At 59.5% G+C, this 230686-nt stretch carries 190 protein-coding genes, 1 tRNA gene, 2 rRNA genes, 3 pseudogenes and 1 riboswitch (1 of these 197 cut by a window edge); of the genes and pseudogenes, 90 read left to right on the forward strand and 106 right to left on the reverse strand.

Annotated features, from left to right (window positions below; all coding sequences use genetic code 11):
• Together rrf (BBI10_RS18395) and rrf (BBI10_RS18400) are read left to right on the forward strand one after the other, a co-directional pair.
• Positions 1-105 (forward strand): 5S ribosomal RNA (rrf, locus tag BBI10_RS18395); the annotation flags it as partial.
• Between the two features lie 107 nt (positions 106-212).
• A 5S ribosomal RNA gene (gene rrf / locus BBI10_RS18400) occupies positions 213-328 on the forward strand.
• A gap of 83 nt (positions 329-411) precedes the next feature.
• On the opposite strand, the gene BBI10_RS18405 is transcribed toward rrf (BBI10_RS18400), so the two are convergent.
• The 11 genes from BBI10_RS18405 to BBI10_RS18455 all read right to left on the reverse strand — a co-directional run bounded on the left by BBI10_RS18405 (position 412) and on the right by BBI10_RS18455 (position 13807).
• A complete protein-coding gene (locus BBI10_RS18405; protein WP_065990900.1) occupies positions 412-915 on the reverse strand; it encodes an SRPBCC family protein in 504 nt (167 codons plus the stop codon).
• A 41-nt stretch (positions 916-956) separates the two neighbouring features.
• Positions 957-4409, reverse strand: a complete 3453-nt coding sequence (locus BBI10_RS18410; RefSeq protein ID WP_065990906.1) for a non-ribosomal peptide synthetase — start codon at positions 4407-4409, stop codon at positions 957-959.
• On the reverse strand, positions 4406-5350 hold the full coding sequence (locus tag BBI10_RS18415; RefSeq protein WP_065990907.1) for a diiron oxygenase: 945 nt from the start codon (positions 5348-5350) through the stop codon (positions 4406-4408). The genes BBI10_RS18410 and BBI10_RS18415 overlap by 4 nt, the downstream gene beginning before the upstream one ends.
• A 49-nt stretch (positions 5351-5399) precedes the next feature.
• Positions 5400-6179, reverse strand: a complete 780-nt coding sequence (locus BBI10_RS18420; RefSeq protein ID WP_065990908.1) for a DUF3050 domain-containing protein — start codon at positions 6177-6179, stop codon at positions 5400-5402.
• Between the two features lie 741 nt (positions 6180-6920).
• On the reverse strand, positions 6921-7649 hold the full coding sequence (locus BBI10_RS18425) for a thioesterase II family protein (RefSeq protein ID WP_244160396.1): 729 nt from the start codon (positions 7647-7649) through the stop codon (positions 6921-6923).
• 178 nt (positions 7650-7827) lie between these two features.
• The gene (locus BBI10_RS18430) at positions 7828-8571 is read right to left on the reverse strand and encodes a GntR family transcriptional regulator (protein WP_065990912.1); all 744 of its coding nucleotides are present in this window, start codon (positions 8569-8571) and stop codon (positions 7828-7830) included.
• 226 nt (positions 8572-8797) lie between these two features.
• Entirely contained in the window at positions 8798-9802 is a 1005-nt protein-coding gene (locus BBI10_RS18435; RefSeq protein ID WP_065990914.1) for an aldo/keto reductase, read from the reverse strand.
• 172 nt (positions 9803-9974) lie between these two features.
• Complete coding sequence (locus BBI10_RS18440; protein ID WP_065990916.1) at positions 9975-11159, reverse strand: MFS transporter; 1185 nt, start codon at positions 11157-11159, stop codon at positions 9975-9977.
• Between the two features lie 139 nt (positions 11160-11298).
• Entirely contained in the window at positions 11299-12120 is an 822-nt protein-coding gene (locus BBI10_RS18445; RefSeq protein WP_065990918.1) for an ABC transporter substrate-binding protein, read from the reverse strand.
• 22 nt (positions 12121-12142) lie between these two features.
• The gene (locus BBI10_RS18450) at positions 12143-12907 is read right to left on the reverse strand and encodes an amino acid ABC transporter ATP-binding protein (RefSeq protein ID WP_065990920.1); all 765 of its coding nucleotides are present in this window, start codon (positions 12905-12907) and stop codon (positions 12143-12145) included.
• A 21-nt stretch (positions 12908-12928) separates the two neighbouring features.
• The gene (locus BBI10_RS18455) at positions 12929-13807 is read right to left on the reverse strand and encodes an amino acid ABC transporter permease (RefSeq protein ID WP_065990922.1); all 879 of its coding nucleotides are present in this window, start codon (positions 13805-13807) and stop codon (positions 12929-12931) included.
• 304 nt (positions 13808-14111) lie between these two features.
• Between BBI10_RS18455 and BBI10_RS18460 the strand changes: the two genes are divergently transcribed.
• Positions 14112-15077, forward strand: a complete 966-nt coding sequence (locus BBI10_RS18460; RefSeq protein ID WP_065990924.1) for a LysR family transcriptional regulator — start codon at positions 14112-14114, stop codon at positions 15075-15077.
• Between the two features lie 8 nt (positions 15078-15085).
• Here BBI10_RS18460 and BBI10_RS18465 read toward each other — a convergent pair whose 3' ends face one another.
• The 3 genes from BBI10_RS18465 to BBI10_RS18470 all read right to left on the reverse strand — a co-directional run bounded on the left by BBI10_RS18465 (position 15086) and on the right by BBI10_RS18470 (position 16543).
• Entirely contained in the window at positions 15086-15388 is a 303-nt protein-coding gene (locus BBI10_RS18465; protein ID WP_065990926.1) for a DNA-binding protein, read from the reverse strand.
• A gap of 91 nt (positions 15389-15479) precedes the next feature.
• Positions 15480-15707, reverse strand: coding sequence for a type II toxin-antitoxin system RelE/ParE family toxin (locus BBI10_RS26745; RefSeq protein ID WP_208600760.1), 228 nt, complete (start codon positions 15705-15707; stop codon positions 15480-15482).
• Positions 15708-15850: 143 nt separating this feature from the next.
• On the reverse strand, positions 15851-16543 hold the full coding sequence (locus BBI10_RS18470) for an HAD-IA family hydrolase (protein WP_065990928.1): 693 nt from the start codon (positions 16541-16543) through the stop codon (positions 15851-15853).
• A gap of 213 nt (positions 16544-16756) precedes the next feature.
• Between BBI10_RS18470 and BBI10_RS18475 the strand changes: the two genes are divergently transcribed.
• Positions 16757-18244, forward strand: a complete 1488-nt coding sequence (locus BBI10_RS18475) for a YdgA family protein (protein ID WP_065990930.1) — start codon at positions 16757-16759, stop codon at positions 18242-18244.
• A 142-nt stretch (positions 18245-18386) separates the two neighbouring features.
• On the opposite strand, the gene BBI10_RS18480 is transcribed toward BBI10_RS18475, so the two are convergent.
• The 6 genes from BBI10_RS18480 to BBI10_RS18505 form a co-directional block, all read right to left on the reverse strand.
• A complete protein-coding gene (locus tag BBI10_RS18480; RefSeq protein ID WP_065990932.1) occupies positions 18387-19517 on the reverse strand; it encodes a mechanosensitive ion channel family protein in 1131 nt (376 codons plus the stop codon).
• 165 nt (positions 19518-19682) lie between these two features.
• A complete protein-coding gene (locus tag BBI10_RS18485; RefSeq protein ID WP_065990934.1) occupies positions 19683-21479 on the reverse strand; it encodes a J domain-containing protein in 1797 nt (598 codons plus the stop codon).
• A gap of 20 nt (positions 21480-21499) precedes the next feature.
• Positions 21500-23194, reverse strand: a complete 1695-nt coding sequence (locus BBI10_RS18490; RefSeq protein ID WP_065990936.1) for a molecular chaperone HscC — start codon at positions 23192-23194, stop codon at positions 21500-21502.
• A 331-nt stretch (positions 23195-23525) separates the two neighbouring features.
• On the reverse strand, positions 23526-23945 hold the full coding sequence (locus BBI10_RS18495; protein ID WP_065990938.1) for a DUF2628 domain-containing protein: 420 nt from the start codon (positions 23943-23945) through the stop codon (positions 23526-23528).
• 253 nt (positions 23946-24198) lie between these two features.
• Entirely contained in the window at positions 24199-25353 is a 1155-nt protein-coding gene (locus BBI10_RS18500) for an epoxide hydrolase family protein (RefSeq protein WP_065990940.1), read from the reverse strand.
• On the reverse strand, positions 25350-26270 hold the full coding sequence (locus BBI10_RS18505) for an NmrA family NAD(P)-binding protein (RefSeq protein WP_065990942.1): 921 nt from the start codon (positions 26268-26270) through the stop codon (positions 25350-25352). The genes BBI10_RS18500 and BBI10_RS18505 overlap by 4 nt, the downstream gene beginning before the upstream one ends.
• Positions 26271-26385: 115 nt before the next feature.
• On the opposite strand from BBI10_RS18505, the gene BBI10_RS18510 reads away from it, so the two are divergent.
• From BBI10_RS18510 to BBI10_RS18535, 7 genes and pseudogenes are all read left to right on the forward strand, one after another.
• Positions 26386-27012: a TetR/AcrR family transcriptional regulator gene (locus BBI10_RS18510; protein WP_065990944.1), complete on the forward strand. Its 627-nt coding sequence runs from the start codon at positions 26386-26388 to the stop codon at positions 27010-27012.
• Positions 27013-27576: 564 nt separating this feature from the next.
• Positions 27577-28602, forward strand: a pseudogene (locus BBI10_RS28680) (methyl-accepting chemotaxis protein); the annotation flags it as partial.
• A gap of 141 nt (positions 28603-28743) precedes the next feature.
• The gene (locus BBI10_RS28685) at positions 28744-29457 is read left to right on the forward strand and encodes a methyl-accepting chemotaxis protein (protein WP_410930507.1); all 714 of its coding nucleotides are present in this window, start codon (positions 28744-28746) and stop codon (positions 29455-29457) included.
• A 796-nt stretch (positions 29458-30253) separates the two neighbouring features.
• On the forward strand, positions 30254-32653 hold the full coding sequence (locus BBI10_RS18520; RefSeq protein WP_065990948.1) for a type I restriction-modification system subunit M: 2400 nt from the start codon (positions 30254-30256) through the stop codon (positions 32651-32653).
• A complete protein-coding gene (locus tag BBI10_RS18525) occupies positions 32646-33986 on the forward strand; it encodes a restriction endonuclease subunit S (RefSeq protein ID WP_208600761.1) in 1341 nt (446 codons plus the stop codon). The genes BBI10_RS18520 and BBI10_RS18525 overlap by 8 nt, the downstream gene beginning before the upstream one ends.
• On the forward strand, positions 33986-35455 hold the full coding sequence (locus BBI10_RS18530) for an ATP-binding protein (RefSeq protein WP_065990950.1): 1470 nt from the start codon (positions 33986-33988) through the stop codon (positions 35453-35455). The genes BBI10_RS18525 and BBI10_RS18530 overlap by 1 nt, the downstream gene beginning before the upstream one ends.
• A 420-nt stretch (positions 35456-35875) precedes the next feature.
• Positions 35876-38893 carry a type I restriction endonuclease subunit R gene (locus BBI10_RS18535; RefSeq protein ID WP_065990952.1) on the forward strand — a complete coding sequence of 1006 codons (3018 nt, stop codon included), beginning with the start codon at positions 35876-35878 and terminating at the stop codon, positions 38891-38893.
• A gap of 295 nt (positions 38894-39188) precedes the next feature.
• On the opposite strand, the gene BBI10_RS18540 is transcribed toward BBI10_RS18535, so the two are convergent.
• A complete protein-coding gene (locus tag BBI10_RS18540) occupies positions 39189-39569 on the reverse strand; it encodes a hypothetical protein (protein ID WP_065990954.1) in 381 nt (126 codons plus the stop codon).
• 181 nt (positions 39570-39750) lie between these two features.
• Complete coding sequence (locus BBI10_RS18545; protein ID WP_065990956.1) at positions 39751-40365, reverse strand: hypothetical protein; 615 nt, start codon at positions 40363-40365, stop codon at positions 39751-39753.
• A gap of 135 nt (positions 40366-40500) precedes the next feature.
• Here BBI10_RS18545 and BBI10_RS18550 point away from each other — a divergent pair, with 135 nt between their 5' ends.
• Complete coding sequence (locus BBI10_RS18550; protein WP_065990958.1) at positions 40501-40725, forward strand: helix-turn-helix domain-containing protein; 225 nt, start codon at positions 40501-40503, stop codon at positions 40723-40725.
• Between the two features lie 1773 nt (positions 40726-42498).
• Here BBI10_RS18550 and BBI10_RS18555 read toward each other — a convergent pair.
• Positions 42499-43119, reverse strand: a complete 621-nt coding sequence (locus BBI10_RS18555) for a helix-turn-helix domain-containing protein (protein WP_065990961.1) — start codon at positions 43117-43119, stop codon at positions 42499-42501.
• Positions 43120-43512: 393 nt separating this feature from the next.
• Here BBI10_RS18555 and BBI10_RS18560 point away from each other — a divergent pair, with 393 nt between their 5' ends.
• Positions 43513-44094, forward strand: a complete 582-nt coding sequence (locus tag BBI10_RS18560; RefSeq protein ID WP_065990963.1) for a hypothetical protein — start codon at positions 43513-43515, stop codon at positions 44092-44094.
• A 125-nt stretch (positions 44095-44219) separates the two neighbouring features.
• Here BBI10_RS18560 and BBI10_RS18565 read toward each other — a convergent pair whose 3' ends face one another.
• The 5 genes from BBI10_RS18565 to BBI10_RS18585 all read right to left on the reverse strand — a co-directional run bounded on the left by BBI10_RS18565 (position 44220) and on the right by BBI10_RS18585 (position 49266).
• Positions 44220-45185, reverse strand: coding sequence for a plasmid partitioning protein RepB C-terminal domain-containing protein (locus BBI10_RS18565; RefSeq protein ID WP_065990964.1), 966 nt, complete (start codon positions 45183-45185; stop codon positions 44220-44222).
• On the reverse strand, positions 45185-46093 hold the full coding sequence (locus BBI10_RS18570) for a plasmid partitioning protein RepB C-terminal domain-containing protein (protein ID WP_065990966.1): 909 nt from the start codon (positions 46091-46093) through the stop codon (positions 45185-45187). The genes BBI10_RS18565 and BBI10_RS18570 overlap by 1 nt, the downstream gene beginning before the upstream one ends.
• Entirely contained in the window at positions 46090-47661 is a 1572-nt protein-coding gene (locus tag BBI10_RS18575; protein WP_279615262.1) for a recombinase family protein, read from the reverse strand. The genes BBI10_RS18570 and BBI10_RS18575 overlap by 4 nt, the downstream gene beginning before the upstream one ends.
• 340 nt (positions 47662-48001) lie before the next feature.
• Positions 48002-49075 (reverse strand): site-specific integrase, encoded by a 1074-nt coding sequence (locus BBI10_RS18580; protein ID WP_054083136.1) that lies wholly within the window; start codon positions 49073-49075, stop codon positions 48002-48004.
• Between the two features lie 114 nt (positions 49076-49189).
• Positions 49190-49266: transfer RNA gene (locus BBI10_RS18585), tRNA-Arg, on the reverse strand.
• A 366-nt stretch (positions 49267-49632) separates the two neighbouring features.
• Between BBI10_RS18585 and gabD the strand changes: the two genes are divergently transcribed.
• From gabD to BBI10_RS18600, 3 genes are all read left to right on the forward strand, one after another.
• Positions 49633-51075 (forward strand): NADP-dependent succinate-semialdehyde dehydrogenase, encoded by a 1443-nt coding sequence (gene gabD / locus BBI10_RS18590; RefSeq protein WP_065990969.1) that lies wholly within the window; start codon positions 49633-49635, stop codon positions 51073-51075.
• Between the two features lie 194 nt (positions 51076-51269).
• Positions 51270-52550, forward strand: a complete 1281-nt coding sequence (gene gabT / locus BBI10_RS18595; protein WP_065990970.1) for a 4-aminobutyrate--2-oxoglutarate transaminase — start codon at positions 51270-51272, stop codon at positions 52548-52550.
• 165 nt (positions 52551-52715) lie between these two features.
• Entirely contained in the window at positions 52716-53939 is a 1224-nt protein-coding gene (locus BBI10_RS18600) for an HDOD domain-containing protein (RefSeq protein WP_083233181.1), read from the forward strand.
• Between the two features lie 27 nt (positions 53940-53966).
• On the opposite strand, the gene BBI10_RS18605 is transcribed toward BBI10_RS18600, so the two are convergent.
• A complete protein-coding gene (locus BBI10_RS18605; RefSeq protein ID WP_065990974.1) occupies positions 53967-54944 on the reverse strand; it encodes a GGDEF domain-containing protein in 978 nt (325 codons plus the stop codon).
• Between the two features lie 139 nt (positions 54945-55083).
• Positions 55084-56268, reverse strand: coding sequence for a delta-9 fatty acid desaturase DesA (gene desA / locus BBI10_RS18610; RefSeq protein ID WP_065990975.1), 1185 nt, complete (start codon positions 56266-56268; stop codon positions 55084-55086).
• A 177-nt stretch (positions 56269-56445) separates the two neighbouring features.
• Between desA and dibA the strand changes: the two genes are divergently transcribed.
• From dibA to BBI10_RS18640, 6 genes are all read left to right on the forward strand, one after another.
• Entirely contained in the window at positions 56446-58368 is a 1923-nt protein-coding gene (dibA, locus tag BBI10_RS18615) for a phosphodiesterase DibA (RefSeq protein ID WP_065990976.1), read from the forward strand.
• A gap of 200 nt (positions 58369-58568) precedes the next feature.
• Positions 58569-58751, forward strand: coding sequence for a sulfur starvation response protein OscA (gene oscA, locus BBI10_RS18620; protein WP_065990977.1), 183 nt, complete (start codon positions 58569-58571; stop codon positions 58749-58751).
• Between the two features lie 81 nt (positions 58752-58832).
• Positions 58833-59843, forward strand: coding sequence for a sulfate ABC transporter substrate-binding protein (locus BBI10_RS18625; protein WP_065990978.1), 1011 nt, complete (start codon positions 58833-58835; stop codon positions 59841-59843).
• A 68-nt stretch (positions 59844-59911) separates the two neighbouring features.
• Positions 59912-60733 carry a sulfate ABC transporter permease subunit CysT gene (cysT, locus tag BBI10_RS18630; protein WP_065990979.1) on the forward strand — a complete coding sequence of 274 codons (822 nt, stop codon included), beginning with the start codon at positions 59912-59914 and terminating at the stop codon, positions 60731-60733.
• Between the two features lie 12 nt (positions 60734-60745).
• On the forward strand, positions 60746-61618 hold the full coding sequence (cysW, locus tag BBI10_RS18635) for a sulfate ABC transporter permease subunit CysW (RefSeq protein ID WP_065990981.1): 873 nt from the start codon (positions 60746-60748) through the stop codon (positions 61616-61618).
• A gap of 3 nt (positions 61619-61621) precedes the next feature.
• Positions 61622-62611 carry a sulfate/molybdate ABC transporter ATP-binding protein gene (locus BBI10_RS18640; RefSeq protein WP_065990983.1) on the forward strand — a complete coding sequence of 330 codons (990 nt, stop codon included), beginning with the start codon at positions 61622-61624 and terminating at the stop codon, positions 62609-62611.
• Positions 62612-62847: 236 nt separating this feature from the next.
• Here BBI10_RS18640 and BBI10_RS18645 read toward each other — a convergent pair whose 3' ends face one another.
• Entirely contained in the window at positions 62848-63384 is a 537-nt protein-coding gene (locus BBI10_RS18645) for a DUF962 domain-containing protein (protein ID WP_065990986.1), read from the reverse strand.
• A gap of 106 nt (positions 63385-63490) precedes the next feature.
• On the opposite strand from BBI10_RS18645, the gene BBI10_RS18650 reads away from it, so the two are divergent.
• Positions 63491-64201 carry a Crp/Fnr family transcriptional regulator gene (locus BBI10_RS18650; protein WP_065990988.1) on the forward strand — a complete coding sequence of 237 codons (711 nt, stop codon included), beginning with the start codon at positions 63491-63493 and terminating at the stop codon, positions 64199-64201.
• A 12-nt stretch (positions 64202-64213) separates the two neighbouring features.
• Here the strand turns inward: BBI10_RS18650 and BBI10_RS18655 are convergent, their stop codons facing one another.
• Entirely contained in the window at positions 64214-65221 is a 1008-nt protein-coding gene (locus tag BBI10_RS18655) for an AraC family transcriptional regulator (protein WP_065990989.1), read from the reverse strand.
• Positions 65222-65331: 110 nt separating this feature from the next.
• On the opposite strand from BBI10_RS18655, the gene BBI10_RS18660 reads away from it, so the two are divergent.
• From BBI10_RS18660 to BBI10_RS18710, 11 genes and pseudogenes are all read left to right on the forward strand, one after another.
• Positions 65332-66402, forward strand: coding sequence for a fatty acid desaturase (locus tag BBI10_RS18660; protein WP_065990990.1), 1071 nt, complete (start codon positions 65332-65334; stop codon positions 66400-66402).
• A gap of 293 nt (positions 66403-66695) precedes the next feature.
• Entirely contained in the window at positions 66696-67277 is a 582-nt protein-coding gene (locus BBI10_RS18665; RefSeq protein WP_065991371.1) for an alpha/beta hydrolase, read from the forward strand.
• 131 nt (positions 67278-67408) lie between these two features.
• Positions 67409-68224, forward strand: a pseudogene (locus BBI10_RS18670) (sigma 54-interacting transcriptional regulator); the annotation flags it as partial.
• 217 nt (positions 68225-68441) lie between these two features.
• On the forward strand, positions 68442-69230 hold the full coding sequence (locus tag BBI10_RS18675) for a MetQ/NlpA family ABC transporter substrate-binding protein (RefSeq protein ID WP_065990991.1): 789 nt from the start codon (positions 68442-68444) through the stop codon (positions 69228-69230).
• Between the two features lie 306 nt (positions 69231-69536).
• A complete protein-coding gene (locus tag BBI10_RS18680) occupies positions 69537-70430 on the forward strand; it encodes a TauD/TfdA dioxygenase family protein (RefSeq protein WP_065990993.1) in 894 nt (297 codons plus the stop codon).
• 14 nt (positions 70431-70444) lie between these two features.
• Entirely contained in the window at positions 70445-71326 is an 882-nt protein-coding gene (locus tag BBI10_RS18685; protein ID WP_065990995.1) for an ABC transporter ATP-binding protein, read from the forward strand.
• A gap of 39 nt (positions 71327-71365) precedes the next feature.
• Positions 71366-72232, forward strand: a complete 867-nt coding sequence (locus tag BBI10_RS18690; RefSeq protein ID WP_065990997.1) for an ABC transporter permease — start codon at positions 71366-71368, stop codon at positions 72230-72232.
• 87 nt (positions 72233-72319) lie between these two features.
• Entirely contained in the window at positions 72320-73354 is a 1035-nt protein-coding gene (locus tag BBI10_RS18695; RefSeq protein WP_065990999.1) for an ABC transporter substrate-binding protein, read from the forward strand.
• Between the two features lie 725 nt (positions 73355-74079).
• Positions 74080-75219 carry an efflux RND transporter periplasmic adaptor subunit gene (locus tag BBI10_RS18700; RefSeq protein WP_083233183.1) on the forward strand — a complete coding sequence of 380 codons (1140 nt, stop codon included), beginning with the start codon at positions 74080-74082 and terminating at the stop codon, positions 75217-75219.
• Positions 75216-76286 carry an efflux RND transporter periplasmic adaptor subunit gene (locus BBI10_RS18705; RefSeq protein ID WP_065991001.1) on the forward strand — a complete coding sequence of 357 codons (1071 nt, stop codon included), beginning with the start codon at positions 75216-75218 and terminating at the stop codon, positions 76284-76286. Before BBI10_RS18700 ends, BBI10_RS18705 begins: the two co-directional genes overlap by 4 nt.
• Positions 76283-79423, forward strand: a complete 3141-nt coding sequence (locus tag BBI10_RS18710; protein ID WP_065991004.1) for an efflux RND transporter permease subunit — start codon at positions 76283-76285, stop codon at positions 79421-79423. Before BBI10_RS18705 ends, BBI10_RS18710 begins: the two co-directional genes overlap by 4 nt.
• 143 nt (positions 79424-79566) lie before the next feature.
• Here BBI10_RS18710 and BBI10_RS18715 read toward each other — a convergent pair whose 3' ends face one another.
• From BBI10_RS18715 to BBI10_RS18775, 13 genes are all read right to left on the reverse strand, one after another.
• The gene (locus BBI10_RS18715; RefSeq protein WP_065991007.1) at positions 79567-80013 is read right to left on the reverse strand and encodes a hypothetical protein; all 447 of its coding nucleotides are present in this window, start codon (positions 80011-80013) and stop codon (positions 79567-79569) included.
• Positions 80014-80179: 166 nt separating this feature from the next.
• Positions 80180-80806: a class I SAM-dependent methyltransferase gene (locus BBI10_RS18720; RefSeq protein ID WP_065991009.1), complete on the reverse strand. Its 627-nt coding sequence runs from the start codon at positions 80804-80806 to the stop codon at positions 80180-80182.
• Positions 80807-81422: 616 nt separating this feature from the next.
• A complete protein-coding gene (locus BBI10_RS18725; RefSeq protein ID WP_065991011.1) occupies positions 81423-82067 on the reverse strand; it encodes a methionine ABC transporter permease in 645 nt (214 codons plus the stop codon).
• Positions 82057-83187 (reverse strand): methionine ABC transporter ATP-binding protein, encoded by a 1131-nt coding sequence (locus BBI10_RS18730; protein ID WP_065991013.1) that lies wholly within the window; start codon positions 83185-83187, stop codon positions 82057-82059. Before BBI10_RS18730 ends, BBI10_RS18725 begins: the two co-directional genes overlap by 11 nt.
• A gap of 2 nt (positions 83188-83189) precedes the next feature.
• On the reverse strand, positions 83190-83984 hold the full coding sequence (locus BBI10_RS18735; protein WP_065991014.1) for a MetQ/NlpA family ABC transporter substrate-binding protein: 795 nt from the start codon (positions 83982-83984) through the stop codon (positions 83190-83192).
• Between the two features lie 90 nt (positions 83985-84074).
• Positions 84075-85439 (reverse strand): LLM class flavin-dependent oxidoreductase, encoded by a 1365-nt coding sequence (locus BBI10_RS18740; RefSeq protein WP_065991015.1) that lies wholly within the window; start codon positions 85437-85439, stop codon positions 84075-84077.
• Entirely contained in the window at positions 85439-86644 is a 1206-nt protein-coding gene (locus tag BBI10_RS18745) for an SfnB family sulfur acquisition oxidoreductase (RefSeq protein WP_208600764.1), read from the reverse strand. The genes BBI10_RS18740 and BBI10_RS18745 overlap by 1 nt, the downstream gene beginning before the upstream one ends.
• Positions 86645-86681: 37 nt before the next feature.
• Complete coding sequence (locus BBI10_RS18750; protein WP_065991373.1) at positions 86682-87923, reverse strand: SfnB family sulfur acquisition oxidoreductase; 1242 nt, start codon at positions 87921-87923, stop codon at positions 86682-86684.
• 506 nt (positions 87924-88429) lie between these two features.
• Positions 88430-89164, reverse strand: coding sequence for a hypothetical protein (locus BBI10_RS18755; protein WP_065991018.1), 735 nt, complete (start codon positions 89162-89164; stop codon positions 88430-88432).
• Between the two features lie 571 nt (positions 89165-89735).
• On the reverse strand, positions 89736-90479 hold the full coding sequence (tcyN, locus tag BBI10_RS18760; protein WP_065991020.1) for an L-cystine ABC transporter ATP-binding protein TcyN: 744 nt from the start codon (positions 90477-90479) through the stop codon (positions 89736-89738).
• A 3-nt stretch (positions 90480-90482) separates the two neighbouring features.
• Entirely contained in the window at positions 90483-91151 is a 669-nt protein-coding gene (gene tcyL / locus BBI10_RS18765; RefSeq protein WP_065991026.1) for a cystine ABC transporter permease, read from the reverse strand.
• Complete coding sequence (gene tcyJ / locus BBI10_RS18770) at positions 91148-91945, reverse strand: cystine ABC transporter substrate-binding protein (protein WP_065991028.1); 798 nt, start codon at positions 91943-91945, stop codon at positions 91148-91150. The genes tcyL and tcyJ overlap by 4 nt, the downstream gene beginning before the upstream one ends.
• A gap of 230 nt (positions 91946-92175) precedes the next feature.
• A complete protein-coding gene (locus BBI10_RS18775) occupies positions 92176-93177 on the reverse strand; it encodes a D-cysteine desulfhydrase (RefSeq protein ID WP_065991030.1) in 1002 nt (333 codons plus the stop codon).
• A 215-nt stretch (positions 93178-93392) separates the two neighbouring features.
• Between BBI10_RS18775 and epsC the strand changes: the two genes are divergently transcribed.
• A complete protein-coding gene (gene epsC, locus BBI10_RS18780; protein WP_197986109.1) occupies positions 93393-94337 on the forward strand; it encodes a serine O-acetyltransferase EpsC in 945 nt (314 codons plus the stop codon).
• Positions 94338-94706: 369 nt separating this feature from the next.
• The gene (betT, locus tag BBI10_RS18785; protein ID WP_065991032.1) at positions 94707-96701 is read left to right on the forward strand and encodes a choline transporter BetT; all 1995 of its coding nucleotides are present in this window, start codon (positions 94707-94709) and stop codon (positions 96699-96701) included.
• A gap of 110 nt (positions 96702-96811) precedes the next feature.
• Here betT and BBI10_RS26755 read toward each other — a convergent pair.
• A pseudogene (locus tag BBI10_RS26755) lies at positions 96812-96955 on the reverse strand (SDR family oxidoreductase); the annotation flags it as partial.
• A 152-nt stretch (positions 96956-97107) separates the two neighbouring features.
• Between BBI10_RS26755 and mgrA the strand changes: the two are divergent.
• Entirely contained in the window at positions 97108-98145 is a 1038-nt protein-coding gene (gene mgrA, locus BBI10_RS18790) for an L-glyceraldehyde 3-phosphate reductase (RefSeq protein WP_065991034.1), read from the forward strand.
• 162 nt (positions 98146-98307) lie between these two features.
• On the opposite strand, the gene BBI10_RS18795 is transcribed toward mgrA, so the two are convergent.
• The 8 genes from BBI10_RS18795 to glnA all read right to left on the reverse strand — a co-directional run bounded on the left by BBI10_RS18795 (position 98308) and on the right by glnA (position 106856).
• On the reverse strand, positions 98308-100047 hold the full coding sequence (locus BBI10_RS18795) for an amidase (RefSeq protein ID WP_065991038.1): 1740 nt from the start codon (positions 100045-100047) through the stop codon (positions 98308-98310).
• A gap of 88 nt (positions 100048-100135) precedes the next feature.
• Positions 100136-101572, reverse strand: coding sequence for a nitrogen regulation protein NR(I) (gene ntrC, locus BBI10_RS18800; protein ID WP_065991040.1), 1437 nt, complete (start codon positions 101570-101572; stop codon positions 100136-100138).
• Positions 101569-102654, reverse strand: a complete 1086-nt coding sequence (glnL, locus tag BBI10_RS18805) for a nitrogen regulation protein NR(II) (RefSeq protein ID WP_065991042.1) — start codon at positions 102652-102654, stop codon at positions 101569-101571. The genes ntrC and glnL overlap by 4 nt, the downstream gene beginning before the upstream one ends.
• 303 nt (positions 102655-102957) lie before the next feature.
• On the reverse strand, positions 102958-103602 hold the full coding sequence (locus tag BBI10_RS18810; RefSeq protein ID WP_065991044.1) for a DUF4124 domain-containing protein: 645 nt from the start codon (positions 103600-103602) through the stop codon (positions 102958-102960).
• Entirely contained in the window at positions 103586-104110 is a 525-nt protein-coding gene (locus BBI10_RS18815; protein WP_065991046.1) for a DUF4124 domain-containing protein, read from the reverse strand. Before BBI10_RS18815 ends, BBI10_RS18810 begins: the two co-directional genes overlap by 17 nt.
• 127 nt (positions 104111-104237) lie before the next feature.
• Positions 104238-104804 (reverse strand): chorismate mutase, encoded by a 567-nt coding sequence (locus BBI10_RS18820; RefSeq protein ID WP_167355816.1) that lies wholly within the window; start codon positions 104802-104804, stop codon positions 104238-104240.
• Positions 104805-104832: 28 nt separating this feature from the next.
• The gene (locus BBI10_RS18825) at positions 104833-105282 is read right to left on the reverse strand and encodes a cupin domain-containing protein (RefSeq protein ID WP_065991050.1); all 450 of its coding nucleotides are present in this window, start codon (positions 105280-105282) and stop codon (positions 104833-104835) included.
• A gap of 167 nt (positions 105283-105449) precedes the next feature.
• The gene (gene glnA / locus BBI10_RS18830; protein WP_037018763.1) at positions 105450-106856 is read right to left on the reverse strand and encodes a glutamate--ammonia ligase; all 1407 of its coding nucleotides are present in this window, start codon (positions 106854-106856) and stop codon (positions 105450-105452) included.
• A 332-nt stretch (positions 106857-107188) separates the two neighbouring features.
• Between glnA and thiI the strand changes: the two genes are divergently transcribed.
• Together thiI and typA are read left to right on the forward strand one after the other, a co-directional pair.
• Positions 107189-108643, forward strand: a complete 1455-nt coding sequence (gene thiI / locus BBI10_RS18835; RefSeq protein ID WP_065991052.1) for a tRNA uracil 4-sulfurtransferase ThiI — start codon at positions 107189-107191, stop codon at positions 108641-108643.
• Positions 108644-108783: 140 nt separating this feature from the next.
• A complete protein-coding gene (typA, locus tag BBI10_RS18840; protein ID WP_065991054.1) occupies positions 108784-110604 on the forward strand; it encodes a translational GTPase TypA in 1821 nt (606 codons plus the stop codon).
• 207 nt (positions 110605-110811) lie between these two features.
• Here typA and BBI10_RS18845 read toward each other — a convergent pair whose 3' ends face one another.
• From BBI10_RS18845 to BBI10_RS18855, 3 genes are all read right to left on the reverse strand, one after another.
• Positions 110812-111267 (reverse strand): YkgJ family cysteine cluster protein, encoded by a 456-nt coding sequence (locus BBI10_RS18845; protein WP_065991059.1) that lies wholly within the window; start codon positions 111265-111267, stop codon positions 110812-110814.
• Positions 111268-111388: 121 nt separating this feature from the next.
• The gene (locus tag BBI10_RS18850; RefSeq protein ID WP_065991061.1) at positions 111389-112774 is read right to left on the reverse strand and encodes a GTPase/DUF3482 domain-containing protein; all 1386 of its coding nucleotides are present in this window, start codon (positions 112772-112774) and stop codon (positions 111389-111391) included.
• Positions 112767-114146 (reverse strand): DUF2868 domain-containing protein, encoded by a 1380-nt coding sequence (locus BBI10_RS18855; RefSeq protein ID WP_065991063.1) that lies wholly within the window; start codon positions 114144-114146, stop codon positions 112767-112769. The genes BBI10_RS18850 and BBI10_RS18855 overlap by 8 nt, the downstream gene beginning before the upstream one ends.
• Before the next feature lie 132 nt (positions 114147-114278).
• Here BBI10_RS18855 and BBI10_RS18860 point away from each other — a divergent pair, with 132 nt between their 5' ends.
• The gene (locus BBI10_RS18860; RefSeq protein WP_065991065.1) at positions 114279-114791 is read left to right on the forward strand and encodes a dihydrofolate reductase; all 513 of its coding nucleotides are present in this window, start codon (positions 114279-114281) and stop codon (positions 114789-114791) included.
• Positions 114792-115007: 216 nt separating this feature from the next.
• On the forward strand, positions 115008-116063 hold the full coding sequence (locus BBI10_RS18865) for a phosphorylcholine phosphatase (RefSeq protein ID WP_065991067.1): 1056 nt from the start codon (positions 115008-115010) through the stop codon (positions 116061-116063).
• Positions 116064-116107: 44 nt separating this feature from the next.
• On the opposite strand, the gene BBI10_RS18870 is transcribed toward BBI10_RS18865, so the two are convergent.
• Positions 116108-117376: a DASH family cryptochrome gene (locus tag BBI10_RS18870; RefSeq protein ID WP_065991070.1), complete on the reverse strand. Its 1269-nt coding sequence runs from the start codon at positions 117374-117376 to the stop codon at positions 116108-116110.
• Between the two features lie 142 nt (positions 117377-117518).
• Here BBI10_RS18870 and BBI10_RS18875 point away from each other — a divergent pair, with 142 nt between their 5' ends.
• On the forward strand, positions 117519-117983 hold the full coding sequence (locus tag BBI10_RS18875; RefSeq protein WP_065991072.1) for a DUF3429 domain-containing protein: 465 nt from the start codon (positions 117519-117521) through the stop codon (positions 117981-117983).
• 143 nt (positions 117984-118126) lie between these two features.
• Here the strand turns inward: BBI10_RS18875 and ilvD are convergent, their stop codons facing one another.
• Positions 118127-119974, reverse strand: coding sequence for a dihydroxy-acid dehydratase (ilvD, locus tag BBI10_RS18880; protein ID WP_065991074.1), 1848 nt, complete (start codon positions 119972-119974; stop codon positions 118127-118129).
• Positions 119975-120445: 471 nt separating this feature from the next.
• Here ilvD and BBI10_RS18885 point away from each other — a divergent pair, with 471 nt between their 5' ends.
• Positions 120446-120904, forward strand: coding sequence for an REP-associated tyrosine transposase (locus BBI10_RS18885; RefSeq protein ID WP_065991076.1), 459 nt, complete (start codon positions 120446-120448; stop codon positions 120902-120904).
• Between the two features lie 247 nt (positions 120905-121151).
• Here BBI10_RS18885 and BBI10_RS18890 read toward each other — a convergent pair whose 3' ends face one another.
• Entirely contained in the window at positions 121152-122348 is a 1197-nt protein-coding gene (locus BBI10_RS18890) for a class I SAM-dependent rRNA methyltransferase (protein WP_065991078.1), read from the reverse strand.
• 167 nt (positions 122349-122515) lie between these two features.
• Between BBI10_RS18890 and BBI10_RS18895 the strand changes: the two genes are divergently transcribed.
• From BBI10_RS18895 to BBI10_RS18905, 3 genes are all read left to right on the forward strand, one after another.
• The gene (locus tag BBI10_RS18895; RefSeq protein ID WP_065991080.1) at positions 122516-123382 is read left to right on the forward strand and encodes an HDOD domain-containing protein; all 867 of its coding nucleotides are present in this window, start codon (positions 122516-122518) and stop codon (positions 123380-123382) included.
• A 36-nt stretch (positions 123383-123418) separates the two neighbouring features.
• Positions 123419-124231: a bifunctional DNA-formamidopyrimidine glycosylase/DNA-(apurinic or apyrimidinic site) lyase gene (mutM, locus tag BBI10_RS18900; protein ID WP_065991082.1), complete on the forward strand. Its 813-nt coding sequence runs from the start codon at positions 123419-123421 to the stop codon at positions 124229-124231.
• Positions 124232-124407: 176 nt separating this feature from the next.
• The gene (locus BBI10_RS18905) at positions 124408-124743 is read left to right on the forward strand and encodes a multidrug transporter (protein ID WP_065991088.1); all 336 of its coding nucleotides are present in this window, start codon (positions 124408-124410) and stop codon (positions 124741-124743) included.
• Here the strand turns inward: BBI10_RS18905 and ggt are convergent.
• The 4 genes from ggt to BBI10_RS18925 all read right to left on the reverse strand — a co-directional run bounded on the left by ggt (position 124725) and on the right by BBI10_RS18925 (position 129011).
• Positions 124725-126467 carry a gamma-glutamyltransferase gene (ggt, locus tag BBI10_RS18910; RefSeq protein WP_410930346.1) on the reverse strand — a complete coding sequence of 581 codons (1743 nt, stop codon included), beginning with the start codon at positions 126465-126467 and terminating at the stop codon, positions 124725-124727. The two genes, BBI10_RS18905 and ggt, sit on opposite strands and share 19 nt — an antisense overlap.
• A gap of 80 nt (positions 126468-126547) precedes the next feature.
• A complete protein-coding gene (locus BBI10_RS18915) occupies positions 126548-126799 on the reverse strand; it encodes a YfhL family 4Fe-4S dicluster ferredoxin (protein ID WP_065991092.1) in 252 nt (83 codons plus the stop codon).
• A gap of 99 nt (positions 126800-126898) precedes the next feature.
• Positions 126899-127378, reverse strand: coding sequence for a pantetheine-phosphate adenylyltransferase (gene coaD / locus BBI10_RS18920; RefSeq protein WP_065991094.1), 480 nt, complete (start codon positions 127376-127378; stop codon positions 126899-126901).
• A 193-nt stretch (positions 127379-127571) separates the two neighbouring features.
• The gene (locus tag BBI10_RS18925; protein ID WP_065991096.1) at positions 127572-129011 is read right to left on the reverse strand and encodes a coniferyl aldehyde dehydrogenase; all 1440 of its coding nucleotides are present in this window, start codon (positions 129009-129011) and stop codon (positions 127572-127574) included.
• Between the two features lie 145 nt (positions 129012-129156).
• On the opposite strand from BBI10_RS18925, the gene BBI10_RS18930 reads away from it, so the two are divergent.
• The 3 genes from BBI10_RS18930 (at position 129157) to BBI10_RS18940 (ending at position 132030) form a co-directional block, all read left to right on the forward strand.
• Entirely contained in the window at positions 129157-130353 is a 1197-nt protein-coding gene (locus BBI10_RS18930; RefSeq protein WP_065991098.1) for an MFS transporter, read from the forward strand.
• 72 nt (positions 130354-130425) lie between these two features.
• Positions 130426-131112 carry a TetR/AcrR family transcriptional regulator gene (locus BBI10_RS18935; RefSeq protein WP_065991100.1) on the forward strand — a complete coding sequence of 229 codons (687 nt, stop codon included), beginning with the start codon at positions 130426-130428 and terminating at the stop codon, positions 131110-131112.
• Positions 131113-131175: 63 nt separating this feature from the next.
• Positions 131176-132030, forward strand: coding sequence for a sulfurtransferase (locus tag BBI10_RS18940; protein WP_065991102.1), 855 nt, complete (start codon positions 131176-131178; stop codon positions 132028-132030).
• Positions 132031-132048: 18 nt separating this feature from the next.
• Here the strand turns inward: BBI10_RS18940 and BBI10_RS18945 are convergent, their stop codons facing one another.
• The 6 genes from BBI10_RS18945 to BBI10_RS18970 form a co-directional block, all read right to left on the reverse strand.
• A complete protein-coding gene (locus BBI10_RS18945; protein WP_065991104.1) occupies positions 132049-132372 on the reverse strand; it encodes an AzlD domain-containing protein in 324 nt (107 codons plus the stop codon).
• Positions 132369-133097 carry an AzlC family ABC transporter permease gene (locus BBI10_RS18950; protein WP_065991106.1) on the reverse strand — a complete coding sequence of 243 codons (729 nt, stop codon included), beginning with the start codon at positions 133095-133097 and terminating at the stop codon, positions 132369-132371. The genes BBI10_RS18945 and BBI10_RS18950 overlap by 4 nt, the downstream gene beginning before the upstream one ends.
• Positions 133098-133165: 68 nt before the next feature.
• Positions 133166-134182, reverse strand: coding sequence for a hydrolase (locus BBI10_RS18955; protein WP_065991108.1), 1017 nt, complete (start codon positions 134180-134182; stop codon positions 133166-133168).
• On the reverse strand, positions 134166-134786 hold the full coding sequence (gene rsmD, locus BBI10_RS18960; protein WP_065991110.1) for a 16S rRNA (guanine(966)-N(2))-methyltransferase RsmD: 621 nt from the start codon (positions 134784-134786) through the stop codon (positions 134166-134168). Before rsmD ends, BBI10_RS18955 begins: the two co-directional genes overlap by 17 nt.
• Positions 134786-136282: a M16 family metallopeptidase gene (locus BBI10_RS18965; RefSeq protein WP_065991112.1), complete on the reverse strand. Its 1497-nt coding sequence runs from the start codon at positions 136280-136282 to the stop codon at positions 134786-134788. The genes rsmD and BBI10_RS18965 overlap by 1 nt, the downstream gene beginning before the upstream one ends.
• Positions 136279-137631 carry a M16 family metallopeptidase gene (locus BBI10_RS18970; protein WP_065991114.1) on the reverse strand — a complete coding sequence of 451 codons (1353 nt, stop codon included), beginning with the start codon at positions 137629-137631 and terminating at the stop codon, positions 136279-136281. Before BBI10_RS18970 ends, BBI10_RS18965 begins: the two co-directional genes overlap by 4 nt.
• A gap of 271 nt (positions 137632-137902) precedes the next feature.
• Between BBI10_RS18970 and ftsY the strand changes: the two genes are divergently transcribed.
• The 4 genes from ftsY to rpoH all read left to right on the forward strand — a co-directional run bounded on the left by ftsY (position 137903) and on the right by rpoH (position 142143).
• Positions 137903-139456, forward strand: a complete 1554-nt coding sequence (gene ftsY / locus BBI10_RS18975; RefSeq protein WP_065991116.1) for a signal recognition particle-docking protein FtsY — start codon at positions 137903-137905, stop codon at positions 139454-139456.
• Positions 139453-140124, forward strand: a complete 672-nt coding sequence (ftsE, locus tag BBI10_RS18980) for a cell division ATP-binding protein FtsE (protein WP_037018829.1) — start codon at positions 139453-139455, stop codon at positions 140122-140124. Before ftsY ends, ftsE begins: the two co-directional genes overlap by 4 nt.
• A complete protein-coding gene (gene ftsX, locus BBI10_RS18985) occupies positions 140121-141146 on the forward strand; it encodes a permease-like cell division protein FtsX (protein WP_065991118.1) in 1026 nt (341 codons plus the stop codon). The genes ftsE and ftsX overlap by 4 nt, the downstream gene beginning before the upstream one ends.
• 142 nt (positions 141147-141288) lie before the next feature.
• Positions 141289-142143: an RNA polymerase sigma factor RpoH gene (gene rpoH / locus BBI10_RS18990; RefSeq protein ID WP_065991120.1), complete on the forward strand. Its 855-nt coding sequence runs from the start codon at positions 141289-141291 to the stop codon at positions 142141-142143.
• 258 nt (positions 142144-142401) lie between these two features.
• Here rpoH and mtgA read toward each other — a convergent pair whose 3' ends face one another.
• On the reverse strand, positions 142402-143112 hold the full coding sequence (gene mtgA, locus BBI10_RS18995) for a monofunctional biosynthetic peptidoglycan transglycosylase (protein WP_065991375.1): 711 nt from the start codon (positions 143110-143112) through the stop codon (positions 142402-142404).
• A gap of 75 nt (positions 143113-143187) precedes the next feature.
• On the opposite strand from mtgA, the gene BBI10_RS19000 reads away from it, so the two are divergent.
• From BBI10_RS19000 to BBI10_RS19020, 5 genes are all read left to right on the forward strand, one after another.
• The gene (locus BBI10_RS19000; RefSeq protein WP_065991125.1) at positions 143188-143571 is read left to right on the forward strand and encodes a DUF423 domain-containing protein; all 384 of its coding nucleotides are present in this window, start codon (positions 143188-143190) and stop codon (positions 143569-143571) included.
• Between the two features lie 136 nt (positions 143572-143707).
• Positions 143708-143908 (forward strand): sulfur carrier protein ThiS, encoded by a 201-nt coding sequence (thiS, locus tag BBI10_RS19005; protein ID WP_065991131.1) that lies wholly within the window; start codon positions 143708-143710, stop codon positions 143906-143908.
• Positions 143909-143974: 66 nt separating this feature from the next.
• Positions 143975-144769: a thiazole synthase gene (locus BBI10_RS19010; protein WP_065991132.1), complete on the forward strand. Its 795-nt coding sequence runs from the start codon at positions 143975-143977 to the stop codon at positions 144767-144769.
• Positions 144770-144824: 55 nt separating this feature from the next.
• The gene (trmB, locus tag BBI10_RS19015) at positions 144825-145538 is read left to right on the forward strand and encodes a tRNA (guanosine(46)-N7)-methyltransferase TrmB (RefSeq protein ID WP_065991376.1); all 714 of its coding nucleotides are present in this window, start codon (positions 144825-144827) and stop codon (positions 145536-145538) included.
• 206 nt (positions 145539-145744) lie between these two features.
• On the forward strand, positions 145745-146185 hold the full coding sequence (locus BBI10_RS19020; RefSeq protein WP_065991133.1) for a hypothetical protein: 441 nt from the start codon (positions 145745-145747) through the stop codon (positions 146183-146185).
• A gap of 90 nt (positions 146186-146275) precedes the next feature.
• On the opposite strand, the gene BBI10_RS19025 is transcribed toward BBI10_RS19020, so the two are convergent.
• The 8 genes from BBI10_RS19025 to BBI10_RS19060 all read right to left on the reverse strand — a co-directional run bounded on the left by BBI10_RS19025 (position 146276) and on the right by BBI10_RS19060 (position 152700).
• Entirely contained in the window at positions 146276-146599 is a 324-nt protein-coding gene (locus tag BBI10_RS19025; protein WP_065991135.1) for a DUF3392 domain-containing protein, read from the reverse strand.
• 22 nt (positions 146600-146621) lie between these two features.
• Positions 146622-147836 (reverse strand): radical SAM family heme chaperone HemW, encoded by a 1215-nt coding sequence (gene hemW / locus BBI10_RS19030; RefSeq protein WP_065991137.1) that lies wholly within the window; start codon positions 147834-147836, stop codon positions 146622-146624.
• Positions 147833-148441, reverse strand: a complete 609-nt coding sequence (gene rdgB, locus BBI10_RS19035) for an RdgB/HAM1 family non-canonical purine NTP pyrophosphatase (protein WP_065991139.1) — start codon at positions 148439-148441, stop codon at positions 147833-147835. Before rdgB ends, hemW begins: the two co-directional genes overlap by 4 nt.
• Before the next feature lie 123 nt (positions 148442-148564).
• The gene (gene metW / locus BBI10_RS19040) at positions 148565-149185 is read right to left on the reverse strand and encodes a methionine biosynthesis protein MetW (protein ID WP_065991140.1); all 621 of its coding nucleotides are present in this window, start codon (positions 149183-149185) and stop codon (positions 148565-148567) included.
• 7 nt (positions 149186-149192) lie between these two features.
• Positions 149193-150332, reverse strand: coding sequence for a homoserine O-succinyltransferase MetX (gene metX / locus BBI10_RS19045; protein ID WP_065991145.1), 1140 nt, complete (start codon positions 150330-150332; stop codon positions 149193-149195).
• 237 nt (positions 150333-150569) lie between these two features.
• Positions 150570-151160: a YggT family protein gene (locus BBI10_RS19050; protein ID WP_065991147.1), complete on the reverse strand. Its 591-nt coding sequence runs from the start codon at positions 151158-151160 to the stop codon at positions 150570-150572.
• Between the two features lie 10 nt (positions 151161-151170).
• A complete protein-coding gene (gene proC, locus BBI10_RS19055; RefSeq protein WP_065991149.1) occupies positions 151171-151989 on the reverse strand; it encodes a pyrroline-5-carboxylate reductase in 819 nt (272 codons plus the stop codon).
• A 24-nt stretch (positions 151990-152013) separates the two neighbouring features.
• Positions 152014-152700 carry a YggS family pyridoxal phosphate-dependent enzyme gene (locus BBI10_RS19060; protein ID WP_065991150.1) on the reverse strand — a complete coding sequence of 229 codons (687 nt, stop codon included), beginning with the start codon at positions 152698-152700 and terminating at the stop codon, positions 152014-152016.
• A 54-nt stretch (positions 152701-152754) separates the two neighbouring features.
• Between BBI10_RS19060 and BBI10_RS19065 the strand changes: the two genes are divergently transcribed.
• Positions 152755-153789 (forward strand): type IV pilus twitching motility protein PilT, encoded by a 1035-nt coding sequence (locus BBI10_RS19065; RefSeq protein WP_065991152.1) that lies wholly within the window; start codon positions 152755-152757, stop codon positions 153787-153789.
• A gap of 74 nt (positions 153790-153863) precedes the next feature.
• Here BBI10_RS19065 and BBI10_RS19070 read toward each other — a convergent pair whose 3' ends face one another.
• Positions 153864-154595, reverse strand: a complete 732-nt coding sequence (locus BBI10_RS19070) for a C40 family peptidase (protein ID WP_065991154.1) — start codon at positions 154593-154595, stop codon at positions 153864-153866.
• A gap of 250 nt (positions 154596-154845) precedes the next feature.
• On the opposite strand from BBI10_RS19070, the gene BBI10_RS19075 reads away from it, so the two are divergent.
• Complete coding sequence (locus BBI10_RS19075; RefSeq protein WP_065991157.1) at positions 154846-155262, forward strand: NINE protein; 417 nt, start codon at positions 154846-154848, stop codon at positions 155260-155262.
• 202 nt (positions 155263-155464) lie between these two features.
• Here BBI10_RS19075 and BBI10_RS19080 read toward each other — a convergent pair whose 3' ends face one another.
• The 7 genes from BBI10_RS19080 to gshB form a co-directional block, all read right to left on the reverse strand.
• Positions 155465-156736: a dihydroorotase gene (locus BBI10_RS19080; RefSeq protein ID WP_065991158.1), complete on the reverse strand. Its 1272-nt coding sequence runs from the start codon at positions 156734-156736 to the stop codon at positions 155465-155467.
• Positions 156733-157737: an aspartate carbamoyltransferase catalytic subunit gene (locus BBI10_RS19085; protein WP_065991159.1), complete on the reverse strand. Its 1005-nt coding sequence runs from the start codon at positions 157735-157737 to the stop codon at positions 156733-156735. The genes BBI10_RS19080 and BBI10_RS19085 overlap by 4 nt, the downstream gene beginning before the upstream one ends.
• 12 nt (positions 157738-157749) lie before the next feature.
• Positions 157750-158271 (reverse strand): bifunctional pyr operon transcriptional regulator/uracil phosphoribosyltransferase PyrR, encoded by a 522-nt coding sequence (gene pyrR, locus BBI10_RS19090; protein ID WP_065991161.1) that lies wholly within the window; start codon positions 158269-158271, stop codon positions 157750-157752.
• A 76-nt stretch (positions 158272-158347) separates the two neighbouring features.
• Entirely contained in the window at positions 158348-158788 is a 441-nt protein-coding gene (gene ruvX, locus BBI10_RS19095; protein ID WP_065991163.1) for a Holliday junction resolvase RuvX, read from the reverse strand.
• A complete protein-coding gene (locus BBI10_RS19100) occupies positions 158788-159357 on the reverse strand; it encodes a YqgE/AlgH family protein (RefSeq protein WP_065991165.1) in 570 nt (189 codons plus the stop codon). Before BBI10_RS19100 ends, ruvX begins: the two co-directional genes overlap by 1 nt.
• Before the next feature lie 107 nt (positions 159358-159464).
• A complete protein-coding gene (locus BBI10_RS19105; protein WP_065991167.1) occupies positions 159465-160367 on the reverse strand; it encodes an energy transducer TonB in 903 nt (300 codons plus the stop codon).
• A gap of 277 nt (positions 160368-160644) precedes the next feature.
• Complete coding sequence (gene gshB / locus BBI10_RS19110) at positions 160645-161598, reverse strand: glutathione synthase (RefSeq protein WP_065991169.1); 954 nt, start codon at positions 161596-161598, stop codon at positions 160645-160647.
• 242 nt (positions 161599-161840) lie between these two features.
• Here gshB and pilG point away from each other — a divergent pair, with 242 nt between their 5' ends.
• From pilG to BBI10_RS19140, 6 genes are all read left to right on the forward strand, one after another.
• Positions 161841-162251, forward strand: a complete 411-nt coding sequence (pilG, locus tag BBI10_RS19115) for a twitching motility response regulator PilG (RefSeq protein ID WP_065991170.1) — start codon at positions 161841-161843, stop codon at positions 162249-162251.
• A 45-nt stretch (positions 162252-162296) separates the two neighbouring features.
• Positions 162297-162662: a twitching motility response regulator PilH gene (gene pilH / locus BBI10_RS19120; RefSeq protein WP_065991171.1), complete on the forward strand. Its 366-nt coding sequence runs from the start codon at positions 162297-162299 to the stop codon at positions 162660-162662.
• Between the two features lie 16 nt (positions 162663-162678).
• Positions 162679-163218, forward strand: coding sequence for a chemotaxis protein CheW (locus BBI10_RS19125; RefSeq protein WP_065991172.1), 540 nt, complete (start codon positions 162679-162681; stop codon positions 163216-163218).
• 69 nt (positions 163219-163287) lie between these two features.
• Positions 163288-165324 (forward strand): methyl-accepting chemotaxis protein, encoded by a 2037-nt coding sequence (locus BBI10_RS19130; RefSeq protein ID WP_065991174.1) that lies wholly within the window; start codon positions 163288-163290, stop codon positions 165322-165324.
• A 90-nt stretch (positions 165325-165414) separates the two neighbouring features.
• A complete protein-coding gene (locus BBI10_RS19135) occupies positions 165415-171396 on the forward strand; it encodes an Hpt domain-containing protein (RefSeq protein ID WP_065991176.1) in 5982 nt (1993 codons plus the stop codon).
• Positions 171389-171877, forward strand: a complete 489-nt coding sequence (locus BBI10_RS19140) for a chemotaxis protein CheW (RefSeq protein WP_065991177.1) — start codon at positions 171389-171391, stop codon at positions 171875-171877. The genes BBI10_RS19135 and BBI10_RS19140 overlap by 8 nt, the downstream gene beginning before the upstream one ends.
• 358 nt (positions 171878-172235) lie before the next feature.
• On the opposite strand, the gene BBI10_RS26765 is transcribed toward BBI10_RS19140, so the two are convergent.
• On the reverse strand, positions 172236-172469 hold the full coding sequence (locus tag BBI10_RS26765) for a CopG family ribbon-helix-helix protein (protein ID WP_083233185.1): 234 nt from the start codon (positions 172467-172469) through the stop codon (positions 172236-172238).
• A gap of 271 nt (positions 172470-172740) precedes the next feature.
• Here BBI10_RS26765 and BBI10_RS19150 point away from each other — a divergent pair, with 271 nt between their 5' ends.
• The 10 genes from BBI10_RS19150 (at position 172741) to madM (ending at position 181338) form a co-directional block, all read left to right on the forward strand.
• Complete coding sequence (locus BBI10_RS19150) at positions 172741-173889, forward strand: Fic family protein (protein ID WP_065991180.1); 1149 nt, start codon at positions 172741-172743, stop codon at positions 173887-173889.
• A 98-nt stretch (positions 173890-173987) separates the two neighbouring features.
• Positions 173988-175664, forward strand: coding sequence for a malonate decarboxylase subunit alpha (gene mdcA, locus BBI10_RS19155; RefSeq protein ID WP_065991182.1), 1677 nt, complete (start codon positions 173988-173990; stop codon positions 175662-175664).
• Positions 175664-176566 (forward strand): triphosphoribosyl-dephospho-CoA synthase, encoded by a 903-nt coding sequence (locus BBI10_RS19160; RefSeq protein ID WP_065991184.1) that lies wholly within the window; start codon positions 175664-175666, stop codon positions 176564-176566. The genes mdcA and BBI10_RS19160 overlap by 1 nt, the downstream gene beginning before the upstream one ends.
• Positions 176567-176568: 2 nt before the next feature.
• Positions 176569-176868: a malonate decarboxylase subunit delta gene (locus BBI10_RS19165; RefSeq protein WP_065991186.1), complete on the forward strand. Its 300-nt coding sequence runs from the start codon at positions 176569-176571 to the stop codon at positions 176866-176868.
• The gene (locus tag BBI10_RS19170; protein WP_065991188.1) at positions 176861-177712 is read left to right on the forward strand and encodes a biotin-independent malonate decarboxylase subunit beta; all 852 of its coding nucleotides are present in this window, start codon (positions 176861-176863) and stop codon (positions 177710-177712) included. The genes BBI10_RS19165 and BBI10_RS19170 overlap by 8 nt, the downstream gene beginning before the upstream one ends.
• Complete coding sequence (gene mdcE, locus BBI10_RS19175; RefSeq protein WP_065991190.1) at positions 177709-178512, forward strand: biotin-independent malonate decarboxylase subunit gamma; 804 nt, start codon at positions 177709-177711, stop codon at positions 178510-178512. Before BBI10_RS19170 ends, mdcE begins: the two co-directional genes overlap by 4 nt.
• Positions 178506-179138, forward strand: coding sequence for a malonate decarboxylase holo-ACP synthase (locus tag BBI10_RS19180; protein ID WP_065991192.1), 633 nt, complete (start codon positions 178506-178508; stop codon positions 179136-179138). Before mdcE ends, BBI10_RS19180 begins: the two co-directional genes overlap by 7 nt.
• Positions 179135-180070 carry a malonate decarboxylase subunit epsilon gene (mdcH, locus tag BBI10_RS19185; RefSeq protein WP_065991194.1) on the forward strand — a complete coding sequence of 312 codons (936 nt, stop codon included), beginning with the start codon at positions 179135-179137 and terminating at the stop codon, positions 180068-180070. Before BBI10_RS19180 ends, mdcH begins: the two co-directional genes overlap by 4 nt.
• Positions 180071-180137: 67 nt before the next feature.
• Positions 180138-180572 carry a malonate transporter subunit MadL gene (madL, locus tag BBI10_RS19190; protein WP_065991198.1) on the forward strand — a complete coding sequence of 145 codons (435 nt, stop codon included), beginning with the start codon at positions 180138-180140 and terminating at the stop codon, positions 180570-180572.
• A gap of 1 nt (position 180573) precedes the next feature.
• Positions 180574-181338 carry a malonate transporter subunit MadM gene (madM, locus tag BBI10_RS19195; protein ID WP_037018905.1) on the forward strand — a complete coding sequence of 255 codons (765 nt, stop codon included), beginning with the start codon at positions 180574-180576 and terminating at the stop codon, positions 181336-181338.
• A 617-nt stretch (positions 181339-181955) separates the two neighbouring features.
• On the opposite strand, the gene BBI10_RS19205 is transcribed toward madM, so the two are convergent.
• Positions 181956-182876, reverse strand: coding sequence for a LysR family transcriptional regulator (locus BBI10_RS19205; protein WP_065991377.1), 921 nt, complete (start codon positions 182874-182876; stop codon positions 181956-181958).
• A gap of 166 nt (positions 182877-183042) precedes the next feature.
• On the opposite strand from BBI10_RS19205, the gene trhA reads away from it, so the two are divergent.
• The 8 genes from trhA (at position 183043) to hydA (ending at position 190775) form a co-directional block, all read left to right on the forward strand.
• Complete coding sequence (gene trhA / locus BBI10_RS19210; RefSeq protein WP_065991203.1) at positions 183043-183660, forward strand: PAQR family membrane homeostasis protein TrhA; 618 nt, start codon at positions 183043-183045, stop codon at positions 183658-183660.
• A gap of 306 nt (positions 183661-183966) precedes the next feature.
• Complete coding sequence (locus tag BBI10_RS19215) at positions 183967-184743, forward strand: transporter substrate-binding domain-containing protein (protein WP_065991205.1); 777 nt, start codon at positions 183967-183969, stop codon at positions 184741-184743.
• 52 nt (positions 184744-184795) lie between these two features.
• Positions 184796-185473, forward strand: coding sequence for an amino acid ABC transporter permease (locus tag BBI10_RS19220; protein ID WP_065991207.1), 678 nt, complete (start codon positions 184796-184798; stop codon positions 185471-185473).
• Entirely contained in the window at positions 185470-186204 is a 735-nt protein-coding gene (locus BBI10_RS19225; protein ID WP_065991208.1) for an amino acid ABC transporter ATP-binding protein, read from the forward strand. The genes BBI10_RS19220 and BBI10_RS19225 overlap by 4 nt, the downstream gene beginning before the upstream one ends.
• 21 nt (positions 186205-186225) lie before the next feature.
• Positions 186226-187473, forward strand: a complete 1248-nt coding sequence (locus BBI10_RS19230) for a cysteine desulfurase-like protein (RefSeq protein WP_065991209.1) — start codon at positions 186226-186228, stop codon at positions 187471-187473.
• Between the two features lie 18 nt (positions 187474-187491).
• Entirely contained in the window at positions 187492-188364 is an 873-nt protein-coding gene (locus tag BBI10_RS19235) for a MurR/RpiR family transcriptional regulator (RefSeq protein WP_065991210.1), read from the forward strand.
• A gap of 52 nt (positions 188365-188416) precedes the next feature.
• The gene (locus BBI10_RS19240) at positions 188417-189313 is read left to right on the forward strand and encodes an allantoinase PuuE (RefSeq protein ID WP_065991211.1); all 897 of its coding nucleotides are present in this window, start codon (positions 188417-188419) and stop codon (positions 189311-189313) included.
• Positions 189314-189326: 13 nt separating this feature from the next.
• The gene (gene hydA / locus BBI10_RS19245) at positions 189327-190775 is read left to right on the forward strand and encodes a dihydropyrimidinase (RefSeq protein WP_065991212.1); all 1449 of its coding nucleotides are present in this window, start codon (positions 189327-189329) and stop codon (positions 190773-190775) included.
• Positions 190776-190897: 122 nt separating this feature from the next.
• Here hydA and BBI10_RS19250 read toward each other — a convergent pair whose 3' ends face one another.
• A complete protein-coding gene (locus BBI10_RS19250; protein ID WP_065991213.1) occupies positions 190898-191617 on the reverse strand; it encodes a 16S rRNA (uracil(1498)-N(3))-methyltransferase in 720 nt (239 codons plus the stop codon).
• A 59-nt stretch (positions 191618-191676) separates the two neighbouring features.
• A complete protein-coding gene (locus tag BBI10_RS19255) occupies positions 191677-193083 on the reverse strand; it encodes an adenosylmethionine--8-amino-7-oxononanoate transaminase (RefSeq protein WP_065991214.1) in 1407 nt (468 codons plus the stop codon).
• Positions 193084-193318: 235 nt separating this feature from the next.
• On the opposite strand from BBI10_RS19255, the gene BBI10_RS19265 reads away from it, so the two are divergent.
• From BBI10_RS19265 to BBI10_RS19275, 3 genes are all read left to right on the forward strand, one after another.
• Positions 193319-195133, forward strand: a complete 1815-nt coding sequence (locus BBI10_RS19265) for a flavin monoamine oxidase family protein (protein ID WP_065991216.1) — start codon at positions 193319-193321, stop codon at positions 195131-195133.
• A gap of 204 nt (positions 195134-195337) precedes the next feature.
• Positions 195338-195889: a cytochrome b gene (locus BBI10_RS19270; protein WP_065991217.1), complete on the forward strand. Its 552-nt coding sequence runs from the start codon at positions 195338-195340 to the stop codon at positions 195887-195889.
• Between the two features lie 31 nt (positions 195890-195920).
• Entirely contained in the window at positions 195921-196517 is a 597-nt protein-coding gene (locus tag BBI10_RS19275; RefSeq protein WP_065991218.1) for a YceI family protein, read from the forward strand.
• Between the two features lie 133 nt (positions 196518-196650).
• Here BBI10_RS19275 and BBI10_RS19280 read toward each other — a convergent pair whose 3' ends face one another.
• The 4 genes from BBI10_RS19280 to ahcY all read right to left on the reverse strand — a co-directional run bounded on the left by BBI10_RS19280 (position 196651) and on the right by ahcY (position 202251).
• Positions 196651-198564 carry a DEAD/DEAH box helicase gene (locus BBI10_RS19280; RefSeq protein ID WP_065991219.1) on the reverse strand — a complete coding sequence of 638 codons (1914 nt, stop codon included), beginning with the start codon at positions 198562-198564 and terminating at the stop codon, positions 196651-196653.
• Between the two features lie 278 nt (positions 198565-198842).
• On the reverse strand, positions 198843-199652 hold the full coding sequence (locus tag BBI10_RS19285; protein ID WP_065991220.1) for a substrate-binding periplasmic protein: 810 nt from the start codon (positions 199650-199652) through the stop codon (positions 198843-198845).
• Between the two features lie 152 nt (positions 199653-199804).
• A complete protein-coding gene (gene metF, locus BBI10_RS19290; RefSeq protein ID WP_065991221.1) occupies positions 199805-200653 on the reverse strand; it encodes a methylenetetrahydrofolate reductase [NAD(P)H] in 849 nt (282 codons plus the stop codon).
• A 188-nt stretch (positions 200654-200841) separates the two neighbouring features.
• The gene (gene ahcY / locus BBI10_RS19295; protein ID WP_065991222.1) at positions 200842-202251 is read right to left on the reverse strand and encodes an adenosylhomocysteinase; all 1410 of its coding nucleotides are present in this window, start codon (positions 202249-202251) and stop codon (positions 200842-200844) included.
• Between the two features lie 21 nt (positions 202252-202272).
• Positions 202273-202381: riboswitch (S-adenosyl-L-homocysteine riboswitch) on the reverse strand.
• Positions 202382-202577: 196 nt separating this feature from the next.
• On the opposite strand from ahcY, the gene BBI10_RS19300 reads away from it, so the two are divergent.
• Complete coding sequence (locus BBI10_RS19300; protein ID WP_065991223.1) at positions 202578-202982, forward strand: acyl-CoA thioesterase; 405 nt, start codon at positions 202578-202580, stop codon at positions 202980-202982.
• Here the strand turns inward: BBI10_RS19300 and otnI are convergent.
• The 6 genes from otnI to BBI10_RS19330 all read right to left on the reverse strand — a co-directional run bounded on the left by otnI (position 202972) and on the right by BBI10_RS19330 (position 209224).
• The gene (gene otnI / locus BBI10_RS19305) at positions 202972-203769 is read right to left on the reverse strand and encodes a 2-oxo-tetronate isomerase (protein WP_065991224.1); all 798 of its coding nucleotides are present in this window, start codon (positions 203767-203769) and stop codon (positions 202972-202974) included. The two genes, BBI10_RS19300 and otnI, sit on opposite strands and share 11 nt — an antisense overlap.
• Positions 203770-203791: 22 nt before the next feature.
• Entirely contained in the window at positions 203792-205249 is a 1458-nt protein-coding gene (locus BBI10_RS19310) for an SLC13 family permease (protein ID WP_065991225.1), read from the reverse strand.
• 84 nt (positions 205250-205333) lie between these two features.
• The gene (locus BBI10_RS19315) at positions 205334-205996 is read right to left on the reverse strand and encodes an aldolase (RefSeq protein ID WP_065991226.1); all 663 of its coding nucleotides are present in this window, start codon (positions 205994-205996) and stop codon (positions 205334-205336) included.
• A complete protein-coding gene (gene otnK, locus BBI10_RS19320; protein WP_065991378.1) occupies positions 205993-207285 on the reverse strand; it encodes a 3-oxo-tetronate kinase in 1293 nt (430 codons plus the stop codon). The genes BBI10_RS19315 and otnK overlap by 4 nt, the downstream gene beginning before the upstream one ends.
• A 10-nt stretch (positions 207286-207295) precedes the next feature.
• Positions 207296-208282, reverse strand: a complete 987-nt coding sequence (gene ltnD / locus BBI10_RS19325; protein ID WP_279615265.1) for an L-threonate dehydrogenase — start codon at positions 208280-208282, stop codon at positions 207296-207298.
• Positions 208283-208402: 120 nt separating this feature from the next.
• Entirely contained in the window at positions 208403-209224 is an 822-nt protein-coding gene (locus BBI10_RS19330) for a DeoR/GlpR family DNA-binding transcription regulator (protein ID WP_065991228.1), read from the reverse strand.
• A gap of 307 nt (positions 209225-209531) precedes the next feature.
• Here BBI10_RS19330 and BBI10_RS19335 point away from each other — a divergent pair, with 307 nt between their 5' ends.
• The gene (locus BBI10_RS19335; protein ID WP_065991229.1) at positions 209532-209918 is read left to right on the forward strand and encodes an MAPEG family protein; all 387 of its coding nucleotides are present in this window, start codon (positions 209532-209534) and stop codon (positions 209916-209918) included.
• A gap of 198 nt (positions 209919-210116) precedes the next feature.
• On the opposite strand, the gene BBI10_RS19340 is transcribed toward BBI10_RS19335, so the two are convergent.
• On the reverse strand, positions 210117-210536 hold the full coding sequence (locus BBI10_RS19340; RefSeq protein WP_065991230.1) for a DUF1090 domain-containing protein: 420 nt from the start codon (positions 210534-210536) through the stop codon (positions 210117-210119).
• A 59-nt stretch (positions 210537-210595) separates the two neighbouring features.
• Entirely contained in the window at positions 210596-212281 is a 1686-nt protein-coding gene (gene ligB / locus BBI10_RS19345; RefSeq protein ID WP_065991231.1) for an NAD-dependent DNA ligase LigB, read from the reverse strand.
• 190 nt (positions 212282-212471) lie between these two features.
• Between ligB and BBI10_RS19350 the strand changes: the two genes are divergently transcribed.
• Complete coding sequence (locus BBI10_RS19350; protein ID WP_065991232.1) at positions 212472-213092, forward strand: LysE family translocator; 621 nt, start codon at positions 212472-212474, stop codon at positions 213090-213092.
• A gap of 90 nt (positions 213093-213182) precedes the next feature.
• On the opposite strand, the gene BBI10_RS19355 is transcribed toward BBI10_RS19350, so the two are convergent.
• From BBI10_RS19355 to metK, 3 genes are all read right to left on the reverse strand, one after another.
• Complete coding sequence (locus BBI10_RS19355) at positions 213183-221141, reverse strand: Tc toxin subunit A (protein WP_065991233.1); 7959 nt, start codon at positions 221139-221141, stop codon at positions 213183-213185.
• 359 nt (positions 221142-221500) lie between these two features.
• Positions 221501-229516, reverse strand: a complete 8016-nt coding sequence (locus BBI10_RS19360; protein ID WP_065991234.1) for a Tc toxin subunit A — start codon at positions 229514-229516, stop codon at positions 221501-221503.
• A 323-nt stretch (positions 229517-229839) separates the two neighbouring features.
• A protein-coding gene (gene metK, locus BBI10_RS19365) for a methionine adenosyltransferase (RefSeq protein WP_065991235.1) crosses the window boundary here: on the reverse strand, positions 229840-230686 show its 3' portion. Its footprint extends 344 nt past the window's final position; the window shows 847 of its 1191 coding nt (coding positions 345-1191); its start codon lies beyond the right edge, outside the window — the gene reads right to left on this strand; it ends in the stop codon at positions 229840-229842.

Genomic DNA, 230686 nt, shown 5'->3' on the forward strand with positions numbered 1-230686 from the left:
TAGAGCGTTGGAACCACCTGATCCCATCCCGAACTCAGCAGTGAAACGATGCATCGCCGATGGTAGTGTGGGGTTTCCCCATGTGAGAGTAGGTCATCGTCAAGATTAAATTCCAGAACCCCATTTGCGAAAGCAGATGGGGTTTTGTTTTAAGTGAAGGTCATACATTTTCGCTGGAACGTTACGTCAGTAACGGGTCGGCTACAGAATTTCTTGACGACCATAGAGTGCTGGAACCACCTGATCCCATCCCGAACTCAGCAGTGAAACGGTGCATCGCCGATGGTAGTGTGGGGTTTCCCCATGTGAGAGTAGGTCATCGTCAAGATTGAATTCCGAAACCCCAGTCTGCTTACGCAGACTGGGGTTTTGTCGTTTAGGCCACCGGCACTGAAGCTCCGCAGGCTTCTGCTATGAGGGCATCACGGCTCTTGGCACGTTCTTCATCGCACCATCAGCAAAGCCCTGCAAAAACTCTCTGAAGCCCTCAACGCTCGTCGAGCCGTTGTCCACAGGCTCGGCAATGATCGCCCAAGTAGCAACGCAGCTGACACTGTCCTTGGGGACAACCGTCATTGAGGCCCAGAGCTTGCTGACGCCTAGGTTGTTGTAGATGGTTGTCCATGTCATAGCCATCGCGTTATCGTCGTACGAATTGAGTTGTTCGATAACCACCAGACCACCTTCCTTGAATTTCTTGTAACGGACTGAGCCAGGACCGTTACCAATCACTTCGATGCTCGCAAGCTCCGGAATGAATTGAGTGAAACCACCGAAATCGCCCACGACCTTCCAGACCTCACGCGCCGGTGCGTTTATCGAGATAGCAGACACCACCGGTTCCCCGCCAGGATTGGTAATCAGCGTATCGGGCGACAGGGAGCCAAGGGTGTTGAGCGGCTGAATAGCGTTCATGTTGTTCTCCATAACTAAAGGGGATGTTGCGTTGGGGTGTATCAGATGAAAGCAATCTCTTTCAGGTAATCGCAGCCCTTGCGAAGCAGCGCCGGGGTTTTTGAGGGGTAGCATTCGCCCATCCGTTGAACACCCGCATGGGCGTTCTGATACGCGATCATTGATATGTCTCCGATGTCTTCCTCCAACCCGTCGAGATAAAAACCGAGCACGCCGAATAAAGCGTTCTCGCTGTTCACACGTTTCAGCTGGGTTTGCCATTCACTGACGCTGACCATTTCGAAATCACTGCCCGCTTCACGGAACGCGCTGACGTAATTGCTCCAGCTCAATGGCTCCGGGTTATGGAGGTTGAAGACTGCATGGGATGGCTGGTAACGACTGGCGTGGAATGCGATGAATCGGGCGAGGAAGTCGACAGGCATCAAATCGAAGGTCATGGTGAAGTCCGGGACCTGGCCCAGTTGCATCGAACCCTTGAGCATCAGCATCAAGCGGTTTTTGTGCGGCTGGCAGACCCCCGTCGTGCTATTGAACGCGATATTGCCGGGCCGGTAGATGTTTACCCACGCGCCTCGCCCCCTGGCTTGCTGCAGGATGCGCTCGGCGACCCACTTGGAAAGGTTGTAGCCGTTCTTGATGTAGATGGGCGGTGTCTCGGCAGCAGGCGCTTCGAGGACGCGACCGTCAGCCCCGACGGCGCTTGAGGCAGACAGCGTCGATACGAAGTTGAACACCTTCTTGCTGCGCCCTTCGCACAGCTTCAGGCATTCGAAGATGGGCTCGACGTTATCTTTGGCCAGGGTCTCGTAATCCTGGACGTGGTTGACGTTGGCGGCGTTATGCACCAGCGCGCCAAACTCGCGATCAAGCCGCTCGTACACCTCGTTGCTCAATCCAAGCTGTGGCCGTGTGACGTCGGCGGCATAGACCCGTACTCGCGCCAGATCCAGATGCTCAAGACGGTTTTCGCGCAGTGCCTGAATAAAGCGATCCTGCGCGGTCATCCCTGCGTTTTCACGCACCAGACAGGCAACCTCGGTTGCGCCCCACGCCAACAGCGCTTCGACGATGTGAACACCGAGAAATCCGTTGGCGCCGGTGACGATGACTTTGTGCACGTCGCCCATGCGCTCCACCGGCAGTACGGGCAGCTCGAAGGGCGCCGAACCATCTAGGAACGCTTGCGGGCTGACGGTCCATGAGGTGGTGCCGTCGCTGTCGAGCAGTGACGCCAGATTGGTCAGCGTTGGTGCCTCGATGAAGCGATTGATAGGGATGCTGCGGCCGAACCGTTCGCGGATACCCAGCAGCATCTGCGACAACAGAATCGAGTGGCCACCCAAATTGAAGAAGCTCTCGTCGGTCGAGATTTCGCCGGGCGGAAGTTCCAGCAGGTCCGCCCACAAGGTCAGGAGCAGCCTCTCGCTTTCGCTATCGGGTAAACGACGCGGCGCTTGCTCGAGCATGTTCACGGGCAACTGCAACAGTGCCTTGCGATCAACCTTCCCGTTGCTGGCAAACGGCATGCTCGCCAACTCCGTGTAGGCGGTCGGCCGCATATAGTCGGGCAACATAGCGGCGACATGGTCCTTGAGCAAACGCCGAGCGGCGTCCGGTTCTGCGCCGTGCGGTTGCGCGAGAAAAGCCAGGATGCGTCGCTGGTCGTCAATCACTACCGCGACTTGGCGGTACAGCTGTCTGTCGCGCAGGCAGTGCTCGATCTCCTCAGGCTCGACCCTGAATCCACGGATCTTCACTTGGTTGTCACGTCGCCCGGACAGCTCGATGCCTTCGCTCGTCCATTTGCCGATGTCCCCGGTTCGGTAAGCCCGAATACTTTGGCCATCACCCAGAGTGACATGCACATAGCGGTCATCGGTGAGCTCAGGGTTGTTGATGTAACCCAGGCACACGCCCGGACCGACGATGTAGAGCTCGCCGGGCGTCTGGTCCGCGACAGGCTGCATGTCCTCGTCGAGAATCAGGACCTGGCTGTTAGCAATCGGGCGACCCAGGTTGCGGTTGCTGCCGCCGAGTTGAAACTGGCCGGCAGTGATCAGCACGGTGGCCTCAGTGGGGCCGTACAGGTTATGGAAGTGACATTGCGCTGCCAGGCGTTCAATCACGTAGGGCTCGCAGACATCACCGCCGGTGCACAAGTGCTTGAGCTTCAGCGGTCGGTCAATCGGCAGGATGCTCAACAAGGCAGGCGGCAGAAACGCGTGGCTGAGATTCTGATCCAGCAGCTCGAACAGTTGCAGCGGATCACGACGCTGGTCATCGCTCGCCACGATCAGTTCAGCGCCGCTGAGCAGCGTCGGGAAGATGTCGATGACCGAGGAATCGAAACTCAGTGTTGAGAACTGCAGTACCCGGCTGTGCTCGGAGAGCTCGACATAGTCTGCGTACCAGACCGTGAAGTGGCTAAGGTTGCGTTGGCTGAGCATTACGCCTTTCGGGTGTCCGGTCGTACCCGAGGTGTACAGCGCCATGCATGGCGCGTCGGTCTCTGGGCGATAGCGCATCAGCGACTGCGCCGTCGGCACGATCTCGATGCAGCTGATATCCAGCCCCGGCACAACAACGCCCGCCAGCGGGTGACTGCCATTGTGCAGCAGTAATACGGCATGTGCGTTTTCGAGGATGTACTGCTGACGCTGCAGAGGCTGGCTGGGGTCCAATGGTAGATACACCGCTCCGTTGCCCAGAATGGCGAGGATCCCGGCGAACAGCGCCGCAGACTTCGGCATACAAATGCCAATCACCACCGGTTCAGCTGATGCGTGCGGCCGCATGGCCTGTATCTGCGACTGGATCGCGACGCTGTGTGCCCGCAGTTGGTCATAGCTGATGCGCTCGCCGTCGATACTCAGCGCAATGCGTCCGGCGAATTGGCTGAAGCTCCGGTCCAGTCGTGCGATCAGCGTCTGCTCGGCAACGCGCAGCAATTCCGGCGCCGCGGTAAAGTTGAAACAGTGCTCGAAGGCCAACCGGTCCAGTTGCAGCAGGCTTTCCTGGCGTCCACTGTGCGGCGGGTCGACGCGCTCGGCGCGTGCAAAGTACTCGGTATCGCGCGAGAACCGGCTGATCAGCATGGCAACGTTGTCCACCAGCGTTGCGACCGCCGCGTCCCGCAAGACGCGTCCGTTGCCGGAAAGCGTGGCAGCCACGGTATGGCGCGCGATCAAGCGCTGAGCCGTAGCCGTCCCGAGCCAGCACACTATTTCCAGCTCAGGCAGCGCCCGCTCGCTCACCGGTGTCAGTCCTACCCGGAGGCCGAGATGAACGGCTGTCTCGAACACGCCCAGCTCTGCGCGGGGCAGGTCCAGCGTACCGTCGTCGATGAGGATCGACGCGTTCTGCGGTGCGCTCAGCTTCAGCGTTGCCTCGTCGCGCAGGTGGTGAATCAGATGCCCGTGGGCGTTCAGTTCTGAACTCAGCTCACTCATCGTCCGGCTATGACCGATGAGCACAATCTCCAGGCGCTTCATTGCGAGCCTCCGACCGGTAGATAGTCGGCAAGGGCATGCTGGACGCAGGGGGAATCGAGCATCGAGCTGGAGGTAAAGAAACGCATGATGTTGCCCACCAACGGATGGTGGCGATTGATCGGAAAGCACATCGCCTGCGTTTCTTCCCTCAGCGCCTGCTTGATCGGCTCTGCGACCGGCAGGCTGTCGATCAGCACGAAGTCGAAGGACTTCTGGATGTCATTGGTCAAATACTGAGCAATGAACACAGGCAGGATCTGCGCGATAAGCTGCTTGTCCTGTTCGGGCGCTGTGTGCCAGTAGATCCTGACGAGGCGCGACCAGAAACCGGAGTGCCGTCCTTCATCGAGCAGGTGGTCCGCCATGAGGCCTTTGACGGATTGCTTCACCGTGTCGTCTTTGGCGAACGCGGCCACGTCGTTGGTCACGGTGTTCTCGGCAATCGCCACGCAGATGAGCTCGACTGCGCTGCGCAAGTGGCCTGGCGCCAATGCCAGAGCAGCGGGGATGGCCCTGCTGAGTTCGATTTCCTGTGGCAACGGGATTGGCTGGATGCCAGTGAGTGCGATGGTTTGCTGCATGAAGTCCATCGCCACCAGTGCGTGGTAATCCTCATCGACAACCACGGTCATGGCGTCGTAGCGGCAAGCGAAGGGAAAGCGGATTGCGAAGTTGTCTTTGGCGATGCTTCGCGCGGTCTTGTCAACGATTTCAGTCTCGAAAATCACCACGTCGTTGATGAACTTGTACAGGCTCTGCACCAGCGCCAGATCGCGCAGATGGGCGCATTCACGGGTGAACGTCTCGCTGAGCACCAATGGCTGGCGGCTGAGCGGGTAGATCAGTTTTTCGTCGTTTTCGACGATGCGGCGCGGGCGTGTCCGAATCGTCGCGCGGCCTTCCCAGGCATCGACGAATGACATGTAGTCTTCGGCTTTCATGATGGCGTCCTTGTGTGGAGGGCTTCTGGGTTGCGGAGGCGGGAGGGGCTCACGCGCTGACTTCCCGCGCCGTCTCACGCAGGGTGTGTTGCAGGGCGTCCCAAAGCGCCATGCGGCTATCAACGGCGGCAATGGCAGCGGCATACACCTCGCGCTGGTGCTGTTCATTGCCGGCGACTAGCCTGGCCAGCAATGATTCCGCAGCCGGGCCGTGGTCTTCGGAGTCCACCTCGATGTGGCGTTCCAGGTAGTAGCTAAAGGTCGGTGCCTTGTCGGCCGTGATGCCCCAGTCGTCGAGAATTCGCTGAAACATCTGCGGGATAACACTCTCGCGCCCATGCAGAAACGCGGCCGCTACGCAATGCGCCGGTGCATTCAAAGCAATGTCGAGCGTGTCGCGGACGAAGTGCGTGGCCGCTCGGCCTGCGCCGACGCTGTCGAGCGCGGTGTTGTAGTGAATGCCTTCGTGCAACAGTTCGACGAAATGCTCGATGCGGGCCGTACTGGCGCCGACTTCTCGCATGGCATCCAGATACAGTTCGAAGTGGCTGTAATGATCGTGGCGTCCCGGCCGGTCGTCGGACTCCTCACCCAACACGATTTCATTGATGAGCCGCGCTGCCTTCGGGTCTCGCGGTGGCAGCCAGGGCAGCCGGGTGCACGTCAGTTCCTGTTGCAGCCGTTTGGTGAGTGACATGAAGTCCCAGACCGCGAACACATGCACCTCCATGAAGCGCTGCAGGACGTGCAGTGAATTAATTTCGGAAAAAACAGGGTGCGCGCTAAGTGCTGATTTTTTTGCAATAAGTTGCTGTTTGAGACTGTCCATTTTCACGTCCTTGGTAGATTAAGTGTGTCAGCATTTCTTTTAACTGCCACAGCGGGTGGTCGTCTTAAGTTGCCGTGCAAACAACGGATAACATCACTCCCATTAATCTCGGGCAATAAAAGGCCGCAAACCTTATTTCGTGTGTGATCAACAATCGTGCAGGCTGGAATCGGGCATGCGCACTTGGCCTATGCCCTCGCTGCCCTACGTGTGTGGGCGAATAGCCCTTAAACGTTGGCGGCCAGAAAACGTTAGAACAGTTTCAAAGGGTTCCGCAAATACTTTTTAATATAATTAACAGCCTATATAAATCGGGCGTGAGAGACGGTAATAAAACTTCTGAGTGAAGTTTTATTGGGGCGAGCGCAACCCTTCCGGCCCATTAAGGCCAGAATTGAAATGAATGAACGAATACCTCGTTCAGCGTTGCGCTTAATCGGGTTAATACAGTTTTTGAGAATTTTTGGTTTGGGCGACATTCAGGGTTTCACTTCAATGTCTCCGCCCAGGGCAATGCTCCTTTTGCCGCTCCATGAGAACTGCTTTCCCTGAATCGGCTGCAGACCGATTCGTCGTTCGAGTTTGCCTGAACACACCGGTACACCGCGTCAACGACGACCAAGTTTCACGATAGGTGCATAAGCCGCGGCCCGAGCGTGGGAGGGCCGGCTTTTAGTCGTAGGAGGCTTCAGGGGGAGGGGGTAAGGAGTCGATGCAGATGGAGTGGGCGGCGGTTTCCGTTCAGCCGCCCAGCAAGCCGAGGTGCGTGTTGATGATGTGCAGCAGGCGGTCGCGTTGCGAGCTGAGGAAGTCATGAGTGCCGCGCACTTCGATCAGTTCGAACTCGCGACGTGTGAACTCCCGCCACTTCATCATGCTGGCGGCTGTGGCGACCGGATCATCGCTGCCGTACAGACCGGTCAACGGGATGTCCAGGCCCTCGTCTGCGCGGTGCGACCAGATTTCAGACAGCTTTACGTCGCTGCGCACGACAGCCTCCAGCAGCTTCAGGCGTTTCTTATCCTGGGCGAACGTGTTCGGGAGCACGCCCAGCCTGATCAGCGCTTGAATGAAATCGTCCTGCGGCAGCGTGTGCAAAAACGGCCAGGGTTGTCGGCTGTCAGGGCTGCGGCAGCCGGAAATGAACAGGTGACGCGTCAGATTCGGGTAATGATGCTGCGCCAGCCTGGCCATTTCATAAGCGACACGACCGCCAAAGCTGTGGCCATAAAATGCGTGGGGTTCGCTCAGGTAGGGCTGCAACGCGAGGAAGGTGTCTTGCAGCAAGGGCGCCCACTGATCGTAGGGCGTTTCCTTGAGCCGGCTGCCATGGCCGGGCAGGCGCAGCGTTACCAGTTCGATGTGATCCCCAAGGCCTTCGGACCAGTCACGAAAATGCTCCGGATCGCCACCTACGTGAGGAAAGCAAATCAGGCGTGTTCTGACGGGTTGTCCAGAATTGACAACCATCAGCCATTTGTTCTTTTCGGCTTGCACTCAGCTTCCCCGAGCCTTGATAGAGGCGTCATAACCGTGGAGCCGGGTCCTTCGGCGCATACGCCGTCATGAACGGCGTTCGTTGATCCCTTGTGCTTATCGGCCGATTAGCCAGTGGCGAGCAAGGTCAAGGTTGAAAAAACAGCGAATGTCACTGGGTGACGGCACGTTTTCGTGAGGCCGCCGCAGGTTTTGCCTCTTCCGCCTTACGGGCGCTCAAATAGGCATTGATGGCTTCAACACCACGATTCAAGTGGTGAGTCAGCGCCTCGACGGTGGCGTCCACATCACCGGCGCCGGCCTTTTCCAGCAATTCGTAGTGGTCGCGCTGGGACACCTTGCCCAGGTTCATTTGCTTGAGATTGAAACGCAAGAAGCGCTCTTCCTCGTTCAAGCCGTCCTCGACCAGTTTGAGCAGGCGTGTGTTGTGCGCCTTGGAATACAGCGCCATGTGGAACTGGCGGTTGAGCGTGCCCATGATGCTGTAATCGGTTTCGACCTCCAACTGTTCGATGTACCCACGCGCCATGCTGATGTCTTCATCGGTCAGCAGCGGGATCGACTGGCGCAGGGCCTCGGACTCCAGCAGGATGCGTAACGCATAGGCGTCCGTAGCATCCTCATTGATCAACGGGGCAACGACCGCACCTTTGTGGGTCTCGACGCGCAGCAACGATTGAGCTTCCAGCTGACGCAGCGCCTCGCGCACGGGCATGCGGCTGACACCGAAAAGTGTCGCCAGCTCTTGCTGGCGCAGGGCGATGCCTGCCGGGAGGCGTCCTTCAAGAATGGCGCTGCGCAGTTTTTCTTCGATGACGGCACGCGCCAGATGCGCAGGCGGCTGCTCATCACCCAGGGTTTCCCGCAGAAATTGCTCTTTCTCAGTCCTGCGCATGCTTGATCTTCTTCAGCTGAACAGTTATTGGATCCAATGAAACACTAGAGACCGCTGCTGGCCTTGTCAAACTTTGCTACAAGTTTAGCGGGCTGTCTCGGCGCGGCATTCTACAAGGGATTGAGCGTAGAGGTATTGCCATCAATCGGGGATTGGGAACGGGCTGCCCGGCCTCGGTGACGCAAGTCTTTGCGGCACGCGAGGCTGGCTTCACGGCCGAACGGCGTCAGATATAGCGGCCCGTCACGAAATGCTGCACGTCATTGAAACCCGGCGTGGACGCATGCCCGGGTGTAACGAGGGAGTCGATAAACGCTTCGTCTTCGGCCGTGATGTTCACGCTGAGCGCTTTGGTGTAGCTGTCCCATTGGTCCTCGGTACGTGGCCCGACAATGGCAGAGGTCACAGCCTGATTGTTCAGCACCCAGGCAATGGCGAATTCCACCAGCCCCACGCCTTTGGCCTGGGTGTACGCCTGCAGTTTCTGGGCGATGTGCAAGGACTCGGTGCGCCATTCGGTTTCCAGGATGCGCTTGTCCTGACGGCCGGCGCGGGTGCTGCTGTCTGGCGTTACATCAGGCGCGTACTTGCCACTCAACACGCCGCGTGCCAGCGGGCTGTAGGGCACGACGCCCAAACCATAGAACTTCGCCGCAGTGATCTGCTCCAGCTCGGCCTGACGGTTGACGATGTTGTACAGCGGCTGGCTGATCACCGGTGTGTCGACGCCCAGACGCTGAGCCACATTCACCACCTCCGCGATACGCCAGCCGCGGAAGTTCGACACGCCCCAGTACCGGATCTTGCCCTGGCGAATCAGATCGCCAATGGCCGACACGGTCACTTCGAGTGGCGTGTTGTGGTCTTCCTTGTGCAAGTAATGGATATCGATGTAATCGGTGTCGAGACGACGCAAGCTGGATTCGATTTCATTGAAGATGTGCTTGCGATTCAGGCCGCTGGCGTTCGGTGCAGTATTGCCCGAGCTGCTGCCGACTTTGGTGGCGAGAACCCACTCGCTGCGACGTCTGGCGATGGCCTCCCCGACGATTTCTTCAGACCGGCCGGCGTTGTAGACGTTGGCCGTGTCGATGAAGTTGACGCCTTCATCCCAGGCCTTGTCGATGATGCGCAGGGATTCTTCGGTGCCGGTCTGCACGCCGAACATCATGGAGCCCAGTGTCAGCGTTGAAACCTGGAGGCCGGATTGGCCAAGGGTGCGGTATTTCATTGCTCGATATCCTTTTCGTCAGGGAAGTGGAAATCAGGACAGTCTGGGACAGGCTTGCAAGGGGTCTCGTAAAGACCGATCAGACCGACAGCTCTAGGCCGGACATACTCACCTGTTTGGGCGGGTTTTGAAAAGTGACAAATTGACGAGCCGCGGGTGGCCGAGCACGGCGTCAGAGGGAGAGGTCAGCGTGAGTGAGCTTCGCGTGGCGCCCGGCCAGGAAGCACAGTGTGCCGCCCATGGCGGTCAGGCACGCCAAGACATAAAACATGGTCGGCGCGGGGCTGTTGATCAATAAGTAGCCGCAGATCACCGGGCTTAACGCTCCGCCGAAGGCCGCCAGATTCTGCGCACCCAAGTAACTGCCGCGAAGGTGATCCGGTGCGATGGTGTCGACGAACAGGTATTCGGCGGGATAGATGATCATCTCGCCCAACGTAAAAACGAACATTGCGGCGCACCAGGCCAGGGTTGTTTCGGCAAAGCTGAAGCCGACAAGGCCGATCGCAAACAATGCGGTGCCAAGGCAAATCCAGTACGGCAACTGCTCGCGTTTGAGAAAGCGGCCGATCTGGTACTGCATCAAAATGACCGTTAACGCGTTGCACGCCAATACGGCTGACAGGATTTTCAGCGCCTGTTCCGCCGTGTGCGTGACCAGCAGAAACTGCGACAGGTACAACGTATACCGGCCATGCACGATGGTGCTGAGCAAGCTGCCGCCCGTGAACAGAATCAGCGTGCGGTCGTTTTTCAGCGTGACCAGGGTGTCGAGAAAGCTGCGCGGTGGGTGCTCGGTATCCGGGACTGTGCGCGGTATGCCCAGCATCAGGAAAAGACTGCAGAACGCGATCGCACTGGCGATGAAAAACGGCGCCAGTGGCAGGTGCCCGGCAATGACCACGCCGAGCATCGGGCCGGTGGCGTAGCCAATGTTGGTGAGGGTATAGCGCAGCGAGAAAACCCTCGCACGCTGCCCGATGGGCAGGTTTTCGCTGATGATTGCTTTGGAGCCGATCAGGAACAGCGCCGAGGCCGTCTCAGTGATCACCAGCGTGAGGGTCGTCAGATAGACGTTGTGGGCGAAGGTCAGCAGGGCGAAGCCGACGGCACTGGACAGCATCGCCAGGATCAGCAACTTGCGCTTTTCCAGCCGGTCGATGATGTAGCCACCGTACAGGCCCAGCAGCGTGGCGATGAACACCGCGATGCCCATCAGCAACCCGACGTCTTGCTGATTGAGCCCCAGCCTTGTGCTCAGGAACAGCGTCAGCAGCGGGCTGGTCATCGCCCGGCTCATGACGATGGTCAACGAGCAGACCATCAAGCGGCGGATGACGAGGGAGTAGGTGGTCACTGTTGTTTTTCCGTCCTTGTTCAAGCCTCGGAGCAGACCCATTGTGGGAGCGACCGGGGTGGTGCTCCCACAAACGCTGCCCGACAGCGCCGCATTCTAGACGACGAGTCATCCCTGACGGGGCTGGCTTGATCGCCTGTTACTTACCCTGATTCATCCCGACCTTGGTCACCGCGCCCTGTTCCAGCTCCCATTTTTTCAAAATCTTGCCATAGGTGCCGTCGTCGACCATGGCCTGCATCGCTTCAGCGATGGCCGCCGCCAGTTCAGGATTGGACTTGCTGACGCCCAGGCCGGTGAACTGTTTCGAGATCGCCAGACCGAGCGGCTTGTAGGTGTCCTTCTCCTGGGACATCAGGTATGGAATGGTTTCGCTGCCTTGCATCGCCGCGTCGAGCCGGCCCTGACGCAGTTGCGCGCGAGCATCGGCCGAGCCTTCCGAGCCACTGACGATGATCGCCGGCTTGCCTTTCGCTTCGCAGTTTTCCTTGCTCCACCCCGCGATTTCCGCAGGCCAGGTGGTGCGGCGGCTGGTGCCGACTTTTTTGCCGCACAGATCGGCGGGCTCATTCAGATCAGCGTTTTTGGTCAGCGTGTACAGCTGCGGCCCGCTGGCGAAATAGTCGATGAATGTCACCGACTTCTGCCGCTCGGCTGTGTCGGTCATGCCCGACAGAATGATATCGAAGCGCTTGGTGACCAAGCCGCTGACCATCTGCTCGAAAGCGGTCTCCTGCCATTTGATCTTGACGCTAAGGCGCTCGGCCAGGGCGTTGCCGAGATCCACGTCCAGGCCGGTCAGCGTGTTGGTGCTGGTGTCTTTGAAATCCATCGGCGGGTAATTCGGCACGATGGCGGCGGTGATTTCGCCCTTTTCCTTGAGGCTGGCGGGCAGCGCGGCGAACACCGACGCGGACGCCATCAGGCCGGCGAGCAAACTGGGGATGAGGATCTTTTTCATGGTCGTTCTCGTTTGTTCTGGTTTAAGTGCGAACGGCAGAAATGAAGCTTTGGGTTCTTGGGTTTTGTGGGCTTATTAGAATGTCTTCCGGGGTGCCGGCCTCCACAATCTGGCCGCCGTCCATGAACACCATCCGGTTGGAAACTTCGCGGGCAAAACCGAGTTCGTGTGTCACGACGATCATGGTCATGCCGCTGTGCGCCAGGTCACGCATGACCGACAACACTTCGCCCACCAACTCCGGATCGAGGGCGGAAGTGGGTTCGTCGAACAGCATCAGCTTGGGCCGCATCGCCAATGCGCGCGCGATCGCGACACGCTGTTGCTGGCCGCCGGAGAGCTCCACGGGATAGGAATGGCGCTTGTCCGCCAGACCGACGCGGGCCAGTAGCTCGGTGGCTTCTTCATTGGCTTCTTTGGGCGAGCGCTTGAGCACCTGGATCGGGCCTTCGATCACGTTCTGCAACGCGGTCATGTGCGGGAAGAGATTGAAGCGCTGAAACACCATGCCGGTGCTCAAACGCTGACGGGCGATCTGAGCGTCCGTCAGTTCGTGCAGTTTATTGCCGACGATGCGGTAGCCCACCAGTTCGCCGTCGACCCACAAACCGCCCTTGTCGATTTTTTCGAGCTGATTGACGCACCGCAGCAGGGTGCTCTTGCCCGAGCCCGAGGGCCCGATGATGCACAGGACTTCGCCTTGTTCGACTTCAATGCTGACGTCTTTTAAGGCGTGGAACTGGTCGTAGTATTTGTTCAGGCCGACGGCTTTGACGATGTTTCTCATGCTGATTCTCCTGGGCCTGACTTACGAACGCTTGCCGGCGCCGCGGGCGAAGCGCAGCTCCAGCCGGCTTTGACCGAACGAGAGGACAGTCACCACCGCCAGGTACCAGATCCCCGCGACGATCAGCAGCTCCATGACCCGGGCGTTGGCGTAGTAGATGTTCTGCGCGTTGTGCAGCAATTCGGAATACTGGATGACGCTGGCAAGGCTGGTCATCTTCACCATGCTGATGAATTCGTTGCCAACCGGCGGGATGATCACGCGCATCGCCTGGGGTAGGATCACCCGACGCAGCGCCTGCAGGCGCGGCATGCCGATGGATTTGGCGGCCTCGTACTGGCCGGTGTCTACAGACAGCAAGCCTGCGCGCACGACCTCGGCGGTGTACGCGCCCTGATTGATGCTCAGGCCCAGTAGCGCGGCAACGAAAGGTGTCATCAGGCTGACCGTATCGATCTCGAACACACCGGGAATGCCGATGACCGGGAAGATGAGCGCCAGGTTAAACCACAGCAGCAGCTGCAAAATCAGCGGCGTGCCACGAAACAGCCAGGTGTAGGTGATCGCGACGTAACGCAAAATCGGGTTCGCCGACATGCGCATGATGGCCGTGATCACGCCGATCACCACCCCGAGGACCATCGCCAGAATCGACATGATGATCGTGTTCAGCAGACCCCAAAGAATGGCCTCGGACGTGAGGAACTGGCCGATATAACCCCACTCGATCTGCCCGTTGGCAAACGCACGGGCCAGGCCGGCGAGGGCAACGATGATGAGGGTCGCGAAGAAAATGCGCCCGTAATAGCGGCGTGGGACGTGTTCGTACTGGGTGATGTCGAACGCGTTTTCGGTCTTCCTGCGCTCGGCTTGCAGCTGCTCCGCCTGATTCTGATTCATGTGTCTCTCCGAAGCTGTGTGCAGACCGCGCCTGCCTGATCTGGGCAACCCTACCCAGCCTCCCCGCCCCGACGTAGGCCCGCCGCTGCAGCATGGAATCGTCCTGGATAGAGGGCAGTTACTAATTGAAAGTCCTGATCAAAGTGTCAGGTTATTTAATGTTGGATCCGCTTTCTGCCTATGTTGCAGAGTACCGCGTGCGCGGTTGCCAATCGGGTTTTTCTGTGTTCATTATTATCAACCGGGCACGTTTTTGTTGTGAGTCAGAGCCTGTTGAATCCAATAGGCGAGGTCAATAAGCATTATGGAAACTCCACTTTCCAATTCTGGAAACGTGCCGCCTAAACCGGGAATACGCCCGCCTCTTACTCTCAGCGGAATGGACTTCAAGCTGTTGCGGGTGTTTCAGGCCGTGGTCGAGGCGGGTGGCTTCAGCGCCGCCCAGAATGAGCTGAATGTGGGCCTCGCAGCCATCAGCAAGCAGATTTCGGACCTTGAAATCCGCATCGGCATGCGCCTCTGTACACGAGGCCGGGAAGGGTTTCATCTCACTGAAGAGGGCAAGCTGGTCTATCAGGCGGCGATCGAATTGTTCGCGTCTGTGGACAGTTTTCGCGACCGGATTAGTTCTGCGCAGAATGAGTTGATTGGCGATTTGAGTATCGGCGTAATTGATAACACCCTGACCGATAAAAGTTCGCCGCTCATTGCCGCACTTAGACTAATGCGCGATGAAGCGCCCAAAGTCAGACTGCGCCTGCAAGCGTCTCAACTGGATGAAGTCGAGCGTGCCATGGTCGAAGGACGGGTGAGTCTTGGTATCGTGCCGGTGTATCAGCGGCGCGAAGAGTTTGATTATTTCCAGTTGTACGAAGAGACCTCCCACGCGTATTGCGCAATGGGGCATCCGCTGTTCGAGGCGGACGACAGTGCCCTGAGCATCGACAGCCTGCGCGCCTTCGACATCGTGAATCACCGCTATGCGATCCATCGCGACAAGGCGAGCTTCGTCAATTCCGACAGCCAGTGCGCCTCCGCCTCCCAAGTCGAAGCCGTCGCCATGATGATCCTGACCGGGCGCTTCATCGGCTTTCTCCCCGAACACTATGCGCGCAATCTGATCCGCGACGGCCAACTCCGCGCCCTGCGCCCCGACCTGATCTTTCTACAAACGCCCGTCAACCTCATCCTGAGGCACAACGCCCCCCGGAGCCCGCTGGTCAAGGCGTTCGCTCGGGCGTTGGGGGTGGATTTAAGGGTTGGCGTGTAGCGTAAATGTCACGCGATTGCCGCGAACGTAAGCCCGGTGGCATGTACCACTTGGCGCATGGTTTTCAACGTGGGATTTCCTTTGGGGGATAGCGCTCGACGAAGGCTCTCATGAGGTATTCCGGCTTTCTCTGCTATGAATGCTATGCCGCCTCGAGCTTCAACAACATGTCTCAACGCCGCAAGAAAGCCAGCATCGCCGCCTTCTTCGTCCAATTCTTCAAATGCAATTCGCAAATACTCCGCTGCGAATGCGGGGTCGTCCCGAATCATCGCAATGACTGTTTCGTCGTGATCACGTGAGCTCGTCATGGCCTTCTCCGCTGATAGTCGTGCCAGCAATCAATGGCTTTAACAATGTCAGATCGCTGGTGGCGCTTATCGCTTCCCAGAAGCAGCAAGATTAGCTGCTTACCTGCCTGGGCGTAGTAAACCTATAACCCGGTCCGTGATCGACCCGCAATTCCCACACGCCACTTCCAATAGGCTTGCAGTCGCCCAATGCGCCTGCAGCGACCCGGTTGATGCGCGTGGTGATTCTGGCTTTCGCGGATCGATCTTTGAGCTCATCAAGCCATTGCTGATAAAGATCGTCGCCGTTTGCGCTGAGGTAATGTCTGACCTGATTCATGGGGCGAACGATAGCGTTGATGCAATTGATCAATATGCCCGTCTGAACGGATATGCCCGGTAGGAATTTTCAGCGCGAACGCATGGCCTCGATTTTTCCCCCACAAGAATCTAGGCCAAGCGCGCCTACGCATGCGCAGATAATCAGTTGCTAAAGCCCGGCAAACCCCAATCTTCCAGCGGAAACTCGGTCAGCGAGCCCAATACCAGATCAGCGTGCGCATATTGCTCGACCGGCATGTGCGAGTCAGGCACCGCCACGGCATACATCCCTGCGGTCTTGGCAGCGGTGACGCCGAAAGGCGAGTCTTCAAACACCAGACAATCCTTCGGGTCCACGCCCAGATGCCGCGCCGCAGCCAGGAAGATATCCGGCGCAGGCTTGGCCGCGGTGACCTCGGCGTGATCTGCCGTCACCACGTCTTTAAACAGCTCAAACCAGGCGCGGTGATTGCTCGTTTTCGCGTGGAAGTAGTGAAGGGAAGAACTGGTGCCCACCGCGATGGGGATGTTGTGCTCGGCAAGGTGACGCACCAGTGCCTCGGCGCCACGCATCGGCACGGCGTGCGGGAAGCGCTCGTCCAGCATCGGCTGGCGAACGGTCAGGAACTCCTCGGGAGACATCGGCAGCTCAAGCGCGCTGATCACGTACTCGGCGAAATCCTGGGAGCCGCGGCCAATGGAGTGCTGTTTCACCGCCCAGTCGAACGTCCTGCCGTGCCACTTGGCGATGGTGTCGGTCACTTCGGTGTAGATGCCTTCGGTGTCCAGCAGCAGGCCGTCCATGTCGAAAATCACCGCCTTGACCGGACCCTTGGGCTTTTGCACGTCGCTCATCTCATCGATTCCCTTAGCAAATTGGCGTCCAGCCTAACGCCTCTGCGAACGTCGTGGCTAGGCGCAACGGCTGCAAAACGTCCTCGCCAAGTGCTAATCTCGCCGGGCTCTCGGCAGCGCAAGGTGCTGCACGGCCGCTCTGTGTGGCGCCGAAACCCTCCGGGGTCAAGGAAGGCAAGACCTCTTCAAGAACGGACATCTTCGAGTCGACACATGAAAAAATCAGTCAACATCGCCGTAGGCGTCATTGTGGTTGCGGGCGTCCTCGTTACCGCTGGCGCCTGGTACACCGGAAAACGGCTGGAGGGCGCGCTCAACGACGCCATCCAGCAAGGCAATCAGCAGCTTCAAGCCGCGTTCGTCGGGCATGAAGGCAAGGCGAGTGTTGAGCTCCTTTCCCTTGACCGTCACTTCTTCACCAGCACCGCGCACTACAAGCTGAATATCCAGGACCCCCAATTCAATGAGGGCAAGCCGGTCGAGCTGCTGTTTGTCGACAACATCGAGCACGGGCCATTGCCGTGGAGCCGCGTGAAATCGCTGCAACTGCTGCCGGTAATGGCCGCCAGCAACGTGCAGATTGAGAAGAACGCTTTCTCCGAGAAATGGTTTGCCATGACCAACGGCCAGCCGCCGCTGACCGGCCACTTCAGCATGGGCTACGACCGCGCCGCATTGGGCCGGGTGGACTTGCTGCCGTTTGAATTCACCGATCAGACCGGCGCGTTCAAGTTTTCCGGTTTCACCGTGAATGCCTCCGGCTCGGGCGATGGCCAGAAGCTTGAGGCCAACGGTGTGCTGGGCAGCGTCGACGTCACCGCCACCTCCGAAGAAGGCCCGGTGCATCTGACGCTCAAGGATTTCACCTTCAACACCGGTGGCACAAAAGGCAAATCGGGTTTCTACCTGGGCCACACCGACGCGAAAATCGCCTCGGCCACGTTCCAGGCGGCAGGCCAGCCGGCCATTCATTTCAAGGACTTCGTCAACACCAGCCTGTTGCAGGAAGTGGAAGGCAACCTGAATGCGCAGGTGACCTACGACATCGGCAACGTCAGCTTCAATGGCAATGACGTTGGCGCCATGCAGATGCTCTGGAAGTTCGGCAATTTCGACATCGCCTCAACCCAGGCACTGATGAAGATCTATCAGGAGAAAGTGCAGCCTCAAGCCCAGGCCGCCGCGGCGGTGGGTGAAACCTACACGCCACATTTGAGCCCGGCTGATCAGGCCTTGGTGCAGGCTGAAGTCAGCAAGTTGCTGAGTGCCAAGCCGCATATCGAGCTGGAAAAGCTTTCACTGAAAACAGCCAGCGGCGAGAGCCAGTTCAGCCTGTCGATGGACTTGGCCAATCCTTCGGCACTCGATCAGCCAGGCGCGGAATTGCTCAAGCAGCTGCTGACCCAGCTGGACGCCAAGCTGGTGCTCTCCAAGCCGATGATCAAGGATCTGGCCGCACTGCGCGCCAAGTCTGCCGGTCTGACCGACCCCGCCGCCATCGCGCAGCAGGCGCAGGGCGCAGCGGATTCGGTAGGCGGCATGGCGGTCATGTTGCAAATGGGCAAGGTCGATGGCGACAACATCGTGTCCAGCCTGCACTACGCCAACGACGTGGTGGACTTCAACGGCGTGAAGATGCCGGCGCAACAGTTTGCCGCAATGATGATGGGCAAGTTTGTGATGTTCAGCGGCGGGCAGTGAGTGGGCAGCGTGGCTTCCATCTGAGCGCTACGGCGTCTGTTTTTTGTGGGAGTGAGCTTGCTCACGAAGAGGCCGGCGTATCCCCAGAACCTCTGGGGGTAGCAACACCGCCTTCGCGGGCAAGTTCGCTCCCATAAGGTGTTCAGACTGGCGGCTGGCGCGCGATTTCCGTGGGCGCTTCGTGGCCTTCGCGTTCCGGCTGAACGGTGCGCGAAGACATCTCCGCACGCAGCTGAGGCAGGCACTGTGGATATTGCCGTGCGACGAAACTGATCAGCCGCTCGCGCATGTGGCATCGCGCATCCCAACTGCGCGATGAATCCGCCGAACTCAACAACACCCGCAACTGCATCGCTTTGTCGGTGGTGTCCGTGACCTGTAGCACACAGACGCGGCCATCCCAGAGGTGCGGAATTTCCTTGCAGATGCGCTCCGCTTCTTCGCGCAGCTCCTCCAGTGGCAACGCGTAATCCACCCACAGAAACACCGAGCCAATCAGGCTCGACGTGCTGCGCGTCCAGTTCTGGAAGGGCTTCTCGATGAAGTACTGCAACGGAATCACCATCCGCCGCTCATCCCAGATCTTCAGCACCACGTACGTGCCGCTAATCTCTTCAATGCGACCCCACTCGCCCTCAACGATCACCACGTCATCCAGGCGAATCGGCTGGGATATCGCGATTTGCAAACCCGCGATCAAGTTACCCAGCACCGGCTTGGCGGCGAAACCGGCGGCCAATCCCGCAAGCCCTGCCGACGCCAGCAGACTGGTGCCGATCTGACGCACCGGCGGGAAGCTCATCAAAATCAGCCCGGTACCGAACAACAACACCAGCACATTCAGGCAGCGCACCAGCACCCGCACTTGCGTCTGAATCCGGCGGGCTTGCAGGTTGTCCTCGATGTCCAGCGGGTTTCGGATCGCGACCGCTTCGCCAATGGCTTTCACGCAACTCAACGCCAGCCAGGTGAACCCGGCCACCACCAGCATGCCGTTCAAATGCCGAACACCCTTGATCAACATCAGATCATCAGGCGCAGACGTCCACACGGTTTGCAGGGCCAGCAGCGGGATCAGCCACAAGGTCGGCGGTTCGGCGCGGTGAATGAGCTGCTGGGCGAAGACGAACGACTTGGCGACGCGACGGAGCAACACCAATGCGATCCAGCGTCCCAACAGTGCGATGCAAATCGCGAAGGCGGCGGCCACCAAGGTGTTGAGCCAGGGCAACGGCAGTGCGTTCAGCCAGGCTTCCGGGAGTACGTGTTCCATAGAGGGGGTCACCAACAGGACGGTTCAAAGGCAAGAGGTGTGAGCTCCCTCAGCGCTCAATGTTCCCCGATCCGCCCGCCGCCGTAGAAATCGTGACGGGCTGCAATCAGCGAGCCAGAGCATCCGACACGTTTACTCCATGTCGAATGGTCTGGCCAGTCCAGGCTAATGGCCCGGCGCCGTCTGAATGTCCAGCTCACGCTGCAACCGGGTCCGAAGCCGCCAGCACTGGCTGATCTTCTGCTCTCGCGTATAGCTCGCGCAGCGCTGTGGCAGCACCGCGTTTCTGCACTCCTTATCCATCAGTTCCATGGCCTGCTCGCTGCTGCAGTCGAGCTGGCCGGGGAGTGCTTTCGCAACGTGTCCGGATCCGGAGGTTTGCACCGGGTTCGGTGCAATCGGGTGGAGACTCATGTAGATCGCAGAGGCCGCTATGACGATGATCGACATGAAAATTTTGCGCGCGTTTACGTGCAGGAACCTTCTTACCGCTTGGCGAATCGGGGCGTAAATTTGCGGGTGGCGGTAGGGGGATAGAAAGATCCAGGCCAGCATCAGCAGCGTATAGCACAGTTGCGCGGCAGGTCCTTGGGACGAGAGGAGCACCCCGATCAGCACCAGCGGCACGCCGTGCCGAACGACGAGTGCCTGCGACGCGGGCCAATGCAGCCACTCCGGAAGCAGCAGGTCGCTGATCCATTCATCAGCTTCTTCGATGGCCAGACACACCGGGCGCCAGGCGCGCATGGCGATTCGGCACAGGCCGGTCATGAAAAGCGGATACATCAGCAACATCACCGCCGCCTTTACCCCGTCCAGCTCGCCCTTCATCATCTCGTTCGGGATCATGAAGAGAGCCGTGAACAGCACCCAGCAGATCCACGTCCAGACAGCCGGGTTCATCGGATCAACCCGTAAGGTTCTCCAGCCCTGCAGATCCGCTTCGGGGAAAACCTCTAGCATTTCGGGATAGCGATTGTTGATCGTCGAGCACAGCTGCTCGCAGGCGATCCACACATCCGCGCTGCAGAATCTTGCCAGTCGCAGCCGATCAACCTTGCGGCCGGGCTGGAGCACCAGCCGCGCGGCCTTCTCTTCAACGCTGTCAGTCTTGCCGCCCGCCAGCAGGCGCTGCCAATGTTCAATGTAGGCGTACTTCTCGCATCGCTCGATCAAATTTCGCCAGATAAATTCCGGCTCGGGAAACACGCCCTTGCGGTCATCCCACGCAAAAAGTTCGCAGACCCTGTCGAACAGCGCAGCCGTCCAGCCTTTGTAGTTGTGCAGGAAGAACATCGCCCAGCGCTGCAATTGATCGCGGCGTTCCAGAGAGGCCAGCCAGGGTTGCTGAGCGAGCTCCTGCAAGGCCGCAAGAAACTGGCGCTCTTTGCCTTCGGCCAACGCGTGTTCGAGCCGCGCGCCTTCGCTGTCCAGCAATCGCTGTGTCAGCTGGATTTCCCGGTCTGCGCTGATGCGCAAAGACTGCCACGGCGTCAGCCATTGCAAGTGGTCGACGGCGGCTTTGAGCAGATCGCAGTCGGACGAATCTGCTTCCAGGCACCGATCGAGCAAGCGTTGCTGGAAGGGCAAATCGCAGCCTTGTTCCACCGCGCGCTGATGCTGATGCGGCAGGTTTTCTGCGGTGGTTTCTTCAACCAGCAGGCGTGCAGCCTGCCGCGCCAGGGCGTCGGTATCCTGTGCCGGATGTACGAGATCGCCCGAATTGTGCGCAGACGTCACGGGCTGCGCCGAAAGCTCCGACGCAAGACTCAAAGTCACCGTAGGCGAGTGGTCATCATCATCTTCTTCAGCACGGTTTCGCGCCAACTCAATCGCGCGCTCGTAGGCTTCTCGTAACCGCTGAAAGGCCTTCGAGTCTTCGTCCGGCCGAGTGACCTTCAGCAGTTTTGCATAGTGACGTTTGACGGTCCGCTCATCGGCATCGTCGCTCAGGCCCAGCAAAGTCCAAGGGTTCATGTCGCTTACCATTCCCCTCGCTCGAAGCGTTCGACCTGCTCGCTCAGCCGCTTGCGCACCTCGCTGATCTGCCGCTCATCCTGCGTTTCCAGCACGTGCTGAAACTGGCTGGCCCATGCCCCAACCATCTCGCGCGCTTCACCCATGTACTCCTGATACAGGCGCTCGAGCTTTGCCGTCATGTGCGTGTTGACCTGCTGCTCGCGAGGATGCGTCTTCAACGAGTCGAGCGCTTTGAGGCGCTCTTGAATCTCGGCAGGCGTCAGCACCCCTGGGTTGTTTTCGATCACCAGCGTGTGCGCTTCCCCTGTCATCGGAATGCGCACGTCGGCTTCGAGAATGCCGTTGTTGTCGTAAGTAAACCGCACGTCCAGGTCGACTTCACCGGCGGGCCGGCGCGGCACCTTGATCTCAAGTTCGCCCAAGGCCACGTTGTCCTTAACCTTGCGGCTCTCGCCCTGAAAGATCTTCACAATGACGAATTGCTGATGATCGCTGAGGGTGCTGACGGTCCTGACCCGGCTTACCGGCACGACCGTGTTGCGCTCGATAATCGGCAGGTAATGGCCGCTCTCGAAATGCTCGCCGATGCGCTGGGTGGTTTCGATGCCCAGCGTGTAAGGACACACATCCGTCAGCACCACTTCTTCCAGCGCCGAGTCGCGCGCCTTGAGCGCAGCCTGAATCGCCGCGCCTTGAGCGACCACTTCGTCAGGGTTGAGCGTGATGGAAGGGAAGCGCCCGAACAGGCTGGCGGTCAGCTTGCGGATCAGCGGCATGCGCGTAGTGCCGCCCACCAGCAGGATTTCATCCAGATCGGCGACACGGATGCGCGCGTCACGCAGCGCTCGTTCGATCGGCGCGCGCAGACGGTCCAGCAGGGGAGCGTACAGCTCGACCAGTTGCTCTTGGGTCACCGGCTTGCGCCACTCGCGATCGACATGACGCAGCACGAAATCAACACTCGCTTCCTGCCCTAGCGCTTTACGCACGCGCTCGGCTTCGCGACGAAGGGATTGCCTCACCGTCAATGCGGCTGGAAATTCGACCTCCTGTTTGTGCAGCGCCACGAAGTGCTCAAGCAGCACGTTGTCGAAGTCCTCCCCGCCGAGGAAGTTATCCCCGGCGCTGGCGCGCACTTCCATCACGCCGTCGAACAGTTCAAGGATCGACACATCGAAGGTGCCTCCGCCCAGGTCAAACACCAGAAACGAGGTCTCGCCTTCTTTCTGATGCAGCCCGTAGGCCAGCGCTGCGGCAGTCGGTTCATTGATGAGTTTCTCGACCTTCAAGCCCGCCAGCTCGCCGGCCACCTTGGTCGCCTTGCGCTGCGCATCGCTGAAATACGCAGGCACGCTGATCACCGCTTCCGTCACCGGCTCGCCGAACGCCCGCTCGACGTCAGCCTTCAGGCTTTTCAGCACAAGCGCGGACAGCTCTTCCGGACGATATTTGCGCGCGCCGAGCTTGACTTCATGCGCGCTGCCCATGTGCCGCTTGAACAGCGCCGTGGTTGTGCCCGGATGAGTTTGAAGCCGCTCCTGCGCGGCCTTGCCCACTAACACCTGTCCGTCGTCGTCCAGCCCGACGACGCTGGGCGTCAACAGCTCACCCAGCGCGTTGCTGACCAATTGCGTGCCGCCATCGCGCCAGACGGCGACCAGGCTGTTGGTGGTGCCGAGATCTATACCGACGATCATGCCGAACGTGCTCCTTGCGGGACTGCTGTGTGACTGTCCGATTAAATGAAAATGACGCTGTAGGTAAAAAGTATCGGCGAAAGGCTGCGCGGCTTTAGGTCAAGGGTGCTGCGCTGGAGGGGGTTCGTCGGGATGCGCTGCTGGCATTGCGTTAGTCGCGAAGGTGGCGATCGAACGCTTTACCTGTGGTGTTGGCGTAGCTCTCCCCGCAGGACTGGCTGCGGGGGTTTTGAATGGCCATGGCATTGCCGGCGCAACACCATGGCAGAGAGCTTCGTCTTTCACACAACGAGGCAATGAAAGTGACGACGCTCTGTGGTCCGTCTTAGCGTTAGCAGCCTTTGAACGGGTTCCAGCCTTGTTCGCCTTTAACTTCCTTGAGGTAGTAGGCGAAGTTCGTGGTCCTTGCATAGAAGGCGTTTATGGCAATACCGATAGCAAGATCCAACTGTTTGGCGTAAGCAAAGCCGGTTGCGGAATAGAAGATTTCCGCCACCACGCTGACGGCCAGCAGAATGCCGATCAGCGTCAGGTTTTTCTTCCACAAGCCCAGGACGAACAGGTAAATCGGGCCGAAGAAAAACGCGATGATGTTCGCGTTGATCTTGATCCTCTGCCGGAGAGGCAGCTTCAGCCATGCGGGCTTGAACGTTGGGGAGTTCGGCCCGCCATGCTCGTCAAAAAATGCGAAACGTTGCTGCCATTTCTCGCTGTAGCCGTCGCGGCTTTGTACTTGATCTGTCGTGTTCATTTTGGTTTTCCTTGAGGTCCTTGAGTGGTGTTTTTCTTCCCGGATATCCTGGGTCTTGCTTGTTGTTATGCGTTGCTGACTCCTCGAAGTTCTTGAAGGGCGGCGAAACGCTCCATCGCGCGTCACTGCAGCCTCATAAGTAGGAATATTCCTACAGGTGAGGGATTTTTTCTCATTTTTTTTACAGGTTGCAAGAGCGTCCAGATGCCAGCCAAGCGTGACCCCGCTGAAGCCCGCCAAGCCCGCGAAGCCGTTAACGCAGCAGGCGGAAGGTCTCACGCACATGCGCGGTGAGGGTTGCCGGGTTTTCCATCGCAGCAAAGTGGCCGCCGTGCTCGGCCTCAGCGAAGAACCGCAAGTCGTCGAATCGCGCCTGGGCCCAGCGCCGTGACAGGCGAAGCAGCTCGCCCGGGAACATGCTCACCCCAGCTGGGATGGGCACAGCGCGTGCAGGGCCTTCCTGCTGCATTTCGCGCATCCCTTCCCAGTAGAAACGGACCGAGCTGGGTCCCGCATCAGGCAGCCAATACAGCATGATGTCGTCGATCAGCGCGTCAAGCTCGATGACCCGCTCGGGCTCTCCGCCGCTGTCGGAAGCGTCCTGAAACAGCGCGTAAACCCACGCCGCCAAGCCAACGGGCGAATCCGACAGGGCGAAGCCTATCGACTGCGGCCGGGTGCTGTGCACCTTCATGTAACCGGACAGCTCCCGCTCATAGCGTTGCGCATCGGCCAACATGCGCTGCTCTTCAGGAGTGGCCTGCGCGATTTCCGCTTCAGTGGGTTGGTACATCACCATGTTCAGGTGAATGCCGACCAAGCCAGCCGGACGCATGTGCCCAAGGGCGGTGGTGACGGCCGCGCCCCAATCCCCACCCTGGGCGGCCCAGCGCTGGCCATATCCCAAACGGTCCATCAATTGCGCCCAGGCCGCAGCGGTTTTACCCACGCCCCAACCCGGCGAACGTGGCTTATCACTGAAACCAAAACCCGGAAGCGCCGGGATCACCAGATGAAACGCGTCGCTGGCCTCGCCGCCATGAGCGGTCGGGTCGGTGAGAGGCCCAACCATCGCCCTGAACTCCAGAATGGAGCCTGGCCAGCCGTGGGTCATCAGCAAGGGCAGGGCGTCAGGGTGAGGCGAGCGTATGTGCAGAAAGTGAATGCCAAGGCCGTCGATCTCGGTCCGGCTGCTGTTCCACTGGTTGAGTTGGGTTTCGGTGGCGCCCCAGTCATAGCCGTTACGCCAGCGCTCGACCAGCGCGCGAATACGCTTAAGCCTAGGCCCCTGGCTGTTGTCGGAGACGGTTTCTGGGTCAGGCCAGCGGGTTTGCGCCAGGCGCTGGGCCAGATCGTCGAGTTGTGTCTGGGGGATATGAAGGGGAAAGGACTCGACAGGGTGGGTCATGGGTTGGTCCCTTGCACATGGGTACGGGCCAATGTGTCACGGACGGATGCCCATTCACGTTGGCCATAGCGATCGTTGTCCAGATTGAGCAGCTTGCCGCGCCCACTCATCATGTCTCGCAGGTATTGCATGCCTTGCCAGGCGGGGAAGGGCTTTTCACTGGCAGGCGTAAGCGCGCGCACCACGGAGATAAGGGCGGACAGCGTGCCGATATTCCCGGGGCGCAGGGTGCGGTAATGCTGCCCGGTCAGCTCGGTCAGGATGTTGGCAATCTGCGCAGGCGACACACTGTTGCCGGCAATGCGCAGGAAACGCGGCGTGTTGTGATCAAGCGCGGCATCGGCGGTAAAGGCGGCTACGTCGTCCTTGGCAGTGAAGTCCAGTAGCTGTTGCACATCGCCGAAATGCAGCACTCTGCGGCCGGGAAGCACGATAGGCGCGTCGCCTTCGAGCAGTTCCAGAAACCCACCGTTGAGGATTGAGGTAACGGCGATGTTGGCTGAATCGAGCTGGGTGGCGAAGCGCCGGCGAAGGTCCAGGTTGCGGTTGTCCCCGGGGCGGGTATGGGTGTAGTCGAGCGAATAATCCGAGGGAATGAACCTGGGCACCCCAGCAGCGGCAGCGGCCTCCAACAGCCTGCCTTGCTGCTTGATGATCACCTCCTCCAGGCCGTTGAGCGTGGACACCACGCAACCCGCGCCGGCAATGGCACCGCGCAGGCCCCGAGCGTCATCCAGGGAAACGGGCGTTACGGTGACGCCGCTGCTGGGTAGACCAGTCAACCGGGCTTGTTCAGTGCCTGGTCGAACCAGTGCGATGACATGGGCGCCGCGCTCAACCAGCGCCCGGACCAGGCGTTGGCCCAAGTCTCCTGATGCGCCAGCAACCACAATCGGTAAAGCAGTAGTGTGATCCACAAAGAGCCTTCCTGGTCGGTGTGAAGGGGGTGAAGAGCGCCGGCTGCCTGCGCCGAATTAACTGAACGTTACCGTTTAGTTGACGCGCAAACAAGAGGTCGGTAAGTTGCCGGCCATGACGTTGATCACGACCAAATCCAAAGGCGGCAGGCCCAGGCAAAGCCAGGCGGGCGAGGCCGAGCGTCGATTGCTGGATGCTGCGCTGCAGCGCTTTCTGGCCAAAGGCGTCGAGGGCACTTCATGCGAAGACATCGCCCGGGCGGCAGGCGCCAGCAAAGCCACTCTCTATGCGCGCTATGCCAATAAAGAGGCGTTGTTCGAAGCCGTGGTGCGGCGCCACGTAGCGACTTTGCTGGTGCCCGCCGAGGCGATTCCCGCGCTCCCGCTCCAAGGCCGCCTGAGGCATGTGGGCCATGGCATCCTCGAACATGCGCTGCAACCCGATACCCTGGCCATGATGCGCCTGGTGCTAGCCACTTCCAGTCGGACCCCGCTGCTGGCGGCCGAAGTGAATCGAATCGGGTGGGAAGGTGGATTCACCAGAGTGCGTTCCGCCATCATGGCGGGCCCGGACCAACCCTCGGATCCTGATGCGCTGGCCCTTCAATTCATCGACGTGGTGTTCGCGCCCCATCAGCTCAGAGCACTGCTGGGTGGAGACCGGGAACAGCTGATTCAAGCCATTCCCGAACGAGTGGAGTGGGGGCTGAAGTTGGTTCAAGCTGTCGGTCTGCTGGAATGAGTGTTTGGTTTCTATCGGTTCACCAAACAATGGTTCTAAACGGTAAAGAATTTTAAGTGACGGTCAATTAGCGGTAATCAGCGCAAGCACTGAATCTTTCACTATGACGGCACCCTATATCGAAGTGCAAAGTTGCTAGCGGGGTGGCATTATCCGTGCTGAACAAAAAGAACAACTGTCTTTAGTAGTGGGCTGAAACTGTTCCCATCCATCGATAGCGCTATGGCCAACTATTAGCCTTGAATGGCCTAATCCTTGGGGGGCGGGGTCGTAGTAAGCAGCAGCCGTGACCTCTAAACCGCAATTGATCTCCAGCCTCTGACTCAGGCGACCTTCCATCGGACAACGAAAAAACAAGCAAAATAATTTGAACTTTTCGTCCGGAATAGATACCGCGAAGCAAGTAACCTATTGCGCCGATAGTGTATGAAAGGACGATTTTTTCCTAAAGTTTTTTTGCGGCAGGCCGAAGTTTAAGGCTGTAGGAATGGCATGGAGTGGCCCTCTCCTATGTGAATACCTAAAACTTCAGAGGGCGCCATGCTAAAGAACATATTAATCAACATGACCGTCAGGTCGAAGCTCGTACTCGGCTTCACCCTGGTGATCATATTCACTGTGCTTATCGCCCTCACGGGGTGGACAGGCATCTCCTCACTCAGCGAGCGAAGTGAGCGCGTGTCTGACATCGCGAAACTCACAACGCTGACGCGGGACATGCGCATCGCCCGGCTGGTCTACGGCCAGAATTCTGACGACGCCAACGCTGCCACCTGGCTAAAAGCCTATGACAACCTCGACAGTCATTTGGCGTATTTGCGCGAAATACTCGACTCCGAGCTCAATATTCCCCATGTAAAAACCGCGACCGCCGCGATGACGGTCTACAAGGGCTTTTACAACGACATCATCAATGCGACCCATACGCGCGAAGCGAGCCGAGCCGTGTCTGGCAGCGCCGCCGATGAGGCATTGGAGGTGCTGCTACGCTTGGACACGCTCTCCAATTCGCCCGAGGGCACGGCCGCACAGCGAGATGCAATCGGACAAGCGCTGACGCTGTTTCAGAAAATGCGCTTTGATGTGCGTGGGTACACCTTCACGCTAAAGCCTGACGCGCAGCAGCTGGCGAACGCTTCAATCGCTGCGGCCGTAAACAACGCCCAATCCCTGCAAGCCGCTGGATTTCAACCCGACGCCATCAAAGGCTTTCAGGCTTCACTGAATAAATACCAGGCTGCCATTGCCCAGTTTTCGGAAGCACAGGCCGCCATTAACCAGGGCCAGGCAGGTATTACCAAAAACATCGAAGTCCTGCTGGCTTCCGCCGATCAGTTGGCGCAGAACCAGGTTTCGCTGCGTATTGAGGATGTGGGCCAAGCCAATAAGATGTTGATCATATGGCTCAGCATTGCGCTCATCATCAGCGCACTGGCTGCATGGGTCATCACCCGCCTCATCGTGGGTCCGCTTCGCGAAGCACTGCAGTTGGCTGATCGAGTCGCCAACGGCGATCTGACCTACAGCGAAATAACGCAAAGGCGAGACGAGCTGGGCCTGCTGCAAGCCAGCATGCACAGAATGACCACCAACCTGCGGCAGTTGATTGGTGGCCTGCGTGATAGCGTCACTCAGATTGCGAGCGCTGCCGAACAGTTGTCCGCAGTCACCGAGCAGACCAGCGCAGGGGTCAATAGTCAGCGAACCGAAACCGACCAAGTCGCAACAGCCATGAACCAAATGGCCGCCACGGTTCAGGAAGTGGCGAGGAACGCAGAGCAGGCGTCGGATGCGGCGGTCAGCGCCTCCAAAGAAGCCCGCGATGGTGATGCAGTTGTCGCCAAGGCAGTGCTCCAGATCGAAAAACTCGCCACAGAAGTCGGCTATTCGAAAACCGCGATGGATGAGCTCAAGCAAGAGAGCAACAAAATCGGCGGCGTGCTCGACGTGATCAAGGCCGTTGCCGAGCAAACCAACTTGCTGGCACTCAATGCCGCCATCGAAGCGGCGCGTGCTGGCGAAGCCGGCCGAGGTTTTGCGGTGGTTGCGGATGAGGTGAGAAGCCTGGCGCAGCGCACACAAGCGTCGACCGAAGAAATTGCGACATTGATTGGTGGTCTGCACAGCCGAACCGCACAGGTTGCGACCACGCTGGAAAACAGCCGCCTTCTGACTGACAACAGCGTCGAGCTGGCGCGGGATGCCGGGGCTTCAATCGGCAACATCAGTCGCTCGATTTCAACCATCGAATCAATGAACCAGCAAATCGCCGCCTCTGCTGAAGAGCAAAGTGCGGTGGCTGAAGAGATTAATCGCAGTGTTCTCAGTGTGAGGGACATCTCCGAACAGACTGCTTCCGCGAGTGAGCAGACAGCAGCTTCGAGCGTTGAGCTGGCGCGTTTGGGTGTGCATTTGCAGGGGTTGGTTAGCAAGTTTGTCGTCTAAGCTCGGGCTGCATAGCTAGCCAATTATTTGCCCTTCAAACGCTTTCTCACGTCTTGGAGCATCGGGCTGTCATTGCGCAGACAGCTCGATGTTCTACTTCGAGGACGTGCCTTGCAGTCGTCGGTCAATGAGTTGATGAAAGGGAGTGCGGCCAGGCCCGACCAACAGACAAAGATGCCTCAATTGATTTTGATCGCGGGTGACAAGGCTTGGGCGTGAGACTTGATTTTGAGGGGTTTCTGCTGGGCTGGTTAGCTTTTGAAGGGTGCGCTTTGCGCACCGTCGTTTGCGCCATCGCCGCAAAAACGACTCTCAGGCCCTGAGCAGGTATCTGGCAGTAACGCTGACCCCCTGCGACGCAAGGGAAAGAAGATGGTGCACCTGACGGGATTCGAACCCATGACCCCTGCCTTCGGAGTCCTAAAAGTCGACGTTTAGAATCAATACGTTAGCGGGGATTAGCTGGGAAATCAACGGGTTGTGTTAGCTGGGGTTAGCGGGTTTTCGCCCCTATTCGTGGGGTGAGTGTGGCAAATTTGTGGCATTTGCAGGCCTCACTGGTGATGTAATAGAGGCGCATTCAAACCACGACAGCAGCCCAAAGGAGCCCGCCCCTATGCGTTCTAGCTGCCCGTTGCAAATGTTGGTCCTGTATAGAGGAAGGACACCACTGCTGATCCCAGCTGCCAGAAGCGCTGTTGCATTGGTTAAGATGCGCTCCTTTAGTTTGTAAATGGGTGCGTACAGCCGCCCTAGCAGCGCTGCTATTCGGCGCTTTGATTTGGAGTATCTGCAGTTGAACCACGCGGTCCACAACAAACTGGTTTCGTTTATCTGGTCGATTGCCGACGACTGCCTGCGCGACGTGTACGTACGCGGCAAATACCGTGACGTTATCCTGCCCATGGTGGTGCTGCGCCGGCTCGATGCACTGCTGGAGACGAGCAAGGCCAAGGTGATGGAAGAGCTGGCCTTTCAGCAATTTGAGATGAGTCAGACCGAACTGGACGACAGTGCTCTGCGTGCCGCTTCCGGCTATGTGTTCTACAACACCAGCAAGCGGACGCTAAGCCAACTGCAGAAGACTGCTACCAACAACCAGCAGATCCTCCTGAGCAATGTAGAGGATTACCTCGACGGCTTTAGCGACAACGTCAAAGATATCATTCGTCGCTTTAACCTCAAGTCACAGATGCGCCACATGGCCAGCAAAGACGTGCTGCTCGACGTACTGGAAAAATTCACTTCGCCCACGATCAACCTCACCCCGCACGACGGTGTAGACCCACAAGGTAACCGCCTGCCAGCCCTGAGCAACCTGGGCATGGGCTATGTGTTCGAAGAGCTGATCCGCAAGTTCAACGAAGAGAACAACGAGGAAGCCGGCGAGCACTTCACTCCGCGCGAAGTGATCGAGCTGATGACCCACTTGGTCTTCGACCCGATCAAGGATCGTCTCCCCACCGTTATGACCATCTACGACCCGGCCTGCGGAAGTGGGGGAATGCTCACCGAGTCGCAGAACTTTATCGAAGAGAAATACCCTGACTCGACTACTCAGCGAGACATCCATCTGTACGGCAAGGAAATCAACGACGAGACCTATGCCATCTGTAAGTCGGACATGATGATCAAGGGCAACAACCCCGCTCATATCCGCCCCGGTTCCACCCTCTCGGTGGACGAATTCGCCGGCAGCCGCTTCGACTTTATGCTGTCCAACCCTCCATACGGCAAGAGCTGGGCCAGCGAGCAGAAGTTCATCAAGGACGGCGGCGATGTAATCGACCCGCGCTTCAAGGTCAGCCTCGCGGACTACTGGGGCAACGCAGAGATGCAGGACGCCACCCCGCGCTCCAGCGACGGCCAGCTGCTGTTTTTGATGGAAATGGTCAACAAAATGAAAGCTCCCGGCGAGAGCGGCCTCGGCTCGCGCATCGCCTCCGTACATAACGGCTCCAGCCTATTTACCGGCGACGCGGGCGGCGGCGAGAGCAATATCCGCCGCCATCTGATCGAGAACGACCTGCTCGACGCCATCATCCAACTGCCCAACAACCTGTTCTACAACACCGGCATCACCACCTATATCTGGCTGCTTTCCAGTAACAAGCCGGCGCAGCGCCGGGGAAAGGTGCAACTGATCGACGCCAGCTTGCTTTATCGCAAACTGCGCAAGAACTTGGGCAACAAGAACTGCGAGTTCGCCTCCGAACATATCGAGCTGATCACCCAGACCTACCTTGACCTCGCCAGCATCGACCGCCCTGCTGGCGGCGACGGCATTGCTGCGCAGGTATTCGATAACTGCGACTTCGGCTACCGCAAGGTCAGCATCGAGCGACCGGACCGACGCAAGGCGCAGTTCAGCGCCGAGCGCGTTGAAACCCTGCGTTTCGACAAGGCCCTGCGTGAGCCCATGCAGTGGATCTACCAACAGTGGGGCGAGGCGCTGTATCAGGATGAAACCCTGGCCACCCATGAGAAGGCCATACTCGCCTGGTGCGAAGAGCAAGACCTGGAACTCAATGCCAAGCAGCGCAAGAAGCTACTGAATCTCGAAACCTGGGCCAAACAGTCCTTGCTGGTCACCGTGGCTAACTACCTGATGCAGGCTATAGGCAGCGATGAATACGACGACTTCAACCTGTTCGCCAAGCTGGTGGACAAGGTGCTTAAGCAGCTGAACAAGGAGGCCGGCATCAAGCTCGGCGCTAGCGAGCGCAACCAACTGCTCAATGCCGTCAGTTGGTACGACGAAAATTCCGTCAAGGTCATCCGTAAGGTGGAAAAATTCGACCGCGCCGAGTTGGCTATGCTTCTCGAACGTCTGGGCTGCAGTGAGGCCGAACTGCCCGACTTGGGTTATTACTCCAACGGCAAGGCCGGCGAGTTCTTTACCTACGAATCCAACACCGACCTGCGCGACAGCGAAAGCGTCCCTCTGGCCGATTCCATCCACCGCTTCTTCAAGGCCGAAGTGCAGCCTCATGTGGCGGAAGCCTGGATCAATCTGGAGTCGGTGAAGATCGGCTACGAAATCAGCTTTAACAAATACTTCTACAAGCATCAGCCGCTGCGCAGCATAGACGGGGTGGCGCGAGAGATTGTGGTGCTGGAGCAACAGGCGGAGGGGTTGATTGCGGAGATTTTAGGGCTGGAGGTTAAGGATGTGTCGGGGGTGAACCTTGGTTAAGGGGCTGGAGAAATTTCTCTCGTATAAATTTTATAAGGACTTGAATCTTCAGTGGCTTGGAATTGTTCCAAGTCACTGGGAAGTAACTCGACTGGGCGGTTTTTTCAAAGAACGCCGCACTAAGGTTTCAGACAAAGATTTTCCGCCGCTATCTGTCACTAAGAATGGGATCCTTCCTCAGCTTGAAAGCGCAGCAAAAACTAATGACGGCGATAACCGCAAACTGGTTAAGTCTGGCGACTTTGTTATTAACAGTCGCTCAGACAGGAAAGGCTCTAGCGGTGTATCTGAGATGGATGGCTCTGTATCACTCATCAATATTGTCTTGGTACCGCGCGGTATAAACAGGGATTTTTGTAAGTATTTTTTTAAAAGCTATTCGTTTGTTGAAGAGTTTTACAGAATCGGCCATGGCATTGTTGCTGACTTGTGGACGACCCGTTATGACGAGATGCGGTCCATCGTTTTGGCTTTTCCTCCTCTTAGTGAGCAGGCCAATATCGCTAATTTTCTTGACTGCAAAGGTGCACAAATTGATCAGGCAATCCAGATCAAGGAGCGCCAAATCGAACGGCTCAAAGAGCGCAAGCAGATACTGATCCAGCTGGCAGTAACCCGTGGCCTTAATCCTGATGCACCCATGCGGGATTCCGGTATCGAATGGATTGGCAAGATTCCTGTGCACTGGGATTTGCAAAAAGTTAAGAATCTCTCAAGCTTCATCACCTCTGGGCCTAGAGGTTGGTCAGATTTCTTTTCTGAGAACGGAGCTTACTTTTTGCAGAGCGGTAATCTTAACGAAGATATGGCCGTTGAATGGGGCTCAGCAGTTCGGGTTAATCCCCGCCTTGGTGCGGAAGGGCTGCGCACGCGACTAAGAAACAATGATCTAGTGGTCTGTATTACTGGCGCTAAAACTGGGAAGGCCGCTATTGCCGAGTTTTTTGATGGGCGAGAGGTGTACATTAATCAACATTTGGCACTGATTCGGCCGGTTGAGGCTGTTGTGCCTAGGTACTTAGCGCTTACTCTTTATTCGGCTGTTGGGCAGACATACTTCTTTCTCGAACAGTACGGCCTCAAGCAAGGTTTGGGGCTTGATGATGTAAAAAATGCCCTAGTGGTTTTACCTCCTAGGGGCGAGCAAGAAAAGATCGTCGCTTATGTGGACGCACAGAGCGCTCTTATTGCAAGAGGTATCGAGCTGCTGCAACAACAAATCACCAAGCTCAAGGAATACAAAGCCACCCTGATCAATAGCGCCGTCACCGGCAAGATCAAGGTGCCGGGTGTGGTGGAGCCAGCCGAGATCGAGGAACGGGAGATCGCCTGATGAGCGTGGAGCGCGACCTGAGCTATTTGCAATCGCTGCTGCGGGAGCTGTGCGCGCTGCCGCAGGAAACCGAGTGGGTGGAGTTCAAGCAGAGCAACGATGACGCGCCACTGATTGGTGAATACATCTCGGCGCTGGCCAATGCCGCCGCCCTACTCGGCAAGCAATATGGCTATTTGCTGTGGGGTATCGACGATGCCAGCCATGCGGTGATCGGCACGGCCTTTAAGCCCTCTACCACCCGCTACAAACAGCAGGAACTGGAAAGCTGGCTGCTGCAGAAAACCGCGCCAAAGATCCACTTCCGTTTTTTCGAGTTTGCCGCCGCTGACGGCCAGCCAGTGGTGATTCTGGAAGTTCAGGCGGCCAGCCATACCCCGGTGCAGTTCGATGGCGTCGAATATACCCGCGTCGGTTCCTACAAGAAGAAGCTGCGCGAGTTTCCGGAAAAGGAGCGGGCGCTCTGGCGCGTCTTCGACCGAGTGCCCTTCGAGCAACAACTGGCCGCGCAGAACCTCGGCGTCGATCAGGTGCTCAAACTGCTCGACTATTCGGCCTACTTTGACCTGACTCACCAGCCCCTGCCGGAGGGTCGCGAGGCGATTCTCGCCGCACTGGCGGCAGACCGCATGATCCAGCGCAGCGACAGCGGGCAATGGCATATCAGCAACCTGGGCGCGATTCTGTTCGCCAAGCGCCTGCAGGACTTCCCTGCGCTAGGGCGCAAGGCCGTACGCCTGATCCACTACAAGGGCAACGGCAAGCTGGAAACCCTGCGCGAACTCACTGGCAACAAGGGCTATGCTCTGGGCTTCGAGGGGCTGATCGACACACTGAAAACCCTGCTGCCAGCCAACGAGGAAATCGGCAAGGCTTTCCGCCAGGAAGTGCCGATGTACCCGGAATTGGCCCTGCGTGAGCTGGTCGCTAACGCCATCATCCACCAGGACTTCAACCTGAGCGGCACCGGGCCGATGATTGAGCTGTTCGAGCGGCGCATGGAGATCACCAACCCCGGCGTGCCGCTGGTCGACCCGCAACGTTTTCTCGATAGTCCGCCGCGTAGCCGCAACGAGGTGCTGGCGTCTTTCATGCGTCGTATCGGCATCTGTGAAGAACGCGGCAGCGGCATCGACAAGGTTATCGCCCAGACCGAGCTATACCAACTGCCGGCCCCGATCTTCGAGCAAACCGATGAACACATCCGCGTGGTGCTGTTCGCCCACAAGGACTACCGCGACATGGAGCAGGAAGACCGCGTGCGCGCCTGTTACCAGCACTGCTGTTTGAAATACGTAAACCGCGAGCCAATGAACAACACCTCGCTGCGCGAGCGTTTCCAGATCGAGGAAGGTAATAGCGCCATGGCTAGCCGGATCATCAAACACACCATCGAAGCAGGGCTGATCCGACTGTATGACCCCAGGGCCAATCGCAAGGTCTATCGCTATGTACCGAGCTGGGCCTGATGATCTCATTTGACGGTCATTTGACTGGCGAGCGATTAGTTACGGGTGAATCAGGTTAAGGGCCCGGCTTTGGCGCTTCCCCGGCGCGGGGCTCATTTGCCGGTCATTTGACTGAGACGGCCTGCGACGCTGCTGAAACCACTAAAACCCTGTAGATTCAAGGTATTGAAAATAACGCTCATTTGACTGAACAGATAGATCTAGACGAATAAGCCGAGCCATTAGACATTCGACAGGTTCTAATCCAGCCCTGCTCATGGCCGTGATGCCAGAGAAATCAAAAGGTGAGTGGTACTCAAGTGGGTGGCGACGAATGTCTACGCCCCATTGGCTGGATAGTTTTAGACATTTCTAGACATTCGTACTGAGCGCCGGGCTAGCCTGGCAGCGACACGAAGGGTCAGGCACAAGGAAGCCGGCATGGTAAGCAAGACCAACGAACAGGCGCTGGAAGCCAGCATCGAAAAGTACCTGACCGGCACCTGCCTGGAAGAGCAGGCGACGATTCGCGATGGCGTGACGGAATTGCCCTTTGGCCCTAACCACGGCTACCAACTGGGCCGTGTCCAGGACTTCAATGCCCGCTATGCCGTAGATACTCGCTGTTTATGGCAGTTCCTTGAGGCCAGCCAGGGCGATGAGCTGGAACGCCTCAAGCAGCGCTACGAGGACTGGGACCTGCGCATTCTGGAGCGCTTCGACCGGCTGGCGAAAAAATACGGAGTGCTGCACCTACTCAAGCGCGGCCTGGCCATCGACGATGTGCACCTCAACCTCATGTACCCTGCGCCGTTGGCCAGCAGCTCGGAGCGGGTCAAACGCCAGTTCGCGGCGAATCTCTTTAGTAGCACCCGCCAGGTGCGTTACTCCCTGAGCAATACCTTAGAAGAGATCGACCTGGTGCTTTTCGTCAACGGGCTGCCCTTCGCCACGCTGGAGCTGAAGAACCCCTGGACCGGCCAGACCGCCCGTTATCACGGGCAGAAGCAGTACAGGCAGTATCGTGACAGCAGTCAACCACTGCTGCAGTTCGGCCGCTGCCTGGTGCATATGACTGTGGATACCGACGATGTCTACATGACCACCAGGTTGGCCGGTGCCGCGACCTTCTTCCTGCCCTTCAATAAGGGCCACAACCACGGGGCCGGCAACCCGCCGAACCCGGCCGGACACAAGAGCGCCTACCTGTGGCGGGAGATTTTTAGCCGCGAAAGTGTGGCCAACATCATCCAGCACTTCGTTCGCCTGGACGGCAGCAGCAAGACGCCGCTGGCCAAGCGCACGCTGTTCTTCCCGCGCTACCACCAACTGGATGTTGTGCGCCGCTTGGTGGCGCACGCCAGCCAGCAAGGCGTGGGCCAGCGCTACCTGATCCAGCACTCGGCCGGCTCGGGCAAGTCGAACTCGATCACCTGGGCGGCCTATCAACTGATTGAAACTTACCCAGCTTCGCTGGAGGTTGCTGGCGCGCGCGGCCTGGATGTGCCGCTGTTCGACTCAGTGATTGTGGTAACCGACCGCCGTCTTCTAGACAAGCAGCTGCGCGAGAACCTGCGCGAATTCTCCGAGGTGAAGAACATCATCGCTCCGGCGCTGAAATCATCCGACCTCAAACAGGCGCTGGAGCAAGGCAAGAAAATCATCATCACCACCATCCAGAAGTTTCCTTGGATCGTCGAAGGCATCGATGACATGGCCGGCAAGCGCTTCGCCGTGATCATCGACGAGGCCCACAGCTCGCAGGACGGCAGCAGCCACGGCACGATGAACGCGGTGATGGGCGGCGGCGAACAGGACGACTCCCAGGAGAAGATCCTCAGCGCCATCAAGAACAGCAAGATGCGCGGCAACGCCTCCTACTTCGCCTTCACCGCCACACCGAAGAACAGCACGCTGGAGAAATTCGGCGAACAGCAAACCGATGGCCGTTTCGAACCCTTTCATCTGTACTCGATGAAACAGGCCATCGAGGAGGGCTTTATCCTCGATGTGCTGGCCAACTACACCACCTACCGCAGCTACTACGAGATCCAGAAGTCCATTGAGGACAATCCGTTGTTTGACACGCTGAAAGCGCAGAAGAAGCTACGTGCCTATGTCGAACGCGACCAGCAGACCATCGACGTCAAGGCAGAGGTGATGCTGGAGCACTTTATCGAGCAGGTGGTGACTCCGAAAAAGCTCAAGGGCCAGGCCAAAGGCATGGTTATCACACAGAACATCGAGGCCGCCATCCGTTATCATAAGGCCATCAGCCGGCTGCTGGTGGCGCGCGGCAATCCGTTCAAGGCGCTGATTGCCTTCTCCGGCGATAAGCTGGTCGATGGCATCGAGTACAGCGAGGCGGGGATCAACGGCTTCGTCGAGGCAAATACGCGGGACAAATTCGACACCGACGAGTACCGCTTGCTGGTGGTGGCCAACAAGTACCTGACCGGCTTCGACCAGCCCAAGCTGTGCGCCATGTACGTAGACAAGAAGCTGCAGTACGTGCTCGCCGTGCAGGCGCTTTCACGCCTGAACCGCGCCGCGCCGAAGTGGGGCAAGAAAACCGAGGACCTGTTCGTCCTCGACTTTTTCAACCTGGTGGAGGACATCAAGATATCCTTCGATCCGTTCTACACGGCCACCAGCTTGTCCCGCGCGACCGACATCAACGTGCTGCATGAGCTCAAGGACCAACTGGACGAGGTCGGCGTCTACGAATGGCCAGAGGTCGAGGCGTTCGCCGCGCAGTACTTCGACAATGTCGATGCCGAGCAGCTGGCCGTGCTGATCGATATCTCGGTTGAGCGTTTTGAGGTGGAGCTGGAGTTGGAGGATGAGGCGAAGGTCGACTTCAAGATCAAGGCCAAGCAGTTCGTGAAGATCTACGGCCAGATGGCCTCGATCATGCCTTACGAGATTGTGGCCTGGGAAAAGTTGTTCTGGTTCCTCAAGTTCCTGATCCCAAAACTCAAGGTCAAGGACAAGGACGCCGACGAGATCGACGCACTGCTCAATTCGGTGGACCTTTCTTCCTATGGGCTAGAGCGGGTCAAGCTCAACCACAGCATTGCTCTGGATGATGCTAACACTGAGCTTGATCCGGCTAACCCCAATCCGCGCGGGATGCATGACGGCGAGCAGGAGAAAGACCCGCTGGATCAGATCATCCAAAGCTTCAACGAGCGCTGGTTCCAGGGCTGGGGTGTGACCACTGAGGAAAAGCGCGTGAAGTTTCTGAGCATTCTACACGGTATTCAGGAGCATCCGGACTTCGAGCCCAAGTATCAGAAAAGTCAGGACGAAGACCACCGCGCCCTTGCATTCGAGAAAATATTTGAGGAAGTCATGCTGATACGGCGACGTCAAGATCTGGAACTCTACCGCCTAGTGGCCAGCGATGCAGTGCTGAAGTCGTCATTGCAGCAGAGCATGCGGGGCATGCTGGACTAAGACATTTGTAAGCTAGGTGCGTTTCAGCATGATTCGGCTAGTATTCAGTAAACGCTTGGGACCTACGTCGTGCGTAAAGGTACGGCACGGTTCCGACGCAGCCCCGTTGCCGCTGATACTGAAACGAACCGCTACTGATATACAGTTGACCCAAGCTTGTGGTGTATAAAATTCCACTTATGCTTGCTCTCAGCTGACTGCTGGTGGGTAGCTGCATGCCAACTCTAGGTAAAAATCAGGTCGTCCGTAAATTTCATATTCACTGTCACAGCCCATAGCAAGGTCATTAGTTGTCTTAACCAAATTTCAACTTGCCGAGCTTTTGCAAGCGCTCACGCATATATGCACCATCCCGCTTCATTTCAGCTCGCAAGTCCTCTATTTCCTCGGGGGAAAGTGAAAACAAGGTACGGGTCGGTGGCTCTTTACTAGTTCGTTGATCATCAGACTTTTCTGGATCGAATTGCTCTCTATCAAATTTCATTCCGTGCACCTCTACAAAGTCATAGTCTGCGTGGCATTCACGACCCCAAGGGTCATGCACCCACAAATCCCCATATCCGTCCCTAATGACGTAGTAGCCACCGGGGTCGTTTCTGACCATCAGGGTAGGGACACTGTGAAATTCTTGGGCTTCTGGATTGAAGCACCACGCATACTGCATTCGTTCTAGCAAAGGGCCTCCTTGACGATATCGGTCTGCGAAGCGGCTTGGAAGAGTGAGGTATGAGCAGTCGTGCACATGAATGCAGTATGGGGTCCCTTGATCCCAGATAAAAGCAGTGAACTATCCATCTGATCTAGAAGCATCTCAGCAACCATGAGGGCTTTTCGCGGCAGTTCTCTGCCGTTCAGCTCTAACCATTGAAAAGCACATTGCATCGGGTACACCATTCTTGTGCTGCGCGCTGACCCATTGGAAAACGTAGGGTCGGCTGGCTTGCATCAGCAACCGTCAAAACCAGTGCGAAGTCTTTGAGTCGACGTGTGCGCTGGAATGTGGGAACGCTCATGCCTGTCGCATTGACGACTCGGGCACTGCCTCCCATCTCCACCGCCTCAACCTCCCGCCATTCGCAATGCCAGCCCATGACCCACGAGAAGTCTCGGATTTGATAATCGCCAGTCGCACTTTGGCATTGAGCGAGTTTCCGCCGGGCTTGGTCAAAGACTATGAAGACCGGGCTTGGATAGCCGAGCAACTGGGTAACGTCGAGGCCCAAGCATTCCTGATGGTTGACAGAGGCGACGAGTGATTTCGCTCGTTTTTGCTGCTGTACCAAATACCACATCGCGAGGCAGAGAATTGAAACGGCTATTAGGAAAAATTGAAATACGTCGGTTGTCCGGTTCTCACTCGAAAGGGCCATGGCCAGTGATGACCCTATTGTTGCGAGTCCTGATAGGCCCGCTGCAGGTATCGCGATGCCACTGGCTAGGCTGATCCCCGCGATCTTCAAAGCATTTTTCATAGCTACCCCCAATGTCACTCATAGAGGACATGCTAGGGTATGTTTTTACATTTGTCACTTATAGAGCGTGAACTTATAGGGCGTGGTCCTATAGTAGGGGTGCTCATAGCATCCTCTCCTTTACGGGAGAGAATAATGGCGATTGACCCACGTACCGCCTTCGGCTTACGGCTGATTGAGGTCAGGAAGGCGAAAGGTTGGTCGCAGGAGCGCTTAGCGCTGGAAAGCGGCTTGGCGCGCAGCTATCTCGGGGGCGTGGAGCGTGGGCAGCGCAATATTGCATTGTTGAACATCTACAAGCTTGCAGAGGCCTTGGCAGTCACGCCAGGTTCACTGATGGATTCTTCAGCCGAGAAATGAGTGCTTTCAGCGATAGTCTCTTCTTGGTCAACTGAGTAGGGCACTCCCCCGAGTCTCAAAGGCTGTGCACAACATCCGCTAGTGGCGGCAACCCGTCACTGGGACGCAATTGGGATTCAGGTCAAGAAGGGTTGGACGCATTAAAAGCATAGGTTGTCCCCAAGGCCGCTGAGACTGATTTCTAACGAAATCAGTCTCAGCGGCCACATTCTTTGTGCTGGGCAGAGCCAGCACAAAGAATGTATGAAGTCGCTGGGGACAAAAAATCAGAGTGTTGCGTCCAAGGTAAATCAGCCACAACAGTGTGTAATCATTGTGGCTGGAATGTGTCGTTAGTATGGTAAAACTTCGGTTACATTGTGGCAGGAATGTGTGCCTATGATGGTAGGATTGTGGTGAGAGTGTGGAAGTTTTGATTGTCCTATTCCTAATGAGTTACTAAGGCTCTATTGATTCCGGGGCCGATTGACGCCGAGGATCTGTCGTAAAAGTTCGAACCGGATTGGTCGCTACTATAGCTAATGGAGTCAAGCCATCTTTGCCGCCCTGGCCTGCTGTTCCATAGGTGCGCCGGGTTTTTGCGGAAGCATGTCCTAAGCCACGGCTAACGCTATCTCCGTCGGTGAAAGCTTTCATATCAGCCGCCCATTGGTGCCGAAAACAGTAAGCCGTGACGGACTGTCTGTGCTGTGGCCATAGGTTGCTGGCTAGGCGTCGTACCTCAACCGTAAAATTCACTGCGCTCTCAATTTTTACTTCCTGTACCGGTACGTCGTCGCTGCAGTACGCGAATTTACATATCTCACGGACAAGTGGATGAGGATCACTCACACTGTATTTAATGATCCGCCATGGTTGTCCTTGCCCGGACTTAACTTTGGCGCCTCGTATACAAAAAGCAATAAAATCTTCACCGGTCACCGGATCTATTTCTCTACATACTGCCACGCCGTGTTGAAGCTCTGCGGGCCGGCAGCCTGTTAGAGAGGCTACTAAGATCGGTAAAGAATATTTACCGTGACCTGCGCGCAGATATAGATCATGCCGCCAATTAGCAGGGAGGCCCCGGAGAGCCTGGCGTTTACTGCGGCGTTTACGTCTAGTATGTATGAAGCCAATGTCTTGTGATTCGCGTAATTGCATCAGTCGCCTTAAATGGAAATTAAGCTGATGTGTCAAATGTCTAGATTGGATCGCATCAGTTGTCTCGGCCAGGCGCGCCATCAGCAGTTCATGGTGTTGTAGCAATGTATATTGAACGGCCGCTAGGCGCTTGTAAAAAGTGCTACTGCACTCCGTTGCTTGTAATACTTCCGACAATCCACCGGGTGTGTATAACGACCGTTTTATCAAAGTTTCAGCCAGTCTCAGGTATTCTTGAGTCGTTATTTTTTGGGGGGCTTCGCGTTTCTCCGATCTCTTCTGCAGGCTAGATACAACTTTCTGGCACTCATCGGCTAATTGGTGCAGTGGTGCTTGTGGGTCTACTCTCATCACTTTGCTCCCTCCAACTAGAATGGCCAGCCTCGCATTGGTTGTCCTATGGCAGCATCAATCATTGGTAAGGCTGAGTTTTTGACATCGGGGTGGCATACCGACTGGTCCGCACGGGGTACCGAAATCGAGTTTCAAGCGTCCTCGGCCTTATGGTTTTTTCTCTTCTTGTATGGGTGACCCTGTGTCACCTCAAACCACGTTTCACATGACATGCAGTCAGCCGAAGCGATGCGGTACCTGTCCATAGGTCATGTGACTGTCAGTCCTGTGTATAACTTACTCGTCGTTCCGATTGCGCTCATGTATTGCGCTTCGTATGGATAGGAGCTTATTGAAGAGGTCTGGATTGCTCTCAGCCAAATGGTCAAGGTCGGCTTGATTGATCTGGAAGCCGATATTGGTTTGTCTCTCAATAATCTGCAGGTGCTCGATATGTATGTGATGACCTTCAGTTTCTTTGCTAATTAGCATGCGCTTAAGCTCCTGCACCGCGTCTTTGATCTCGCCGGGCCGATACTTCCATTGCGCATGACCGCGGTGGCGACCCTGAGAGTCGCTGATCATTATTTTTTCAGTCAGCTGATACTGGTTGTACTTTCGAGCACGTGATTTGGAAATATAGCCTTGGTCTTCGAGCAATTTTATCTTTCTCATAACCTGGCGCTCACTGATTCCTGCCTTCTTTGCGATCGTCTGAACTGAGGGGATTGATAATCCTGTTCTCAGATCACAATGGGATTTGATGACGCAGTAGACTGCGAAGGCATCTGGCCCCAGCTTCGAGAGCTCGTGTTCCACCATCGCCTGAAAAACGTGAAACCAGTGTGTATTGGATTTCAACCGATCCTCTGGGTCTTGGCGATCAATGGAATTTAGCGATATCTCCAGGCTGCTCATTTTCGTCCCTCCACCTGAGTCTTCTTGGTTGGACGTCCACCAGTATGGCGAGCGCTCGCATGCCCCGGAGTGGGAATAAGTGCAGAAGTCGCCGCCGGTCCACCACGCATCCACTGCCTCAAGTCCCCTAGTCTCCATCTCAGGCGTGAAAGACCAGGAACAGGATCAAGACCTGGCAATTTCCGTTGACGCACTGTCAGCAGGCTGAAGCCGGTCAGCGCTGCTACCTCTGCTACGCCAACGAGAACGTCGTCCCCAAGCTTTTGGATTTTCAGAATGGTTTCGTAGTCTACTGTCATCTCGGTTCCGCTCGATTGCTCTGAAGTGACTCCAGTTTTCGCCAATCAAGCGCTCCATTTCTAGGACAGCTTTTTGGCAAGGGATATCGGCCTCATGAACGCAAGCATTCAGTCGCAGCTGCTTTTACCTGACGTCCCAGATGAAGACGTTTCGAATTTCATGGTGCTTGAAATGACAAGGCATCGAGAATCGGGACGAAAGAAATTCTTGGTTCGAGTGCCGGTAGACAGAGTCAAGCATCTGTACGCGCTCATGTTGCGAGCATCAAAAAAGACAAAGATCTCGCTAGAAAATCAGCTGACAAGTATCACAGGGCTGGAAAATGGCAGGACCCTGCGGCGCTACGTTAGCGGTGAGGCGCACATGGCTTGGCCCACGTATCGAAGGATGTTGATGTGGGCGCTGGCCGAAGGCTGGATCAAGGATTACGTTTTTGGATTTTTGGTCATGGAGTCGTTCCATAGCGAAGCCGCGCAGCTCGCATTGCGGGGGGTTATGGAAAAGACTAGGAGACAAGTTACAGAGATAATTTTAACGAAAGAAGAAATTATCAGTGCGTTCAACAAAGCTTACAGAGCCGTGGAGCTCGAACGTAATGCCATTGTCGTTCGTCGAGCCGAACTCAATAGCCAGTTTAAGGAATTGGCTATCGAGTTCGATTTCCAGTTCGACTGATCAGGCTAATGTCGGTTGCAAACGTAGCGATTCTAAATATCCCTCGCCCGTCCAACGGACGTATCCATGTGTGTTGGGGGCGATTGAACACTGGCCATGGGCATACAGAGTATCTAAAGCCGCGATTATTGATCGGGAGTGGGCTTTGGCACAGGACCCGCCTCGTCATTCCCCCACGGCAGTTCAGCCAGCTCGGCAATGGATTGAAATTCTTTTAAATACTCTGGTTGGTGTCTGGCTAACCATCGCACAACGGAGGCGTTGGCGAGGAGCTTGGTTAGGTAACCTTTGATGACCGTGAGATGAAGAACGTCAGGCCCGTAGTCATCTTCGATTGTTTTGATCTGCATCTGCAGGGCCGCTAGCTCACGCTCTAAGCGTGCAATGGACTCTGGAGATATCTGCTGGTCAGGTAGGGGTTTTCTCGTGAAGACCAGTTGGTCGGATGGCGTGGCTGCCAACAGGGCTTTGGCAAGAAGAACGGATAAATTTCGGTTTCCAATCATTAGCTCAGCTGCTTCGATTTGTCTCAATGGTTTCATCTGTCGTAGAAGATTGAACACATTGGCAGGGCAATCAGTGTCACCCAAGAGCGAAATGACCTCGGCACAAATCCCGTTAAGCAGACGAAACCGTTGCTTGATCGTCTGTTGTGACAAGCCAAGAGCCTTGCCGAGCCGCTCGGCAGAGACCCCTCGCTCCATTGCTCGCACGATCATCTTGTTGCTGTGCACAGCAGAAAGTCGGTTGGTACGTTTGTTATACGAGTACGTGTCATCGTCAGTTGCCACTAGGCAATCGACTTCGAGCTCGTCCAAATCCTTAAGTGCCTCAATACGTAGATGACCATCCAACAAAAAGTAATGCCCGGTTTGGCCAGGCACTGGTATCACAACTGGCGGCTCGACCAGCCCAACGTCTTGAATCGAGGCGAGGATTTGCTGGTATTTGAGACTTTCTTTAACAGCAGGTCGTGATATTTTGAGCGGCATAATATTGATGATTTCGACTCGAACGCACTCATCCAAAAAGGCATTTTTCGGTACGTGAGTCGGCTGAGTGTTAGAAGAAGCATATAGTCGACTAGACATTACAAACCTCCTCCATTCCAAAGCCGAGCTTGTATCAACTTCGGCAACGAATCCAGATGCTCATCAAAAAGGAGCTTTTCGAAATCACTGACGGATAAGAGTTCTTTGATAGCCTGGATGGAAAAAACAACCCGATCATGTGTAAAAGCTGCCTTTTTAACCATTAAGCGCTGTCGTTCGGCCTCTCGCTCGAACAGCCGCCTTAAGTCAGCTGGGGTCAGTCTTTTCTTTTTGTTATTCTGGCTAATGCCGAGTGCGCTTCCTCGCACGAGCTTGTCCTTTTTGGCGCGGAGTTCCAGAAGGTGCCTAAGTTTGGTTATTTTCTTTCCCTTGAATCCGCGTTCGTAGGCGTCAGTCAGTAAATTTTGAATGTCACTTTCGCTACTGCGTGCGATATCCGTCGCCATACTCAGCGGAATCAAACCAGTCTCAACCGCCGATAGGAGTTTTTCTTCACCTCTCTCGATCAACACAACAATCATGCTGACCCATGAAGCAGTGCTTCCAATTATTTTTGCGATATCGGCATCCGTCTTACCCCGCTCTTTCAGGCGTCCAACCTCATTCATCAGGTCTATCGGACGGTGCTGCCTTCGAGCAACATTCTCAACCAAGCTCATCACAAGGCATTCTTCTTCATCAGCGTCAATTACAAACGCTGGAATTTCTAATGCTTCCAGAGCGAGAAATGCTTCAAGACGGCCTTGCCCACACACTAAATCGTAATTGAGCGGCCCTTGGGGAGAGGCTTTTCGACTTACGGTAATGGGGCGTTTGAGGCCCGCCGTTCTAATATTTTCGATGAGCTCGCTGTGGACCTTCTTGTTCCTGGTCCGAGGGTTCAGGATATGGATTTGTGCTATCGGTATTAGTGTTACACGGTCTCGTGTAGTTGATGGGCCGGTCATTGGCAAGCCTCTTTCAGGGAGCAACGAGCAGCTAGCCCGTTAAGAACATCCAGAGTTGCGAAGCAGTAGCTGTCGATCAAAGGGCTGTTTTCTTCGGCCATTTTCTGTGGCCAAGCGCCCATGTCTATAAGTGGAACAAGGTAATAGTCCCTGACTTTCTGGTTTGCTTGCTCCATGCGCACAGCAATGGTGATATCAGGGGCCAAGCTATTGTCAAATCTCAGTTTCCATCGAAGAGTGCCTGCCGGAGTGGATTGGCAGCGGGCGATAACTACGGATGCGGTCCATTCATCGTTAACCGTCAATACATCATTTTGAGCACTGATTTCCACACTCGCCCCAGCAAGTTTCAAGTGCTTTATTACGTTTTCAAAAACCTGCGGATGCAGTTGTCGCAGCGACCGATTTATATCCAAATATCGGTAGTCCCGATCCGGTGCATAACCTATAAGGGTATATGCACGTAAAAGCCCGCCAAAACGACTTATATAAGCGGCGCTAGAGGGCATATTATCCTGCTCGTCGATGAGCATCCCGGACAACGATCCCGCCTGTTGAAGTAAGGCTCCGAGCAGCTCTAGCATTTGTACGTCATCTAGGCGATATGAGCGCTGCAAGATTATTTCGCGAGCGCAGGTAAACACCTCCAGCGAAACAACTCCTTGAAATGCGCCGTCACAGCGAACCCACTTGTCGGGTGGATTGCGACTGATACGTTTGCGCAGCTTGGAGGATGTTTTGTTGTAGACATTGTTGCCAATATATTTCTCGTTGGTCAGCACTTGGTGGACGCTGCCCCTGCTCCAAGGACGGTCGAAGTCGGTGAGCAGGCCATCTGCATTTAGTACGTTGGCAATCTCACGCTCGTTCAGTCCGCTGTGGATGAATTGGTGATAGATGTGCTGTACCACCTCAATTTCAGCCTCGGGCCCAGGAATTAGGATGACCCTGTCTGTCTGGATGCTTTTTTGCTGGCCTCTCGATAGTTCTGCCTTGAATTCATTTTTCTCATCAATCAGCGCCCGGCGTAGTCCATAACCAGCCGGGCCACCCTGATGAAAGCCTTTCTCCACAAGACGGCATTGACCGGCGAAAACTTTTTGAGAGAGCTCGCGGCTGTACTCTCCAGCCATTGAACGCTTGATGCCCTTATAAATCGTTGCTAAAGGTGAACCGTCGTTCTCGAAGGGCTCTGCGCAATACACCACCTGGATGCCGGAACTGGTGCATAGGTATTCATAATGAGCACTTTCGTCAGTGTTTTGAAAACGTCCCCAGCGACTCACGTCATAAACCAGAATGACTTGGAACTGGATATTCCCCGCCTGGACGTCATCAATCAATCTGCGCAAAGCATCGCGACCACCGATATCTAGGCCGCTTTTGCCTTCATCCCGATAGGTTTTAACGATCTCCATACCATGGCTCGTGGCGTAAGCATGGATAGCCGCGGACTGATTTTCGGTGGAATAGCGTTGGTGATCAGTAGACATGCGAACGTATTCCGCAGCTTGGATCAAACTGGCAGAGCTGTCTTCCGATTTTTTTCGCTTGGATGGAGAGGGCAAGGTGGGCCTCCTCTAGACCAGAAAGTCTGGCCCATCTATTCAGCGTAGCGATGCTTTGTGACGTGGTTGTGACGAGGCATTACCACAAACTGGCTCATAGCGACAACCAGTCAACCATCGCGCCAGAAACGATAGCTGTAAGCTGAACCGAAACCGATTTCGTACAAGCTGCGCCCGGCTAAAATGGGTCGGTTTCTGCCGTTGGCCAATGATCGCAATGGGTCTACTTTTTGAGGGTCGAGTTCTTCAACTTTACTGGTCAAGTTCGGTGCAAACGACTGGCCAAGTCGAATGCAAATGTGCCCCGTCTGAGCAATAGCCACAGACGGGTGTGGTCTGATCAAGCCAGCTTTGCTGCCAGCTCCTCCGCAGTAATGTTGTAATACCGCTTCAGCATGTTTACCTCTCGATGCCCCGTCACGCTCGCAAGCTCAATCAAATTCGGCAGCTTAGTCGCAAGCCGACAGGTCGCCTCATGCCGCAAGTCGTGAAAGCGCAGATTGATCAGGAAGTCTTCCTGCGGGGTTACCTGCGCAGCACCACAATCCCCCAAGTATTTCAGCCTCGCACGCTCCAGACCTCGAACGAAGGCCTTCTTGAGCGCATCAGCCGTGGTGGGAAAGACTCGACCGCACAACGAGCGCGGCAAATCCTTTAGCAGTTGAATAGCCTTCGGCGAAAGCGGGACGGTTCTGGGCAGGCCGTTCTTGGTTGCGGGGAGATGCGCTGTTCTACGATCCAGGTTCACATGCTTCCAGCGCAGCTCGAAAATCTCACCACGGCGCATCGCTGTCTCAATCGCCAGTTGGACTATGGGCCGTATCCAGGGATTGTGTGATGCATCGGCGTAGGTGCCGTCGGCACGTCGCTCACGAAGCTCTAACGCGCCGAGCATGTATTGCTCTTCAATTGGGTCGAGCCGTCGCGAGCGCTCGTCGTTATAGCTTGGACGACTGACCATCCTGACCGGGTTTTCAGCGAGATGAATTCCCCACTCGCGGCGAGCGACCTCGATCACGCACTGAAACAAAGCCAGCTCACGTTTCACCGTATTGCCTTTGCGGATCTTCAAGCGCTCGTCACGGTAGCGGGCAAAATCTGAAGAGGTAAGGGTCGCAACGATGCGTGTCGCCAGCGGATGACGCTTGAGTGCTTCCAGGCGTTTGATTTCCGAATACGCGCCTTTGTGCTTCGGAGCAATTTCGGAAATGTAGCGATCGATGAGTTGATGAAAGGCAGTGCGTTCAGCCTCGACCCGAGAGACAAAGATGCCCCGGTCGATTTCGCTTTCGATCATGCGTGCCCAGGCTTGGGCATCGGATTTGGTTTCGAAGGTTTTGCGCTGGGCTGGATAGCCCTTACGGCGAATTTGCGCTTCCCACTGATACTCGCCGCGATTCCTGATTGTTGCCATTTCGACCATTCCCGCCACACTTGAGTGTGGCAAATTTGTGGCAAAAACGACTTTCAGGACTAGGACAGGTTTCTGGCAGTTGAGCTAACCCCTTGTAATACAAGGGATAGAAGATGGTGCACCAGGCGGGATTCGAACCCACGACCCCTGCCTTCGGAGGGCAGTACTCTATCCAGCTGAGCTACAGGTGCAACGCGGGCGCCATAATACTCATCTGGCCTGCACGCGTCCATGCCGATGACCCGCCGTTAACAATTTAGTGAGACCACGCCAGGCAGCAAAGCCACCCCCGCATGACAACCACATACGCACCCTCCCGGCTACGCTGACCCATATCCATCCCCATCCCAAGCTCAACCCGTTCTTTTTTTCGAACGCACTATTGTCCTTTACCCCTGTTGTCCCTAGGATTCGTTTGAGATTTCAAACGCCCCGCCCGGCCTTTCTTCTGTTCTCCAATCAGGGCCGGCGACAGTGTTATCCGGCGGCGGCCTCGGTCGAGGCGCCCGCACACAACCATTCGCTCCGCCGCGCGCGGTGCTGTTCAGGAGGCCGCAATGCAGCTCAAAGACTCGAAGTTGTTCCGCCAGCAGGCGTACATCAATGGCGCTTGGGCTGATGCCGACAGTGGCCAGACCATCAAGGTCAACAACCCGTCGACCAACGAGATTCTCGGCACCGTGCCGAAGATGGGCGCTGCTGAAACCCGCCGTGCCATCGAAGCCGCTGACAAGGCGCTGCCGGCCTGGCGTGCGTTGACCGCCAAAGAGCGTGGCGCCAAGCTGCGTCGCTGGTTCGAGCTGATGATTGAAAACCAGGACGACCTCGGTCGCCTGATGACCCTGGAGCAGGGCAAGCCGCTGGCCGAGGCCAAAGGCGAAATCACTTACGCTGCTTCCTTTATCGAGTGGTTTTCCGAAGAAGCCAAGCGCATCTACGGCGACGTGATTCCGGGCCATCAGCCGGACAAGCGCCTGATCGTCCTCAAGCAGCCAATCGGAGTTACCGCAGCGATCACGCCGTGGAACTTCCCCGCTGCGATGATCACCCGCAAGGCCGGCCCGGCGCTGGCGGCAGGCTGCACCATGGTGCTCAAGCCCGCTTCGCAAACCCCTTACTCCGCACTGGCACTGGCTGAACTGGCCGAGCGCGCGGGCATCCCGGCGGGCGTGTTCAGTGTGGTGACTGGCAGCGCCGGCGATATTGGCAGCGAGCTGACCAGCAATCCGATCGTGCGCAAACTGTCGTTCACCGGCTCGACCGAGATCGGCCGCCAGTTGATGGCTGAATGCGCCCACGACATCAAGAAGGTGTCGCTGGAACTGGGCGGCAACGCGCCGTTCATCGTGTTCGACGACGCTGACCTGGATAAGGCCGTTGAAGGCGCGATCATTTCCAAGTACCGCAACAACGGCCAGACGTGCGTCTGCGCCAACCGTATCTACGTGCAGGACGCGGTCTACGACGCTTTCGCCGAGAAGCTGCAGGTTGCCGTTGCCAAGCTGAAAGTGGGTGATGGCCTGGCCGACGGCACCACCACCGGTCCTCTGATCGATGAAAAAGCCGTGGCCAAGGTCAAGGAACACATCGCTGATGCCTTGAGCAAAGGCGCGAAAGTGCTGAGCGGCGGCAACAGCCTGGAAGGCAACTTCTTCGAACCGACTATCCTGGTCAACGTGCCGAAAAACGCAGCCGTGGCCAAGGAAGAAACCTTCGGTCCGCTGGCCCCGCTGTTCCGCTTCAAAGACGAAGCCGAAGTGATCGCCATGGCCAACGACACCGAGTTCGGGCTGGCGTCGTATTTCTATGCGCAGAACCTGAGCCGCGTGTTCCGTGTGGCTGAAGCCCTGGAGTACGGCATGGTGGGCATCAACACCGGCCTGATCTCCAACGAAGTCGCGCCATTCGGCGGCATCAAGGCCTCCGGTCTTGGCCGTGAAGGCTCCAAGTACGGCATCGAAGATTATCTGGAAATCAAATACCTCTGCCTCAGCATCTGAATCCGCTGAGTGGCAGCGTGAAGTAACTGTTCGACAACCTGCGGGACGCGAGAGCGCCGTTTCGCAGGTTTCAGTGGCACCAACCTATGGGTGGCCGGGAGGCCGCGACAGTCGATCATCGTATGCTGTCGCTGTTGACCCCCGCTGCTTGATCCTTGAACCGCGCCGCCCGATGAGCGGCGAATGAGGAAATGATGAGCAAAACTAACGCATCCCTGATGAAACGCCGCGAAGCAGCTGTCCCCCGCGGCGTTGGTCAAATTCACCCGATCTTCGCTGAATCCGCGAAGAACGCCACCGTCACCGACGTTGAAGGCAATGAGTTCATCGACTTCGCCGGCGGCATCGCAGTACTGAACACCGGTCACCTGCACCCGAAGATCGTTGCCGCCGTGCAAGAGCAACTGACCAAGCTGACCCACACCTGCTTCCAGGTGCTGGCTTACGAGCCTTACGTCGAGCTGTGCGAGAAGGTCAACGCCAAGGTGCCGGGCGACTTCGCCAAGAAAACCCTGTTGGTGACCACAGGTTCCGAAGCGGTTGAAAACGCCGTCAAGATCGCCCGCGCCGCGACAGGCCGTGCGGGCGTCATCGCCTTCACCGGCGCGTACCACGGCCGCACCATGATGACCCTGGGTCTGACCGGTAAAGTCGTGCCGTACTCGGCCGGCATGGGCCTGATGCCGGGCGGTATCTTCCGCGCCATCTACCCGAACGAGCTGCACGGTGTCAGCGTTGACGATTCCATCGCCAGCATCGAGCGCATCTTCAAGAATGACGCCGAGCCGAAAGACATCGCCGCGATCATCATCGAGCCGGTGCAGGGCGAGGGGGGGTTCTACGTGGCGCCGAAGGCGTTCATGGCGCGTCTGCGTGAACTGTGCGACAAGCACGGCATTCTGCTGATCGCTGACGAAGTACAGACCGGCGCTGGCCGTACCGGCACCTTCTTCGCCATGGAGCAGATGGGCGTGAGCGCCGACCTGACCACCTTCGCCAAATCCATCGCCGGTGGTTTCCCGCTGGCCGGCGTGTGCGGCAAGGCCGAATACATGGACGCCATCGCTCCGGGCGGTCTGGGCGGTACGTACGCCGGTAGCCCGATCGCGTGCGCTGCGGCGTTGGCGGTCATGGAAGTGTTCGAAGAAGAGCATCTGCTTGATCGCTGCAAGGCCGTTGGCGAGCGTTTGGTCACTGGCCTGCGCGCCATCCAGGCCAAGTATCCGGTCATCGGTGAAGTCCGAGCGCTGGGCGCCATGATCGCCGTCGAGTGCTTCGAGAACGGCGACACCCACAAGCCGAACGCTGCTGCCGTCGCACAAGTGATCGCCAAGGCCCGTGAAAAGGGGCTGATCCTGCTGTCCTGCGGCACCTATGGCAACGTCCTGCGCGTGCTGGTCCCGCTGACCTCGCCGGACGAGCAGTTGGACAAAGGCTTGAAGATCATCGAAGAATGCTTCGCTGAAATCGCCTGAATCCGCGTCGGTGAGCCGCAGCCACGTTTGATAAAAACCTGACCGCTTTACCAGAAAAAACCTGCTTCGGCAGGTTTTTTCGTTTATGGACGCCGAAAAATTCCGTCTCAGTCTGTCTCCCTGCGCAGTCTTTGACTATGGTGAAGAGACTGATGCCGGAGAGTCATGATGACCGTAGTAGAGGCGCTAGCCGTTCCCCGCGTGTTGATCGCTGAATCGGACCCCTGGGCCCGGGAGATGCTCAACGAATTGGTTCTCGACGTGCGTTGCGACGCGCAGCTGGACATCTGTTCGAACGGCCGGGAAGCCATTGAGCGGATGAGCGGGTATATCCCCGACCTGGTGATCGCTTCCCGCGAGTTGCCGGGCGTCGATGGCCTGAGCCTGCTGCGCGGGCTGCGGCAGTTGCGTCGTCAGCCGCCGGTTCGTTTCATTCTGCTGAGCAGTCGCAGCGACAGCGTCAGTGTCCGCGAGGCCGTGCAACTGGCGCCCACCGCCTACCTCACCAAACCCCTGAACATGGAAGGCCTGCGGCAACGGCTGGAAACGCTGCTGTTGCAGGACGGCGCGCAGGTTGCCTGTGCGGTGCCCGCGCTGGCGCCGGGTGTCGGGCTGGATGCGTTTCTGGAGAAGCGGCGGGAAGTGGCCGATGGCGGGCCGCTGTTCGTTGAGGTGAGGGCGGCGGTGGCGAGCAGTCGCGGGGCGTCGGGCGTGGATCTGACGTTGCTGGAACAGGCGCTGACCCTCGACCCCCATGTCACCGCGATGTTGATTGCCGCCGCCAACAGCGCTTCCCACCATCAGGGCAAACCGGTGCAGACCCTGGGGCAGGCGCTCGCCGTGCTGGGCGCCACTCAGAGCGTCAATCTGGTGCAAGGTCTGGCCCTCAAGCGCGGCGCGGTGCTGACGGATGCAACGTTGTTGCTGCACGCCACCGAAATCTGGGAGGTCTCGCAACGCACCGCCGACTGCGCGCGGACGCTGGCGCGCAAGCTGGATCTCGATCACGAGCGCTGTTACTGCGCCGGTTTGCTCAGGGGCCTGGGCGAACTGACGGTGTTGCGCTGTTTGCAGGACTGGCTGATCGCTGGAGGCTCGCTGGATGAGGCCACCATTCGCCGCGCGTTGGCGCAGTATTCGGCCTCGTTTGGCTCCGCATTACGGACACGCTGGCGGCTCCCGCTGGAGCTGCGTGAGTTGATTGCGGCGGTGTATCAGTACAACACCGGGGTTTTTACCCGCGAAATCCTGGCGATGAATGTGGCGGGGCAAATGGGCCTGCTTGGGCTCGAAGACCCGCTCGAGGCGCTGGCGAAAAGCAAATCGGCGCGGCTCTTGAAGGTCAGCAGGTCAGATCTGGAAGGGGTGCGCAGCAAGACGGTGGCTTGACCGGGAGGTTGATTCAGAAAAGCAGGGTTACACCAGCACGATCTGATTTTTGCCCTGGCGCTTGGCCTGGTACATCGCAGCGTCCGAGCGTGCATAGAGCGCTTCGAGGCTCTGGTCTTGATCGCCGAGGTTGGTCAGCCCCTGGCTGGCGGTGATGCCGAAGGTTTTGTCATTGCACTGAAAGCTCAGGCGCTGAATCTCACGCTGCAGCCGCTCGGCAATCTGCTGGGCCATTTCCGGCGCACAGCCCGGGAACACGGCGGCGAACTCTTCCCCGCCAATTCGGCCGAACAGATCACCCCGACGCAGCGTCTTGCGCCCGCATTCGGCGATGCGTTGCAGCACCAGATCGCCTTCCTGGTGGCCGTAGGTGTCGTTGACCAGCTTGAAATCATCCACGTCCAGCAACAGGAACGCCATTGGCGTGCCCTGCAGACGCGCCTGCTCGAATTCCCGTTGAGCGCACTCGAAGAAGTGCCGGCGGTTGCTGCTCTGGGTGAGCACGTCGGTGGTGGCCAGACGCTGCAGCTCGTCTTCGAGGTGCTTCTTCTCGGTGATGTCTTCGGCGATGCCGACCACGATCAGCCGCTGGCTGTGCTCGGCCTGATGACTGACAAAGCATTTGTCACTGAGCCAGCGGACCTGGCCGTCGGCGCGGATGATGCGGTACTCGCGGTCTTCGATGGAGCCTTTTTCGAGCACTTCGCTTAGGCTGCGCTCGGCGTAATCGAGGTCGTCGGGGTAAATGCTGTCGCGCCACTCGCTGTAGTCCGCCAGCAACAAACCGGCGGATCGGCCGAAAATGCGCTCGTAGGCAGGGCTGACATAGATCATGCGTTGCGTCTGCCAGTCGAACGCCCACAACACGGCGTTGACGCTGACCAGCAGAGAGCTGAACAGCTGCTCGCGCTCGCTGAGGCGCGCCACTTCCGCCTGGGCATGCATCAGCGCCAGAAGGGTTTCTGCTGCGGCGGGGGTCTCAACGTGGGGAGTCTGGTTGTCCATGAGCACTGCATCTCAGAATAAGGTGCGGCGCATGCCACAACATGTCACACAGCATAGTGCGAAGGTGTTAATGAGATAGGACTAATGGCACTAAGTTCCGATCGGTGCCACTCGGACGAATGGTCACCGATCAACGGCATCAAGCGTGTTGAGGCCGCAGCGAGTAGGTTTTCAGCTGATCGGCGAACTCACGCAACGACTGAATACCGCTGGCTTCCGCCTCGTGCACCCAGTCCTTGATGGCCGCGAGCATTTCGTGACCATTGCTGCTGGTCTTTGCCCAGATCTGCTGCAGCGCCAGGCGTTTTTCGTAAATCACTTTCAGAGCGTGGCTGTGCTCCAGCATGGTCTGGATGCGCGCTTGATGCTTGTCTTCAAGCAGGCTCGGCTCGCGGGAAAGCAGGCGTTTGGCGCGGCGGAACTGGTGACGTACGGAGGCATCGGCTTTCGCCAGTTCCTGCGCCACCAAAGGCTTGATCACCAGCTTGCGGTACTGAGCCATGATCTGGAAACGGTTGTTGAGGATGGCCATTGCCGTGTCCATGTCCAGATGGCCCTTGCCTTCAACGCGGTGCGCGATCGGCGCGACCCTCTGAACCTTCGCCAGGCGCAACCAGCTGAACACCTTGATCCACGCCCAGCCCATGTCGAACTCCCAGCGCTTGACCGACAGCTTGGCCGAATTGGGGTAGGTGTGGTGGTTGTTATGCAGCTCTTCGCCGCCGATCAAAATGCCCCAGGGCACCAGGTTGGTGGCGGCGTCGCGGCATTCGAAGTTGCGATAGCCGACCGCATGGCCGAGGCCATTGACCACGCCCGCCGCCCACACCGGAATCCACATCATCTGAATCGCCCAGACAGTGATGCCGATGACGCCGAACAGCGCCAGATCGATCACGCCCATGATGGCGATGCCCAGCAGGGGATAGCGCGAATACAGGTTGCGCTCGATCCAGTCTTCGGGGCAGTTTTTGCCGTAGATGCGCAGGGTTTCCGGGTTCTCCGCTTCGGCGCGGTACAGCTCGGCCCCTTTGCGCAATACGGTCGAGAGACCCTTGATGACCGGGCTGTGCGGGTCATCGACGGTTTCGCATTTGGCATGGTGCTTGCGGTGGATAGCCGTCCACTCGCGGGTGTTCTGCGCCGTGGTGAGCCACAGCCAGAAACGGAAAAAGTGCTTGAGCCCTGCGTTGAGTTCCAGGGAGCGATGCGCTGAATAGCGATGGAGATAGACCGTGACGCCGACGATGGTGACGTGTGTCATCGCCAGGGTGACTGCGACCAATTGCCAGACGGAAAGGTCGAGCAGACCGTTGTTCCACATAGGCTGAGTTGCCCTCGGTTGTAACGCGTGCAATATACGGATCCGCCTGAGCAGACCCTGAGACAGAAGCGCGCATTATCACTTAGCTCACAGATAAAACCACCCGCTCTTTGAGATAAGCGTCGCAAGATGTTTCTTGTTCTATAATTTCGGTCTTTCGCAAGGTTGTTTCTATCTATGTCGAGCACTACCCGGGATGCGCTACGCACCGCAACGTTGTACGGGGTTGTATCGATTGGGTGGTCGGCGGTCATGGACCATGTGCTGCCGCGGCTGATCGACGACCCGACCCAACTGGGCCGGGCGCAGCAGGCCGGCGGTTATATCTGGCTGGCCCTCAGCGCGGTGCTGATCTATCTCGCCCGCTCGCGGTTGCTCCGATTCATGGGCGTCACCGAACTGGCGCGCCGGGATGAGGACATGCAGCGTCTGCGACTGGCAGCGGCGGTGTTCGACACCACGCTGGAAGGCGTGTTGGTCACCGATGCCACGGGTGTGATCGTGCACGTGAACCGCGCCTTCAGCGAGATCACCGGGTATCAGCAGGATGAAGTGCTGGGTTTGCGGCCGAGCAAATTTAAATCAGGGCGCCATGGCCCTGAGTTCTACGAACGCATGTTCAAGACCATTCACAGCGCAGGGCAGTGGAGTGGCGAAATCTGGAACCGGCGCAAAAGCGGCGAAATCTACCCGCAGTGGCAAAGCATCCGTCCGATCCGGGATGAGCACGGTGCAATTACTCAGTTCGTCGCGGTGTTTTCCGACATTTCCTCGATCAAGCATTCCGAGCGCGAGCTGGCGCATCTAGCCCATTACGATCCGCTGACCGGTCTGCCCAATCGCCTGCTGTTCACCGACCGTGCCGAGCAGGCGCATACCCACGCCCGCCGCAATAAGCGCACCCTGGCACTTCTGCTCGTCGATCTCGATCACTTCAAGCACATCAACGAAAGCCTCGGCCACAACGCCGGGGACGAGGTGCTGAAAGCTGCCGCCGAGCGCCTCGAAACCCATCTGGAGAAGGGCGTCACGCTGGCGCGGCTGGGCGGCGACGAATTCGCGATTCTGCTCGAAAACGCCCAGCAGGTCGTTCAGTCCGCCGAACTGGCGCAGAGCATTCTGGAAGGGCTGCGGGAGCCTTTTCTGGTCAGCGGGCAATCGCTGTTTCTCACCGCCAGCGTCGGCATCAGCATCTTCCCCCACGATGCGCTGACCGCCGAGCAGTTGCTGCGTAACGCCGATGCCGCGCTGTCACAGGCCAAGCATCAGGGCCGTGAAAGCTACGCGATGTACACCGCCGAACTGACCGCCCACGCCCAGCGTCGCGTCGAGTTGGCGGCGGAGCTGCGACAGGCTGTCGAGGAAAACGAGCTGCGGGTGTTTTACCAGCCGATTCACAACCTTCACAGCCGCGCCATCGAAGGTGTCGAAGCGCTGGTGCGCTGGGAGCACCCGGCACGGGGCATGGTCTCGCCGGGTGAATTCATCCCCATCGCCGAGCAAAGCGGGCTGATTGCCGACATCGATAACTGGGTGCTGACCGAAGCCTGCCGGCAGATGAACCAGTGGCTGGCGGAGGGCGTGAATGTCTCGTTCGTCGCGGTGAACGTGTCCAGCCGTTTGTTCGGCCGTGGTGATCTTGATCGGCGGGTGGCCAAAGTGCTGAACGAAACCGGACTGGCGCCGCAGTTTCTCGAGCTGGAGGTCACCGAAAGCGCGATCATGGACGACCCCGATCAAGCCATCGAGCAGATGCACCGGCTACGGGATCTGGGCCTGAAACTGTCCATCGACGATTTCGGTACGGGCTATTCGTCACTGCTGCGGCTCAAGCGCATGCCGGTGCAGAAACTGAAAATCGATCAGGGCTTTGTCGCCGGTTTGCCGGACGACGATGACGACATCGCGATCGTCAACGCCATCATCGCCCTGGCACGGGCGATGGGTATGCGCGTGTTGGCAGAAGGCATCGAGCAGGCCAGTCAGGCCGGTTTCCTGCTGAAGCACAACTGCGAACTGGGCCAAGGCTATTGGTTCGCGCGGCCCATGCCGGCGGAACAGATCGACTGGCACCATGCGCCGGTTTTTGTCTCTGCTTAAGACGGCAGCATGGCCACCGCTTACAGGTCCCATCGCCGCTTTTGAAGCGGCTAGCTGACCACACCCCCGTAAATGCCTTTTGGTTATATCTGCATTCTTAAATAGTCTTTTTAAGAATATCGCTGCGTCTCTAATATCGCGCTCACGCCACAAGCAGCGGTCGCCCCCACGCTGCGGCAAATCTTTCAAGGAGCACGAACATGAGCGCATCTCTACGTAGCGTTGACGGCCAGGACGAAGCAAGCATTTTGCGTGAAATTCAAAGCGCGCTGCGCGACCTGCGTTTTGGCGCGGTTGAAATCACGGTGCACAACGCGCAGGTGGTGCAGATCGAGCGCAAAGAGAAATTCCGTCTGCAGAACCCTAGCAACAAGCAGGGCTGAGCCACGCTCCCGCATAACGAACACTGCACGACCTACAACTCGAAAAGCCAACAAAAGAAAATTCGTCCAGGAGCTTGATTCATGTCCATTCGTCGTTATGCGCTGGCCGCGCTCGCCAGTGCGGTGTTTGCCGGTTCTGCTGTCGCCAAGGATTTCACCCTGCTGAACGTGTCGTATGACCCTACGCGCGAGCTGTATCAGGACTACAACGCCGAATTCATCAGCTACTGGAAAAAATCCCACCCGGGCGACACCGTGAAGATCAACCAGTCCCATGGTGGCTCCGGCAAGCAGGGCCGCTCGGTGATCGACGGCTCGCCTGCCGACGTGGTGACCCTGGCGCTCGCCGGCGACATCGACGAAATCGCCAAGCTGGGCAAGACTCTCCCTGCGGATTGGCAGACCAAACTGCCGGACGCCAGCACCCCGTACACCTCGACCATTGTGTTCCTGGTGCGCAAGGGCAACCCGAAAGGCATCCATGACTGGGCCGACCTGATCAAGGACGGCGTGTCGGTCATCACGCCAAACCCGAAAACCTCGGGCGGCGCTCGCTGGAATTTCCTGGCGGCTTACGGCTACGGTCTCAAATCCAATGGCGGCGATGAAGCCAAGGCCAAGGAATACATCGGCAAGCTGTTCAAGCATGTGCCTGTGCTGGACACCGGTGCGCGCGGTTCGACCATCACTTTCGTCAACAACGGTCAGGGTGATGTGTTGCTGGCGTGGGAAAACGAAGCGTTCCTGGCGCTGAAAGAAGGCGGCGGCGCCGACAAGTTCGACATCGTCGTACCTTCGCTGTCGATTCTGGCCGAGCCTCCCGTGGCCGTTGTCGAGAAGAACGCCGAGAAGCACGGCACCACCGAAATCGCCACCGAATACCTCAAGCACCTGTACAGCAAGGAAGGCCAGGAAATCGCGGCGAAAAACTTCTATCGTCCCCGTGACGCTGAAGTGGCCGCCAAGTACGAGAAGCAGTTTCCTAAACTGAATCTGCTGACCATCGACAAAGATTTCGGCGGCTGGAAATCGGCTCAGCCCAAGTTCTTCGATGACGGCGGTGTGTTCGATCAGATCTACATTCCGCAGTAACCGCAGCGCTCCACGGAATAAAAGGACCCGGACTTGTTCCGGGTAACGTGTGTAAACCAAGGACTTTTATGTCGCGACGCATATCCCCCGTCATACCCGGCTTCGGGCTGACGCTGGGTTACACATTGGTGTACCTCAGCCTGATTGTGCTGATACCGCTTGCGGTCATGTTCATCCACGCGTCCCAGCTGAGCGCCGCTCAGTTCTGGAACATCGTCACCGCGCCTCGCGTGCTCGCAGCGCTCAGGCTGAGTTTCGGCACCGCGTTTTTCGCGGCGATCATCAACGGCGTCATCGGCACGCTGCTGGCCTGGGTGCTGGTGCGTTACACCTTCCCCGGTCGCAAGATCATCGACGCGATGATTGATCTGCCCTTCGCATTGCCCACCGCCGTCGCCGGTATCGCGCTGACCGCGCTGTACACACCCACCGGTTTCATCGGCCAGTTCGCCGCCGACATGGGCATCAAGATCGCCTACAGCCCCTTCGGCATCACCCTGGCATTGACCTTTGTCACCTTGCCCTTCGTGGTGCGCACGGTTCAGCCGGTGCTGGCGGACATCCCCCGGGAAGTCGAAGAAGCGGCGGCGTGCCTTGGCGCCAAACCCCTGCAAGTCTTCCGTCACATCCTCGTGCCGGCCTTGTTGCCTGCCTGGTTGACCGGCTTTGCGCTGGCCTTCGCCCGGGGCGTGGGTGAATACGGCTCGGTGATTTTCATCGCCGGCAACATGCCGATGAAGACCGAAATCCTGCCGTTGCTGATTATGGTGAAGCTCGACCAGTACGACTACACCGGCGCCACGGCAATTGGCGTGATGATGCTGCTGGTGTCGTTCGTGCTGTTGCTGCTGATCAATCTGTTGCAGCGACGCATCGAAACCCCTAACTGAGGAGGCGCACCTATGTCTGATTCATCGCTCATTGCTGCGTCCTCCGCCAACGCTGCCCGTCGTGGCAGCGCGGTGTCGCGGCGCATTCTGATCGGCCTTGGCTGGCTGGTCTTTGCGTTCTTCCTGTTGCTGCCATTGGTGGTGGTGATCGGCCAGGGTTTGAGCAACGGCCTCGGCGGATTCTTCGCGGCCATCCTGGAGCCCGATGCGCTGTCGGCCCTCAAGCTCACCGTGTTCGCGGTGCTGATTTCGGTGCCGCTCAACGTGGTCTTCGGCGTCGCCGCGGCCTGGTGCGTGAGTAAATACTCGTTCCGCGGCAAGGCGATTCTGGTCACCCTGATCGACCTGCCGTTCTCGGTCTCGCCGGTCATCGCCGGTCTGATCTACGTGCTGATGTTCGGCGCCCGTGGCGTGTTCGGTCCCTGGCTGCAGGAGCACGACATCCAGATCGTCTTCGCCCTGCCGGGCATCGTACTGGCGACCATCTTCGTGACCGTGCCGTTCGTGGCCCGCGAACTGATCCCGCTGATGCAGGAGCAGGGCACGCAGGAAGAGGAAGCCGCGCGCCTGCTCGGTGCCAATGGCTGGCAGATGTTCTGGCACGTGACCGTCCCCAACATCAAGTGGGGCCTGATCTACGGCGTGGTGCTGTGTACCGCGCGGGCCATGGGCGAGTTCGGTGCGGTGTCTGTGGTCTCGGGCCACATTCGCGGCGTGACCAACACCCTGCCGCTGCATGTCGAGATTCTCTACAACGAGTACAACCACGTGGCTGCATTTGCCGTGGCGAGCCTGTTATTGATCCTTGCGCTGTTCATCCTGCTGCTCAAGCAGTGGAGCGAAGCGCGCATTAGCCGTCTGCGCAAAAACGCGGCGGAGGAATAATTCATGTCGATCGAAGTCCGTAACGTCAGCAAGAATTTCAACGCCTTCAAGGCCCTCGACGGCATCAGTCTGGATATCCAGAGTGGCGAGCTCGTGGCGCTGTTGGGCCCGTCCGGCTGTGGCAAGACCACGCTGCTGCGCATCATTGCCGGGCTGGAAACGCCGGACAAAGGCAGCATTGTGTTCCACGGCGAGGATGTCTCCGGCCACGACGTGCGCGATCGCAACGTAGGGTTCGTGTTCCAGCATTACGCGCTGTTTCGCCACATGACCGTGTTCGACAACGTCGCCTTCGGCCTGCGCATGAAGCCGAAGAACCAGCGCCCGAACGAAAGCCAGATCGCGGTCAAAGTGCATGAGCTGCTAAACATGGTGCAGCTGGACTGGCTGTCGGATCGCTATCCGGAGCAACTGTCGGGCGGTCAGCGTCAGCGGATTGCCCTGGCCCGTGCCCTGGCGGTGGAGCCCAAGGTGTTGCTGCTGGACGAGCCGTTCGGCGCGCTGGATGCCAAGGTGCGCAAGGAACTGCGTCGCTGGCTGGCGCGGCTGCACGAAGACATCAACCTGACATCGGTATTCGTGACCCACGACCAGGAAGAGGCGATGGAAGTCGCGGACCGCATCGTGGTGATGAACAAGGGTGTGATCGAGCAGATCGGCTCCCCCGGCGACGTCTACGAGAACCCGGCCAGCGACTTCGTCTACCACTTTCTGGGTGACTCGAACCGCCTGCACTTGGGCGATGACAATCACGTGCTGTTCCGCCCGCACGAGGTGTCGTTGTCACGGCATGAAGTGGAAGGGCACCACGCGGCAGAAGTGCGGGACATCCGCCCGTTGGGCGCCACGACGCGGGTGACGCTGAAGGTCGAAGGGCAACCCGAGCTGATCGAAGCCGAAGTGGTGAAAGACCATGACAGCCTGACCGGACTGGCGAGGGGCGAGACGTTGTTTTTCAAGCCGAAGGTCTGGCAGAAAGTCGACAACCTCTAAGCGTACCCCTGTAGGAGCGTGGCTTGTCCCGCGATCTGCCGGGGACCGGCAGCAATCCTGATAATGCGTTCTGCCTGATGCACCGCATTATCCAGTTTGCGACGACTGCGTCGCCGATCGCGGGACAAGCCACGCTCCTACAGGTTCGTGTGGGTACTCACAATCCGGGCCGGACGCAAATCCCTTGTAGGAGCAATCGGAGGTTACTACGGTCGCGAAGGCGGTGGGTCTGAGCTTTAAACCGCAGCCTTTTTCAAGTCCCGCCGATGCGTCTTGCCCACTCGCGCTTCGATGGCGTGCAGCAACTTCTTTCTCATTCCCAGCAAAAAAGCCGCTTCGGCGACGACAAACAGCGGGCCGATGATCAAGCCTGTGAGGTCGTCGACAAACGCCGGCTTGCGGCCTTCGTAATAATGGCCCACAAACTGAATCACCCAACCGAGCACGAACAAGCCGACGCCTGCGCCGAGCCAGACCATGGTGGTCTGTTGCGCCAGATGGGCGCCGAGCCACAGGCACAGCGCAAGCAGAACACCCATCAGCACGCCGAAGAAGGCATCCAGCCGCAGGTAGAAAAACGTCGCGGCCAGACTCACCAGCAAAGCGGGCGACACCCAAATCCCGCCGAGGGACCAACTGGTCCAGCCGGGGCGTGACAGCAGCACGGCCACCGCGATCACGATCAGGGGAATGCCGACGAAGTGGGTGAGGATATTGCGGGTGTCGCGGTGGTAGGCCGCGTACTGGCTGAGGTGATCGACGAGGTTTTTCATTGTTATTCCTCTGTGGATACGTGGATCATGCCGCTGATTTTTTAAGGCTGAGCCCGCTGCACGGCTCAGCCTGCAACAAAACGCCGGCTATCAAAAGGAGATTCACATGACGAATGGAACCCAATGGCGCTCATGGTTTATCAACGACCGATGGTTCCGCGACCTGCCTGCGCTGTTGCAGGATAGCTTGCTGAGCAGCATGCGGCAGCGCCGGGTGACGCCCGGCAAATCGATCTTCCAGCGCGGCGACCCGGCGCCCGGTCTGTACGCGTTGCTCACGGGCTCGTTGCGCATCAATCCCCTCAAACCACAGCAAGGGGACATGCCCCCGGCAGAAGGCTATCGGCCCTTCTGGTTCGGCGAGGCCTCGTTGTTCGACGACCTCCCCGCAACCCACGATGTGTTCGCCCAGGATGCGGTCATTCTTCTGCACATGCCCCACGCGCCACTCAAGCAACTGCTGGCTGAGCACCCGGCCTTTTGGCGGCACTTCCGCGATTTGCTGGGGCGCAAGCTCGGCCTCGCCGTGCCCGCCATCGAAGACATCACCCTGATGCCGACTGAAGAGCGCGTGGCGTTTCGGCTGCTGATGCTGGCCGAAGCCTATGGCGAGATGGACCGCTCCGTGCGCAGCGTGCCCCTTGCCGACATGGCCTCGAATCGCTGCCTCGGGTTGAGCGGTGAGGTGGTCGAGCGGGTGCTGGGGCAGCTCGCCGAACGGCAGATCGTCCGGCGCGATCACGCTCTTATCGGCGTGCTGGACATTGAATGGCTGCGTGAGGCGGCCCTTCATCGCCTGACCGGCGCATGCGGCTGAGGGCGTCACCCGTCAGTGCAGCATTCCTTCTCGATATTGGCTTGGCGTGATGCCGGTCCAGCGCTTGAACGCGCGGCTGAAACTGCTGGTGTCGGCGAAACCGAGCAGATAGGCGACTTCACTGAGCGAGCAACCGGGATCGCGCATGTGCTGCAGGGCCAGATTCTGCCGGCATTGATTGAGCAGCAAGTCGTAGCGGCAACCCTCGTCGGCCAGATGGCGTTGAAGGCTGCGCAGGCTCAGGTGCAGGGTGTGGGCGATGTGCTCGGCGGACGGCTCGCCCTCCGGCAAGTGGGTCTCGATGGCGCCACGCACCTTGCGCTCCCACGTCAGTGCACTTAGTTGCTCGAGGGTGCGGTTGAGCACCGCCTCGTTGTGCACGGCCAGCTCCGGATTTCCATCGTCCAGGTGCCTGTCGAAATCCTCGCTGGCAAAACTCAGCAGATTCTCCGCCGCGCCGAAAAACAGCGGCGCACGGAAGACGTCATGCCACGGCTGAGGGTCTTCCGGTTGCGGACGCATCAGGTGCACGGCCAGCGGCGCGTAATGACGGCCCAGGCGGTTGCGACAGGTGCGCACATAGATTGCGGCGAAGGCGTCCATGGCCTCATTGGCCGGCACCGGGCTGCCGTCGGGCACGCGGAAACGAAATTCGTAACGCTCATCCACACGTTCAAAGCTCATCACCAGCGCGTCGCTCACCACCGGGTGATAACGCACGATGCGTTCGAACACCTCACGCAACGAGCCGCTGGCGACCAGCGCGTAACCCAGTGCGTGAAAGGTCGTCGGGCTGACGAAACGAGACACCCGCAAGCCCAGCGCCGGATCGCCACTGGCCTGCACCGCCAGCTCCCAGAAACGGGTGGTCACTGTCACCGGGTATCGCGCGTTGGGATCATCCATCAGCTGCGGATCCAGGCCCGCAGCCTGACTCAGTGCGAGGCTATCGAGGCCGAGAGCATCGAGTTGCTTGCGCAGGGCGCGGGTCCAGCTGGCGAGAATGCTCGGCTCAGACATACAGGTTGGCGCCTCCGGTCTACAGATTGGCGTTCACGGTCAGGCAGCTTCCCTCCCCAAGCGGCACAGTGGTGCCACGTTTTTTCATCCTGAAACCGGAGAATGGAATCATGCACGACACTTCTGCAAGTGCTGCCGGACTGAATGCACAACAACGATCAGCGCATATTCGTGCCGTGGTTTCCGCCCACGGTGCCGCGTTGCGTGAGCGCTATCCGCTGCTACGGCATCAGGACGCCATTGGCGCCGGCATCCTGTTCTTCGCACTGGCCGGCATGATCGGCAGCGCGGCGCTCTATCTCGGGGGCTACCTGGCCTGGTGGGCGTGTCTGCTGCTGAATGCGTTCTTCGCCTCGCTGACCCACGAGCTTGAACACGACCTGATCCACAGCATGTATTTCCGCAAACAGCGCGTGCCCCATAACCTGATGCTGGCACTGGTCTGGCTGGCGCGGCCGAGCACAATCAACCCATGGATTCGTCGGCATCTGCACCTCAACCATCACAAGGTCTCCGGCACCGAGGCCGATATGGAGGAGCGCGCCATCACCAACGGCGAGCCATGGGGCGTGGCGCGGTTGCTGATGGTGGGCGATAACGTCATGTCGTCGCTGATCCGCATGCTGCGCGCGAAAACCTGGGCGCATACGTTCAGCATTCTCAAGCGCACCCTGCGTGTCTATGCGCCTCTGGCGCTGGCGAATTGGGGCACGTGGTATGTGTTTCTCGGCTTCCATGCCGCCAATGGCATTGCCGGTCTGATGGGCAGCCCGATTGAATGGTCGGCGGATACGCTGGCGGTCATGCACGTCATCGACATCGCTGTTGTGGTGTTGGTGGGCCCGAACGTGCTGAGGACCTTCTGTCTGCATTTCGTCAGTTCGAACATGCATTACTACGGCGACGTCGAGATGGGCAATGTCATGCAGCAGACCCAAGTGCTCAACCCGTGGTGGATGTGGCCGCTGCAGGCGTTCTGCTTCAACTTCGGCAGCACCCATGGCATCCATCATTTTGTGGTGAAGGAGCCTTTCTACATCCGCCAGATGACGGCATCCGTTGCGCACAAGGTGATGGCTGAGATGGGCGTGCGCTTCAATGACTTCGGCACCTTCGGGCGGGCCAACCGGTTTGAACGGATGACTGAAAATGACTCGGTGCTCAAGCCTGCGCGCGGTTGATACCTGGCGGCCCATTGCGCCAGCCTCGCCGGCTTGTAGGAAATTTCTCCGGATAAAAATTTCTGTAACAACCGCCCCTTAATCTCTGCTCATCCCCGGCGAGCTGGGGGCAGACAGCGTGATTCTCAGGGTCACCCCTTTAAGGCAGGGGGTGGCCCTCTTTTTTGGCGCCTTCTTCTGATGCAGCGGCATATATTTTCGAGCTATTAATAAATAGCTTCTTATTCTTTTTCGAATATATGTCCGATCCCTATACTCGCCCCCATGAACGCACCATGCAGGAGGCGAAGGCCATGCATAACGAATCGATCCGTTACTTGATCGTGCCAGGCTGGCAAGGATCTGCCGACGACCATTGGCAAACTCACTGGCAGAACAGCCTGCCCAACAGCGTGCGCGTGGAGCAGGCCGATTGGCTCAAGCCGCGTCGAGAAGATTGGGTGGGTGAACTGCAGCGCGCTATCGCCTCTGACAGCACACCGGTGATTCTAATCGCCCACAGCCTGGGTTGCGTCACCGTCGCCCATTGGGCGCAGCTGGCGCCTTTGACGAGTTTGCGTCAGGTGCGAGGGGCCTTGCTGGTGGCCCCCGCTGATGTCGAACGCCCCAATTGCCCGCCGGCGATCCGCAATTTCGCGCCGATTCCCGAGCACCTGCTGCCGTTCCCGACCCAAGTGGTCAGCTCGGACAACGATTCAGCCGTCAGTGCGTTGCGCGCAATGGAAATGGCCCGCAACTGGGGCGCCGAAATCGGCATCCTCAGCGGCGCTGGCCATATCAACGTGAAGTCCGGCCATCAGCGTTGGGAGCAGGGTTTCGCTTACCTGTACCGGCTGCAAGGGCGTATCGAGCAACTTACCCGCCGCCGCGCATGACATCAGCACACGTCACCGTCGTTGCGCACGAGCCCACTGTTCTCAGCATCATTTTCGCCGCAGTGAACCGACAGGTGCTGCGGCTTTTTTTTCAACGCCCGGGTCCATGAATGGCCGGGCGGGAGCCTGCCATGAGCCTTTCCGACATTTCGAGCCACCCGCTGTTGACCTTCCCTGATGCTGAAAAAAGCCCGCTGAGCATCCGCGCCAAGGCCTTGGTGTTCGTCGATCCTCGATCACGGCAGCTGCGCGAAGAGATGGAGCTGCTGGCGCCACTGGACCTGCCCGTGCTGATCCGCGGCGAATCCGGTACGGGCAAGGAATTGCTCGCGCGTCATATTCACCGTGGCAGCGACCGGGCCGGGTTGTTCGTGTCGGTCAACTGCGGCGCCATCAGCTCGACTTACGCCGACGCCGAGCTGTTCGGTTATGCCGCTGGCGCCCACAGCGGTTCTGCCAGCAGTCGTGCCGGCTGGTTCGGCTCGGCAACCGGCGGCACCCTTTATCTTGATGAGATCGCCGACCTGCCAATGGCGATCCAGATCAAGTTGCTGGCGGCGCTGGAAAACCACGAAGTCACCCGCGTCGGCGCCACGCAGCCCAGCCAGGTCGACGTCAGGCTGGTCGCAGCGACCAGCATCGATCTGCGCCTGTCAGTCGCCGCCGGCAAATTCCATGAGCGGCTTTATCGCTACTTGAACGAAGGGCGCCTCGATCTGCCGGCGTTGCGCGAGCAGCCGGGCAACATCCTGCCACTGGCCGAGTACTTCCTGGGGATTTACAGCCAGCGCTTCGGCTTCGAGATGCCGTTGATCGGCGAGGACGCGCAGCGCGTGCTTGAAGCCCATTACTGGCCGGGCAATACGCGGGAGCTGGAGAACGTCATTCACTTCGCGCTGCTGGTCAGCAGCGGTGCGGAAATCCTGCCGGAACACCTGAATCTGCCTGTTCGCTGAGGGCACTCGGGCTCATGTATTTGATGGGCCGGTGGGAAAACGCCCTATGAGAACGAAAAAGCATAACCATCCGACTAAAAAGTATTGTCTCGGAATAAAAAATCTCGGTACTGTCCGCATCAGCCGCCACCCTGCCAAGGGTCGATCCCGCGGCAGATCGAAGGCACAGTCGCCCACGAGGCGACCCGATTTCTATTAAGGACATCGCATGAAGAAGACGTTTCTGTTCACCGCACTGGCGGCCGCTCTCTCCCTGGGCATCAGCGCTGCACACGCCGCCGAGAAGCTCGTTGTGGGCGCCACCGCTGTTCCGCACGCCGAGATCCTGGAGCTGATCAAGCCTGAACTGGCCAAAGAAGGCGTGGACCTGCAAATCAAGGTCTTCACCGACTACGTGCAGCCGAACGTGCAACTGAACGAGAAGCGTCTGGACGCCAACTACTTCCAGACCAAACCTTATCTGGATGGCTTCAACAAAGGCAAGGGCGCCACGCTGGTGACCGGCGTCGGCGTACATGTTGAACCGTTCGGCGGCTACTCGAAGAAGTGGAAGTCCATCGCCGAGCTGCCTGATGGCGCAACCGTTGCCATCCCTAACGAAGGCAGCAACGCCGGTCGCGCCCTGCTGCTGTTGCAGAAGAACGGCCTGATCACCCTGAAAGACCCGAAAGACGCTCTGGCGACGCCGAAAGACATCGCCACCAACCCGAAGCACCTGAAATTCCGCGAGCTGGAATCGGCGCTGCTGCCGCGCGCGCTGGATCAGGTTGACCTGGATCTGATCAACACCAACTACGCGCTGGAAGCCAAGCTCAGCCCTAAAAAGGATGCGCTGATTCTGGAAGGTGCCGACTCGCCGTACGTGAACTATCTGGTGACCCGTACCGACAACGCTCACACCGACGCGATCGAGAAGCTGTCCAAAGCGCTGACCAGCCAGCAAGTCAAAGACTTCATCAACAAGAAGTACGACGGCGCGGTACTGCCGGCGTTCTGATGAAGGCCTGAGCGAGCAACTGCCGCGCGCTCAACGATAAAAAACGCGCTTGCCCGCCGCTGCTCCCGCTTCGCTGACGCACTGTCATCGGCTGCAGGGAGTGGCGACGGGCAAGCGCGTTTTTGCGTTTTAACGTAGAAATTCGTCAACGTTTCCGGGCCTGCGGCTGCGGTGATGACAATGAGTACCGACGGCCTTCGATAGGTTGTTCGGCGCTATGCATATGCTCTAACGATATTTAAACTTCCGTTCTTATAGCTTTAAAGTCCTCCCTCCTCAGCCACGCCTTTTGGAGTCGGAGTTCTCATGCCAGCAGCCTCCCACGCTTCGTCCGCGCAAGCGCCCGGTCAGCCGTTCGATGTGCGTCCATTCGCCGAAAAGGTGGGCGCGGAAATCGTCGGTCTGGATCTGTCCCGTCCGCTTAACGACGCCGATTTTGCCCGCGTGCATCAAGCGCATCTCGATCATCACGTGGTGGTTTTTCGCGATCAGCACATCACTCCGCAGCAACAGATCGATTTCAGCCGCCGATTTGGCGTCCTGCAGATTCATGTGCTCAAGCAGTTCCTGCTCGCCAATCATCCCGAAATTTTGATCGTCTCCAATATCGTCGAGAACGGTCAGCCGGTGGGGCTGGGCGATGCGGGCAAGTACTGGCACTCGGACCTGTCCTACAAAGAACTGCCAAGCCTGGGCTCGATGCTCTACGCCCAGGAACTGCCGAGCGAAGGCGGCGACACCCTGTTCGCCGACATGCACCTGGCGTGGGACACGCTGCCCGAGCACCTGCGCAAGGCCGTTGAAGGTCGCAGCGCCGCGCACAGCTACACCTCGCGTTACAGCCATGGGCATAACGCCGATAACTGGCGCCCGACCCTCAGCGCTGAACAGCTGGCCCAGGTCGCGGTGGTCAGCCATCCGATTGTGCGCACCCACCCGGAGAACGGGCGCAAGGCGCTGTTTGTCAGCGAAGGCTTCACCACCCACATCGTCGGCCTGCCGGAAGACGAGAGTCAGGCAATTCTCACAGAGCTGTACGCCCACAGCGTTCGCCCGGAAGGCGTTTACCGCCACAAGTGGCAGGAGAACGACATGGTGTTCTGGGACAACCGTTCGCTGATTCATCTGGCCGGCGGCACGCCCGATCACCTGCGCCGTCGCTTGCACCGCACCACCATTCAGGGCGATGCGCCGTTCTGATCCAGGAGAGCTCCATGAACGCTGTTCTGCAAAGCCACACGGCTAGCGATCGCTTGAACGCGCACCAGGCCAATCAGCCCACCGCTGAAGCGCTGCTGCAAGTACAGGGCGTCAGCCTTGAATACCGCACGGCGGAACGCGTGGTGCGGGCCACCCATCAGGTCAGTTTTGAAATCGATCCGGCCGACCGCTTCGTGTTGCTCGGCCCGTCGGGCTGCGGCAAGTCCACGCTCCTTAAAGCCGTGGCCGGATTCATTCAGCCCAGCGAAGGACAGATTCGTCTGGCTGGCCAGCAGGTCAGGGAGCCGGGGCCGGACCGCATTGTGATGTTTCAGGAATTCGACCAGTTGCCGCCGTGGAAGACGGTGATCCAGAACGTCATGTTTCCGCTGCTGGCCTCGCGCACCCTCAAGCGTCGTGAAGCCGAAGAGCGTGCGCGGTATTACCTGGAGAAGGTCGGCCTGAGCGCCTTCGCCGATGCCTATCCGCACACGTTGTCCGGCGGCATGAAGGCACGCGTGGCGATTGCCCGGGCGCTGGCGATGCAGCCCAAGATCCTGCTGATGGACGAGCCCTTCGCCGCGCTCGACGCATTGACCCGTCGCAAGATGCAGGAGGAGCTGCTGGAGTTGTGGGAAGAGGTGCGCTTCACGCTGCTGTTCGTGACCCACTCCATCGAGGAAGCGCTGGTGGTGGGCAACCGGATTCTGCTGCTGTCGCCCCATCCGGGCCGCGTGCGCGCCGAGATCAACAGCCATCAGTACAACTTGAAAAGCCTTGGCGGGGTTGAGTTCCAGGCGTCTGCTCAGCGCATTCACCGGCTGTTGTTCGACGAGGGCGAAGCACCTGCAGTCGAGCCGGATCTGCGGTTTCAGGATGTTCGGATTGCCTACTGATCGCGGTTCGTCGCGCTACCCCATCAAGAGATTGCACCCATGAGCCTTTCACCCCCTCTGCGGGAAGAATACGAAGTCGTGCTGGAGCCTTTCACGCAGGAAGACCTGGCCCGCGACATTCCCCTCGCGCAACGCATCTGGCAGGTGAGCTGGGTGCGCAAGGCCGTCATCCTCGCCGCCCTCGCGATCATCTGGGAAATCGCCGCGCGCATTCAAGGCAACGACTTGCTGCTGCCGAGCTTTCTGCAAACCGCTTCGGCGTTTATCGACGGCATCGCCAGTGGCGAATTGCTGACCAAGGTCTGGATCTCCCTGACGGTCCTGGTCAAGGGTTACCTGATCGGCATCGTCCTGGCGTTCGGCCTGACCACGCTGGCGGTGTCGACCCAACTGGGCCGCGACCTGCTCGGCACGCTGACGGCGATGTTCAACCCGTTGCCGGCCATCGCGCTGCTGCCGTTGTCGCTGCTGTGGTTCGGCCTGGGTGAAAACAGCCTGATCTTCGTGCTGGTGCACTCCGTGCTCTGGGCACTGGCGTTGAATACCTACGCGGGATTTCTCGGGGTCTCTGAAACCCAGCGCATGGCCGGGCGCAATTACGGGCTCAAGGGGCTGCGGTTCGTCTGGTACATCCTGATCCCCGCGGCGCTGCCGTCGATTCTCGCCGGTCTGAAGATCGGCTGGGCGTTTGCCTGGCGAACCCTGATTGCCGCTGAGCTGGTGTTCGGCGCGTCCTCGGGCAAGGGCGGTCTGGGCTGGTACATCTTCCAGAATCGCAACGAGCTGTACACCGACAAGGTATTCGCGGGTCTGGCGGCGGTAATCATCATCGGTCTGCTGGTGGAAAACCTGCTGTTCAGCAACGTCGAGCGCCTGACCGTGAAGCGGTGGGGCATGCAGCGCTGATCTGCTTTATCAACGAACGCTTCACCTCGTGGCCGCTGGATGGGCAATGAGGCCGTCACCCCCTTTCGCCTTCATCGTGAGAAATGTATGGATTTTTCAAAGACAGCTGCACCCTCCAAGCGCCCGACACTGACCGCGCTCGCCGCCGCATTGGGGCTGGCTGGCGCATTGTTGAGCAGCGGCGCCCACGCTGAAGGCAAGATCAGCATCGCCCAGCAGTTCGGCATCGGTTATTTGATTCTGGACGTCGTTCAGCAGCAGAAGCTGATCGAGAAGCACGGCAAGGAACAGGGCCTGGACATCAAGGTCGACTGGAACAGCATCTCCGGCGCCACCGCGATGAATGAAGCCCTGCTGGCTGGCGCGCTGGACGTGGTGTCGGCGGGCGTGCCGCCAATGCTGACCATCTGGGACCGGACCAAGGGCAGGCAGAACGTCAAGGCGATTGCTTCGTTGGGCTCGATGCCCAATTACCTGCTCAGTAACAATCCGAACGTAAAGACCCTCAACGACTTCACCGACAAGGACCGCATCGCGGTGCCGGCGGCGGGCGTGGGTTTCCAGTCGCGCACCTTGCAGATCGAAACCGCGAAGCTGTTCGGGAGCGACAATTTCAAGAAATTCGACAACATCTCGGTCAGCCTGCCGCACCCGGATGCAACCTCGGCGCTGATCGCCGGCGGTTCGGAGATCAGCGCGCACTTCTCCAGCCCGCCGTTTCAGTATCAGGAGCTGGAAAACCCCAAGGTTCATAAGGTGCTGAGTTCGTACGATGTGCTGGGCGGCCAGGCGACGTTCAACGTGCTCTACACCACCCAGAAATTCCACGACGAAAACCCGAAGACCTACAAAGCGTTCTACGACGCGCTGGCCGAGGCCGAGAAAATCATCAAGGCGGACAAGCCTGCGGCGGCGAAGACCTACATCGACGTCGAGAAATCGAAACTGCCGTTGCCGCTGGTGGAGAAGATCGTCTCCGACCCTGAAATCGACTTCACCGTCGTGCCCCAGCGCACGTTCATCTACGCCGAAAAACTGCACGAGCTGGGTGTGCTGAAAAACAAGGCCGACAGCTGGAAGGATTACTTCTTCGAAGAAGCCCACGATGGCGCGGGGAGTTGATCCTTGATGTTTGATCGGGCTGTTTAGGCACGTCAGATAGGAAGGCGGTGTGCCAGTTACACCGCCTTCGCGACCGTCGTAACCTCCGATTGCTCCTACAGGGGATTTGCGTGCGAGCCAGATGTTTGGGACGCAGCGAACTTGTGAGATATCCCGTCGTCCAGACGACGCGCTGTTTCGCGTCAAACACAACCCCTGTGGGAGTGGGCTTGCTCGCGAAGGCGGTGGGTTAAACGGGGACTGATTTATTTACAGCGCTTCTCCGTAAATTAATCTGTCCCCGAGTGCGGTAATCCAAAAGCCGGCATCTGCTCTTGCCGGGGCGCCTTGGGCTTGGGGGGATGTGACGCGAAGCGTTGGCAAGACTCAGTAACTCAAAATGCCTGCGGCAGACTGCTAGCGCGGGGACAGATTAATTTACGGTGGAGTTGTAAATAAATCAGTCCCCTTTAAGCACCCTTTAAGCAGTGTCCGCAGGCAGAGCTGCGGCGTTGTCATGTTCATGAGAGCGAGCTTGCTCGCGAAGGCGGTGTGTCTGCCAACATCGATGTCATAGATCCGCCCCCATCGCGAACAGGCGCGCTCTAGCGTAAATTGGCGTGCGACCTAGAGCCCGGCAGAGTTCCTTACCCCAAGGAACCCTGATCTACGCTCACAGTCGCATGACCACATCGCAACGGCGTTCGGCGGCGCGGTGTCGTAATGGCTTGGCACAAGGAGCTTGCATGCCCGCCCAACCCCCTCTTTTTCGTGGTCGTCTGACCGTTATTTCCATCGGTCTGTGCCTGGCCGTTCTCGCCGGCTGTGGCAAGGAAAAGCCCCAGGAGCCCGTGCGCGCACGCGTGCAGGCGCAGGAGGTCAAGACGGTCGATTTCGCTGCGGACGTGGCACTGACCGGGGACGTGCAGGCGCGGGTGCAGACGCAGCTTTCGTTCCGGGTGGGCGGCAAGATCATTCAGCGTTCGGTCGATGTCGGCGATCGGGTGTCGGCCAAGCAAGTGCTGGCCAAACTCGACCCTAAAGACCTGCAAACCAACGTCGACTCCGCCATCGCTGCCGTTGCCGCCGAGCAGGCGCGCGTGAAACAGACCTCCGCCGCCTTCGTGCGTCAGGAAAAACTGCTGCCCAAGGGCTACACCAGTCGCAGTGAATACGATTCGGCCCAGGCGCAATTGCGCGGCAGCCAGAGCGCGCTCAAAGCCGCCCAGGCGCAACTGGCCAACGCCCGCGAGCAACTGAGTTACACCGCCTTGATCGCCGACGCGCCGGGGATCATCACCGCGCGGCAGGCCGAAGTCGGTCAGGTCGTGCAACCGACGGCACCGATCTTCAGTCTGGCCCGTGACGGTGAGCGCGATGCGGTGTTCAACGTTTACGAATCGCTGTTCGTTAACCCGCCCACCGACCAGCCGGTTGAAGTCACGTTGCTGGACAACCCCAAGGTCAAGGCCGTCGGTAAAGTCCGTGAAGTCACGCCAGCCGTGTCAGCGCAGACGGGCACGCTGCAAGTGAAGATCGCACTCAGCTCGCTGCCGCCGGGCATGGACTTGGGTTCGGTGGTCAGTGCCGCCCTGAGCGTGCCGGCCAGGACCAGCGTCGAACTGCCGTGGTCGGCCCTCACCAAGGGCTTGGGCGATCAGCTCGGCAAGCCTGCCGTTTGGGTGGTTGACGGTGACAACAAGGTAAGCCTGCGCGGCGTCACGGTTGGGCGCTACCTGACGGGCAAAGTGATCATCGTCGACGGTTTGAAGAACGGTGAAAAAGTGGTCGTTGCCGGCAACCAATTATTGCACCCCGACATGCAGGTCGAACTCGCCGACGTGTACCCCGATCCCTCCAAACAACCGACAGGAGACAAGCCATGAAGCGCCTGCCGGGAATCATATTGACCGGGCTGCTGTTGAGCGCCTGCAGCAAGGAAGAGCCGCCGCCGGAGCCTGTTCGGCCGGTGCTGTTCATCGAAGTGAAGCCCCAGGCGCAGGAAAGCCTCGGTCGTTTCGCCGGCAACATTGCCGCACGCTATGAAAGCACTCTGGGTTTTCGCGTCTCCGGCCGCATTGCCCAGCGCAGTGTCGATGTCGGCGCACAGGTCAAGAAGGGCGACATGCTCGCGGTGCTCGACCCGACGGACCAACAGAACCAGGTGCGCTCGACCCAGGGCGATCTGGCCCGGGTCGAAGCCCAGTTAATCAACGCCCAAGCCAACGCCCGTCGGCAGCACGAGCTGTTTGATCGCGGCGTCGGCGCCCAGGCTGCGCTGGATGTCGCCGTCACCGACCTGAAAACCACCCAGTCTTCCTACGACCAGGCCAAGGCCGCGACGCAACAGGCCAAGGACCAGTTGAGCTACAGCGAGCTGCGCGCCGATCACGATGCCGTCGTCACCGAATGGAAAGTCGAGGCCGGCCAGGTGGTCAGCGCAGGTGAGCAGGTGGTGACACTGGCGCGCCCGGACATCAAGGAGGCAGTCATTGACCTGCCGGCGCAATTGAGTGATCAACTGCCCAGCGACGTCGTCTTCACAGTCGCCAGCCAGTTGGAGCCAGAGATCAACACCACCGCGACCGTGCGAGAACTCGAACCCCAGGCCGAAAGCACCACGCGCACCCGTCGCGCACGTTTGACCCTGGCAGAAACGCCGTCGGCCTTCCGCTTGGGCACAGCGATCAGCGTGACCCTGAGCTCGGCGATCAAACCGCGCATCGAGCTGCCCGCCACCTCCGTGCAGGAAGTGGATGGCAAAACGCAGATCTGGGTAATCGACACGCAGAATCAAACGGTTTCCCCACGCGTCGTCACGGTCGTCAGCCGCAGTGATGATTCCGTGGTACTGGCCGGTGGCGTCAACGATGGCGATCGCATTGTGACCGCCGGCGTCAACAGCCTCAAGCCGGGGCAGAAAATCAAAGTCGATAAGGAAAGCCCACGATGAAAGGGACGTTCAACCTCTCCGATTGGGCGATCAAGCATCAGTCTTTTGTCTGGTACCTGATGTTCGTCGGCCTGCTGATGGGCGTGTTTTCCTACATGAACCTGGGACGCGAAGAAGACCCTTCGTTCACCATCAAGACCATGGTCATACAAACCCGCTGGCCGGGCGCGACCGTGGATGAAACCCTTGAGCAGGTGACCGACCGCATCGAGAAAAAGCTCGAAGAACTCGACTCCCTCGACTACGTGAAGAGCTACACCCGGCCGGGCGAGTCCACTGTTATGGTTTACCTGCGCGACACCACCAGCGCGGAGGCCATTCCTGACATCTGGTACCAGGTGCGCAAGAAGATCGACGATATTCGCGGGCAATTTCCCCAGGGGATTCAAGGCCCGGCGTTCAACGATGAATTCGGCGACGTCTACGGTTCGATTTACGCCTTTACCTCCGACGGCCTGACCCTGCGCCAGCTGCGCGACTACGTGGAGCAAGTGCGCGTCCAGATCCGCGACGTGCCGGGTCTGGGCAAAGTCGAGATGATCGGCGAGCAGGACGAAGTGCTCTACCTGAACTTCTCCACCCGCAAGCTGGCCGCCCTGGGGCTGGATCAACGTCAGGTCGTGCAAAGCCTGCAATCGCAAAACACCGTGACGCCTGCCGGGGTCATCGAGGCGGGTCCTGAGCGCATATCAGTGCGCACCTCCGGCCAGTTCGCGTCGGAAAAAGACCTGGAAAACGTCAACCTGCGCCTCAACGATCGCTTCTATCGCTTGAGCGACATCGCCGAAATTACCCGCGGCTACGTGGATCCGCCCAAGCCGCTGTTCCGCTTCGACGGCAAGACCGCCATCGGCCTGGCCATCGCCATGAAGAAGGGCGGCAACGTTCAGGAGTTCGGCAAGCAGTTGCACGAACGCATGAGCGCCGCGACCGCCGACCTGCCGATTGGCGTGGGCGTGCACGTGGTGTCCGATCAGGCGCAAGTGGTAGAGAAAGCCGTCGGTGGTTTCACCAGCGCGCTGTTCGAGGCGGTGGTGATCGTACTGATCGTGAGCTTCATCAGCCTCGGCATGCGTGCGGGGCTTGTGGTTGCCTGCTCGATCCCGCTGGTGCTGGCGATGGTCTTCGTGTTCATGGAATACAGCGGCATCACCATGCAGCGTATTTCGTTGGGCGCGTTGATCATTGCCCTCGGCCTGTTGGTCGATGACGCGATGATTACCGTGGAGATGATGGTGTCACGCCTTGAAAAAGGTGAGACCAAAGCCCAGGCCGCGACCTACGCCTACACCTCGACGGCCTTCCCGATGCTCACCGGTACGCTGGTGACGGTCGCGGGCTTCGTGCCGATCGGCCTGAACGCCAGTTCGGCAGGTGAATACACCTTTACGCTGTTCGCAGTGATTGCCGTCGCCATGCTGGTGTCGTGGGTCGTTGCCGTGCTGTTCGCGCCGGTGATCGGCGTGCACATCCTCAGCGAAAACGTAAAGAAGCACGATGAGAACGCCAAGCCCGGTCGCATCGCACGGGCGTTCAACGGCTCGATGTTCTGGGCCATGCGCCATCGCTGGCTGACCATCATCATCACGATTTTGCTGTTCGCCACCTCGCTGTTCTGCATGCGCTTCGTGCAAAACCAGTTCTTCCCGTCATCGGACCGGCCCGAGATTCTGGTCGACCTCAACCTGCCGCAGAACGCGTCGATCAACGAGACCCGCCGCGCAGTGGACAAGCTCGAGGCGACCCTCAAGGACGATCCGGACATCGTCAGCTGGAGCACTTACATTGGCGAAGGCGCGGTGCGTTTCTACCTGCCGCTGGATCAGCAGCTGGAGAACCCGTACTACGCGCAGTTGGTGATCGTCAGCAAAGGGCTGGAAGAGCGCGGCGCGTTGACCGAGCGCTTGCAAAAACGCTTGCGTGATGACTTCGTCGGCATCGGCACTTATGTGCAGGCGCTGGAAATGGGGCCGCCGGTGGGTCGTCCGATCCAGTACCGGGTCAGCGGCGAGAACATTGATGAAGTGCGCCAGCACGCCATCGAACTCGCCACGCTGTTGGACAAAAACCAGCACATCGGCGAGATGATCTACGACTGGAATGAGCCCGGCAAAGTCCTGCGCATCGACATCAACCAGGACAAGGCGCGGCAGCTGGGCTTGTCGTCCGAGGACGTTGCGCAGTTGATGAACAGCGTCGTAACCGGCTCGGCGGTGACCCAGGTGCGCGATGACATCTACCTGATCAACGTCGTTGGTCGCGCGGTGGATGCCGAGCGAGGGTCACCGGAAACCCTGCAGAACCTGCAGATCGTCACGCCCCAAGGCACGTCGATTCCGCTGCTGGCCTTCGCCAATGTGCGCTACGAATTGGAACAGCCGCTGGTGTGGCGTCGCGATCGCAAACCGACGATCACGCTCAAGGCCGCCGTGAGCGACGACATGCAGCCGACTGACCTGGTCAAGGAACTCAAGCCCGAGATCGACAAATTCGCCGCCGGTTTGCCGGTGGGCTACAAGGTCGCCACGGGCGGCACGGTGGAGGAGAGCGGCAAGGCGCAGGGGCCGATCGCCAAGGTCGTGCCGTTGATGATCTTCCTGATGGCCACGTTCCTGATGATTCAGCTGCACAGCGTGCAGAAGATGTTCATCGTCGCCAGCGTTGCGCCGTTGGGATTGATCGGCGTTGTGCTCGCGCTGGTGCCGACCGGGACGCCGATGGGGTTTGTGGCAATCCTCGGGATTCTGGCGCTGATCGGCATCATCATCCGTAACTCGGTCATTCTGGTGACGCAGATTCATGAGTATGAAGTGGCCGGCTATCTGCCATGGGACGCAGTGGCGGAGGCGACTGAACACCGTCGTCGTCCGATCCTCCTGACCGCTGCGGCGGCAAGCCTGGGCATGATTCCCATCGCCCGCGAAGTGTTCTGGGGGCCGATGGCCTACGCGATGATCGGCGGGATCATCATCGCGACTCTGTTGACGTTGCTGTTCCTGCCAGCGCTGTACGTGGCCTGGTACAAGATCAAGGAGCCGAGTGACGAGGAGCGGCGCAAGCATCAGGAACGCCAGCAGGAAGAGCAACACCGCCGTGAAGACGGTGCGGACGACGGCGCCTCCTCTCCCGCGCATTGACAGGTTTGGTTAAGGCGCAAGCCAGCCAGTCCCACTGGAGCGATGCACGCACCCAGTGGGGCTGGCTTTAGCCGGGATGGCATCATGCGGCACACCGCAAAACGTCAGCCTTTTATTGACGGTCTATGCCAGGACGCGTGCTATCAGATCAGTCGGAAATTTCTGAAGTGCACCTGTCCGGCCTGCGCTTTCAACGTCTGCGGATCAGAGGCGGTATGGACCTGTACGGTCACCTTTGTTCCGGGCGTTGCTTTGCGGTCAATCTTGAGTACGACGGGCTTCCACTCTTCAGTGGCTCCGGAAATATCTCCGAACGATTCCGCACCTCCAGCCACATCCACCAACACCCCATAACTAAACACCACCAAGTCGCCAGGTTTTACGATTTCGCCGGCCCGCACTTCGAATGTCAGAGCTGTGGGTTTATAGCTTTCCCCCGTAATGGACTGGGACAGGCCGGCTGCCTTTGTTAACTGGATGTAGTGACCCGCGGGGTCTTTTTTGATAGTCCATGTCCCCTCGCCGGACGTACCGGTCCAAGGCGCCAGTTCACCGGTGCTGAAGTCGCCATTTATCAAAAGATTGTCCATCGTCATTCCCTTGCTGATCTGTGATTGGCGGCCTGTGCTCATCCAGCACCCTGACCGCGGCGGACGCCAGTGGCGCGAGCTCAGTGTGTGCTTGAGGAACGGGGCGGGCTACTGTCAGAAGTGACAGTCCAGTCACCCCTTCGAAAACCTGGACGATGGCGAGTCGTCAGATTCTGCGCCAGACACTCGCCAGCCAGGGTTGCTGATCCCTGGGTAATCCAGCAGGTCGATAGTAGTGCTCGACCTCGGTGAATCCGGCTTCGGTCAGCAGTCCGGTCCATGACGCCAGGTCATGAAACGCGCCATAGCGCTCGCCTTTCCAGCCTTCCTGATTGTCGCCCCGGGGATTGGAGCTGAACAGCACGCCGCCGGGCTTCAACGCGGCGTGCAATTCGCGCAGCACCCGAGGCAACTCCTGACGAGGGACGTGGAACAGCGAAGCGTTGGCGAAGATGCCGTCGAAACGTTCAGTCGGGAGGTTCAGCTCAAGGAAGTTCTGATGAAGCACGTCGCAGCCGCTGTCGACACGGGCCATGTCGGCGAAACGTTCGGAGCCGTCCAGGCCGGTGGCGATGTGGCCCATGGCGGTGAAGGTTTGCAGGTCACGGCCTGGCCCGCAGCCAAAATCGAGAATCTGAAACGGCGCCGGGCCAGTGATATTGCGCAGCAGCGCGTCGATGTTCTGGCTCACATCATGGTCGCGGGTCCCTTCGCGAAAGCCCTCGGCGACCTCGTTGTAATTGCCGAGGGTAGTGGCGGTGATCTGGGCGAGGTCTTCTGAGTCGAGTTTCATGGGGCGGGTGTCTGGGCAAATAAGGCCGCCAATATACCCCGCTCGCGAATTGCAATCTCCTGGCGGGACTGTACGCCGTCCGTAGGACCGGCTTCATCCGGGAAAGGGCCCGTGTCAGCGCCATTAATTTTGCAGTGTCGCACCCGACGCATTCCCGGCTAAAGCCGGTCCTACTGAATGAACCCGTGCCAATAGTAGGACCGGCCAAATCCAGTCCCACTGCATCCCAATAGTAGGACCGGCTTCAGCCGGGAAGAGGCCCGTGGCAGCGCCATCAATTTTGCAGTGTCGCACCCGACGCATTCCCGGCTAAAGCCGGTCCTACTGAATGAACCCATGCCAATAGTGGGATCGGCCAAATCCAGTCCCACTGAATGAGCGCATGCTGTTAGTGGGACCGGCTTCAGTCGGGAAAAGGCCCGTGGCAGCGCCATCAACTTTGCAGTGTGACGCCTGGCGCTTTCCCGGCTAAAGCCAGTCCTACTGAATGAACCCATGCCAATAGTAGGACCGGCTTCAGCCGGGAAGAGGCCCCGTGTCAGCGCCATCCATTTTGCAGTGTGACGCCTGGCGCTTTCCCGGCTAAAGCCCGTCCTGCAGGGAAAGCACCCTTCGATCAGCGCTTGTTCAGCCGCAACGCCAATCGATCCCCGCCCAACTGGATCACCGCCACCAATATCACCAGCAACACGATCACGGTGAGCATCACTTGGGTGTCAAACCGCTGATAACCGTAGCGATAAGCGATGTCGCCCAACCCTCCGGCGCCAATCGCGCCCGCCATGGCCGATGAATTGATCATCGTCACGAGGGTGATGGTGAATCCCCCAACGATGCCCGGCAGCGCTTCGGGCAGCAGCACGTGCCAGACGATGTGCCAGCGGCGACAACCCATCGCTTGTGCGGCTTCGACCAGACCGTGGTCCACCTCGCGCAAGCTGACTTCCGCAATGCGCGCGAAGAACGGCGTCGACGCAATGGTCAGCGGCACCACCGCCGCCCACACGCCATAGGTCGTGCCGACGATCAGCCGCGTGAACGGGATCAGCGCGACCATCAGAATCAGGAACGGCACCGAACGGAAAATGTTCACAAACGCGCCCAGCACCCGGTTCACAGTGGGCGCTTCAAAGATCCCGCCCTTGCCGCTGGTCACCAGAATCACCGCCAGTGGAATGCCCAGCATCAACGCGATCACCGACGACACGCCGACCATCAGGAAGGTATCGATGACGCCCTGCCAAAGACGATCAAGCCACATAACCCAGTACCTCCGCCTGCTGCGCGTGTTTGCGGGCGCGATTGAGCAATTCTTCCGCCGACAGTGGCGAATGACTCACCGCCAGCAGCAGATGACCCAGCGCACGCCCTTGAATGCGTTCGACGCCGCCATGCAGCAGGCTCACCCGCCCGCCAAAGGCGCTGAACAACGCCGACAGATCAGGCTCCTTGCCGTCGCTGCCGGTGAACTGCAGATCCAGCACAACGCTGGCGTGATGATCGGAAGGGTGCGGCTGCAAGCGCGCTTGAACATCCTCCGGCAGCGCCTGTTGCAGCGGCGCCAGCAGCGTCTTGCTCACCTCATGCTGCGGGTTGCCGAACACCTGCCAGACCGGGCCTTGCTCGACAACCTGACCTTTTTCCAGCACCACCACCCGGTCACAGATCTCCCGGATCACCGCCATCTCGTGGGTGATCAAAATGATCGTCAGCCCCAGGCGCCGGTTGATCTCACGCAGCAGGCCGAGAATCGATTGCGTGGTCTCCGGGTCGAGTGCCGAAGTCGCCTCGTCGCACAGCAGAATCGCCGGATCATGCACCAATGCCCGGGCAATGCCGACGCGCTGCTTCTGCCCACCCGACAACTGCGCCGGATAAGCCTTGTGCTTGCCCTCCAGCCCGACCAACGCCAGCAGCTCGGCGACTTTGCGCTGACGCTGCGCCTTCGGCACGCCCGCGACCTTGAGCGGCAATTCGACGTTCTGCCACACAGTCTTGGCCGACATCAGATTGAAATGCTGAAAGATCATGCCGATGCGTCGGCGCAGCGCCACCAGCGTGTCTTCGTTGAAGTCGCCGATGTCCACTTGATCGATCAGCACGCGGCCGCTGCTGGGTTTCTCCAGACGATTGATGGTGCGGATCAGCGACGACTTACCTGCGCCGCTGCGGCCGATGATGCCGAACACCTCACCGCGCTGGATATCCAGGTCGATGCCCTGAAGCGCCGGCACCGGCCCTTGCGGACCTTCATAGACCTTGCCCAGATTAATGAAACGCACATGGGCGTGTTGCTTCTGCGGATGGAGTTCGGCTTGCTCGGCGGCATGGGGAGCCTCAGCACCCTCAAGCGTCAAAGCGCGTTGCGCGGATGCGGTCATGGTCAGTTCTTCCAGCCAACTTGATACAGCGAGCCATTGACCTTATCCAGCGAGGCGCGCACGACGGGCGAGTGCTGATAGATATCGATGAACTTGGCCAGACGCGGATCATCCTTGTGGTCCGGTTTGATGACGAACTGAATCACGTATTCCGGGTGGTCGAGGCCGTCGAACAGGATCGCCGAGCCAGCATCGAAGGTCTTCGACAAACGGATGTAGGCCGGGTAGCCCTGCACCAGATCGGCATCGTCATAAGCGCGCACCAGTTGCACGGCTTCGACCTGGATCAGCTTGATCTTCTTCGGATTGGCGGTGATGTCGTCTTCGGTGGCCTTGTAACCCACGCCCGGTTTCAGGGTAATCAGGCCGGCCTTGGCCAGCAGTTGCAGACCGCGTCCGCTATTGATCGGGTCGTTGGCGATCGCCACAGTCGCACCGGTTGGCAGCTCATCGAAGCTTTTGTACTGCTTCGAATACAGCCCGACGTTGTTGATGATGCCCGGCGCGTAGGGCACCAGATCGAAGCCGGACGCTGCTTTTGCGTTCTCCAGAAACGGAATGTGCTGGAAGTAGTTAACGTCGATATCGCCGGCGTTGAGGCTGACATTGGGCGCGATCCAGTCGGTGAATTCCACCAGGTCGACCTTCAGGCCCTGCTTCTCGGCTTCGGCCGCGGCGGCTTCCAGCGGTATGGCGAACGCCGCCGTGGTACCGACTTTGAGCGGTTGATCAGCGGCGTGGGTGATCCCGGTAAACAGGCCCAGGGACAGCGCGAGGGTGAGGAGGGTTTTGGTCATGGGTGGTAATCCGGGTCAGTGGTCTGGTTTGAATACTTGGGTGTCTGTGAAGCCGTCTTCGTCCGGATGCGGCCCAGACCAAGCGCGCTCCTACACGTTGCGGCGCGTTCTGTAGCTCGCCCCTGCGTGGCGATCCGGCAGTCGCGCGTCGCCTTCAAATAACTTCTCGCGCAAGGTGCCGTGTTCGTACGCGGTCTTGTACGAACCCCGTCGTTGCAGCTCGGGGATCACCAGATCTATGAAATCCTCGTAGCTCTCCGGGGTGACGATGCGGGTGAGGTTGAAGCCGTCCAGACCGGTTTCGGCAATCCACGATTCCAGCTCGTCGGCGACCTGCTCGGGCGAGCCAATCAGCGTGAGGTAACGGCCGCCCAGGGCGTGCTGATCGAGCAACTTCTGGCGGGTCCAGTCGTTGTTCTTGAGGATCTTCGTCGCTGACTGAATGGCATTGCCTTTCACGTGCTGGATCGGCTCGTCGAGCGCGTAGTCGGCGAAGTCGATGCCGGTGGACGCGGCAAAATGGGCGAGCCCGGCCTCCGCGCTGGCGTAAGACCGGTACTCCGCATGCTTGGCCCGCGCCGCTTCTTCGGTGGCGCCGACGATCACGTTGAGGCCCATGAACACCTTGATGTCATCGGGATTGCGCCCGGCGGCCACGGCACTGGCGCGGACCTTGTCGACCTGTTCGCGGGTCGCGGGTTTGTTCTGCCCGCTGATAAACACGCACTCGGCGTTGCTGCCGGCAAACTGCAAACCGCGGTCGGAACTGCCCGCCTGAAACAACACCGGCGTGCGCTGCGGCGACGGCTCGCACAAGTGATAACCCTCCACCTGATAGAACTCGCCGCTGTGCCGCACGGGGTGGACCTTTGCAGGCTGGGCATAAATGCGCGCCTGACGGTCCTCGATCACAGCGTCGTCCTCCCAACTGCCTTCCCACAGCTTGTACAAAACCTCCAGGTACTCATCGGCCTGGTCGTAGCGGCGGTCGTGTTCGATCTGCTCGGTCAGGCCCATCGCGCGTGCGGCGCTGTCCAGATACCCGGTGACGATGTTCCAGCCCACGCGTCCGCGGGTGAGGTGATCCAGCGTCGACATGCGCCGGGCGAACAGATACGGCGCCTCGTAGGTGAGGTTGGCGGTCAGGCCGAAGCCGAGGTTTTTCGTGACCGCGGCCATGGCCGATACCAGCAGCAACGGATCATTCACTGGCAACTGGATCGACTCCTTCAGCGTCACGTCCACCGACTTCTGATAGACGTCGTAGACCCCGACGATGTCCGCGATGAACAAACCGTCGAACAGCCCGCGCTCCAGCAACTGCGCCAGATCTGTCCAGTATTCCAGGGTCTTGTACTGGGTGGACGTGTCCCGCGGGTGTGTCCAGAAGCCGTGATTGATGTGGCCAATGCAGTTCATGTTGAACGCGTTGAGCAGGATCTTTTTCTTGCTCATCAGATCGTCCCCCGGCGTGGCGGCTTGACGTCACTGAGGTAGTAATTGCCGATGGCGTGATACTTCCAGCGCACCGGGTCGTGCAGCGTGTGAACCCGCGCGTTGCGCCAGTGCCGGTCAAGGCCGTGCTCCGCCAGCGTGGCCTGGGAACCGGCGAGTTCGAACAACGTGCTGCCGGCATCCAGTGAGATCTCAGTGCTGATCGCCCGCGCTTCCGCCACCGCAATCGATGCCTGGGCCAGCGTTTCGGGCGTGGTCTCGGCCTGTGCGCGATCAAGGTATTCCCCTGAACGTTCAAGCAGGGCTTCGGCGGCGTGCAGACGAATGCCGAGCCTGCCGAAGCTGTGCAGCGTCAGCGGATCATCGACGGCTTTTTCTATGCCGGAGTCGATCCATGGCCGGGTGCGGGTGCGCACGAAATGCAGCGCGTCTTCAAAGGCCGCGCGAGCGATGCCGGTGTCGATGGCGGCATGGAGAATCTGCGCCAGCGGGCCCACGGTGGTCGGGCGCTCAAACGCCGTCTGAAAAGGCACCACGTCATCGGCTTCGACGTACACGTTATCGAACACCACCGAGCCGCTGCCCGTGGTGCGCTGCCCGAACCCGCTCCAGTCGTCGATCACGCTCAGCCCCGCGGCATTCGCCGGCACGAATGCCAGCTGCTGCACGCCGTGGTCATCGACCACCGAGGTCGGTATGCGTTGGGCGTAAAGAGCGCCGGTGGCGTAGAACTTACGGCCGTTGATGCGCCAGCCGTTGCCGTCGCGGCTCAGGCGGGTGGTGCGGTCGTGGGCGGTTTTGGTGCCCAGTTCGGCCAGCGCGTTGCCGAAGCGCTGACCGGCAAGGACCTCTGCATACAGCCGCGCCTGCTGCGCCGGGCTGCCATTCACCCGCAGCACTTCCAGCGCGTAGAAGTGGTTCTGTGGAATTTGCCCCAGGGAGGCGTCGGCGGCAGAGATGATCCGAATGACGTCGGCCAGGGTGACATTGGAAACGCCTGCGCCGCCGAAGGCCTTCGGCACGCTGATGCCCCACAGTCCGGAGCGGGAAAACGCTTCCAGTTCCTGATGGGGCAGACGCCGTTCGCGATCACGCGTAGCGCTCTGTTGTTTGAAATCTTCCGCCAGCGTGCGGGCGATGCGCAGTGCCTCGGCGTCGTCACGAATGATCGCGGTCACGGCGGTCGCCTGCGTGTCACGCGGCAAGGTTTGAAGGCTCATAGGTGTGCTTCCAGTGGTCTGGTTATATCCAGGAATGACGGGCAGGCAGGGTGCCGTTCAGGTGCCAGGCGCCGACGGCGTGCACCTTCCAGCGCACCGGGTCATGGAGGGTATGAACCCGCGCGTTGCGCCAGTGCCGATCCAGATTGAATTCAGCCAACGTCGCGCGACTGCCCGACAGCTCGAACAGTTTTTCACTGGCGAGCAGGGCGATCTGAGTGGTCAGCACCTTGGCTCCGGCGACCACGATGGACGCCCGCGCCGCTGAGTGTTCGTCGATGGGTGCGGCGGCAATGTCATCGAGCACGCGACCGGCCTTGCGCAACAGCGCTTCGGCGGCGTGCAGTTCGAGCTTTAACTTGCCGATGTCGGCGATCACATAGGGATCGTCACTGGCGCGCGCCACATTGGCGTCGATCCATGGTCGTGAACGCTCGCGCACAAAACGGATGCTTTCGTCGATGGCTTCCCGGGCAATGCCTGCATCGATGGCCGCCTGAATCAGCTGCGAAACCGCGCCCTGAATGTTCGGCGACAGGCCGAGCTTCCAGTTATCCACAACCAGCTCGCCACTCACGCGCACGTTTTCCAGCAGCACGCTGCCGCTGGCGGTGGTGCGCTGACCGAAGCCGGACCAATCATCGATGATGTGCAGCCCCGGCGTTCCGCGTGGCACGAACACCAGCACCTGTTTGCCGTCGTCATTGATGGCCTTGACCGCCACCCAGTGGGCGAACAGCGCGCCCGTCGAGTAGAACTTGCGGCCGTTGAGCAAATAATGATCACCGTCCGCAGTCAGTCGGGTTCGCACGTCGAGGGTGTTTTTGGTTCCTCGCTCGGGGCCGCCGTTGCCGATGCGTGCGCCGCCCAGGATGCTGGCGAACAGGGTTTCCTTCTGAGCCTCCGTGGCGCTGCCCGTCAGCGAGTAGAGGATGCCGAAGTGGTTCTGTGGAATCTGGCCCACGGCAGGGTCGGCTGCCGAGAGGATGGCGAAAACCTCGGCCACTGTGACGAATGACACTTGGGGCCCGCCGTACGCGCGCGGCACCGAGATGCTGCCCAGACCGCTGCGGGTAAACAGTTCGATTTCCGACCAGGGCAGTTGCCGCTCGCGGTCTCGCGTAGCGGCATTGGGGCGCACGATCGCGGCCAGTTCATGGGCCGCGGCAATGGCGTCGGCGTCTTTACGCAATACGTTGGCAGGAAGCAGGGGAGAAGCCACGTCCAGGGTGTGCTGGACAGAAAGGGCGTTCAGATCAGTCATGGTGGTGACCTTCTCGAGTGCGAGCACTGGGGTCGTTGTGCTTGACCATTCGAACCTCGAATCAATACCGCGATGGCGGCGGGAAAATTGACGATGGTCCGGTGGTCCGGTGCATATACCCTAAGCGTGTATAAACATTAAATAAACTCACATTTAGGCATAAGCATAGAAGGCGAAATGGCGGCGGCCGTCCCCAACGCCGTGGCTTGGGTGTAGGTCAGGCATGAGCCGAAAGCCAGCGCCAGAATCATGTACTTGACGATATGTCTGCAGGGCATGGCGAACACCTCGTGAAGGGTTTCACCGCAGCCTAGCAGTCAGTCTTCGCTGGACGAGGGAGGAATTTGTAGGACGCTGATGCAGATGGTGTGGGAGCTTTCTTCTCCTCTGCGGATCTGTGGAGTGGTTGGCATTGCAGGACGCCATGTGGCGGGCATGTGGCGGGCAGCACACGTGTCGCAGCGCGCAGAAGGTGCGCCGCGACAACGTTCTGGGCAGGGTCGATATCAAACTTCGGCCCCATCGGTCACGTCGGTCGATACCTTGATCAGCCGTGCCGGCGCCCAGCGCGAGTTGTTGCCGACCCGGTCAATCACGCAGTAGCTCACCTCCAGATGGGGATCATCGCCGGTCTCGCGCACCAGCTCTGCCGGTATTTCAACAACGATAGGCCGGCCGACGTCATCCTGAGTGAGGGGTGGCAAGTCCAAACGCAGGTCGCCCCAGCGCAGGGTGATCTCGTCGTAGGCATCCATGTTGGGATAGGCGTCGAGGGTGAGCTGCACGCCCTCATCGAAATGGCGCGCCGTCAAACCGTCGTGCATGACCAACTCTGCGAAGGTCACTGGTGCCAGCCCCTGATTCTCATCGCCCTCGCCGCTGACCAATTGACCGCCGGGAGTCTCCAGTTTGACCCACAGTTTGGCGCCAGGAGACTTAATGGGTTCGCTGCCAATTTTGGTAACGCGATAGTAGGTTTTAACTTTTCCGCTTCGAAGAAAACTTTCGGGTACATGTAGGACGGATGTATGCCCGATGTCGGACTCCGATAAAAGTTTTGACGCGGCATAACAACCTCCCCAAAACAATTCGATCAAGTCACCACAGTCCATTTCTGGCCAGGGGTCAATGTGTACCTGCAGATCGGCCGCCGCAAGGGCGCCAATCCCGTGCTTGTTCGACTGTGGGAGATACGGGGCCATCAACTTGAAAGACTGAGTCAATACAGGGGTATGGATCATTTTTTAATACTCTTCGAATGTGTGCCTGGGTCAAGGCAAGTCAGGTAGTTAATTCATCGCAACTGCAACGTGGAAACGACTGGCACTAGTACACGCCGGGATGCGCAGGCATGGCAAACATTACAAACGGTGGCAATTGGTGAGTTGCCGTTTGGGAAAGAAAATAAACACGGAGCGATTTCAGCTAATTGTGTTGCGGTGTTTGTGTCAACGGCATTTAAGTTTTTAAAGTCTGTGAGAGACAAATGCAGAAGTTTCCTACACTCGGGCGTTGCTTATGGGAGGGAGTTACGACTCCGGTCCTACCTGAGCGGCCGGGCGTGCCGCCTTTGACAGCCAGCGAGTGGATGAAAAGTGTCAGCGGCAGTTATTTGTGGGCGGAGAAATGGTCAATCAACGTTGCGGGGAAGCGGAGAGAGTGAGGGCTGTACATATAGAAAAAATAGATAGATGTGCGGCGGTTAGCCAGCGTCGAAACAGTAAGACTTTTAGTGGATCAACGCTTTTCTAAATATGAACGACAAAGAAAACGGCGCCTGTTGGCGCCGTTTTGAACACATATCGTGTCGGACTAGTTCCTGCTGCGCTCAAGAAACTGCCTTGTGCGTTCTTCTTTGGGATTGGCAAACAGCGCTTTCGCCTCACCCTGTTCAACGATGACGCCCTTGTCGATGAAAATCACCCGGTTGGCGACGTCCCGCGCGAAGCTCATTTCGTGGGTCACGATCACCATCGTGCGTTTCTCCAGCGCCAGGGCGTGAATCGTATTCAGCACCTCGCCCACCAGCTCGGGATCGAGCGCAGACGTCGGTTCATCGAACAGAATGACTTCAGGCTCCATGGCCAGCGCACGGGCAATCGCCACCCGCTGTTGTTGGCCGCCAGACAGCCGACGCGGATAAGCGTCCTCTTTCCCCGCGAGGCCGACTTTCGCCAGCAGCGCGCGGCCCAGCTCAATGGCCTGCTCGCGCGGCATCTTCTTGACCACGGTCGGGCCTTCGATGACGTTTTCCAGCGCCGTGCGATGGGGGAACAGATTGAAGTTCTGGAAGACGAACCCGACATGCTGGCGCAGTTGCCGGATCAGTCCCTGTTGCTGGCTCAGCGGACGGCTCAAATCGACTTTGATGTCGCCCACGACAATGCTGCCGCTCGTGGGCACTTCCAGCAGGTTCAGGCAGCGCAACAAAGTGGTTTTGCCCGACCCGCTTGGGCCGATGATCGCCACCACCTCGCCAGGCTCGACCTTCAGGTCGATGCCCTTGAGCACTTCGTTGCCCTTGAATTGCTTGGTCAGTTTTTCAACCGTGATCATGCCTCAGGACTCCACGTCGTGGCGGTTGGCCCGTGCTTCCAGGCGATTTTGGAAATGCGCCAGGATGCTGCACAGCACCCAGTAGATCACCGCAACGGTGAAATACATGGTGAAAATTTCCAGCGTCCGCGAAGAGATCAGCTGCGCCTGGCGGAACACTTCCGGCACCTGAATGGTGGCGGCCATCGCCGTGTCCTTCACCAGCGAAATAAAGCTGTTGCCCAGTGGCGGCAACGCGGTGCGTGCAGCTTGCGGCAAGATGGCGCGGCGCATCGTCTGCGCGCGCGTCATGCCGATGCTCGCAGCGGCTTCCCATTGCCCTCGGTCCACCGAACTGATCGCGGCCCGAAGGATTTCGCAGGCATATGCGGCCATGTTCAGCGAAAGACCGATCAGCGCTGCGGTGATCGCATCCAGTTCAATCCCCAGGTCCGGCAAGCCGTAATAGATCATGAACAGCTGGACGAGAAGCGGCGTCCCACGGAAAAACGACACGTAAACCCTGGCAACGGCACTGATGACCCAGATCTTCGACAAACGCATCAGTGCCAGGCCGAAGCCCAGCACCAATCCGAAAAACATCGACCCCAGGCTCAAGCCCACCGTGTAATACGCGCCCTTGAGCAAAAAGGGCGCGGAGTCCAGCGCGAGCTGAAGGCTCTCTGGAATCATTTGGTCACGTCAGCCTTGAAGTACTTGTCCGACAGCTTGGCGAGGGTGCCGTCGGCGCGCAGCTTGTCGATGGCCTTGTTGATCGCGTCCAGCAATTCAGGCTCGCCCTTGCGCAGTGCGACACCGGACTCCTGACGGGAGAACGCTTCGCCGGAGACCGCCAGTTTGTCCTTGGTCTTGGCGACCAGTTCCAGTGCAGCGAGGCGATCGACGAGGATGGCGTCGATACGGCCGACACGCAGGTCCTGGTATTTGGTCGGATCATCGTCGTAGGTTTTGACGATGGCATCAGGCACGTTGGCTTTGAGCCATTCTTCGTAGTTGGTGCCCAGACCGACGCCGACTTTCTTGCCTTTCAGGTCAGCAGCCGTCTTGATCACGCCGACGTCTTTGGTCTGCACCAACGCTTGAATGCCCGACACGGTGTACGGTTCGGAGAAGTCGTACTTTTTCTTGCGCTCGTCGGAGATGGTCACCTGATTGATCACCACATCCAGACGCTTGGATTCCAGCGCGGCCAGAATGCCAGCCCACGGCGTGGCTTGCAGCTTGACCTTGACGCCCAGTTCCTTGGCGAGTGCTTCAGAGAACTCGACTTCAAAACCGGTTAGTTTGCCGTCTTCACCCACGAAGCTGAACGGGGGATAAGTGCCTTCCAGGCCGACATTGAGGGTTCCATTCTTTTTGATCGTTGCCAGTTGTTCGCCAGCCATAGCCTGGCTGACCAGACCGGTGCCCAGCACCAGGCTGAAGGCCGACAACAGAAAGGTGCGGCGGATTGCAGACATGTTCATGAAAGTCCCCTGTTTTAATTGGAATGTCAGGCAAGTATCAGACCCGACGAAGCTACGTTGGGATCACGCGTTTATCCAGCTTTTTCAGTCGCCTGCGAGGCTCTGCGCGCCGGCTGGCGGCGATCATAAGACCCGAACCAAGGCCTGAAAAATAATAAAAATCGAACTGCTTATCAGTTTTTGGAATATTAAGCCTGTGCAACCCTGCGAGCAGGAGTTTGAAGGGGGCTCTATGCCGCCGAAAAGACGCCCTGGTACGCAAACAAGGCAGGCGCCCCGCCGGTGTGCAGGAACACGATCGGCCCGTCTTCGAAACGCTGCCGGCCAATGCCGTCGAGCAGTCCGGCCATGGCTTTGCCGGTATAGACCGGGTCCAGCAGCAGCCCTTCATGACTGGCCACCAGCCGGATCGCCGCCAGCGTCCCGGCATTCGGCTCGCCGTACCGTGGGCCGAAGTATTCGTCCCACAGCTGCACCTTGAACGCGGCGGGCAATGATTCGCCCAGCAGTTCGACGGTTTGCTCGGCCAGACGCTGAACCTTGGGCGCCTGGGTTTCTTCCGGGCGCGACACGGTCACGCCAATCACCGGGAGCTCGGGCAGTTCTTCAGCCAGCGCAAGTGCCAGGCCGCTGTGGGTACCGGCACTGCCCGACGCGAGGACGACGGCTGCAAATGAGAGGCCGCTTTGCTTGATCTGCTCGGCCAGTTCAAAACCGGCCTGCACATAACCCAGCGCGCCGAGGGCGTTCGAACCGCCGATCGGCACCAGGTACGGCTTCTTGCCGCTGAGACGCAGTCGGCTCGCAAGTGCTTGCAACTGGTCGTCTGCATTGTCGAGGTTCTCGACCACTTCGACCTTGGTATCGAACAAATCCAGCAACAGGCGATTGCCGTTGCCCAGGTAATTGCTGTCGTCAGTCGCGATCGGGTTTTCCAGCAGGGCGACACAACCCAGGCCAAGACGGGCGGCGAGGGCGGCGGTTTGGCGAACATGATTGGACTGAATGGCGCCCGCAGTGATCAGCGTGTCGCACCCTTGAGCCAAGGCGTCGGCCGCGAGGTATTCCAGCTTGCGCAGCTTGTTGCCGCCCATGGCCAACGGGGTGATGTCGTCGCGTTTCACGTAAATGTCGCGGCCGGCCCAGGTCGAAAGGCGTTCCAGCTTTTCAAAGGGCGTCGGGCCGCCGAGCAATTCCAGACGGTTAAAACGGGCGAGCTGTTGTTTGATCATGGTGGCGTCGACAGGTCTGCAATTGAGTCGCAGGACTATAGGCAGACGTTTCCCGCAGGGCAACCGCCCGGCGTCCGCCATCCTCCAGGCAGAAGCCTCACAAAAATAGTTATTTTTTTGCCGCGAAGGGATGTCGTAGAGTGATTCCACTTCGGCCGTTACAGCCTGACTCGCCGTTGAATTGAGGAGAAATCTGCGTGAGCACTATTCCCGACCTGTCCCCGGAATCCTGCGCCGAGGGCGTGACCGGCCACTGGCAATTGCAGCGGATTGTGGGCGAATTGCGCGCCGCGCGTGATGACTGGCGTACCAGCAACGGCCGAATCAGCGGCGAGAAGGGCGGCCGCGAGCTGCCTTCGCGGGAGGCCATGCGCGACATTCTCGATGCCTTGTGCGGCGCGCTGTTTCCGATGCGGCTGGGGCCGGTGGACCTGCGCGAAGAGAGCGAGGACTTCTACGTCGGCTACACCCTCGACGTGGCGCTGAATTCGTTGCTCGACCAGGCGCGCCTTGAACTGCGCTACGCCGCCCGCCAGAAAGGCCAGGATGCCAGCTGCGCGGACGTGCATGCGGAACGGCTGATTCAGGATTTCGCCAGCGCGCTGCCGACCATTCGCCGCATCCTCGACACCGACGTGCTGGCGGCGTATCACGGCGACCCCGCCGCGCGCAGTGTGGATGAGGTGTTGCTGTGCTACCCGGGCATTCTGGCGGTGATCCACCATCGTCTGGCCCATCACCTGTATCACAACGGGTTGCCCTTGCTGGCACGCATCAGCGCCGAACTGGCCCATTCCGCGACCGGCATCGATATTCATCCCGGCGCGCAGATCGGCCCAAGCTTCTTCATCGATCACGGGACAGGCGTGGTGATTGGCGAGACTGCAATCATCGGCGAGCGCGTGCGCATTTATCAGGCGGTCACGCTGGGCGCCAAACGTTTCCCTTCCGATGAGGATGGTCAGTTGCTGAAGGGCCATGCGCGCCACCCGATCGTCGAAGATGATGTGGTGATTTATGCGGGCGCCACGATTCTGGGGCGCATCACCATTGGCAAGGGCTCGACCATCGGCGGCAACGTCTGGCTGACGCGCGGCGTCCCGGCAGGCAGCAACGTCAATCAGGCGAGCCTGCAGCACGAGGATGGCTGTCCGAAGTAGCCCGTCATGTCGCAAATTTCGGGGTGCGCACGCTGGCCTCTTCCCGGCTGAAGCCGGTCCCACTGATCGATCGAGCACATCGTGTAGGACCGGCTCCAGCCGGGAAGGCGGCGTGTGTCACTCCGCAATTTCTTCAGCGCTTTAAAAACCCTCCCGAACCCACGGAACGAAAGGCTTTCGTTGTCCGTCCTACCCTCGCCTGAGAGAGCGTCACGCCACTGTGTATTAGTCTCCAGCCGTGTTTTCATGCTTTAATTGAACGTTCAATCAAGTTAAACCGGTGGTTCGCTGCCCGCTGATCTCAGGAGGCCTACCTTTGCCGCATACACGTTGCATGATCAATCCCCTCGCCCGCGCGGCGGTATTCATATGAATAATTCGAGCGCTCCGAACAGCTCGGCTGTTCGCATGAACGGCCCTGTTTTCTACTTTGCCGCCAGCTTCATCCTGATCTTCGGACTGGTCGTGATCGGTTTCCCGGAAGCCTCGGGTGCCTGGTTGCTTGCCGCGCAGAACTGGGCCGCCAATACCGTTGGCTGGTACTACATGCTGGCCATGACCCTGTATCTGCTGTTCGTGGTTGTTACCGCGATTTCAGGCTACGGCAAGATCAAGCTTGGCGCGGACCACGACGAACCCGAGTTCAGCTACCTGTCTTGGGCCGGCATGCTGTTCGCCGCAGGGATCAGCATCACGCTGTTCTTCTTCTGTGTGTCCGAACCGCTGACCCACATGCTGGCGCCGCCACAGGGGGAAGGCGGGACCACCCAATCGGCACGTCAAGCTATGCAGCTGCTGTTTCTGCACTGGGGCTTGCACGGTTGGGGCGTGTTCGCGTTCGTCGGCATGGCACTGGCTTACTTCGCGTATCGCCATAACCTGCCGCTGGCATTGCGTTCAGCGCTGTATCCGCTGATCGGCAAGCGCATCAATGGCCCGATCGGCTATGCGGTCGACGGCTTCGGCATCATCGCCACCATCTTCGGCCTCGGCGCCGACATGGGCTTTGGCGTCCTGCACCTGAACTCCGGGCTGGACTACCTGTTCAACGTGCCGCACACCCAATGGATTCAGGTGGGTTTGATCACCCTGATGATGGGCGCGGCAATCCTCGTGGCCATTGCAGGCGTGGACAAAGGCGTGCGCGTCATGTCCGACATCAACATGCTGCTGGCCTGCGCGCTGCTGCTGTTCGTGTTGTTTGCCGGGCCCACGCAACACCTGCTCAATACCCTGGTGCAGAACATCGGTGATTACCTCGGCGCACTGCCGGTCAAGAGCTTCGACGTGTATGCGTACGACGGCCCGAGTGACTGGCTGGGCGGCTGGACCGTGTTTTATTGGGCGTGGTGGATTGCCTGGTCGCCGTTCGTGGGTCTGTTCATTGCGCGTATCTCCCGTGGCCGCACCATTCGTGAATTCGTCTGTGGCGTGCTGCTGATTCCGCTGGGTTTCACCCTGGCCTGGATGTCGATCTTCGGTAACAGCGCCATCGACCTGGTGCTGAACCACGGCATGGCGGCCTTGGGCCAATCGGCTATCGACGATCCGTCGATGACCCTGTACCTGATGTTGCAGACGTACCCGTGGAGCCGGACGGTCATTGCGGTGACGGTGTTCATCAGCTTCGTGTTCTTCGTGACCTCGGCCGACTCCGGCACCGTGGTGCTGTCGACACTGTCCGCCAAGGGCGGCAGCCCGGACGAAGACGGCCCGAAATGGCTGCGCGTGTTCTGGGGCGTGATGACCGCGCTGATCACCAGCGGGTTGCTGTTCTCGGGCAGCATCGATGCGCTGAAGTCAGCGGTGGTGCTGACCTCGTTGCCGTTCTCGCTGATTCTGCTGCTGATGATGTGGGGGCTGCACAAGGCGTTCTATATGGAATCCCAGCGCAAGATCGCCCAGCTGTATTCGCTGGCACCGGTCTCTGGAGCGCGGCGCGGCGGATGGCGTCAGCGTCTGACCCAGGCGGTGGCGTTCCCGTCCCGGGACGAGGTTTACCGCTTCCTCGATCAGACCGTGCGCCCGGCGATTGAAGAAGTGACGGCAGTGTTCGTCGAGAAGGGCCTGACCGTCGTGACTCAGCCGGATCCGGCCAACGACACCGTGGGCCTGGAGATCGGCCACGGTGAAGAGCGTCCGTTCGTGTACCAGGTGACCATGCGTGGCTACTTCACGCCGTCCTTTGCGCGCGGCGGCATGGGCTCCAAGCAGCTCAATAACCGCCGTTACTACCGCGCCGAGGTGCACCTGAGCGAAGGCAGTCAGGACTACGACCTGGTGGGCTACACCAAGGAACAGGTGATTAACGACATCCTCGATCAGTACGAGCGCCACATGCAGTTCCTGCACCTGGTGCGTTGAGGCTGTTTCGTTTGTAGAAACACGCGTGCCCGCGACGGCGTCGTGCCAGTCCCTCTAACCGGGGGCAGCCACGAAATCTTCGCGGGCACGCGCGCTTCTACCGCCCGGTTTTACGCCAGGCCACCATTCGCCCGCAGCACTTGACCATACACCCAGCCTGAATCCGGGCCGGCAAGGAAGGGCATGACGCTGGCGATATCTTCCGGCTGTCCCAGCCGTTGCAGCGGCGGCATGTTGGCGAAGTGCTGAATTTGCTAAGCGAACAATTGAATGCGCATCGCCGCCTGTCTGCGCTGAAGGGGTGGCATTCGTCCACTCGCTTGAACCCCCTCGTCGCACGCAAATCCGAGTAATCTCACGGGTTTGGTTATGTGACCTGACTTCCATACAAGAAAGAGAGGACTGGATGACTTACATCGCTGCCGAAAACCGTTATGAACGCATTCCCTATCGTCGCGTAGGCCGTAGCGGCCTGGTGTTGCCAGCGCTCTCCATGGGGCTGTGGCACAACTTCGGCGACAGCACGCCGATGGACACCCAGCGCGCGATGCTGCGCACGGCCTTTGATCTGGGTATCAACCACTTCGACCTCGCCAACAACTATGGCCCGCCCTACGGCAGTGCCGAGATCAACTTCGGCCGCCTGCTCAAAGAAGACTTCAAGCAGTACCGGGACGAGTTGATCATCTCCAGCAAAGCCGGCTGGGACATGTGGCCGGGGCCTTACGGTCAGGGCGGCGGATCGCGCAAGTACGTGCTCGCCAGCCTCGACCAGAGCCTGCAGCGCATGGGTCTGGACTACGTCGATATTTTCTATTCCCACCGCTTCGACCCGGACACCCCGCTGGAAGAAACCGCCAGCGCACTGGCCACCGCTGTGCAGCAGGGCAAAGCGCTGTATATCGGGATTTCGTCGTATTCAGGCGCCAAAACCCGGGAAATCGCCGGCCTGCTGAAAGAGTGGAAAGTGCCGCTGCTGATTCATCAGCCGGCCTATAACCTGCTCAATCGCTGGGTCGAAAAAGACCTGCTGGACACCACCGAGGAACTCGGCTCGGGCGTTATCGCGTTCACCGCACTGGCCCAGGGGTTGCTCTCGGACAAGTACCTGAACGGCATTCCAAAAGACGCGCGGGTCAACCGTCCCGGCGGCGGCTCGTTGCAGGCGGCGCATTTGTCGGAGCAGAACATCGAGCACGTGCGTGCGCTGAACGAGATCGCCAAGCGTCGCGGCCAGAGCCTGGCGCAGATGGCACTGGCCTGGACGCTGCGCGATCCACGCGTCACCTCCGCACTGATCGGTGCAAGCCGTCCGGAGCAGATCATCGAGAACGTCGGCGCCCTCGACAATCTTGAGTTCAGTCAGGAAGAACTGGCCGAGATCGACCGCTTCGCAGTCGAAGGCGGGATTAACTTGTGGGAAAAGCCTTCGTCGGCGGAGTAAAGGGCTCCCTTCGCTGGGGGTGGGCATAGTTCACCGCCCCCAGAGGTGCCCGCCAGCCCACGGTCAGGTAAAGCTTGCTTGGATCCGGTGCCAACTGTGCCGGAGCGTTGGCCGGGCGCCAGGCGATGACGAAAAAGGGCAGTTGATCGGCCGGATCGCTGTTCATCGTCGCAGACTGCCTTCTCTGACCAGCGGATCTGTCGAGTTTTCGCGGGTGATTGGCCAGCAGGGCTGTGCACGCGGGGCAGGCGCTCGAAGCTGAGGCTCATCGGGTGCCTGTTGATGGTACTCGGGATGATGCTCCTGATAGTCCAAGGCCGCCTGAACCAGGCATGCATCGCTGAAGCGTGGTCCCCAGAACGCGGCGTTTACCGGCAACTGTCTGGTGATGCCAGTAGTCCCATGGCCGATGGGAAATGTCACCATTGGCCATCCCAGCGCATTGGGCAGATCGTAATAGAGACGTTGATTTTGCAATCCGGAGGGCTCGCCCAGTCCCATTCGAAACCCTACATTCGCGCCCAATGGCATGACCACCATGAAATCCACGCCTGCTTCATCCAGAGCGTCTTGCCATAAAGCCATTTGCGCGCGACGTCGCTGCTCCGCTTCTATTCGCACTGAGCACGGCATCTGTTCTATGACCGGGTGGGTGAATGCCGTGCCGTAGTAGCGCAGTAGTGTTTCCTTGTCGTCATCGGGTCGACCTGCGGCAAAGTCTTGGACGGCTTGCCAGTAACTTGCTTCGTATTGCTGGCAGTAAGTAGTCGCCATTGCGGGTGTTACAAATATGTCGGGGTTTTCAGTCGTCCACAGGATGGGTCCTGCGTAATAAAGACGGTTCACCTCATCGGCCATGTTTACTCCCTCAAATTCGATCACTCTTGCACCGAGCTGCTGCAACTGCTGTTTGAAGCGCTCAAAAGCCAGTCCATAGTCCGGGTCGTAGGTTTGTCCCGGAGGAGCGTCTGAGGCTGACATCCAGTCAGTCTGCGGCACGCCGATCGTCAGTCCCGTCAGTGGGGTATCCCCCGGACGTGGTGTGGTCGGCATCTGTGGGAACGGCAGCGGCGTGTACAGCGTTTGCGGATCGCCAAGGGGGTCAGGGCCTTGTATCGCGGCAAGAAGATGAGCGGCGTCCTGTACTGAACGTGCCATCGGACCGACTACATCCCAACCTATGCGCAACGGCATTAAGCCGCCGGTCGATACGTAGCCCAGTGACGGCTTGATGGCGCTGGCACCGTTGGCAGCGGCCGGAATGATCATGGAACCGCCGGTCTCCTCACCAAGCGTTGCGACACACAGCCGAGCGATCGGGGCAATAGCGGATCCGGAGCTTGATCCACCGGGCACTTTGTCCACATCCCAAGCGTTACACCCAAAATCACCGACGGTGCTGCCTGAAAAGCGTGAGCAAATGGTATGACCCAGCACGACAGCCCCCGCAGCGCGCAATCGAGCGACGGCGGTGGCATTGCGAAGTGCGAAATTGGTACTGAATTCTGGTGCGCCATTCTTGCTCTCAAGGCCGACGATGCCTATGGAGTCCTTGACGCCAACGGGTATTCCGCAAAGCATCGGCGCGATGCCACGCGGATCATCCGGATTGTTGATCCATGCATCGGCGTCTTGTGATTGGGCGAGCGCCTGCTCGCGATCAACCCGCACAAACGCGTTATAGCCGCCATTGTCGTTGTAGGTCTCAAACGGGCCATTGAGCTGATCAATGCGCTCAAGATAGGCAAGGGTGATTTGCCGGGAAGTCAGTTCGCCAGTACGCAGCAATGCGGCCATTTCGACGAGCGAATAGTCGACCAGGCGCGCCTGACTTTTGATTTGCCGGCGCTGAAATCGTTGGCCGATGCCCCATTGAAAGGCGTATTGCCAGAATCGGTTCACGTGATTGAGCTCCCTGTCTCAGTGGTCGAGACTTCAGGAGCTAATCACTGTTGCCTTACGGCGTAAACTGTCATAAATGACAGCTCACTCAGGCCTCATCACCCTCGTCATCGTCACCGCCATCGATCTTCATGCCCAATTCCTTGATCTTGCGGGTCAAGGTGTTACGGCCCCAGCCCAGCAGCACGGCAGCGTCGCGACGACGGCCAGCGGTATGCTTGAGCGCGGTCTCGATCATGATGCGTTCGAACGTCGGCACGGCGCTGTCCAGCAGGCTGGATTGGCCGCGCGCCAGCGCTTGATCCGCCCATTGGCGCAGCGCTTGTTCCCAGTTGGTCACCGGGGCAGCGTCCTGCGGCAGGCTCAGCAGTTCAGGCGGCAGATCGCTGACGTGCACTTCGCGGCCTGAAGCCATCACCGTGATCCAGCGGCAGGTGTTTTCCAACTGACGGACGTTGCCCGGCCACGGCAGGTGCTTGAGGTATTCCTCCGTTTCCGCCTTCAATAGCTTGGGCTCAACGGCCAGTTCTTGCGCAGCGCGGCTGAGGAAGTGGCGTGCCAGCGTCGGGATGTCCTCGCGACGGTCGGACATGCGCGGGATGTGAATGCGGATCACGTTCAGGCGGTGAAACAAGTCTTCGCGGAACTTGCCGGCCTGGACCAGGGTTTCCAGATTCTGGTGGGTCGCCGCAATGATGCGCACGTCGACTTTGACCGGCACGTGACCGCCCACCCGGTAGAACTCGCCGTCTGCCAGCACGCGCAGCAGTCGGGTCTGGGTGTCGGCCGGCATGTCGCCGATTTCATCGAGAAACAGGGTGCCGCCGTCGGCCTGCTCGAAACGCCCGCGGCGCAGGTTCGCCGCGCCGGTGAACGCGCCTTTTTCATGGCCGAACAGTTCGGATTCCATCAAGTCTTTCGGAATTGCGGCCATGTTCAGCGCAATGAACGGCGACGCCGACCGTGGGCTGTGTCGGTGCAGGGCGTGGGCAACCAATTCTTTACCGGTCCCGGATTCGCCGTTGATCAACACGGTGATATTGGAGTGGCTCAAGCGGCCGATGGCGCGAAACACTTCCTGCATCGCCGGCGCTTCGCCGATGATTTCCGGCGTGCGGGTCAGGGTAGGCGGAACGGCCAGGCCTTGCTGCTCTTGAGCGTGCTGATTGGCGCGTTTGACCAGAGAAACGGCTTCGTCAACGTCGAACGGCTTGGGCAGGTACTCGAAGGCACCGCCCTGATAGGACGCCACGGCACTGTCGAGGTCCGAATGCGCGGTCATGATGATGACCGGCAGGCGCGGATGCTGTTCGCGAATGCGCGCCAGCAGGTCCAGGCCGCTGGCGCCGGGCATGCGGATATCGGAAATGATCACGTCCGGTTGCTGGCGGGCCAGGCGGCTCATTACACCATCGGCGCTGTCGAAACTTTGTGTGGTCATGCCCTCTTGCTGCAGGGCTTTCTCCAGTACCCAGCGGATGGAACGGTCGTCATCGACGATCCAGACAGTTTCACTACGGCTCATGTCGACGCTGCTCCTTGTTCCAGCGGCAGGAAGATCGAGAATGTTGTATGGCCAGGATGGCTATCACACTCGATCAGCCCCTGGTGCTGACTGATGATGTTCTGGGTAATGGCAAGGCCCAGCCCGGTGCCATCCGGGCGGCCGCTGACCATGGGATAAAAAATGGTTTCTTGCAGCTCCGGCGGAATGCCGGGGCCGTTGTCGATGATTTCGATCTTGCTGACCAGACGATGGCGCACGTGGCCGATGGTGAACTGACGCATGGCGCGCGTGCGCAGGCTGATGCGGCCCAGACGCAGCTCGTTCTGGCTGCTGATCGCCTGCATGGCATTGCGCACGATATTGAGCACCGCCTGAATCATCTGCTCGCGGTCGATCAGTACATCGGGAATGCTCGGGTCGTAGTCGCGCACGAGGGTGATGCATCCCTGGCTTTCGGCTTCGACCAGGCTGCACACGCGCTCGAGCACTTCATGCACGTTGGTCATCGCCAGCATCGGCAGCTTGTTCGAGCCCAGCATACGGTCGACCAGATTACGCAGACGGTCGGCCTCTTCGATGATGACGTTGGTGTAGTCCTTGAGGCTCTCCTCCGGCAGCTCACGTGCCAGCAACTGCGCGGCACCGCGAATCCCGCCAAGGGGGTTCTTGATCTCATGGGCCAGGCCACGCACCAGCATCTTGGTGGTTTCCTGCTTGGACAGCTGAGCCTCCTCCTTGGTGATGCGCAGCAAGCGATCACGGGGATGGACTTCCAGCAGCAGCATCGTCTCGGCCTGGGAAAGGATCGGCGTGACGGCGTAATCAACCGTCAGCGTCTGGCCGGTCAGTGCGGTGAGCATGGCCTCACGCTTGGTAAACGGATGGGCCTGTTCGACTGCCTGACGAAGCGAGCTCAGCGCTTCGGCGGATTCGGTGAACAGCTCGCTGATGAATTGTCCGTGGCTGCGCTGACCGCTGATGGCCAGCAGCATTTCAGCGGCAGGATTCATGTACTCGAGGCGCAGGTCCGAGTTGAGCAGAATCGTGGCAGTGGTCAGGTTGTCGAGTAACAACCGATGCAACGCATCGCTGATAGTCATGAATCCCGGTGACCTCTTTTGGCTCTATGCACACGGTCTGGGCCGTGAGTGCAGGCTCTGATTGGTCTTTGCCAGCGTATGGAAACCGCTGAAACGTGTGATGTGCTCGCGCATTCATTACAAAATGCAAAAACCAAACCAAGGCTCCGAAAAGAAGCGCGGATTGAGGAATTGCGAGCGTTTTTTGCACGGCAGGCCCGGCGACAGTGCATGAATTCCGGAATGCTGAACCAAAATGGGCTTTTAGAACGAAACCTTGTTCAGGTTGCGCACCATAATAGAGCATAGCCAGTCAGGCATGGTTTAGCGGAAAAATGGAAAGAAGCTCGATTCTTCTTCTGGCTTGTCCTTGAGGGGGCATTCGGGGCGCACGCCGTAATCATCCGTTTTGCAAGGCTGTGCGAGCCGCTTCTGCGCCAGAGAGATGCGTATCAGGTGAAAGGGCTGATTGGGGGTTCGCTCCAGCACTCGACCGTATTGATCGATGATCTCCACGGACAGCTGGTGAGTGCCGCGGTCGATGTTGGTCAGCGGAAACACCGGGCTGCGCGTCGGCTCGCCATAGGGTTTGCTGTCGAGCAGTAACCGGTACAGGTGGTCTGGCTGTAGCTCTGGCTCATTGCTGACGGTGACGTTCAGGTTGCCCTCAATGTCGCGAATCGTGCTGTCAGGTTCCGGCGCCAGAATGCGCAGCAACTGATAATGAAAGATGGGACCCGCCGCTGGCTTCGGTTTGGATGGCCGACTGGGCGCCTTCGCAGGCTGATCGACCCGGTTGGTCGGCGCAATGTCGACCTTCTTCGCATTGCGGTGAGGTTGGTCGGTGAAGACCCGATTCCCGTCTGCATCGACGTAGGTATACACCTGGGAGAGGGCGGACTGACTTACGCCGAACAGCAGGCAGAGGGCAATGGCCAACCGGCAAAAGTGTTTAAGGTCTGCCGACATGAACTCGCTGCACTGTCAGGTTGACCGTCTTGCTTTGCTGGATGGAACGCTGATTTTCCAGCACCTGAACCGAAAAGCTGTGTTCGCCCCGTTCAAGCTCCATCACCTGCAGTCGCGGAATATTGGTGGGCTGGCCGTAGGGCGTGCCGTCCACTATCAACTGCAGCAAATGCCCGGGCTGCAGACGAGGCTCAATGGCCACGCCAACGGTAAACGAGCCGTTGTTGGCACGAAGCGCTTCGTCCTGGGGCAAGTCTTTCAGCGCGAGCACCTGATAGGTGGCAGCGGTTTGCTGGTTCTGGTTCTGCGTCGCGGGCAGTGGCGGCGGCGCGGCAGGCACCACGGTCTCGACGCTGTTGAGCGGCGGCAGCTCGACAGTCTCGGCTTTGGTGCCGTTCGGCGGCTGGTTGCTGTACGCCGTGTTACCGGAGGCATCGGTGTATTTGTAAATCTGCGCGGCAGCGGGCAGTGCAAACACCAGCAGCAGAAGGGCGAGACATTGACGCATGAACACTCCAGTGCAGCGATCAGGACAACCAACAATGGTGCCGCGCTCAATGCATGGCGCGGCACAGGATCAGCATAGAGGAATACTGATCGACGGTGTCAGTTGAGAAGCGGATCTGCGTGCCTGCTTACTGGCTTGCCTTGATCCGGCAAAGGTCGCCTGCCGCCCGTTGCAACGCGGTCACGATGACCGGATCACTTGCCTGCCGCTGGATTTCCGACTGCACCCAACCCGGGCACTTGGCATCGCTGCGATAAGGCTGAAACGCCGAGTAACTTTGCATCAACACCGGCAGCAGCGTATCCAGCCGACCCCGGATGCCATCGGTGAGACTGGATTCGGGCTTCTCCGGAGAGTGGCCGGTTTCACGCCACTGCTCGATGCGCGCGTATTGCACCATCTTGTTGGCTTCCATCTGGGCGGTCATGAACTCGCGCACGTCGTCGGCCGCCAGTTTGAATTCACCCGCCCGTGATTCGGCGCTCTGGATCACCTGGCGCTCGCGCTCACTGTCCTGTACTGGCTTGCCGCTGTGCCATTTGCTGCGCGCCACGTCATTGGCGATTTCCAGCCTTTGCTCCATGGCCGCAATAAGCGGCTGAAGTTGCCCAGGAGGCTGCTGAGCAGGCGCCGCGTGAACGCCGGTCGACACCAGGCCGCAGGCCAGGGCGGCGAGTTGGAGCTGTTTGAGCATTGTCATGTCCTCACGTATGACCAAGCGATCACTGTTTAACATTTTGGCTGGAAGAAAGTGGCATTCCCGGTGTTCCGGCGTAAAAAACGACGAGCTCCACGGCGGTGTCTCCCGTCAGGCCTCGGTGCTGCCTGGCGACCATTTCAGGCAGCACATCGCCTGGTTTCAGCTGAATCGACTTGCCGCCTTCGCGGGTTTCCACCGTGAGATTGCCGGACACGACATAGGCCGCATTGGGCATCGGGTGCTCGTGCCATTTGAGGGCGGTGTTGGCGGGGATCTTGATGTTGAGGACCGTCAGCTCAGGGTTGCCGACAGGGTAGGCGTCATAGGGTGTTCCGTCCCAGGAAGTTGAGCTTTTGAGCAGAACGGTGGACTCGACCGTTGAGACTGGAGCGGAGCTGGACGTTTGCGCGGTGGCGCATCCGCCAAGGGCGATCATCGCCAGCAGCAGGCAGGCGGGGGTGATGTTGAGCATGAAAGAAATCCTTGTGCTTGTTGAAGAGCAGAAAGCACAAGGTTGCCGGAAGCATCGTTCCCATCTGCGGTACATATTTATAGCGACTGAACAATACGCGCTCAGTAACAAAAAAGGCCTCCCGAAGGAGGCCTCTTGTTCACGCGGCTTACGCCGGCGCGACTGGATCAGCAGCTGTAGTACAGCTCATATTCCAGTGGGTGTACGAAGGTGCGTACTTTGATTTCTTCTTCGGATTTCAGAGCGATGTAAGCGTCGATGAAGTCGTCGCTGAATACGCCGCCTTTGGTCAGGAACGCACGGCCTTTATCCAGCTCTTCCAGGGCTTCTTTCAGGCTGCCGCAAACCTGTGGGATCTCTTTCGCCTCTTCAGGCGGCAGGTCATACAGGTTTTTGTCAGCAGCATCGCCAGGGTGGATCTTGTTCTGGATGCCGTCCAGGCCTGCCATCAACAGGGCAGCGAATGCCAGGTACGGGTTGGCTGCCGGGTCCGGGAAACGTGCTTCGATACGACGGCCTTTAGGGCTATTGACGTAAGGAATACGGATCGAAGCCGAACGGTTACGAGCCGAGTAGGCCAGCATGACCGGCGCTTCGAAGCCTGGAACCAGACGCTTGTAGGAGTTGGTTGCCGGGTTGGTGAAGCCGTTCAGGGCCTTGCCGTGTTTGATGATGCCGCCGATGAAGTACAGAGCGGTGTCGGACAGGCCGGCATAACCTTCGCCTGCGAAGGTGTTCTTGCCATCTTTGGAGATGGACATGTGAACGTGCATACCCGAACCGTTATCGCCGTACAGAGGCTTGGGCATGAAGGTAGCGGTGCGGCCGTAAGCGTCGGCAACGTTATGCACGACGTATTTCAGGGTCTGAACTTCGTCAGCCTTTTTAACCAGCGTGTTGAATTTCACGCCGATTTCGTTCTGGCCAGCGGTTGCGACTTCGTGGTGGTGAACTTCGACGACCTGGCCCATTTCTTCCAGAGCGTTGCACATTGCGGTGCGGATTTCGTGGTCGTGGTCGAACGGTGGAACCGGGAAGTAGCCGCCTTTGATACCTGGACGGTGGCCCTTGTTGCCGCCTTCGATGTCAGCGTCGGACATCCACGAACCTTGTTCGGAGTAGATCTTGAACATGGAGCCGGAGATATCGGACTTGAATTTCACTTCGTCGAAGATGAAGAATTCTGGCTCAGGGCCGGCAAATACAGTGTCACCGATGCCGGTCGACTTCAGGTATTCCTCCGCGCGGTGAGCGATGGCGCGTGGGTCGCGATCGTAACCTTGCATGGTCGACGGTTCGATGATGTCGCAAACCAGGATCAGGGTAGGCTCTTCGGTGAACGGATCCAGGACGGCGGTTTCGTCGTCCGGCAGCAGGATCATGTCGGAGGCTTCGATGCCTTTCCAGCCCGAGATGGAGGAACCGTCGAACATTTTGCCGACTTCGAAGAAGTCGTCTTCCAGCGCATCTCGGGCCGGCATGGTCACGTGGTGCTGAGTGCCTTTGGTGTCCGTGAAGCGCAGATCAATCCACTTAACGTCATGATCTTTGATGAGTTGAACCGACTTCGACATGTTGTCCTCCGGGGTGGATTAGGGCCTGAGTAGTAGTGGGCCCTTCAATTTGGGTGATGCCGGGCGCGATACTCGACCAAGGCAACCTGCCTCACAAGGGAGCAATTTGCATGCCAGTGCCCTGTGTTGGGATTTCCTCGGGAATACCTGTCTTTTAGCGCGTTAAACGTCGCATATTCGAAAACAGGCGCACCGTTGTGGTGCCAAGTAATTGTATACAGGGCCGTTTTGGTGCGTGGACGATTGACTGTACGATAACTGGTTAAACCTTGAGCAATTTCCGCTATAATCCGCGCCCCCCTTTTTCGACCGGGACCTAGCGCGCTGTTTTCATGAAATTAATCGTCAAAGTCTTCCCAGAAATCACTATCAAAAGCCGGCCTGTGCGCAAGCGCTTCATCAAACAGCTGGCCAAGAACATCCGCACGGTACTCCGCGATCTGGACCCGGCGTTGGTGGTGGATGGCGTGTGGGACAACCTTGAGGTCGAAACCAGGGTCGAGGATGCCAAAGTGCTGCGCGAGATGACCGAGCGGCTGAGCTGCATGCCCGGCATCACGCACTTTCTGCAGGTTGACCAGTATCCGCTGGGCGACATGGAAGACATCTATGAGAAGTGCAAGCTGCACTTCGGCGATGCGATCCCCGGCAAGATATTCGGGGTGCGCTGCAAGCGAGCGGGTCATCACGACTTCAGCTCCATGGACGTCGAGAAGTACGTCGGCAGCAAGCTGCGCCGTGAATGCAACGCCGCCGGCATCTCGCTGAAGGCCCCGGAAGTCGAAGTCAGAATCGAAATCCGCGACCAGCGCCTGTTCGTGATTCACAGCCAGCACAACGGCATGGGCGGTTATCCGCTGGGTTCGCTTGAGCAGACCCTGATCCTGATGTCCGGTGGTTTTGACTCCACCGTGGCCGCGTACCAGATCATGCGTCGTGGCCTGATGAGCCATTTCTGCTTCTTCAACCTGGGCGGACGTGCCCACGAGCTGGGCGTGATGGAAGTCGCGCACTTCATCTGGAAGAAGTACGGCAGCTCCCAGCGCGTGCTGTTTGTCAGCGTACCGTTCGAGGAAGTTCTGGGAGAAATTCTCGGAAAAGTCGATAACAGTCATATGGGCGTAGTATTGAAGCGTATGATGTTGCGCGCCGCGACGAACATTGCCGACCGGCTGGAAATCGACGCGCTGGTCACCGGCGAGGCGATTTCCCAGGTGTCCAGCCAGACGCTGCCCAACCTGTCGGTCATTGATTGCGTGACGGAGAAGCTGGTCTTGCGGCCGCTGATCGCCAGTCACAAGCAGGACATCATTGACCTGGCCGATCAGATCGGCACCGGCGATTTTGCCCGGCACATGCCCGAATACTGCGGGGTGATTTCGGTGAACCCGAAGACCGCTGCCAAGCGCAACCGGGTCGAGCACGAAGAAAAATCGTTCGACATGGCCGTGCTCGAGCGTGCGCTTGAAAACGCTCGTCTGGTACCGATCGATCGCGTGATCGAGGAATTGGGCCAGGACGTTCAGATTGAAGAAGTTGGTCAGGCGCTGGCCGGGCAAGTGGTCATCGACATCCGTCACCCGGATGACGCTGAAGACCGCCCGCTGGCGCTGACTGGCGTTGAAGTACAAACGCTGCCGTTCTTTGCATTGAACAGCCGTTTCAAGGAACTGGATGATACGCGCCAGTACCTGCTCTATTGCGACAAAGGCGTCATGAGTCGCCTGCATGCTCATCATCTGCTCAGTGAGGGGCATGCCAATGTGCGCGTTTATCGACCGAGCTAAGTGCCCGGGGCTGTTTGCCTGTGGCTTGCGTCACCGGCCCCCCGACACCAGTCGTCAGCCGTAACGGCTTTCGCCGGCTCCACCGTTCATAGCTGCCTACAATCAGACAGCTGACCGAATCCTCTGATCGAGATACACAAGTGATCGAAAATCTACGCAACATCGCCATCATTGCTCACGTTGACCACGGTAAAACTACCCTCGTCGACAAGCTTCTGCGCCAGTCCGGCACCCTTGAGCGCAACGAGCTCAACGACGAACGCGTGATGGACTCCAACGACCAGGAAAAAGAACGCGGTATTACCATTCTCGCGAAGAACACCGCGATCAACTGGAATGGCTACCACATCAACATCGTTGACACCCCGGGCCACGCCGACTTCGGCGGTGAAGTAGAGCGCGTGATGTCGATGGTTGACTCCGTTCTGCTGCTGGTCGACGCCCAAGACGGCCCTATGCCGCAAACGCGTTTCGTGACCAAGAAGGCTTTCGAAGCCGGCCTGCGTCCAATCGTCTGCATCAACAAGGTTGACCGTCCAGGCGCGCGTCCGGACTGGGTTCTGGACCAGATCTTCGACCTGTTCGACAACCTCGGTGCTACCGAAGAACAGCTGGACTTCAAAGTCGTCTACGCCTCGGCCCTGAACGGTATTGCCGGTCTGGATCACACCGACATGGCTGAAGACATGACCCCGCTGTACCAGTCGATCGTCGACAACGTCCCTGCGCCAAAGGTTGACCGTGACGGTCCGTTCCAGATGCAGATCTCGGCACTGGACTACAACAGCTTCCTGGGCGTCATCGGTGTTGGCCGTATCGCTCGTGGCCGCGTCAAGCCAAACACTCCGGTTGTTGCGATCGGTGCCGACGGCAAGCGCCGCAACGGCCGTATCCTGAAGCTGATGGGTCACCACGGTCTGCACCGCATCGACGTCGAAGAAGCTGCTGCTGGCGACATCGTTTGCATCAGCGGTATGGAATCGCTGTTCATCTCCGACACTCTGTGCCACCCGGACACAGTGGAAGCGATGAAGCCGCTGACCGTTGACGAACCCACCGTTTCGATGACCTTCCAGGTCAACGACTCGCCGTTCTGCGGTAAAGAAGGCAAGTTCGTGACGTCCCGTAACATCAAGGAGCGTCTGGACAAGGAGCTGCTGTACAACGTTGCTCTGCGCGTTGAAGAAGGCGACTCGGCTGACAAGTTCAAGGTCTCCGGCCGTGGTGAGCTGCACTTGTCGGTACTGATCGAAACCATGCGTCGCGAAGGCTTCGAAATGGGTGTCGGTCGTCCTGAAGTGATCATCCGTCAGGTAGACGGCGTGAAGCAGGAACCGTTTGAAAACGTGACCATTGATACCCCGGAAGAATCCCAGGGCAAGGTCATGGAAGAGATGGGTCTGCGTAAGGGCGACCTGACCAACATGGTGCCGGATGGCAAAGGCCGTGTGCGTCTGGAATACAACATCCCTGCTCGTGGCCTGATTGGTTTCCGTAACCAGTTCCTGACCCTGACCAACGGTGCTGGCATCCTGACCTCGATCTTTGACCGCTACGACACCATGAAGTCCGGCGACATGTCCGGTCGTCAGAACGGCGTTCTGGTATCGGTTGAGACCGGCAAGGCACTGACCTATTCCCTGGAAACCCTGCAGGCGCGCGGCAAGCTGTTCGTCGAGCACGGTCAGGAGATCTACAACGGTCAGATCGTTGGCTTGAACAGCCGCGATAACGACATGGGCGTGAACCCAACCAAAGGCAAGAAGCTCGACAACATGCGTGCTTCGGGCAAAGACGAAACCATCGCTCTGGTTCCACCTGTTCGCTTCACCCTGGAACAGGCTCTGGAATTCATCCAGGACGACGAGCTGTGCGAAGTCACCCCTAAGTCGATCCGTCTTCGCAAGAAGATCCTCGACGAAGGCGAGCGTACCCGTGCTGCCAAGAAAGCCAAGGCGTAACTAGCCCCGGCTGAACGAAAACGCCCCCGGTCGAAAGGCCGGGGGCGTTTTTGTTTGTCTGCGTTTTGGTTTGGCCGGTGTCGATGCTGTGAGGGCGATGTCGCTCAATCCGGCGTCTTCCCGGCTAAAGCCGGTCCCACTAAGGTCTGCGCGCCTTTGGTAGGACCGGCTTCAGCCGGGAAGGCGTACGCGAGCACTATAGAAGGCTTAGAACTTCAACGGCACCCGACCGGAGTTCGAGTTCAGCGTACCGGTAGCTTCGCGCACGACTTCTTTCGGTTTATAGGCGCAATAACCCGGGCGCGGGCCGATCTTCGGGTGGTTGCGGCAAGTGTCGGGGCGTTTGTCATAGATGGTGCACAGCCGGCTCTTGCGATCCAGGTACAGGCAATCGTTGTTGCTCATGCGCTGGAGGGTGAAGATCCCGGACTTCTGATTGAAGCGCTCGACGATCCCGTCCTTCTGCAAGCGTTTGGCGATGTTCTTCGGGTTATCGCCCTGTTCGAACTCGTCGACGATGCCGATGCGGATCAGGTCCTTGATCTTCACTTCCACAGGGAGCGTGCAGCAACTGGAAACACAGCCTCCGCACATGTAGCTGGAATATTTCTGCCAGGTCTCGATGCGGTCGAGTTCTGCAGCGGCGATCAAGGTGGGTTTCATGCGCGTGTGCTTCCGGGTGTATCGGGCGCGCGATCATACCGGTCCGCGCGCAATTCCCCTATCGCAAAATCGTCGGGGCGACTGTCGGCTGCTGACCGGTAGATCATTGCGGCCGCCCATTTCAGACCAGCACGGTCTTTGCCAAGGCCTCCACTTGCTCCTGCCGCTCGCTCTGGTTCAGCTTTGCGCCAGGATTCAGCGACGACCATTGCGGATGCGCTCGCGCCTTGTGCAGCGCCTCCGGCAGCTTGCCTTCGCGCCAGGTCTTGTCCAGAGGCGCGGTCAGTTTGATACTCTCCATGGCGGCGTGGCCGCGCACTTCCAGCGCTTGCAGCAATTGCCGTTGGCGCAGCGCCAACAGTCGCAGCACGGCATCGTCGACCGTCAGTTCGCGCTGCCCCTTGAATTTGTCCATCAGCCGCCCGCCGTAACTGCGCGCTGTTTGCAGAGCGCCGCCGGCAATCGCGCCGACCAGTGCCGCCGCACCCAGCGTGATGCCGCCCACCAGCAAGTCCACGCCTGCACCTGCCGCCGCGCCCGCAGCAATACCGCCACCCACGCGTACGCCCAGCAATTTCAGGGTTTCGGGATTGAACAGGTCATCCCCCCAGCGGCCATCCATCAACGGCAAATCGCTGGCCGAGGCATCTTCTCGACGAAACGCGTAGAGCTTGAGCAGCGACTCGACGCAACGTTGTTCGCGCTGGCGCACGGCTTTGCGCAGATCGTCGATGGCGGCCTGTACCTGACCGGAATCCGTCGCAACACTTCGGCGGCAGGCAGCGCAGTCCAGCAACAGCTCGGAGATCAGCCTGGCGGCGCTCTGCTTGCGAGCCTCACGCTGGGCCTGCTGATCTGCGATGAGACGCTCCAGTCTGCCGCGGGAGGTTTCCAGCAGCAGGGCCAGGCTTTCATACAGACGGCGTTCGCCATCTTCGGGCGGTGCAACGCTGTCAAAACGCACCAGCGCGTGCAGGCCGAGACGCGCCAGCGCTTCACGCCAGTCCGGTTCGCGCTGCTGCGCACTGCTGACAAAATTGAGCACGGGCAGCAACGGCTTGCCGCAACTGGCAAGCACGGCCAGCTCGTCGCGGTACTTGGCAAGCACCGGCTCTCGCGCGTCAATCACGTACAGGCCGGCGTCGGAGGCGAGTAGCTGACGAAGCACTTTGGCCTCCTGTTCAAAACGCTGGCGCGCCTCGCTGCCTTCCAGAAAGCGCCCGAGCCGCGCCGGGCCGTCGAGCCGTTCGCCGGGTCGGTCCAGCCGCTCGAGGTAATCAAGCAGGGCGATGGCGTCTTCCAGGCCGGGCGTGTCGTACAGCTCCAGCAGCGCTTCGCCATCCACCGACAACCGCGCGCCTTCGACGTGCCGGGTGGTGCTCGGGCGGTGGGAGACTTCGCCGAAGCCGACGTCGCGGGTGAGCGTGCGCAACAGTGAGGTTTTGCCGACGTTGGTGTGGCCGACCACGGCCAGTTTCAACGGGCGAATTGCGTCCTTGTCAGTCATGCCCGCTCTCCAGCCAGGTCATCGGCGCACTGTCGGTCCAGTGCAGTTCAAGCTGCTGCAGCGCCGTGTGCCAATCCTCCAGTCGGTCGGCGTCCAGCGCCTGTCCGGTGGGGGCCGGCAACAGCCAGATGCGCGTCGCGGTGGCGCAGCGAGCCAACTCGGCAATCAACGCCAGGCTGCCGCGATCCGGCGAGCGACGTGGATCGCAGGCGATGGCAAGACGCGCAGGCGGGTAGCGTGTCAGTTGGTCGAGCAGTGTGCGCCTTGACTCACGGGAGTCGAGAATGCCGGCGTTGACCACGCTGTCGGGCAGCTCGGGCGGCCACGGCTGCTGATTGTCCAGCTCGATGGCGACCAGCAGCGCGCCCTGGCTTTCGCTCGCTGACGGACCGGTGACCACGGTGTGAAGCTCGGGAGGCGCGGCATCGTTGATGCCCAGCCGTTCGCTGCTGGGCATCAAGCGCTCGCGCAGCTCGACGAAACCGGGATGGCTCAGATCCAGTGACAACCCTCGTCGACCCACGCGCCAACGCAGGTAACACAGCATCGTCAGCAGCAAGCGCGGCACAATACCGAACACCACCAGCACGCCGACCAGCCATCCAGCCCAGGCCTGACGGGCGTTTTCGATGGCGAGCGCGTTATCACCGCTGGCGCGGATCATCGACTCGGTGGGGACGCTGAAACCGAGAAGCGAGGGGATTGCTCCCAGGCCTCGGGTCAGGCTGACAAAGGTGTCGCTGCCCAGAATGGTGGTTTCCCAGACGAAGCCGTAGCGCCGCGTCGCCATCAGTAACAGCAGCAGCGTCAGGGCGCTGACCAAGGCGAGCAGCCACAAGCCGTTGACGCAGATACCCAGCACCCAGCGGTTCAGGCGCTTGCGTTGCAGCAGCAATATCAACGCCGGCGCGAGCTGCGCCGCCTGGGCATCGCGCGCCAGTTTCTCGCTTAGCCACAGCCAGAGGCGACCGAGGCCGGCGGTACTTTCCCCGACGAAGAGCACGCCGATGGCCCAACTCAACAGCAGAATCAGGTTAAGCCCGAGCAGGCTGCCGAGCGCCCAGAACACATTGACGGGCGTCTGGCCGTCGCCCAAGGCAGCGAACGCCAGTCCGGCGCCGCTGACCACCGCGAACACCGCCAGCACGATCAACGCCAGGCGCGCGCCTTGTTTCCAGTGATGCAGCGCCTTGAGCATGCCGTCGCGTTCGGCGAGCCACAGGGCGCGGTGTTTGATCCGGGTTTGCAGGTCGCTCGCCGAGGCGCGTGCGCGGCGGTTGGCTTCTTCGTCTTCGAGCGCGCCGGCGTGTTCTTCACGCAGGCGCACGGCTTCGGTCAGCCAGAGTTCATCAAGGGGAGTCAGTGCAGTCACGCGGCGTCTCGTCGGTAAAGTCGTGGTTGAGCATAACCGGTGTGGCTGCGATCGCGCAGCGAACGGGTATCGGTGCTTGGACCGCGTGGCGAGCGAATGTGCTGGGGCAGGGCGCTCTGATATCCTCGCGCCATGAAAAAACATCTCCCCCTGAGCTTGATCGCCGCACTCGCTGAAAACCGGGTGATCGGCGTCGACAATTCCATGCCCTGGCACTTGCCGGGTGATTTCAAATATTTCAAGGCGACCACGCTGGGCAAGCCGATCATCATGGGTCGCAAGACTTGGGATTCGCTCGGTCGTCCGCTGCCGGGGCGGTTGAATCTGGTGGTCACGCGCCAACAGGATTTGCAGCTTGAGGGCGCCGAGGTCTTCACCTCTCTGGAAGCGGCGGTGCACCGCGCGGAAGAGTGGGCGGCCGAGCAGGGCGTCAGTGAAGTGATGCTGATCGGCGGCGCCCAGCTTTACGGCCAGGCCCTTGAGCACGCTGACCGCCTGTACCTCACCCGCGTGGCGCTGAGTCCTGAAGGAGACGCGTGGTTTCCGGAATTCGATCTGGCGCAGTGGAAACTGGTTTCCGACACGCCAAACCCGGCACTGGATGACAAGCCTGCGTACAGTTTCGAGGTTTGGGAGCGGGCCTGATATCGCTATCGCGAGCAAGCTCACTCCTACAGGGGAATGCGGTCAACTGTGGGAGTGAGCAGCCCAGCGCTGTCACAAAAATGTCGTTTTCATGTCATCTGTCGTGAATGGCGATCGGGGTGACGCCATCAGAACAGACGTTGTCGCTGACGCATCCAAACAGTCATGGCTTTTTGTTAGGGTCCTCCTCGAACCAAAAAAGGGGAGGGGATCACCATGAAATTCGTACCAACATTATTGGCCACCGCGCTGTGTCTGGGTCTGGCCGGACAGGCACTCGCCACCGAACTGACCCACTGGCCTGCGCCTGCCGCCAAGCAGCTCAACGCCATGATTGCGGCAAACGCCAACAAAGGTAATTTCGCCGTTTTCGACATGGACAACACCAGCTACCGCTACGACCTGGAAGAGTCGCTGCTGCCGTTCATGGAAAACAAGGGGCTGATCACCCGCGACACACTCGATCCTTCCCTCAAGCTCATCCCGTTCAAGGACACCGCTGACCACAAGGAAAGCCTGTTCAGCTACTACTACCGGCTTTGCGAAATCGACGACATGGTCTGCTATCCGTGGGTCGCGCAAGTGTTTTCCGGCTTCACCCTCAAAGAGCTCAAAGGCTACGTCGACGAGTTGATGGCCTCTGGCAAACCCGTGCCGAGCACCTATTACGAAGGCGATGAGGTCAAGACCATCGAGGTGCCGCCGCCCAAGGTCTTCACCGGTCAGGCCGAGCTGTACAACAAGCTGATGGAAAACGGCATCGAGGTCTATGTGATGACCGCGGCCTCCGAAGAGTTGGTGCGCATGGTCGCTGCGGATCCCAAGTACGGCTACAACGTCAAGCCGCAGAACGTTATCGGCGTGACCACGCTGCTGAAGAACCGCGAGACCGGCGAACTGACCACCGCCCGCAAGCAGATCACCGCCGGCAAATACGACGAAAAGGCTAACCTCGGTCTTGAGCTGACGCCTTACCTGTGGACCCCGGCGACCTGGATGGCCGGCAAGCAGGCAGCGATTCTGACCTACATCGATCAGTGGAAAAAACCGGTGCTGGTGGGCGGCGACACCCCCACCAGCGATGGCTACATGCTGTTCCACAGCGTCGACGTCAGCAAAGGCGGCGTTCATCTGTGGATCAACCGAAAGGACAAGTACATGACCCAGCTCAACGGCATGATGAAGACCAACGCCGAGGCTCAGGCCAAAGAGGGCTTGCCGGTCACGGCGGACAAGAACTGGGTGATCGTCAAGCCGGACGAGATTCAGTAAGCCGTCTCATTGCGCGGCGCGGCGATTTGCCGTGTCGCACTTTTTCAGGCCCATAACCTGCGGTATGCGCCGTCGGCATCATGTTCGTCGGCCTGCTTCACGGTGTGGAAGCGCCGACCGCCCCTCGGGTCCGTTCCGTAGCCGGCGATGTACAGCCAATTGCCCTGATTGCTGTAAACGTCGTAATCCACCAGCTGCGCCTCGAACCACGCGGCCCCGGCGCGCCAATCACCCTTTAGATCGAAGATCAGGTAACTGGCGACGATCTGGCGCATGCGGTTGGACAGATAGCCCGTCGCTGCCAATTCCCGCATACCCGCGTCAATCAACGCCTCTCCGGTTTCACCCCGACACCAGCGCGCAAACCCCTGTGGATTGTGGCCCGGTTCGCTGGTCCCTTTCAGGCCGCTGGCGCGATAGAGAAGCCGGCCGTATTTCAGATGCAGCAAGCGAAAGTAATCGCGCCACAGCAACTCGAAGTAGATCCAGTACGTACTGTCATTGGCGCCATGTTCGGACTCAAAAGCCTTCAGCGCCTGATCGACCTGCGGCGCTGAAAGCGAACCGCGTGCAAGCCAGGGCGAAAACTTGGTGGAGTCGTCCACAGCGCTCAAGTTGTTGCGGGTGGCTTTATAGCTGTCCGCCAGGCCCCGGCGAAAATACTGCTGCAGATGCTCGATGGCCGCGTGCTCGCCGCCGTGAAATGCTTGCTGTTGGTAAGGAAACGCCGAGCGGGAGTCCGGAACCGCAGACGTTTGCAGCGTGACCGGTTCAATCCTCACACCTTGCGGCAGCGCTGGAATTGTCGCTGGCGACGGTATGGCGGGGCGGGCAGAAGCGTGGGCCTTTTCCACAAGACGCCGAAAGCTGCTGAATACGTCGGGCAGCTGCTCGACCGCCATTGGCAATTCATCCAGCGTAAACAGCGTCGATTGCCAGTGATCCTCCACGGTCAGTCCCGCCGCGCGGAGGGCTTGCACCTGTGCTTCCTCTTCCGGCGCCGCGATGCGTTCGCAGATGATCGTATCGATGCCCAGCTCGTGGGCCAGGGCGACGAGGCGTTCAACGGACTCACCCTCAATCTGCATCAGCGCGTTGCCTCGTGCGCTCAGCTGCCCGGCCAGTGCGCTGACCGCGGTCTGTTCGAAATACTGGCGGTGGGCGCCGATGCGCTCGAATCCCCATGGCGTGGACGCCGCCACGGGTGTGCAGTAAACCGGCAGCAGCGTGTGGGCAAGTTCGCATGCGTGGGTGAATGCGGGGTTGTCGGCAAGCCGAAGGTCCTGACGGAACCAATAGATCAACGTATTCATGTGAAGGTCTCAGCGCCCAGGGATCGAGGCCTTGATCAGTGGGTGACAGGACGTGGTCCTTTTTCCGGTCGAGCAAGAGAAGCTAAACAGCATTGCACTTTTGAGCCATAGTCTTTCAAGTAAATGACTGAAAGGGGCTCAAATGAAAGCGTTGTCGCTGTCTTCGTCGCCAAGGTACGTGGCGCTGCTGGGTTATGGTGGTTTGCTGCCGTTCGTTGGGCTGCTGTTGCTGATCCTGTTTGCAGTCGACTACCGAGCTTTCTTGACGCACGCGCTGCTCGCTTACGGAGCGGTGATCCTGAGTTTTGTGGGCGCGCTGCATTGGGGATTCGCCATGACCCTGCAAGGCTTGAATGCCGACCAGTGTCGCGAGCGGTTCATCTGGAGTGTCATCCCGGCGCTGATCGCCTGGCCCGCACTGTTATTGCCGGCACCGTTGGGGCTGTTGCTGCTGATTTTCGGTTTCGTCACGCACTACTGGCAGGACCGGCGTCTGGTGAAAACCACAACACTGCCCGACTGGTATTTGCCGATGCGCCTGCGTTTAACGTTGGTCGCCAGTCTTTGCCTGCTGCTGGGAGCGATCACTGTAGCCGTTGGCTCCTGAAACCGCCGGTGTCCGGATCTGTTGGAGGCTAATTGAAGGTTCGGCCGGGTGTTCGACCCGTGTCCGAGCCTTACCTCCTCCAAGCGGTTGGCAGGCAAAAAAACACCCCGACATGCGGGGTGTTTTCCAGTGCGGGTTGATGCTTACGGCATCAGCTTGTCGAGCATCGCCTTGTCACGCACAGCACCCTTGTCGGCGCTGGTCGCCAGCAGGGCGTAGGCCTTGAGGGCGGTGGTCACTTTGCGAGGGCGTGACTCAACGGGTTTCCAGCCTTTCTTTTCCTGCTCGGCGCGACGTTCGGCCATTTCCGCGTCGTCGATCAACAGATTGATCGAGCGATTCGGAATATCGATCAGTACTTTGTCGCCGTCACGGACCAGACCGATCGCGCCACCTGCTGCGGCTTCAGGAGACGCATGGCCGATGGACAGGCCAGAGGTCCCGCCCGAGAAACGCCCGTCGGTCAGCAGCGCACAGTCTTTGCCCAGACCTTTGGATTTCAGATACGACGTCGGGTACAGCATTTCCTGCATACCCGGGCCGCCTTTCGGACCTTCGTAACGGATGATCACGATGTCGCCGGCCTTCACTTCGTCCGCCAGAATGCCGCGAACAGCGCTGTCCTGACTTTCGAAGATCTTGGCGTTGCCTTCGAACACGTGAATCGACTCGTCCACGCCAGCGGTTTTCACCACGCAGCCGTCCAGCGCGATATTGCCGTACAGCACGGCCAGGCCACCTTCCTGGGAGTAGGCGTGCTCGACACTGCGGATGCAGCCGTTCTCGCGGTCGTCGTCCAGGGTTTCCCAACGGGTCGACTGGCTGAAGGCCGTCTGGGTCGGAATGCCCGCAGGGCCCGCTTTGAAGAATTGGTGCACTGCTTCGTCGTCAGTCTGGGTGATGTCCCACTTGGCGATGGCTTCTTCCATGGATTTGCTGTGCACGGTCGGCAAGTCGGTGTGCAGCAGGCCGCCACGGGCCAGCGAGCCGAGGATGCTGAAGATGCCGCCGGCGCGGTGGACGTCTTCCATGTGGTACTTCTGGATGTTCGGCGCGACTTTGCACAGCTGCGGCACGCGGCGCGACAGGCGATCAATGTCGCGCAAGTCGAACGGAATCTCGGCTTCCTGGGCAGCGGCCAGCAAATGCAGGATGGTGTTGGTCGAACCGCCCATGGCGATGTCGAGGGTCATCGCGTTCTCGAACGCCTTGAAGTTGGCGATGTTACGCGGCAGCACCGACTCGTCGTTGTCTTTGTAGTAGGTTTTGCACAGGTCGACGATGGTGCGCCCGGCCTGCAGGAACAGCTGTTCGCGGTCCGAGTGGGTCGCCAGCGTGGAGCCGTTGCCCGGCAGCGCGAGGCCCAGTGCTTCAGTCAGGCAGTTCATCGAGTTGGCGGTGAACATCCCGGAGCACGAACCGCACGTCGGGCAGGCGCTGCGCTCGTATTCAGCGACTTTTTCGTCGGACGCGGTGGAGTCGGCAGCGATGACCATGGCGTCGACCAGGTCCAGGCCGTGGCTGGCGAGCTTGGTCTTGCCGGCTTCCATCGGACCGCCGGAGACGAAGATCACCGGGATGTTCAGGCGCAACGAAGCCATCAGCATGCCGGGGGTGATCTTGTCGCAGTTGGAGATGCAGACGATTGCATCGGCGCAGTGGGCGTTGACCATGTATTCGACGGAGTCGGCGATGATCTCGCGGCTGGGCAACGAATACAGCATGCCGTCATGGCCCATGGCGATGCCGTCATCCACCGCGATGGTGTTGAATTCCTTGGCGACGCCGCCTGCTCTTTCGATCTCGCGCGCCACCAGCTGACCCATGTCCTTCAAGTGGACGTGGCCCGGAACGAACTGGGTAAACGAGTTGGCGATGGCGATGATCGGCTTCTTGAAATCGTCGTCCTTCATGCCCGTGGCACGCCACAAGGCGCGCGCGCCGGCCATATTGCGGCCGTGGGTGGACGTTTTTGAACGGTAATCAGGCATTGGAGCACTCCGGCTAATCGGCTGAATGAGGAAGGGAGTGAGCTTCTAGTGACGTCGTGTGCAAAAGGCAGTGACCGGATGCAGCGAAGAAACCGAACGATACGGGATCACCGTACGCCCAGCCTGAGCTCATAAACCCGCCGGGGATGACTGGCGATGAATAGCGCTGATTCTACACCTGTGGGGGCGGGAGGGAATGGCGGGAAGTGGGGCTGCGGACTCATCGGTCTGATTGCCAAATGGGTCGGTGGGGGATCCGACCTCAATCGCGAGCAAGCTCACTCCTACAAAGATGCCCCCTGATTCGAGCGATCAATGGTCCCGGCACGAATGCAAAGTTCGGCGCGGAACCACTGTAGGAGTGAGCTTGCTCGCGATAAGGATCTTGCAGACACATCCGGAATCTCTGTTTGGCGTCTACCCCTCAGGCACTGTTCTAGCCTTCCTGGTAATCACCAACGGGAGCGACTAATGCCGGAATTACCGCGTGGAAGATATCTAAGGAGCGGGAGATTTTCGGAGTCGGGACGGATTTACCTCGTCACGTCGGTCACCCATAACCGGGAGCAGGTTTTCAGCGACTGGAAGCTTGGACGATTGGTTGTGAACGAGTTCCGCGCCGCTCAGTCCTCGGGGGCGGCAGATTCGTTAGCGTGGGTCATCATGCCCGACCACATCCACTGGCTGCTTGAACTGACGGGAGGTGAACTCACTCGGATTTTACAGGGAGTGAAATCGCGAAGCGCTCGCGCAATCAATCAGTCGCGAGGAACGCACCGGCAAGTCTGGCAGAGGGGTTTTCACGACAGAGCATTACGACGGGAGGACGATCTTTTGATGATGGCCAGATACATTGTCGCCAATCCGTTGAGGGCTGGATTGGTCAAACGGGTCGGAGATTATCCGCTGTGGGACGCGAGTTGGTTTTGAAGCAGAATCGCGAGCAAGCTCACTCCTACAGGTACTGTGCATCGCCTGTAGGAGTGAGCTTGCTCGCGATCTGTTGCGAAGCGACAGTCATCCTGCAATCGCATTCACTCAGACATGTCCCTGTCGTCTGATTTGCTGCCGGTTCCCGGCAGATCGCGGGACAAGCCACGCTCCTACAGGTTCTGCAGATGGCCTGTAGGAGTGGGCGGCTCGTTACGTCACGCTATCAGCCATCAGCCATCAGCCATCAGCTGTTCGGCAACAACCGGCAGGTGATGCTTTTGATGTAGCGCGTTTCGGGGATTGCAGGGTGGACCGGGTGGTCCGGGCCCTGGCCGCCGCGCTCGAGCAGCTGGATGTTGCGGTCCAGATGGCGGGCACTGGTCAGGAGGATGTTTTGCAGGTCATCTTCCGGCAGGTGCATCGAGCAGGAAGCGCTGACCAGAATGCCGTCCTTGCTGAGCAGGCGCATGGCTTGCTCGTTCAGGCGGCGGTAGGCGCCTTCGCCGTTCTTCATGTCTTTCTTGCGTTTGATGAACGCGGGCGGGTCGGCAATGATCACGTCGAAACGCTCTTCAGCCGCTTTCAGTTCCTTCAGCGCCTCAAACACGTCGCCTTCGATGCAGGTGACCTTTTCCGCGAAGCCGTTCAGTGCGGCGTTACGCTCCACACCGTCCAGCGCGAAGGCTGACGCGTCGACGCAGAAGACTTCGCTGGCGCCGAAAGCACCGGCCTGGATGCCCCAGCCGCCGATGTAACTGAACAGGTCCAGTACACGCTTGCCCTTGGCGTACGGTGCCAGGCGCGCGCGGTTCATGCGGTGGTCGTAGAACCAGCCCGTCTTCTGGCCTTCCATCACCGGCGCTTCAAACTTCACGCCGTTCTCTTCCAGCGCGACCCACTCCGGCACCAGGCCGAACGCGGTTTCAACGTAGCGGTTCAGCCCTTCGGCGTCGCGCGCGGCGGAGTCGTTCTTGAGCAGAATGCCCCTCGGCTTGATCACTTGAATCAGCGCGGCGAGCACGTCGTCCTTGAGCTGCTCCATGGCTGCTGACGCCAGCTGCACCACCAGAATGTCGCCGAAGCGATCCACCACCAAACCTGGCAACAGGTCGGAGTCGCCGTAGACCAGACGATAAAACGGCTTGTCGAACAGACGCTCGCGCAGCGACAGGCAGACGTTCAGGCGATGAACCAGCAGCGACTTGTCCAGTGGCAGCTTGATGTCGCGGGACAGCAAACGTGCGCAAATCAGGTTTTGCGGGCTCATTGCGACGATGCCCAGCGGCTTGCCGCCCGCAGCTTCCAGAATGGCTTGAGCGCCCGGAGCAAAGCCGTTGAGCGGGGTGGCAGCGACGTCGATTTCGTTGCTGTAGACCCACAAATGACCGTTGCGCAAACGGCGATCGGCGTTGGGCTTGAGGCGCAAGCTAGGCAGGGACATGACGTCGCTCCGGAAAAAAGAGCGGGAGTATAGCGCGTGAACCCGCTGACGGGCGCGCCGTGGTCGATTACCGTCTGGCTGTCCGTCGGATCCGTTGGATCGTCATCCAGTTGTCGACCCGTGGCCGCGAGGGGTTAGAATCGTGGCCTGACCCCGAGTGTGAAGTTATGTCCCAAGAGCTTACGTCCGAGCAGATCCAGCAGGCGTTACAAGGCATCAGCGTTCCGCCCCAGCCGCAAATCATGGTGGATTTGCAGATGGAGCAGTACATGCCTGACCCTGACTTGGGTGCCATCGCCCGGTTGATCGCCCAGGATCCGGGGCTCTCCGGCGCGCTGCTGAAAATCGTCAATTCCAGCCATTACGGACTGACCAACAAAATCGCCTCGATCCAACGGGCGGTGAACCTGCTCGGCAGCCGCTCGGTCATCAACCTGATCAACGCACAGTCGATCAAGGGCGAGATGAGCGATGAAACCATCGTCGTGCTCAACCGTTTCTGGGACACCGCCCAGGACGTCGCAATGACCAGTCTGACGATCGCCAAGCGCATCGGCTCGCAAACGGTCGACGAATCCTACGCACTGGGCCTGTTTCATGACTGCGGCGTGCCGCTGATGATCAAGCGTTTCCCCGACTACATGAGCGTGCTCGAAGAGGCGTATTCCAACACCACCGCCGAGCGTCGGGTGGTCGACACCGAGAACCGGCTGCTGAACACCAACCACGCCGTTGTCGGTTATTTCACCGCCAAGTCCTGGCGTTTGCCTGAACATGTCAGCAATGCGATCGCCAATCACCATAATGCGCTGGCGATTTTCAAGGACGACTCGGGTCGCAACGCGCCACTGAAAAACATGCTGGCCGTGCTGAAGATGGCCGAGCATGTCTGCGAATCCCACCGTGTATTGGGCAACGAGCCCGTCGACCACGAGTGGAACAGCATTGGTCCTCTGGTTCTCGATTACGTTGGCTTGTCCGACTACGACTTCGAAAACCTCAAGGAAAGTATTCGCGAGCTGAGCGCGCACTGACCCTGCGCCTGACCTTGCCCTTCATCGAGCTGCCGCATGCCTGAATTACCTGAAGTCGAAACCACCCGCCGGGGCATTGCGCCGCATCTGGTGGGCCAGCGCGTGAGCCGCGTGATTGTGCGTGATCGTCGGCTGCGCTGGCCGATCCCCGAAGACCTTGACGTGCGCCTGTCAGGTCAGAAAATCGTGGCTGTCGAGCGTCGTGCCAAGTATTTGCTGATCCAGGCGGAGGTCGGCACGTTGATCAGCCACCTCGGCATGTCGGGTAATCTGCGCCTGGTGGACGCCGGTCTGCCGCCGCTCAAGCACGAGCACGTCGACATCGAATTCGAGTCCGGCCTGGCCTTGCGCTACACCGACCCTCGGCGTTTCGGCGCCATGCTCTGGAGCCTCGACCCGCTTAACCATGAATTGCTCGCGCGCCTTGGGCCGGAACCGCTGACCGAGGTGTTCGACGGGCTGCGTCTGTTCGAGCTGTCCCGTGGCCGGGCAATGGCGGTCAAGCCGTTCATCATGGACAACGCGATCGTCGTGGGCGTCGGCAACATCTATGCAACCGAGGCCCTGTTTGCCGCCGGCATTGATCCGCGCCGCGCCGCCGGGAGCGTGTCCAAGGCACGCTATATAAAGCTGGCGATTGAAATCAAACGCATCCTGGCCGCCGCCATCGAACGGGGCGGTACCACGCTGCGTGATTTCATCGGCGGGGACGGCCAGCCCGGTTACTTCCAGCAGGAACTGTTCGCCTACGGACGCGGCGAGGAACCGTGCAAGGTGTGCGGGACCACGCTGCGAGAAGTGAAGCTGGGTCAGCGGGCGAGTGTTTATTGCCCCAAGTGCCAGAAGTAGTTCCAGACAGCAGCAGAGCCGTCGGCCTGGATCGCTGACTGCCCCGGATCGCGAGGGTTTATCCGATCCCTCCTACAGGGCGTGTCTTGTCAGTGAGACACGCCGCCTCTTGCGTAAGCCCGCGCCCTGTTTATAGTGAACAGCTTCATATCTGCCTTAGCTTGAAGGACCATGCCATGAGCCCGTTTCGCATGCTTGCTGCCACCCTGGCCGTGTTCTTCGGCTTGCAATTCACGCCTGCGCTGGCTCAGGACGCGACCGGCAGTGGTGACCCCGTCTACGAAATCGAAAGCCCTCCCGCCTACGCGATGATCGGCGACCTGCTGATCGCGCGGCCGATTCTCATTGCTGCCACCATCATCGGCGCCGGGTTGTTCGTGGTTGCACTGCCGTTTACCGCCGCCGGCGGCGGCATTGGCCGAACCGGCAAGGCGCTGGTGGTGGATCCGGGCAAGGCGGCATTCGTCCGCTGCCTGGGTTGCACCGGCGACGGTTATGGCAAGCAGGACTGATCGGCGCAGGCGCGCATCAGCTTCAACGCGTCACCGGGTTTGAAAGTCGTTGATACGCCAATGCCACGCGGGTCACTGGCCGCTTCGACCCTGGCACTGTTCTTGTGCCATAACAGCACCTGCTGATTGCCGAAATCCTTCGCCGTCTCCTTCAGCGCATAACCGCGCTCGCGCAGGTCCGCCAGTTCCTGCTCCGTGAATGTCTCTGGCTCGTACTCCACCACATCCGGCGTGTACTGGTGGTGGTAGCGCGGCGTTGATGCCCAGTTGGCAATCGGCTGCTCGTCCAGATACTGCAGCATCGACAGCAGCACCATGCTGGGGATGCGGCTGCCGCCCGGGGTACCGAAGGCAGCGAGTGATTGCGGGCCTTCGATGAAGCTCGGGCTCATGCTTGAGATCGGTCGCTTGCCTGGCTCGATGGCATTGGCGTGTCCGCCGGCTGAGGCCGAGTTGCCCTGACCTTTGGGGTCTATGGCAAAGTCGTCCATCTCATCGTTGAGGATGATCCCGGTGCCGGGCACGGTAAACGCTGAGCCGAAGGGCAGGTTTAGCGACAGTGTCGCCGTCACGGCGTTGCCTTCGTTGTCCAGTACGGCGAAATGGCTGGTGTTGTCGCCCTCACGCCAGCGCGGCGCGGGGGGCAGGGTGTTATTGGGCGTGGCGCGGTGGGGATCGATGCTGGTGGTCAGCTGCAGCAAGTAGTCGGTGGACAGGAGTTGAGCCACCGGGTTGGGCACGAAGTCCGGGTCGCCCAGCAGCACGCGATCACGATACGCACGGCGAAGCGCCTCGATCACAAAATGCGCCCGCTGAATGTTCTCCGACCCCCGCCACGGCAGCTGTTGCAGCATCGACAGGCTTTGCGCCAGTGCAATGCCACCTGCCGAGGGCGGCGGTGCGCTGATCAGTTCCCGTTGATCGGCCATCTGAAAGCGCAGAGGCGTTCGCGTGATGACTTCATATTCTTCGAAATCATGGTAATTCCAGATACCGCCGGCGCGACGCACCCCGCTGACCATCGCCTGCGCCACCAAGCCACTGTAGAACCCGGCGCGGCCATTATCGGCAAGGCGCCCCAGGGTTTGCGCCAGCTCAGGCTGGGTGATGACGTCACCCAGATTCGGCACGTCGTTGTTGCGCAGGAACAGGCGCGCGCTCTCTTTATTGTTGCGCAACGCGAACAGCCGCCAGCTGGCGCGCTCGCGATAAACGCTGTCCACCTTGAAGCCGCGGTAGGCGACCCGGATGGCGGGCGCCAGCGAGATCGAAAGCGGCAATCGGCCATAGCGTTCGGCGAGTTCGACCAATGCCGCGGGAAGCCCGGGGATCGCGGCCGCCAGTGGTCCGTTAAGGGACAGGTCCGGCTGGAGGATCCCGTTGCGGTGGAACATTTTGGGTTTTGATTTGAGCGGCGCCTTTTCGCGCGCGTCGAGAAACTGATACTGAACGGGGTCGCCGGATTGGCGCAGCAGGAAAAACCCGCCGCCGCCGAGGCCCGACCCGTAAGGTTCAACGACGGCGAGCGTGGCACTGATGGCAATGGCGGCATCGAATGCGTTGCCGCCATCCACCAGGATTTCCCGGCCGGCGGCGGTGGCAATGGGATGCGGGCTGGCGATGGCAGCCTGATCGGGGTGATCGGGGCTGGCCTGGGCCGAAAAAGCGCACAGCAGAAACACTGCGCCTGACAAAACAGGTATCCGTTCCAGCATAGAGATCATGCGTATCTCGCTCAATTCAACGGGCGTTATAAGCCAGTGTCTTCGGCGAAAGCACGTATGCCGACAGGATATGCGTTCGGTTATGCCTTGCTGGTGATCAGGTTGTACTTGGCCATGAGCTCGTCCTTGCTCTCCACATGGTTTTCATCCAGCGGGATGCAATCCACGGGGCAGACTTGCTGGCACTGCGGCTCGTCATAGTGGCCGACGCATTCGGTGCACAGGTTGGGATTGATCACGTAGATCTCTTCACCCTGGGAAATCGCTTCGTTCGGGCACTCGGGTTCGCAGACGTCGCAGTTGATGCAATCGTCGGTGATGATCAGGGACATGGATACTCCTGCCACGGTCGACACCGGGGCATATCAAAACGAATGCGGCGAATTGTGCCGCATTAGCGCTCGGTATGCACCTTACCTCGACGCAAGGCCTCAGGCTTTGAAACGTTCGCTCAGCGCCTGGGCCACGGCGGGGTGGACGAATTTGGTGATATCACCGCCCAGCGCTGCGATTTCCCTGACCAGCGTAGATGAAATGAACGAATAGCGTTCCGACGGCGTAAGAAAAAGACTCTCGATGTCCGGGGCCAGTTGCTTGTTCATGTTGGCGAGCTGAAATTCATACTCGAAATCCGACACCGCACGCAGGCCGCGCAGCAGGATGTTGGCGTTCTGTTCCTGGGCGAAGTGCGCCAGCAGTGTCGAGAATCCTACGACTTCCACGTTGTGCAGGTGCTTGGTCGCTTCGCGGGCGAGCGCAACACGTTGCTCCAGCGGGAACAGGGGGTTTTTCTTGGGGCTGGCGGCGACGGCGATGACCACTTGATCGAACAGGCGCGAGGCGCGCTCGACCAGATCGCCATGACCCTTGGTAATAGGGTCGAAGGTGCCGGGGTACAACACTCGGTTCATCGCGTCGTCCTGGTCGGAGTTCGTTGGGGACTGGATGGTAGCGCAGCAGGCTGAGCGGGCCAAGCTGCCGAGGAGTGTAGTGGGAAGCTTTGCGGTGCAGGGCGAGACGCCTTCCCGGCTAAAGCCAGTCCCACAATGTTCCACAGCCAGCCCAATGCACGGGGCGTTAGGTCAGTCAGAATTCGCAAGCGCATCAGCGCACGAACAGTCGCTGAATCAGCGTCTGGATCGCCTTTCCATAGGGCGGGTAGAGCAGCCGCGCCGCGTTGAACCGCTGTTTGATCAACACGCCTTTGGCATGACTAAACGTCAAAAACCCCTCGTGTCCGTGGTAATGGCCCATGCCTGACGCGCCGATGCCGCCGAAAGGCAAGTCGTCCTGGGCGACATGGAGCAGGGTGTCATTCAAGCAGACGCCGCCCGAATGCGTCTGCTCCAGCACGCGGCTCTGTTCATGCCGTTCGTAGCCGAAGTAGTACAGCGCCAGTGGCCTGGGCCGATGATTGATGTAGGCGAACGCCTGCTCGATCTGGTCGTAGGGCACGATCGGCAGCAGCGGGCCGAAGATCTCGTCCTGCATGATCAGCATGTCGTCGCTCACATCCAGAATCAGGCTGAACGGCATCCTCCTGTCCTGCCCCTCGGGGAATAGCTGAATCACGCGAGCACCTTTGGCTTGCGCGTCGGCGAGATACGAATTCAGGCGTGCGACATGCCGCTGATTGATGATCGCGGTGTAGTCCGGGTTATCCGTCAATGTCGGATAAAACCGTGTGACCGCCTCCTTGTAGGATTCGACGAATTCGTCAACGCGATCCTTGGGCACCAGCACGTAGTCGGGAGCCACGCAGGTTTGTCCGGCGTTGAGGGTTTTGCCGAAAGCGATGCGCTCGGCGGCGTCCTTGAGCGGTACGTCGCGGGACACGATGGCGGGGGATTTTCCGCCCAGCTCCAGCGTCACCGGCGTGAGGTTGTCCGCCGCCGCGCGCATGACATGCCGCCCGACGCTGGTGGCGCCCGTGAACAATAAGTGATCAAACGGCAATGTCGAGAAGGCCACGCCAACCTCCGCCTCGCCCAGCACAACGCTGACGTGATCTTCCGCAAACACCCGCGCCAGCAGGCTTTTCAGCAACGCGCCGGTGGCGGGCGTGGACTCGCTGAGCTTGAGCATCACGCGGTTACCCGCCGCCAGTGCGCCCACCAGCGGCCCGATGGCCAGGTACAGCGGGTAATTCCACGGCACCACCACGCCGATCAAGCCCAATGGCTGGTAAACGACTTTGGCGCTGGCGGGCTGGAACGCCATGCCGACGCTTCGGCGGGAGGGCCGCATCCATTTCTTCAAATGACGCTGTGCGTGACGGATGTTGTGCAGGCAGGGCATCAGCTCGGCGAGAAGCGTTTCGTCGGCGCTGCGGTGGCTGAAATCAGCGTTGATTGCCTCAATGATCGCCTGGCGCTCGCTGCTGAGCAGCGTGTGCAAGCGATCGAGCCATTGTTTGCGCTCTTGCAGGGCCGGCATCGGATTAGCGGCGAATGCGCGTCGTTGTTCGTCGAATACCTGCTCCAGATGGCGGCGCGGGCAAGGAGCATCGTCTGCATATGGCAGAAGATTAGAGTCGACGGGCATCGCGGCGGTCCTTGTTGAAGTTATGCAGTGCTTTTAGAGTCATTGCTCTATGAAGTCAACGGCCTTGCATTCGCTCGCAGGCGCACGCCAGACTGTCCGGGCAAAAACTGAACTGCCGCCCCGCACCACCTGACACGGAGTCTCAATGCGCACGGACTATCTGGCGTTTTTTCTTTCCCTTTTCCTGTCCCGTCTCGCCGATCAGGTGCTCCTGTTTCTGGTGCCGCTGATTGTTTTCCAGACCACCAACAGCGCTTCCCTGGCGGGGCTGGCGTTTTTCGTCGAGACATTGCCGCGCTTCCTTGCATTCCCGATTTGCGGCGCGCTTTGCGACAAATACTCGCCCATTCGGCTGCTGCACATCAGTCAGGTTTACCGGGCTGTTATGTGCCTGGCCGCAATGGGGCTATATGGCCTGTTTGGCGGGATCTACTGGCTGATCATCCTGTCGGCGGTCTGTGGCGTCCTGACCACCCAGGGGATCATGGCCCGGGAAGTGGTGATGCCGCATATTTTCCCGGATTACCGCTACGGCAAGACGCTGTCCTACTCACAGATTGCCGACCAGACCGGCCTGGTGCTCGGGCCTTTGCTGGCGGCGCTGGCGCTGGAAATCTGCCCGTGGTGGGGCGTTGTCATCGGCGTGGCGCTGGTTTTCGTCGCGGCCGATCTCGCCATGCGAGTCTGGCAGCGCAACAGCAATATCACGCTGGAGCGGTTCGATCAGGACGCAGGCCGCTGGACACAGCCGTTGAAAATCGCCTTCGGACACATCTTCCGATTGGCCGAGCTGAAGAAGATCATTTTGCTGGCGGTCGGCGTCAACCTGATCGTCGGTGTCACGCTGGCCAGCTCGGCGGCGATGGTCATCGGCTCATTCAGTGAGAGCAAAGATTACTACGCTGGGCTGCAGGCGGCGGGCGCCTTGCTGACCATAGGGATTCTGTTTGTCCTGGCACGTGTCAGCCTGCCGCTGAAACTGCTCGGTGCGATGTCATACATTGCCTTGCTGCTGGGGGCGTTCATTACCGCCACGAGCGCGTCATCCGAGGTCTACCTTGTCGGCTTTCTGCTGATCGTCGGCTTCGACAAGATGTTCAACGTGTACATGCGCAGCATCCGTCAGCGGGTCATCCCGGCGCGCGACTTCGGCAAGACCGTGGGCGTCATCACACTGCTGAACAACCTGTCGCAACCGCTGGCCGGTCTGCTCGTCGGGATACTGACAGCGCCGATCGGGCTGCGCGGCGTCATCTTGATCAACATGCTGGCGGCAGCCGGGCTGGGTATCGGCGTCGCAGCGGTGGTTCGGATCAGGCTGGCGACTGCCCTGGAGCGATGAAGTCTGCAACGGGCCCAACGCTTGCGTTAAGATCCGGCACATCCCTGTTACGTTTCGACGTTCGAGTTGAACATGGCGCCGCGCATCAAAACCGTACGCATCAACACCCGTGAACGCATCGTGCACAGCAGCCTGGAGCTGTTCAATCAGCAGGGCGAGCGCAGCGTCAGCACCAATCACATCGCTGCGCACATGGAAATGTCGCCCGGCAATCTGTACTACCACTTCCCCAACAAGCAGGCGATCATCGCCGAGTTGTTCACTGAATACGAAACGCTGGTCGACAGCTTTCTGCACCCGCCCAAGGGTCGCCTGCCGGGTGTTGAAGACAAGCGCCATTACTTGATGGCGATTCTCGACGGCATGTGGCGCTATCGTTTTCTGCACCGCGACCTCGAGCATCTGCTTGAAACCGATCCTGAGCTGGCGGTGCGCTACCGACGCTTTTCCCAACACTGCCTGATCAAGGCGATGTCCATTTACAGCGGCTTTGTCGACGCGCAGATTCTGAGCATGGACAAGGTGCAGATCGAATCACTGACGCTCAATGCCTGGATCATCCTCACGTCATGGGTACGTTTTCTGTGCACCACGCGGGAAAACGCCGCGCACCTGAATGAGGACGCGATTCGTCGCGGGGTTTATCAGGTGCTGATGCTTGAGCTGGCCTATGTCACGCCCCAGGCGCGGGAAGCGGTGAATGCGCTGTGCGCGGAGTTTTATGTGCCATTGGCCAAGGCGCTGGAAGACGCCGGCTGAATCGGCCCGGCTGTCTCAATCGATTGTCATATCGCCATTTTTTACTGCCTGCAGGAGCCTGTCATGTCCATCGCGCAATTGATCAGCCCGCAACAATTGTCAGAACGCCTGACCCGGCCCGGGCTAGTGATACTGGATTGTCGTTCGTCGCTGGACGATCTGGACTACGGCCAGCGCAGCTACGCAGAGGGCCATATCGAAAGGGCTTCCTACGCTGATTTGCTCAATGACCTCAGTGGGTCCATCACCAAAGGTGTCACCGGTCGCCACCCGCTGCCGGATCCCCAGCGGCTTATCGAGCGCTTGCGGTTCTGGGGTGTGAACGATCAGAGCGACATCGTGCTGTACGATGATGGCCCGGGTGCTTATGCCGCCCGAGCCTGGTGGTTGCTGGCGTGGCTGGGCAAGCGCGACGGCGTGTTTGTGCTCGATGGCGGGCTAAAGGCCTGGCATGGGGCGGGTCTGCCGCTGAGTCTTGATCCGCCGCATCAGCCCGAGGGTTCGTTCGACGGCGTGCCGGATGACGCGATGGTGCTGACGGCCGGGCAGCTAAAGGCCCGCATCGGCGATCCCGCCATGACCTTGATCGATGCGCGTGCACCCGCGCGGTTCCGGGGTGAGGTCGAGCCCATCGATCCTATCGCGGGGCACATTCCGGGCGCGCAGTGCGCGGCATTCACCGACAACCTCGGGCCGGATGGCCGGTTTCTCCCACCGGAGCAGCTGAAGCAGCGGTTCGCCGAGGCGCTGCATGGTCGCCCTGCAGAAGCGCTGGTCGCTTATTGCGGTTCCGGCGTGACGGCCTGTCACAACCTGTTTGCCCTGGCCCTCGCCGGGTATCCGTTGGGGGCGCTGTACGCGGGCTCGTGGAGCGAGTGGATCAATGATCCGCAGCGGGGCGTCGCTACCGGGGACTGAGGTGGCGGCGTGTGTGCCTCACATCTGCCCCATCGCCCAGCGCAGCAAGAAGAACACCAGCAACCCGCCGCCGATGGTCGCCAGGAGATTGCGGCTCATGGCCGCAATGCCAATCGACACGATCCCGGCCAGCAAATAGGCGTTGTACAGGGACAGCTGCCAATGCGCGCCGTCGGGCAGCAACATGCCAGGCACGACGATGGCCGTCAGCACGGCGGTGGGTACGTAATGCAGGCCTTGGCGCACCAGCGGCGAGAAACGCAGGTTCGGCCAGGCGAACAGGCTGTAGCGCATCAGAAAAGTGATCGCAGCCATGCCCATAATCAGCCACCAGTACGTCATGGGCGCACCTCGTCCGGGTGCATGTCGTCCTGCCTTTCTGGCTGCCGTCTTTCCAGAAGCAACCCCGCTGTGATGCCACTGAAGGCCGCAGCCATGAGCCCCAGCTTGTAGGGCCACGACCACGTCAGCAGGGCAACTGCGCCGGCGACCAACGCGGCGGCAATCTGCGGCTGGTTGCGCAGCAGGGGCACGACGATGCCTATGAAGGTCGCCAGCATCGCGAACTCCAGGCCCCAGCTGGCCATATCGGGAAAAGCCTGACCAAACAGCACGCCCACCAGTGAGCTGCTGACCCAGCAGGCATACAGCGAACTCGCGACACCCAGCCAGTACCAATGTGCGAGTGGCGTCCGGCCGTGGACCAGGTAGTGGCGTTGGACGATCGCGAAGGTTTCGTCCGTCAGCCAGAACGCCAGCAACAGTCGCCAGCGCTGTGGCAGTCCCTGAACCTGTGGCTGCAAGGTGGCGCTGTACAGCACGTGGCGCAGATTGACGATGAAGGTCGTCAACAGAATCACCACCGCGCCGGCCCCGGCGCCCATCAGGCTGATGACGATGAATTGCGCCGACCCTGCGTAAACGAACATCGACATGCCGACGGCCTGCCATAACGTCAGCCCGCCCACACCGGCGAGGGTGCCGAAGATAATGCCGAACGGTGCAATGCCGACCAGCATGGGCACGCTGTCGCGGAGGCCGCGGACGAAGAATGGGTGACGGGACATGGTTTTTCTCCTTATGCCCCGGATGGTAAGCGGGCGGCGCATAAGTGTCTTGAACGATCGTGCAGACGTTAGCGGTTTATCTGCGCGCCATGGACGTCCGCCAGCCACGCCGGAATCCGCTGCTCCAGGTAATACGTCGGCTTTCTGATCGTGCCGCCGACAAAACCCACATGCCCGCCTTTTTTCTGCAGGTCGAACGCGGTGCTGGACGACAGCTCAGAGGCTTCAGGCAGGCTGTGCTTGAACACGAACGGGTCGTCCAGGGACTGGATCAGCAGGGTGGGCGTACGGATGGCGCCGAGGAAGTACCGACTGGAGGCGCGGCGATAGTAATCATGGGCGTCGACGAATCCATTGAGCGGCGCTGTCACGCGCCCGTCGAAATCCCAGAACGTGCGCATGTCTTTCAGCGAGCCCAGTGCCGCCAGTTCTGCCAGTCCGTCACTGAGGCCTTCATGCTGAAAGCGTCTCTGCTTGTCCTTGATGTAGCCGACCATCTCGCGCATGAAATGGCGTTGATAGACTTTGGAGAAGCCCAGCCCGATCCGGTCGGCGCATTCATCCAGCCTAAACGGCACCGACACCGCCGCAGCGCCTTGCAGGTGGCTGTCGAGCCCGGTTTCGCCGAGGTGCTTGAGCAAGATGTTGCCGCCGAGGGAATACCCGACCGCGTAAAGCGGCGCCAACGGTCTTGCCTTGCGCAGATGATCGATTACGGCGGCAAGGTCTTCACTGGCGCCGGAGTGATAGCTGCGGGGCAACAGGTTTGGCTCCCCCGAGCAACCTCGCCAATTGAGGGCAACGCTCGCCCAGCCGCGTTTTTCCATGGCGTGCTGCAGCCCGGCGACATAGGGGGAGTTGGACGAGCCGGTCAGACCGTGCAGCACAAGCACGACCGGCACGTTTGCGTCGTGCGGTCCGTGCCAGTCCATGTCGAGGAAATCGCCGTCTTCCAGCCAGATGCGCTCGCGCCGACGCTCGAGGTGCGTGGTCGGACGCCAGAGCGGTCCCCACAGCGTCTGCAAGTGCGGGTTGCCCAGGCCGAAGGCCGGGACGAACACGGGAAGGTCAGCTCGCGACGGCACTTCGTTCCCACACCGCGTAGTGAACCTGACCGGCTTTCTTCTCACGGTGCAGGCGCCAGTTGGCAGGCATGCCCAGCGTCGACGGCGCGGTCTCGCTTTCGGTGTAGATCCACGCGCTGTCCGCCAGCCAGTTGCGCTCTTCCAGCAACGTGCACGCAGGCATCAGCAAATCCTGGTGGAACGGCGGGTCGAGGAAGACCACGTCGAACTGTTCAGCCGGCTGGGTTTCCAGATGTCGGAGTGCGTCGCCCGTCGCGGTTTTGCCGACGGTGCAACGCAGCGTGCCGAGGTGTTCGCGCAGGCTGGAGATCGCCATCGAGTTGGTGTCCAGCGCCAAGCCCATGCTGGCGCCGCGCGACAGGGCTTCAAGGTACAGCGCGCCGCTGCCAGCGAACGGATCGAGCACGCGCGCGCCCTCGATGTACGGCGCCAGCCAGTTGAACAGGGTTTCCCGCACACGGTCCGGCGTCGGGCGCAGACCGGGGGCGTCAGGGAAACTCAGACGCCGACTGCGCCATTCGCCGCCGATGATCCGCAGTTGGCCGAGGCCCGTGTGGATTTTGTGCCCTTTGTGGATACGCGGCGGCTTGGAAGTCGAGGTCATCAGTGCTCCGGAACGCCGAGCGGTTGCTCAGCGGGTTTGTCGGTAGGGGGTGGCAGCGGCTTCTGCGGGACGGTCGGACCTGCGGTCACGATCACCAGCTTGTCAGCGTCCAGATGTTTGTTCATCACGGTCTTGATCTGTTCGACCGTGACGCTCTGGGACTGCGTCATGAAATCTTCAAGGTAGGTCAGCGGCAGATTATAGAAGCCGACCGCGCCCAGTTGGCCAACGATGGCCGCATTGCTGGCGGTCGCCAGAGGAAAGCTGCCGGCCAGTTCGCGCTTGGCATCGTCGAGCTCTTTCTGGGTCGGGCCGTTGGCAAGGAAGTCACGGGTAATGTCCTTGACCAGCTTCAGGGTGTTCTCGCTCAGTTCGGCTCGGGTCTGCAGGCTGATCATGAAAGGACCCTGCGCCTGCATCGGCGTGAAGCCTGAAGACACACCGTAGGTCAGGCCGCGTTTTTCCCGGACTTCGGTCATCAGGCGGCTGCCGAAGCCGCCGCCACCGAGGATCGAGTTGCCCAGTGACAGGGCCGCGTAGTCAGGGTCGCCTCGGGTAATGCCCAGTTCAGCCAGCATCAGGTGCGTCTGCTTGGACGGGAACTCGATGTGGGTTTCACTCGGCTTGGGCTCGGTCGGGGCAACGGTTTGTGCCAGCGCCGGGCCTTTCGGCAGCGCGGCGGACACTTGGGTTGCTACCGCTTCGGCTTCTGCGCGCGTCAGGTCGCCAACCAGCGCGATCACTGCGTTGCCAGCGGCGTAGGCCTTGGCATGAAAGGCCTTCAGTTGAGCCAACGTCAGAGGCGCGATGCTTTTAGCCGTGCCCATGCTCGGGTGCGCGTAGGGGTGATCGCCGTACAACCGCTTGAACAGCTCGTCGCCTGCCAGCTTGCCCGGGTTCTGCTTCTGATATTCAAAGCCCGCCAGCAACTGGTTTTTGATTCGCGCCAGCGAGTCCGCCGGGAATGTCGGTTTGCCCACCACGTCGGCAAACAGTTTCAACGCGGGCTCGCGTTTGTCGGCGGCGCTCAGGCTGCGCAGCGAAGCGATTGCCATGTCGCGATAGGAGCCGTTGCCGAAATCAGCGCCCAGCCCTTCGAAACCTTCGGCGATGGCGCTGACGTTCTTGCCTTTGATGCCTTCGTTGAGCATCGCGTTGGTGACCAGCGCGATGCCGGGGGTGGCGCCATCCTGACTGCTACCGGCCGCGAACAGCAGGCGCATGTCGAACATTGGCAGCTCATGGGCTTCAACAAAGAGCACGCGAGCGCCTTCGGCGGTATTCCACGACTGGATGTTCAGCGAACGGCGCGCCGGCGCTTTACCGTCCAGTTCCTTCAGGGACTCCAGCGTACTGGCCGCCTTGTCGATGGCTTTCGGGGCTTCGGCGGCGGTCTCTGCCATCGCCCATGGGGCACCTAACAGACCAAGCGTTACGGCGAGTGCGAATGAGCAGGCCCGCGTTCGCGCAAAGCGGGATTCGTAGCGCTGGCTCATTGGGCTTTCTCCTCAGGCAAAACATGCGCAACGGCAAGGCGCTCGCGGGTGAAGTAAGTACGGGCGGCTTTCTGGATGTCTTCCGGCGTCACGCTTTGCAGCGCTGCCAGTTCCTGATCGATGAGCTTCCAGGACAGGCCCACTGTTTCCAGTTCGCCAATGGTGCTGGCCTGACTGGTAATGGAGTCGCGCTCATAGACCAACCCGGCGATCACCTGGGCCCGGACCCGTTCCAGCTCTTCCTTGGCGGGCGGCTTGGTTTTCAGCTCGTCGAGCAGGCGCCAGATACCGGCTTCAGCGTCGGCGAGGGTTTTCTTCTTCTGTTGATTGGGTGTGGCGCTGAGGGTGAACAGGCTGTCGCCGCGGGTGTAGGCGTCGTAGTCGGACGAAGCGCCGGTCACCAGTTCTTCGCCGCGCTCCAGGCGGGTCGGAATGCGCGCACTGTAGCCACCGTCGAGCAAGGCCGAAATCAGGCGGAGTGCGTTGACCGACTGTGGATCGGTGGCGGTGGCCAGGCTCGGCACGTTGAAGCCATACATCAGGCTCGGCATCTGCGTGGCGACATGCACAGTGATCTGGCGCAGACCAGGTTCGGCCAGCTCCAGCGGCTTTTTCGAGGGCGGTACATCGCGGCGCGGAACCGGGCCGAAGAAGCGCTCAGCCAGGGCCTTAACCTCATCGGGCTTCACGTCGCCCACCACCACCAGCGTGGCATTGTTGGGTACGTACCAGGATTCATACCAGTGGCGCAGCTCCTCGACCTTCATGCGCTCAAGGTCCGCCATCCAGCCGATGGTCGGCGTGTGGTAGCCGCTGGCGGGGTAGGCGATGGCCTTGAAGCGCTCGTAGGCCTTGGCGTTCGGCTTGTCATCGGTGCGCAGGCGGCGCTCTTCCTTGATGACTTCGATTTCCCGGGCGAACTCTTCAGGCGGCAGGCGCAGGGTGGCCATGCGGTCGGCTTCCAGTTCGAAGGCAACCGCCAGTCGATCACGAGCCAGGACCTGGTAATAAGCGGTGTAGTCGTCGCTGGTGAAGGCGTTCTCTTCGGCGCCGAGGTCGCGCAGGATCAGTGATGCTTCGCCGGGACCCGCCTTCGAGCTGCCCTTGAACATCATGTGTTCCAGCGCATGGGACAGGCCCGTCTGGCCAGGCGTCTCGTAGCTGGAGCCAACCTTGTACCAGACCTGCGAGACCACGACCGGTGCGCGGTGATCTTCACGCACGACGACCTTCAGGCCGTTGTCCAGCGTGAATTCGGTGGTGGTTTGTGGGTCGGCAGCCAATGCGGCGAAGGGCAAACAGATTGTGCTGAGCAGCAGGCCTGCGGCACAGCGGGCTAGAGCATTCATTCGTGATTTGAACCTTGGAGACGGCCTGCTTAGCGTCAGCGGGCGCGGGGGTGTTAGGATAGCGGCGAGTTTGCCTGACGACCATGACTAAGATGTCAGCGTCGTAAACCCGCTTCGTAAGAAATGGCCGAGCAGTGCGCTCAATGGGACTGCGCTGCCACTGTGGCAGGGCGAACGCTGAACAAGCGGACATAAAAGCAGTCTGTTTCCCATACAGAATTTTTCAGAGGCGCCGCTCTGGCGCGTCGTTACCGTGAGATAGCCGTCCTCCATGTTTGGTTCCAACGACGACAAGAAGACCCCAGCCCCGGCTGGCGAGAAAAAAGGCCTGTTCGGATGGCTGCGCAAAAAGCCGCAGGAAGTCACTCCCGAGCCGCCTCAGAACACCCCCGCACCAGCGCCAGAGTCCGCGCCCGATCAGGCCCCGGCTGTTGCTGAGCAGCACAACGCCCCGGTGATCCCGGCCGAGCGCGCGCCGCAAACCGCGCCGCAGCCCTTGCCACAAACAGCTACGACTGAAGCGCTTTCGGCCCCGGTCGAAGATCCTTGGCTGCACCTGCCTGTTGCTGAAGAGCCAGTGGCTTTCACCGATGAGCGCGAGCCTCACGTTACGCCGTCGATTCCGGTTCACACCGAGTCCAACGTGGAATCCGCAGCGACTCCATTGGCGCAAGCCCCCGCTCAGCCGACGGTCATCGACACCCGCTCGTTTGAAGTGGCTCCGTCCATCGAGCCGACCCCCGTCGCGCTGCCTGATCCGGTTTCCGGCAATGATCTTCCTGCGCTGACGCCGCCGTTGACCACTGCGCCGCTGGTTCCAGCCGCGGCCGCCGTGCCCGTTCTTGAAACCAACGTACCACCAGTCCCTTTTGAAGGGTCCCCCGCACCCAAGCAGCCTGGTTTTTTCGCGCGGCTGAAGCAGGGCCTGTCGAAAACCAGCGCCAGCCTTGGCGAAGGCATGGCCAGCCTGTTCCTCGGCAAAAAAGCCATCGACGACGACATGCTCGACGAGCTGGAGACCCGGCTGTTGACCGCAGATGTCGGTGTGGAAGCAACGTCGGCGATCGTGCGCAACCTGACGCAGAAAGTGGCGCGTAAGCAGCTCACCGACAGCGAGGCGCTGTACAAGTCGCTGCAAAACGAACTGACCGAAATGCTCAAACCAGTGGAAGCACCGCTGGTCATCACTTCGCAGCACAAGCCATTCGTGATCCTGGTCGTCGGCGTCAATGGCGCGGGTAAAACCACCACCATCGGCAAGCTCGCCAAGAAGCTTCAGCTGGAAGGCAAGAAGGTCATGCTGGCGGCGGGCGACACCTTCCGTGCTGCAGCCGTTGAGCAACTGCAGGTCTGGGGCGAACGCAACAAGATTCCGGTGATCGCCCAGCACACGGGTGCTGACTCGGCTTCGGTGATTTTTGATGCTGTGCAGGCCGCCAAGGCGCGCGGTATCGACGTGCTGATCGCCGACACGGCGGGCCGTCTGCACACCAAAGACAACCTGATGGAAGAGTTGAAGAAGGTTCGCCGCGTGATCGGCAAGCTCGACGCCGACGCGCCCCATGAGGTCCTGCTGGTGCTGGACGCCGGCACAGGCCAGAACGCGATCAATCAGGCCAAGCAGTTCAACCAGACCGTCCAGCTCACCGGCCTTGCGCTGACCAAGCTCGACGGGACGGCCAAGGGCGGCGTGATTTTCGCCCTGGCCAAGCAGTTCGGCCTGCCGATTCGCTACATTGGTGTCGGTGAAGGCATCGACGATCTGCGAACCTTCGAAGCCGAACCGTTCGTCCAAGCCCTATTCGCCGAGCGGGAGCGCCCATGATTCGTTTCGAACAGGTCGGTAAACGCTATCCGAACGGACACGTCGGCTTGCATGAGCTGAGCTTTCGAGTACGTCGTGGCGAATTTCTGTTTGTGACCGGCCATTCCGGCGCGGGCAAGAGCACCTTGCTGCGCCTGCTCCTGGCGATGGAACGTCCGACCACCGGCAAGCTGTTGCTGGCAGGTCAGGATCTGGGTCAGATCAGCACCGCGCAGATTCCGTTTTTGCGTCGTCAGATCGGCGTCGTGTTCCAGAACCACCAGCTGCTGTTTGATCGCACGGTGTTCAATAACGTCGCGCTGCCGCTGCAGATCCTCGGCCTGTCCAAGACCGAAGTGGTCAAACGCGTCGATTCGGCCCTTGAGCGCGTGGCGCTGTCCGACAAAGCCGAGCTGTACCCGGGCGATTTGTCCACCGGTCAGCAACAGCGCGTCGGCATTGCTCGCGCCATTGTTCACCGCCCGGCGCTGCTGCTGGCGGACGAACCCACCGGTAACCTCGACCCGCGACTCGCGGCCGAAATCATGGGCGTGTTCGAAGACATCAACCGACTGGGCACCAGTGTGCTGATTGCGAGCCACGACCTGGCACTGATCGCGCGGATGCGCCACCGCATGCTGACGTTGCAGCGCGGCCGATTGATCGGCGACGGGGAGGCTGGCGTATGAGTGCCACCCGCAGTCCCAAGGTTTCCGAACGTGTAGCGCCCAAGGCCTCAGACCCGGCGCCGCAAAAGAAAAAGAAACGCGATGACGATGACGGCCCGAGTTTCGGCGAGTTGTTCAACGCCTGGATCGAGGCCCACCGTTCAAGCCTGCTGGACAGCCTGCGCCGTCTCGGCAAGCAGCCCATCGGTAGCTTCTTTACCTGTCTGGTCATGGCCATCGCGCTGAGCTTGCCGATGGGCCTGTCATTGCTGTTGAACAATGTCGAGCGCTTGGGCGGTTCGTGGCAGCGTGCGGCGCAGATATCTCTGTACCTCCAACTGGACGCATCGCCGAGTGAAGGCGAGGGTCTTGTCCGTCAGATCAAGGAAATGGGCGGCGTCGCTGATGCCGAGTACATCAGCCGCGATGAGGCACTGAACGAGTTCCAGAAACAGTCCGGTCTGGGCGAGGCGTTGAAGGAACTGCCTGAAAACCCGCTGCCCGGCGTTGTGCTGGTGACGCCACTGGAAGTTGACAAAGCCGCGCTGGAAGCATTACGTACGCGTCTGGCCGAGTTGCCCAAGGTGCAACAGGCCCAGCTTGACCTGGTCTGGGTTGAGCGTCTGGCCGCTATTCTCAAGTTGGGCGACCGATTTGTCTTCGGCCTGACCGTCTTGCTGGTCGCGGCGCTGCTGTTGGTCATCGGCAACACCATTCGTCTGCACATCGAGAACCGTCGTACGGAAATCGAGGTCATCAAGTTAGTAGGCGGTACAGACAGCTACGTGCGTCGGCCTTTCCTTTATATGGGGGCGTTGTACGGGCTGGGCGCCGGGGTGCTTTCCTGGGGTGTTCTGGCTTTTGGGCTAGACTGGCTGAACGATGCGGTGGTCAAACTGGCTGGGCTCTACGGCAGCGATTTTGCCCTTGCCGGAGTGCCGGTGTCCGACGGCGTGTCGCTCTTGCTTGGAGCGGTGTTGTTGGGGTATATCGGTGCGTGGATTGCAGTGGCACGCCATTTGAGAGAGCTGGCGCCTCGTTAGTGATGTGAGTGTTGTGTTGTCACGTGTTTTGAGTAAATTTTGTTTCACCTATTGACTTTTCAGCTGAGGGAACTTGTCTAGCGGTTCCCGGTCAATTTCGCAGTGCTGAACTGCACGAGTTATGTGTCGGAGGTTTTTTCGTATGACCAATTCTTTGCAACCTGCTTATGCCTTGGTTCCGGGTGCAAACCTGGAAGCCTATGTGCATACGGTAAACAGCATTCCACTGCTGACGCCTGAGCAGGAGCGTGAACTGGCCGAGAGTCTCTATTACGAGCAGGATTTAGGGGCGGCTCGGCAGATGGTGCTCGCCCACCTGCGATTTGTCGTGCATATCGCACGCAGTTATTCCGGTTATGGACTGGCTCAGGCTGACCTGATTCAGGAAGGTAACGTTGGCCTGATGAAGGCCGTCAAGCGCTTCAACCCCGAGATGGGCGTGCGTCTGGTGTCCTTTGCCGTGCACTGGATCAAGGCCGAGATTCACGAGTTCATCCTACGCAACTGGCGCATTGTAAAAGTCGCAACTACCAAGGCTCAGCGCAAACTGTTCTTCAATCTGCGCAGCCAGAAGAAGCGTCTGGCCTGGCTGAACAACGAAGAAGTGCATCGCGTGGCGGAAAGCCTCGGCGTTGAGCCCCGCGAAGTGCGCGAGATGGAAAGTCGTCTGACCGGCCACGACATGGCGTTCGACCCGGCGGCAGAAGCCGACGACGACAGCGCCTTCCAGTCGCCGGCCAACTACCTGGAAGATCATCGTTACGATCCGGCGCGTCAGCTGGAAGATTCCGACTGGACTGACAGCTCGACGGCCAACCTGCACGAAGCGTTGAATGTGCTCGACGACCGCAGCCGCGACATTCTGTACCAGCGCTGGCTGGCGGAAGAAAAGGCGACGCTGCACGACCTGGCCGAGAAGTACAACGTCTCTGCCGAGCGTATTCGTCAGCTCGAAAAGAGCGCGATGAACAAGCTGAAGCTGTCGATCGCTGCCTGATCGCTGCGCGAAACGCAAAACGCCCCGAAGTGATCGGGGCGTTTTTGTTTCTGGGATGTATTGCGCCTGATGCGGAAACTACTAACAGCGTGAACGCGAATCTGACCCTGCCCATCCCGCAAGGTGGACGCGGTTTCTGAGTAGGACCGGCTTCAGCCGGGAAGAGGCCGGGTTGAGCACCATTAGGATTGCGGCGTGACGCGTAACTCTTTCCCGGCTAAAGCCAGTCCTACGAAAGCTATAAAGCCAGACTTGGGCTTACCACTTGCGACTGTGATTCAACCCCATCAAATACTCATCCCCACCCAACTGACGCATCTGCTGGCGGATCCAGCCTGCGCGGCGTGAGACGTAGCTGGTGGGGTGGCTGGCGCTCCACTCCCGCGGATTGGGCAGGACGGCGGCGAGATAGCTGGCCTGTTGCGTGGAAAGCTGGCTCGCATTCACATGAAAGTGATGCTGCGCAGCGGCCTGGGCGCCGAAGACGCCGTCGTCCCATTCCACGCTGTTCAGGTAGACCTCAAGAATGCGCTGCTTGGACCAGAACACCTCGATCAGCCCGGTGAACCAGGCCTCCAGGCCCTTGCGGAAGTAGCTGCGGCCCGACCATAGAAACAGGTTTTTCGACACCTGCTGGCTCAGCGTACTGGCCCCGCGCAGGGAGCCGCCCCGTTCGTTGTGAACCAGTGCCGCCTTAATGGCGTCGATATCGAAACCCCAGTGCTCGGCGAACTTCTGATCCTCGCCGGCAATGACAGCGATTTTCAGGTCATCGGAGATGTTGTCCCATGACTCCCAGTCGCGCTGCAGGTCAATGGGCTGACCGTCGAACCAGGATTCGATCTTGCGTTCGACCATCAACGCAGTGAACGGAGGAGGGACCCAACGGAAAATCAGCACCAGCACGACACTTGCCGCTGCGAACCAGAGCAGGCCTTTGGCGACACGACGGAGAAGTAATTGCAGCATAGAGATGGCTTGGCCGAACCGGTTGAGCGGGCCATTATACAGACGACGCGTCATTGAACTTGCCTGGAGTTGTACATGTTACGAACCTTTCTGATGCTGGCCTCCTTCTTCGGATTCACCGGCGTCGCCCTTGGCGCGTTCGCCGCCCATGGCCTGAAAAACCGCCTGACACCCGAGTACCTCGCGGTTTTCCACACTGGCGTGCTCTACCAACTGATTCATGCCCTGGCAATTTTTGGCGTGGCGCTGCTGGCGATGCAGATCCAGGGCCGGCTCGTCACCTACGCAGGCATCTCCTTCACACTGGGCATCATCCTGTTTTCCGGCAGCCTCTACCTGATGACGCTGACCGGCGCGACCAAGCTGGGCATCATCACCCCCTTCGGCGGCCTGTTTTTCCTGATCGGCTGGGCGATTCTCGGTTGGACAGCCTGGCGCCTGGGCCTCGACACGCTCTGATCCCGAATGCGTGCGCTCATGTCGAGCGCGCAGCAACCCTCGGCCACGCCTGAGACGAATGGCGTGGCTTTGCCTTGGTCATACCGCCCGATCGGGCTAGAATGCTCGCCCCCTAAAATGATGGCTGCCCCCTCGCATGCGCATTCAGTTGAACGGTGAATCCTTTGAGCTGCCCGACGGCGAGACCGTTTCGGCATTGCTGACACGTCTGGATCTGACCGGGCGCCGAGTCGCCGTCGAGCTCAATCTGGACATCGTCCCGCGCAGCCAGCATGCCGCCACGACGCTGTCCGAGGGCGATCAGGTCGAAGTGGTACACGCCATCGGTGGCGGCTAGCCTTCGACGTGCTGTCGGCCTGATCCGCAAGCACTGCAAGAACCTCAACCGTAAAGAGGATTTCAGATGAGCAACGTTCGCAGCGACAAGCCGTTTACCGTGGCCGGTCGTACTTTTCAGTCGCGCCTGCTGGTCGGCACTGGCAAGTACACGGACATGGAACAGACCCGACTGGCCATCGAAGCCTCGGGCGCCGAGATCGTGACCGTTGCCGTGCGCCGGACCAACCTGGGGCAGAACCCGGGCGAACCGAACCTGCTCGACGTGCTGCCGCCGGATCGCTACACCATCCTGCCGAACACCGCCGGTTGCTACGACGCCATTGAGGCCGTGCGCACTTGCCGCCTGGCCCGCGAGCTGCTCGATGGCCACAATCTGGTCAAGCTGGAAGTCCTCGCTGACCAGAAAACCCTGTTCCCTAATGTCATCGAAACCCTCAAGGCAGCCGAAACGCTGGTGAAGGACGGCTTCGACGTCATGGTCTACACCAGCGATGACCCGATCATTGCCCGCCAGCTCGCCGAAATCGGTTGCTGCGCGGTGATGCCCCTCGCGGGCCTTATCGGTACTGGCCTGGGGATCTGCAACCCGTACAACCTGCAGATCATCCTTGAAGAATCTAAAGTCCCGGTGCTGGTGGATGCCGGTGTCGGCACTGCTTCCGACGCTACTATTGCCATGGAGCTGGGTTGCGAAGCGGTGCTGATGAACTCGGCCATCGCTCACGCGCAGCACCCGGTGCTGATGGCCGAAGCCATGAAACACGCGATTCTGGCGGGACGCATGGCTTACCTGGCCGGTCGTATGCCCAAGAAACTCTATGCCAGCGCGTCCTCGCCGCTGGATGGTCTGATCAAGTAAGAGCCTGTTGATGATTGATTCGCAAACGCCCGACCCACTTCCGGACGATGAAGTGATGAATGACGAAAATGCCAAAGCGCCAGGGGATGACAGCCATCACCGCCGCATCAAGAGCTTCGTGATGCGCGCCGGTCGCATGACCGAAGGTCAGCAACGTGGCCTGGATCAGGGTAAGGAGTTGTTCGTGCTGCCGCTGGCGGACGCCCCCGTTGATTTCGACGAAGTGTTTGGTCGCTCGGCCCCGCGCACTCTCGAAATCGGTTTCGGCATGGGGCACTCGCTGCTGGAAATGGCCGCCGCCGCGCCAGAGCAGGATTTCATCGGCGTGGAAGTGCACCGTCCGGGCGTTGGCGCTTTACTCAACGGCGTGCTGACCCAAGGTCTCACCAACCTGCGCGTTTACGATTGCGATGCGATCGAAGTGCTCAACCGTTGTGTGGCCGACAACAGCCTGGACCGGCTGATGCTGTTTTTCCCGGACCCCTGGCACAAGTCGCGCCATCACAAGCGCCGCATCGTCCAGGCCGAATTTGCCGAACTGGTGCGTAGCAAGTTGAAGCCGGGCGGCGTGCTGCACATGGCGACCGATTGGGAACCGTATGCCGAATACATGCTGGAAGTCATGAATGTGGCCCCGGGTTACCGCAACCTGGCCGAGGACGGCAAATGCGTTCCGCGCCCTGCGGAACGTCCGATCACCAAGTTCGAGCGCCGTGGGGAACGCCTCGGTCACGGGGTCTGGGATCTGAAGTTCGAGAAGCTGGGCTGATCACTTCTTGACCAGGAGCGGCCCAATAGCGGCCGCTTTTGAGTTTTTACAGCACATTTCAGCCGATAATTGCCTTGTACGACGAACCCTTCGATTTCTTCCTAAGAAGGCTACAAGGTCTTCGGAATCGTCCGACATCCATTTTCAGTTCTGATCTTCATAGTCCCCGCCGTTGCATATATCCATATCGATGACGAGGAATAAATATGAACAAGTTTTGGCAAATGGCTGCGATCGCCACGCTGATTGCGACTACCAGCGGCTGTGTCAGCTACAACGTCAGCCAGCCAAGCGCTTCGCTGTCCGGCGACGTGAAGACTGATCTGAAGGCTGACGTCAAAGTCGGTGAAGCCATCAGCGGCGAGTCATCCACCAATGTTCTGTTCGGCTGGTTGAACATCGGCGGTGACACGCAGTTTGCAGACGGCGTGACCTACGGCGGCGCGAGCGGTGGTGGCATGGGCCTTCCTCTGCCGGACCCGATCTCCTCCACCAAAGCAGCCGCAGCGTTCAAGGCGGTCAAATCGTCCGGTTCCGACCTGATCGTCGCGCCGCGTTATGAAGTCACCGTCAACGATTACTTCATCTTCAAGCAAGTGAACGTAAAAGTGACCGGCAACAAAGGCAGCATCCAGAGCATTCGCTGATGGATTGATCGCACGCGGCAACAGCGGAGTGTGATTTCTTGAGCGCCCTTCCCGCCATCGCGGGCAAGGGCGCTTTTGCATTCCGGTCGGTTATTTCCGATCCGCCACCACCCCGATCAACACCAGCACCACCACCAACACCGGCGCCAGGCTGTAGTTGTTGAACTGGCTCAGGCCTCGCACGACCCACGGCGTGGCATAAATCAGCGCAGCGCCGCTGCCAACGGTGCAGAGCAGCGCCATGATCGGAATGCGCAACGCGCCGGCAAAGCTGCCGAGGCGGCCTTCGATCCAGCCCTTGATGTCGGTCCCGAACAGAATCAGCAGGCAGCCGACCAACGCCAAGGCGATTTCCGACAAATTGCTGCGACTCCAGCGCGAGACGGTGGCCAGCAAGTCGAGTACGAATTCCATTCAGTGTCCTTAATGTTGAGCCTTACAGAAGAAAGTGCTGCAGCAAGTCGTTGAGGAATAACTGGCCGCGAGCGGTCGCCACCAGCCGTGCCGGATCGGTCTCCATCAAGCCGCGTTGTTCGGCCTCAAGACGGGCGCTGGCGAGCGAATCGACGCTTAGACCGGTGCGGTGCTGAAATAATGCAGCGTCCACGCCCTTTGTCAGGCGCAGGGCGTTCATCAGGAATTCAAAGGGCATCTCATCCAGTGGCAGCCGCTTTTCGCCAGCCTGATAAGCCTTGGCCGGGTTGAGGTAATCCTTGGGCAGTCGGGTTTTCCAGGTGCGGATGATGCGCCCGTCCGGATGGCTGAGCTTGCCATGGGCGCCCGCGCCGATCCCGAGAAAGTCCCCGAAGCTCCAGTAATTCAGGTTATGCCGTGCTTCGCGTCCCGGCTGGGCGTAGGCCGACACTTCGTATTGGCCGTAGCCGTTTTCCCGAAGCAGCGTCTGACCGGCCTCTTGAATATCCCAAAGGATGTCATCTTCCGGCAGCGTGGGCGGCTGATTCCAGAACACCGTGTTCGGCTCAAGGGTCAGCTGATACCAGGACAGGTGGGTCGGGGCGAGGGCGATCGCCTGACGCAGGTCGCCGAGGGCGTCTTCCTGGGACTGGTCCGGGAGACCGTGCATAAGGTCCAGGTTGAAATTATCAAAACCCGCCCGACGCGCCATGTCGGCAGCCCGCACGGCCTCATCGCCGTTATGGATACGCCCCAGCGCTTTGAGCTTGGCCTCCTGAAAACTCTGGATGCCGATGGACAGACGATTGATGCCTAGACCGCGATAGGCGCTGAATTTCACCTGCTCGAAGGTGCCGGGGTTGGCTTCCAGCGTGATCTCGATGTCTGGGGCGAAGCGAATGCGTTGTTCAACGCCGCTCAGCAGGCGGCCCAGCGCATCGGCGCTGAACAGGCTGGGCGTGCCGCCACCGAAAAAGATCGTGCTCAGCTCGCGGCCGTAGACGTGGGGCAGGTCCTGGTCGAGATCGGCCAGCAGCGCGTCGACGTATTCCTGCTCCGGCAACACCGGGCTCGCCGTGTGGGAGTTGAAATCGCAGTACGGGCATTTGCGTACGCACCATGGGATATGGATGTACAGCGACAGCGGCGGCAGCTCGGCAAGGGGCGCCCGCGACGGCTCTGTCGTGAAGCCGGCCGCGCCGAGAATCAGCGGCCGGGTGGTGGAATCCTGAGTCATTGCTGATCAGGGCTCAGCCCCAGACGCTGACGCAGGATGGCCATGGCGCGGGCGCGGTGGCTGATCTGGTTCTTGTCGGCCGGGGTGAGTTCGGCGCTTGAGCAGTGGCGCTCCGGCACCCAGAACAATGGGTCATAACCAAAGCCGTGCTCGCCGCTGGCGGCGGTGAGGATGCGGCCGTGCCACAGGCCTTCGCAGAGGATCGGCAGCGGGTCGTCGGCGTGGCGCACCAGGGCCAGAACGCAGACGAACTGGGCGCCGCGTTGTTCGGCAGGGACGTCGTTGAGGGCGTCCAGCAATTTGGCGTTGTTCGCCGCATCGCCCTTTCCGTCAGCGTAACGCGCGGAATAGATGCCCGGCGCACCGCCCAGATAATCCACCGCCAGCCCCGAATCATCGGCCAGCGCCGGCAGTCCGGAAATACGTGCGGCATTGCGCGCCTTGAGGATGGCGTTCTCGACGAACGACAGCCCGGTTTCGTCGGGCTCCACGGTGCTGAACTCGCCGATCGATCGCAGCTGAACGCTGGCGCCGAGCATGGCCTGAAGTTCTTTGAGTTTGCCGGCATTATGGCTGGCCAGTACAAGCTGGGTGAGATTCATGATGAGTCCGTGAAAATCGGCTGCGTGAAAATCTGCTGATTGAAGCTGAGCCAGTGTGTGGCTGTTGCCCGCTTTTACCTGAGTGCTGGCGCTGGCCGACAGGGCTTTAACGCCCTGCGGCGCAGGTCACACGGCAATCTGATGGTCCTGCAAGCCTGGGCTGCTGACGCGGTAGATGCCGATTTCACCCAACAGATTAGGCCAACGCTTGCTGGCCCAGCCGTGCCGATGCTGTTGATCGACCGCGAGCCGATCAATGACCTTCGCCGAGCGACCCCGGCACAGCTCTTCGAAATCTTCGAAGGTGCAGAAGTGGATGTTCGGGGTGTTGTACCACGTGTACGGCAGGAATTCGGAAACCGGCATCCGCCCTTTGCTCGCCAGGTACCAGCGGCAGCGCCAGTGCCCGAAGTTGGGGAAGGTGATGATGCACTGGCGGCCGACGCGCAGCATTTCGTCGAGGATGCGATCCGGGTAGTGCACGGCCTGAAGCGCCTGGGTCATGACCACCACATCGAAACTGTTGCTGGCGAAGTTGCCCAGCCCCTTGTCCAGATCCTGTTCGATGACATTGACGCCTCGCGCCACGCAACGCGCGATGTTGTCGGCGTCGTTTTCCAGGCCATAGCCCGTCACTTGCTTGTGCTCCTGCAGCCAGGCGAGCAATTCGCCGTCGCCGCAGCCGAGGTCGAGCACACGGCTGCCTGCCGGTATCCAGTCTTGGATGATTTCCAGGTCGGCTCTCATGGTGTCCTCAGAGTGCAATTCGGTTCATGTAGCTGGAGAAGGCCTGCAAGTAGCGCGGGATCGGGATCAGGAAGGCGTCGTGTCCCTGGGGCGCATCGATCTCCAGATAACAGACATCCTTTTTCGCCGCCATCAGCGCGTCGGCCAGTTCCCTCGAGCGGGCCGGGGAGAAGCGCCAGTCGGTGGTGAACGACATCACGCAGAACTTGGCGCTGGCATTGGCGAAAGTGGCGGCGAGGTTGTCGTTGAAGTTGGCGGCCGGATCAAAGTAGTCCAGCGCCTTGGTCATCAGCAGATAGGTGTTGGCGTCGAAGCGCCCGGAAAACTCCTCGCCCTGGTACCGCAGGTAGCTTTCGACCTGGAATTCCACGCTGTGGAAGTCGTAGTTGAGGTTTTCGTTCTTCAGGCCCCGGCCGAATTTCTCACCCATCGAATCATCGGACAGGTACGTGATGTGCCCGACCATGCGCGCCAGCATCAGGCCGCGTTTGGGGATCACGCCGTGCTCCTGAAACGAGCCGCCGTGGAATTCCGGGTCCGTCAGGATCGCCTGCCGCGCGACTTCGTTGAACGCGATGTTCTGCGCCGACAGCTTGGGCGCGGAAGCAATCGCCAGGCAATGGCGCACGCGGTCGGGGTAGGTGATCGTCCATTGCAGCGCCTGCATGCCGCCCAGACTGCCGCCGACGATGGCCGCCCATTGATCGACGCCCAGCCGGTCGGCCAGACGCGCCTGGCTGTGCACCCAGTCTTCGACCGTCAACACCGGGAAGTCGGCACCAAAAGGTCTGCCGGTTTCCGGGTTGAGGCTGCTGGGGCCGGTGGAGCCGTTGCAGCCGCCGAGGTTGTTCAGGCTGACGACGAAGAACTTATCGGTGTCGATCGGCTTGCCGGGCCCGATGCAGCTGTCCCACCAGCCCGGCTTGCGATCTTCGGCGCTGTGATAGCCCGCCGCGTGGTGATGACCCGAAAGCGCGTGGCAAATCAGCACCGCGTTGCTCTTGGCGGCGTTGAGCTGACCGTAGGTTTCGTAGATGAGATCGTAGGCTGGCAACGAACGCCCGCAGGCCAAGGCCAGCGGCTCATTGAAATGCGCCGTTTGCGGCGTGACTAGACCGACAGAATCTTTGGGAAAGACCGTGGACATCGACCTGCTCTCGCTGAAATGAGGCGTAAGTCTAAAGATCGCGCCGGGGTGCGGCAACAAACTAAATGGCTGAATGCGCGGAGGGTGACGCTTTGGATTTTTGCCCGCGCGACATTCATGAGGCGGGGAAAAGGGCGACGGCTGCTGGTGCCGTCGCCCCAAGATCAAAAGCTTCCCGGCTCAAGCCGGTCCTACGGTCAGAGTTACCGCATTCCCATTTGCTGCATGCGGCGGCTGTCAGATCAAACGCCACAGCTCTTGCGGCATGCCGGCATAGGCCGCCAGCGCAGGCATGACGTAGGACTGCAGCACCTGAATCGCGATAAAGGCGAAGATCGGCGAGATGTCCATGCCGCCCAGGTTGGGGATGATGCGGCGGAACGGCGCCAGAATCGGCTCGCTGATCTGATAGGCCAGCTCGGCCGCTGGGTTGTGGCTGCCCGGAGCAATCCACGACACGATGACCATGATGATCATCGCCACCCAGAAGATCTTCAGCAGCAGCGACGTGATGCCGATGATCGACCACATCAACAGGTGCGGGATATCGCCGATGGTGCCGTAGGTCATCATCAGCACGAAGGCCATCAACAGCGCCTGAATGACGATCGCCAGCAGCAGCGAGGACGTGTCGAGCCCGAAAACGCTCGGCACGATGCGCCGGATAGGCTTGAGCAACGGCTGGGTCGCACGAACAGCGAACTGGCACAGCGGGTTATAGAAGTTGGCTTTGACCAGCTGCAGCACGAAGCGCAGCAGAACGATGGTCAGGTAAAGGCTGATGAGCGTCTGGATGACGAAAATCGTGGCGCCGGTGAGTGCATTCATGTGTTGCTCCTTATTTGCCCAGCTGTTCGGCGAGTTCGGCGGAGCGATGTGCGGCAGCGCCCAGCGCCTTCTCCACAATCGCTTCGAAGCCATCGGCCTGGAACGATTTGATGGCCGCTTCGGTGGTGCCCGCAGGCGATGTCACTCGGCGACGCAGCTCTGCCGCATCGACGTCGCTGCCAGTGGCCATCAGTGCGGCGCCCAGCGCGGTTTGCAGGGTGAGCTTGCTGGCAACGTCAGCCGGCAGCCCGAGCGTGACGCCTGCGGCGGTCATCGCCTCGATCAGCAGGAAGAAATACGCCGGGCCGCTGCCTGATACCGCAGTCACCGCGTCGATCTGTGCTTCTTCATCGACCCACAGGGCAATCCCGACCGCCGACAGCAACGTCTCGGCCTGCTCGCGCTGTGCCTGAGTGACATCGGCGGTGGCGTAAAGGCCGCTGACACCCTGGCGCAGCAGTGCGGGCGTGTTCGGCATGCAGCGCACGAGGGGTTGCTCGCCCAGCCAGGCTCGCATGCTGGCGCAGGTAATCCCGGCGGCGATCGACACGATCAGTTGATGAGGCTTGAGCGCCGGTTTCAGCGCTTCGCAAACGGACTTCATCATTTGCGGCTTGACCGCCAGCAGCACCACATCGGCGCCTTCGATGGCTTCGGCGTTGTCGGCGACCACCTTGATGCCGTGTTCTTTTGCCACGCGCTCGCGGGTTTCTGCGCCAGGATCGCTGGCACGAATCAGCTCAGCGTCGACGCCCTGGGCGCGCATGCCGCCAATCAGGCTGGCGGCCATGTTGCCGGCGCCGATGAACGCGATACGGGTTTTGCTCATGAACGGTTTCCTGTGGGGCAAAGGTTAAGGCTGCCCATAATCGCGGGCGCCGAAGAGGGCAGTACCGATCCGCACCCAGGTCGCACCTTGTGCGATGGCGGCTTCGAGGTCGTGGCTCATGCCCATGGAAAGCGTGTCCAGCGGCAGGCCAAGTTGTGCCTGCAGCGTGCTGACGGCGGCGAACGAAGCGTTCTGTTCGTCGCGGTCGTCGGTAGGTTCGGGAATGGCCATGAGGCCGCGCAGTTTCAGATTCGGCAGCGCGCTAATGGCCTGGGCCAGTGCAGGCAGGTCTTCAGGGCTGCAGCCTGACTTGCTGGCCTCGCCGCTGACGTTGACCTGAATGCAGATGTTCAGCGGCGGCAGGGCTGGCGGCCGCTGCTCGGACAGCCGTTGTGCGATTTTCAGACGGTCCACGGAATGCACCCAGGCAAAATTCTCGGCGATGGCGCGAGTCTTGTTGGACTGGATGGGGCCGATGAAATGCCAGATCAAGGGCAGGTCGGTCAATTCGGCCTGTTTGCCGAGGGCTTCCTGAAGGTAGTTCTCGCCGAAATCGCGGAGGCCGGCGTCGTAGGCTTCCCGCAGGTCGCTCGCCGGTTTGGTCTTGCTCACCGCCAACAGGCCGACAGAGGCCGGGTCGCGCTGCACCGCTTGCGCCGCGCTACGAATTCGCTCGGCGAGCGTTGAAATGTTCTCTGCTATCGTGGACATTGATTTGCGCCAGCAGGGCTAAAGTCTGCGGCATTCTATGTGATGAGGAGCTGTATGGATATTACCGAGCTGCTGGCCTTCAGTGCCAAGCAAGGCGCGTCGGACTTGCATCTCTCTGCCGGCCTGCCACCGATGATTCGCGTCGATGGCGATGTGCGGCGGATCAACCTGCCCGCATTGGACCAGAAAGAGGTCCAGGCGCTGATCTACGACATCATGAACGACAGGCAGCGCAAGGACTTCGAGGAGGATCTGGAGACAGACTTTTCCTTCGAAGTGCCGGGCGTGGCGCGCTTCCGGGTCAACGCGTTCAACCAGAACCGCGGCGCCGGCGCGGTGTTCCGGACCATTCCATCCAAGGTCCTGAGCATGGAAGAGCTGGGCATGGGCGAAGTGTTTCGCAAGATTACCGACGTGCCCCGCGGCCTGGTGCTGGTGACCGGTCCGACCGGCTCGGGCAAGTCGACCACCCTTGCGGCGATGGTCGATTACCTGAACAGCAACAAGCATCACCACATCCTCACCATCGAAGACCCGATCGAGTTCGTCCACGAGTCCAAGAAAAGCCTGATCAACCAGCGCGAGGTCCATCGCGACACCCACGGTTTCGCCGAAGCGCTGCGTTCGGCCCTGCGTGAAGACCCTGACGTGATTCTGGTGGGTGAGCTGCGCGACCTGGAGACCATTCGACTGGCGCTGACGGCAGCCGAAACCGGCCACCTGGTGTTCGGCACGCTGCACACCACGTCCGCCGCCAAGAGCATCGACCGTATCGTCGATGTGTTTCCGGCGCAGGAGAAGTCGATGATCCGCTCGATGCTCTCCGAGTCGCTCCACGCCATCGTGTCTCAGGCGCTGTTGAAGAAGGTCGGCGGAGGCCGTGTCGCGGCCCACGAGATCATGATCGGCACGTCGGCGATCCGTAACCTGATCCGCGAGGACAAGGTGGCGCAGATGTATTCGTCGATTCAGACCGGGGGGTCGCTGGGGATGCAGACGCTGGATATGTGCCTGAAGGACTTGATCAGCAAGGGGCTGATCACGCGGGAGAGTGCGCGGGAGAAGGCGAAGACGCCGGACAATTTTTGATCGGGAGGGCAAACGACGGTGGGGAGCGAATGACTCCGCTCCCCACCGTGTTGTTTGTCAGGCGGCGTGTGCGATCAACGCTGGGCGATGCGCACAGTGCCTTTCTGACTCGGCGGCTGCTTTGGCAGCACACGCTTGGCGACGACGTAATGGCTGTCCCAATACGGCTTCTTCAGCGTATCGATCGTCACGGATTTGCCACGGCGTGGCGCGTGAACGAACCGGTCGTTGCCGAGGTAGATCGCCACGTGATTCACCTTGCGGCTCTTGATGTTGAAAAACAGCAAGTCTCCCGGCTTCAAGTCCTTGCGGTCAACCTTCTGCCCGTGGCCTTCGGCCATGGCGTTGGAGGTGCGCGGCAAATCGACTTCGCTCACGTCGTTGAAGGCATATTTCACCAGTCCGCTGCAGTCGAACCCTTTTGTCGGGCTGGTGCCGCCCCAACGATAAGGTGTACCGATGGCGTTAACCGCCCGGTTGACCACGGTGCTGCTCTGTTTGGTACCCATCTGCGCCGTGTTGGCCAGGGCGACAGTGTTCTGCGAAATCTTGCGAGTGCTGCGGGATGGTTTCCCCTTAACAGCTTTGGCTCGCTTGCCGGAGGACTCGAGTGGAGTAGCCGTCTGTTCCAATGCAGCCATTGCAGCGCGTTGAGCGGCAATGTTGCGTGAAACGGATTCCGGCGACTCGGACCTGGCGGTGAAACCGGTGAAGCTCGGTGGAAGGGTTTGCTCACGATTGGTGGCGTGGGCGGCCAGTGGCATAAATAGACAAATAGTCAGCCATGTCTTGAAAAATGGACGCATTAGGCAGGGCTCATGTTGGTCAGCGCGCAACTTTATAACAGCTTTTGGCGAAATTCTGAGCCCCCTTGTCGAACAATTTACTGCCCTTGGAGTCAGTTTTGGCGGCAAAATCGTCATCTGGCTGTGCTGATCACCTTGCAGAACAAGGGTTTGCACGATTGAAAAGAGGTTCAAGCCATACGTCGGACGGCGTCACGAAAGTCACAAAACTTACGCATATTTTTTTCTATTGCAGAAGGCGAGGTCAACAATGAATACCTATCAAGCGGACGTTCAACGTCCTGATACCCACAGTAAGGTCATGGGCTATTTGCTCTGGATTGTGGGATTCACCGGTGCTCACCGGTTTTATTACGGCAAGCCGGTGACCGGTACGCTCTGGTTTTTCACGCTCGGTCTGTTTGGCATTGGCTGGCTGATCGACCTGTTCCTGATTCCGGCGATGGATCGGGAAGCGGACCTGCGATTCAACGCGGGGTCGACCGATTACAGCCTCGCCTGGATTTTGCTGACCTTTCTGGGCGTGTTCGGTGTGCACCGGATGTATCAGGGCAAATGGATCACCGGGATCATTTACCTGTTCACGGGAGGTTTGGCGCTGCTGGGCGTGCTGTACGACTTCTGGACGCTGAATGACCAGATCTCGGTGAAGAACGCTCGTAGATAGCAGGAGCGCTGCGAAATACGGCTCACTCCTGCAGGGTCATCGACTGATGACGCCGGAATTGTGGGAGTGAGCTTGCTCACGAAGGGCCGGTGCATTCAGCCATTTGCTCTGGGGCTGAAAGTAAGCCCTAGCGAGCAAGCTTGCTCCCACATAAACAGTGCCTGCGCGCGACTGCGCGGACGCTGGACAAAGCGGGTGAATCTCACCCGTTATAGCTGACCCGCCCATCCACAAACGTGTACTTCACCGCACTCGGCAGGCAATGGCCGAGGAACGGGCAGTTCTCGCCTTTCGACAGCCAGTTCTCGCCCGCCACCGTCGACGCGGCGGGGTCGAACAGCACCAGATCCGCAGGCGAGCCGGCGATCAGCGTTCCGGCGGGCAGGCGCAGTGCAGCGGCAGGGCCTGAGCTGAGGCGGGCCAGCAGCGTCTGCAGGTCCAGCAGACCGTCTTCAACCAGCGTCATCGCCAGTGGGAGCAACAACTCCACGCTGCTGATGCCCGGCTCGGTCGCGCCGAACGGGGCCAGCTTCGCATCACGTTCATGGGGCTGGTGATGACTGGAGATCGCCTGCACCACACCCGATTTCACCGCCTCACGCAGTGCATCGCGGTCTGCGCGTGTGCGTAACGGCGGCTGGACGTGATACAGGCTCGAAAAGCCGGTCAGCGCCTCGTCGGTCAGGATCAACTGATACAGCGCCACGTCCGCCGTCACCGGCAGGCCTCGCGCCTGGGCCTGGGCAATCAACGCCACACCGCGCGCACTGGTCAGCTGCGTGAAATGCGCACGCACACCGCTTTGCTCGACCAGCAACAGGTCCCGCGCCAAGGCCACCGTTTCAGCCGTTTCCGGAATGCCCGGCAGGCCAAGAAACGCCGCCGTCGGGCCGTCGTGGGCCAGACCGCCTTCAGCGAGATCGTGGTCCTGGGAGTTGAAAATCACGGTCAGGTCGAACGTTGCCGCGTATTCGAGGGCACGGCAGAGCGTGCGATTGCTGCGGAAATTGACCATGCCGTTGGTGAACGCCACGCATCCCGCGTCGCGCAGGGCGATCAGCTCGGCCAGTTGCTCGCCTTCCAGGCCCTTGCTCAACGCACCAATGGGGAACACCTTGCTGTGGCCGGCTTCGCGGGCGCGGTCGAGGATCAGCTCGGCGACCGCGGAGGTGTCGAGCACCGGTTTTGTGCGCGGCGGGCAGCACAAGCTGGTGACGCCGCCTGCTGCTGCGGCGCGGGTTTCGCTGGCGATGTTGCCTTTGCGGCTGTAACCCGGCTCGCGCAACGACACGTTCAGGTCAACCAGCCCGGGGGCGGCGATCAGGCCGGCGGCGTCGATGGTTTCCGTAGGGCTGAAGCCGGCAGGGGCCGCGCCGAGGGCGAGAACTTTGCCCGCTTCAAGATGGATGTCGGTGACTTGATCCAGACCGCTGACAGGGTCGATGACGCGAGCGCCGAGGATGCTGAACTTCACTGGGCGATCTCCTGCTCGAACTGACGTTGTGCGGTTTGGCCACTCATGGCCATGGACAGAACGGCCATGCGCACCGCAATGCCGTAAGTCACCTGATTGAGAATGACTGAATGAGGACCGTCGGCCACCGCTGATTCGATTTCCACGCCACGGTTGATCGGGCCGGGGTGCATCACGATGGCATCGGGCTTGGCGCCGGCCAGACGCGCAGTGGTCAGACCGAACAGTCGGTAGAACTCACCCTCGCTCGGCAGCAGACCGCCCGACATGCGCTCACGCTGCAGGCGCAGCATGATCACCACGTCGACGTCCTTCAGGCCTTCGGTCAGGTCGGTGTAGACCTTCACGCCGTATTGCTCGACGCCCACCGGCAGCAGGGTTTTCGGCGCGACCACGCGGATGTCCGGGCAGCCCAGCGCTTTGAGCGCGATCATGTTCGAGCGCGCGACACGGGAATGCAGGATATCGCCGACGATCGCCACCGAGAGGTTCTCGAAATTGCCCTTGTGGCGGCGGATGGTCAGCATGTCCAGCATGCCTTGGGTCGGGTGCGCATGACGGCCGTCGCCGCCATTGATGATCGCGACCTGCGGGCTGACATGCTCAGCGATGAAGTGCGCCGCACCAGAGTCACCGTGTCGCACGACGAACATGTCGGCGGCCATGGCCTCCAGATTGCGCAGCGTATCGAACAGCGTCTCGCCCTTGCTGGTGGAGGAGGTCGACACATTCAACGTGATGACGTCCGCCGACAACCTTTGCGCCGCCAGCTCGAACGTGGTGCGGGTGCGGGTCGAGTTTTCGAAGAACACGTTGCACACGGTCTTGCCGCGCAGCAACGGGACCTTCTTCACCGCCCGGGCGCCGACTTCGAGGAAAGAGTCGGCGGTGTCGAGGATTTCGGTGAGCAGTTCGCGGGGCAAACCGTCGAGGGAGAGAAAATGTTGCAGCTGGCCCTGATGGTTCAGTTGCAGCGGGCGCTTGGCGTCGAGAGGCGTCATCGCAAAGGACTCTTAGAGGGCGGCGGAATCGGTGGAAAGGTCTTGCAGTTCAAGCGTCAGCGGCGTTGGCCCGGACAGCTTCACCCGCTCATTGGGCGCGAGTGACAGGGTCGCGCCCGTCACGTTTGGCCGAATCGGCAGGTCGGCGGCGTCCAGATCCAGCAGCGACACCAGGGTCACGCTGGCCGGGCGGCCGTAATCGAACAGTTCGTTGAGCGCCGCACGAATGGTGCGCCCGCTCATCAGCACGTCATCGATCAGCACCAGATGCTGGCCTTCGATTTCGAACGGCAGCTCCGAAGGGCGCACCTGCGGGTGCAGGCCGTTCTGGCTGAAGTCGTCGCGGTAAAAGGAGACGTCCAGCGTGCCCAGCGGGGACTCAATGTTGAGGGCTTCGAGGAGCGCCTGCGCGACCCACACACCACCGGTGCGAATGCCAATGAAACGAGGCTCTTTTATGCCGCGTTTGTTCAGGTGCGCGTCGAGATCAATAGCCATCTGGCTGATCAGTTCGGCGGGATTTGGCAGGCTCATGGTTGCTCCTTCAGGTGCCCCGGGGTGCGCTGCATGAACGTCCGGGGTAAATCGAATTCGGTTCAGCGTAGATGGATCAGGTTTCAAACAGCGCGGTGTTGGCTTCCAGCCAGCTTTGCAGCAGAAGCGCTGCGGCGATGGCGTCCACGGGATTATCCCGGTAGCTGCCGTGCTGGCCGCCGCGAGAGGCACGTTCGCCTTTGGCTTCGAACGTGGTCAGACGCTCGTCGTGGGTGTAGACCGGCAGGTTGAAGCGGCCATTGAGCTTGCGCGAAAACTTCTCGGCGCGTGCGCTCATCTCGCTGGGCGTGCCGTCCATGTTCAGCGGCAGGCCGACGACGATGGCGTCCGGTTTCCACTCGCTGATCAGCGCCTGAACCTTGTCCCAGTCCGGTACGCCGTTCTGCGCTTTCAGTGTGCAGAGCTCGCGGGCCTGTCCGGTGATCACTTGCCCGACGGCCACGCCGATCTGCTTGGTGCCGTAGTCGAATCCCAGCAGCAGGCGCAGTCCGGCCATCAGGCGTGACCCGCCTGGCTGGTCAGCAAGCTCAGGTTGACGCCCAGTTTGGCGGCGGCGGCGTTGAGCCGGTCTTCGCTTTCCACCTCGAACAGGATCGCCGGGTCGAACGCGCAGTTGAGCCACGCATTGGCGGCGAACTCGGCGTCAAGCTGGCCGGCATCCCAGCCGGCATAACCGAGAGTGATCAGATTCTGATCAGGACCGTAGCCGTCTGCGATAGAGAAGAGGATGTCTTGGGAGGTCGAGAGCGAAATACCGCCCAGGTCCACGGTCGCCTGGAACACCTGGCCGGAAGGGTGCAGGACAAAGCCGCGGTCGGTCTGCACCGGCCCGCCGAGGTGAATGGCTATGTCTTTGCACCGCGCAGGGGGCGGCAACTCGGGGCGCAGCTGTTCAAGGATGTCTGCCAGCGACAGGCTTTGCGGTCGGTTGATGATCAGGCCCATGGCGCCATTGGCGTTGTGCTCGACGATGTAGGTCAAGGTCTGAGCGAAGTTCTCATCGTGCATGTGGGGCATGGCGATCAGAAACTGATGTTTGAGGTACGACGGAGAGACGTTTTTCATGAGCCCTAGTGTGGCGTTGCGGGGCTGTTGTGACAACTGGCAGAACTGACTCGCGGGCGGATAAATCGCGACGCAGGTCAGGTTTCATAGTGCGCGGCATTGGCTGATCAATTACTCGACAGCTTGTCCCCGCGCGCGAATTTCCAAGTGCGGATGATCTCGAGCCGGTCGATGTCGGCCAGATCGCCACTGAACGGCGCAAAGGGTGCGGCCAGCCGGACGATCTTCTGCGCCGCCTGATCCAGCAGTGGCTGGCCCGATGATTCGAGAATCAGCACTTCGTACAACGAGCCGTCGCGATTGATCGACACCATCATCCGCAGGCTGCCGTAGATCTGCTTGCGGCGCGCCTCATCCGGGTAGTTCAAGTTGCCGATGCGCTCGATCTTCTTGCGCCAGTCCTCTTTGTACCAGGCGCCCTTGTCGCGCATGGTCGAGGCCGCGCTCAGGCGGTGGATCTTCGGACGCTTGGCGTAGGCCTGCTGCTCATCCGCCAGTTCGGCTTCAAGGCTGGCGATTTCGCTGTTCAGCTGCGTGCTGTCGATGGTTGGCGCGACTTTCTTCTGTTCTTCCGGCTTAACCTCATCGCGCCTGGCGACGGTCTTTTGCGTGGACTGGGCTTTCGTGGCGACAGCTGTCTTCGGCGCGTCCTGCTTGATCACCGGTTTGGCGGCAGGCGGTGGCGTGACCTTGTTGATCTGATTGTCTTGATACGGGGCGATTTCGGTGGTCTTGGGCACCGCTTTCTTGTCGAGGGTGCCGCTGCCCTGCTGGTTTTCTTGGGCGAGGAAGTCCGCGTCCTTGGGCTTGGTGTCGCTCCTGAAGGGGGCGAGAGTGATCTCCAGGGTCTGGCTGATCTTTTCCGGTTTGACGTAGGTAAAACCGACGCCAAGGATCACCGCCAGATGCACCAGTGCCGCGATCATCAGGGTAAACCCGAGGCGATCGGCAGGGCGCACGCCGGTGCGGGTCAGGGACAGGGGGAGATCATCGTCGACCGCAGCGTTCATCCACGCTCCGGCAGCACATGTGCCAGCATTACTACTCACCTAGCGCAAAAATTCAGGCCGCGCATGATAACGCAATGTCAGGACTGGCTTTGCGTTTGATGTCGCCGGGCCGATTAGTGGGAGGTGCGGTCCCTCGTAGGAGCGTGGCTTGTCCCGCGAACGGCGGGCACCCGTCGCAAAACCGGCAAATGGGGTACACCCGATATGCCGTATTCGCCAGATTTGCTGCCGGTTCCCGGCAGATCGCGGGACAAGCCACGCTCCTACAACGTCGCGGCTAGACCTTCTGCAGCTTCTTCTCGATCACATCCATCAACATGCCGCCGATATCCGTCCCGAACGCGTTGTCGATCTCGCGGATGCAGGTCGGGCTGGTGACGTTGATTTCGGTCAGGTGCTCGCCAATTACGTCCAGACCTACAAACAGCAGGCCTTTTTCCCGCAGCGTCGGGCCGATCTCGGCGGCGATCCAGCGGTCGCGGTCACTCAGGGGACGGGCTTCGCCACGACCGCCCGCAGCCAGATTGCCTCGGGTTTCGCCAGCGGCCGGGATCCTTGCCAGGCAATAGGGCACAGGTTCGCCGTCAACCATCAGAATGCGCTTGTCGCCGTCTTTGATCGCCGGCAGATACGCCTGCGCCATGATCTGCTCATGGCCATGCTTGGTCAGGGTTTCGAGAATCACCGACAGGTTCGGGTCACCGACGCGGTGGCGGAAGATCGACGCGCCGCCCATCCCGTCCAGCGGCTTGAGAATGACGTCGCCATGCTTCGCGGCGAACTCACGAATGATGTCCGCACGGCGGCTGACCAGCGTCGGCGGGGTGCATTGCGGGAACAGCGTGGCGAACAGCTTCTCGTTGCAGTCACGCAGGCTTTGCGGCTTGTTGACCACCAGCACGCCGGCGCGCTCGGCTTGTTCGAGCAGATAGGTGGAGTAGACGAACTCCATGTCGAACGGCGGATCCTTGCGCATCAGGATCACATCCAGGTCGTCCAGACCGCTGTCCACTTCAGCTTCGAGTTCGAACCAGTGGGCCGGGTCGGCGAAGACTTTCAGCGGTTTCATGCGGGCGCGGGCCTGGCCGGCGTCCTGATACAGGTCGTGCTGCTCCATATAGAACAAAGACCAGCCGCGGGCTTGCGCTGCCAGGAGCATGGCCAGCGAGCTGTCCTTTTTATAGGAGATGCGCTCGATGGGGTCCATGACGATTCCCAGGCGAATGCTCATGGGTAATATCCTCTGATCGGTAAAGGCCACGACAGGCCGAAAATAGGCGTCAGGGTGGCGCCGCGCCGGCTTTGGGTCAAGGGGCAAGGCTTTATGGATTGACCGTGGAGAGTGTGCTAAAAAGGCTCGGCATCCGGTGTCGCGCCAGCCTTGCCTTGCCGCTTCCCGATGCTCCCGACCCAAAACCAGATGCCCGGCAGAAGGCAACCCATCTGATTCGCCGCGGCGATGGTAGAGCAGATATGGAACAGCATTCAGCCCCATTGAAAGTGATGGTCATCGACGACTCCCGAACGATTCGTCGCACCGCCGAGACCCTGCTGAAAAACGTCGGCTGCGAAGTGATCACCGCCATCGACGGCTTCGATGCATTGGCCAAGATTGCCGACAATCATCCCAGAATCATTTTCGTCGACATCATGATGCCCAGGCTCGACGGGTATCAGACGTGCGCGTTGATCAAGAACAATCGGGCGTTCAAATCCACGCCGGTGATCATGCTGTCCTCAAGGGACGGGCTGTTCGACAAGGCCAAGGGGCGCATCGTCGGTTCCGATCAGTTTTTGACCAAACCGTTCAGCAAGGAAGAACTGCTCAGTGCGATCAAGGCCCATGTGCCCGGGTTCGTTGCAGTCGAACAACAACTATCTTGATGCTGTCCCCCTCGTGCGGGACGGCTGTTTCTATGGGGAAGCACCATGGCTCGAATTCTGATCGTCGATGACTCGCCGACCGAAATGTACAAGCTGACCGGCATGCTGGAGAAGCACGGCCATCAGGTCCTCAAGGCCGAAAACGGTGCCGACGGCGTGGCGCTGGCCCGTCAGGAAAAGCCCGATGCCGTGCTGATGGACATCGTCATGCCGGGCTTGAACGGTTTTCAGGCGACCCGTCAGCTGACCAAAGACGCTGACACCAGCATGATCCCTGTGATCATGATCACCACCAAGGATCAGGAAACCGACAAGGTCTGGGGCAAACGCCAGGGCGCGCGGGATTACCTGACCAAGCCGGTGGACGAAGAAACCCTCATGAAAACCCTGAACGCGGTGCTCGCGGGCTGACCCCCTGCTGACGCTCATGGCCCAGTCACGAACCGCCTTCCAGCTGCTGCTCGATATCGACCAGCGCTGCCGCTCCCTCGCTGCCGGCCTTCCGCTGCAGGAAACCCGACAGCAGGGTTGGGGCGGCATTGGCTTTCGCATGGGCGAGCGCCATTACGTGGCGCCCATGGGCGAGGTCGACGAAATCCTCCACGAGCCGCGCTGCGCGGTGTTGCCGGGCGCCAAGGCATGGGTCTGCGGCATTGCCAATCTGCGCGGCCGCTTGTTGCCGATCATGGATCTGTGCGCATTCTTCGGCCACGAGCTCTCGCCCTTGCGCAAACAGCGTCGCGTGCTGGTAATCGATTTTCAGGGGGTGTTTGTCGGCTTGCTCATTGACGAGGTGCTGGGCATGCAGCATTTCAGCGAGCGCAGTCTGATGCCGGAACCGGGGCACGACAGCGAAGCCCGCGTCGCGCCTTATATACAGGGGCGTTTCGTGCGTGAGCAGGTCTGGCAGGTGTTCAGCCCGAGAGCGCTGGTTCAGTCGCCGGATTTCATGGACGTAGCGGTTTGATACAGAACGGCAGCGTTGCGCCACTGTGCCGACGCCCCCTAAATCGAACATCAGGCGGAGCCCTGAGCAATGAGTAATACCGGCAAGTCACTGGAAGGCGCGCGCAGTCGATCACAGATCGTCGTGCTGTTCATCTGCCTCATCGTTTTCATCATGCTGCTGTTCGTCAACTTCGCGTACCTCAGCACGCAGTCCAACTACGACAAACAATACATCGGCCACGCCGGCGAGCTGCGGGTGCTGTCCCAGCGCATCGCCAAAAACGCCACGGAAGCGGCGGCGGGCAAGGCGGCGGCGTTCAAGCTGCTGGCCGACGCGCGCAACGACTTCGACACGCGCTGGCAGTATCTGAAGAAAGGCGACAAAAACACCGGCCTGCCTGCTGCGCCCGACGCGGTGAGCGATGAGCTGAAAGCGGTGCAGACCGACTGGGAAAACCTGCGCAAAAGCACTGACGTGATTCTTGCCCGCGAGCAAACCGTGCTCTCGCTGCATCAGGTCGCGGCGACGCTGGCCGAGACCATCCCGCAGTTGCAGATCGAATCGGAAAAGGTCGTCGACATTCTCCTGCAAACCCGTGCGCCCGCCAGCCAGGTGGCCCTTGCCCAGCGGCAGTCGCTGCTGGCCGAGCGGATACTGGGCGCAGTCAACACGGTGCTGTCGGGTGATGAAACGGCGGTTCAGGCAGCGGATGCTTTCGGTCGCGATGCCAGCCAGTTCGGGCGCGTGCTCAACGGCATGCTCGAAGGCAACGCAACGTTGAAGATCGCCCAAGTCGAAGACCGCGATGCGCGGGCGCGGCTGGCCGAGATCGCCGAGCTGTTCCAGTTCGTCTCGGGGTCGGTGGACGAAATCCTCGAAACCTCGCCGGAGCTGCTGGAAGTCCGGGAAGCGGCAGGCAGCATCTTTAATCTGTCGCAGACGCTCCTCGACGAAGCCTCGGTGCTCGCTAACAGCTTCGAGCACATGGCCGGTGGCCGCGCGGTGTACAGCTATGCCGGCTACATGCTGGGCCTGCTGGCCCTGGCGTCGATCATCCTGATAGGCCTGGTGATGGTGCGCGAAACCAATCGGCAGCTGCGCGAAACCGCCGAGAAGAACGAGCGCAACCAGAACGCGATCATGCGCCTGCTCGACGAGATCGAAGACCTGGCGGACGGTAATCTGACCGTGGCCGCTTCGGTCACCGAGGATTTCACCGGCGCCATTGCCGATTCGATCAACTACTCCATCGACCAACTGCGCGAGCTGGTGTCGACCATCAACCTCACCGCCGAGCAAGTGTTCGGCGCCGTGAAAGACACGCAGACCACCGCCACGCAACTGGCCGCTGCGTCCGAGCATCAGGCGTTGCAGATCGCAGCGGCGTCCAACGCCATCCATGACATGGCAACTTCCATCGATCAGGTCTCGGCCAATGCGTCCGAGTCCGTCGCGGTGGCCGAGCGGTCCGTGACCATCGCCAACAAGGGCAACGAAGTGGTGCATAACACCATCACCGGCATGGATAACATTCGCGAGCAGATTCAGGACACGTCCAAGCGCATCAAGCGGTTGGGCGAGTCTTCCCAGGAAATCGGCGATATCGTCAGTCTGATTGATGACATCGCCGACCAGACCAACATTCTCGCGCTCAACGCCGCGATCCAGGCCTCCATGGCCGGTGATGCCGGGCGCGGGTTTGCGGTGGTGGCCGATGAAGTCCAGCGGCTGGCCGAGCGCTCGTCGTCAGCCACCAAGCAGATCGAGACGCTGGTGCGTGCGATTCAGAACGACACCAACGAAGCGGTGATCTCCATGGAGCAGACCACCGCGGAAGTAGTGCGCGGTGCGCGGCTGGCGCAGGATGCCGGTGTCGCGCTCGAAGAGATCGAAGGCGTGTCCAAGATCCTCGCCGCGCTGGTCGAAAGCATCACCAATGCAGCGCAGCAGCAGGCGGCATTGGGTCAGCAGATATCCTCGACCATGCTGGTGATTCAGCAGACCACCACGCAGACCACCTCAGGCACGGCGGCCACCGCTCGGAGCATGGGCAATCTGGCGAAGATGGCCAGCGAGATGCGCCGCTCGGTGTCCGGCTTCACGCTGCCGACATCGCGGCAGTGATGGCCGTTGTGAAGGCGCGTTTGATAGCCCCGCTAATGCACCCGTTACTGCACATGAAGCAGCGTCAAGGCACAGGCAACCGGAGTCACCATGGCTGACCGTCACGATTACGTGGCCCTGGAGTGGGTCAAAGGCGAAATAGCCGAAACCCTCACCCACGCCCGACAGGCGCTGGACACCTTCGTCGCCCAGCCTCACGACGCAGCGGCGATGGACGAGTGCCTCGAGCTCATCCATCAGGTTCACGGCAGCCTGCAGATGATCGAGTTCTACGGCGCCGCGCTGTTCGCCGAGGAAATCGAACAGCTGGCGCTGGCACTGAAACAAGGCCATGTCGCCCAGGAAAACGAAGCGATTCAACTGCTGAATCTGGCGATGACCCAGCTGCCGGTCTATCTGGAGCGTGTGCACTCCGCTCGCCGTGATCTGCCGTTGGTGGTGCTGCCGCTGCTCAACGACTTACGCAGCGCCAGGGGCGAAAACCTGCTGTCCGAGACCAGCCTGTTCTCGCCGCAATTGCTGTCCATTCCCGCTCTTGATGCCGACGCGTTGGCCGAGCGCGACAGCCCGGAACTGCCCGCGAAACTGCGCAAGCTGCGGCAGACGCTGCAAACCGCGCTGGTCGGGCTGCTTCGCGATCAGGACGTGCAGACTCAACTCGGATACATGGGCAAGGTGTTCGCGCGGCTTGAGGTGTTGTGCGAGGACGCGCCCCTCGAACCGCTGTGGCGCATCGCTTCCGCGCTGGTCGAAACCATGCTCAGCGGCAACTTCACCAACAGCCCGGCGCTGCGCAGTCTGTTCAAGGACGCTGACAAAGAACTCAAACGTCTGCTGGATCAGGGTATTGAAGGCATCAATCAGCCTGCGCCCGACGAACTCCTGAAAAGCCTGTTGTTTTACATCGCCAAGTCCGACAGCGAGGCGCAGAAGATGACGGACTTGAAGGACCAGTACGCCCTTGCCGATGCCCTGCCGCACAGTGCCTTGGTTGCTGAAGAACGTGCGCGCATGGCCGGGCCGGATCGCGACGCCATGCGCTCGGTGATCATTGCCCTGTGCGATGAGCTGGTGCGCACCAAGGAGCGGCTCGACGTTTTTGTGCGCGGGGACCGTCAACACGTCAGTGACCTGAGCGCGTTGCTGCCGCCGCTACGGCAGATCGCCGACACCCTGGCGGTGCTGGGATTTGGGCAGCCGCGCAAAGTCATCATCGATCAGATGACCGTGGTGCAGGGCATGGCCCAAGGACAACGCGCGCCCGACGATGCCACGTTGATGGACGTCGCCGGTGCGTTGCTGTACGTCGAATCCACCCTCGCGGGCATGGCCGGAACGGTCAACCAGAGCAGCCCCGAAGAGAGTCGTCTGCCCACCACGGACCTCAGTCAGATTCACCAACTGGTCATCAAGGAAGCGCGCATCGTCCTGCAGCAGGCCAAGGATGTGATCGACGATTACGTCGACGGCGAGCTGGACCGGGGCCGTCTGCAGCCGCTGTCGGAGCAATTGGTCCAAGTGCGCGGCGCGCTGGCGATGATCCCGCTGGCGCGGGCATCCGGACTGCTGGCGGCGTGCAACGACTACATCACCGAGCACTTGCTGGTCGACACCGAAAGCCCGGCGGCCTCGCAGCTCGATCACTTGGCGGACGTGATCATCGGCGTCGAGTATTACCTCGAACGCATGGCCGAGGACCCGGAAGCGCCGGGTGAGCACGTGCTGGATCTGGCCCAGGAGAGTCTCGCCCGGCTCGGTTATTCACCGGTCCCGGAAGCACTGGATGTGCCGGTGCTCGAAGAAATCATCAGCGAAGAAGAGCTGCAAGACCTGCACGAACGCCAGGCCTTGGTCAGCCCGAGCCGGACCCTCGCCGAAGTGCTGGCCAGCCCGTTGTCGGCGGTCAACCCGCCGGCGCGCGATATGCCGGCCAGCCTGTTGCCGCCGCCGAAGGGTGAGCAGGCAATCGATGACGAGCTGCGCGAAGTCTTCCTCGAAGAAACCGACGAGATGCTCGAAGCCCTGCGCGAGTACGTGCCGCGCTGGCTTGCCGATCCTGGCAATCTCTCGGCGCTGGGCGAAATTCGTCGGGCGTTTCACACGCTCAAGGGCAGCGGCCGGATGGTCCGTGCGCTGATTCTGGGCGAGCTGGCGTGGTCGGTGGAAAACCTGCTGAACCGCGTGCTGGAGCGCAGCGTCGAGCCGGACGCACGGGTGCAGCAGTTGCTCACAGACGTGCAGGCCTTACTGCCGGACGTGATTCGCGATTTCGCCGAGGATGTTCAGCGCCAGCGCGATGATGTCGACCAACTGGCGGCCCAGGCCCACGCGCTGGCCCAGGGTGAGGCGGGCGACGTCGAGCCTGCGCAGCGGCTGGCGGATGAAGAGGGTTTTGATCCGCAGTTGCTGGAGATTTTCCGACAGGAAGCCCACACCCACCTGAACACCATGGCTCGCTACCTCGACGCTGCGCAGGACCATGATGCGCCGCTGTTCAGTGATGATCTGCTGCGCGCGCTGCACACCCTCAAAGGCAGCGCTTACATGGCGGGCGTTTTGCCGATCGCCGAGCTGGCGAGCCCGCTGGATCAGTTGGTGCGCGAGTTCAAGACCAATCTGATCGCGGTCAGCCAGGGCGAAATCGACCTGCTGCGGGCGGCCGAGCCTTTGTTCCATCAAGGCCTGTCCCAGTTGAATGTCGACCCGCTGATGCCCATCGAAGGCGCCGCCGCGCTGATTCAACAAGCCCATGAGTTGCTCGACGCGCGCCTGGCCGATGCCCTGAGCGACGACAGCAATGGCCTGCGCACGCGGCGCAATCCGCAGCTGATTGCGAGCTTTCTGGCCGAAGGCATGGACATTCTGCTGGACGCTGACAATTTGCTCAAAGACTGGCGCCAGCACCCCGGCCATCGCCAGGAACTGAATGCGCTGCTCGACGAACTGACCATGCTCGGCCACGGCGCGCACGTAGCCGACCTGCCCCAGGTCGATGAGCTCTGCGAAGCACTGCTCGACCTGTATGGCGCCGTAGAGGAGAGCAGCCTTGCGGTCAGCGAGCGGTTTTTCGACGAAGCCGAAAAGGCCCACGAAGCGCTGATCAACATGCTCGATCAGGTCGCCGCCGGACAGGAAGTCCAGCCGTGCCCCGAGCGCGTGGGCGCCTTGCGCGGTCTGCTCGCCGAAGCGCTGGACCCCGGCGCAATGGGCGTTATCAAACCTGATCGCGGTGGGGCGACAAGCATCACGAACATGGAGGAGGTCACCGAGCACCTCGCTCAACCCGCCCAGCCTGCCCGGGATGATTTCGATCAGGAAATCGTCGAGATCTTCCTCGAGGAGGCGGTCGACATTCTCGACATCGCCGGCCCTGCGCTGCAGCGCTGGCTCGACGACCCGGAAAACCCGCTGCCGCTGTCATCGTTGCAGCGTGACCTGCACACCCTCAAAGGGGGCGCGCGCATGGCCGAAATCGGCCCGGTGGGTGACCTCGGTCATGAACTGGAATCGCTCTACGAAGGCCTGCTCGACCGACGTTGCGGTTACTCGCCGCAACTGGCCGACTTGCTGGTACACAGCCACGATCACCTGTCGCTGATGCTTGAGCAGCTGCAGCACCGTTCGGCGCTGACCAGTCCCTCGGCGCTGATCGAGAAGATTCGCGAGTTTCGTCAACGCAACTGCTACCTGCTGCCCAATGACGGCGAGACGCGCAACGTCAGCGCAATGATTCACTCGCTGGACGAGCGCGATCCGGAACTGCTGGAGATCTTCCTCGAAGAAGCCGACGACATCATCGAGAGCAGCAGTGCGGCATTGGTACGTTGGCAGGCCGACCCTCAGAACGCGCAGGAAGTCGAGAACCTGCTGCGCGATCTGCACACGCTCAAGGGCGGCGCGCGGATGGTAGAAATCGCGCCAATTGGCGATCTGGCCCATGAGCTGGAGTCGCTGTACGAGGGATTGTCGACCGGCGCGTTGAAAAACAGCGCGCTGCTCAACGGCCTGCTGCAAAGCGGCCACGACATGCTCGCCGACATGGTTGATGCCGTTCGAGGTTATGAGCCGTTGCCCAATCCGGCGCTGCTGATCGAGAGCATCGGTCACTACACCTCGTCCGGAGCCGCCCGCGAGCCCGTCGAAAAACCTCAGGAGGTGCCGGCTCCGCTGCCAGCGCCTGCTGTTGATCCGGCGGCGGCACAGGCCGAGGCCGATGGCGAGCGTACCGGACCGGAGATGATCAAGGTCCCGGCCGAGCAGCTGGAAGACCTGGCGAATCTGGCCGGGGAGACCTCGATATTCCGGGGCCGTGTCGAGCAGCAGGTCAGCGACGCGCAGATCACCCTGGTCGAAATGGAAACAACCATCGAGCGGATGCGCGATCAGCTGCGCAGACTCGACATCGAGACCCAGGGCCGTATTCTCAGCCGTGACCATCACACCGATCGGCACGGATATGAAGCATTCGACCCGCTGGAAATGGACCGTCATTCGCAGCTGCAGCAGTTGTCCCGCGCGCTGTTCGAGTCCGCGTCCGACCTGATGGACCTTAAGGAAACCCTCGACACCCGCGCCCATGAGGCCGAAACCCTGCTGCTGCAACAGGCACGGGTGAACACCGAACTGCAGGAAAGCCTGATGCGCACGCGCATGGTGCCGTTCGAACGCATGGTGCCGCGCCTGCGCCGAATTGTCCGTCAGGTATCGGGCGAGCTGAACAAGAAGGTCAAGTTCGACGTCATCAACGCCGAGGGCGAGATGGATCGCAACGTCCTTGAACGCATGGTTGCGCCCTTGGAGCACATGCTGCGCAACGCCGTCGACCATGGTCTGGAGAGCGTCGAGGAGCGCCTGGCCGCCGGTAAATCCGAGTGGGGGCATATCACGCTGAGTCTTGCCCACGAAGGTGGTGACATCGTCATCGAGATGCGCGACGACGGCGCCGGTGTCGACTTCGAGGCCGTGCGGCGCAAGGCGATCAAGCGCGGCATGATCAGTCCCGACGCCGAGCTGAGCGAGCACGACATTCTGCAGTTCATCCTGCGCGCGGGCTTTTCCACCGTCGAGACCATCACCCAGATTTCCGGGCGCGGCGTCGGCATGGACGTGGTGCACGCCGAGGTCAAGGACCTTGGCGGTTCGATGGTCATTGATTCCAGGGCGGGAGAGGGCGCGCGTTTCCGCGTCCGCTTGCCGTTCTCGGTGTCGGTCAATCGGGCGCTGATGGTGCAAAGCGGCGAGGAGCAGTACGCCGTGCCGCTGAACAGTATCGAGGGCATCGTGCGCGTGATGCCGAGCGAGCTGGAGACCTGTTATCACTCGGTGCCGCCGCGCTACGAGTACAGCGGACGGAGTTACGAATTGCGTTATCTGGGCGAACTGCTCAATAACGGTCATCCGCCGAAACTGAGTGGCCAGACACAGACCCAGCCGCTGCCGGTGCTTTTGGTCCACGTACACGATCAGTGGGTCGCGGTGCAGGTGGATGCGCTGGCCGGCTCGCGGGAAATCGTGGTGAAAAACCTGGGCCCGCAGTTTTCCGCGATACCGGGGATTGCCGGCGCGACCATTCTGGGGGACGGCCGCGTGGTGCTGATCCTGGACCTGTTCGCGCACATCCGGCGCTTCCATGCCAAGCTGCTTGCGCTGCACGTCGCGGGGTATGCGCCGGTGCGCCATGTCGAACCCGAACAGGCGCGGCCGTTGCTGGTGATGGTGGTGGATGATTCGGTAACGGTGCGCAAGGTCACCGGCCGCTTGCTGGAGCGCAACGGCATGAACGTGCTGACGGCCAAAGATGGCGTCGATGCCATGGCGCTGCTGCAGGAGCACACCCCGGACATCATGCTGCTGGACATTGAAATGCCGCGCATGGACGGCTTCGAGGTGGTCAGCAAGATTCGCGGAGACGACGCCTTGAAGCACCTGCCGATCATCATGATCACGTCGCGATCAGGGCAGAAGCACCGCGACCACGCCATGGCGCTGGGGGTTAACGAATACATGAGCAAGCCGTATCAGGAAGCCGCACTGCTGGAGAGCATTGCCCACTGGAGCCACGCCCATGTCTGACACCACGACGCAAACGGCGCGGCTGACCAGCCTGACCGGGTTGCTGATCCCCCTCAGTGACCGGCACCTGCTGCTGCCCAATGTCGCTGTCGCCGAACTTATCGACTATCAGGACAGCGTCGCCGACCCCGCCGCACCCCAGTGGTACCTGGGCCCGATCAATTGGCGCCACCGCAGCCTGCCGCTGCTCAGCTTCGAAGCCGCCTGCGGCAGCCGCGCCCGTGTCGGAGGCCGCGCCCGCATCGTCGTGCTCAACGCCCTCGGCGGCCGGCCTGATCTCAAATTCATCGCCCTGCTGACCCAGGGGATTCCGCGCTCCTGCAAACTCGATAGCCAGCTTAGCTATGTTGACGTGCCGCTGGCGGAGTTGGAACTGGCCGCGGTGCAAGTCGGCGAGACCGTGGCGAAGATCCCGGACCTTGTGGCGCTGGAAGGGTGGCTGGTGGATGCGGGGTTGATTCAGGTGACGCCGAGCTTGTAAGAGACTCCCCGGCTCTCAAACGCCGCAGGGTGCATGCCGGACACAGCCCCTGTAGGAGTGAGCTTGCTCGCGAAGACTGCTTTTCAGCCGCTGAAAATTTGGTGGATGTACCGACCCTTTCGTCCGTATGCGGCCCAGAGCAAGCTCGCTTCCAGGACTGCATGTCACCCGCCGCAGGTTGCATGCCCAACACAGCCCTTGTGGGAGTGAGCTTGCTCACGAAGACTGCATTTCAGCTGCTGGAGATTTAGCGACCGTCCTGGCCTCTTCGCGAGCAAGCTCGCTCCCACAATTTGATCTCCTGCATGCTCAACTTGTGTCTGTCCGAAGGATTCAGGAGTTGCCAGCGGAAGCCGGCTCAGATCAGGCTGAAGTGTTTCGCTTTCACAGATTCAATGTCGGTGAGGTTCCCTGCATCGGCATCCGCTATGCCGTCCGAGACAGCCTGCATCTGGTGCTTCTCGGCCTCGAGGTAGCGGCTCAGTGCTTGCTGAAGGTGATATTGCCGATCACGCCCAGTGGCGCCGACCAACTGGTCAAGTGTTTGTACTGTTTCTTCATCGGCTTGAAATGACAGGACAGTCGATGACATGAGATCTCCGGGCGCTTGAAAGGCATATATGTCGCTCTCAAAGGTAGGAGTCTGGGTCGGAAAAGGCAATTCAGGCGGTCGCGGCATCGGGATCAGACTTCAAATTTGTGAAGCAGACAGTTTAATCAGTCAAAAAGGGTCGACTGCGGTACATATATATCGCTTTCCCCCCAAATCCCTCCTAGACGCTGAGCCGAATAAACCGCATATTCGGCTCATATCGTGAGCCGAATAGAACGGCTAATCGGCTCACACTCCTCCGAGGCGTCCGGTGAAACAGTCAGCAAAATGGATTTGGCAACACCCCAAATGGCCTTCCTTTTCTTGGGACGTTGAGCCGTTGGCGCCGCTGTTGCGGGCCTGCAACCAGGCGCAGGGTCAGTTATTGGGGATGATGTGCGCGTCAGGCGCTGGCGCGAATGTTGAGCGCGAACTGGACGCCTTGCTGCAGAACGTCATCACCTCATCGGCCATTGAGGGTGAGCAACTCAATGTGGAGTCGGTGCGTTCTTCGCTTGCAAAGCGGCTCGGGCTCGCCAGCGATGAACGGGTGACTGCCCGAAGCGAAGGTCTTGCGGAGCTGATGCTGGACGCCACTCAACAACACGATGGGCCGCTGACGTCTGAACGGCTAATGCACTGGCAACGCTTGTTGTTTCCCGACACTAGCGCGCTGACGGCACGCCCCATTCAGGTCGGAACGCTCAGAGGGCCTGAGCCCATGCAGGTCGTGTCCGGTCGCATCGACCGTCCCGTGGTGCATTTCGAGGCGCCTGGACGCGAAGGCCTGGAGCAAAAGCTCGATGACTTTTTCTACTGGTTCAACAGCAGCCATGCCGACCCTACCCTCGACCCTTTGGTCCGCGCGGGCATCGCGCATTTCTGGTTCGTGACGCTGCACCCGTTCGACGATGGCAACGGACGTTTGACCCGCGCGATCACTGACTTGGCCATGGCCCAAGGCGAACATCAGGCCATACGCTTTTACGCCATGTCCGCGAGCATCCTCGCCCGCCGTCAGGACTACTACCGGATTCTGGAAGCGACCCAGCGTGGTGACCTGAACATCACTGAATGGCTCGTCTGGTTTTTACAGACCTTGCTCCACACGCTTGAGCAGGCCATGCAACGTATCGAGCGAGTGCTGGCGAAGGCGAGATTCTGGCAAGCCCATCGGGATGACGGGCTGTCTCCCGAGCAGACCAAGGTGCTTAATCGATTGTTGAATGGCGACCTGCTGTCGGAGAAACCCGACGCGGGTTTTACCGGTGGCATCAGCGCCGCTCAATACCAGGCGGTTGCCAAAGTCAGTAAAGCCACCGCCACCCGTCATCTTCGAGACCTTCTGGAAAAAGGCTGCCTGCTTAAACTCCCGGGCGGCGGGCGCAGCACCCGTTATCAGATCAACTGGGCGGACTGATCATTACTCTCAGCGTAACGATCCCGCCAGTTACTTGATTGATGCCGCACTTGAACCCCTCCTAATCTGCCCCACGACAGCGAACTCGTGGAGTCAGCATGACCACAACAACGAAACTTGACCCGCGCTGGTCGCGTCGTCGCACTGAAAAACTGCGACGGCTCGACCTGGTGCGTTCCTTCGCCGATGGCGTTGTACTGCCGACTGACAAGATTGTTGCGGCGCTTGAGGCGTTGATTGCGCCGGGCGATCGCGTAGTGCTGGAAGGCAACAACCAGAAGCAGGCGGATTTCCTGTCCCGCTCACTGGTGAAGGCCGATCCCGCCAAGCTTCACGACCTGCACATGATCATGCCCAGCGTCGGCCGTGCCGAGCATCTGGACCTGTTCGAACGCGGCATCGCCCGCAAGCTGGACTTCTCTTTCGCCGGCACCCAAAGCCTGCGCATCAGCCAGTTGCTGGAAGACGGCCTGCTGGAAATCGGCGCGATTCATACGTACATCGAGCTGTATTCCCGCCTGTTGGTTGACCTGATTCCCAACGTCGTGCTCTCGGCCGGTTTCATGGCTGACCGGGCCGGCAATATCTACACCGGCGCCAGCACCGAAGACACCCCCGCCCTGATCGAACCGGCCGCCTTCAGCGACGGTATCGTCATCGTGCAGGTCAACCAGTTGGTGGACGACGTCAGCGACCTGCCGCGGGTGGACATCCCGGCGTCATGGGTCGACTTCGTGGTCGTCGCCGACAAGCCGTTCTACATCGAGCCGCTGTTCACCCGCGACCCGCGCCACATCAAGCCGGTGCACGTGCTGATGGCGATGATGGCGATTCGCGGGATCTACGAGAAACACAACGTCCAGTCCCTCAACCACGGCATCGGCTTCAACACCGCAGCCATCGAGTTGATCCTGCCGACCTACGGTGAATCCCTGGGCCTGAAGGGCAAGATCTGCCGCAACTGGACGCTGAACCCGCACCCGACGCTGATCCCCGCCATCGAAAGCGGCTGGGTCGAAAGCGTGCATTGCTTCGGCACCGAGCTGGGCATGGAAAACTACATTGCCGCACGGCCCGACGTGTTCTTCACCGGCCACGATGGCTCCATGCGCTCCAACCGGATGATGTGCCAGCTGGCCGGGCAGTACGCGGTTGACCTGTTCATTGGCGCCACGCTGCAAGTCGACGGCGACGGCCATTCCTCCACCGTTACGCGCGGGCGCCTCGCCGGCTTCGGTGGCGCGCCGAACATGGGTCACGACCCGCGCGGCCGGCGTCACGCCACGCCCGCCTGGCTGGACATGCGCCAGCAGAGCGGTGACGGGCCGGACGCCTATCTTGAACGCGGCAAGAAGCTCGTCGTGCAAATGGTCGAGACTTTCCAGGAGGGCGGCAAACCCACTTTCGTCGAGACGCTGGACGCTGTCGAAGTCGCGAAAAAGAGCGGCATGCCCCTGGCGCCGATCATGATCTACGGCGACGACGTCACCCATCTGTTGACCGAAGAAGGCATCGCCTATCTGTACAAGGCGCGAACGCTGGAAGAGCGTCAGGCCATGATTGCCGCCGTGGCGGGGGTGACCTCCATCGGCCTGCGCCACAACCCGAAAGACACCGCCCGCATGCGCCGTGAAGGGCTGATTGCGCTGCCTGAGGATTTGGGCATTCGCCGCACCGACGCCAGCCGCGAACTGCTCGCCGCCAAGAGCATCGCCGAGCTGGTGGAATGGTCCGGCGGTTTGTACAACCCGCCTGCGAAATTCAGGAGTTGGTGATGCGCGCACTCAACGTAGCTTTCGATGCCTTCGATGCAGCGCCCGGTTCGGCCTGGCTGGCTGAGCGCCTGGCTGATCTGGCCGTGGATGCACTGATCGACGAAGCCGACCTGTCGCCAAAACCGGCGCTGGTCGATCGCCGCAGCAGTGGCGCCCACACCGATCTGCACTTGGGTCTGATGCACGCATCAGCGCTCTCGCTGTGGCCCGCGTTCAAGCAAATGGCCGACGCCGCCATCGCCATCGGCGAGCTCAACCCGGCACTGCGGGAAATCATCGGCCGCCTCGGTCGCGAGGGTGAAGCCGCGATGATGCGCACCACCAATGGGGTGAACACCCACCGTGGCGCGATCTGGGCATTGGGTTTGCTGGTCACCGCTGCCGCGCTGAATCCCGATGATCTTTCTCCAGAAGGGCTGAGCCGACGCGCAGGCCAACTGGCATTGATCGAGGATCGTCATCAGACCGCCAACCAGAGCCAGAGCCATGGCCAAGCCGTTGCGCAGAAATACGGCGCAATGGGCGCCCGGGAGCAAGCGCAAGCGGGTTTCCCTGCCGTCACCCAAACCGGTTTGCCGCAACTCCTCCGCAGCCGCGCCGCCGGGCATGGCGAGCAGAACGCGCGACTCGATGCACTGTTGGCGATCATGACCACGCTGTCCGATACCTGCGTGCTGTATCGCGCCGGTGAAGCAGGCCTGCACGCCATGCAACACGGTGCGCAGCAGGTACTGGACGCCGGCGGCAGCGCGACCCTCAGCGGCCGTCGCGCGCTGAATCAGCTGGATCAACAACTGCTGAGCCTGAACGCCTCTCCCGGCGGCGCTGCCGATCTGCTCGCCGCTTGCCTGTTTATTGATCGCCTGGAGCCTGCGCTCGGCGATGCAACGAGGAACGTCTGATCATGGAAACCCTGTCTTTTGAATTCCCCGCCGGGCAGCCGCCATTGGGTCGCGCGCTGGTGGGTTGTGTCGGTTCGGGTGATCTGGAAGTGCTCCTGGAACCGGGTCAGCCGGGCAAGCTGACGATCCAGGTGCTGACGTCGGTCAACGGCAGTTCGGCGCGCTGGGAAAATCTCTTCCAGCGCATGTTCGACGGCCAGACGCCACCGGCCATGAGCATCGACATCCATGATTTCGGCGCCACGCCGGGCGTGGTTCGGCTGCGCCTGGAGCAAGGTTTCGAGGAGGTCGGCCATGACTGACAGCACGCGGCTTCTGCAGCAGCACAGCTTCGTCGAGCTCGGCGCCCGGCAACGCGCCCGCGCACTGCTGGACAACGGCAGTTTTCGTGAGCTGATCGATCCTTTCGCGCGACTCGTCTCCCCTTGGTTGGCCAAGCAGGGCGTCGTGCCACAGGCCGACGATGGCGTGGTGATCGCCAAGGGCACGATCGAGGGCAAGCCGGTGGTGATCTGCGCCATCGAAGGCGGCTTTCAAGGCGGCAGCATGGGCGAAGTCGGCGGCGCGAAAATGGCCGGCGCGCTGGAACTGGCCGCCGAAGACAATCGCAAGGGCATTCCCACCGCAGCCGTTCTGCTGCTGGAAACCGGGGGCGTGCGCTTGCAGGAAGCCAACCTCGGGCTGGCGGCCATCGCTGACATCCACGCGGCCATCGTTGATCTGCGTCGTTATCAGCCAGTGATTGGCGTAGTGGCGGGCAGCGTCGGCTGCTTTGGCGGCATGTCGATTGCGGCGGGTTTGTGCAGTTATCTGGTCGTCACCCAGGAAGCCCGTCTGGGACTGAACGGTCCGCAAGTCATCGAGCAGGAAGCCGGCATCGAAGAATACGACTCCCGTGATCGGCCCTTCATCTGGAGCCTGACCGGGGGCGAGCAACGTTTCGCCAGCGGTCTGGTGGACGCCTTTGTCGCCGACGACATCAGCGCCATTCAGCAACAGGTGCAGGCGTTGTTGCACAAGGGCAAGCCCGAGCAGGAGCGCAGCAGTCGATACGCCTGGTTCCTCGCACGTCTGGCTCAAGTCGACACGGCCCAACAGATCGAGCCCGCTTCGGTGCGCACTGCCTATCAAGGAGACCGGTCATGAGTGCTTACTCCCATCGTGGATTGAACTGGTTCAACGCGCTGGCCGCAAACGCCGCTGAAGTGGCGGGGCTTCCGGCATCGGTCAAAGCGGCTGACGGTACGCTGGGTGATCGTCCTGCGCGATTCCTGGCGGTGGTTGCTGATCCTGCCAACCGCTTTCCCCGCGCACAAAACGGCGAAGTCGGATTGCTGGAAGGCTGGGGTCTGGCCCAGGCGGTGGAAGGCGCCATCGAGCTGGATCGGCACAGCGACATCAAGCGCACGCTGATTGCGATCATCGACGTGCCGAGTCAGGCCTATGGCCGCCGCGAGGAAGCGCTGGGCATTCATCAAGCGTTGGCCGGTGCCGTTGACGCCTATGCGCGGGCCCGACTGGCCGGGCATCCGGTGATCGGGCTGCTGGTGGGCAAGGCGATGTCCGGCGCGTTTCTCGCCCACGGTTATCAGGCCAATCGGCTGATTGCCCTGCGCGACCCCGGCGTTATGGTTCACGCCATGGGCAAGGCTTCTGCGGCGCGGGTGACGCTGCGCAGCGTCGAAGAACTGGAAAAACTCGCCGCGAGCGTGCCGCCGATGGCCTACGACATCGACAGCTACGCCAGCCTCGGTTTGCTCTGGGAAACCCTGTCGGTCAGTGAGATTGAGCAGCCAACGGCGTCGGATCTCACCCTGGTTCAGGACTGTCTGATTGCAGCGATTAAAGACACCCTGGCCGGGGCCAATGACCTGAGTACACGCCTGGGCGCGCCGAACCGTGCGGCGTCGTCGAAAGTGCGCGAGCTGTTGCGGGCTCAGTGGTGATGAACACTTTTCAGCCGGTGCTGCCCCACGACTTGTTGTGGGGTTTGTCGGCGGCTGCGTTGCCGATCGACGCGCCGGCATGGGCTATTGAAGCCCTTGGCCTCGGTCATCCCGTGGTGGTGCGCCGCGCCCGTGTCCCGGCTGGCCTGGTGGCGGTGGGTGTGCGGGGGCGCTCGCGGGATCAGCGCTACGCCACTCGCATGAAGCTCGACGATGTGCAACGGCGCGTGCGGCCTGAAGAGTTGATCGCCATCACGCCTGACGCTGATTGGCCGGCGTTGCGCGCCTTGCAGCAGATCTGTCCCGTGATGAATGCGCTCGGTCTGCCATGGGGCGTGGCGGGTGGCGCCGGTTTTGAGCTAGCGAGTGGCGTGCCGGTGCTGCACGCGGGCAGCGACCTTGATCTGATATTGCGCACGCCTCAATTTTTTGATCGCCAGCACGCCGCTCGTTTGGTCGAGCAGCTTGCCAGCGCGGTGTGCCGCATCGACCTTCAGCTTCAAACCCCGGTTGGTGCCGTAGCGCTGCGCGAATGGGCAGGACCGTCACGCCAGGTGCTGCTCAAAGCCGAAGACGGCGCGCGGCTTGTGGATAACCCGTGGCTGGCGCAGGCGGTTGCGGCATGAGCAGCTTCTGGGCGTTTCCCGGCCAGGGCGCGCAACAGCCGGGCATGCTCCACGGGCTGCCGGAGCACCCCTTGGTCGCGCAGAGCCTGGCGGAAGCGAGCGCTGCATTGAGCGAGGACGTCCTGACGCTGGACACCGCCCCCGCGCTGCAATCGACGCGAGCCGTTCAGCTGTGTTTGTTGATCGCCGGCGTCGCCTGTGCGCGCGTGCTGATGGCCGATGGAAACTCCCCTGACATGGTCGCGGGCTTGTCCATTGGCGCTTATCCCGCAGCGGTCATCGCGGGGGCTTTGGATTTCTCCGATGCCGTGCGTCTGGTGGCAATGCGTGGCGAGCTGATGCAAAGCGCTTATCCACAGGGCTACGGCATGACCGCGCTGATCGGGCTCGACCAACCCACGGTCGAAGGTCTGATCGTACGAATTCACAGCGTTGAGACGCCGGTCTATCTGGCCAATATCAACGCCGATAACCAGTTCGTCATTGCCGGGCGAGACGAGGCCATGGCGGCTGTCGCTGCGCTTGCAAAAGAGCAGGGCGCTGCGGCGGCCAAGCGGCTGGCGGTCAGCGTGCCGTCCCATTGCGAGCTGCTGGCTGAACCTGCGCGGGCGCTCGCCGAAGCGTTTTCCCGGGTAGCGGTGAAAGCACCGACGCTGAAATACCTCAGCGGCAGCACTGCGCGGCCGATGCTCAGCGCCGACAAGGTGCGCGATGATCTGGCGTTCAACATGTGCCGTGTCATCGACTGGCGCAGCACGGTGCAAACCGCTTACGAGCGCGGCGCGCGCCTGCACATCGAATTGCCGCCGGGCACGGTGCTGACGGGCCTGGCGCGCCGCGTCTTCGAACAAGGATCGGCCGTCGCTTTCCAGGGCGCTCGACTGGACACGCTCGGCGCGCTGTCGCGAGAGGAGGAACGCCGCCACTCATAAACCGACTGCTGCTTTCGAAGGAACACAAAAACAACAACTTCGACGATGCAATTTGAGGATAAGAACAATGGTTATTTATGGCGTGGCGTTACTCGCAATCTGCACCCTCGCGGGGGTGATTCTCGGTGATCTGCTCGGCGTGCTGCTGGGCGTCAAATCCAACGTGGGCGGCGTCGGGATCGCGATGATCCTGCTGATCTGCGCGCGGCTGTTCATGCAAAAGCGCGGCGGCATGAGCGAAGGCTGTGAAATGGGCGTCGGCTTCTGGGGCGCCATGTACATCCCGGTCGTCGTGGCCATGGCCGCTCAGCAAAACGTGGTGACGGCGCTCAAGGGTGGGCCGATCGCGGTCATCGCGGCGGTGGTGTCGGTGGTGGTCTGTGGCTGCACCATTGCCGTTATCAGCCGCATCAACAAGGGCGAGCCGCTGCCCAAAGAGGACGAACTGGCGAATCCGCTCCCGGTGATCGCGCCGACTGTTTCCCCGGCAGGAGGCCGCTGATATGTGGGAGCTCATTCAGAAAGACCTGATCAGTCAGGGTCTGGTCACCGCGTTCGCCGTCGTGGGCGTGGTGATGTGGATTTCGGTGGTGCTGTCCAAGCGACTGACGTTCGGGCGCATTCATGGTTCGGCCATTGCGATCGTCATCGGCCTGGTCCTGGCGTGGGTGGGCGGCACGATGACCGGCGGCCAGAAAGGGCTGGCGGACCTGGCGCTGTTCTCCGGAATCGGCCTGATGGGCGGGTCGATGCTGCGTGATTTCGCCATCGTCGCCACGGCCTTCGAAGTGCAGGCGACCGAAGCGAAAAAGGCTGGCTGGGTCGGCGCGTTCTCGCTGCTGCTCGGCACGTTGCTGCCGTTCATCGTCGGTTGCTGCGTGGCGTATGCCTTCGGCTATCGCGACGCCGTGAGCATCACCACCATTGGCGCGGGCGCAGTGACCTACATCGTCGGGCCGGTGACCGGTGCGGCGCTGGGCGCGACTTCGGACGTGATGGCGCTGTCGATCGCGACCGGTCTGATCAAAGCCATTCTGGTGATGGTCGGCACCCCGATGGCCGCGCGCTGGATGGGGCTGGATAACCCGCGCTCCGCGATGGTCTTCGGCGGTCTGGCCGGCACCGTGAGCGGCGTGACAGCCGGGCTCGCGGCGACGGATCGACGGCTGGTGCCTTACGGCGCGCTGACGGCGACCTTCCACACCGGGCTCGGCTGTCTGCTGGGGCCGTCGCTGCTGTACTTCATCGTCCGCGGGATTCTGGGCTGAGGCTTTGGGATGCGCGGTGTTCAGCAACATGCTGCCGCTGCGCGCCTGATTGCAGATCTACCTGCGAGCGTCGGAATCATGGGAGCGAGCTTGCTCGCGAAGGCTTACATTCAGCTTGCAGAGAAAGCAGCTGAATGTCCTGGCCTCTTCGTGAGCAAGCTCACTCCCACAAGTCCTACGACTCGCCCGAGGTATCAAATTGACCGAGATTCTGTGGTAGCGAGCTTGCTCGCGAAGGCTTGCATTCAGCCTGCAGAGAAAGTGCTGAACGCCCCGGCCTCTTCGTGAGCAAGCTCACCCCCACAAGTCCTACGACTCGCCCGAGATATCAAATTGACCGAGATCCTGTGGGAGCGAGCTTGCTCGCGAAGGCTGCATTCAGCCTGCAGAGAAATTGGCTGCACGCCCCGGCCTCTTCGTGAGCAAGCTCACTCCCACAAGTTCTACGACTCGCCCGAGATATCAAATTGACGGAGATTCTGTGGGAGCGAGCTTGCTCGCGAAGGCTTGCATTCAGCCTGCAGAGAAAGTGGCTGAACTCCCCGGCCTCTTCGCCCCGATGCGGCCCAGACCAAGCTCACACCCACAGTGGAGATTGGATCGAGCTGAAGCCGGGATCAGGCCTGGGCCAGCCGGTTCGAGTACATCCGGCATTCCGCCAGCAACGCCAGCAGGTTCGGGTCGCGTTCGCGGGCTTTGAGGAAGACCAGTCCGATGTGCTGCTGCATGCGATAGCGCTGTTGCAATGGGATCAGCCGCACACGGTTTTCATACACGGCCGCAATCCTCCCCGGCAGCAGCGCGTAGCCCACACCCGAGCTGACCATGCTCAGCAGCGTGAAGATGTCGTTCACCTGCATGGCGATTTTCGGTTCAAACCCGGCCTGTTCAAACACCCGGGCGCCGTCGCGGTGGGTGGCAAAGCCCTGGGTCAGCGTAATGAACGTCGCTTCGCGCAGATCGCCCAGGTTCACTTCGCTTTGCTGAGCGAAGGGTGAATCCACCGGGGCCGCGAGGAAGATATCGTCTGAGAACAGCGGCAAATGCTCGCAGTCCGGATCACTCACGGATTCGTTCAGCGACACCAGAATCGCATCCACTTCCATGTTCTTCAGCTTGTAGAAAAGGTCGATGTTCGAGCCCAGAATCAGGTCGATGTTAAGTTCGCTGCGGCGGATCTTCAGGCCCATGATCAGCTGCGGCACGGTTTTGACCGTCAGTGAATACAGCGCCCCCAGCTTGAACCGCGCCGCCGAAAACCCGGCCGCCTGCCGGGTCTGTTCGATGGTGCCGAGCACGTCCTGCACCAGCTTCTGCGCACGCTCCTCCAGCACATATGCGCCTTCGAGCGGTGTGAGGTTGCGACCCTCGTGCTTGAACAGCGGACACCGCAACGCGCTTTCCAGCGAGTGAATCGCCCGATGCACGCTGACCGTGCTTGTCTGCAACTCGGCCGCCGCCCGAGCCAGATTGCCGGTGCGCATGAACGCCAGGAAGATTTCCAGCTTCTTGAGGGTGAGCTCTTCGTCGATCTGCATCGTGTGGGCCCGCGCCGGGTTCTTGTTTTGAGAGCGCCCGATTGTGCCGAAGAGATCGGCGGCTGGCTGCATTAAATTCTCGATAACACGACACAATGCGTTGTCATTGCGGTTCAGAAGCAGGACCCTTGACGCGTGTCGTGCAACTTAGAGAGGTAGTGTGCGGATGTACTACGGAGAAAAATTCAACGCCTGGACCCACTTGGTGGGCGCGATCCTGGCGACGATCGGTGCGGTCTGGATGCTGGTTGTCGCGACGATGGCCGGAGACATCTGGAAGATCATCAGCGTGGCGGTCTACGGTGTGGCCCTGGTGATGCTGTACAGCGCGTCGACGGTTTATCACAGCGTTCGCGGCCGGGCAAAAGTGATCATGCAAAAGGTCGATCACTTTTCCATCTATTTGCTCATCGCCGGCAGCTACACGCCGTTTTGTCTGGTGACGCTGCACGGGGCGTGGGGCTGGACGTTGTTCGGCATCGTCTGGGCGCTGGCGATCATCGGGATTCTGCAGGAGATCAAGCCCCGCTCCGACGCCCGCGTGATGTCCATCGTCATTTACGCGGTCATGGGCTGGATTGTGCTGGTCGCGGTCAAGCCGCTGATCGCCGCGCTGGGCATGGCCGGATTCGTCTGTCTGGCGCTGGGGGGCGTGTTCTACACCGTGGGGATCATTTTCTTCGCGTTCGACACCAAGGTCCGACACTTCCATGGGGTCTGGCACCTGTTCGTCATCGCCGGCAGCCTGCTGCACTTTGTCGCGATCGTGCGTTACGTGTTGTGAGGCTGGGCATCGCTGACCCAGCTCCTGCACATTTGGGTCTTACGCAGCGTACGTAGTTGGGCGATCCATGCGCTGCTTCGGTGCATGGCGTCCTTCAAATCACTGATCATTTTCTGTACACCCCACAGCCTTGCGCGCTTTCCCTTCTGCACCAATGCGGATAACTTCCGCACCCGATTGAAGCATTTAATTCATTTATTTTATTTGTTGAATTATTTGATTCGTCATCCTAGTCTGATCTTCGAAACGCCCCCTCTTGTGGTAAGGCGGCCTTCTTGAACTGACTGATCAATCGGGGAGCAAGACATGAATGTGAAAGTACTCTTGAGCATGGCCGTGGCAACCGCCTTTTCCGCATCCACCTGGGCCGCTGACTGGACCGTCGGCGCCAACGTGGGCAACGTGCCGTGGGAGTTTCAGGACGCCAAAGGCGAGATCGTCGGCTTCGAAGTCGACGTGGTGAAGGAAGTCGCCAAGCGCGCCGGCAAGACCGTGGAATTCGTCAACATCCCGTTTAACGGTCTGTTCAGCGCCGTGCAGTCCAAGCGCGCTGACATCGCCATCTCCTCGATCACCATCACCCCCAAGCGCCTTGAGTCCGTCGGGTTCGCCCAGCCGTATTACGACAGCGACCAATCCCTGTCCGTGCTCGCCAAATCCGGCATCAACGGCCTGAAAGACATGGACGGCAAAGTGGTCGGCGTCGACACCGGCTCCACCGGCGACATGTGGGTCAACGCCCATCAGGCCGAATACAAATTCAAGGAAGTCTCACGCTACGAAGGGCTGTCGCCTGCGATGCTCGATCTCGCGTCTGGCCGCATGGACGGCTATATCAGCGACATCCCGGCGGTCCTGTACTACATCAAGGACAAGCCGCAATACAAAGTCGTCGCGAAAATTCCTACCGGTGAGAAGTACTCGTTGATGCACGCCAAGGGCTGGGCATCGGCCGGTCAGGTCAACGACATCATCAGCACGATGAAGAAAGAAGGCGTGATCGCCGACCTGCACAAGAAGTGGTTCGGTGCCGACGCTGATCCGGAGTCCAGCACCGTTAAAGTGGTCGATGTGCTCAAGTAACCCCTGACCGCTCACGGCCCCGCCCGTCACTGCTCGCCACCAAGGAATCGCAATGGAGTTGTTAGAAACGTTCTTCAACTGGAGCGTGTTCGTCGATGCGCTGCCACTGATGCTCCGCGGCCTGGGCGTGACGGTGATGCTTGGCGTGGTCAGCATCATTCTCGGCCTGGTGGGCGGGCTGGTGCTGGCGATGCTGCGGTTGTACGGGTACGCGCCGGTGCGGTTTCTGGCGCGGGTGTACATCGACGTGCTGCGCTCGATTCCATTGCTGGTGCTGTTGGTGCTGATCTATTACGCGCTGCCGTTTGTGGGCATTCGCCTGTCGTCGTTCGCGGCGGCCACGGCGGCGCTGTCACTGGTGTCCTGCGCGTACTCGGCGGAGATTTTCCGCTCCGGCATCGAAGCCATTCCGCGCGGTCAGTTCGAAGCCTCGGCCTCCCAGGGCATGAGCTTTTTCAACACCATGCGCGACATCATCCTGCCCCAGGCCATGCGCATCGTCATGCCGCCGATGACCAGCAACTGCATCAACGTCATGAAAGACACCGCGCTGGCATCCGTCGTGGCGATGCCCGATCTGCTCAAACAAGCCACTCAGGCCCAGGCACTGTCAGCCAACCCGACACCGCTGGTGGGCGCGGCGGTCATGTACCTGTTGCTGCTTCTGCCGCTGGTGCAACTGGTGAGCTGGATCGAGCGGCGTAACGGCGCCGGGAGGAAAAGCGCATGAGCACCGTCATCGAAATGGAAGGCGTGGCCAAATTCTACGGGCCGTTCCAGGCCCTGACCGACATCAACCTGACCGTCGATCAAGGTGAAGTGGTGGTCATTCTCGGGCCTTCAGGCTCCGGGAAATCCACACTGATTCGCTGCATCAATCTGCTGGAGGAATACCAGCAGGGCGACATCCGCGTCGGCAGCCAACGTGTTGAAACGGGCCCGAAACTGGCGGGCATTCGTTGTGAAGTCGGCATGGTCTTTCAGAATTTCAATCTGTACCCGCACCTCACCGTGCTCGCCAATGTGGCCCTGGCGCCGGTCCGGGTGCGCGGCATGTCTCGGCGTGACGCCAATGAACGTGCGCGCCTGCTGCTGGAGAAAGTCGGCATGGGCGCCCACGCGGCGAAATACCCGAACCAGCTGTCCGGCGGCCAGCAGCAGCGCGTGGCCATCGCCCGGACCATGGCCATGGAACCACGGGTGATCCTGTTCGACGAGCCCACGTCGGCGCTCGACCCGGAGATGGTCGGCGAAGTGCTGGACGTCATGCAGAACCTCGCCCGCTCGGGCGTGACCATGGTCGTCGTGACCCACGAAATGGGCTTTGCGCGCAAGGTCGCCGACCGGGTGATCTTCATGGAGAACGGCCGAATCATCGAACAGAACAACCCGCACGATTTCTTCACGGCCCCGCAAGAGCCGAGAACCCGCGCGTTTTTGCAGGCCATCCTGCATCACTGATCAGACTCTGGAGCTCATCCCTTGAATGCCTTGGACATCGATTACGTACGCAGCCAGTTTCCCGCCCTCGGCAGCGGCTATGCCTACCTGGACAACGCCGGCGGCTCGGCCGTGCTCAAGCCGGTCGCCGCTCGAATTACCGATTACTTGCTCAACAGCGCCGTGCAACTGGGCGCCTCCTACAGCGAGTCGGTCGACGCAGGCGCGCGGGTCATGCAGGCACGGGAATCGGTCGCGCAACTGATCAACGCGCGCTACCCGGAAGAGTGCGTGATGGGCGGCTCAACCACCCATTTGCTGCAAATCCTCTGCCGCGCCATCGCCCCGTCGATCAATCCCGGCGACGAAATCATCGTCACCAACTGCGACCACGAAGCCAACATCGGGCCGTGGGTAAGGCTGTGCGAAGACCGCGGCGCGACCTTGCGCGTCTGGGCCGTCGACGTCCAGAGCATGGACCTGGAATTGGCTGATCTGGATGCGCTGCTCAGCGACAAGACTCGCTACCTGGCCATGACCCACGCGTCGAACATCCTCGGCAGCGTCAACCCGGTCGCCGAAGTGGCGCGCAGGGTGCACGCGGTCGGCGGCAAGTTGTGCGTCGATGCCGTGGCCTACGCGCCCCATCGGCTGGTCGATGTGCAGGCCAGCGGCGCCGATTATTACGTGTTCAGTTTCTACAAGACCTTCGGCCCGCACTTCGCCGTGCTGTGGGGCAAACGCGAGGCGTTGCTGGAGCTGCCGAGCCTGAACCACTTTTTCATCGGCCAGGAGGTCATTCCCTACAAGCTTCAGCCCGGCAACCTGAACTACGAGCTGTCCTACGGCTGCATCGGCATCAGCGATTACCTGATCGACATCGGCCGACGCCTCGGCGCCAGCGGCAGCGAACGCCAGCTGATGCAGGCGGCGTTCGATGCCTTTGAAGTCCAGGAAGACCTGTTGGCCGAAACGCTGCTGGCGTTTCTGCGGGAGACGCCGGGTGTACGAATCATCGGAAAATCCCGTGTGACCGATGGTGATCGCGTGCCAACCATCAGCTTCGTGGTGGAGGGCATTCAGTCGGAAGCCATCGTGCGCCGCGTGGACAATCACCGTATGGGCATCCGCTTTGGTGACTTCTATGCGCGCCGCCTGATCGAACAGTTGGGGCTGACCCCATACGGCGGCGTGGTTCGTGTGTCGATCGCCCACTACAACAGCGTCGATGAGCTGAATCGTCTGGTGGAGCATCTGGCTCAGGCGATCACAGAACTGCGTCCCTCCTGACTTCTATCGAGCCTTTTTATGCCTGTACCCCAAACCCTGGCCGAGCTGCGTGCTGCCATCGTCGAACATCAGGAACGCCTGACTGCGCGGCAGCGTGATGCCGCGCATTACCTGAACGAGCACCCCCACGATGTGGCGCTGAACACGGTCGCGGCGCTGGCGAAAATCTCCGGCATCCCGTCGTCGGCGTTCATTCGGCTGGCCCAGGCGCTGGGCTTCGGCGGGTTCAGCGACCTGCAGCGCTTGTTCAAGCAGCCGTTGCAGCAGGCCGGGCAGGGCAGCTTTAAAGAGCGTATTCGGCACTATCGCGGCGAGCAATTGCTCGACGATCCCACCGATGTGGGCGCCATGCTCTCGGCATTCAGCCGCGCGAATATCGTCTCGCTGGAGCACCTGGCCGAAGGCGAGCAAGTCGAGGCCATCGAGCGCGCCATCGAGCTGTTGGAACAGGCGCGCACCACCTTCGTGGTCGGCATGCGTCGCTCGTTTCCCATGGCGTCCTACCTGAGTTACGCGCTCAGCCGTGTCGGTCGTCGTGCCGTACACATCAGCGGTCTGGGCGGCAGCTTGCGCGAACAGGTCGGTGCGCTGCACGGCGATGATGTGCTGGTGGCGGTGAGTTTTCCGCCGTACGCGCAGGAAACCATCGACGCCTGCCAGCAAGCGGTCGCCGCGGGGACGCCCATCGTGGCGATCACTGACAGCATTCTCAGCCCCATCGGACAAACCGCGTCGGTGATGATCGAGGTCAACGACGCAGAGCTGCTGGGCTTTCGCTCGCTCACCGCTGCGTTCTGCATTGCGCAGACCCTGGCCATGGGCCTGGCCTTTCGCACCGGCCAGAACCTCGATGGCCCCGACCATGATGCATTGAAAACCATCGACTGCTGAGCCCTGGCTTGGCGGTCTGCCGACTGTTCGAACGTTGCAGGAGTAGGCTTTTATGGCATCACCCATTCGAGATCTGGTCGGCTACGGCCGGCAGCGCCCCCAAGGCACCTGGCCCAACGGCGCGCGGCTGGCGGTCAACTTTGTCATCAATTACGAAGAAGGCTCGGAGCGCTCCCTGGCCATGGGCGATCCTGACCAGGAGAGCATGACCGAATGGGGCAGCTATCAGTTTCCTGACGGCGTGCGCAATCTGGCGATGGAGTCGATGTACGAGTACGGCGCCCGCGTTGGCATCTGGCGGATCCTCGACATCCTGCAACAGGCCAACGTCCCGGCGACCTTTCATGCCTGTGCGGTGGCCTTCGAGCAGAACCCGGATGTCGCCAAAGCGGCTGTCGAGCTGGGCCATGAAATCTGCAGTCACGGTTATCGCTGGGAGGAGGTCTTCCGCCTGACCGAGGCTGAAGAGCGCGAGCACATTCGCCTGGCGATCGAGTCGTTCGAACGCACTTGCGGCAAGCGTCCGGTGGGCTGGTACTGCCGCTACGGCGCCAGCGTTCATACGCGACGGCTGGTCGCGGAAGAGGGCGGGTTTCTCTATGACTCGGACGCCTACAACGACGACGTGCCGTATTTCGTCGACGTCGAGGGCAAGCAACATCTGGTGGTGCCGTACACCAGCGACGTCAACGACTTCCGCTACTGGAACTCGCCGGGCTTGTCTCAGGCGTCCGATTTCCTCGAGTACATGAAGGAAAGCTTCGATGTGCTGTACGAAGAGTCCGCCGACGGCCTGCGAATGATGTCCATCGGGCTGCACCCGCGCATGGTCGGACGTCCTGGCCGTGTCCGCGCGATCAAGCATTTCATCGAGTACGCCCAGGCCCGCGAAGGCGTCTGGTTCACCACCCGCGAAGAGATCGCCAAGGCCTGGCTGACCCGCGCCTGAGGGAGTGAACGACATGCAGGCTTTTGATTTGATCATCCGCAACGCCAATGTGGTGACGGCGGCGGACGGTTTCCTGTGCGACATCGGCGTGCGCGACGGCCGAATCGTCGCGCTGGGCCTGGGCCTGGGCCTGGGCCTGGAAGGTGCCCCAGAGGAAGTCGATGCGCAAGGGCGAACCGTCACCCCCGGCGGTATCGACAGCCATGTGCATCTGGATCAGCCGACCGGTGATGGTTCGGTCATGGCCGATGACTTCGAAAGCGGCACCCGCTCGGCAGCCTGTGGCGGGACTACAACGGTGATTCCCTTTGCCTGCCAGCAGAAGGGCCAGACCCTGCGGGCGGCGGTGGAGGATTACCATCGGCGTGCGGACGGTCGGGCGCTGATCGATTACGCGTTTCACCTCATCGTCACCGACCCTACCGAAGACGTGCTGCGCCGCGAGTTGCCCGAGCTGATTGCCGAGGGCTACACCTCCTTCAAGATCTACATGACCTATGACGCGCTGAAGCTCAACGACCGGGAGATTCTGGAAACACTGTCGGTGGCGCGGGCCGAAGGCGCGATGGTGATGCTCCACGCCGAAAACAGCGACTGCATCGCTTGGTTGACCGAGCGCCTGCTCGCCGCCGGTCTCAGCGCGCCGCGTTATCACGCCACGTCGCGGCCGATGCTGGTCGAGCGCGAAGCCACCCACCGGGCCATTGCGCTGGCCGAGCTGGTGGATGTGCCGATTCTCATCGTGCACGTGTCGGGGGGCGAGGCCATCGAGCAGATCCGCTGGGCGCAGAGCCACGGCTTGAAGGTCTACGGCGAAACCTGTCCGCAGTATCTGTTTCTCACCGCGGAATCGCTGGGCTGCGATGACAGCTTCGAAGGCGCGAAATGCATCTGCAGTCCGCCGCCGAGAGACGCTGGCAATCAGCAAGTGGTCTGGGACGGCCTGCAGAATGGCTCGTTCGAAGTGTTCTCATCGGATCACGCGCCGTTTCGCTACGGTGGCCCGGACGGCAAGCGTGCCCACGGCGAGACGGCGCCGTTTTCAGAAGTGGCCAATGGCATTCCGGGCGTCGAAACGCGCATGGCGCTGCTCTGGTCGGAAGGCGTGCGCAAGGGGCGAATCAGCCCGCAGGCGTTTGTCGCGCTGACGGCCACTCATGCGGCGCGGCTGTACGGTTTGTATCCGCGCAAGGGCAGCATCGCCATTGGCTCGGATGCGGATCTGGTGATCTGGGATGAGGACCTGGACATCGAACTGACCAATGAAATGCTGCACCACAACGTCGACTACACGCCGTACGAGGGGATGCGCTTGAGTGCATGGCCGGCGATGACGTTCGCCAGAGGGGAGCGGGTCTGGGACGGCAGCCCGTTGGGCGAACCGGGGCGTGGAGAGTTTCTGCCCTGCGCCCGGCCGGAGCCTGCGAAAGCACGGCGTCGAGCGTCGGAATTGCCGCAGTGAGGACTAAATCACTGGCGGATGTACGCGACCCTTGTAGGACTGGCCTCAGCCGGGAAGGGGCCGGTGTGCGCACCATCAATCTTGCGGCGTGACGACTGACGCCTTCCCGGCTGAAGCCGGTCCTACAAATCACCCCACAACTGTTGCGCGATGCTCAGCGCCACCACTGGCGCGGTTTCGGTGCGCAGCACGCGGGGGCCGAGGCGGGCGGCGTGGAAACCGGCGTCCTGTGCCTGGGCCACTTCGGCGTCATTCAGCCCACCTTCAGGACCAATCAAAAAGGCCAGACTGCCGGGCTTTTCATGGCTGGTCAGCGGCGCCGCGACCGGGTGCAGCACCAGCTTCAAGTCCGCTTCCGTCTGCTTGAGCCACTCGGCCAGAGTCACCGGCCCATGAATCACCGGCACCACCGAGCGCCCGCACTGTTCGCAGGCGCTGATCGCGATCTGCTGCCAATGGGCCTGACGCTTCTCCGCACGCTCATCTTTGAGACGCACTTCGCAGCGCTCGCTGATGATCGGGGTAATCTGCGTCACGCCCAGTTCGGTGGCTTTCTGAATCGCCCAATCCATCCGCTCACCCCGGGAGAGGCCCTGGCCAAGATGGATCTGCAAGGGCGACTCCGGCTGACCGGCAAAGCGTTCGCTCACCTGCACCCGCACCTGCTTTTTGCCGACTTGCGCCAGCGTGGCGCGAAACTCATGGCCCGAACCATCGAACAGCTGCACCGCGTCGCCTTCGGACATGCGCAACACGCGGCTGATGTAATGGGCCTGGGCCTCTGGCAGTTCGTGCTCCCCGACGCTGAGGGTGGCATCGACGAAAAAGCGGGACAGTCTCATGGTTGTGTCTCTAAAGATTGTGTTGAATGCAGCGCCTGGAGAATGGGTGTAACGGCCTGCTAGCCTGGATCACGAAAATCCGGATGGAAGTTCTCTCTCACCGCCACACTCACGCTGCTGCGCGTCGCGATGTCTATCCCTTCGGTCGCTACATCGGCCAGGAAGTCGATCTGCTCCGGTGTGATTACGTAGGGCGGCAGGAAGTACACCACGCTGCCCAGCGGACGCAGCAAAGCACCTCGGGTCAGCGCGTGCTCGAACACCTTGAGCCCGCGCCGCTCCTGCCACGGATACGGCGTTTTAGTGGTCTTGTCCTGCACCATCTCGATGGCAATCGCCATCCCGGTCTGCCGCACTTCAGCGACGTTCGGGTGATCGACCAGATGCGCCGTCGCGGTCTTCATGCGCTGGGCCAGCGCCTTGTTGTTTTCGATGACGTTGTCCTGCTCGAAAATATCCAGCGTCGCCAACGCCGCCGCGCACGCCAGCGGGTTGCCGGTGTAACTGTGGGAGTGCAGAAACGCGCGTAGCGTCGGGTAATCGTCGTAAAACGCGTCGTACACATCATCGGTGGTGATGCACGCCGCCAGCGGCAGATAGCCGCCGGTCAGCGCCTTGGACAGGCACAGGAAGTCCGGGCGAATGCCGGCCTGCTCGCAGGCAAACATGGTCCCGGTGCGGCCGAAGCCCACGGCTATCTCGTCATGAATCAGGTGCACGCCATACCGGTCGCAGGCCTCGCGCAGCAGCTTGAGGTAGATCGGGTCGTACATGCGCATGCCGCCCGCGCCTTGAATCAGCGGCTCGATGATCACCGCCGCGACGCTGTCGTGATGCTCGGCGAGGGTTTGCTCCATCACCGCGAACATCGTCCGGGTGTGCTCTTCCCAGCTCACGCCTTCAGGCCGGTGGTAGCAGTCCGGGCTTGGCACCTTGATGGTGTCCATCAGCAGCGCTTTGTAGGTCTCAGTGAACAGCGGCACGTCACCGACCGCCATCGCGGCCATGGTTTCGCCGTGGTAGCTATTGGTCAGGGTGACGAAGCGCTTCTTGTCCGGCTTGCCGCGATTGAGCCAGTAATGAAAGCTCATCTTCAGCGCGACTTCGATGCAGGACGAACCGTTGTCGGCGTAGAAGCAGCGCGTCAGGCCTTCGGGCGTCATCGCCACCAGACGCTCGGACAGCTCGATGACCGGCTGATGGCTGAAGCCTGCCAGGATCACGTGCTCCAGTTGATCGACCTGATCCTTGATGCGCTGATTGATGCGCGGGTTGGCGTGGCCGAATACGTTGACCCACCAGGAGCTGACCGCGTCGAGGTAGCGCTTGCCTTCGAAGTCCTCCAGCCAGACCCCTTCGCCGCGCTTGATCGGAATCAGCGGCAGTTTTTCGTGGTCTTTCATCTGGGTGCAGGGGTGCCAAAGGACCTTCAGGTCGCGCTGCATCCACTGGTCGTTAAGGCCCATTACTCTTCTCCACATAGCGGCTCGCATGGCGCGAGGGCAAACAATCGCGCAAGCCTATGCAATGGATGCCAGTGGGACAACCTTTAGCGTGTTGTTTAAATCGCCGCGAGCGCCGCTTTCGAGCCTGACGGACATTGCTGGCGGGCGTTTCGCGGCTCGCGTATCCTTCGCGCTCTTCGAAAAATCGGACAACAAAATCCGACAATTCCCCCCGTTTTTCTCCGGAGTTCGCTGAATGCTTTCTGGTTGGCTGCGCGCCTGTGCGCTGGTGATGGTTGGGATGGTCAGCGCTTCAGCGCTTGCCGTGGATAAACCGCATACGGTGATCGTCGTCGGCGGTGGTCTGGCGGGACTCACGACGGCTTACGAGCTGCAGAGCAAAGGCTGGCAAGTCACCTTGCTGGAAGCCAAACCCACCGTCGGCGGCCGCTCCGGTCTGGCCGGCAGCGAGTGGATCGGCAACGCCAAGGCCCAGCCGGTGCTGAATCAGTACATTGATCGCTTCAAGATCAAGGCGGTGCCCGCGCCGGAATTTGTGCGGACCCCGAGCTACCTGATCGAAGGCGAGTACTTCACTGGCGCCGACCTGGCGACCAAACAGCCGGCGACCGCCGAAGCCATCAAGCGCTACGAAGCAGCGGTGGATGACCTGGCCCGTTCGATCACCGACCCCGACAACCCGGCGGCCAACAGCACCCTGTTTGCGCTGGACCAGATCACCGTCTCCAACTGGCTGGACCGTCTGAGCCTGCCAACGACCGCGCGCCAACTGATCAATCAGCAGATTCGTACGCGCTACGACGAACCTTCGCGTCTGTCGCTGCTGTACCTCGCACAGCAAACACGGGTCAATCGCAACGTCGACGACCGCGACCGCCGCGCCGCTCGCCTGCCGGGTGGTAGCGCCGTGCTGGCCGAGGAGTTCGTCAAACAGCTGAAAGTCATCAAGACCAATTCGCCGGTGTCGGCCATCAACCAGGACAAGGACGGCGTGACCGTCAAGGTCGGTTCGCTGGGCTACGAAGCCGAATATGTCGTGTTGGCCGTGCCGTTGCGCGCACTGAGCAAGATCCAGATGACCCCTGCACTGGACGCCCAGCGTCTGGGCGCGATAAAGAGCACCAACTACGGCTGGCATGACCAGATCATGCTCAAGTTCAAGACCCCGGTCTGGGACAGCAAGGCGCGCATGTCCGGCGAGATCTATAGCAACACCGGCCTCGGCATGTTGTGGGTCGAGCCTGCTTTGAAAGGCGGCGCCAACGTCGTGATTAACCTGGCCGGCGACAACGCCCGCATCATGCAGGCGTTCGGCGACAAGCAACTGGTGGATCAAGTGCTGATCCGCATGCAGGCGTTCTATCCACAGGCCCGCGGCGCGTTCACCGGTTATGAACTGCGTCGCTCCAGCATTGACCCGTCCAGCGGCGGTGCATACCTGGCCTTCGGCCCGGGCCAGATCAGCAAATACTGGCGCTTGTGGGAACGACCACTGCAGCGCGTAGCCTTTGCCGGCGAACACACCGACACTTTGTACCCAGGCACCCTGGAAGGCGCATTGCGTTCAGGTCAGCGCGCGGCCATTCAGGTGCAGGGCCTGTCTGAAGGCAAGTCGTACGAGCCGGTCAAAGCGCCGCCTCCGAAGGCCCCTGAACCGACCAAGGAAAGCAGCGGCGGCATTGGCGGCTTCTTCTCGAACATGTTCGGCGGTTCCAAGCCTGAGCCGAAACCGGCCGAGAAAGCCCCAGCGCCTGCTCCGACCCCGGCTCCAGCGCCTGCCCCGGTAACGCCGCCGCCAGCTCCAGTGGTTGAACCCGCCAAGCCTGCGGTCGTGGAGCCTGCGAAAAAGGCCCCGGCCAAGAAAGAACCGGCGAAGAAGGAGCCCGTCAAAAAGGCTCCGGCCAAACCGGCAGCCATCCACAAAGCCCCTGCCAAAACCGACGCTGCGAAAAAAGCGCCGGCCAAGGCCACGGGTGACAAGGCAGCACCGGCCACTCCGGCGGCTCCGGCAACGGCTCCGGCAGCACCGGCGACCGACAGCAAAAACTGATCGGTAACGGCTGAAAGCAAAGGCGCGGCTTGATACCGCGCCTTTTTTTCGCCTGGATAAAACGTAACGCTGGCTTAATCTCATTCGGACGAAAATATGTCAGGAGATTTCAATCGGATTTCCTGATTCTTCAAAGCAACATTTTGCGCTTTCTTTCGATAGGTAAAGCGCTAGTCTCTCCTCGGCCCTCACAGGATATTCAGCATGCAGTTACGCAACTCATCTTCTCGCTATGGCTGGGTCAGCATCGTTTTGCATTGGGGTGTCGCGCTGACGGTGTTCGGCATGTTTGCGCTAGGGTTGTGGATGGTAGGGCTGGGCTATTACGACACGTGGCGTAAGGCCGGCCCCGACCTGCACAAGAGCATCGGCATCACGCTGTTCCTGTTCATGCTGATCCGGGTGATCTGGCGCTTCGTCAGCCCGCCGCCAGCAGCGCCTGCCACCCACAGCCGGTTTGTGAAAACGGCTGCGAAACTGGGCCATGCGTTTCTGTACCTGGACCTGTTTTTGGTGATGTTCGCCGGTTACCTGATTTCCACCGCAGACGGTGTCGGGATTCCGGTGTTTGGATTGTTCGAAGTGCCTGCCTTGATCAGCGGACTGCCCGACCAGGCAGACGTCGCAGGCACCGTGCACTTGTACCTGGCCTGGACCCTGGTGATTTTTGCAGGACTCCACGGGCTGGCCGCTTTGAAGCATCACTTCGTTGATCGTGATGCCACCCTTGTACGTATGCTTGGCCGCAAGGCCTGATACTCAATTCAACTAGAAAGGAAGACGACGTATGTTGAAAAAGACACTTGCTGCACTGGCCCTGGGTACCGCGCTGCTGACGGCCGGTCAGGCAATGGCCGCTGATTACACGATCGACAAGGAAGGCCAACACGCCTTCATCAACTTCAAGATCAGCCACCTGGGCTACAGCTTCATCTACGGCACGTTCAAGGACTGGAACGGCACATTCAGCTTCGACGCCGCCAAGCCTGAAGACAGCAAGATCAGCATCGACTTGAAGACCGCGAGCGTCTTCACCAACCACGCTGAACGTGACAAGCACATCAGCAGCAAGGACTTCCTCGACGTCGCGACCTATCCTGACGCCAAGTTTGTTTCCACCAAGGTCACCAACATCGGCAAGAATGCTGACGGCAAGACCACGGCTGACGTGATCGGCGACCTGACCCTGCACGGCGTGACCAAGCCGGTCACCGTCAAGACTACCTTCCTGGGTGAAGGCAAGGATCCATGGGGCGGCTACCGTGCCGGCTTCGAGGGCACTACTTCGATCAAGCGTTCTGATTTCGGCAAGATGATGGACCTGGGTCCACAGTCCGACACCCTGGAGCTGGACATCTCGTTCGAAGGCGTCAAAGCCAAGTAAGACGAGTTTTCGTGGTGATGAAGCGCCGACCTTTGGGTCGGCGTTTTTGTGTGTGGCATTGCTTGAATCACGCAAACAAAAACGCCCCGAACCAGTCGGGGCGTTTTATTGGCTGCGTAACAACCGGCGCTGCTTAACCTTCGCGGTTGCGGGTCAGCAGGGCTGGTTTTTCACCGCGTGGGCGGCTTGGCAACTGATCAAGTTGTTCAGCCGAAGGGAAACGATCGCCCTTGGACTCTTTGTGCATGATCTTCGGTGCTGGCTGACCGTCGCGAGGCCCGCGTACCGCTGGCTCCTGACGCGCTGGCTGGTCTTCGCGCGCCGGACGACGAGCACGAGGCTGGTCTTCGCGACGAGCCTGACCGTCACGGCCGGAACCGTTGCGAGGACCGCTGCGTTTGGCCGGTGCGCCGGCGGCGTCGGTGCTGGCGGAGCCGCCAGTGGCCGAACCACTGCGCGGACCGCTACGGCCTGGCGCCTGACCGCGAGGTGCCGGTGCGGCGCCCGTGGCAGGAGCGCCCGGGCGACGGCCGCGGCTCTGGTTCTTGTTCTGGTACGGGCTGACGTAGTCGGCACGGTTGCCGAAGTTGTCCACTTCGTCATCCAGGAACTCGTCAGGTGCGCGATTAGCACCCGCAGCCGCTGGCTGCGACTGACGTGACTCGCTCGACGGGGTGCCCTGACGCGGCTTTTGAGGGCGCGCCGGACGTGCCGGGCGCTCGCCCGAAGGTGCTGCCGCAGCCGTTGCCGGCTTTTCCTTGCCCTTGTCTTTGCCTTTGTCCTTGCGACCGCCGCCACCGCCGCCTCCGTTTGGACCGTCGCCACGCGGGCCACGGGCATTGCGCGGGTTACGCACATCCGGACGCTCGCGGACTTCCGGCTTCTCGGCTTCAACCGCCGTGATGTCGAAGCCCATCAGATCGCCGTCGGCAATCTTCTGCTTGGTCATGCGCTCGATGCTTTTCAGCAGCTTCTCTTCGTCCGGCGCAACCAGCGAGATCGCCTCGCCGCTACGGCCTGCGCGACCGGTACGACCGATGCGGTGCACGTAGTCTTCGTCGACGTTAGGCAGTTCGAAGTTGACCACGTGGGGCAACTGGTCGATGTCCAGACCACGGGCAGCGATGTCGGTGGCGACCATAATGCGAACGGTGCCGGCCTTGAAGTCGGCCAGCGCTTTGGTGCGTGCGTTCTGGCTTTTGTTGCCGTGGATCGCCACAGCGCTGAGGCCGTGTTTATCCAGGTATTCGGCCAGGCGGTTGGCGCCGTGCTTGGTGCGGGTAAACACCAGCACCTGTTCCCACGCGCCTTGAGTGATCAGGTGCGCCAGGAGCGAGCGTTTGTGGTTGGCCGGCAGGCGGAACACACGCTGCTCGATACGCTCGACCGTGGTGTTCGGCGGCGTGACTTCAATGCGTTCCGGGTTGTGCAGCAGTTTGCCGGCCAGCGCGGTGATGTCCTGGGAGAACGTTGCCGAGAACAGCAGGTTCTGACGCTTGGACGGCAGGCGTGCAAGGACTTTCTTCACGTCGTGAACGAAGCCCATGTCGAGCATGCGGTCGGCTTCGTCCAGGACAAGGATTTCAACGTGGGACAGATCGACGCTGCCCTGACCGGCCAGATCGAGCAAACGACCCGGGCAGGCAACCAGTACGTCAACGCCGCGTGCCATGGCCTGAACCTGCGGGTTCATGCCGACACCGCCGAAGATGCAGGTACTGACGAACTTGAGGTTCTTGGCGTAGATCTTGAAGCTGTCGTGGACTTGAGCGGCCAGTTCACGAGTAGGGGTCAGGACCAGAACACGCGGTTGGCGCGGGCCGTGACGCTGGGATTTGTCCGGATGACCGTTGGGAAACAACCGCTCCAGGATAGGGAGGGCGAAACCACCGGTTTTACCAGTACCTGTCTGGGCGGCGACCATCAGATCGCGGCCTTGCAACACGGCGGGAATGGCCCGCTGTTGCACTGGGGTAGGCTGGGTGTAGCCAGCAGCCTCGATGGCGCTGACTAAAGCCTCGGAGAGACCGAGGGAAGCAAAGGACATGAGTAATCCTGTCTTGAGTTGGGGCCATAGAGGCCCAAATAGGGATGATCTTCCAGGCGCAGACTTAAGGTTCTGCACGTAACGTGAATGCGCTCGACCCTGCTGCGGTCATCGCACAGTCCTTGGAAGGTGCAATGGCGTCCGGTCCTGTGGAGGTCTGTAAGTTCAACTCGGGCAGGGGCGCTAAAAAGTGCGCTGCTGACGTGTTCGAGAAGTCTTCTGTGAGACCGTGCACCCGGGCGCAAGCCTGGCGGGGACGCCGGAGTATAACAGAGCAATCACAACGCGCTGCTTTCCTGCTGCTCAACGGTTTTATCGACCCTTTCCTCCGATTCTGCAGGGAGTGTCGTCGGCCTTTCGCCGGTGTACCGCTCCACCAGTTTCGCGTACGCGGGCTCACGCTTGAAACGCTTCAGTTCTGCACTGAACCGCTGGGCCAGCAGGTCCATGCCGGCATTGCGGCGCAGCGCCAGATACTGCCCCCGGTGATTGAGCACGGTCGGCAGCTGACTAACCTGGCCTTGGAGCTTGAGCCGCTCGATCATCTGCCGGCCCAGCAGGCGATCGGTCACCATCAGATCGATGCGGCCGCGAATCAGTTTGCCGAAGTTCGCTTCATGGCTCGGCGCAGGCTCTCGGATGAACGCCGTCGAGTTGTCGAACGCCGGGATGTATCGATAGCCCGGAGAGACGCCGATGGTCAGCCCGCGCAAGTCCTCCATGCTATTGAAGGCATGGGGCCTGGCATTGGCCTGAAACAGCACCCAGTCAATGCTCGACAACGGTTCGTCCGGATACAACAGATCAACGCGCGCCTCGTCCTTGTTTATATCGAGAACACCGTCGGCCTCGCCTTCACTGAGCATCATCAGGCAGCGCTTCCAGGGGAGAAACTGCCACTCGACGTCGATGCCCAGGCGTTCGAACACAATCGCCGTGGTGTCGTAATCAAGCCCGGAGGCGTGGTTGCCGTCCACGATGACATAGGGTGACCAGGGTTCGGTGACGATCCGCAATTTCTCGCCCAGCGCGCTGAAGCTCAGGCAGGCCAGGAGGACAGCAACGGATAGGGGAAGGATGGGCGGCATGCGCGCGAGATTACGACGCAAGCTAACTAAATAGAAGTGATGATTCTCAACAAAAGCAGAAGGCAGGGCTCAACGACGGGACTGGCAGGCTTCGGGGTGAAGAAGCCTGCCAGTGAAGCCAGCGACGTTTCAATCCGACTGGATTGAATCCGTTACCACGCAGAGAGCTTCAGATTGTTCCAGACCGCCAGGCTCGGTTCGGCCTGATTCAGCGTGTAGAAATGCAGGCCGGGGGCGCCACCGTGCAGCAGTCGTTCGCACATTTCAGTGATGACATGCTCGCCGAACGCTTGAATGCTGGCCGTATCATCGCCGTACGCTTCCAGCTGCTTGCGAACCCAGCGCGGGATCTCCGCACCGCACGCGTCCGAAAAGCGCGCCAGTTTGCTGTAGTTGGTGATCGGCATGATGCCCGGCACGATCGGAATATCCACGCCCAGCTTCTGCACGCGCTCGACGAAGTGGAAGTAGCTGTCGGCGTTGAAGAAGTACTGGGTGATCGCACTGTTGGCGCCGGCGTTGGCCTTGCGCACGAAGTTTTTCAGATCGTCTTCGAAGTTGCGCGCTTGGGGGTGCATCTCGGGGTAGGCCGCGACTTCAATGTGGAAATGATCGCCGGTTTCTTCACGGATGAAGCTCACCAGGTCATTGGCATAACGCAACTCACCACTGGCCATGCCCATGCCGGACGGCAGGTCACCGCGCAGGGCAACGATGCGTTTGATACCGGCTTCCCGGTACTGCGTCAGCAAGCTGCGCAGGTCGGCCTTGCTGTCACCGACGCACGACAAGTGCGGTGCGGCGGGAATGTGCACTTCTTTTTCCAGCTGCAGCACGGTGTTGATCGTGCGGTCGCGCGTGGAACCCCCGGCACCGTAAGTGCAGGAGAAAAAACTGGGGTTGTAGCTGGCCAGCGTACGCGCCGTGGCAAGCAGTTTTTCATGACCAGCGTCGGTCTTCGTCGGGAAGAATTCGAAGCTGTAGCTACGGTCTTGGCTCATGGAGCGAGTCTCCAGCGGCAAGCTACAAGCCATAAGCTGCAAGAGTGGCCGTGCGCCGTATCCTGCAGATCAAGGCTTGTCACTTGGTGCTGCTAAATGCTTGGACGATTTAAAGCCTGACGCGGCAAGTCATGACAATGGTGATGCCTTTACTTGCCGCTTGAAGCTTGAAGCTTGCCGCTTACTGCTTAGTAGCGATAAGCGTGCGGCTTGAACGGACCTTCGACGGTCACGCCGATGTAGTCGGCCTGGGTCTTGGTCAGCTTGGTCACGACGCCGCCGAAGCCACGGACCATTTCCAGGGCCACTTCTTCGTCCAGCTTCTTCGGCAACACTTCAACGGTCAGACGCTCGGCTTTCTGGGCAGGGCTCAGGTCAGCGTACTTCTGGCCGAACAGGAAGATCTGCGCCAGCACCTGGTTGGCAAACGAGCCGTCCATGATGCGGCTCGGGTGACCGGTGGCGTTGCCCAGGTTCACCAGACGGCCTTCGGCCAGCAGGATCAGGTAGTCGTCGTTCTGAGGATCGAATGCGCCAGCGCCGGTGCGGTGAATCTTGTGCACTTGCGGCTTCACTTCTTCCCATGCCCAGTTCTTGCGCATGAAAGCGGTGTCGATTTCGTTGTCGAAGTGACCGATGTTGCAGACCACTGCGCGTTTTTTCAGCGCCTTGAGCATGTTGGCGTCGCAGACGTTGACGTTACCGGTGGTGGTGACGATCAGGTCGATCTTGCCCAGCAGTGCTTTGTCGATGCTCGCTTCGGTGCCGTCGTTCTCGCCGTCGATGAAAGGCGAAACCAGTTCGAAACCGTCCATGCACGCTTGCATGGCGCAGATCGGGTCGACTTCGGTGACCTTGACGATCATGCCTTCCTGACGCAGCGACTGAGCCGAACCCTTGCCCACGTCACCGTAGCCGATGACCAGCGCTTGCTTGCCGGACAGCAGGTGGTCGGTGCCGCGCTTGATGGCGTCGTTCAGGCTGTGACGGCAGCCGTACTTGTTGTCGTTCTTGCTCTTGGTGACCGAGTCGTTGACGTTGATCGCAGGGATCTTCAGTTCGCCCTTGGCCAGCATGTCCAGCAGACGGTGAACGCCTGTGGTGGTCTCTTCGGTCACGCCATGGACGCGGTCGAGGATGGCCGGGTATTTCTTGTGCAGCAGCTCGGTGAGGTCGCCGCCGTCGTCGAGGATCATGTTGGCGTCCCATGGCTGACCGTCCTTGAGGATGGTCTGCTCCAGGCACCACTCGTACTCGGCTTCGGTTTCGCCTTTCCAGGCGAAGACCGGAATGCCGGCAGCAGCGATAGCGGCAGCGGCCTGATCCTGAGTCGAGAAGATGTTGCAGGACGACCAGCGTACTTCGGCACCCAGGGCAACCAGGGTTTCGATCAGCACGGCAGTCTGAATGGTCATGTGGATGCAGCCGAGAATCTTCGCGCCCTTGAGCGGTTGATCGCCAGCGTACTTGCGACGCAGGCCCATCAGGGCTGGCATTTCGGATTCGGCGATAATGGTTTCGCGACGGCCCCAGGCAGCCAGGGACATGTCGGCGACTTTGTAGTCGTTGAAATCGTTGGGCGTCAGTACAGCACTCATAAAGAGTCTCCATTCGTAGGGTGCGAATGGGCGCCGTTGTGCGTTTAAAGCTTGACCGGCGGGAGGCCTGATCAAACAACGCCCTCTCCGAGCCTGACAGGTCTGACCTGCTGCAGCGCCCCTCGGACAGGTGGCGGGAAAACGGTAACAAGGTGTGATGACCGTTTTTTGAAGCGGTGGCGATTATCTTTCTTTGAGCTGCAAGTGGCAAGCTGCAAGCGGCAAGCGGTAAACAACAGCGGGCCTGCTTTTAACTTGCAGCTTCAGGCTTGAAGCTTGAAGCTGGGGCACATCCCCCACCGTCTCCCAAACACCCCGGAGCCTCCATGAACTTTCACACTCGCAAATGGGTAAAACCTGAAGACCTCAACCCCAACGGCACGTTGTTCGGCGGCAGTCTCCTGCGCTGGATCGACGAAGAGGCGGCCATCTACGCCATTGTGCAGTTGGGTAATCAGCGCGTTGTGACCAAGTACATTTCCGAGATCAACTTCGTCAGCGCCTCGCGTCAGGGCGACATCATCGAGCTGGGGATTACCGCGACCGAATTCGGCCGCACATCCATCACGCTAACGTGCCAGGTCCGCAACAAGATCACCCGCAAGAGCATTCTCACGGTTGAGAAAATGGTCTTCGTGAATCTGGGCGAAGACGGCCTGCCGACGCCACACGGCAAGACCGAAATCACCTATGTGAAGGATCAGTTCAAGGAAGACGTGATCAACGAGTGATTGTGCTGCGTGCCTGCCAGTCACGCAGCCACTGCAGTCCTTCGGTGGTATCGCCTTTCGGACGGTACTCGCAGCCGACCCAGCCGGTGTAGCCCAGGCGGTCGATTTCTTCGAACAGCCACGGGTAATTCACTTCCCCCACGCTCGGCTCATGGCGGTCCGGCACGCCGGCGATCTGGATGTGGCCGATACCGGCGAAGTCGCGGCGCAGCTTGCTGGTGACGTCGCCCTCGACGATCTGGCAGTGATAGCAGTCGAACTGCACCCGCAGATTGTCGGCGCCGACTTCTTTAAGCACAGCCTGGCCTTGATCCTGACGGTTCAGGAAGAAGCCCGGAATGTCGCGGGTGTTGATCGGCTCGATCAACACCGTCAGCCCGACCTTGGCCGCTTGTTGTGCGGCGAAGCTCAGGTTTTCCAGGTACACCGCGTGATGCTTCTGGCGCAAGTCTTCACTGGGCAGCAGGCCGGCCATGACGTGAATGCGGTCGTTACCCAGAACCGCTGCGTAATCCAGCGCTTTCTGGAAGCCGTCGCGGAATTCACCCTCCCGGCCAGGCAACGAAGCAATGCCGCGCTCGCCTTTGGAGAAGTCGCCGGGCGGGGCGTTGAACAGCGCCTGGGTCAGGCCGAAGTCGTCCAGGCGCAGCTTGATCTCCTCGGCTTTGAAGTCGTACGGAAACAGGTATTCGACGCCCTTGAAGCCGTCACTCGCTGCAGCCGAGAAACGCGCCAGAAAGTCGTGTTGCGGATACATCATGCTGAGGTTGGCAGCGAAGCGAGGCATGGTTATCTCCTAGTTGAAGCCGTTAGACGAAAGGCCAGAGCAGCAGCGTTATCAAGAACCCGAGGGTGCCCAGAATGGTCACCAGGAAGGTCCAGGTGCGCAGGCCGTCGGCAACGTTCAGGCCCGCCAGTTTGGTGAACATCCAGTAACCGGCGTCGTTGATGTGCGACATCGCCAGACCGCCACCGCCCATGGCCAGACAGAGCAGGGCCATGTGGTTGGCGCTCAGGTTCAGCGTGGCGATCAGCGGGCTGAGAATGCCGGCCGTGGTGACCAGCGCCACTGTGGTCGAGCCCTGCACGGCGCGCAACAGCAGCGTCAGCAGGAAGCCCAGCGCGAGAACCGGCAGCCCGGTGTTGCGCAGCGCTTCGGACACCACTGCGCCGATACCGGTATCCACCAGCACCTTGCCGAACACGCCGCCAGCGCCCGCAATCAGGATCACCATCGCCACGCCGGGCAATGCCGAACCCACGACATCGGACACCTGACTGCGGCTCCAGCCACGGCGCGAACCCAGCAGCCAGGCGCACAGGAGTGTGTCGATCAGCAATGCCACCAGCGGCGCGCCCAGGACGGTGAGCACGCTGCGCAGCATTGAGTCGGCCGGCAACATCGTGGTCGCCAGCGTGCCGAGCAGGATCAGAATGATCGGCAGCAGAATCAGCGCGATGATGATGCCTGCACCCGGCGCCGGCGCCTTTGGCAGGCGTGCCGCCAGGCTGCTGGCGTTTTCTTCAAGGCCCAGTTCTTTGGTGTGGGTCGCTTCAGACACCCGCGAATAATCGTTGTTCGCCCATGCCACCAAGTCTTCGTTGGTGACGTGAGAGCCATACACTTCGCTGCGAATATCGTCGGTCATCGGGTAGACCTTGCGGGTCATGCGCCCGGCAATCAGGTAACCGATCAGGCACAGAATGCCCACCATCGGCAGCCCGAACATCAACACGCGACCCAGGTCCGCACCCAGCTGGCCGGCTGCTGCGACGGCGCCCGGGTGCGGCGGCAGGAAGGCGTGCACCGACAGCAGCGCTGCGCACATCGGCAGCGCGTAAACCAGCAGCGGTTTACGTGCGGCACGGGCAACCCCGTAGGCCAGCGGCATGAGGATGATCACGCCCACTTCGAAGAATACCGGAATACCGACCATGAACCCCGCGACGTTCAGGGCCAGCGGCGTGCGCCGGTTGCCGAAGCGGTTGATCAGCGTCTTGGCCAGCGCCTCGGCGCCGCCGGACAGTTCGATGATGCGGCCGATCATGGCGCCAAGGGCAATGATGATCGCGATGTGGCCGAGGGTTTTGCCCATGCCGCCTTCGATGGTCGCCACCAGGTCGCTTGGTTTAACCCCGGCCACCAGCGCCACGATGATGCTGACCAGCATCAGCGCCACGAACGGTTGGAATTTGTATTTAAGGACCAGAAGCAGCAACAGCGCAATGCCCGCTCCGGCGACGATCATGAGGAATAGAGGAGTCATGTTGTGTCCCGTTGTTATTGTTTTCCGGCGAGGCCGGTCCGCCGAAAACCGGAGGGCCGGTTTTCGATCAAAACGCCGTTGGGGTTACCAGTTCACGCCGAACGTCTGGCGCAGTTCTTCCAAAGCGGCTGCGTCCAGCGGTTCAGGTTTGGGGTTGCTCATCAGCCAGAGGCGTGCGGTCTCCTCCAGCTCTTCCAGCGCATAAGAAGCCTTGGCGACCGAGCTTTCCCAGATCACCGGGCCGAGTCGCTCGAGCATCACGCCACGCACGCTGTTCGCCAGTTTCGCCACTTGTTCAGCGACGTTCGGCGAGCCGGGGCGCTCGTAGGCAATCAAGGGAATGTGCCCGACTTTCATTACCTGATACGGCGTGATGGGCGGGAGGATGTCGTCCGGTTTCCAGACGCCGGCCAGGGTCAGCGCAACCAGATGCGTCGAGTGGGTGTGCACCACGCCGCCAACGCCGGGATTGCGGTCGTAGACCTGACGATGCAGGGCCAACGTCTTCGACGGCTTGTCCCCGGAGACCCATTCGCCGCCCAGGTTGACCTTGGCGATGGCCTCGGGATCGAGGCGCCCCAGGCAGGCGTCGGTTGGCGTGATCAGCCAGCCATCGTCGAGGCGGGCGCTGATGTTGCCCGCGCTGCCGACGGTGTAGCCGCGTCCGAACAGCAGACGGCCGATGGCGCAGATTTCTTCACGCTGCTTGTTTTCGGCGCTCACTGAACTGCTGGTTACGTTGCTCATTGGGCACTCCCTGCCAGCTGCTTGAGGGCTTTGTCGAAAAAGTCACGGCCACCGAAATTCCCTGACTTCAGCGCCAGGGCCAGAGGCGTCGCGCCGCTGCTGATGGTCGCTGGAACACCCGGGTCGATCTGCGCGCCGATCTTCAGCAAGCTCACGCCCAGCGCCTGAACCACGGCACCGGAGGTTTCGCCACCGGCGACGACAAAGCGTTTCACGCCCGCGTCGAGCAGGCCGCGAGCGATCTGCCCCAGCGCGTCTTCGACCAGCGCGCCGGCACGTTCAACGCCGAGTTTTTGCTGCACGGCTTTGACTTCTTCCGGACTGCTGGTCGCGTAGATCAGTACGGTCTGCCCGGCATCGCGGGCGAACGCCAATGCGTCTGCCACCACCGGTTTGCCGTCAGCCAATGCCAACGGATCGATGCGCAGCGCAGGCCGTTTGGCCTCAAGCCAGGCGGCAACCTGACCGTTGGTGGCGACCGATGCGCTGCCCGCCAATACCACTTCGCCGCCGTCGACGTGCTCAAGCTTCGCCGCATCGATGTCACGCAACTTGCCCGCTTTGCGGAAATTACCCGGCAGACCGAGCGCCAGACCCGAGCCACCGGTGAGCAGCGGCAAGTCGGCGCAGGCTTCGCCCAGCGTGTACAAATCAGCGTCCGACAATGCGTCGGCAATCGCCATGACCACGCCCTCTGCACGCAGCTCTTTGATGCGCGCACGCACGCCGTCGACGCCTTTGGCGATGCTGTCGTAACGCAGCAAGCCGACTTTCTGCGTGGTCTGGGATTGCAGCACGCGCACCAGATTGGCGTCGGTCATCGGCGTCAGCGGGTGGTTTTGCATGCCGCATTCGCTGAGCAGTTGGTCCTGCACGAACAGGTGGCCGCGGAAGATCGTGCGACCGTTCTCCGGGAACGCCGGGCAGGCCAGGGTGAAGTCGCTGTTCAGCGCCTTGAGCAGCGCATCGCTGACCTGGCCAATGTTGCCTTTGGCGGTGGAATCGAACGTCGAGCAGTACTTGAAGAAGATCTGCTCACAGCCGCGATCACGCAGCCACTGCAGCGCGGCGAGGGATTCTTCAACCGCTTCTGCCGCCGGCGTGGTGCGGGATTTCAGCGCGATGACGATGGCGTCGGCATCCAGTTCAGCCAGGCTTTCGGCGCTCGGGATGCCAATGCTCTGCACGGTGCGCATGCCACCCCGCACCAGCATGTTGGCCAGGTCGGTGGCGCCGGTGAAGTCATCGGCGATGCAGCCCAACAGAGGGCGCGGAGTCGTGGTGCTCATCTGCGTCATCTCAGTTGTTTTCAGGCTTGGCGGTCGGCAGTTCGATGCCCGGGAAAATCTTGATCACGGCAGAGTCATCCTCGCGGCCAAAGCCAGCGGTGGAGGCCTGCATGAACATCTGGTGGGCGGTGGACGACAACGGCAGCGGGAATTTGCTGGCGCGGGCGGTATCCAGCACCAGGCCCAGGTCTTTGACGAAGATGTCCACAGCCGACAGCGGCGTGTAGTCCGCTTTGAGGATGTGCGGCACGCGGTTCTCGAACATCCACGAGTTACCGGCGCTGTTGGTGATCACTTCGTACAGCGCGTCCGCGTCTACGCCTTCGCGCAGGCCCAGGGCCATGGCTTCGGCGCTGGCGGCGATGTGGACGCCGGCCAGCAGCTGATTGATGATTTTGACTTTCGAACCCATGCCATGAACGTCGCCCAGGCGATACACCTTGCCCGCCATGCCGTTGAGGATCGCGTCGGCCTTGGCGTAGGAATCAGCCGGGCCGGAGGTCATCATGGTCATCTCGCCAGCAGCTGCCTTGGCCGCGCCGCCGGAGATCGGCGCGTCGAGGTAGAGCAGGCCTTTTTCGGTGAGGCGCTGACCCAGTTCGATGGCGAAGGTCGGTGCGACCGTGGCGCAACCGATGATCAGGCTGCCCGGGCGCAGGGCGGCGACTGCGCCGTTGTCGCCGAACAATACGGTTTCGGTCTGCTCGGCATTGACCACGACGGTGATGATCACGTCGCAGGCAGCGGCCATGCTCGCAGGAGATTCACAGGCAACGCCGCCTTCGCTGGCGAATTGCTCGGTCACGGCCGCGCGCACGTCACAGGCATGAACGTTGAAGCCGCTGCGCAGCAGGGAGCGCGCAATGCCCAGGCCCATCGCACCCAGACCAATGACGCCGACATTCTTGTTATTCATGAATCTCTCCTCGGGTGAGCGCCGAAGTTCATCAGCACTCGAACGGTGTTTGTTCTGATCTGTTAAAGATAGTGAACCCATGATCGGATAATGTGAAGAGCTTTTTTGAATTAACAAAAATTAACATTGCTGCTATCGGGCACAAAAAAGCCCCAGTCGAGACTGAGGCCTGGTAACCATCGACTGTAGAAGCGCGCTGAATTAGCGTGGCTGGTCCACCGACGCCAACATCAATTCAACCCCCAGCCCTCGAATGCTGTCCGCTGCGCCGTGGGCGAGGCGGTTGTCGCTGATGATCGTGTCGAACTGCTCCAGACCGGCGACCTTGTACATGCCGAACGTGCCGTATTTCGTGCTGGTCGTCAGCAACACTGTGCGCGACGCCGACTGCATCGCCGCTTGCTTGACCTCAACCTTGAGCGCGGAGGGCGTGGTCGTGCCTCGCTGCAGATCCCATGAGCTGGTGGACATGAATGCGACATCGGTTGCCAGTTGCCGCAACGTCGCCGCTGCCAGCCCGCCGACACAGGATCGGTTCGGGTGGTCCAGCAAGCCGCCGGTATGAATCACATCTACGTGGGCTGCGTCAGCGAGTGCATTGACCACGCCGAAGTCGTTGGTGACCACGGTCATGCCCGCCAGCGCGACGATGTACGGGACAATTTCCAGCGTGCTGGTGCCGGCGTCCAGGTACACGGTCATCTCGGGGTGCAGCAGGCTGGCGGCCAGTTTGGCCATCGCCTGTTTGTGCGGCAGCTCGACCACTGCCTTGGACTGATGACTCGGCTCGCTGTGAACCTGGCTGGCGATGCGCACCCCGCCGGTCACCGAATAGGCACGGCCACTTTGCTCAAGCAGTGCGATGTCACGGCGGACGGTCATGTGCGAGCAGTCGAACATGTCCATGAGCTGATGCACGCTCAGCACTTGATGCTTGCGCAGCTGACGCAGCATCAACTCCCGGCGCTGATCGGGAATCATCGGCGCTGCGCCACTGAGGGTGGCGTCTTCTTCGCTGGACATGCAGGCTCCTGGGCAACGAGATACAGCCGCGGTCGGCTGGGTGGCTGGCATCTTAGCCAATCGGGATGGCGGTGGCAGCAACGACGAGCAAACTGCACGCGGGTTGTTCTCTGTAGGACTGGCTTCAGCCGGGAAGGGGCCGGTGTGTGCGCCATCAAACTTGCGGTGTGATGGGTGACGCCTTCCCGGCTAAAGCCGGTCATACGATTGCATTCGTTGCCTGTAAGAACCTTTCGACGGGCCGTGGCTCTTAGGCTGTAGATGGGCGTTTTCTAATGAAGCTCAAATTCTAAAAAAGGATGCAGGTATGACCGTCGCGTTTTGGTGTGTGTTGATCGTGATTCTGTTGCCGATAGGGTGCGCTGGCATTGCCAAGTTCAGCAGCGGCAAATTCAGTGCACGGCACAATCATGACCCCCGGGACTTTCTCGACCGCCTCGAAGGTCTCCCGCGCCGCGCCCACAATGCGCAGCTCAATAGTTTTGAAGCGATTCCCGGGTTTGCCGCTGGCGTAATCATCGCCCACGTCGCCGGCGTGGCGCAGTTGGTGACGATCGACGTACTCGCCGTGCTGTTCGTGACCAGCCGCCTGCTCTACATCATCTTCTATCTGGCGGATCTCGCGACATTGCGCTCGCTGGCCTGGATCGCCGGGCTTGGGCTGGTGATTGCGTTGTTTGGCGTCTCAGTCTGATCGCTCAGCGCTTTTGACGCTGCGCGGTCAGTTGGCGCACCTGGCTACTGTGGGAGGGAGCTTGTGTGGGAGGGAGCTTGCTCCCGAAGAGGCCAGTGTAGTCGCTGCAAATCCGATGGGTCTGATACCGCCTCGCGAGCCAGGTGGAGCGCCACCTCGGTCACTCCCACACAAAAAGACACAGGCCCGCAGACGACCTTACTCGTCATCCTCGTCGGGCTGCACCTTCTCCAGTTTTTCCTGCTCGTCCTGCAGTTCCTTGCGGGACTCGGCCAGCTTGTCTTTACGCTTGTCGATTTTCTCCGGATCGCCCTTGCTCATGGCCTTGTTCAGGTCCGCCTGGCGACGGCTGACTTCACGCTTGGCATCCAGCACCTTCTGTTCCTGCTGCTTGACCAGGTCGATGTCGGTGCAGTTGGCGTTCAATTCGCTCAGGGCTTTTTGCAGCCCGGCCTGTTGATCGGTGTTGCCGGCGGCTTTGGCGCTCTCAATCTGCGTGGCGATGTCCTGGCGCTTCGCGGCGCATCCGGACGGTTCCGACGCCTGCTCGGCTGCAAGCACGGGCGCGGCCAGAAACCCGCACGCGGTGAATGCAAAAAGGGATGACAGGAATTTCATGGATACTCCTTGAATACACGTAGCCGCACGCTCTACACCATCATGCGGCCCTGAAAATACTAAAAACCGTTGATGCCTTCGTCCTTCAGCTGCCTGCTTAGGGCCTGCACTTGCGGGTCTTGAAAAAATGCATGTAACTGCTTCGCCCGTCCCGAGCCAATGCTGGGTTCGGCCTGCCATTCCATGACGCTTCGCGAGGCCAGCGCTGCCCACGAATCACCCAGATCAACGCCCGTGGCCGGCGGTAAACCGATGGCTTTGAGCCACACGACAAAGGGCTTATCGCGTGCAGCCTGAAAACTTGCCAGCAGTTTAGCGCTGCTGCGCTCGCCCATGCCGGGAATGTTAGCAAGCCGTGCACCATCGAGGGTCAGCCAGCCCAACAAACCCTTTAATTGCCCTGCCTGAATCAACTTATCCCACGTGCCCGGCCCTACGCCGCTGAGCGCCAACCCCTTCTTCCCACCCAGCCATTTCAACCGTTCGCGGAACTGGCTTTCGCAGCCCTCGACCGGCTGCCAGCAACTCAGCGAATGATAATCCTCAGCGCGCGGAACGCTCAGCGGCGCCCGCTCGACGCTTCGCGACACCACCTCATCCAGCCGCGGAATCGTCAGCCCGGCCAGGCTGATTGCGACCTGATCCCCAGGCCGAATGTCTATCTCCTGCCAACGCTTGAACGAACCGACGCTGATGCGATTGATCATGCGGTCATCCAGGCGCACCGGTTCGACATCCAGAACGGGCGTGATCTTGCCGCTGCGCCCAACGTTGAAATGAACCTTGCGCACCTCGGCCAGCGCCCGCGCAAACGGGTACTTCCACGCCGCGATCCAGTAAGGCGCTTTCGCCTGCCAGCGCTCGGCTGACGGACGCTCGCCCTGCCGCATAACCACGCCATCGGTGGCAAACGGCAGCGGCGAACGGTACCAGTGCTCTCGCCAGTTTTTCGCCTGAATGAAACCCTCCAACGGCTCACTGAAGCGCGCGCTGTCCTCGAAACCCATGGCCCTGAGCCCTGCCAATCGCTCGGTCATGTCCGACGGACCTTCTGGCCAGTCCCAGACGAACAGCCCGATATTCGCGCCTTCCTGTTCGCTGATCGCGTGACGCGCCAGCAGCCCGGCCACTTTGCTGCGAGCGTTCAGACTGCCGGCGTCCGCCTGAACGTGATCTGTCAGCTTCCAATACAACTCGCCCTGGAGGATCACGGTCTTTTCCCACGCGAGATGGCGAGGGATCGCCTCGATCTGGTGGGCATGTCCGGTCCAGTCCTGACCGAAAACCCCGTCGCCCCGGCTGATAGCGCTCACCAGTTTCCCGTCGACATACACCAGCGTGACCGCCACGCCGTCCACTTTTGGCTGAATCCACAGATCGCTTCGGTCTTTGAGCCACGCCTGAACGGCGGCCTCGCCCGGCAATTTCGTCAGGCCGGTGTGCGGGATGGGATGTGCAGCGGGACCGCGCGCGGTTTTCAGCGGATTGGAGTGCGACGCCGAAGTGGCGGCGAAACAACTGCGCAGATCGGCGAGTCGCTGAACGGATTGGTCGTACAACTCATCGGCCACCAGAGACACGCCTTGGCGGTGATAGCTGTCGTCCCATTGGGTGATCTGGGTTTGCAGCGAAAGGATCTCGCTTCGGGCTTTGGCCGGTGGCCAGTCGGGGCATGTTTGCGCGTTTGCATGGATGGCCAGAAGAGGCAGTGCACAGAGGACCAGTGCGCGAAGGGAGAGCAGCATCGGAGCGTCCTTGCCGGGGGAGGGACTGCAAGGCTAGGTTTTCCCGATGGGTGTTTCATCGCGCCTTGGTTACCGCGTTTGTCTCGTACCGATACAGCCAGCCCCTCATTCCCCGCCCAACTGTGCCTTGAGCCGCGCGCCCACGAGTGCAAAATGATGTTTCATCCCGGCAACTGGAAGAGACACTGCCATGGACCTGTCGACCCTTGCTGTATTCATCCCCGCCTGTTTCGCCCTGAACATGGCGCCGGGCCCGAATAACCTGCTCTCCATCAGCAATGCGTCGCGCTACGGATTTATCAGTGCCTGTTCGGGCGGCATTGGTCGGTTGCTGGCATTCGCGATCATGATCGCGCTGGCAGCGGTTGGGCTTACAGCGGTGCTGCATACATCCGAGTGGCTGTTTCATACGATCAAGATTGTGGGGGCGGCGTATCTGTTCTATCTGGCGTTACAACTGTGGCGAGCGCCATGCGAGGCGCACGATATCGAAGCCGGCGCGCAGGCCGGAGTGACGAGGCTGGCGCGCCAGGAGTTTCTGGTCGCCATCGGCAATCCCAAAGCCATTCTGTTGTTTACGGCGTTCCTGCCGCAGTTTGTGGATCGTTCCGGCGTGGTCACCACTCAGTTCGCACAACTGGGGGCGATGTTTCTGGTGCTGGAATGTATCGCCATCGCGCTGTACTGCTGGATGGGGGGGCATGCGCGTCGGTTGTTTGCCCAGCCCAGTGGCAAGCGGCTGTTCAATCGGGGGTGTGCGGGGTTGTTGGCGAGTGCGGCTTCGTTTTTATTGGTGGCGCGGCGGGGTTAATACGTATTCAGCCCACGGAGGTGGGCTGAATCCAGGTAATCGTCGAAGGCCATGAAATGATCATGACCCCCGACGTGGCGCTTGTTGCGGTTACGGCTTGCCTCGCAGCGTTTTAACCTTGTCAGTGAAGTCTTTACCGCCGTCTACTGCGGTGTAGACCATATGAAGCTGGATGCTCTTAACGAGCGCCTTATCCTCGTTGACCAATGACTTGACGAATTGCTCGTCAGGAAAGCTCAGCTGCCAGCGCGATATCGCACCGGTGCCCTCGAATGGCAAATACCGGCCATCGTGGAACATCAGTTCATATACCCAATCCCCTGGCCCAAAACCCAATCCGTCATCTGCGACGCCTGACGACAGGGCAATCTGCTGCTGGGCCCGCAGATTCCGCTTCACGCTGATGGGGGGCTTGAGGACCTTTTCGTAGAGGTAGCTTGCTCCTTCCTCGGTAGGGTCGATCAACGTCGTGCTGTCAATTTGCGTAAGAATCGCGCTGACCTCCTTCATCGCCTCGCTCGCGTCGGAAGCCATCACAAAGGAAACTGACACGTGTTTGATTTGGCGCAGATAGTGGCCAGGGTAATTACTGTCGAAGGCAGCGGACTTTATCTGGCATGTAAGAGGCGTGTTGTGTACAGCCTTGAGCTTGTTGATCTCATCTGGGCCCTTGGCCTCCCATATATTGATCGTTTTCTTGATGGTCAGCCGCCGCTCATTGCTCTGCAGGTAGGCATTTTCCATCTCCTGCAAATCGACCAGCAGCGATTCGCCCGCCAGCATGCCTTTGTACGAATCAATCCAAGCGGTGGTTTTAACGAAAGCAGGTCGTTTGTAATCCCCGATTTCATAACGCCAGGCAGCTTCTGCGCTCAGGCACAGCGACAAAACTGCGTCATAGGCAGGGGCGTAGAGCAACTCCTGGCGAGCGACGAGCCAGTTGTAGATAGGGATGATGGTGAAGCCGGTGGTCATGGCGACGTAAGCTTCTTCGAGGTTTCTGCGGTTGGCGCGGGCTTCATCGAGGGAGATAGTTGCCGCGTTGAGCTCAATGTTGGTTTCTTTAAGCTGGAGGTCGATGGATTGGATTTCCAGTTCGGCTTGTTTGCGTTCAAACTGCCATCCGGTCGCGCGGCGCTCGTAGCCAGATTCAACAAGCAATTTATCAGCAACATATAGCGTCGCCTTACCGGCAATCTGGGCGGCGTCGGATACTGTGTCGATAGTTTTGGAAGGCTCGTTTCCCCCCACCGCCATCCCGTAGATGGTCGGTACTGCTGCTTTGATAAGACTTGCAAGAATCTTTGGGGGGATCGAACAGTTCTGAAGCGCGGCAGCCGTCCACTGCAGTGCGGTGGCAGCTTCCTCCATAGGGGAGCGCCCGACATCGATAAGCTTGCCATAATGATCTCTTCTGAACACCGCCGCCTGCTTGCTCAAAAGCAACGTGTTTTTTTTCGCTTTGACCGAGCTGATCGACTCCTGCTTGAGCTTGAGGGTGAAATCGGAAATTCTGATTTCCTGCTGTTTCAGCAATACGGAAAGCGTAGTGTTGAACTCATCCTCCATCAGTTTCATGTAATGCCGGCCCATGTCCTGAAGTTGCTGCACCGCGGCGCGGGCCATGGGAATCAACTGCCTGAACCGGTAGGCCGGAACCTGCATGCGGTCGCTGTTGTAGGTGCTGATGAGATGCCCAATTCCGCGTTGCCCGAACCCGAATGGATCTGCGCCTTCTGCGCGCCAATCCATCACCGGCAGCAGTTTTCCATCGATAGTGAGGCCGTGACGCAAGTTGAACAGGCGATGCTCGATTACTTTCCGTGCTTCAATGACACGCTCATTGATAGGCGTACGGAAGGCCGAGCCCTTCAATGTGCTCAGCGCGGTAGGCTCCCAACGCGACACGGCCGTGCGCTCTGGTAACGGCCCGACCAGCTTCAGCGCTTTTTGATAGCTGAGCCAGGCGTGATTGAGCGTGCTGGGGGTAAGTTGACGGTAAAAATGGTCGCCCTGGCGCTGCCAGTTTTCCACCATCGAAAGAAACACCGCCTGCCGGTTATACCGCGACAGAATGAAGGCTCTGGTCGTGGGGGTCACCACCTTTTGCAACTCTGAAGTACCCGATCCCACCTCAGCCAGTGGGCGGGTGTTCCAAAAAGGGGGACGCTGTTTTTCGTCCACGATCGTGCGGAACGGGTCAAATAGATATTCGGTGAACCAGCGTTCTGCTTCGTCAAATTGCTGCTGCTCGCTCAAGCGTGTCGCAACAAGATTCGGCAGATGGAGGAATAACTCTCGAAAATAAATGCCATTGGCGCCGTGGAAATCAACAGAAGGGTTGCGAATGTCGGGATCAATGGTGGGTTCTTTGAGTAACTGCGCGTCCCACTCCAACGCCCGCTCTACACTACGCGATGCTCTGGAAACAAGTTGCTTGCCGAACAGCGTGTTGAGGCGAATGACGTTGGTTGGAAATATGGGGGGATGATTGGCAACTTTATTCAGGTTGAGATATTGGGCCTGTTGCTCGTTGCGCTTGATTGAGATGTCCCATGTTTCATCTTTACTGATAGCGCTCACCTTGTAGGTGACGAAAACATTATTCCCGGGATTGCCTGCCTCACACAGTGCGAATACGTAGTCTCCCTCTTCTGTCCAGGAATAATCATGGCTTATAGAAGATTTGCCATCAGCAATCACGTTTTCTTCGGATAATTTGGTGAACGACGTTGCGTTGGGAGCTTTGGCGTAGAGTCTTAGCCTGATATTCATGATCGAGTCTGGATCGAACTGGATATCACGTATTGGGAAGGAGTCTAGGAACTTTTTGCTATGCTGTGTATCTTCATATACCGTAATCCTGAAGCTTTCTTCAAGTAAGAGTGAGGGTTTATTAATAGTAAATACGGTGTCGACAAACATGAACTCGTGATTCTGCCCGTCTATGTTGACTGAATAACCCATGCTCAAACCCAGTTTGTAGAAAGGAACTGCACCACTAGAATTCAAGGTGCAGGCTCCACCTTTATCGGCTGTTATATTGTCGCCCCACATGTTTACTTCGATTTCTTCCTGTTTTGTGATGACTCTCACTCTTATTTTGACAGACTTGATAATTAGACCTGATCTGTTTGCGATGACTCTTAGGTATCTATTTTTAAGGTTTAATGTTTTAAGTTTGTCCGCAATTAGTGTTGCCTCAATTGACGCTACAGCGTTGAGGTTGCTGTATGCATAACTATTTTTAGCGGCTGTGCTCGTATATGAATCATCGGTATAGGCGACAAACTTTACCTTCGACCCGTAGGATGAATTGAATGTCTCAGCCGCTTTTTTATACCAAGGTGCATTGATCTGGTCAGTCGCCGCATAGTACCAGAAAGGAATTTTTACCAGCAGCGGAGGTACGTCGCTAGGGGGCTTTTTGTTTGCTGGCTGATCCACTTTGCTGAGAATTTTTTTGACGTCATCTGTCATGCTTTCCTTGTCGTACGTGTTAAGTCTATGGGGCGACGAGACTACCGATTCGTCGTATTTATCCAAGTCATATGCTAACGTATCGTGGATGGCCTCCTTAAAAGTCACCGTAATTTCGTCACCGTTGTAGGGATGCTGAATTTTTGTGATGTCGTTGTAGGAGTTGTATATCGTTTTGCTAAGTTTGCCTGCGCTGCTGTCGTCTAGAATCTTTGTATTTATAAGTAAAAGATCCCGCGATTGAGTAAAGTAGTCTCTGCCAGCTACTCCGTATGGTGCATCAGATTTTGAGTCCTGAGCGCAGTTGTACAGCATTACTGTTAACCATGGGTCACGAGCCCGCTCTCCTTCAATGTTAACCAGCGCAATAAGCCCAGGTTGGTACGTATCATCCTTAAGGTATGGGTTCGGGATTTTTGGTTTGATTTTCGCTGTGCTCGATTCGTCGTCAATCAGGTCATCAAGCCGTTTGCCATCTTTCGCACCGTCCAGACTCATCCATTCATTGGGTGTCGACCAAAAACCATCGCTTTGCTTATAAATGTATTGAACGCTCAATTTCTTGAATTTGGTGGGCGTCTGGTTTTTCTCATCGGAGCTGGGAAGCCCTACCGTCCCGCGCTCAACCCAAAAGACATAAGGGCGCCCTTCGATCATAACCGGCCGGATCGTGTCACACGCGTATTTTTCATTATCTACGGTATAGCGGTTTTGAGTGATCTGACCTGTGGGCGTCACCGCGATCTTCTCCCATTCCGTCCAGGCCAAGGGGCTAAGACGTTCTTTGTCATCGCGCAGCGCCATGTCTACGGACCGCCAGTAATACTCAGGAGGGGAGGCGTTGGTTTTGCCGATAAAGTGATAGGTATCATTTTTAGGATCAACACCGTCCAGGTAGCCGCTAACGATTTGCAAATTGCTGGTCTGCTCAAACTTTGTGAGATAGGTGGTAATTGCTGTTTGCAATAATGCAGGATCAAGCTTGCCTTGATTAAGCTCTACCTCCAGTGATTGAAAGGCCGCCGTTTTATTTGGTCGATTAGCGTAGTAAATCATGTTCTCTGGATGGTTGATCTGGGTTCGCCAGATTTTCCATAGCCCATATTCAGAAGCGAACTGCCTCCACGCGGTCGATAGGTCTTCCGGAATAGTGCTGTTCAGGTACCCTGGTTCCAGCCGTGCGTACAACTTATGCAGGTAATGCTGCAGGCTCGCAGTGTGTTGTATGGCAATACTGGAGCGGACGACGGAGCTCACTAAAATATCAGTGAGGAAATAACTGGACAGGTCATCCATCGAATGAATGTTGGTTTTGGCAGCTGCGTTGGACTTTGCCCAATGGCCTATCAGGTAACCGGCCAGCGCATCACGCCAGGTTTCTTGCAAACGCGACTGAACCGGGATCAACTCGTCTTCCGCACATACCCCGAGGAGTTGGTTCGCGCTGCTTCGGTAGTCATCAAATGTTGAGGTGCTGTCGAGCCAGTACAGCGCTAACACCGATCGGCACGATAAGTTTGTAAGTTTGCACAGTCGTTGCGTTCTGAGTGCGTAGTCAATATCGCTTATGGAGCTTGTGCTGTAGTCGGCTGATTCAGGGGTGGCCTTGGCTTCTTCAGACGCCAGTGTTTCGGGGTCATGTAACTTGAGCGTCAGGCGTGTAGGATTAGTTTGGTATTTCACCAGTTCTTCCCACATATTAGGCTTTACGTCTGGCAGGTATTGGCTCGCGAACACTTTGAGCGGCGCAGGGTTGTCGACCATGAACTGCTTGAATTTGTCGTATATTCCGCGTTGAGTGTCGCCCTCCGAACCTACGTCGCTCGTCCTGTTCTCCAGCATGTACATCAAGAGCAACGTGCCCAGTGACCCTTTCTCCCTTATTTCCCAGCGGTCGTAGAGTTTTTTCTCAGCGGGGGTGAGCAACTTTATAAAGTCATCGAAGGTGACGACAGGCTTGATCGATTGTTCTTGTGCGAAATTCTGTTTCACGTCTTTCAATGAAGACATGAATGAAAATGTTTCGCCTTGTAGCCATCCCATCAGTTTTCCCAATTGCCGGGCGGAGGCAAGCACCGCTTTAGGATCGTCGGGTTTGGGGATGTCGGTAAAAAAGCTCAGTGCATCCTTTTCTTCGAAGCCGTTCTCTTCGCACTTCAATACCCAGTCGTGGTAATGCCCCAGCTGGTAGCACAAGTCGAGATTCAAGACGGGGAGCGGCTTCGAGCCCTTTTTGCTGTTGAGCGTCGCGCTTTCCAGCGCAAACCATTGGGGTTTGTCCAAGAGCGCAGTCAAGCCTGCTGGGCTTAATTTGAGATGCTTGATCACCTGAGCGTGGTGAGCGAGATTGCTCCAGACAGTGACGTCCAAACCTTTCTCGGGGGCAGCGCTGCCTTCAGCTGTACTGGGTTCAGCTTCCAGAATCCCAGCGAGTAAATCATGACGTGAAACGTTGACCCAGCGTAACAATGGCAGAGCATGCTCAGGCTTGAGCGTCAGGCCTTCGTTAGATTTGCCAAATGCTGTGCCGAGGATGTGCTTAACAACATCGTCTTGGGCGATAACCGCGTTTTGAATCAACGATTCCAAATTGGCAGCAATATCGAGCTGGTCGGCTTTGGGGATGAGAAGACCGGTTGTGCTTGTGATCTTGCCGTCGAGCAATTCAGTTAACTTGCTGACGAGGGTCTCGGATGCATCAAGGACGAACGGAGTAATCAGACCTCGGCGATCGATGTACGTGGAAAACATTTCCAGCCAAGATCCGGACGCAACGGTTACTCCTGGGCCCGCCGCGTGTGAGAGTTGCGACTCATTCACCAATGACGATTTGATCTTGGGAATGGCATCCAGAGCGGAACGTTCGATCCGCGCATCAAGACCGTAAAACGCTTTAAGGCTCGCGGGTATATCTGCAGGGTGTGGAGTGAGCCATGTCAGGAGCGAGGCGGCGGATATGCGTTTTTCACGCAACCAAGTCTCCAGATTGGCCAAGCCCACCAAGACATCAAGAATGTCGAGCTGGTCGTCATTGGTTGCAATGATAGGTTTACCCGCCAATTGGGCCATCACATGGGGATTGGCGGTATTGAGCAATGCGATGAGGCTCGCCCCTTCATTCATGTCCAACCGCAGGAGCCGGGGCAAGCGGGTAAGTCGATACAATGACGAGAAGAATCCCAACGTCAGTGCTGGTTTCTTTAATCGCAAGGTCCGGGTTATCTGGCTCAGGTAGGCGTTGGCTATATTTTCTTCAACTGAGAACGCACGACAGAGCTCTGCAATCACTGCGTTAGGGGCGCCTCTCTCCACGCTTACTTCCACCGGCAGCTCAAACTCGGTTTCGTTGAGCACCAGTGGTGCGTCGATGTCCGCCAGCCTGCCCGCCCCAGGACCATCGAGAACCCGGTCGAGGAATGGCTCGGTTTCACCCACGGCGTATGGCGTCACTTCGTTAATCAGCGCTGCGAACTGTTCTGCAGTAATCTGGTATTCGTCACGAAGGTGTAGAAATACACCCAATGCTCTAAGCGTGTTTTCTGTGAGGTGAAAATCTTTTTTCTGGCCTTCTGAGCGCAACGCGGCCATGACCAGAAGATCGACCTCAGCGAAGGGTATTTTCAGCGCGTGTTGCAGGTGGATGATTTTGTGGATGCGCCCGAAGTGATCTGCATTGGCACCTTTGACGCGCAACGCGATGCCTGCTCCGCTCAATGTGTCCTGTAGCGAAAGAGCAGGGGCTGTTGCGTTATTGATGAATGTTGCGCCAAATATATGGCCCGCAATGGGAATGTTGATTTTTCCGCCGGGCGAGTAGGAATTCGACTGTTTGACCGTAGTAAATGCTTCTTGGCCGTCGTCTGCAACGCCAGATGTGGCCAGCAAATCGAGCACATCCTCGGGTTTCAACCCCGTTTGCCGGGCAAGAAATTCGACACTGCTCAGTTGTTCCAGCGCTTCCTGTGCGGCGCCTTTTACACCGTAACGTTGGAGCAAGAAGTCGGCGCCGTTGCTCGCGCTTTCGTCTAGCAACAATGCTTGTAGGGTGGGACTGAATCCAGTGGCTTTGCGCATAATGTTACGCAATTGAGCGGTTCTCAAGTTCCCGTAAGCAAAATTGGGATAGCCATAATCAGTCTGTTGCAAAAGATTGAATAGAGAGCATCTTTTAACGCCCAGTACTGCCTTGATTTGCTCAAGCGGGTGATGAAAAGGTAGCTGGACAGGGTACTGCGCAGCGGCGATTTGCTCCGCCAGATTTTTCTTGTCTCCCACGTAGATCTTTGCTTGCCGAGTCATGGCCTCAATTACGAGGGTAAGTAAAGGTACCTGGGTTTCCAGACTGGCCTCATCAAGCACTCGCTCCCCGATATCAGGACGTCGTTCGCCGAGTGTAATCTGAGTAGCAGCATCGCCTTTCGCTTCCAGGCTAAGCGCTTGCTGATATAGCGTGTGGAGATATGAGAACGGACCGTTATTGGCTTCCAGTGCATCGGATGAGCATCTATCGGCAACTTGTTCAGGGAACATTTTTCCGTAGACCGCAGAGGTGGTGGTGTAGTCATCCATGATCAAATTCCTGTTTTCGTTGGCGGTGCTGCTGGGTTCGCAGTTATTAACAAGCGTAGAGGCAAGAGGGGTCATCCACACTAAGCCCAGACGAAGTGTCAGTGGATTAAAGTCGTGGTATTTCAATGGGTTGCCAGGTGTTATTGCTATTTGGAATATAGGTCATTGCGAATGAGTTTAAGTGTGACCCGTTGTGACGCTTGATCAAAGACGCGCTGCGTGTGGTTTTCGTTCAAGAGCGGATGGCTAAACTTTCGCTCTGTGCAAATGAATCCGTTAAAAAAAGCCCCCAGACCTATTAAAGTGGGGGCTTTTTGACTCTGCGGTTGGCGATTCTTTAATTAGCCTAGAGGCGAACACTAATTCGCTATGCGTTCTTTAACTTTGTCAGCGAATGCCTTGCCTCCATCCAGCGCTGTATAAACGAGATGAATCTGGATATTTTTTACCAGCACGGTTTTTTGATCTGCCGTTATCAATAACTTCGCGAATTCAGGATCAGGGAAACTCAATTCCCATCGAGAGATCGCGCCTGTTCCTTCAAATGGCAAGTAACGGCCATCGTGGAAAATCATTTCATATACCCAGTCGTCTTTACCGAGCCCCAGACCATCATCGGCCATGCCGGTAGACAGTGCTATCTGTTGCTGGGCGCGGAGATTCCGCTTAATGCTTGGGGGTGCTTTAGTAGCGTTGTACAGGTACTCCAGGCCTTCGTCTGTGGGTTCGACCAGCGTGGTACTGTCGGTTTGGGTAAGAATGGCGCTGATGTTTTCCAGATTCGCTCCGCTGCCCGGCGCCATGACGAACGAAACTGAAACGTGCTGGAGCTGACGTAGGTAGTGGCCTGGATAGTCTTTGTCGAAGGCCGCCGGCTTCAAGTCGAAAGTAAGTGGGCTGGTGGCCAAATTTTTGATGGCTGCAAGCCATGCGATATCGTTTTGCTCGCCCTTTATGTCAATAGTCTTCTTGATTGTCAGGCGGCGTTCCTTGTTTTGCAGATAGGCATTCTCCATTTCCTGCAGGTCGACAAGCAATGATTCCCCGGCCAGCAAGCCCTTGTAAGTATCGTTCCAGCCGCTTGTCTTGATAAAAGAAGCACTTTTGTAGTCGCCGATTTCGTAACGCCAGGCTGCCTCTGCGCTGAGGCAGAGCGAAAGCACCGCGTCGTAGGCCGGGGCATACAGCAGTTCCTGGCGAGCGACGAGCCAGTTGTAGACGGGGAGGATCGCGAGCCCGCTGGTCATGTAAGCGTGCGCCTCTATAAGATTTGCGCGGTCAGCTTGTGCCATGTCAAGGCTGATAACAGCCGCTTTTAGCTCGATGTCGGCCTCTTTAATTTGCAAGTCGAGCAGTTGGGTATCCATTTCCGCCAACTTTTGCTCAAATGCCCATTCGGCGGCTCTGCGCTCGTAGCCACTTTCTGTGAGCAGCTGCTCCCCAGTGAATGAGCAAGTGGTGCTCGCGTGATCAAAAAGGGAGATAACTGCACTTATCATCCCAGAGTATTTTTGACCGCCCACTGCCATTCCAAATATACAGGGCACTGAATCGGCGATGCCTTCACCCACCGAGAAGGGGGCAATTTGGGCTTGGAGAATTGAGCCAGTCCACATAAGTGCTGTTGCTGCTTCTTCCATCTGCGAACGACCAACATCAATTAAATTCGTGTAATAGCCTTTTCGATATTCCGCCATTTGCCTGCTGTACTGCAGTGCAGCACTCTGGGCTTTAACCGAATTGATCGCTTCCTGCTGAAGCTTGACACTGAACTCGGAAAATTTGATTTCTTGTTCTTTAAGCAGCACAGCCAAGCCAGTGTTTGACTCATCCTCTACCAGCTTCATGTAATACCGGCCCATGTTCTGTAATTGCTGTGCTGCCGCGCGGGCCATGGGCGCCAATTGCCTGAAACGGAACGCAGGGACTGGAGCTCGATCGCTATTGTAGGTGCTCATCATATGGTCGACATTGCGCTGGGCGATGCCGAGAGCATCTGCACCTTCGGTTCGCCAGTCCATGACGGGCAAGATCTTGCCATCTATGGTGAGCCCATGGCGAAGATTGAAGAGTCTTTGCTCCACCATTTTTCGTGCATTGATGATCCGCTCGTTAATGGGCGTCCGAAAGGCAGAGCGCTGTATATCCTTGAGTGCATCAGCAACCCAACGCGATACTGACGCCCGCTCTGGCAGCGGACCGATGAGCTTGAGTGCTTTTTGATAACTCAGCCATGCATGATTGAGACTGCTGGGCGTGAGCTGACGATAAAAGTGGTCACCTTGACGCTGCCAGTTGTCGACGAGCGACAGGAACACAGCCTGCCGGTAATACCGTGACAACGTGAATGCCCGCGCTATTGGATCGACTGTTTTTTGCAGTTCAGAGCGCCCACTACCGACTTCCACCAGAGGACGAGTTTTCCAGAACGACAGGGAATTGTTTTGATCACCCTCTGTTCCATAGGGGTCAAACAGATACCGGGTATACCATTCCTCGGCCTCGTCGAACTGCTGCTGTTCGCTGAGTCGCGTTGCTACCAAATACGGAAGGTGCAGGAACAGTTCGCGAAAGTAGGCACCGTTTGCGCCGTGAAAATCTACCGGAGGCCTCTCAGATTCTGAATCAATAGCCGGCTCCTTGATGAGCTGCGCCTCCCACCCGAGCGCCCGCTCGATGTTGCGTGCCGCTCTGGACAGCAATTGCTTGCCAAACAACGTATTGAGGCGGATGGTATTGGACTTCAGAGTTATCCCTTCATTGGCCGCAGTGCGTAAGTCGAGATACTGAGCCTGTCCAACGCTTTCTGCGATGGATATCTCCCAGCTCTCGTCCTTGCCTGTATACCTGACGTCATACGCCGCGCCTGCGTTATTCTCGGGATTGCCCGCTTCACACAGGATGAAGAAGTGTACGCCAGGGTTGCTCCACGTGTATTGAGTCGTAAAGGATGCCTGACCATTGGCGTTCAGCTTCTGATCGCTTAATACTTTGAATTCACTGTCTTTTGGTCCTTGGGCGTACAGTATTAGCTGAATTTCACCACAATACTCTGGCTTAATAAGCGCTTCGACAGGGAACGTCTCCCTTGTGAAGTTACCAGGGGACAAAAAAATAATCGAAAAACTTTTTTCGAAGAGGTATTGGGATTTTTCGACTACAAGGTCGTAAGTCCATGTGCCGCTGCTGCTGGGTGTAATAGAAACGGGTCTTTCAGGCGAGTAGACAACATTGTCAGCGACATAGACGACATATCCTATGTGGGGCGCTTCCAAACCTTCGCCCGAAATCTCCAATGGAATCGTGATGCTTTTATTTATTGTACAATCGGTTTCAGGCAGGGAACCGCTTACGGTGTAGGTCAGGTCACCTATGCGTATCTCTTTCTTGAACGCTTTTACCTGTAGCTTTTTGTCGCCTTCAAGTTTGATGATTGATTTTGGATAGGAAGCCTCGATGGTTAAAATCTTTTGATTTTCAACGTCTGCGGTCGCGGTCACGAAGCCGTTTGATTCCAGTGTTGTAAAAAAGTATTTCTCAGAATACTCATTGTATCCGTATTTGTCGTTTTCCGAATAATAGCAAAGCTCAATGTTGGATCCTAATGCCTTGTTAAGGTCTTTTAGGTTTGCTGCCAAGTCTGGCTGGAGACCTTTACGGACCTCTAAGTCAGAGAAATAGGAATTTCTTCGATTTGGGGTGCCATTTTTAAGGTCTCTTAGGTTGTCCTGGAGGGTGAAGTCATCCTTGCTGGTCTTCATGTATAGAAACCGAAAACTTTTTAGGTCAACTCGGTCTCTGTTGTGACGAATGTCCCAGTTCCTAGAACTCGATTCTCTCTCAAGAGAGATGTATTTTACCGCCTTGTCATGTTCTTTTATAAAGTGTGGAGACGCGATTGCTTCTTTGACGAATGGTCGCATGCCATCTCGAAAGGAAGTGTGGATTTCCTTTTTTCTGGAGATTAAAAGCTGGTCTCCGTCGTAGGGGTGTTGAATCTTTCTGATGTCACTGTAGGATTTATAGAGAACCTTTGCCAACGCCTCACTTTCATCTGATTTGAGTGGCATCCTGTGGATGAGCAGCATATCTCTTGACTCAATGAAATAGTCTACGTCAAGCGTACCAAGTGAAGGTGCTTTGTTGGGCGTTGTACGGGCACAGTTATAAAGCATGACGGTCAGCCATGGATCGTCTGCACGAGCACCTTCCGTGTTGACTACCGCGATTAAACCTGGCACGTATTTATCATCTTTTAGAAAAGTATCTTGCCCTTTCGTCGGTGCCTCTCCATTTTTTGTGCCATCCAGGTACAAAATTTCGTTTGGCGGCGACCAGAAGCCATCGCTCTGTTTGTAGATATATTGCACGCTGAGTTTTTTGAATCTAGACAGTCTGTTTTTCTCAGCGACGTCTGGCAATTCAACTGAGCTCCATTCTACCCAGAACACATAGGGGCGGCCTTCTATCATGACTGGGCGGATGGCATCACAGGTACGTGCCAATGGAAGAGAAACTTCGCTTGCGGGTGTTACCGGGGCCGTAGTTGTAGTGGTGGCCACCACTGCAGCGGGCGGTAGATTGCTGCTTTGGGCGATTTGGCCGCTTGCACTTACCGTGATTTTTTCCCATTCCGTCCAGGCCAACGGGCTCAACCGCTCCTCGCTGTCACGCAACCCCATATCAACTGAGCGCCAGTAATACTCGATGGGTGAGGCGTTAGTCTTACCGATGAAATGGTAGGTATCGTTTTGGGGCTGAGTGCCGTCAAGGTAGCCGCTCACTACTTGTAAGTTGCTGTTCTTCTCAAATTTTGTTAGGTAGCCAGTGATGGCTGTTTGCAGCAGGCTTGTATCCAGCTTTCCTTGGTTAAGTTCATTTTCCAGTGTTTTGAAGGCTTCGCTTTTGTCTGGGCGATTGGCGTAATAGATCAGGTTGGCAGGGTGGTTAAGCTGTGTTTGCCATACCCTCCATGAACTGAACGCGCCCATGTATTGCCGCCAGGCCGTGGCCTGCTCTTCCGGTATTCTCGCGCCGAGGTAGCCCGGTTCTAGCCGTGCAAAAACGTTATGAAGATAGTGCTGCAGACTTGCCGTTGCCTGTGTGGCGGCGTGTGTCTTGACCGCTGAACTCACCAGAACGTCGGTGAGTAAATAGGTCGAAAGCGCCTCGACGGATGGAATGAATTGCTGCAGTGCGCTACTGGATGGGGCCCAGTGGCCTACTAAAAAAGCGGCCAGGGCGTCGCGCCATTGTTCTTGAAGGTGTGGTTCCGGCTCATTCATTTCCTTGTCGCTACCCACCAGCAGCAGTTCGCTGCTGCGGTATGCGCTGAAGGGAGAGCTATGATCAAGTGCGTTCAGGTCCAACAAGCTTTGGCATGACAGTTCGGTCAATTGGCAAAGATTTTTTAACCTGACAGTAAGGCCAATGTCGGTAATTGTAATCGTTGGATCCGTCTCCGTTTGCGACTCGGGTGTTTCCGGCTCGTACTCTACGAAGGACAATTCCCTATCTTTAGCCTTGTGAGGCGTTATCTGCTCCCACACCTTCGGCAAGGCCTTTGGCAGTATGAGGTCTTTACTGACTTTTAGCGGTCCAGGGTTTTCACTTACAAATATTACAAATTTTTCATAGATAGACTGTGTAACTTTGTCGCTCGATGGCCCTCTGTTCCATAGATATTGGGATACAAGTTCACCAAAGGATGTCCAATCGCGCCAATTTGATCGTTGATATTGAGCCTGCTCTGATTTCGTCAAAGAGTCCAAGAAATCTTGAAAAGGTTTGCTGGGTACAGTTTTGGGACGTTGGCTTTTGCAGGCATCCGCATAAGTGAGTGCGAGCATTGTTTCGCTTTCTGACCATCCAATAAGAGCACTTAGACGTTTGGCGATGTCTGCTTTACTGAGCAGGGATGAGTTGATCAAAAAAACCTGCGCGACTTTTTCATCCATACCACATCGTTCGCATTGTTTTACCCAGGCACAATACTGGCTTGCCTGATAGCAAAGATCGAGGCTCAAGCCTGTGCGGTGTTTGTTTATTTTATCCTGCGCTTTCTTGTTGCCCTTGAGGTCAAACCACTCAGGGTGATCACTCAGGGCTCTAAGTCCCGTTGCGCTGAGTTGCAATTGCCTGACCACTTGGGCATGACGCTCCAGTTCAGTCCACATCAGGAAGTCCAACCCCTCCACGCTACTGATATTGGGTGTTACTGCAGCGCTTTCTGCCGTCAAAATATCGTTCAGCACATCAAAGCCAGTTTTGTTTATCCAGCGCAGTAGCTCCAGTGCGTGTCCAGGCGTCAGCGCAGATTCGCCGCCACCCGAACCGAAAGCTCTCCCCACGACATGTTTGACCACATCTTCTTGTGCGATCGACGCATTGGTCAGTAGCTGCAAGAGCCCCTCGGCGATCTCTGTGGTGTTGACCTCGGTTTGCACCGAGGAGCCAGTGTTCTTGAGTTTTCCTTTGAGCTCCTGTGCCAGCCCTTCCTTGAAATCACCAGCAGGAAGCCCTTTGATTAAACCTCGTTCATCGATATACGCGGCCAGTATGCCAAGCCATGTGCCAGATGCCGGCGTAATGCCTGGACCTACGGCCTGGACAATCTGCGGCTCGGTGATGAGCGAAACCTTCAGGCGCGGAACGGCGCCCTCCAGGGTGCTCTGAAGGCGGCCGTCGATTTTGTACAGCGGCTTGAGTTCTTCAGGGATTACGGTTGGAAGTTGCGTCAGCCAATTCGATAGCGTAGTGGCTCTGATCTTGTGCTGGCGTAGCCATTTCTCCAGATTCACTAGGCCCATCAGAACATCAAGAATGTCAGGCTTAACTTCATCGCCACCAATAGTCGGTGTGCCCGCCAGCTGACTGAAAACCTGGGTGTTGACGTTGCTGATCAAGGCGATCAGGCGCGCGCCTTCAATCGGGCCAACACGTAGCAGGCGTGGCAGCCACGCCAAGCGGTACAGGGCAGAAACTAAGGTAAGCGACAGCGCAGGCTTCTTGAGGCGCAGCGCCGTCGTGATTTGCGCCACGTAGAGATTGGCCTGTTGTTCTTCAAGCGCAAATGCGCGGCACAGGCCTGCGATGACAACGTTCGTTGCCGCTGTGTCGCCAGTTGCAGATGCCAGTAATTCAAACGCCGTCCCATCGATCATTAACCCGCTAGCTATTGGTGCTGCCTGGCTGGCAGCAGGGCTGTCAAGGAGCCGGTCAAGAAACGGCTTGTTGTCATCCACGGCATAGGGCGTAACTGCGTTGATCAGTGCTGCGAACTGCTCGGCCGTGATGCCGTATTCATCCCGCATGTGAAGAAATACCCCTAACGCTCTCAAGGTATCGGCGGTGAGATGGAAATCCTTGGTCTGTCCTTCCGAGCGCAGTGCCGCCATGACCAGAAGATCAACGTCGGAAAAAGTGAGTTTCAGAGCGTGTTGCAGATGAATGATTTTGTGGATTCGGCCGAAGTGATCCGTAGTCGCGCCCTTGATGCGCAATCGGATCCCTGCCCCGCCCATGGTGTCTTCCAGCGACAACGCTGGAGCAGATGCGTTGTTGATAAACACTGCGCCGAAAAGGTGGCCTCCAACAGGTGCCTTGTTCTCGGCCGCAGGTACATAAGCTTGTGATTGTTTGACGGTGGTGAAGGCTTCCTTGCCTTCATCGGGCACGCCAGAGGTGGCTAGCATTTCCAGAATGCGGTCCGGTTTGAGCCCTGTTTTTTGCCCCAGCAGTTCGACGCTGGTCAGTGCCTCTAAACCTTCGGATAACGTGCCTGGGACACCAAATCGCTGGGTTAGAAATCCGTCGCCGCTTGAAGGGCTGGCATCCAGCAGCAGTGATTGCAGTGCGGGGCTGAACCCGGTCCCCTTGCGCATGGCACTCCTGAGTTCGCTGGTTCGCAAGCTGTCATGCGTGAAATTAGGGAAGCTGTGTTGGCATTGCTGGAGCAAGTCGAACAGCGAGGTGCGTTTTCCATGCAGTTCTGCCTTGATCTGCTCAAGCGGAGAGTGAAACGGCAATTGAACAGGGTATTGCGCCTGCGCAATTTCCTCTTCCAGGTCTTTTGCTTCTCCCACGTGAGCTTTGGCCTGACGCGTCATGGCTTCGATGACCAGCGTCAATGCCGAAATCGGCGTATCGAGGCTGCCTTGATCGAGCACTCGTTCACCGATATCCGGTCTCCTCACGGCGAGTGTGATCTTGCTTTCGGTATAGCCATTCGCTTCAACACTCAACGCCAACTGGTACAACGCGTGCAGGTAGGCAATGGGGCCGTTGTTGGCTTCGAGTGCATCGGATGAACATCTGTCGGCGACTTGTTCGGGAAAAAGTTTGGCATAAGTGGCAGATGTGAGGGTGTCGTCCATGATCGAGTTCCTTTTACGCTGGATGAATTGCGAGATTCGCAGTTACTAATCCAGCGTAGAGGCAAGTGCAGAGATCGACCGAAATTGCAGATGAGGTGTACTTGAATGAAATGACAAGTGAATCAAAGGGTTGAAGGTCGTTATCGCCGGTCGCGATAACACTCATCGCTAATTGGTTTAGGCCAATACCGGTAAATCCTGTGGCCAGTTATTCGTTTGACTCTAATTAACCGGGCAATAAGCAAAAAAAGCCCCTGACGACTTCCATCGCCAGGGACTTTTCTCTTACCGGGTGCCGCTAGGCGCAATGCACCCAGCAGGTATTACAAACCGGCAGCGGCGCGCAATGCGTCGGCGCGGTCGGTTTTTTCCCAGGTGAACGTGGTGAAGGTGTCGTCGCCCACGGTCTTGGTTTGCGGCGTGCGGCCGAAGTGGCCGTAGGCTGCGGTTTCCTGGTACATCGGATGCAGCAGGTCGAGCATGGTGGTGATCGCGTATGGACGCAGGTCGAAGTGCTCGCGGACCAACTGGACGATCTTGTCGTCGCTGATCTTGCCGGTGCCGAAGGTGTTCAGCGAGATCGACGTCGGCTGTGCAACGCCGATGGCGTAGGAAACCTGAATTTCGCAGCGCTCGGCCAGGCCGGCGGCGACGATGTTCTTGGCAACGTAACGGCCAGCGTACGCAGCCGAACGGTCAACCTTGGATGGATCTTTACCGGAGAACGCGCCGCCGCCGTGACGGGCCATGCCGCCGTAGCTGTCGACGATGATCTTGCGACCGGTCAGACCGCAGTCGCCCACGGGGCCGCCGATGATGAACTGGCCAGTCGGGTTGATGTGGAACTGGGTGTCTTTGTGCAGCAGTTCGGCCGGCAGCACGTGCTTGACGATCAGCTCCATCACGCCTTCGCGCAGGTCTTTGTACGACACTTCCGGATTGTGCTGGGTCGACAGAACAACGGCGTCGATGCCCACCACGATGCCGTTTTCATAGCGGCAAGTGACTTGGGATTTCGCGTCCGGGCGCAACCATGGCAGCAGGCCGGATTTACGGGCTTCGGCCTGGCGGTGCACCAGCTGGTGCGAGAACGCGATCGGCGCAGGCATCAGCTCGGCGGTTTCGTTGCTGGCGTAGCCGAACATCAGGCCCTGGTCGCCAGCGCCCTGA

The sequence above is a fragment of the Pseudomonas graminis genome (assembly GCF_001705435.1).
Classification (GTDB): Bacteria; Pseudomonadota; Gammaproteobacteria; order Pseudomonadales; family Pseudomonadaceae; genus Aquipseudomonas; species Aquipseudomonas graminis_B.

What these genes read in the sequence shown, in the direction of transcription:
- BBI10_RS18405 (WP_065990900.1), bottom strand. Translation starts at nt 915, where the DNA reads ATGAACGCTATTCAGCCGCTCAACACCCTTGGCTCCCTGTCGCCCGAT.
- BBI10_RS18410 (WP_065990906.1), bottom strand. Translation starts at nt 4,409, where the DNA reads ATGAAGCGCCTGGAGATTGTGCTCATCGGTCATAGCCGGACGATGAGT.
- BBI10_RS18415 (WP_065990907.1), bottom strand. Translation starts at nt 5,350, where the DNA reads ATGAAAGCCGAAGACTACATGTCATTCGTCGATGCCTGGGAAGGCCGC.
- BBI10_RS18420 (WP_065990908.1), bottom strand. Translation starts at nt 6,179, where the DNA reads ATGGACAGTCTCAAACAGCAACTTATTGCAAAAAAATCAGCACTTAGC.
- BBI10_RS18425 (WP_244160396.1), bottom strand. Translation starts at nt 7,649, where the DNA reads ATGGTTGTCAATTCTGGACAACCCGTCAGAACACGCCTGATTTGCTTT.
- BBI10_RS18430 (WP_065990912.1), bottom strand. Translation starts at nt 8,571, where the DNA reads ATGCGCAGGACTGAGAAAGAGCAATTTCTGCGGGAAACCCTGGGTGAT.
- BBI10_RS18435 (WP_065990914.1), bottom strand. Translation starts at nt 9,802, where the DNA reads ATGAAATACCGCACCCTTGGCCAATCCGGCCTCCAGGTTTCAACGCTG.
- BBI10_RS18445 (WP_065990918.1), bottom strand. Translation starts at nt 12,120, where the DNA reads ATGAAAAAGATCCTCATCCCCAGTTTGCTCGCCGGCCTGATGGCGTCC.
- BBI10_RS18450 (WP_065990920.1), bottom strand. Translation starts at nt 12,907, where the DNA reads ATGAGAAACATCGTCAAAGCCGTCGGCCTGAACAAATACTACGACCAG.
- BBI10_RS18455 (WP_065990922.1), bottom strand. Translation starts at nt 13,807, where the DNA reads ATGAATCAGAATCAGGCGGAGCAGCTGCAAGCCGAGCGCAGGAAGACC.
- BBI10_RS18460 (WP_065990924.1), top strand. Translation starts at nt 14,112, where the DNA reads ATGGAAACTCCACTTTCCAATTCTGGAAACGTGCCGCCTAAACCGGGA.
- BBI10_RS18465 (WP_065990926.1), bottom strand. Translation starts at nt 15,388, where the DNA reads ATGACGAGCTCACGTGATCACGACGAAACAGTCATTGCGATGATTCGG.
- BBI10_RS26745 (WP_208600760.1), bottom strand. Translation starts at nt 15,707, where the DNA reads ATGAATCAGGTCAGACATTACCTCAGCGCAAACGGCGACGATCTTTAT.
- BBI10_RS18470 (WP_065990928.1), bottom strand. Translation starts at nt 16,543, where the DNA reads ATGAGCGACGTGCAAAAGCCCAAGGGTCCGGTCAAGGCGGTGATTTTC.
- BBI10_RS18475 (WP_065990930.1), top strand. Translation starts at nt 16,757, where the DNA reads ATGAAAAAATCAGTCAACATCGCCGTAGGCGTCATTGTGGTTGCGGGC.
- BBI10_RS18480 (WP_065990932.1), bottom strand. Translation starts at nt 19,517, where the DNA reads ATGGAACACGTACTCCCGGAAGCCTGGCTGAACGCACTGCCGTTGCCC.
- BBI10_RS18490 (WP_065990936.1), bottom strand. Translation starts at nt 23,194, where the DNA reads ATGATCGTCGGTATAGATCTCGGCACCACCAACAGCCTGGTCGCCGTC.
- BBI10_RS18495 (WP_065990938.1), bottom strand. Translation starts at nt 23,945, where the DNA reads ATGAACACGACAGATCAAGTACAAAGCCGCGACGGCTACAGCGAGAAA.
- BBI10_RS18500 (WP_065990940.1), bottom strand. Translation starts at nt 25,353, where the DNA reads ATGACCCACCCTGTCGAGTCCTTTCCCCTTCATATCCCCCAGACACAA.
- BBI10_RS18510 (WP_065990944.1), top strand. Translation starts at nt 26,386, where the DNA reads ATGACGTTGATCACGACCAAATCCAAAGGCGGCAGGCCCAGGCAAAGC.
- BBI10_RS28685 (WP_410930507.1), top strand. Translation starts at nt 28,744, where the DNA reads ATGAACCAAATGGCCGCCACGGTTCAGGAAGTGGCGAGGAACGCAGAG.
- BBI10_RS18530 (WP_065990950.1), top strand. Translation starts at nt 33,986, where the DNA reads ATGAGCGTGGAGCGCGACCTGAGCTATTTGCAATCGCTGCTGCGGGAG.
- BBI10_RS18535 (WP_065990952.1), top strand. Translation starts at nt 35,876, where the DNA reads ATGGTAAGCAAGACCAACGAACAGGCGCTGGAAGCCAGCATCGAAAAG.
- BBI10_RS18545 (WP_065990956.1), bottom strand. Translation starts at nt 40,365, where the DNA reads ATGAAAAATGCTTTGAAGATCGCGGGGATCAGCCTAGCCAGTGGCATC.
- BBI10_RS18550 (WP_065990958.1), top strand. Translation starts at nt 40,501, where the DNA reads ATGGCGATTGACCCACGTACCGCCTTCGGCTTACGGCTGATTGAGGTC.
- BBI10_RS18555 (WP_065990961.1), bottom strand. Translation starts at nt 43,119, where the DNA reads ATGAGCAGCCTGGAGATATCGCTAAATTCCATTGATCGCCAAGACCCA.
- BBI10_RS18560 (WP_065990963.1), top strand. Translation starts at nt 43,513, where the DNA reads ATGAACGCAAGCATTCAGTCGCAGCTGCTTTTACCTGACGTCCCAGAT.
- BBI10_RS18565 (WP_065990964.1), bottom strand. Translation starts at nt 45,185, where the DNA reads ATGTCTAGTCGACTATATGCTTCTTCTAACACTCAGCCGACTCACGTA.
- BBI10_RS18570 (WP_065990966.1), bottom strand. Translation starts at nt 46,093, where the DNA reads ATGACCGGCCCATCAACTACACGAGACCGTGTAACACTAATACCGATA.
- BBI10_RS18580 (WP_054083136.1), bottom strand. Translation starts at nt 49,075, where the DNA reads ATGGCAACAATCAGGAATCGCGGCGAGTATCAGTGGGAAGCGCAAATT.
- gabD (WP_065990969.1), top strand. Translation starts at nt 49,633, where the DNA reads ATGCAGCTCAAAGACTCGAAGTTGTTCCGCCAGCAGGCGTACATCAAT.
- gabT (WP_065990970.1), top strand. Translation starts at nt 51,270, where the DNA reads ATGAGCAAAACTAACGCATCCCTGATGAAACGCCGCGAAGCAGCTGTC.
- BBI10_RS18600 (WP_083233181.1), top strand. Translation starts at nt 52,716, where the DNA reads ATGATGACCGTAGTAGAGGCGCTAGCCGTTCCCCGCGTGTTGATCGCT.
- BBI10_RS18605 (WP_065990974.1), bottom strand. Translation starts at nt 54,944, where the DNA reads ATGGACAACCAGACTCCCCACGTTGAGACCCCCGCCGCAGCAGAAACC.
- desA (WP_065990975.1), bottom strand. Translation starts at nt 56,268, where the DNA reads ATGTGGAACAACGGTCTGCTCGACCTTTCCGTCTGGCAATTGGTCGCA.
- dibA (WP_065990976.1), top strand. Translation starts at nt 56,446, where the DNA reads ATGTCGAGCACTACCCGGGATGCGCTACGCACCGCAACGTTGTACGGG.
- oscA (WP_065990977.1), top strand. Translation starts at nt 58,569, where the DNA reads ATGAGCGCATCTCTACGTAGCGTTGACGGCCAGGACGAAGCAAGCATT.
- BBI10_RS18625 (WP_065990978.1), top strand. Translation starts at nt 58,833, where the DNA reads ATGTCCATTCGTCGTTATGCGCTGGCCGCGCTCGCCAGTGCGGTGTTT.
- cysT (WP_065990979.1), top strand. Translation starts at nt 59,912, where the DNA reads ATGTCGCGACGCATATCCCCCGTCATACCCGGCTTCGGGCTGACGCTG.
- cysW (WP_065990981.1), top strand. Translation starts at nt 60,746, where the DNA reads ATGTCTGATTCATCGCTCATTGCTGCGTCCTCCGCCAACGCTGCCCGT.
- BBI10_RS18640 (WP_065990983.1), top strand. Translation starts at nt 61,622, where the DNA reads ATGTCGATCGAAGTCCGTAACGTCAGCAAGAATTTCAACGCCTTCAAG.
- BBI10_RS18645 (WP_065990986.1), bottom strand. Translation starts at nt 63,384, where the DNA reads ATGAAAAACCTCGTCGATCACCTCAGCCAGTACGCGGCCTACCACCGC.
- BBI10_RS18650 (WP_065990988.1), top strand. Translation starts at nt 63,491, where the DNA reads ATGACGAATGGAACCCAATGGCGCTCATGGTTTATCAACGACCGATGG.
- BBI10_RS18655 (WP_065990989.1), bottom strand. Translation starts at nt 65,221, where the DNA reads ATGTCTGAGCCGAGCATTCTCGCCAGCTGGACCCGCGCCCTGCGCAAG.
- BBI10_RS18660 (WP_065990990.1), top strand. Translation starts at nt 65,332, where the DNA reads ATGCACGACACTTCTGCAAGTGCTGCCGGACTGAATGCACAACAACGA.
- BBI10_RS18665 (WP_065991371.1), top strand. Translation starts at nt 66,696, where the DNA reads ATGCATAACGAATCGATCCGTTACTTGATCGTGCCAGGCTGGCAAGGA.
- BBI10_RS18675 (WP_065990991.1), top strand. Translation starts at nt 68,442, where the DNA reads ATGAAGAAGACGTTTCTGTTCACCGCACTGGCGGCCGCTCTCTCCCTG.
- BBI10_RS18680 (WP_065990993.1), top strand. Translation starts at nt 69,537, where the DNA reads ATGCCAGCAGCCTCCCACGCTTCGTCCGCGCAAGCGCCCGGTCAGCCG.
- BBI10_RS18685 (WP_065990995.1), top strand. Translation starts at nt 70,445, where the DNA reads ATGAACGCTGTTCTGCAAAGCCACACGGCTAGCGATCGCTTGAACGCG.
- BBI10_RS18690 (WP_065990997.1), top strand. Translation starts at nt 71,366, where the DNA reads ATGAGCCTTTCACCCCCTCTGCGGGAAGAATACGAAGTCGTGCTGGAG.
- BBI10_RS18695 (WP_065990999.1), top strand. Translation starts at nt 72,320, where the DNA reads ATGGATTTTTCAAAGACAGCTGCACCCTCCAAGCGCCCGACACTGACC.
- BBI10_RS18700 (WP_083233183.1), top strand. Translation starts at nt 74,080, where the DNA reads ATGCCCGCCCAACCCCCTCTTTTTCGTGGTCGTCTGACCGTTATTTCC.
- BBI10_RS18705 (WP_065991001.1), top strand. Translation starts at nt 75,216, where the DNA reads ATGAAGCGCCTGCCGGGAATCATATTGACCGGGCTGCTGTTGAGCGCC.
- BBI10_RS18710 (WP_065991004.1), top strand. Translation starts at nt 76,283, where the DNA reads ATGAAAGGGACGTTCAACCTCTCCGATTGGGCGATCAAGCATCAGTCT.
- BBI10_RS18715 (WP_065991007.1), bottom strand. Translation starts at nt 80,013, where the DNA reads ATGGACAATCTTTTGATAAATGGCGACTTCAGCACCGGTGAACTGGCG.
- BBI10_RS18720 (WP_065991009.1), bottom strand. Translation starts at nt 80,806, where the DNA reads ATGAAACTCGACTCAGAAGACCTCGCCCAGATCACCGCCACTACCCTC.
- BBI10_RS18725 (WP_065991011.1), bottom strand. Translation starts at nt 82,067, where the DNA reads ATGTGGCTTGATCGTCTTTGGCAGGGCGTCATCGATACCTTCCTGATG.
- BBI10_RS18730 (WP_065991013.1), bottom strand. Translation starts at nt 83,187, where the DNA reads ATGACCGCATCCGCGCAACGCGCTTTGACGCTTGAGGGTGCTGAGGCT.
- BBI10_RS18735 (WP_065991014.1), bottom strand. Translation starts at nt 83,984, where the DNA reads ATGACCAAAACCCTCCTCACCCTCGCGCTGTCCCTGGGCCTGTTTACC.
- BBI10_RS18740 (WP_065991015.1), bottom strand. Translation starts at nt 85,439, where the DNA reads ATGAGCAAGAAAAAGATCCTGCTCAACGCGTTCAACATGAACTGCATT.
- BBI10_RS18750 (WP_065991373.1), bottom strand. Translation starts at nt 87,923, where the DNA reads ATGACTGATCTGAACGCCCTTTCTGTCCAGCACACCCTGGACGTGGCT.
- BBI10_RS18755 (WP_065991018.1), bottom strand. Translation starts at nt 89,164, where the DNA reads ATGATCCATACCCCTGTATTGACTCAGTCTTTCAAGTTGATGGCCCCG.
- tcyN (WP_065991020.1), bottom strand. Translation starts at nt 90,479, where the DNA reads ATGATCACGGTTGAAAAACTGACCAAGCAATTCAAGGGCAACGAAGTG.
- tcyL (WP_065991026.1), bottom strand. Translation starts at nt 91,151, where the DNA reads ATGATTCCAGAGAGCCTTCAGCTCGCGCTGGACTCCGCGCCCTTTTTG.
- tcyJ (WP_065991028.1), bottom strand. Translation starts at nt 91,945, where the DNA reads ATGAACATGTCTGCAATCCGCCGCACCTTTCTGTTGTCGGCCTTCAGC.
- BBI10_RS18775 (WP_065991030.1), bottom strand. Translation starts at nt 93,177, where the DNA reads ATGATCAAACAACAGCTCGCCCGTTTTAACCGTCTGGAATTGCTCGGC.
- betT (WP_065991032.1), top strand. Translation starts at nt 94,707, where the DNA reads ATGAATAATTCGAGCGCTCCGAACAGCTCGGCTGTTCGCATGAACGGC.
- mgrA (WP_065991034.1), top strand. Translation starts at nt 97,108, where the DNA reads ATGACTTACATCGCTGCCGAAAACCGTTATGAACGCATTCCCTATCGT.
- ntrC (WP_065991040.1), bottom strand. Translation starts at nt 101,572, where the DNA reads ATGAGCCGTAGTGAAACTGTCTGGATCGTCGATGACGACCGTTCCATC.
- glnL (WP_065991042.1), bottom strand. Translation starts at nt 102,654, where the DNA reads ATGACTATCAGCGATGCGTTGCATCGGTTGTTACTCGACAACCTGACC.
- BBI10_RS18810 (WP_065991044.1), bottom strand. Translation starts at nt 103,602, where the DNA reads ATGTCGGCAGACCTTAAACACTTTTGCCGGTTGGCCATTGCCCTCTGC.
- BBI10_RS18815 (WP_065991046.1), bottom strand. Translation starts at nt 104,110, where the DNA reads ATGCGTCAATGTCTCGCCCTTCTGCTGCTGGTGTTTGCACTGCCCGCT.
- BBI10_RS18820 (WP_167355816.1), bottom strand. Translation starts at nt 104,804, where the DNA reads ATGCTCAAACAGCTCCAACTCGCCGCCCTGGCCTGCGGCCTGGTGTCG.
- BBI10_RS18825 (WP_065991050.1), bottom strand. Translation starts at nt 105,282, where the DNA reads ATGCTCAACATCACCCCCGCCTGCCTGCTGCTGGCGATGATCGCCCTT.
- glnA (WP_037018763.1), bottom strand. Translation starts at nt 106,856, where the DNA reads ATGTCGAAGTCGGTTCAACTCATCAAAGATCATGACGTTAAGTGGATT.
- thiI (WP_065991052.1), top strand. Translation starts at nt 107,189, where the DNA reads ATGAAATTAATCGTCAAAGTCTTCCCAGAAATCACTATCAAAAGCCGG.
- BBI10_RS18845 (WP_065991059.1), bottom strand. Translation starts at nt 111,267, where the DNA reads ATGAAACCCACCTTGATCGCCGCTGCAGAACTCGACCGCATCGAGACC.
- BBI10_RS18850 (WP_065991061.1), bottom strand. Translation starts at nt 112,774, where the DNA reads ATGACTGACAAGGACGCAATTCGCCCGTTGAAACTGGCCGTGGTCGGC.
- BBI10_RS18860 (WP_065991065.1), top strand. Translation starts at nt 114,279, where the DNA reads ATGAAAAAACATCTCCCCCTGAGCTTGATCGCCGCACTCGCTGAAAAC.
- BBI10_RS18865 (WP_065991067.1), top strand. Translation starts at nt 115,008, where the DNA reads ATGAAATTCGTACCAACATTATTGGCCACCGCGCTGTGTCTGGGTCTG.
- BBI10_RS18870 (WP_065991070.1), bottom strand. Translation starts at nt 117,376, where the DNA reads ATGAATACGTTGATCTATTGGTTCCGTCAGGACCTTCGGCTTGCCGAC.
- BBI10_RS18875 (WP_065991072.1), top strand. Translation starts at nt 117,519, where the DNA reads ATGAAAGCGTTGTCGCTGTCTTCGTCGCCAAGGTACGTGGCGCTGCTG.
- ilvD (WP_065991074.1), bottom strand. Translation starts at nt 119,974, where the DNA reads ATGCCTGATTACCGTTCAAAAACGTCCACCCACGGCCGCAATATGGCC.
- BBI10_RS18885 (WP_065991076.1), top strand. Translation starts at nt 120,446, where the DNA reads ATGCCGGAATTACCGCGTGGAAGATATCTAAGGAGCGGGAGATTTTCG.
- BBI10_RS18890 (WP_065991078.1), bottom strand. Translation starts at nt 122,348, where the DNA reads ATGTCCCTGCCTAGCTTGCGCCTCAAGCCCAACGCCGATCGCCGTTTG.
- BBI10_RS18895 (WP_065991080.1), top strand. Translation starts at nt 122,516, where the DNA reads ATGTCCCAAGAGCTTACGTCCGAGCAGATCCAGCAGGCGTTACAAGGC.
- mutM (WP_065991082.1), top strand. Translation starts at nt 123,419, where the DNA reads ATGCCTGAATTACCTGAAGTCGAAACCACCCGCCGGGGCATTGCGCCG.
- BBI10_RS18905 (WP_065991088.1), top strand. Translation starts at nt 124,408, where the DNA reads ATGAGCCCGTTTCGCATGCTTGCTGCCACCCTGGCCGTGTTCTTCGGC.
- ggt (WP_410930346.1), bottom strand. Translation starts at nt 126,467, where the DNA reads ATGATCTCTATGCTGGAACGGATACCTGTTTTGTCAGGCGCAGTGTTT.
- BBI10_RS18915 (WP_065991092.1), bottom strand. Translation starts at nt 126,799, where the DNA reads ATGTCCCTGATCATCACCGACGATTGCATCAACTGCGACGTCTGCGAA.
- coaD (WP_065991094.1), bottom strand. Translation starts at nt 127,378, where the DNA reads ATGAACCGAGTGTTGTACCCCGGCACCTTCGACCCTATTACCAAGGGT.
- BBI10_RS18925 (WP_065991096.1), bottom strand. Translation starts at nt 129,011, where the DNA reads ATGCCCGTCGACTCTAATCTTCTGCCATATGCAGACGATGCTCCTTGC.
- BBI10_RS18930 (WP_065991098.1), top strand. Translation starts at nt 129,157, where the DNA reads ATGCGCACGGACTATCTGGCGTTTTTTCTTTCCCTTTTCCTGTCCCGT.
- BBI10_RS18935 (WP_065991100.1), top strand. Translation starts at nt 130,426, where the DNA reads ATGGCGCCGCGCATCAAAACCGTACGCATCAACACCCGTGAACGCATC.
- BBI10_RS18940 (WP_065991102.1), top strand. Translation starts at nt 131,176, where the DNA reads ATGTCCATCGCGCAATTGATCAGCCCGCAACAATTGTCAGAACGCCTG.
- BBI10_RS18945 (WP_065991104.1), bottom strand. Translation starts at nt 132,372, where the DNA reads ATGACGTACTGGTGGCTGATTATGGGCATGGCTGCGATCACTTTTCTG.
- BBI10_RS18950 (WP_065991106.1), bottom strand. Translation starts at nt 133,097, where the DNA reads ATGTCCCGTCACCCATTCTTCGTCCGCGGCCTCCGCGACAGCGTGCCC.
- rsmD (WP_065991110.1), bottom strand. Translation starts at nt 134,786, where the DNA reads ATGACCTCGACTTCCAAGCCGCCGCGTATCCACAAAGGGCACAAAATC.
- BBI10_RS18965 (WP_065991112.1), bottom strand. Translation starts at nt 136,282, where the DNA reads ATGAGCCAGCGCTACGAATCCCGCTTTGCGCGAACGCGGGCCTGCTCA.
- BBI10_RS18970 (WP_065991114.1), bottom strand. Translation starts at nt 137,631, where the DNA reads ATGAATGCTCTAGCCCGCTGTGCCGCAGGCCTGCTGCTCAGCACAATC.
- ftsY (WP_065991116.1), top strand. Translation starts at nt 137,903, where the DNA reads ATGTTTGGTTCCAACGACGACAAGAAGACCCCAGCCCCGGCTGGCGAG.
- ftsE (WP_037018829.1), top strand. Translation starts at nt 139,453, where the DNA reads ATGATTCGTTTCGAACAGGTCGGTAAACGCTATCCGAACGGACACGTC.
- ftsX (WP_065991118.1), top strand. Translation starts at nt 140,121, where the DNA reads ATGAGTGCCACCCGCAGTCCCAAGGTTTCCGAACGTGTAGCGCCCAAG.
- rpoH (WP_065991120.1), top strand. Translation starts at nt 141,289, where the DNA reads ATGACCAATTCTTTGCAACCTGCTTATGCCTTGGTTCCGGGTGCAAAC.
- mtgA (WP_065991375.1), bottom strand. Translation starts at nt 143,112, where the DNA reads ATGCTGCAATTACTTCTCCGTCGTGTCGCCAAAGGCCTGCTCTGGTTC.
- BBI10_RS19000 (WP_065991125.1), top strand. Translation starts at nt 143,188, where the DNA reads ATGTTACGAACCTTTCTGATGCTGGCCTCCTTCTTCGGATTCACCGGC.
- thiS (WP_065991131.1), top strand. Translation starts at nt 143,708, where the DNA reads ATGCGCATTCAGTTGAACGGTGAATCCTTTGAGCTGCCCGACGGCGAG.
- BBI10_RS19010 (WP_065991132.1), top strand. Translation starts at nt 143,975, where the DNA reads ATGAGCAACGTTCGCAGCGACAAGCCGTTTACCGTGGCCGGTCGTACT.
- trmB (WP_065991376.1), top strand. Translation starts at nt 144,825, where the DNA reads ATGAATGACGAAAATGCCAAAGCGCCAGGGGATGACAGCCATCACCGC.
- BBI10_RS19020 (WP_065991133.1), top strand. Translation starts at nt 145,745, where the DNA reads ATGAACAAGTTTTGGCAAATGGCTGCGATCGCCACGCTGATTGCGACT.
- BBI10_RS19025 (WP_065991135.1), bottom strand. Translation starts at nt 146,599, where the DNA reads ATGGAATTCGTACTCGACTTGCTGGCCACCGTCTCGCGCTGGAGTCGC.
- hemW (WP_065991137.1), bottom strand. Translation starts at nt 147,836, where the DNA reads ATGACTCAGGATTCCACCACCCGGCCGCTGATTCTCGGCGCGGCCGGC.
- metW (WP_065991140.1), bottom strand. Translation starts at nt 149,185, where the DNA reads ATGAGAGCCGACCTGGAAATCATCCAAGACTGGATACCGGCAGGCAGC.
- metX (WP_065991145.1), bottom strand. Translation starts at nt 150,332, where the DNA reads ATGTCCACGGTCTTTCCCAAAGATTCTGTCGGTCTAGTCACGCCGCAA.
- BBI10_RS19050 (WP_065991147.1), bottom strand. Translation starts at nt 151,160, where the DNA reads ATGAATGCACTCACCGGCGCCACGATTTTCGTCATCCAGACGCTCATC.
- proC (WP_065991149.1), bottom strand. Translation starts at nt 151,989, where the DNA reads ATGAGCAAAACCCGTATCGCGTTCATCGGCGCCGGCAACATGGCCGCC.
- BBI10_RS19060 (WP_065991150.1), bottom strand. Translation starts at nt 152,700, where the DNA reads ATGTCCACGATAGCAGAGAACATTTCAACGCTCGCCGAGCGAATTCGT.
- BBI10_RS19065 (WP_065991152.1), top strand. Translation starts at nt 152,755, where the DNA reads ATGGATATTACCGAGCTGCTGGCCTTCAGTGCCAAGCAAGGCGCGTCG.
- BBI10_RS19070 (WP_065991154.1), bottom strand. Translation starts at nt 154,595, where the DNA reads ATGCGTCCATTTTTCAAGACATGGCTGACTATTTGTCTATTTATGCCA.
- BBI10_RS19075 (WP_065991157.1), top strand. Translation starts at nt 154,846, where the DNA reads ATGAATACCTATCAAGCGGACGTTCAACGTCCTGATACCCACAGTAAG.
- BBI10_RS19085 (WP_065991159.1), bottom strand. Translation starts at nt 157,737, where the DNA reads ATGACGCCTCTCGACGCCAAGCGCCCGCTGCAACTGAACCATCAGGGC.
- pyrR (WP_065991161.1), bottom strand. Translation starts at nt 158,271, where the DNA reads ATGAGCCTGCCAAATCCCGCCGAACTGATCAGCCAGATGGCTATTGAT.
- ruvX (WP_065991163.1), bottom strand. Translation starts at nt 158,788, where the DNA reads ATGGCCGGACTGCGCCTGCTGCTGGGATTCGACTACGGCACCAAGCAG.
- BBI10_RS19100 (WP_065991165.1), bottom strand. Translation starts at nt 159,357, where the DNA reads ATGAAAAACGTCTCTCCGTCGTACCTCAAACATCAGTTTCTGATCGCC.
- BBI10_RS19105 (WP_065991167.1), bottom strand. Translation starts at nt 160,367, where the DNA reads ATGAACGCTGCGGTCGACGATGATCTCCCCCTGTCCCTGACCCGCACC.
- gshB (WP_065991169.1), bottom strand. Translation starts at nt 161,598, where the DNA reads ATGAGCATTCGCCTGGGAATCGTCATGGACCCCATCGAGCGCATCTCC.
- pilG (WP_065991170.1), top strand. Translation starts at nt 161,841, where the DNA reads ATGGAACAGCATTCAGCCCCATTGAAAGTGATGGTCATCGACGACTCC.
- pilH (WP_065991171.1), top strand. Translation starts at nt 162,297, where the DNA reads ATGGCTCGAATTCTGATCGTCGATGACTCGCCGACCGAAATGTACAAG.
- BBI10_RS19125 (WP_065991172.1), top strand. Translation starts at nt 162,679, where the DNA reads ATGGCCCAGTCACGAACCGCCTTCCAGCTGCTGCTCGATATCGACCAG.
- BBI10_RS19130 (WP_065991174.1), top strand. Translation starts at nt 163,288, where the DNA reads ATGAGTAATACCGGCAAGTCACTGGAAGGCGCGCGCAGTCGATCACAG.
- BBI10_RS19135 (WP_065991176.1), top strand. Translation starts at nt 165,415, where the DNA reads ATGGCTGACCGTCACGATTACGTGGCCCTGGAGTGGGTCAAAGGCGAA.
- BBI10_RS19140 (WP_065991177.1), top strand. Translation starts at nt 171,389, where the DNA reads ATGTCTGACACCACGACGCAAACGGCGCGGCTGACCAGCCTGACCGGG.
- BBI10_RS26765 (WP_083233185.1), bottom strand. Translation starts at nt 172,469, where the DNA reads ATGTCATCGACTGTCCTGTCATTTCAAGCCGATGAAGAAACAGTACAA.
- mdcA (WP_065991182.1), top strand. Translation starts at nt 173,988, where the DNA reads ATGACCACAACAACGAAACTTGACCCGCGCTGGTCGCGTCGTCGCACT.
- BBI10_RS19160 (WP_065991184.1), top strand. Translation starts at nt 175,664, where the DNA reads ATGCGCGCACTCAACGTAGCTTTCGATGCCTTCGATGCAGCGCCCGGT.
- BBI10_RS19165 (WP_065991186.1), top strand. Translation starts at nt 176,569, where the DNA reads ATGGAAACCCTGTCTTTTGAATTCCCCGCCGGGCAGCCGCCATTGGGT.
- BBI10_RS19170 (WP_065991188.1), top strand. Translation starts at nt 176,861, where the DNA reads ATGACTGACAGCACGCGGCTTCTGCAGCAGCACAGCTTCGTCGAGCTC.
- mdcE (WP_065991190.1), top strand. Translation starts at nt 177,709, where the DNA reads ATGAGTGCTTACTCCCATCGTGGATTGAACTGGTTCAACGCGCTGGCC.
- mdcH (WP_065991194.1), top strand. Translation starts at nt 179,135, where the DNA reads ATGAGCAGCTTCTGGGCGTTTCCCGGCCAGGGCGCGCAACAGCCGGGC.
- madL (WP_065991198.1), top strand. Translation starts at nt 180,138, where the DNA reads ATGGTTATTTATGGCGTGGCGTTACTCGCAATCTGCACCCTCGCGGGG.
- madM (WP_037018905.1), top strand. Translation starts at nt 180,574, where the DNA reads ATGTGGGAGCTCATTCAGAAAGACCTGATCAGTCAGGGTCTGGTCACC.
- BBI10_RS19205 (WP_065991377.1), bottom strand. Translation starts at nt 182,876, where the DNA reads ATGCAGATCGACGAAGAGCTCACCCTCAAGAAGCTGGAAATCTTCCTG.
- trhA (WP_065991203.1), top strand. Translation starts at nt 183,043, where the DNA reads ATGTACTACGGAGAAAAATTCAACGCCTGGACCCACTTGGTGGGCGCG.
- BBI10_RS19215 (WP_065991205.1), top strand. Translation starts at nt 183,967, where the DNA reads ATGAATGTGAAAGTACTCTTGAGCATGGCCGTGGCAACCGCCTTTTCC.
- BBI10_RS19220 (WP_065991207.1), top strand. Translation starts at nt 184,796, where the DNA reads ATGGAGTTGTTAGAAACGTTCTTCAACTGGAGCGTGTTCGTCGATGCG.
- BBI10_RS19225 (WP_065991208.1), top strand. Translation starts at nt 185,470, where the DNA reads ATGAGCACCGTCATCGAAATGGAAGGCGTGGCCAAATTCTACGGGCCG.
- BBI10_RS19235 (WP_065991210.1), top strand. Translation starts at nt 187,492, where the DNA reads ATGCCTGTACCCCAAACCCTGGCCGAGCTGCGTGCTGCCATCGTCGAA.
- BBI10_RS19240 (WP_065991211.1), top strand. Translation starts at nt 188,417, where the DNA reads ATGGCATCACCCATTCGAGATCTGGTCGGCTACGGCCGGCAGCGCCCC.
- hydA (WP_065991212.1), top strand. Translation starts at nt 189,327, where the DNA reads ATGCAGGCTTTTGATTTGATCATCCGCAACGCCAATGTGGTGACGGCG.
- BBI10_RS19250 (WP_065991213.1), bottom strand. Translation starts at nt 191,617, where the DNA reads ATGAGACTGTCCCGCTTTTTCGTCGATGCCACCCTCAGCGTCGGGGAG.
- BBI10_RS19255 (WP_065991214.1), bottom strand. Translation starts at nt 193,083, where the DNA reads ATGGGCCTTAACGACCAGTGGATGCAGCGCGACCTGAAGGTCCTTTGG.
- BBI10_RS19265 (WP_065991216.1), top strand. Translation starts at nt 193,319, where the DNA reads ATGCTTTCTGGTTGGCTGCGCGCCTGTGCGCTGGTGATGGTTGGGATG.
- BBI10_RS19270 (WP_065991217.1), top strand. Translation starts at nt 195,338, where the DNA reads ATGCAGTTACGCAACTCATCTTCTCGCTATGGCTGGGTCAGCATCGTT.
- BBI10_RS19275 (WP_065991218.1), top strand. Translation starts at nt 195,921, where the DNA reads ATGTTGAAAAAGACACTTGCTGCACTGGCCCTGGGTACCGCGCTGCTG.
- BBI10_RS19280 (WP_065991219.1), bottom strand. Translation starts at nt 198,564, where the DNA reads ATGTCCTTTGCTTCCCTCGGTCTCTCCGAGGCTTTAGTCAGCGCCATC.
- BBI10_RS19285 (WP_065991220.1), bottom strand. Translation starts at nt 199,652, where the DNA reads ATGCCGCCCATCCTTCCCCTATCCGTTGCTGTCCTCCTGGCCTGCCTG.
- metF (WP_065991221.1), bottom strand. Translation starts at nt 200,653, where the DNA reads ATGAGCCAAGACCGTAGCTACAGCTTCGAATTCTTCCCGACGAAGACC.
- ahcY (WP_065991222.1), bottom strand. Translation starts at nt 202,251, where the DNA reads ATGAGTGCTGTACTGACGCCCAACGATTTCAACGACTACAAAGTCGCC.
- BBI10_RS19300 (WP_065991223.1), top strand. Translation starts at nt 202,578, where the DNA reads ATGAACTTTCACACTCGCAAATGGGTAAAACCTGAAGACCTCAACCCC.
- otnI (WP_065991224.1), bottom strand. Translation starts at nt 203,769, where the DNA reads ATGCCTCGCTTCGCTGCCAACCTCAGCATGATGTATCCGCAACACGAC.
- BBI10_RS19310 (WP_065991225.1), bottom strand. Translation starts at nt 205,249, where the DNA reads ATGACTCCTCTATTCCTCATGATCGTCGCCGGAGCGGGCATTGCGCTG.
- BBI10_RS19315 (WP_065991226.1), bottom strand. Translation starts at nt 205,996, where the DNA reads ATGAGCAACGTAACCAGCAGTTCAGTGAGCGCCGAAAACAAGCAGCGT.
- otnK (WP_065991378.1), bottom strand. Translation starts at nt 207,285, where the DNA reads ATGAGCACCACGACTCCGCGCCCTCTGTTGGGCTGCATCGCCGATGAC.
- ltnD (WP_279615265.1), bottom strand. Translation starts at nt 208,282, where the DNA reads ATGGGTTCACTATCTTTAACAGATCAGAACAAACACCGTTCGAGTGCT.
- BBI10_RS19330 (WP_065991228.1), bottom strand. Translation starts at nt 209,224, where the DNA reads ATGTCCAGCGAAGAAGACGCCACCCTCAGTGGCGCAGCGCCGATGATT.
- BBI10_RS19335 (WP_065991229.1), top strand. Translation starts at nt 209,532, where the DNA reads ATGACCGTCGCGTTTTGGTGTGTGTTGATCGTGATTCTGTTGCCGATA.
- BBI10_RS19340 (WP_065991230.1), bottom strand. Translation starts at nt 210,536, where the DNA reads ATGAAATTCCTGTCATCCCTTTTTGCATTCACCGCGTGCGGGTTTCTG.
- ligB (WP_065991231.1), bottom strand. Translation starts at nt 212,281, where the DNA reads ATGCTGCTCTCCCTTCGCGCACTGGTCCTCTGTGCACTGCCTCTTCTG.
- BBI10_RS19350 (WP_065991232.1), top strand. Translation starts at nt 212,472, where the DNA reads ATGGACCTGTCGACCCTTGCTGTATTCATCCCCGCCTGTTTCGCCCTG.
- BBI10_RS19355 (WP_065991233.1), bottom strand. Translation starts at nt 221,141, where the DNA reads ATGGATGACTACACCACCACCTCTGCGGTCTACGGAAAAATGTTCCCT.
- BBI10_RS19360 (WP_065991234.1), bottom strand. Translation starts at nt 229,516, where the DNA reads ATGGACGACACCCTCACATCTGCCACTTATGCCAAACTTTTTCCCGAA.